The sequence below is a fragment of the Streptomyces sp. NPDC047061 genome (assembly GCF_040643955.1).
Taxonomy (GTDB): Bacteria; Actinomycetota; Actinomycetes; order Streptomycetales; family Streptomycetaceae; genus Streptomyces.
In genome coordinates this window covers 228,214-456,420 of record NZ_JBEYVI010000001.1, presented here as the reverse complement: position 1 = coordinate 456,420, position 228,207 = coordinate 228,214, and the positions used below count along the sequence as shown (strand labels likewise).

The 228,207-nt window shown below is 69.6% G+C and carries 220 protein-coding genes and 12 pseudogenes (2 of these 232 cut by a window edge); 120 read left to right on the top strand and 112 right to left on the bottom strand.

What is annotated here, in order from left to right; genetic code table 11:
• Positions 1–934 carry the 3' portion of a medium chain dehydrogenase/reductase family protein gene (locus ABZ887_RS02140; protein ID WP_361281917.1) on the top strand. 164 nt of this gene lie to the left of the window's left edge, so the window shows 934 of its 1,098 coding nt (coding positions 165–1,098); its start codon lies beyond the left edge, outside the window; the stop codon is at positions 932–934.
• Between the two features lie 11 nt (positions 935–945).
• Here ABZ887_RS02140 and ABZ887_RS02135 read toward each other — a convergent pair whose 3' ends face one another.
• The gene (locus ABZ887_RS02135; RefSeq protein ID WP_361281915.1) at positions 946–2,211 is read right to left on the bottom strand and encodes a GDSL-type esterase/lipase family protein; all 1,266 of its coding nucleotides are present in this window, start codon (positions 2,209–2,211) and stop codon (positions 946–948) included.
• A 26-nt stretch (positions 2,212–2,237) separates the two neighbouring features.
• Complete coding sequence (locus ABZ887_RS02130; protein ID WP_361281913.1) at positions 2,238–2,810, bottom strand: WHG domain-containing protein; 573 nt, start codon at positions 2,808–2,810, stop codon at positions 2,238–2,240.
• Positions 2,811–2,903: 93 nt separating this feature from the next.
• On the opposite strand from ABZ887_RS02130, the gene ABZ887_RS02125 reads away from it, so the two are divergent.
• Positions 2,904–3,398, top strand: coding sequence for an FBP domain-containing protein (locus ABZ887_RS02125; RefSeq protein WP_361281911.1), 495 nt, complete (start codon positions 2,904–2,906; stop codon positions 3,396–3,398).
• A 10-nt stretch (positions 3,399–3,408) separates the two neighbouring features.
• Here ABZ887_RS02125 and ABZ887_RS02120 read toward each other — a convergent pair whose 3' ends face one another.
• Complete coding sequence (locus ABZ887_RS02120; RefSeq protein WP_361281909.1) at positions 3,409–4,107, bottom strand: TetR/AcrR family transcriptional regulator; 699 nt, start codon at positions 4,105–4,107, stop codon at positions 3,409–3,411.
• A 206-nt stretch (positions 4,108–4,313) separates the two neighbouring features.
• Between ABZ887_RS02120 and ABZ887_RS02115 the strand changes: the two genes are divergently transcribed.
• A complete protein-coding gene (locus ABZ887_RS02115; protein WP_361281907.1) occupies positions 4,314–4,778 on the top strand; it encodes a nitroreductase/quinone reductase family protein in 465 nt (154 codons plus the stop codon).
• Here ABZ887_RS02115 and ABZ887_RS02110 read toward each other — a convergent pair.
• Positions 4,768–6,054, bottom strand: coding sequence for a geranylgeranyl reductase family protein (locus tag ABZ887_RS02110; protein WP_361281905.1), 1,287 nt, complete (start codon positions 6,052–6,054; stop codon positions 4,768–4,770). The genes ABZ887_RS02115 and ABZ887_RS02110 overlap by 11 nt on opposite strands.
• A gap of 198 nt (positions 6,055–6,252) precedes the next feature.
• On the opposite strand from ABZ887_RS02110, the gene ABZ887_RS02105 reads away from it, so the two are divergent.
• From ABZ887_RS02105 to ABZ887_RS02095, 3 genes are all read left to right on the top strand, one after another.
• Positions 6,253–7,608, top strand: coding sequence for a dipeptidase (locus ABZ887_RS02105; RefSeq protein WP_361281904.1), 1,356 nt, complete (start codon positions 6,253–6,255; stop codon positions 7,606–7,608).
• An 85-nt stretch (positions 7,609–7,693) separates the two neighbouring features.
• Positions 7,694–7,963 carry a hypothetical protein gene (locus ABZ887_RS02100; protein ID WP_361281902.1) on the top strand — a complete coding sequence of 90 codons (270 nt, stop codon included), beginning with the start codon at positions 7,694–7,696 and terminating at the stop codon, positions 7,961–7,963.
• Positions 7,964–7,973: 10 nt separating this feature from the next.
• Positions 7,974–9,029, top strand: a complete 1,056-nt coding sequence (locus ABZ887_RS02095) for a protein kinase family protein (RefSeq protein ID WP_361281900.1) — start codon at positions 7,974–7,976, stop codon at positions 9,027–9,029.
• Here ABZ887_RS02095 and ABZ887_RS02090 read toward each other — a convergent pair.
• The 7 genes from ABZ887_RS02090 to ABZ887_RS02060 all read right to left on the bottom strand — a co-directional run bounded on the left by ABZ887_RS02090 (position 9,002) and on the right by ABZ887_RS02060 (position 16,601).
• Entirely contained in the window at positions 9,002–10,054 is a 1,053-nt protein-coding gene (locus ABZ887_RS02090) for an oligopeptide/dipeptide ABC transporter ATP-binding protein (RefSeq protein ID WP_361281898.1), read from the bottom strand. The two genes, ABZ887_RS02095 and ABZ887_RS02090, sit on opposite strands and share 28 nt — an antisense overlap.
• Positions 10,051–11,181, bottom strand: coding sequence for an ABC transporter ATP-binding protein (locus tag ABZ887_RS02085; protein WP_361281896.1), 1,131 nt, complete (start codon positions 11,179–11,181; stop codon positions 10,051–10,053). The genes ABZ887_RS02090 and ABZ887_RS02085 overlap by 4 nt, the downstream gene beginning before the upstream one ends.
• Entirely contained in the window at positions 11,178–12,098 is a 921-nt protein-coding gene (locus ABZ887_RS02080; RefSeq protein ID WP_361281894.1) for an ABC transporter permease, read from the bottom strand. Before ABZ887_RS02080 ends, ABZ887_RS02085 begins: the two co-directional genes overlap by 4 nt.
• Entirely contained in the window at positions 12,091–13,077 is a 987-nt protein-coding gene (locus ABZ887_RS02075) for an ABC transporter permease (protein ID WP_361281892.1), read from the bottom strand. The genes ABZ887_RS02080 and ABZ887_RS02075 overlap by 8 nt, the downstream gene beginning before the upstream one ends.
• A 72-nt stretch (positions 13,078–13,149) precedes the next feature.
• Positions 13,150–14,967, bottom strand: a complete 1,818-nt coding sequence (locus tag ABZ887_RS02070; protein ID WP_361281890.1) for an ABC transporter family substrate-binding protein — start codon at positions 14,965–14,967, stop codon at positions 13,150–13,152.
• A 257-nt stretch (positions 14,968–15,224) separates the two neighbouring features.
• Positions 15,225–16,265: an NUDIX domain-containing protein gene (locus ABZ887_RS02065; RefSeq protein ID WP_361281889.1), complete on the bottom strand. Its 1,041-nt coding sequence runs from the start codon at positions 16,263–16,265 to the stop codon at positions 15,225–15,227.
• A 144-nt stretch (positions 16,266–16,409) separates the two neighbouring features.
• Complete coding sequence (locus ABZ887_RS02060) at positions 16,410–16,601, bottom strand: hypothetical protein (protein WP_361281887.1); 192 nt, start codon at positions 16,599–16,601, stop codon at positions 16,410–16,412.
• A 170-nt stretch (positions 16,602–16,771) separates the two neighbouring features.
• Here ABZ887_RS02060 and ABZ887_RS02055 point away from each other — a divergent pair.
• Positions 16,772–16,969: pseudogene (locus tag ABZ887_RS02055) on the top strand (hypothetical protein); the annotation flags it as partial.
• Between the two features lie 162 nt (positions 16,970–17,131).
• Positions 17,132–19,147, top strand: a complete 2,016-nt coding sequence (locus ABZ887_RS02050) for an NPCBM/NEW2 domain-containing protein (protein WP_361281885.1) — start codon at positions 17,132–17,134, stop codon at positions 19,145–19,147.
• Positions 19,148–19,237: 90 nt separating this feature from the next.
• On the opposite strand, the gene ABZ887_RS02045 is transcribed toward ABZ887_RS02050, so the two are convergent.
• Entirely contained in the window at positions 19,238–20,200 is a 963-nt protein-coding gene (locus tag ABZ887_RS02045; RefSeq protein ID WP_361281883.1) for an ROK family protein, read from the bottom strand.
• A gap of 213 nt (positions 20,201–20,413) precedes the next feature.
• Here ABZ887_RS02045 and ABZ887_RS02040 point away from each other — a divergent pair, with 213 nt between their 5' ends.
• Positions 20,414–21,499, top strand: a complete 1,086-nt coding sequence (locus ABZ887_RS02040; RefSeq protein ID WP_361281880.1) for a LacI family DNA-binding transcriptional regulator — start codon at positions 20,414–20,416, stop codon at positions 21,497–21,499.
• 7 nt (positions 21,500–21,506) lie between these two features.
• Positions 21,507–22,340, top strand: a complete 834-nt coding sequence (locus ABZ887_RS02035) for a hypothetical protein (protein ID WP_361281877.1) — start codon at positions 21,507–21,509, stop codon at positions 22,338–22,340.
• Here ABZ887_RS02035 and ABZ887_RS02030 read toward each other — a convergent pair.
• Both ABZ887_RS02030 and ABZ887_RS02025 read right to left on the bottom strand, forming a co-directional pair.
• The gene (locus ABZ887_RS02030) at positions 22,286–24,172 is read right to left on the bottom strand and encodes a protein kinase (RefSeq protein WP_361282428.1); all 1,887 of its coding nucleotides are present in this window, start codon (positions 24,170–24,172) and stop codon (positions 22,286–22,288) included. The two genes, ABZ887_RS02035 and ABZ887_RS02030, sit on opposite strands and share 55 nt — an antisense overlap.
• A 104-nt stretch (positions 24,173–24,276) precedes the next feature.
• Positions 24,277–25,581, bottom strand: a complete 1,305-nt coding sequence (locus ABZ887_RS02025; RefSeq protein WP_361281875.1) for an aldolase/citrate lyase family protein — start codon at positions 25,579–25,581, stop codon at positions 24,277–24,279.
• A 194-nt stretch (positions 25,582–25,775) separates the two neighbouring features.
• On the opposite strand from ABZ887_RS02025, the gene ABZ887_RS02020 reads away from it, so the two are divergent.
• Positions 25,776–26,714, top strand: a complete 939-nt coding sequence (locus ABZ887_RS02020) for an endonuclease/exonuclease/phosphatase family protein (RefSeq protein ID WP_361281873.1) — start codon at positions 25,776–25,778, stop codon at positions 26,712–26,714.
• Positions 26,715–26,810: 96 nt separating this feature from the next.
• Here ABZ887_RS02020 and ABZ887_RS02015 read toward each other — a convergent pair whose 3' ends face one another.
• The 4 genes from ABZ887_RS02015 to ABZ887_RS02000 all read right to left on the bottom strand — a co-directional run bounded on the left by ABZ887_RS02015 (position 26,811) and on the right by ABZ887_RS02000 (position 29,987).
• A complete protein-coding gene (locus tag ABZ887_RS02015) occupies positions 26,811–27,773 on the bottom strand; it encodes an electron transfer flavoprotein subunit alpha/FixB family protein (protein ID WP_361281869.1) in 963 nt (320 codons plus the stop codon).
• Between the two features lie 52 nt (positions 27,774–27,825).
• Positions 27,826–28,614 carry an electron transfer flavoprotein subunit beta/FixA family protein gene (locus ABZ887_RS02010; RefSeq protein ID WP_361281867.1) on the bottom strand — a complete coding sequence of 263 codons (789 nt, stop codon included), beginning with the start codon at positions 28,612–28,614 and terminating at the stop codon, positions 27,826–27,828.
• Between the two features lie 241 nt (positions 28,615–28,855).
• The gene (locus ABZ887_RS02005) at positions 28,856–29,365 is read right to left on the bottom strand and encodes a flavin reductase family protein (protein ID WP_361281865.1); all 510 of its coding nucleotides are present in this window, start codon (positions 29,363–29,365) and stop codon (positions 28,856–28,858) included.
• A gap of 208 nt (positions 29,366–29,573) precedes the next feature.
• Positions 29,574–29,987: a thioredoxin family protein gene (locus tag ABZ887_RS02000; protein ID WP_361282426.1), complete on the bottom strand. Its 414-nt coding sequence runs from the start codon at positions 29,985–29,987 to the stop codon at positions 29,574–29,576.
• A 105-nt stretch (positions 29,988–30,092) separates the two neighbouring features.
• On the opposite strand from ABZ887_RS02000, the gene ABZ887_RS01995 reads away from it, so the two are divergent.
• Complete coding sequence (locus ABZ887_RS01995) at positions 30,093–30,509, top strand: DUF4395 domain-containing protein (protein ID WP_361281863.1); 417 nt, start codon at positions 30,093–30,095, stop codon at positions 30,507–30,509.
• A 189-nt stretch (positions 30,510–30,698) separates the two neighbouring features.
• Positions 30,699–31,427, top strand: coding sequence for a lysophospholipid acyltransferase family protein (locus tag ABZ887_RS01990; protein ID WP_361281861.1), 729 nt, complete (start codon positions 30,699–30,701; stop codon positions 31,425–31,427).
• Positions 31,428–31,456: 29 nt separating this feature from the next.
• Here ABZ887_RS01990 and ABZ887_RS01985 read toward each other — a convergent pair whose 3' ends face one another.
• From ABZ887_RS01985 to ABZ887_RS01965, 5 genes are all read right to left on the bottom strand, one after another.
• On the bottom strand, positions 31,457–32,158 hold the full coding sequence (locus ABZ887_RS01985) for a phenylalanine--tRNA ligase beta subunit-related protein (RefSeq protein WP_361281859.1): 702 nt from the start codon (positions 32,156–32,158) through the stop codon (positions 31,457–31,459).
• Between the two features lie 10 nt (positions 32,159–32,168).
• Positions 32,169–32,762, bottom strand: a complete 594-nt coding sequence (locus tag ABZ887_RS01980; RefSeq protein ID WP_361281857.1) for a transglutaminase family protein — start codon at positions 32,760–32,762, stop codon at positions 32,169–32,171.
• Positions 32,763–32,840: 78 nt separating this feature from the next.
• Entirely contained in the window at positions 32,841–33,911 is a 1,071-nt protein-coding gene (locus ABZ887_RS01975) for a low specificity L-threonine aldolase (protein ID WP_361281855.1), read from the bottom strand.
• Complete coding sequence (locus ABZ887_RS01970) at positions 33,908–34,654, bottom strand: SDR family NAD(P)-dependent oxidoreductase (protein ID WP_361282424.1); 747 nt, start codon at positions 34,652–34,654, stop codon at positions 33,908–33,910. Before ABZ887_RS01970 ends, ABZ887_RS01975 begins: the two co-directional genes overlap by 4 nt.
• 41 nt (positions 34,655–34,695) lie before the next feature.
• A complete protein-coding gene (locus tag ABZ887_RS01965) occupies positions 34,696–36,093 on the bottom strand; it encodes a DUF6421 family protein (RefSeq protein WP_361281853.1) in 1,398 nt (465 codons plus the stop codon).
• 412 nt (positions 36,094–36,505) lie between these two features.
• On the opposite strand from ABZ887_RS01965, the gene ABZ887_RS01960 reads away from it, so the two are divergent.
• Positions 36,506–37,189 carry a glycerophosphodiester phosphodiesterase family protein gene (locus ABZ887_RS01960; protein ID WP_361281851.1) on the top strand — a complete coding sequence of 228 codons (684 nt, stop codon included), beginning with the start codon at positions 36,506–36,508 and terminating at the stop codon, positions 37,187–37,189.
• Between the two features lie 15 nt (positions 37,190–37,204).
• Here the strand turns inward: ABZ887_RS01960 and ABZ887_RS01955 are convergent, their stop codons facing one another.
• Positions 37,205–37,744 carry a GNAT family N-acetyltransferase gene (locus tag ABZ887_RS01955; protein WP_361281849.1) on the bottom strand — a complete coding sequence of 180 codons (540 nt, stop codon included), beginning with the start codon at positions 37,742–37,744 and terminating at the stop codon, positions 37,205–37,207.
• A 123-nt stretch (positions 37,745–37,867) separates the two neighbouring features.
• Here ABZ887_RS01955 and ABZ887_RS01950 point away from each other — a divergent pair, with 123 nt between their 5' ends.
• Positions 37,868–38,266: a VOC family protein gene (locus ABZ887_RS01950; protein ID WP_361281847.1), complete on the top strand. Its 399-nt coding sequence runs from the start codon at positions 37,868–37,870 to the stop codon at positions 38,264–38,266.
• 81 nt (positions 38,267–38,347) lie between these two features.
• Here ABZ887_RS01950 and ABZ887_RS01945 read toward each other — a convergent pair whose 3' ends face one another.
• Positions 38,348–38,944 (bottom strand): MarR family transcriptional regulator, encoded by a 597-nt coding sequence (locus ABZ887_RS01945; protein ID WP_361281845.1) that lies wholly within the window; start codon positions 38,942–38,944, stop codon positions 38,348–38,350.
• On the bottom strand, positions 38,941–40,632 hold the full coding sequence (locus tag ABZ887_RS01940; protein ID WP_361281843.1) for an FUSC family protein: 1,692 nt from the start codon (positions 40,630–40,632) through the stop codon (positions 38,941–38,943). Before ABZ887_RS01940 ends, ABZ887_RS01945 begins: the two co-directional genes overlap by 4 nt.
• Before the next feature lie 164 nt (positions 40,633–40,796).
• Here ABZ887_RS01940 and ABZ887_RS01935 point away from each other — a divergent pair, with 164 nt between their 5' ends.
• The 5 genes from ABZ887_RS01935 (at position 40,797) to ABZ887_RS01915 (ending at position 44,680) form a co-directional block, all read left to right on the top strand.
• Positions 40,797–41,339, top strand: coding sequence for a DUF5134 domain-containing protein (locus ABZ887_RS01935; protein WP_361281841.1), 543 nt, complete (start codon positions 40,797–40,799; stop codon positions 41,337–41,339).
• 95 nt (positions 41,340–41,434) lie between these two features.
• A complete protein-coding gene (locus tag ABZ887_RS01930) occupies positions 41,435–42,370 on the top strand; it encodes a M56 family metallopeptidase (protein WP_361281839.1) in 936 nt (311 codons plus the stop codon).
• Positions 42,371–42,426: 56 nt separating this feature from the next.
• Positions 42,427–43,098 (top strand): phosphatase PAP2 family protein, encoded by a 672-nt coding sequence (locus ABZ887_RS01925; protein ID WP_361281837.1) that lies wholly within the window; start codon positions 42,427–42,429, stop codon positions 43,096–43,098.
• 36 nt (positions 43,099–43,134) lie between these two features.
• A complete protein-coding gene (locus tag ABZ887_RS01920; RefSeq protein ID WP_361281835.1) occupies positions 43,135–43,857 on the top strand; it encodes an HAD-IA family hydrolase in 723 nt (240 codons plus the stop codon).
• Between the two features lie 136 nt (positions 43,858–43,993).
• Positions 43,994–44,680 carry a helix-turn-helix domain-containing protein gene (locus ABZ887_RS01915; protein ID WP_361281833.1) on the top strand — a complete coding sequence of 229 codons (687 nt, stop codon included), beginning with the start codon at positions 43,994–43,996 and terminating at the stop codon, positions 44,678–44,680.
• Between the two features lie 8 nt (positions 44,681–44,688).
• Here ABZ887_RS01915 and ABZ887_RS01910 read toward each other — a convergent pair whose 3' ends face one another.
• Positions 44,689–45,174, bottom strand: a complete 486-nt coding sequence (locus ABZ887_RS01910) for a DUF6214 family protein (RefSeq protein WP_361281831.1) — start codon at positions 45,172–45,174, stop codon at positions 44,689–44,691.
• A 186-nt stretch (positions 45,175–45,360) separates the two neighbouring features.
• Between ABZ887_RS01910 and ABZ887_RS01905 the strand changes: the two genes are divergently transcribed.
• Together ABZ887_RS01905 and ABZ887_RS01900 are read left to right on the top strand one after the other, a co-directional pair.
• Positions 45,361–46,704 carry an FAD-dependent oxidoreductase gene (locus tag ABZ887_RS01905; protein WP_361281829.1) on the top strand — a complete coding sequence of 448 codons (1,344 nt, stop codon included), beginning with the start codon at positions 45,361–45,363 and terminating at the stop codon, positions 46,702–46,704.
• Between the two features lie 120 nt (positions 46,705–46,824).
• Positions 46,825–48,177 carry a nucleobase:cation symporter-2 family protein gene (locus tag ABZ887_RS01900; RefSeq protein ID WP_361281827.1) on the top strand — a complete coding sequence of 451 codons (1,353 nt, stop codon included), beginning with the start codon at positions 46,825–46,827 and terminating at the stop codon, positions 48,175–48,177.
• A 107-nt stretch (positions 48,178–48,284) separates the two neighbouring features.
• On the opposite strand, the gene ABZ887_RS01895 is transcribed toward ABZ887_RS01900, so the two are convergent.
• Genes ABZ887_RS01895 through speB form a run of 4 tightly spaced genes read right to left on the bottom strand, consistent with a single transcriptional unit; the run spans position 48,285 to position 51,872 of the window.
• Positions 48,285–48,683: a nuclear transport factor 2 family protein gene (locus ABZ887_RS01895; RefSeq protein ID WP_361281825.1), complete on the bottom strand. Its 399-nt coding sequence runs from the start codon at positions 48,681–48,683 to the stop codon at positions 48,285–48,287.
• Positions 48,680–49,333 (bottom strand): cyclase family protein, encoded by a 654-nt coding sequence (locus ABZ887_RS01890; RefSeq protein ID WP_361281823.1) that lies wholly within the window; start codon positions 49,331–49,333, stop codon positions 48,680–48,682. Before ABZ887_RS01890 ends, ABZ887_RS01895 begins: the two co-directional genes overlap by 4 nt.
• A 5-nt stretch (positions 49,334–49,338) precedes the next feature.
• Complete coding sequence (locus ABZ887_RS01885) at positions 49,339–50,907, bottom strand: cytosine permease (RefSeq protein WP_361281821.1); 1,569 nt, start codon at positions 50,905–50,907, stop codon at positions 49,339–49,341.
• The gene (speB, locus tag ABZ887_RS01880) at positions 50,904–51,872 is read right to left on the bottom strand and encodes an agmatinase (protein WP_361281819.1); all 969 of its coding nucleotides are present in this window, start codon (positions 51,870–51,872) and stop codon (positions 50,904–50,906) included. Before speB ends, ABZ887_RS01885 begins: the two co-directional genes overlap by 4 nt.
• Positions 51,873–52,025: 153 nt before the next feature.
• Between speB and ABZ887_RS01875 the strand changes: the two genes are divergently transcribed.
• Both ABZ887_RS01875 and ABZ887_RS01870 read left to right on the top strand, forming a co-directional pair.
• Positions 52,026–53,513, top strand: a complete 1,488-nt coding sequence (locus ABZ887_RS01875) for a PucR family transcriptional regulator (RefSeq protein ID WP_361281817.1) — start codon at positions 52,026–52,028, stop codon at positions 53,511–53,513.
• Between the two features lie 126 nt (positions 53,514–53,639).
• A complete protein-coding gene (locus ABZ887_RS01870; RefSeq protein WP_361281815.1) occupies positions 53,640–54,083 on the top strand; it encodes a cupin domain-containing protein in 444 nt (147 codons plus the stop codon).
• Between the two features lie 51 nt (positions 54,084–54,134).
• Here ABZ887_RS01870 and ABZ887_RS01865 read toward each other — a convergent pair whose 3' ends face one another.
• Entirely contained in the window at positions 54,135–55,397 is a 1,263-nt protein-coding gene (locus ABZ887_RS01865; protein WP_361282422.1) for an SGNH/GDSL hydrolase family protein, read from the bottom strand.
• 441 nt (positions 55,398–55,838) lie between these two features.
• Here ABZ887_RS01865 and ABZ887_RS01860 point away from each other — a divergent pair, with 441 nt between their 5' ends.
• Positions 55,839–56,633 (top strand): pectate lyase, encoded by a 795-nt coding sequence (locus ABZ887_RS01860; protein ID WP_361281813.1) that lies wholly within the window; start codon positions 55,839–55,841, stop codon positions 56,631–56,633.
• A 72-nt stretch (positions 56,634–56,705) separates the two neighbouring features.
• Here ABZ887_RS01860 and ABZ887_RS01855 read toward each other — a convergent pair whose 3' ends face one another.
• The 3 genes and pseudogenes from ABZ887_RS01855 to ABZ887_RS01845 form a co-directional block, all read right to left on the bottom strand.
• Positions 56,706–57,185, bottom strand: a complete 480-nt coding sequence (locus ABZ887_RS01855) for a hypothetical protein (RefSeq protein WP_361281811.1) — start codon at positions 57,183–57,185, stop codon at positions 56,706–56,708.
• Between the two features lie 139 nt (positions 57,186–57,324).
• Complete coding sequence (locus tag ABZ887_RS01850) at positions 57,325–58,146, bottom strand: MerR family transcriptional regulator (protein WP_361281809.1); 822 nt, start codon at positions 58,144–58,146, stop codon at positions 57,325–57,327.
• A 164-nt stretch (positions 58,147–58,310) separates the two neighbouring features.
• A pseudogene (locus ABZ887_RS01845) lies at positions 58,311–58,727 on the bottom strand (HXXEE domain-containing protein); the annotation flags it as partial.
• 261 nt (positions 58,728–58,988) lie between these two features.
• On the opposite strand from ABZ887_RS01845, the gene ABZ887_RS01840 reads away from it, so the two are divergent.
• Entirely contained in the window at positions 58,989–59,780 is a 792-nt protein-coding gene (locus ABZ887_RS01840; RefSeq protein ID WP_361281806.1) for a GNAT family N-acetyltransferase, read from the top strand.
• Positions 59,777–60,001: a translation initiation factor IF-1 gene (gene infA, locus ABZ887_RS01835; RefSeq protein ID WP_361281801.1), complete on the top strand. Its 225-nt coding sequence runs from the start codon at positions 59,777–59,779 to the stop codon at positions 59,999–60,001. The genes ABZ887_RS01840 and infA overlap by 4 nt, the downstream gene beginning before the upstream one ends.
• A gap of 274 nt (positions 60,002–60,275) precedes the next feature.
• Here infA and ABZ887_RS01830 read toward each other — a convergent pair whose 3' ends face one another.
• A complete protein-coding gene (locus ABZ887_RS01830; RefSeq protein ID WP_361281798.1) occupies positions 60,276–60,692 on the bottom strand; it encodes an ester cyclase in 417 nt (138 codons plus the stop codon).
• A gap of 240 nt (positions 60,693–60,932) precedes the next feature.
• Entirely contained in the window at positions 60,933–61,694 is a 762-nt protein-coding gene (locus tag ABZ887_RS01825) for a PaaX family transcriptional regulator C-terminal domain-containing protein (protein ID WP_361281795.1), read from the bottom strand.
• A gap of 72 nt (positions 61,695–61,766) precedes the next feature.
• On the opposite strand from ABZ887_RS01825, the gene ABZ887_RS01820 reads away from it, so the two are divergent.
• Together ABZ887_RS01820 and ABZ887_RS01815 are read left to right on the top strand one after the other, a co-directional pair.
• On the top strand, positions 61,767–63,428 hold the full coding sequence (locus ABZ887_RS01820; protein WP_361281792.1) for a DNA alkylation response protein: 1,662 nt from the start codon (positions 61,767–61,769) through the stop codon (positions 63,426–63,428).
• 128 nt (positions 63,429–63,556) lie between these two features.
• Entirely contained in the window at positions 63,557–65,536 is a 1,980-nt protein-coding gene (locus ABZ887_RS01815) for a HEAT repeat domain-containing protein (protein ID WP_361281790.1), read from the top strand.
• Between the two features lie 130 nt (positions 65,537–65,666).
• Here the strand turns inward: ABZ887_RS01815 and ABZ887_RS01810 are convergent, their stop codons facing one another.
• A complete protein-coding gene (locus ABZ887_RS01810; RefSeq protein WP_361281787.1) occupies positions 65,667–66,260 on the bottom strand; it encodes a hypothetical protein in 594 nt (197 codons plus the stop codon).
• A gap of 271 nt (positions 66,261–66,531) precedes the next feature.
• Between ABZ887_RS01810 and ABZ887_RS01805 the strand changes: the two genes are divergently transcribed.
• The 4 genes from ABZ887_RS01805 (at position 66,532) to ABZ887_RS01790 (ending at position 70,509) form a co-directional block, all read left to right on the top strand.
• Complete coding sequence (locus ABZ887_RS01805; RefSeq protein WP_361281784.1) at positions 66,532–67,617, top strand: sialidase family protein; 1,086 nt, start codon at positions 66,532–66,534, stop codon at positions 67,615–67,617.
• Positions 67,618–67,734: 117 nt separating this feature from the next.
• Positions 67,735–68,412, top strand: a complete 678-nt coding sequence (locus ABZ887_RS01800) for a uracil-DNA glycosylase (protein WP_361281782.1) — start codon at positions 67,735–67,737, stop codon at positions 68,410–68,412.
• A 116-nt stretch (positions 68,413–68,528) separates the two neighbouring features.
• Positions 68,529–69,443 (top strand): BadF/BadG/BcrA/BcrD ATPase family protein, encoded by a 915-nt coding sequence (locus ABZ887_RS01795; RefSeq protein ID WP_361282420.1) that lies wholly within the window; start codon positions 68,529–68,531, stop codon positions 69,441–69,443.
• 142 nt (positions 69,444–69,585) lie between these two features.
• Complete coding sequence (locus tag ABZ887_RS01790) at positions 69,586–70,509, top strand: hypothetical protein (RefSeq protein WP_361281779.1); 924 nt, start codon at positions 69,586–69,588, stop codon at positions 70,507–70,509.
• Positions 70,510–70,702: 193 nt separating this feature from the next.
• Here ABZ887_RS01790 and ABZ887_RS01785 read toward each other — a convergent pair whose 3' ends face one another.
• Together ABZ887_RS01785 and ABZ887_RS01780 are read right to left on the bottom strand one after the other, a co-directional pair.
• Entirely contained in the window at positions 70,703–71,734 is a 1,032-nt protein-coding gene (locus ABZ887_RS01785; protein ID WP_361281777.1) for a lactonase family protein, read from the bottom strand.
• 150 nt (positions 71,735–71,884) lie between these two features.
• Positions 71,885–72,523: pseudogene (locus tag ABZ887_RS01780) on the bottom strand (FUSC family protein); the annotation flags it as partial.
• A 453-nt stretch (positions 72,524–72,976) separates the two neighbouring features.
• On the opposite strand from ABZ887_RS01780, the gene ABZ887_RS01775 reads away from it, so the two are divergent.
• The gene (locus ABZ887_RS01775; protein WP_361281775.1) at positions 72,977–74,140 is read left to right on the top strand and encodes a tyrosine-type recombinase/integrase; all 1,164 of its coding nucleotides are present in this window, start codon (positions 72,977–72,979) and stop codon (positions 74,138–74,140) included.
• A gap of 48 nt (positions 74,141–74,188) precedes the next feature.
• Here the strand turns inward: ABZ887_RS01775 and ABZ887_RS01770 are convergent, their stop codons facing one another.
• A complete protein-coding gene (locus ABZ887_RS01770) occupies positions 74,189–75,688 on the bottom strand; it encodes an FUSC family protein (RefSeq protein WP_361281772.1) in 1,500 nt (499 codons plus the stop codon).
• Between the two features lie 379 nt (positions 75,689–76,067).
• Positions 76,068–76,617 (bottom strand): annotated as a pseudogene (locus ABZ887_RS01765) (transposase); the annotation flags it as partial.
• 142 nt (positions 76,618–76,759) lie between these two features.
• Here ABZ887_RS01765 and ABZ887_RS01760 point away from each other — a divergent pair.
• Entirely contained in the window at positions 76,760–80,782 is a 4,023-nt protein-coding gene (locus tag ABZ887_RS01760; protein WP_361281769.1) for a hypothetical protein, read from the top strand.
• 423 nt (positions 80,783–81,205) lie between these two features.
• The gene (locus ABZ887_RS01755) at positions 81,206–81,895 is read left to right on the top strand and encodes a hypothetical protein (protein ID WP_361281767.1); all 690 of its coding nucleotides are present in this window, start codon (positions 81,206–81,208) and stop codon (positions 81,893–81,895) included.
• 203 nt (positions 81,896–82,098) lie between these two features.
• Here the strand turns inward: ABZ887_RS01755 and ABZ887_RS01750 are convergent, their stop codons facing one another.
• From ABZ887_RS01750 to ABZ887_RS01740, 3 genes are all read right to left on the bottom strand, one after another.
• On the bottom strand, positions 82,099–82,914 hold the full coding sequence (locus ABZ887_RS01750; protein ID WP_361281764.1) for a hypothetical protein: 816 nt from the start codon (positions 82,912–82,914) through the stop codon (positions 82,099–82,101).
• A gap of 1 nt (position 82,915) precedes the next feature.
• Positions 82,916–87,436: an AAA domain-containing protein gene (locus ABZ887_RS01745; RefSeq protein ID WP_361281762.1), complete on the bottom strand. Its 4,521-nt coding sequence runs from the start codon at positions 87,434–87,436 to the stop codon at positions 82,916–82,918.
• Positions 87,437–88,024: 588 nt separating this feature from the next.
• Complete coding sequence (locus ABZ887_RS01740) at positions 88,025–89,263, bottom strand: IS256 family transposase (RefSeq protein ID WP_361281759.1); 1,239 nt, start codon at positions 89,261–89,263, stop codon at positions 88,025–88,027.
• A gap of 564 nt (positions 89,264–89,827) precedes the next feature.
• Here ABZ887_RS01740 and ABZ887_RS01735 point away from each other — a divergent pair.
• Positions 89,828–89,998 carry a helix-turn-helix domain-containing protein gene (locus tag ABZ887_RS01735; RefSeq protein WP_361281756.1) on the top strand — a complete coding sequence of 57 codons (171 nt, stop codon included), beginning with the start codon at positions 89,828–89,830 and terminating at the stop codon, positions 89,996–89,998.
• A 243-nt stretch (positions 89,999–90,241) separates the two neighbouring features.
• Here the strand turns inward: ABZ887_RS01735 and ABZ887_RS01730 are convergent.
• The 4 genes and pseudogenes from ABZ887_RS01730 to ABZ887_RS01715 all read right to left on the bottom strand — a co-directional run.
• A pseudogene (locus tag ABZ887_RS01730) lies at positions 90,242–90,472 on the bottom strand (methyltransferase, FxLD system); the annotation flags it as partial.
• Positions 90,460–91,611: a glycosyltransferase family 4 protein gene (locus ABZ887_RS01725; protein WP_361281754.1), complete on the bottom strand. Its 1,152-nt coding sequence runs from the start codon at positions 91,609–91,611 to the stop codon at positions 90,460–90,462. The gene ABZ887_RS01725 and the pseudogene ABZ887_RS01730, both read right to left, overlap by 13 nt.
• A gap of 51 nt (positions 91,612–91,662) precedes the next feature.
• On the bottom strand, positions 91,663–92,922 hold the full coding sequence (locus tag ABZ887_RS01720) for a hypothetical protein (RefSeq protein ID WP_361281751.1): 1,260 nt from the start codon (positions 92,920–92,922) through the stop codon (positions 91,663–91,665).
• 117 nt (positions 92,923–93,039) lie between these two features.
• Positions 93,040–94,290, bottom strand: coding sequence for a nucleotide sugar dehydrogenase (locus ABZ887_RS01715; protein ID WP_361281749.1), 1,251 nt, complete (start codon positions 94,288–94,290; stop codon positions 93,040–93,042).
• 66 nt (positions 94,291–94,356) lie between these two features.
• Between ABZ887_RS01715 and ABZ887_RS01710 the strand changes: the two genes are divergently transcribed.
• Positions 94,357–95,130, top strand: a complete 774-nt coding sequence (locus ABZ887_RS01710) for a glycosyltransferase family 2 protein (RefSeq protein WP_361281747.1) — start codon at positions 94,357–94,359, stop codon at positions 95,128–95,130.
• Positions 95,131–95,269: 139 nt separating this feature from the next.
• On the opposite strand, the gene ABZ887_RS01705 is transcribed toward ABZ887_RS01710, so the two are convergent.
• The 4 genes from ABZ887_RS01705 to ABZ887_RS01690 form a co-directional block, all read right to left on the bottom strand.
• Positions 95,270–96,172 carry a TauD/TfdA family dioxygenase gene (locus ABZ887_RS01705; RefSeq protein ID WP_361281744.1) on the bottom strand — a complete coding sequence of 301 codons (903 nt, stop codon included), beginning with the start codon at positions 96,170–96,172 and terminating at the stop codon, positions 95,270–95,272.
• Between the two features lie 287 nt (positions 96,173–96,459).
• The gene (locus ABZ887_RS01700) at positions 96,460–97,131 is read right to left on the bottom strand and encodes a hypothetical protein (RefSeq protein WP_361281741.1); all 672 of its coding nucleotides are present in this window, start codon (positions 97,129–97,131) and stop codon (positions 96,460–96,462) included.
• A 57-nt stretch (positions 97,132–97,188) separates the two neighbouring features.
• Positions 97,189–97,578: a DUF6415 family natural product biosynthesis protein gene (locus ABZ887_RS01695; protein ID WP_361281739.1), complete on the bottom strand. Its 390-nt coding sequence runs from the start codon at positions 97,576–97,578 to the stop codon at positions 97,189–97,191.
• An 8-nt stretch (positions 97,579–97,586) separates the two neighbouring features.
• Positions 97,587–97,937: an ATP-binding protein gene (locus tag ABZ887_RS01690; protein ID WP_361281737.1), complete on the bottom strand. Its 351-nt coding sequence runs from the start codon at positions 97,935–97,937 to the stop codon at positions 97,587–97,589.
• Positions 97,938–98,333: 396 nt separating this feature from the next.
• Between ABZ887_RS01690 and ABZ887_RS01685 the strand changes: the two genes are divergently transcribed.
• The 3 genes from ABZ887_RS01685 to ABZ887_RS01675 are packed head-to-tail and all read left to right on the top strand — an operon-like array spanning position 98,334 to position 100,757.
• Positions 98,334–99,671, top strand: a complete 1,338-nt coding sequence (locus tag ABZ887_RS01685; RefSeq protein ID WP_361281734.1) for a hypothetical protein — start codon at positions 98,334–98,336, stop codon at positions 99,669–99,671.
• A 10-nt stretch (positions 99,672–99,681) separates the two neighbouring features.
• Positions 99,682–100,227 (top strand): GNAT family N-acetyltransferase, encoded by a 546-nt coding sequence (locus tag ABZ887_RS01680; protein ID WP_361281731.1) that lies wholly within the window; start codon positions 99,682–99,684, stop codon positions 100,225–100,227.
• The gene (locus tag ABZ887_RS01675; protein WP_361281729.1) at positions 100,215–100,757 is read left to right on the top strand and encodes a gamma-glutamylcyclotransferase family protein; all 543 of its coding nucleotides are present in this window, start codon (positions 100,215–100,217) and stop codon (positions 100,755–100,757) included. The genes ABZ887_RS01680 and ABZ887_RS01675 overlap by 13 nt, the downstream gene beginning before the upstream one ends.
• Here ABZ887_RS01675 and ABZ887_RS01670 read toward each other — a convergent pair.
• From ABZ887_RS01670 to ABZ887_RS01655, 4 genes are read right to left on the bottom strand one after another with little or no spacing between them, the layout of a single operon-like run.
• Positions 100,678–102,090, bottom strand: a complete 1,413-nt coding sequence (locus ABZ887_RS01670; RefSeq protein WP_361281727.1) for an amidase family protein — start codon at positions 102,088–102,090, stop codon at positions 100,678–100,680. The genes ABZ887_RS01675 and ABZ887_RS01670 overlap by 80 nt on opposite strands.
• Positions 102,087–103,295, bottom strand: a complete 1,209-nt coding sequence (locus tag ABZ887_RS01665) for an MAB_1171c family putative transporter (protein WP_361281725.1) — start codon at positions 103,293–103,295, stop codon at positions 102,087–102,089. The genes ABZ887_RS01670 and ABZ887_RS01665 overlap by 4 nt, the downstream gene beginning before the upstream one ends.
• Positions 103,292–103,804 (bottom strand): hypothetical protein, encoded by a 513-nt coding sequence (locus tag ABZ887_RS01660; RefSeq protein ID WP_361281723.1) that lies wholly within the window; start codon positions 103,802–103,804, stop codon positions 103,292–103,294. The genes ABZ887_RS01665 and ABZ887_RS01660 overlap by 4 nt, the downstream gene beginning before the upstream one ends.
• A gap of 42 nt (positions 103,805–103,846) precedes the next feature.
• Positions 103,847–104,287 (bottom strand): XRE family transcriptional regulator, encoded by a 441-nt coding sequence (locus tag ABZ887_RS01655; protein ID WP_361281721.1) that lies wholly within the window; start codon positions 104,285–104,287, stop codon positions 103,847–103,849.
• A gap of 1,075 nt (positions 104,288–105,362) precedes the next feature.
• Between ABZ887_RS01655 and ABZ887_RS01650 the strand changes: the two genes are divergently transcribed.
• The 10 genes from ABZ887_RS01650 (at position 105,363) to ABZ887_RS01605 (ending at position 113,575) form a co-directional block, all read left to right on the top strand.
• Positions 105,363–106,268 carry a helix-turn-helix domain-containing protein gene (locus ABZ887_RS01650; RefSeq protein WP_361281720.1) on the top strand — a complete coding sequence of 302 codons (906 nt, stop codon included), beginning with the start codon at positions 105,363–105,365 and terminating at the stop codon, positions 106,266–106,268.
• A 5-nt stretch (positions 106,269–106,273) separates the two neighbouring features.
• The gene (locus ABZ887_RS01645; RefSeq protein WP_361281718.1) at positions 106,274–106,966 is read left to right on the top strand and encodes a hypothetical protein; all 693 of its coding nucleotides are present in this window, start codon (positions 106,274–106,276) and stop codon (positions 106,964–106,966) included.
• Positions 106,967–107,115: 149 nt separating this feature from the next.
• Positions 107,116–107,742, top strand: coding sequence for a WhiB family transcriptional regulator (locus ABZ887_RS01640; RefSeq protein WP_361281715.1), 627 nt, complete (start codon positions 107,116–107,118; stop codon positions 107,740–107,742).
• Positions 107,739–109,445, top strand: a complete 1,707-nt coding sequence (locus ABZ887_RS01635) for a hypothetical protein (RefSeq protein WP_361281713.1) — start codon at positions 107,739–107,741, stop codon at positions 109,443–109,445. Before ABZ887_RS01640 ends, ABZ887_RS01635 begins: the two co-directional genes overlap by 4 nt.
• Positions 109,442–109,633, top strand: a complete 192-nt coding sequence (locus ABZ887_RS01630; RefSeq protein ID WP_361281710.1) for a hypothetical protein — start codon at positions 109,442–109,444, stop codon at positions 109,631–109,633. The genes ABZ887_RS01635 and ABZ887_RS01630 overlap by 4 nt, the downstream gene beginning before the upstream one ends.
• Before the next feature lie 108 nt (positions 109,634–109,741).
• Positions 109,742–109,900 carry a hypothetical protein gene (locus ABZ887_RS01625; RefSeq protein ID WP_361281708.1) on the top strand — a complete coding sequence of 53 codons (159 nt, stop codon included), beginning with the start codon at positions 109,742–109,744 and terminating at the stop codon, positions 109,898–109,900.
• 323 nt (positions 109,901–110,223) lie between these two features.
• Complete coding sequence (mobC, locus tag ABZ887_RS01620) at positions 110,224–110,559, top strand: plasmid mobilization relaxosome protein MobC (RefSeq protein ID WP_361281706.1); 336 nt, start codon at positions 110,224–110,226, stop codon at positions 110,557–110,559.
• Positions 110,556–112,280, top strand: coding sequence for a relaxase/mobilization nuclease domain-containing protein (locus tag ABZ887_RS01615; RefSeq protein ID WP_361281704.1), 1,725 nt, complete (start codon positions 110,556–110,558; stop codon positions 112,278–112,280). The genes mobC and ABZ887_RS01615 overlap by 4 nt, the downstream gene beginning before the upstream one ends.
• Before the next feature lie 82 nt (positions 112,281–112,362).
• A complete protein-coding gene (locus ABZ887_RS01610; protein WP_361281702.1) occupies positions 112,363–112,785 on the top strand; it encodes a hypothetical protein in 423 nt (140 codons plus the stop codon).
• A 352-nt stretch (positions 112,786–113,137) separates the two neighbouring features.
• A complete protein-coding gene (locus tag ABZ887_RS01605; RefSeq protein ID WP_361281699.1) occupies positions 113,138–113,575 on the top strand; it encodes a hypothetical protein in 438 nt (145 codons plus the stop codon).
• Positions 113,576–114,333: 758 nt separating this feature from the next.
• On the opposite strand, the gene ABZ887_RS01600 is transcribed toward ABZ887_RS01605, so the two are convergent.
• The 4 genes from ABZ887_RS01600 to ABZ887_RS01585 form a co-directional block, all read right to left on the bottom strand.
• Positions 114,334–114,951, bottom strand: a complete 618-nt coding sequence (locus tag ABZ887_RS01600) for a hypothetical protein (protein WP_361281697.1) — start codon at positions 114,949–114,951, stop codon at positions 114,334–114,336.
• A 322-nt stretch (positions 114,952–115,273) separates the two neighbouring features.
• Positions 115,274–115,960 (bottom strand): DUF317 domain-containing protein, encoded by a 687-nt coding sequence (locus ABZ887_RS01595; RefSeq protein ID WP_361282418.1) that lies wholly within the window; start codon positions 115,958–115,960, stop codon positions 115,274–115,276.
• Positions 115,961–116,035: 75 nt separating this feature from the next.
• Positions 116,036–116,317, bottom strand: a complete 282-nt coding sequence (locus ABZ887_RS01590; RefSeq protein WP_361281695.1) for a hypothetical protein — start codon at positions 116,315–116,317, stop codon at positions 116,036–116,038.
• 100 nt (positions 116,318–116,417) lie between these two features.
• Positions 116,418–116,792 (bottom strand): DUF317 domain-containing protein, encoded by a 375-nt coding sequence (locus ABZ887_RS01585; protein ID WP_361281692.1) that lies wholly within the window; start codon positions 116,790–116,792, stop codon positions 116,418–116,420.
• A gap of 331 nt (positions 116,793–117,123) precedes the next feature.
• Between ABZ887_RS01585 and ABZ887_RS01580 the strand changes: the two genes are divergently transcribed.
• From ABZ887_RS01580 to ABZ887_RS01560, 5 genes are all read left to right on the top strand, one after another.
• Positions 117,124–117,756: a DUF2461 family protein gene (locus ABZ887_RS01580; protein ID WP_361281690.1), complete on the top strand. Its 633-nt coding sequence runs from the start codon at positions 117,124–117,126 to the stop codon at positions 117,754–117,756.
• 294 nt (positions 117,757–118,050) lie between these two features.
• A complete protein-coding gene (locus ABZ887_RS01575) occupies positions 118,051–118,911 on the top strand; it encodes an abortive infection family protein (RefSeq protein ID WP_361281687.1) in 861 nt (286 codons plus the stop codon).
• A gap of 821 nt (positions 118,912–119,732) precedes the next feature.
• On the top strand, positions 119,733–120,017 hold the full coding sequence (locus tag ABZ887_RS01570; protein ID WP_361281684.1) for a hypothetical protein: 285 nt from the start codon (positions 119,733–119,735) through the stop codon (positions 120,015–120,017).
• Between the two features lie 108 nt (positions 120,018–120,125).
• The gene (locus tag ABZ887_RS01565) at positions 120,126–121,490 is read left to right on the top strand and encodes a hypothetical protein (protein WP_361281682.1); all 1,365 of its coding nucleotides are present in this window, start codon (positions 120,126–120,128) and stop codon (positions 121,488–121,490) included.
• A gap of 597 nt (positions 121,491–122,087) precedes the next feature.
• The gene (locus tag ABZ887_RS01560) at positions 122,088–122,594 is read left to right on the top strand and encodes a DUF6233 domain-containing protein (RefSeq protein WP_361281680.1); all 507 of its coding nucleotides are present in this window, start codon (positions 122,088–122,090) and stop codon (positions 122,592–122,594) included.
• Positions 122,595–122,765: 171 nt separating this feature from the next.
• Here ABZ887_RS01560 and ABZ887_RS01555 read toward each other — a convergent pair whose 3' ends face one another.
• The 22 genes and pseudogenes from ABZ887_RS01555 to ABZ887_RS01450 form a co-directional block, all read right to left on the bottom strand.
• The gene (locus ABZ887_RS01555) at positions 122,766–123,779 is read right to left on the bottom strand and encodes a SpaA isopeptide-forming pilin-related protein (RefSeq protein WP_361281678.1); all 1,014 of its coding nucleotides are present in this window, start codon (positions 123,777–123,779) and stop codon (positions 122,766–122,768) included.
• Positions 123,780–123,814: 35 nt separating this feature from the next.
• Entirely contained in the window at positions 123,815–124,612 is a 798-nt protein-coding gene (locus ABZ887_RS01550; RefSeq protein ID WP_361281675.1) for a DUF317 domain-containing protein, read from the bottom strand.
• 74 nt (positions 124,613–124,686) lie between these two features.
• On the bottom strand, positions 124,687–125,175 hold the full coding sequence (locus ABZ887_RS01545) for a hypothetical protein (protein WP_361281673.1): 489 nt from the start codon (positions 125,173–125,175) through the stop codon (positions 124,687–124,689).
• Between the two features lie 29 nt (positions 125,176–125,204).
• Entirely contained in the window at positions 125,205–126,065 is an 861-nt protein-coding gene (locus ABZ887_RS01540) for a DUF317 domain-containing protein (protein WP_361281671.1), read from the bottom strand.
• A gap of 36 nt (positions 126,066–126,101) precedes the next feature.
• Complete coding sequence (locus ABZ887_RS01535) at positions 126,102–126,737, bottom strand: HAD family phosphatase (protein ID WP_361281669.1); 636 nt, start codon at positions 126,735–126,737, stop codon at positions 126,102–126,104.
• A complete protein-coding gene (locus ABZ887_RS01530) occupies positions 126,734–127,897 on the bottom strand; it encodes an MFS transporter (protein ID WP_361281667.1) in 1,164 nt (387 codons plus the stop codon). The genes ABZ887_RS01535 and ABZ887_RS01530 overlap by 4 nt, the downstream gene beginning before the upstream one ends.
• Positions 127,894–129,114 carry an ATP-grasp domain-containing protein gene (locus ABZ887_RS01525; RefSeq protein WP_361282416.1) on the bottom strand — a complete coding sequence of 407 codons (1,221 nt, stop codon included), beginning with the start codon at positions 129,112–129,114 and terminating at the stop codon, positions 127,894–127,896. The genes ABZ887_RS01530 and ABZ887_RS01525 overlap by 4 nt, the downstream gene beginning before the upstream one ends.
• A 95-nt stretch (positions 129,115–129,209) precedes the next feature.
• Positions 129,210–129,478 (bottom strand): annotated as a pseudogene (locus ABZ887_RS01520) (hypothetical protein).
• A gap of 42 nt (positions 129,479–129,520) precedes the next feature.
• Positions 129,521–130,762, bottom strand: a complete 1,242-nt coding sequence (locus tag ABZ887_RS01515; RefSeq protein ID WP_361281664.1) for an MFS transporter — start codon at positions 130,760–130,762, stop codon at positions 129,521–129,523.
• Positions 130,759–131,274 (bottom strand): hypothetical protein, encoded by a 516-nt coding sequence (locus ABZ887_RS01510; RefSeq protein ID WP_361281662.1) that lies wholly within the window; start codon positions 131,272–131,274, stop codon positions 130,759–130,761. The genes ABZ887_RS01515 and ABZ887_RS01510 overlap by 4 nt, the downstream gene beginning before the upstream one ends.
• Complete coding sequence (locus ABZ887_RS01505) at positions 131,271–132,161, bottom strand: helix-turn-helix domain-containing protein (RefSeq protein ID WP_361281660.1); 891 nt, start codon at positions 132,159–132,161, stop codon at positions 131,271–131,273. The genes ABZ887_RS01510 and ABZ887_RS01505 overlap by 4 nt, the downstream gene beginning before the upstream one ends.
• 31 nt (positions 132,162–132,192) lie before the next feature.
• Positions 132,193–132,612, bottom strand: coding sequence for a hypothetical protein (locus ABZ887_RS01500; protein ID WP_361281658.1), 420 nt, complete (start codon positions 132,610–132,612; stop codon positions 132,193–132,195).
• Positions 132,613–132,623: 11 nt separating this feature from the next.
• The gene (locus ABZ887_RS01495; protein WP_361281656.1) at positions 132,624–133,058 is read right to left on the bottom strand and encodes a hypothetical protein; all 435 of its coding nucleotides are present in this window, start codon (positions 133,056–133,058) and stop codon (positions 132,624–132,626) included.
• Positions 133,055–133,510: a hypothetical protein gene (locus ABZ887_RS01490; protein ID WP_361281654.1), complete on the bottom strand. Its 456-nt coding sequence runs from the start codon at positions 133,508–133,510 to the stop codon at positions 133,055–133,057. The genes ABZ887_RS01495 and ABZ887_RS01490 overlap by 4 nt, the downstream gene beginning before the upstream one ends.
• Before the next feature lie 119 nt (positions 133,511–133,629).
• Positions 133,630–133,974: an SH3 domain-containing protein gene (locus ABZ887_RS01485; protein ID WP_361281651.1), complete on the bottom strand. Its 345-nt coding sequence runs from the start codon at positions 133,972–133,974 to the stop codon at positions 133,630–133,632.
• Positions 133,975–134,174: 200 nt separating this feature from the next.
• The gene (locus ABZ887_RS01480; RefSeq protein WP_361281648.1) at positions 134,175–134,894 is read right to left on the bottom strand and encodes a hypothetical protein; all 720 of its coding nucleotides are present in this window, start codon (positions 134,892–134,894) and stop codon (positions 134,175–134,177) included.
• A 51-nt stretch (positions 134,895–134,945) separates the two neighbouring features.
• Positions 134,946–135,257, bottom strand: coding sequence for a hypothetical protein (locus ABZ887_RS01475; RefSeq protein ID WP_361281646.1), 312 nt, complete (start codon positions 135,255–135,257; stop codon positions 134,946–134,948).
• Positions 135,258–135,618: 361 nt separating this feature from the next.
• Positions 135,619–136,092, bottom strand: a complete 474-nt coding sequence (locus tag ABZ887_RS01470; protein ID WP_361281644.1) for a GNAT family N-acetyltransferase — start codon at positions 136,090–136,092, stop codon at positions 135,619–135,621.
• A 29-nt stretch (positions 136,093–136,121) separates the two neighbouring features.
• Positions 136,122–136,868 carry a DUF3631 domain-containing protein gene (locus ABZ887_RS01465; protein WP_361281641.1) on the bottom strand — a complete coding sequence of 249 codons (747 nt, stop codon included), beginning with the start codon at positions 136,866–136,868 and terminating at the stop codon, positions 136,122–136,124.
• On the bottom strand, positions 136,865–137,350 hold the full coding sequence (locus ABZ887_RS01460; protein WP_361281639.1) for a hypothetical protein: 486 nt from the start codon (positions 137,348–137,350) through the stop codon (positions 136,865–136,867). Before ABZ887_RS01460 ends, ABZ887_RS01465 begins: the two co-directional genes overlap by 4 nt.
• Positions 137,347–138,012: a DUF4913 domain-containing protein gene (locus ABZ887_RS01455; RefSeq protein WP_361281638.1), complete on the bottom strand. Its 666-nt coding sequence runs from the start codon at positions 138,010–138,012 to the stop codon at positions 137,347–137,349. The genes ABZ887_RS01460 and ABZ887_RS01455 overlap by 4 nt, the downstream gene beginning before the upstream one ends.
• A 169-nt stretch (positions 138,013–138,181) precedes the next feature.
• Complete coding sequence (locus ABZ887_RS01450) at positions 138,182–138,937, bottom strand: site-specific DNA-methyltransferase (protein ID WP_361281636.1); 756 nt, start codon at positions 138,935–138,937, stop codon at positions 138,182–138,184.
• Between the two features lie 525 nt (positions 138,938–139,462).
• On the opposite strand from ABZ887_RS01450, the gene ABZ887_RS01445 reads away from it, so the two are divergent.
• The 38 genes from ABZ887_RS01445 to ABZ887_RS01260 all read left to right on the top strand — a co-directional run bounded on the left by ABZ887_RS01445 (position 139,463) and on the right by ABZ887_RS01260 (position 170,371).
• A complete protein-coding gene (locus ABZ887_RS01445) occupies positions 139,463–140,572 on the top strand; it encodes a C40 family peptidase (protein WP_361281634.1) in 1,110 nt (369 codons plus the stop codon).
• A 128-nt stretch (positions 140,573–140,700) separates the two neighbouring features.
• A complete protein-coding gene (locus tag ABZ887_RS01440) occupies positions 140,701–141,066 on the top strand; it encodes a hypothetical protein (RefSeq protein WP_361281632.1) in 366 nt (121 codons plus the stop codon).
• A gap of 247 nt (positions 141,067–141,313) precedes the next feature.
• On the top strand, positions 141,314–141,622 hold the full coding sequence (locus ABZ887_RS01435; protein ID WP_361281629.1) for a DUF6112 family protein: 309 nt from the start codon (positions 141,314–141,316) through the stop codon (positions 141,620–141,622).
• Positions 141,622–142,308 (top strand): hypothetical protein, encoded by a 687-nt coding sequence (locus tag ABZ887_RS01430; protein WP_361281626.1) that lies wholly within the window; start codon positions 141,622–141,624, stop codon positions 142,306–142,308. Before ABZ887_RS01435 ends, ABZ887_RS01430 begins: the two co-directional genes overlap by 1 nt.
• Positions 142,309–142,345: 37 nt before the next feature.
• Positions 142,346–143,695 carry an ATP-binding protein gene (locus ABZ887_RS01425; protein ID WP_361281623.1) on the top strand — a complete coding sequence of 450 codons (1,350 nt, stop codon included), beginning with the start codon at positions 142,346–142,348 and terminating at the stop codon, positions 143,693–143,695.
• Positions 143,696–143,785: 90 nt separating this feature from the next.
• Positions 143,786–145,258 carry an SCO6880 family protein gene (locus tag ABZ887_RS01420; protein ID WP_361281621.1) on the top strand — a complete coding sequence of 491 codons (1,473 nt, stop codon included), beginning with the start codon at positions 143,786–143,788 and terminating at the stop codon, positions 145,256–145,258.
• A gap of 59 nt (positions 145,259–145,317) precedes the next feature.
• Positions 145,318–145,788, top strand: a complete 471-nt coding sequence (locus ABZ887_RS01415) for a DUF6238 family protein (protein WP_361281618.1) — start codon at positions 145,318–145,320, stop codon at positions 145,786–145,788.
• A 26-nt stretch (positions 145,789–145,814) separates the two neighbouring features.
• Positions 145,815–146,354: a hypothetical protein gene (locus ABZ887_RS01410; RefSeq protein WP_361281616.1), complete on the top strand. Its 540-nt coding sequence runs from the start codon at positions 145,815–145,817 to the stop codon at positions 146,352–146,354.
• A 49-nt stretch (positions 146,355–146,403) separates the two neighbouring features.
• Complete coding sequence (locus ABZ887_RS01405; protein WP_361281614.1) at positions 146,404–147,918, top strand: ATP-binding protein; 1,515 nt, start codon at positions 146,404–146,406, stop codon at positions 147,916–147,918.
• A gap of 42 nt (positions 147,919–147,960) precedes the next feature.
• Positions 147,961–148,692 carry an HAD hydrolase-like protein gene (locus ABZ887_RS01400; RefSeq protein WP_361281612.1) on the top strand — a complete coding sequence of 244 codons (732 nt, stop codon included), beginning with the start codon at positions 147,961–147,963 and terminating at the stop codon, positions 148,690–148,692.
• Positions 148,601–149,254 carry a hypothetical protein gene (locus ABZ887_RS01395; protein WP_361281610.1) on the top strand — a complete coding sequence of 218 codons (654 nt, stop codon included), beginning with the start codon at positions 148,601–148,603 and terminating at the stop codon, positions 149,252–149,254. Before ABZ887_RS01400 ends, ABZ887_RS01395 begins: the two co-directional genes overlap by 92 nt.
• A gap of 43 nt (positions 149,255–149,297) precedes the next feature.
• Positions 149,298–150,080, top strand: coding sequence for a hypothetical protein (locus ABZ887_RS01390; protein ID WP_361281607.1), 783 nt, complete (start codon positions 149,298–149,300; stop codon positions 150,078–150,080).
• A 56-nt stretch (positions 150,081–150,136) separates the two neighbouring features.
• The gene (locus ABZ887_RS01385) at positions 150,137–150,640 is read left to right on the top strand and encodes a hypothetical protein (protein WP_361281605.1); all 504 of its coding nucleotides are present in this window, start codon (positions 150,137–150,139) and stop codon (positions 150,638–150,640) included.
• 58 nt (positions 150,641–150,698) lie between these two features.
• A complete protein-coding gene (locus tag ABZ887_RS01380; RefSeq protein WP_361281603.1) occupies positions 150,699–151,367 on the top strand; it encodes a hypothetical protein in 669 nt (222 codons plus the stop codon).
• Positions 151,364–151,711, top strand: a complete 348-nt coding sequence (locus ABZ887_RS01375) for a hypothetical protein (protein WP_361281600.1) — start codon at positions 151,364–151,366, stop codon at positions 151,709–151,711. Before ABZ887_RS01380 ends, ABZ887_RS01375 begins: the two co-directional genes overlap by 4 nt.
• Before the next feature lie 32 nt (positions 151,712–151,743).
• A complete protein-coding gene (locus tag ABZ887_RS01370; RefSeq protein WP_361281597.1) occupies positions 151,744–152,187 on the top strand; it encodes a hypothetical protein in 444 nt (147 codons plus the stop codon).
• A gap of 290 nt (positions 152,188–152,477) precedes the next feature.
• Positions 152,478–152,699 (top strand): hypothetical protein, encoded by a 222-nt coding sequence (locus ABZ887_RS01365; RefSeq protein WP_361282414.1) that lies wholly within the window; start codon positions 152,478–152,480, stop codon positions 152,697–152,699.
• A 194-nt stretch (positions 152,700–152,893) separates the two neighbouring features.
• Positions 152,894–154,036, top strand: a complete 1,143-nt coding sequence (locus ABZ887_RS01360; protein ID WP_361282412.1) for an AAA family ATPase — start codon at positions 152,894–152,896, stop codon at positions 154,034–154,036.
• On the top strand, positions 154,033–155,832 hold the full coding sequence (locus tag ABZ887_RS01355; RefSeq protein WP_361281595.1) for a hypothetical protein: 1,800 nt from the start codon (positions 154,033–154,035) through the stop codon (positions 155,830–155,832). Before ABZ887_RS01360 ends, ABZ887_RS01355 begins: the two co-directional genes overlap by 4 nt.
• A gap of 34 nt (positions 155,833–155,866) precedes the next feature.
• Positions 155,867–156,364 (top strand): hypothetical protein, encoded by a 498-nt coding sequence (locus ABZ887_RS01350; protein ID WP_361281593.1) that lies wholly within the window; start codon positions 155,867–155,869, stop codon positions 156,362–156,364.
• A 172-nt stretch (positions 156,365–156,536) separates the two neighbouring features.
• Positions 156,537–156,896 carry a hypothetical protein gene (locus tag ABZ887_RS01345; RefSeq protein WP_361282410.1) on the top strand — a complete coding sequence of 120 codons (360 nt, stop codon included), beginning with the start codon at positions 156,537–156,539 and terminating at the stop codon, positions 156,894–156,896.
• Positions 156,893–157,675, top strand: a complete 783-nt coding sequence (locus ABZ887_RS01340) for a tetratricopeptide repeat protein (RefSeq protein ID WP_361281591.1) — start codon at positions 156,893–156,895, stop codon at positions 157,673–157,675. Before ABZ887_RS01345 ends, ABZ887_RS01340 begins: the two co-directional genes overlap by 4 nt.
• Positions 157,676–158,281: 606 nt before the next feature.
• Positions 158,282–158,593 carry a hypothetical protein gene (locus ABZ887_RS01335; protein WP_361281588.1) on the top strand — a complete coding sequence of 104 codons (312 nt, stop codon included), beginning with the start codon at positions 158,282–158,284 and terminating at the stop codon, positions 158,591–158,593.
• Between the two features lie 32 nt (positions 158,594–158,625).
• A complete protein-coding gene (locus ABZ887_RS01330; RefSeq protein WP_361281586.1) occupies positions 158,626–159,384 on the top strand; it encodes a hypothetical protein in 759 nt (252 codons plus the stop codon).
• An 11-nt stretch (positions 159,385–159,395) separates the two neighbouring features.
• Positions 159,396–160,157 (top strand): DUF317 domain-containing protein, encoded by a 762-nt coding sequence (locus ABZ887_RS01325; RefSeq protein ID WP_361281583.1) that lies wholly within the window; start codon positions 159,396–159,398, stop codon positions 160,155–160,157.
• Between the two features lie 82 nt (positions 160,158–160,239).
• Entirely contained in the window at positions 160,240–160,428 is a 189-nt protein-coding gene (locus ABZ887_RS01320) for a hypothetical protein (RefSeq protein WP_361281581.1), read from the top strand.
• A 29-nt stretch (positions 160,429–160,457) separates the two neighbouring features.
• Entirely contained in the window at positions 160,458–160,844 is a 387-nt protein-coding gene (locus ABZ887_RS01315) for a hypothetical protein (protein ID WP_361281578.1), read from the top strand.
• Complete coding sequence (locus ABZ887_RS01310; protein WP_361282408.1) at positions 160,841–161,647, top strand: DUF317 domain-containing protein; 807 nt, start codon at positions 160,841–160,843, stop codon at positions 161,645–161,647. The genes ABZ887_RS01315 and ABZ887_RS01310 overlap by 4 nt, the downstream gene beginning before the upstream one ends.
• Positions 161,648–161,806: 159 nt before the next feature.
• Positions 161,807–162,112 carry a DUF317 domain-containing protein gene (locus ABZ887_RS01305; protein WP_361281575.1) on the top strand — a complete coding sequence of 102 codons (306 nt, stop codon included), beginning with the start codon at positions 161,807–161,809 and terminating at the stop codon, positions 162,110–162,112.
• Positions 162,016–162,531: a DUF317 domain-containing protein gene (locus ABZ887_RS01300; RefSeq protein ID WP_361281573.1), complete on the top strand. Its 516-nt coding sequence runs from the start codon at positions 162,016–162,018 to the stop codon at positions 162,529–162,531. The genes ABZ887_RS01305 and ABZ887_RS01300 overlap by 97 nt, the downstream gene beginning before the upstream one ends.
• Positions 162,531–162,728 carry a hypothetical protein gene (locus ABZ887_RS01295; protein ID WP_361281571.1) on the top strand — a complete coding sequence of 66 codons (198 nt, stop codon included), beginning with the start codon at positions 162,531–162,533 and terminating at the stop codon, positions 162,726–162,728. The genes ABZ887_RS01300 and ABZ887_RS01295 overlap by 1 nt, the downstream gene beginning before the upstream one ends.
• Positions 162,725–163,585: a DUF317 domain-containing protein gene (locus ABZ887_RS01290; protein ID WP_361281568.1), complete on the top strand. Its 861-nt coding sequence runs from the start codon at positions 162,725–162,727 to the stop codon at positions 163,583–163,585. The genes ABZ887_RS01295 and ABZ887_RS01290 overlap by 4 nt, the downstream gene beginning before the upstream one ends.
• Positions 163,582–164,196, top strand: coding sequence for a hypothetical protein (locus ABZ887_RS01285; RefSeq protein WP_361281566.1), 615 nt, complete (start codon positions 163,582–163,584; stop codon positions 164,194–164,196). The genes ABZ887_RS01290 and ABZ887_RS01285 overlap by 4 nt, the downstream gene beginning before the upstream one ends.
• 60 nt (positions 164,197–164,256) lie before the next feature.
• Positions 164,257–164,979 (top strand): DUF317 domain-containing protein, encoded by a 723-nt coding sequence (locus ABZ887_RS01280; protein ID WP_361282406.1) that lies wholly within the window; start codon positions 164,257–164,259, stop codon positions 164,977–164,979.
• Positions 164,980–165,017: 38 nt separating this feature from the next.
• Positions 165,018–166,814: a TraM recognition domain-containing protein gene (locus ABZ887_RS01275; RefSeq protein ID WP_361281564.1), complete on the top strand. Its 1,797-nt coding sequence runs from the start codon at positions 165,018–165,020 to the stop codon at positions 166,812–166,814.
• Between the two features lie 517 nt (positions 166,815–167,331).
• On the top strand, positions 167,332–168,966 hold the full coding sequence (istA, locus tag ABZ887_RS01270; RefSeq protein ID WP_361282404.1) for an IS21 family transposase: 1,635 nt from the start codon (positions 167,332–167,334) through the stop codon (positions 168,964–168,966).
• Complete coding sequence (gene istB, locus ABZ887_RS01265) at positions 168,963–169,760, top strand: IS21-like element helper ATPase IstB (RefSeq protein ID WP_361281562.1); 798 nt, start codon at positions 168,963–168,965, stop codon at positions 169,758–169,760. Before istA ends, istB begins: the two co-directional genes overlap by 4 nt.
• A 98-nt stretch (positions 169,761–169,858) precedes the next feature.
• The gene (locus ABZ887_RS01260) at positions 169,859–170,371 is read left to right on the top strand and encodes a DinB family protein (RefSeq protein WP_361281559.1); all 513 of its coding nucleotides are present in this window, start codon (positions 169,859–169,861) and stop codon (positions 170,369–170,371) included.
• A 295-nt stretch (positions 170,372–170,666) separates the two neighbouring features.
• On the opposite strand, the gene ABZ887_RS01255 is transcribed toward ABZ887_RS01260, so the two are convergent.
• Complete coding sequence (locus ABZ887_RS01255) at positions 170,667–171,320, bottom strand: class I SAM-dependent methyltransferase (protein ID WP_361281557.1); 654 nt, start codon at positions 171,318–171,320, stop codon at positions 170,667–170,669.
• Between the two features lie 192 nt (positions 171,321–171,512).
• Here ABZ887_RS01255 and ABZ887_RS01250 point away from each other — a divergent pair, with 192 nt between their 5' ends.
• The 11 genes and pseudogenes from ABZ887_RS01250 to ABZ887_RS01200 all read left to right on the top strand — a co-directional run.
• A complete protein-coding gene (locus ABZ887_RS01250) occupies positions 171,513–171,800 on the top strand; it encodes a hypothetical protein (protein WP_361281555.1) in 288 nt (95 codons plus the stop codon).
• 5 nt (positions 171,801–171,805) lie between these two features.
• On the top strand, positions 171,806–173,077 hold the full coding sequence (locus tag ABZ887_RS01245; protein ID WP_361282402.1) for a DNA cytosine methyltransferase: 1,272 nt from the start codon (positions 171,806–171,808) through the stop codon (positions 173,075–173,077).
• Entirely contained in the window at positions 173,077–174,204 is a 1,128-nt protein-coding gene (locus tag ABZ887_RS01240; RefSeq protein ID WP_361281553.1) for a DnaB-like helicase N-terminal domain-containing protein, read from the top strand. The genes ABZ887_RS01245 and ABZ887_RS01240 overlap by 1 nt, the downstream gene beginning before the upstream one ends.
• A 231-nt stretch (positions 174,205–174,435) precedes the next feature.
• On the top strand, positions 174,436–175,086 hold the full coding sequence (locus ABZ887_RS01235) for a hypothetical protein (RefSeq protein WP_361281551.1): 651 nt from the start codon (positions 174,436–174,438) through the stop codon (positions 175,084–175,086).
• A gap of 24 nt (positions 175,087–175,110) precedes the next feature.
• Positions 175,111–175,233, top strand: a pseudogene (locus tag ABZ887_RS01230) (DUF317 domain-containing protein); the annotation flags it as partial.
• A 118-nt stretch (positions 175,234–175,351) separates the two neighbouring features.
• A complete protein-coding gene (locus ABZ887_RS01225) occupies positions 175,352–175,474 on the top strand; it encodes a hypothetical protein (RefSeq protein ID WP_361281549.1) in 123 nt (40 codons plus the stop codon).
• Between the two features lie 102 nt (positions 175,475–175,576).
• Positions 175,577–175,924 carry a hypothetical protein gene (locus ABZ887_RS01220; RefSeq protein WP_361281547.1) on the top strand — a complete coding sequence of 116 codons (348 nt, stop codon included), beginning with the start codon at positions 175,577–175,579 and terminating at the stop codon, positions 175,922–175,924.
• Between the two features lie 91 nt (positions 175,925–176,015).
• A pseudogene (locus ABZ887_RS01215) lies at positions 176,016–177,025 on the top strand (NAD(P)H-dependent glycerol-3-phosphate dehydrogenase).
• Between the two features lie 59 nt (positions 177,026–177,084).
• Positions 177,085–177,438, top strand: coding sequence for a hypothetical protein (locus ABZ887_RS01210; protein WP_361281545.1), 354 nt, complete (start codon positions 177,085–177,087; stop codon positions 177,436–177,438).
• On the top strand, positions 177,425–178,297 hold the full coding sequence (locus ABZ887_RS01205; RefSeq protein WP_361281543.1) for a hypothetical protein: 873 nt from the start codon (positions 177,425–177,427) through the stop codon (positions 178,295–178,297). Before ABZ887_RS01210 ends, ABZ887_RS01205 begins: the two co-directional genes overlap by 14 nt.
• Positions 178,298–178,315: 18 nt before the next feature.
• Positions 178,316–178,823, top strand: a pseudogene (locus tag ABZ887_RS01200) (transposase); the annotation flags it as partial.
• Positions 178,824–178,839: 16 nt separating this feature from the next.
• Here ABZ887_RS01200 and ABZ887_RS01195 read toward each other — a convergent pair.
• Positions 178,840–179,919, bottom strand: coding sequence for an IS110 family transposase (locus tag ABZ887_RS01195; protein WP_361281541.1), 1,080 nt, complete (start codon positions 179,917–179,919; stop codon positions 178,840–178,842).
• 302 nt (positions 179,920–180,221) lie between these two features.
• The gene (locus ABZ887_RS01190; RefSeq protein WP_361281539.1) at positions 180,222–181,466 is read right to left on the bottom strand and encodes an IS110 family transposase; all 1,245 of its coding nucleotides are present in this window, start codon (positions 181,464–181,466) and stop codon (positions 180,222–180,224) included.
• A gap of 319 nt (positions 181,467–181,785) precedes the next feature.
• Between ABZ887_RS01190 and ABZ887_RS01185 the strand changes: the two are divergent.
• Together ABZ887_RS01185 and ABZ887_RS01180 are read left to right on the top strand one after the other, a co-directional pair.
• Positions 181,786–181,997, top strand: a pseudogene (locus ABZ887_RS01185) (transposase); the annotation flags it as partial.
• Between the two features lie 56 nt (positions 181,998–182,053).
• Positions 182,054–182,497, top strand: a complete 444-nt coding sequence (locus ABZ887_RS01180; protein WP_361281537.1) for a hypothetical protein — start codon at positions 182,054–182,056, stop codon at positions 182,495–182,497.
• Positions 182,498–182,552: 55 nt separating this feature from the next.
• Here the strand turns inward: ABZ887_RS01180 and ABZ887_RS01175 are convergent, their stop codons facing one another.
• The 10 genes and pseudogenes from ABZ887_RS01175 to ABZ887_RS01130 form a co-directional block, all read right to left on the bottom strand.
• Positions 182,553–183,233 carry a response regulator transcription factor gene (locus ABZ887_RS01175; protein ID WP_361281535.1) on the bottom strand — a complete coding sequence of 227 codons (681 nt, stop codon included), beginning with the start codon at positions 183,231–183,233 and terminating at the stop codon, positions 182,553–182,555.
• Positions 183,230–184,450, bottom strand: coding sequence for a sensor histidine kinase (locus ABZ887_RS01170; RefSeq protein WP_361281533.1), 1,221 nt, complete (start codon positions 184,448–184,450; stop codon positions 183,230–183,232). Before ABZ887_RS01170 ends, ABZ887_RS01175 begins: the two co-directional genes overlap by 4 nt.
• A 112-nt stretch (positions 184,451–184,562) precedes the next feature.
• Positions 184,563–186,902 carry an MMPL family transporter gene (locus tag ABZ887_RS01165; protein ID WP_361281531.1) on the bottom strand — a complete coding sequence of 780 codons (2,340 nt, stop codon included), beginning with the start codon at positions 186,900–186,902 and terminating at the stop codon, positions 184,563–184,565.
• Between the two features lie 175 nt (positions 186,903–187,077).
• Entirely contained in the window at positions 187,078–188,022 is a 945-nt protein-coding gene (locus ABZ887_RS01160) for an SGNH/GDSL hydrolase family protein (protein ID WP_361281529.1), read from the bottom strand.
• 475 nt (positions 188,023–188,497) lie between these two features.
• Positions 188,498–189,292 (bottom strand): helix-turn-helix domain-containing protein, encoded by a 795-nt coding sequence (locus ABZ887_RS01155; protein ID WP_361281527.1) that lies wholly within the window; start codon positions 189,290–189,292, stop codon positions 188,498–188,500.
• 112 nt (positions 189,293–189,404) lie between these two features.
• A pseudogene (locus tag ABZ887_RS01150) lies at positions 189,405–189,893 on the bottom strand (LacI family DNA-binding transcriptional regulator); the annotation flags it as partial.
• Positions 189,894–190,157: 264 nt separating this feature from the next.
• Positions 190,158–191,474: an APC family permease gene (locus ABZ887_RS01145; RefSeq protein WP_361281525.1), complete on the bottom strand. Its 1,317-nt coding sequence runs from the start codon at positions 191,472–191,474 to the stop codon at positions 190,158–190,160.
• A 773-nt stretch (positions 191,475–192,247) separates the two neighbouring features.
• A complete protein-coding gene (locus ABZ887_RS01140) occupies positions 192,248–193,291 on the bottom strand; it encodes a ferredoxin--NADP reductase (RefSeq protein WP_361281522.1) in 1,044 nt (347 codons plus the stop codon).
• Between the two features lie 131 nt (positions 193,292–193,422).
• Positions 193,423–194,169, bottom strand: a complete 747-nt coding sequence (locus ABZ887_RS01135; RefSeq protein ID WP_361281519.1) for a hypothetical protein — start codon at positions 194,167–194,169, stop codon at positions 193,423–193,425.
• Positions 194,170–194,251: 82 nt separating this feature from the next.
• Complete coding sequence (locus ABZ887_RS01130) at positions 194,252–195,655, bottom strand: FAD-dependent oxidoreductase (RefSeq protein ID WP_361281516.1); 1,404 nt, start codon at positions 195,653–195,655, stop codon at positions 194,252–194,254.
• Between the two features lie 410 nt (positions 195,656–196,065).
• On the opposite strand from ABZ887_RS01130, the gene ABZ887_RS01125 reads away from it, so the two are divergent.
• The gene (locus ABZ887_RS01125; protein ID WP_361281514.1) at positions 196,066–196,677 is read left to right on the top strand and encodes a TetR/AcrR family transcriptional regulator; all 612 of its coding nucleotides are present in this window, start codon (positions 196,066–196,068) and stop codon (positions 196,675–196,677) included.
• Between the two features lie 82 nt (positions 196,678–196,759).
• On the opposite strand, the gene ABZ887_RS01120 is transcribed toward ABZ887_RS01125, so the two are convergent.
• From ABZ887_RS01120 to ABZ887_RS01100, 5 genes are all read right to left on the bottom strand, one after another.
• On the bottom strand, positions 196,760–196,882 hold the full coding sequence (locus tag ABZ887_RS01120) for a hypothetical protein (protein WP_361281512.1): 123 nt from the start codon (positions 196,880–196,882) through the stop codon (positions 196,760–196,762).
• Between the two features lie 52 nt (positions 196,883–196,934).
• Entirely contained in the window at positions 196,935–198,170 is a 1,236-nt protein-coding gene (locus tag ABZ887_RS01115) for a cytochrome P450 (RefSeq protein WP_361281510.1), read from the bottom strand.
• A 52-nt stretch (positions 198,171–198,222) separates the two neighbouring features.
• Entirely contained in the window at positions 198,223–199,611 is a 1,389-nt protein-coding gene (locus tag ABZ887_RS01110) for an FAD-dependent oxidoreductase (protein ID WP_361281508.1), read from the bottom strand.
• A gap of 146 nt (positions 199,612–199,757) precedes the next feature.
• Positions 199,758–200,993, bottom strand: a complete 1,236-nt coding sequence (locus ABZ887_RS01105) for an FAD-dependent oxidoreductase (RefSeq protein ID WP_361281506.1) — start codon at positions 200,991–200,993, stop codon at positions 199,758–199,760.
• On the bottom strand, positions 200,990–201,310 hold the full coding sequence (locus ABZ887_RS01100; RefSeq protein ID WP_361281504.1) for a 2Fe-2S iron-sulfur cluster-binding protein: 321 nt from the start codon (positions 201,308–201,310) through the stop codon (positions 200,990–200,992). The genes ABZ887_RS01105 and ABZ887_RS01100 overlap by 4 nt, the downstream gene beginning before the upstream one ends.
• Positions 201,311–201,778: 468 nt before the next feature.
• Between ABZ887_RS01100 and ABZ887_RS01095 the strand changes: the two genes are divergently transcribed.
• The 5 genes from ABZ887_RS01095 (at position 201,779) to ABZ887_RS01075 (ending at position 206,360) form a co-directional block, all read left to right on the top strand.
• Positions 201,779–202,138, top strand: a complete 360-nt coding sequence (locus tag ABZ887_RS01095) for a nuclear transport factor 2 family protein (RefSeq protein ID WP_361281502.1) — start codon at positions 201,779–201,781, stop codon at positions 202,136–202,138.
• A 186-nt stretch (positions 202,139–202,324) separates the two neighbouring features.
• Entirely contained in the window at positions 202,325–204,679 is a 2,355-nt protein-coding gene (locus ABZ887_RS01090; protein ID WP_361281500.1) for a SpoIIE family protein phosphatase, read from the top strand.
• Between the two features lie 187 nt (positions 204,680–204,866).
• Positions 204,867–205,862 (top strand): LLM class flavin-dependent oxidoreductase, encoded by a 996-nt coding sequence (locus ABZ887_RS01085; RefSeq protein WP_361281498.1) that lies wholly within the window; start codon positions 204,867–204,869, stop codon positions 205,860–205,862.
• Positions 205,863–205,970: 108 nt separating this feature from the next.
• Complete coding sequence (locus ABZ887_RS01080; RefSeq protein ID WP_361281495.1) at positions 205,971–206,102, top strand: MerR family DNA-binding transcriptional regulator; 132 nt, start codon at positions 205,971–205,973, stop codon at positions 206,100–206,102.
• Between the two features lie 102 nt (positions 206,103–206,204).
• Positions 206,205–206,360, top strand: coding sequence for a hypothetical protein (locus ABZ887_RS01075; RefSeq protein WP_361281493.1), 156 nt, complete (start codon positions 206,205–206,207; stop codon positions 206,358–206,360).
• Between the two features lie 218 nt (positions 206,361–206,578).
• Here the strand turns inward: ABZ887_RS01075 and ABZ887_RS01070 are convergent, their stop codons facing one another.
• A complete protein-coding gene (locus ABZ887_RS01070; RefSeq protein WP_361281491.1) occupies positions 206,579–207,574 on the bottom strand; it encodes an LLM class flavin-dependent oxidoreductase in 996 nt (331 codons plus the stop codon).
• A 688-nt stretch (positions 207,575–208,262) separates the two neighbouring features.
• Between ABZ887_RS01070 and ABZ887_RS01065 the strand changes: the two genes are divergently transcribed.
• The 6 genes from ABZ887_RS01065 to ABZ887_RS01040 all read left to right on the top strand — a co-directional run bounded on the left by ABZ887_RS01065 (position 208,263) and on the right by ABZ887_RS01040 (position 217,279).
• A complete protein-coding gene (locus tag ABZ887_RS01065) occupies positions 208,263–209,396 on the top strand; it encodes a LacI family DNA-binding transcriptional regulator (protein WP_361281489.1) in 1,134 nt (377 codons plus the stop codon).
• Positions 209,397–209,792: 396 nt separating this feature from the next.
• Complete coding sequence (locus ABZ887_RS01060; protein WP_361281487.1) at positions 209,793–211,181, top strand: extracellular solute-binding protein; 1,389 nt, start codon at positions 209,793–209,795, stop codon at positions 211,179–211,181.
• 197 nt (positions 211,182–211,378) lie between these two features.
• The gene (locus tag ABZ887_RS01055) at positions 211,379–212,203 is read left to right on the top strand and encodes a sugar ABC transporter permease (RefSeq protein ID WP_361282400.1); all 825 of its coding nucleotides are present in this window, start codon (positions 211,379–211,381) and stop codon (positions 212,201–212,203) included.
• Complete coding sequence (locus tag ABZ887_RS01050) at positions 212,200–213,138, top strand: carbohydrate ABC transporter permease (RefSeq protein WP_361281484.1); 939 nt, start codon at positions 212,200–212,202, stop codon at positions 213,136–213,138. The genes ABZ887_RS01055 and ABZ887_RS01050 overlap by 4 nt, the downstream gene beginning before the upstream one ends.
• Positions 213,139–213,185: 47 nt before the next feature.
• Positions 213,186–215,339, top strand: coding sequence for a beta-galactosidase (locus ABZ887_RS01045; RefSeq protein ID WP_361281482.1), 2,154 nt, complete (start codon positions 213,186–213,188; stop codon positions 215,337–215,339).
• 134 nt (positions 215,340–215,473) lie between these two features.
• Complete coding sequence (locus ABZ887_RS01040) at positions 215,474–217,279, top strand: RICIN domain-containing protein (protein WP_361281480.1); 1,806 nt, start codon at positions 215,474–215,476, stop codon at positions 217,277–217,279.
• Positions 217,280–217,392: 113 nt separating this feature from the next.
• Here the strand turns inward: ABZ887_RS01040 and ABZ887_RS01035 are convergent, their stop codons facing one another.
• The 8 genes from ABZ887_RS01035 to ABZ887_RS01000 all read right to left on the bottom strand — a co-directional run bounded on the left by ABZ887_RS01035 (position 217,393) and on the right by ABZ887_RS01000 (position 226,256).
• On the bottom strand, positions 217,393–218,367 hold the full coding sequence (locus ABZ887_RS01035; protein ID WP_361281478.1) for an aldo/keto reductase: 975 nt from the start codon (positions 218,365–218,367) through the stop codon (positions 217,393–217,395).
• Complete coding sequence (locus ABZ887_RS01030) at positions 218,364–219,359, bottom strand: DedA family protein (protein ID WP_361281476.1); 996 nt, start codon at positions 219,357–219,359, stop codon at positions 218,364–218,366. Before ABZ887_RS01030 ends, ABZ887_RS01035 begins: the two co-directional genes overlap by 4 nt.
• Before the next feature lie 62 nt (positions 219,360–219,421).
• Positions 219,422–220,909, bottom strand: a complete 1,488-nt coding sequence (locus ABZ887_RS01025; RefSeq protein ID WP_361281474.1) for an MFS transporter — start codon at positions 220,907–220,909, stop codon at positions 219,422–219,424.
• 118 nt (positions 220,910–221,027) lie between these two features.
• Positions 221,028–222,209: an FAD-dependent oxidoreductase gene (locus tag ABZ887_RS01020; RefSeq protein WP_361281472.1), complete on the bottom strand. Its 1,182-nt coding sequence runs from the start codon at positions 222,207–222,209 to the stop codon at positions 221,028–221,030.
• Complete coding sequence (locus ABZ887_RS01015) at positions 222,206–222,403, bottom strand: ferredoxin (protein WP_361281470.1); 198 nt, start codon at positions 222,401–222,403, stop codon at positions 222,206–222,208. Before ABZ887_RS01015 ends, ABZ887_RS01020 begins: the two co-directional genes overlap by 4 nt.
• Positions 222,404–222,449: 46 nt before the next feature.
• Entirely contained in the window at positions 222,450–223,664 is a 1,215-nt protein-coding gene (locus tag ABZ887_RS01010; RefSeq protein WP_361281468.1) for a cytochrome P450, read from the bottom strand.
• 158 nt (positions 223,665–223,822) lie between these two features.
• Positions 223,823–225,046, bottom strand: a complete 1,224-nt coding sequence (locus ABZ887_RS01005) for a cytochrome P450 (protein WP_361281465.1) — start codon at positions 225,044–225,046, stop codon at positions 223,823–223,825.
• A 730-nt stretch (positions 225,047–225,776) separates the two neighbouring features.
• On the bottom strand, positions 225,777–226,256 hold the full coding sequence (locus tag ABZ887_RS01000; protein WP_361281463.1) for a nitroreductase/quinone reductase family protein: 480 nt from the start codon (positions 226,254–226,256) through the stop codon (positions 225,777–225,779).
• Positions 226,257–226,336: 80 nt separating this feature from the next.
• On the opposite strand from ABZ887_RS01000, the gene ABZ887_RS00995 reads away from it, so the two are divergent.
• On the top strand, positions 226,337–227,035 hold the full coding sequence (locus ABZ887_RS00995) for a helix-turn-helix domain-containing protein (RefSeq protein ID WP_361281461.1): 699 nt from the start codon (positions 226,337–226,339) through the stop codon (positions 227,033–227,035).
• Positions 227,036–227,245: 210 nt separating this feature from the next.
• Here the strand turns inward: ABZ887_RS00995 and ABZ887_RS00990 are convergent.
• Together ABZ887_RS00990 and ABZ887_RS00985 are read right to left on the bottom strand one after the other, a co-directional pair.
• A pseudogene (locus ABZ887_RS00990) lies at positions 227,246–227,935 on the bottom strand (response regulator transcription factor); the annotation flags it as partial.
• A 91-nt stretch (positions 227,936–228,026) separates the two neighbouring features.
• Positions 228,027–228,207 carry the 3' end of an MMPL family transporter gene (locus tag ABZ887_RS00985; protein WP_361281459.1) on the bottom strand. It continues 2,180 nt past the right edge of the window, so only the last 181 of its 2,361 coding nucleotides appear in the window; its start codon lies off the right edge, out of view; its stop codon occupies positions 228,027–228,029.

Sequence of the window (228,207 nt, the reverse complement as noted above, 5' to 3'; positions counted from 1 at the left end):
CGCGGAGCAGCAGATGCGCCGCGGCCGCTACTACGACCAGCCGCCCTTCCCCTTCGTCCCCGGCTACGACCTGGTCGGCACGGTGCTCACGGCCGGTGCGGGCGTCGAGCCCGGGCTCGTCGGCAAGCGGGTGGCGTCACTGGTGAAGGTCGGCGGCTGGGCCAGCCACGTCGTGCTCGACGCGGCCGACGCCGTGCAGGTGCCCGCCGGTGTCGGCGCCGCGGAGGCGGAGACGCTGGTCGTCAACGGCATCACGGCCTGGCAGATGCTGCACCGCAAGGCCAGGGTGCGCAGCGGCGGCACGATCCTGGTGCACGGGGCCAACGGCGGCGTCGGCACGGTCCTCGTCCAGCTCGCCCGGACGGCCGGCCTGCAGGTGATCGGCACGGCTTCGGCCCGTCACCACGACGCGCTGCGGGAGCTGGGCGTGACCCCGGTCGACTACCGCACCGAGGACGTCCCGGGACGGGTCCGGGAACTTGCCCCCGGCGGTGTCGACGCCGTCTTCGACCATCTCGGCGGCCGCAGCGTCGTCGACTCCTGGCGGCTCCTCGCCCCGGGCGGCACCCTCGTCGCCTACGGCAGCGCCACCACCCGCGACGACTCCGGCTCCAAGCAGCTCCCCGTGCTGAAGATCCTCGGCCGGGTATGGCTGTGGAACGCGCTGCCCAACGGCCGGCACGCCTACTTCTTCAACGTCTGGGAGGGCCGCGCCCTCGGCAAGGACCGCTTCCGGGCCCGGCTGAACGCCGACCTCACCCAGGTGTTCCAGGCCCTCCAGCGCGGCGAGGTCACCGCGCGCATCGCCGCCCGGCTGCCCCTGACCCAGGCCGCCGAGGCCCTGCGGCTGGCCGAGTCGGGGACGGTCGCGGGGAAGGTCGTACTGGTCCCGGACGGTGGCGACGAGGCGTCGGCGTCCGACTCGGCACGATGAGGACGGCCGACTCAGCGGCCGCCTCCCTCCGCGAAGCCGCCGCCCTCCGCGAACGTCCCACCCTCCCCGGAGGCGTCGCTCACCGCGAACGCGCCGCCGTCCGCGAAGGCCAGCCCGGCGAAGCGTTCGCCGATACGGCGGTGGGTGGCCGCGTCCGGATGCAGCCCGTCGGGCAGCGGGAGGTCGGCGGCGTCGGCCTCGCCGTAGAGGGCACGGCCGTCGAGGTGGTGGAGGTGCGGGTCCTCGGCCGCACGCTGGGCGACGATCCGGGACAGCTCGTCCCGGATGACGTTCAGGGTGAGCTTGCCGCCGGCCCGCTCGGCCGGGTCGCCCGCGGCCGTGAAGGCGAGCCGGCCGGCGCCGAGGGCACCCAGGTCCATGGCGGTGGGGCCGGGCGTGTCCTCGTGCATGGGGCACAGGATCGGCGACACGACCAGCAGCGGGGTGTCGGGGTGCCCCTCGCGGACGGTGTCGAGGAAGCCGTGCACGGCGGGGCCGAAGGCCCGCAGCCGCATCAGGTCGGCGTTGACGACGTTGATGCCGAGCTTGAGGCTGATCAGGTCGGCGGGGGTGTCCCGGACGGCGCGGGCGGTGAACGGGTCGAGCAGGGCGCTGCCGCCCAACCCCAGGTTGACCAGCTCCACCCCGGCGAGCGCGGCCGCGCGTGCCGGCCAGATGGCGGTGGGGCTCGCGGCGTCGGAACCCTGGCTGATGGAACTGCCGTGGTGCAGCCAGACCTTGCGGCCGTGACCGGGTTCGGCGGCGAGCGGGGCGTCGGTGCGCAGCGCGACCAGTTCGGTGGTCTCGTTGTGCGGCAGCCAGATCTCCACGACCTTCTCGCGCTCGGGCAGACCGGTGAAGCGAAGGGTGCCGACCGGCCCGGGGCGCAGCTCGCTGGTCCCCGCGCTCATGTCGACGACCTGCACCCGGCCGCCGGGCACGCTGCCCTGGCCGGTCAGGGTGCCGTCGACGAGCAGGTCGTAGACGCCGTCCGGGCGGGCCGGAGCGCCGACGTAGCTGCGCTTGGTGGGCAGGGTGTCCAGTTCCACGGCGGTGGCGCGGGTGCGGAACACCAGCCGTACGCCGGAGGGCTGGGACTCGACCATGGCGAGCTGCGGGTCGGCGCACTGGGCGCGGGCCCGGGCCGGGAGCCGGTGCGGCAGGATGCCGTGCTCCGTGTGCTCCAGGTCGAGGGCACCGCGCAGGAGGTCGGCGGTGATCGGAGTGGTGACGGGAGTGGTGACGGGAGTGGTGATCCGGCGGGGGTCGGTGTTCATCGCCTCTGTGTTCCGTGCGAAGGGGGTCAGGTCGGGTTCGGCCAGGTGCGGAGCAGGGCGTCGAGGGCGTCGAGGACGCGGGTCCAGGACTGCTGGCTGTCCGGGGCGCTGTGGCTGAAGCCGCCGCTCAGCTCCAGGTCGACGTAGCCGTGGAAGACGCTGCCGAGCATCCGGACGGCGTGGGTCTCCTCCGGTTCGGCGAGGTCGTAGCCGCGCAGGATCGCCCGGGTCATCTGGGCGTGCCGGACGCCGGCACTGCCTGCCGCCGTCTCCGGGTCGAGGCGCAGCCGGGCCGCGGTGTAGCGGCCGGGGTGAGCGCGGGCGTAGTCGCGGTAGACGTCGGCGAACGCGACGAGGGCGTCCTTGCCGGCCCGTCCGGCCAGCGCGTCGGCGGCCCGGTCGGCGAGCTCCTCCAGCGCCAGCAGCGCGATCCTCGTCTTCAGGTCATGGGAGCTCTTGACGTGCGAGTACAGGCTCGCGACCTTCACGTCGAACCGTCTGGCCAGCGCCGAGACGGTCACCTGGTCGAAGCCGACCTCGTCGGCCAGCTCGGCTCCGGCCCGGACCAGTCGTTCCGTGCTCAGTCCCGCTCGTGCCACACCCGCTCCTCGCCCTCGCCTCTGGCCTCTAGTCCCTGACCTGAATCGATTATTGGTTTGCCTAAAGCATTTAGGCAAATTAGCGTGCGCTGCGTGAGACAGCTGACCGAGCAAGAGATCCGCGCCGCGTTCGTGAACTGCACCAAGGGCGCGGCGAAACGCCTGCACATCCCGCACGACCTGGACGAACGCCCGTGGGCCGACCTGGACTACTTCGGCTGGCGCGACCCGCAGGCACCCGACCGCGCCTACCTGGTGGCCGAACCGGACGGCGGCCGCGCGCGGGCGGTGGCGCTGCGCTGCCCGAGCCCCTCCTCCTGGCAGACCCGGCGCAGCATGTGCTCGATCTGCCTGACCACGCACACCGGAGGCGTCTCCCTCATGGTCGCCGCCAAGGCGGGGAAGGCCGGGCAGCAGGGCAACTCGGTGGGCGCCTACCTCTGCAGCGACCTCGCCTGCTCGCTGTACGTGCGGGGCAAGCGGGACGCGGGCATGGGCGGGCGCATGCCGGAGTCGCTCACGCTGGAGGAGAAGATCCGGCGGACGGTCGGGAACCTCGCCGCGTTCCTGGACAAGGTGACCGGGTGACCGGACACCGTCAGGGGAAGACCAGCCCGACGCCGTGGGCGAGTTGGGCGGCCGCATGCCGGAAGAAGCGCTCCCGCTCCCCTTCCTCCACGACCCCCTTGAACTGACCGAACAGTTCGAACCCCACCAGCCCGAACAGCTGGGCCCACGCCGCGGCCATGGCCACCGCCGCCTCCGGAGGCAGGCCCGGCACCAGTTCGTCGGCCATCCGGCGGGCCTCGGGGGCGAGTTCGGCGGGCACGGGGGTACGGGCCAGACCGCGCCCCTCGAACGCTTCGCGCAGGATCCCGATGAGGACGAGGGCGACCCGGGCCGCCGGCGGAATGGTCGTGTCCGGCGCCGAGTAACCGGGCACCGGCGAGCCGTAGATCAGCGCGTACTCGTGCGGGTGGGTCAGCGCCCAGCCGCGCACCGCCTCGCACACCAGGACCCAGCGCTGCGCCGGGGCCGCACCGGCGGCAGCGGCGTGCGCGGTCTCGGCGGCCTCGCCGAGGGAGTCGTAGGCGTCGATGATCAGCGCGGTGAGCAGGTCGTCACGGCTGGGGAAGTAGCGGTAGAGCGCGGAGGAGACCATGCCGAGCTCGCGCGCGACGGCCCGCAGCGACAGCTTGGCCGCGCCCTCGGCCGCGAGCTGTCTGCGCGCCTCGTCCTTGATGGCCGTGGTGACTTCCATCCTGGCTCGCGCGCGGGCGCCCTGCGGAGTGCTCATGGGGCGCAGTTTGCCATGGTTGCGGAGCGGTGCACACATTTTGGAGCAGTGCACTTGATGTGGATCAGCGATCACAGAGGAGAGCGGTGCCCACGCACAAGTGCACCGCTCAAGAAAGAGAGCACTGCTCTTGCAGTGGATCACCGATCTCCCCCACACTGTTCCTGAAGCGAGAGCACTGCTCTCCCCAGCAGGTGGGGGTCTCCATGTCGTCGTCAACGCCGTCCCAGCCCTACTACGCCAAGGCGAACCCGGTGGCCGTCCGCGTGAACAGCCTCGTCGGCTGGCTCGCCCGGCACGGGATCAGCCTCGCGGGCAGCGCGGAGCTGTCCGTGCCGGGCCGGAAGAGCGGCCGGATGCAGCGCGTCCCGGTCAACCCGCACACCTACGACGGCACCCAGTACCTGATCTCGGCGCGCGGCAACTCCCAGTGGGTGCGGAACATGCGCGTGGCCGGCGGCGGGGAGTTGCGGGTGGGGCGGAAGGTACGGGAGTTCACCGTGGTGGAGCTTCCCGATGCCGAGAAGCTCCCGGTGCTGCGTACCTACCTGGAGAAATGGGGCTGGGAGGTCAAGCAGTACTTCCCCGGGGTGACGGCCAGGTCCTCCGACGACGAACTCGTCGCGGCCGGCGCCGACCACCCCGTCTTCCGGGTCACCGTCAGGAAGTGACGGCTTCCTCGTCGGCCGCTCCCTCCTCCGTCGGCGCGCTCTCCTTCGCCGACGGCTCCGGGCCGAAGGCGGTGAGGGCGCGCTGGGCGAGCGGGTGGGAGCGAATGAGCTCGCCGAGGGAGGTGCGGCCCTGGGTGATCTCCTTGAACGCCCGCCAGGCGGGACGGAACCCGGTCAGCGCCGCGTGGAACAGTCCGGGACGGCGCTCGAACGCCGCGAGCATCCGCTTGCCGACGCTCATCTCCACACCGAGGCCCGCCTTGATGGCGAAGGCGTAGTTCAGCGCCTGGCGGCGGGTGTCGACGGCGTCGTGGGCCTCGGCGATCCGGACCGCCCACTCCCCGGCGAGGCGCCCCGAACGCAGCGCGAAGGAGATGCCCTCGCGGGTCCACGGTTCGAGCAGGCCCGCCGCGTCGCCGCAGACCAGCACCCGGCCGCGGGACAGCGGGGAGTCGTCGGCGCGGCAGCGGGTCAGGTGGCCGGAGGAGATGCTCGGTTCGAAGCCGGCGAGGCCGAGCCGGGCGATGAAGTCCTCCAAGTACCGCTTGGTGGCGGCGCCTTCGCCGCGCGCCGAGATCACACCGACCGTCAGCGTGTCGCCCTTGGGGAAGACCCAGCCGTAACTGCCCGGCATCGGGCCCCAGTCGATGAGGACCCGGCCCCTCCAGTCCTCGGCGACCGTCTCCGGCACCGGGATCTCCGCCTCCAGGCCGAGGTCCACCTGGTCGACCTTCACCCCGACGTGGGCGCCTATGCGGCTGGCGCTGCCGTCGGCGCCGACCACCGCGCGGGCCAGCAGGGTCTCGCCGCCCTGGAGCACGACCGCGACCGTCCGCCGGTCCGGGACGGCCGAACCGTGCTGCTCGACGCGCTGCACGGCGGCACCCGTGCGCAGCTCGGCGCCCGCCTTCTGGGCGTGCTCGACCAGCTGCTGGTCGAACTCGGGGCGGTTGATCAGCCCGAACATCATCTGCTTGGAGCGGCGGGTGCGGGTGAACCGTCCGTTGTTGGAGAAGGTGACCGCGTGCACCCGGTCCTTGAGGGGCAGCTCGAAGCCGGGCGGCAGCGCGTCGCGGGAGGGGCCGATGATGCCGCCGCCACAGGTCTTGTAGCGGGGCAGCTCGGCCTTCTCCAGCAACAGCACGCGCCGTCCCGCGACGGCCGCCGCGTAGGCGGCCGAGGCCCCTGCGGGTCCCGCGCCCACCACGACGACGTCCCACACCCGCTGCGCGTCGTCCACCTGCACGTCGTCCGCCGAAGAATTCTCGCCGCTCACGATGGTCCGCTGCTCCGATCAAGCCGTAGAAGCCGTATCAAGCCGTCACGCTGTCAAGCCGTGGGGCAGGTTCTGTCCGTCCGTAGGCCGACACCTGCCACCTGTCCCCCCGCATCCTACGGCGGAGATCGCCGCAGGCCACTGTGGGAGGATCGGTCCACTCACCAGTTCAACGTCGCACCCACGAGGAGCGTGCCCATGTCGTCCAATCCGGTCGCCGAGACCGTCGCCGCCCTGCTGCCCAGGGCCAAGGCGGAGCTCGCCGAGCTGGTGGCCTTCAAGTCGGTGGCGGACTTCGCCCAGTTCCCGAAGAGCGAGAGCGAGGGCGCCGCGAACTGGGTGGCCGACGCACTGCGCGCCGAGGACTTCACGGACGTCGCCGTACTGGACACCCCGGACGGCACGCAGTCGGTGTACGGCTGTCTGCCGGGCCCGGCGGGCGCCAAAACGGTCCTGCTCTACGCGCACTACGATGTGCAGCCGCCGCTGGACGAGGCCGCCTGGACCACCCCGCCCTTCGAGCTGACCGAGCGGGACGGCCGCTGGTACGGGCGCGGTGCCGCCGACTGCAAGGGCGGCGTGATCATGCACCTGCTGGCGCTGCGCGCGCTGAAGGCGAACGGCGGTGTCCCGGTCAACGTCAAAGTGATCGCCGAGGGCTCTGAGGAGATGGGCACCGGCGGTCTGGAGCGGTACGCCGAACAGCACCCCGGGCTGCTGGCGGCGGACGCGATCGTCATCGGCGACACGGGCAACTTCCGGGTGGGGCTGCCGACGGTGACCACGACGCTGCGGGGCATGACCATGGTCCGCATCCAGGTCGACACGCTGCGGGGCAATCTGCACTCGGGCCAGTTCGGCGGTGCCGCCCCCGACGCCCTGGCCGCGCTGATCCGCGTCCTGGACTCGCTGCGCGCCGAGGACGGTTCGACGACGGTCGACGGGCTGGCTCCGGAGACGCGCTGGGAGGGGCTGGAGTACGACGAGGAGCAGTTCCGCAAGGACGCCAAGGTGCTGGACGGTGTCGGGCTGATCGGTGACGGTTCGGTCGCGGACCGCATCTGGGCCCGTCCGGCGGTCACGGTGCTCGGCATCGACTGCCCGCCGGTGGTCGGCGCCACCCCGTCGGTGCAGGCCGGCGCCCGCGCCCTGGTCAGCCTCCGGGTGCCGCCGGGCGTGGACGCGGCCGAGGCGGGCAAGCTGCTCCAGGCCCACCTGGAGGCGCACACGCCGTGGGGCGCCCGGGTGCGGACCGAGGCGGTCGGCCAGGGCCAGCCGTTCCGCGCGGACCCCACCAGCCCGGCGTACCGGGCGATGGCCGACGCGATGGCGGTCGCCTACCCGGACGAGACGATGCAGTACGCCGGTCAGGGCGGCTCCATCCCGCTGTGCAACACCCTCGCCGGCCTCTACCCGCAGGCGGAGATCCTGCTGATCGGCCTGAGCGAGCCGGAGGCGCAGATCCACGCCGTCAACGAGAGCGTGTCGCCGGAGGAACTGGAGCGCCTGTCGGTGGCGGAGGCGCTGTTCCTGCGGAACTACGCGGCGGGCTGACGCACCCGGGCAGGCCTGCATCCGCGGTCCGTCTGCGTACGCGGTGCGCCGACGTCCACGGTGCGTCGATGTCCACGGTCCGCCGGTGTACGAGGTGGGCGGAACCGCTCTGCCCGCAGCGGAGGACCCTCGTCGTGGACGGGGGTGCTCCGGCGACGCGGTGGCGGCCGCGCCGGTCACCGGTGCGGTGATGCCCGGGGTGTTCATCGTCGACCGGGACCGGGCCGTCGCGTCCTTCGGGCGGTTGGCGGCCCTGGGCGCGGAGACGGCGTGCTTCGGCGACGGTGACCCGGCGACCGGGGACGCGTCGCGGGCGCTGCGGGAATCAGCGGACGCCTGTGCACCGACGCGGTGACCATGGGGGGATGACCGACTCCGCGCGCCGTATCGCCGCCCACACCGGCATCACCAACACCCTGGCCCTGCTGAACGACGTCGAGCTGGCCGAACTGGTCGCGGCGGGTGAGCCGCTCGGCGCCGGGATCGGCGGGAGAGCGGTGCGGCTCGTGGTGGACGGCAGGCCGGTGTTCGTGAAGCAGATCCCCTTGACCGACCGGGAACGGGAGCCCCGGCACGCCCGCTCCACCGAGAACCTCTTCGGTCTCCCGGCGTACTGCCACTACGGCATCGGCGCGATCGGCGGCCCGGGGTTCGGGGCCTGGCGGGAGCTGGCCGCGCACGAGGTGGCGACGGACTGGGTACTGGCGGGCCGGTTCCCCGGTTTCCCGCTGCTGCATCACTGGCGGATCCTGCCCACCACGCCCGTCCCGCTGCCCGGCGAACTCGCCGACATCGACAGGGCCGTGGCCTACTGGGGCGGCTCCGCGGGCCTGCGGGAGCGCATCGAGGGCCTGCGGGACGCCTCCGCGAGCCTCACCCTGTTCCTGGAGCACGTCCCGTACACCCTGCACGACTGGCTGGACGCCGAACTGCGCACCGGCCGGGCGGACGAGGCGTGCACTCTCGCGGCGCAAGGGCTGGAGGGACTCACCGCGTTCCTCTCGGACAGCCATCTGCTGCACCTCGACGCCCACTTCGGCAACATCCTCACCGACGGCCGCCGGCTGTACCTCACCGACTTCGGGCTCGCCCTCAGCTCACGCTTCCGACTGGGCCCGGACGAACGGGACTTCTTCGACCGGCATCGGCACTACGACCGCGCGTACACGGTCTACTACCTGGTGATCTGGCTGGTCACCGCCCTGTACGGGTATCGCGGCGAGGAGCGCGCCGAGTTCGTGCGGGCCTGTGCGGGCGGGGTACGGCCCGAGGGCATTCCGCGGGCCGCCGCCGACCTGCTGGTGCGGCACGCCCCGCTTGCCGTCGGCATGGAGGTCTTCTGCCGACGGCTGGAGCGGGAGAGCCGGCTGACGCCGTTCCCGTACCCGGACGGTCACAGCAGCTCAACGCTCTCCGCGTAGTGGCAGGCGACCGGGTTGCCGCCGCCCCGGTCGACCAGGTCCGGCACCTGCTCGACGCAGGCGGTGCGCTCGCTGTCGGTGAGCTGGTTCGCGAACTTGGGGCAGCGGGTACGGAACCGGCAGCCGCTGGGCGGGCGGACCGGGCTCGGGACGTCGCCCTGGACGGTGATCCGTTTCCGGGCGCGTTCCTTGCGCGGGTCGGGCAGCGGGATCGCGGAGACCAGGGCCTGGGTGTAGGGGTGGGCGGGACGGGCGAAGAGCTGTCTGGCGGGGGCGATCTCCACCAGGCGGCCCAGGTACATCACCGCGACCCGGCCGGCGACATGGCGCATCACGGAGAGGTCGTGCGCCACGAACAGGAAGGACAGGCCCAGTTCGCTCTGGAGGTCCATCAGCAGGTTGAGGACGCCCGCCTGGATCGACACGTCCAGCGCGGAGACCGGCTCGTCCAGCACGATCACCTTGGGGCGCAGCGCCAACGCCCTCGCGATGCCGATGCGTTGGCGCTGGCCGCCGGAGAACTCGTGCGCGAAGCGGTTGCCGTGCTCGGGGTTGAGGCCGACCAGGCGCAGCAGTTCGCGTACCTCGTCGGCGGCGCCGGGGCCGTACCGGCCGTGGATGCGCAGGGGTTCGGCGACGATCTCGTGGACGGAGATCCGGGGGTCCAGGGAGGCGTACGGGTCCTGGAAGACGATCTGCAACTCGCGGCGCAACGGCCGCATCTGACGTCTGCTCAGGTCGGTCAGGAGCCGGCCGCGGTAGTGGACGGAGCCCGAGGTGGCCGTCTCCAGGTTCAGCAGGGTGCGGGACACGGTCGTCTTGCCGGAGCCGGACTCGCCGACCAGGCCGAGCGTCTCGTTCTCGTACAGGTCGAAGGAGACCCCGCAGACGGCGTGCACGTCGCCGATCCGGCGGCGGACCACGCCCTTCGACATCACCGGGAAGTGTTTGACGAGGTCGCGGACCTGGAGGACGGGGTCGCCGGTGCCGCCGTGGCCGGGCAGCGGGGGCAGCGGATCGGTCATCGGGCATCGTCCTCCAGGTCCGCGAACCGGGCCAGGGCCTCGGTGTCGGCGCCGACGGCGTCGAAGACCTCGCCGGCCGCCGCGTCCACGAGTTCGTCGGCGAAGTGGCAGGCGCTGCGGTGGACGTCGGATCCGACGGGGCGCAGCGCAGGTTCCGTGCTGTCGCAGAGCTCCCGGCGCAACGGGCAGCGCGGGGCGAAGGGACAGCCCGGGGGCAGGTTGAGCAGCGAGGGCGGGGAGCCGGTGATGGGGGTCAGGCGGTCCTCCTCGCGGTCGAGGCGGGGCAGGGAGCCGAGCAGGCCCAGGGTGTAGGGCATGCGCGGGGTGTAGAAGATGTCCTCGACCGAGCCGGTCTCGACGATCCGCCCGGCGTACATGACGGCGACCCGGTCGGTGTGTCCTGCGACCACGCCCAGGTCGTGGGTGATCAGGACGAGGGCGGCGCCGGTCTCGGCGCGGGCGGCCTCCAGGGCCTCCAGGATCTGGGCCTGGACGGTGACGTCGAGGGCGGTGGTGGGCTCGTCGGCGATGATCACGTCCGGGTCGTTGGCGATCGCGATGGCGATGACGACGCGCTGGCGCATGCCGCCGGAGAGTTCGTGCGGGTAGCTGTCGACGCGCCGCTCGGGGCTCGGGATGCCGACCGTGCCGAGGAGTTCGACGGCGCGTGCCCGGGCCGGGCGCTTGCCGAGCCTGGGGTTGTGTCTGAGGAGGGTCTCGGCGATCTGGTAGCCGACCGTGTAGACGGGGTTGAGGGAGGTCATCGGGTCCTGGAAGACCATGGCGATGCCGCTGCCCCGTACGTCGGAGAGGCGTGCGTCGGACATCCCGAGCAGCTCGCTCCCCTCGAACCGCACCGAGCCGCGCACCCGGGCCGAGCCGGGCAGCAGCCCCATCACGGCAAGGGCGGTGACCGACTTGCCCGACCCCGACTCGCCGACGATGCCCAGTGCCTCGCCCCGCTCCAGCCGGTAGCCGACGCCGCGCACCGCGCGTACGGTCCCGTCCTCGGTGGGGAACTCCACGCTCAGGTCCTCGACTTCGAGGACGGCTCCGGACTCCTCGCCCTTTCCTACGACCCTGTCGATGCCCTTGCCCTTGCCCGTGCCGTTGCCGGTGTCGGTCACTGTCGCACCCTTTGCTGCCGGGGGTCGAAGGCGTCGCGCAACCCGTCGCCGATGAAGTTGATGGTGAGGGCGATGGCGATGATGAAGGCGCCCGGGATGTAGAAGAGCCAGGGCCGGGTGTCGACCGCGGTCTGCGCCTGGGCGACCAGCAACCCGAGGGAGGTGTCGGGCGGTTGGACGCCGAACCCGAGGAAGGACAGGGCGGTCTCGGTGAGGATGCCGGTGGCGACCAGGATCGTGGCGTTGACGATGATCGGGCCGAGCGCGTTGGGCAGCAGGTGCCGGAAGATGATCCGGGTGTCGGAGGCGCCGAGCGCCCGGGCGGCCTCCACGAACTCCTTCTCGCGCAGGGAGAGTACGGACGAGCGCACCACGCGGGACACGTAGGCCCAGGTGAGTCCGGCGATCACCGCGGCGATCCAGTACCAGGAGCCGCCGCTGCGCGAGGAGATGACGAGCGCGATCGCGAACAGCGGGAGGGTGAGGACGAGATCGGCGATGCGCATCATCAGCGCGTCGACGAACCCCCGGTAGAAGCCGGCGACGGCCCCCCACACGGCTCCGACCAGGGTCGAGCCGAGCGCGATCAGGATGGCGATCTTCAGAGAGGTCTGGGTGCCGCGCATTACCTGGGCGTACGCGTCGTACCCGGAGGAGTCGGTGCCGAACGGGTGCTTCCAGGAAGGCGATTGGGAGTTGTCCGGGGTGTACTTGGCGTACGAGTAGTGCCAGAAGTGCGGGCCGACGAAGGCCCACAGCACGATCAGCAGGAAGACGACCAGGCTGATCATCGCGGCCCGGTGGCGCAGGAAACGGCGCAGGACCAGCTGGGTCTGGCTGCGCTGCACGACGGTGAACTCGTGGTCGTCGTTCGGTGTCTGCGTACCGGCCGGCCCGAGTGCCCCGATGTCAGTCATAGCGGATCCTCGGGTCGAGTACGGCGTAGAGGAGGTCGGCGAAGAGGTTGAAGACGATGACGACGACGGCGGACAGCAGCAGCCAGGCCATGGTCCGGTACACGTCGAGGGTGGTGGCGGCCTGGACGAGCATCTCGCCCATGCCGTGCCACTGGAAGATCGTCTCGGTGATGACCGCGCCGCCGAGGATGATCGCGATGTCGAGGGCGGTGACGGTGGCGAGCGGGATCAGGGCGGTGCGCAGGGCGTGCCGGGTGAGCACCCGGCCGCGGCGCAGCCCCTTGGCGCGGGCGAGCCGGACGTAGTCGCTGTCCAGGACTTCGAGCATGGAGGCGCGGGTGTAGCGGGTCCAGGAGGCGAAGGAGACCAGGGCGAGGGTGATGGTGGGCAGGATGAGGTGGCCGACGCGGTCGGTGAACTCGTTCCAGGTGGTGTCGACTTCGAGGTACGGGGACTTCTCGCCGATGGTGCCGAGGAACTGGCTGCCGGTCTCCTGGTTGAACCAGATCCCGGCCTGCTTGAGCAGGACCGCGAACCAGAACACGGGCATGGCGAGGAACAGGAAGCCGAGGAAGGTGATGGTGTAGTCGGCGGCGCTGTACTGGCGGATCGCGCTGAACACGCCGAAGACGATCGACATCACGAGGGCGAGCAGCATGGCGGCGGCGACCAGGGTGACGGTGACCCGGAAGCGGGTGAACAGGTCGTGGCCGATGTCCAGGTTGGTCTGGACGGACGGGCCCCAGTCGCCGTGCAGGACACCGGTGATCCAGTTCCAGTAGCGTTCCACGGCGGGCTGGTCGGCGTGGATGTGCCGGGCGAAGGCGGTCACGGCGGCCTTGCTGGGCGGCGGTTGCCGGGAGGTGGCGAAGTTGGCCACCGGGTCGCCGGAGTTGACGACGACCAGGAAGACGATGAACGTCGAGACGATCAGGACGGGTATGGAGACGAGGATGCGGCGCACGGTGTAGGCGAGCATGCGGTCTTCTCTCGCGGAGGCCCGGCCCCGGGGTCACCGGGGCCGGGATTCGGATCCGACGGAGCGCCGGGGCTACTTCTTGAGGCCCCACTCGCCGACGTTGTACGGCGGCCCGACGTTGGTGGAGTTGTTGCGCATGTTGACGAACCGGGTCTGCACCGCGAGGAAGGTGGGCTTCTGGTAGAGCGGCAGCACGTAGGCGTCGTTCACCATCAGCTGGTCGGCCTGGTTGAGCAGGGCGGCGGCCTTGGTCTGATCGGTCTCCCCGATGGCCGTGCTGATCAGGGAGTCGACCTGCTTGTTGCTGTAGCCGCCGTAGTTGCCGCCGGCTCCGGTGGTCCACAGCTGCTGGGCGCCGCTGATCGCGAACGGCGAGGCGACCCAGGCGAAGACGATGATGTCGTACTGGTGACCGGCCAGGACCGTGCCGAGGTCGGCGGCGCCGATGGGCTTGATCGTGACCTTGATCCCGAGGTTGGCGAGGTCGCTCTGCAGGATCTGGCACTCGCTCTGCCGGATCTGGTTGCCGGTGGTGTAGCGGCAGTTGAACGGTCCGACCGCCGTGCCGTCCGGGGTCTTCAGAGCGGTGCCGACTCCGGTGAACTTGGCGTCGGTGAGGTACTTCTTGGCCTTGGCGAGGTCACCCGAGCCCTGGCCGCTGGCGCTGACCACGTCCTTGTAACCGGCCGTCCCCGGGACGAAGTTGTGGTTGTAGAGCTGCTTCACGCCGGGGTCGAACTGGGCGACCGTCTTGGCCATGATGTCCTTGACGCTGATCGCCGTGAACATCGCCTGCCTGAGGGCCAGGTACTTGCCGATCACCGGGTTGTGCAGGTTGAGGTCGAAGTGCTCCCAGGTCAGCCCGCTGCCGATGGTGTAGGTGACGTTGGGGATGGCCTTCACCTGGTTGACGAGGTCCACCTCGGGCTGCGGGTAGATGCCCTGGACCTCGTTGTTGCGCAGCGCGATCGGCTCCTGGGTGGCGTCCGAGATCACCTTGAAGATCAGCCGCTGCAGGGTGGCCTTCTTGCCCGTCCACTTCGGGTCGGGCTCGTAGGTGGCGTGGTCGTTGTCCGCCCACTCGGTCATCTTGTACGGGCCCGCGGTCGCGTACTTGGTGGGCGGGTTCTTCTGGAAGTACTGCCAGCCCTGGGTCATCTGGGCGGCCGTCATGTGGGCGGCGTCGCCCGCCTTGGCACCGGAGACCTTCTCGGCGACGTGCGCCGGGTAGAACGGGTAGCCGGCGCCGAACAGGGACTTCCAGTCGGCGTAGGGCTTGGCCATCACCACGGTGACGTTCTTGCCGTTGTCGGAGCCGGTGACCGACTTGATGCGGTCGTAGCCGGCGGTGCTCTCCGGCAGACAGCCCTTGGTCTGGGTGGAGTCGCTGGCGGGCGGCGGCGGGCAGTCCTTGCCGTCGTTGGTGCGCCAGTAGTAGATGAAGTCGTCGGCGGTGATGGCGGTCCCGTCGTTCCAGGACGCCTTGGGGTTGATCTTGTAGACGATGGTCTGCGGGCTGGCGCCGGTCTGGGTCGCCGAGGTCACCAGGTCGGTGTTGAGCTTGACGCTGAAGTCCGGCTGCGGGATGTAGACCTGGGGCAGCACGGGGCTCAGCGCCTCGGCGTTCTCGAAGGTGTTGCCGTTGGTGTCCTGCACGTTCCACTGCTGGATGTTCTTCTCGATGACGTAGGTGAACGTGCCGCCGGCCTTGGTGGTGCCGGAGTTGCAGGTGTCCGCCTTGCCCTGGGTGGAGCAGGACGTGAGGCCGGCCGAGGTGCCCTTGCCGCCACTGCCCCCGCCGCCTCCCCCGCTGCTGCAGGCGGCGAGCGCCAGAACGAGCCCGGCGGTCAGTGCGATGCCCCTCGTGAGGGCCGAAGAGTGCGCGCGCATGTCCCTCCTTCAGCCGGCGGTTGTCCGGCCTGTGCACGGCGGCCGATGGCCGCGAGGAAGTTGAGCTGCGCACCGACGGTAGAACGTCTGTGTACCTCCTTCACCTTCCAGTTCATACCGGGACGGCGACAATTCACCCTCGTTTTCCCCCAGGAACCTTCCACCCCGCGCAAAATCCCCTACACACACCCCGGAAATGCCAAAGTCCCCGCCAACATCAAGCGCACGGCGGAGACTTGACGATCCATCAGGGAATGTCAACCGACCGGGACACCGGCCTCCAGATAGAGCGCGGCACCGCGCTCGCGGGCACGCAGGGCCCAGCGGAGCCGTTCGTAGCGCACCGGCGGAAGCAGTTCGGCCGCCTCCTGCTCGGTGACGAAGCGCCAGTCGCGCAGCTCGGGTCCCGGCAGCACCAGCCGCCCGGCTTCGGCGGAGTCGAGCCGGCCGCCGTCGAAGAGCAGCCGCAGGCCGCCGTAGCGGGGCGGGGCGGGCTGCTCCCAGTCGACGACGAGCAGCCCAGGCAGCTCCTCCAGCCGTATCCCGGTCTCCTCCTCGACCTCCCGTACGCCCGCCCGGGCGGGGGCCTCACCGGGCTCGACGACACCGCCCGGGAACTCCCAGCCGGCCTTGTAGGTGGGGTCGACGAGGAGGACGCGGTCCTGTTCGTCGAAGAGGAGGACGCCGGCGGCGACGGTTTCGGCGGTGGGTTCAGGGGTTTGTACTATGTCACATACCGCTGCTTCGCCACTGCTGACCGCCCCCGCGATCCGCACCGCCGCCTCGTAAGGACTGAGCGTGCTGGTGTCGACGAGATGGGCGTCGGCGCTGATCCAGGAGGCGAGGGCGGCGCGGTAGGGCTCGATGCGGTCGTAGGACCACTGCCGTATCCGTATCTCGCCGTCGGGTAGATCGGGCGGGATCTCGCGGTCGGCTATGCGCTCGCGCAGGATCGTTTCGGCCGGGGTGAGACACAGGTGCCGGACGGCGATCCGGCGGGCGGCGAGGCCTCCGAAGATCTCGTCCCGGTACTCCTGGCGCAGCAGCGTCATCGGAACCACCAGGGTTCCGCCCAGCTCGGCGAGCATCGCGGCAGCGGTGTCGATGACCAGTCGTCGCCAGATCGGCAGATCCTGGAAGTCCCCGACGTCGGCGAGGTGCTTGGCCGGCAGCAGGTGCGTCAGTGCCCCGCCGATGACCTCGGGGTCGAAGAGCGTGCTGTTCGGGATCAGTTCGATGAGTTCACGTGCGGTGGTGGTCTTACCCGCACCGAACGCCCCGTTGACCCAGACGATCACGGACTCCCCCTCTTCTGTTGGCCCCCTGTGGCTTGCCCGCTCCACACTGCCACGGAAACCAGCTCCCGTTGAGGGCGCGCAAACCGAGTGCCGGTGCCCTCTGACTGGAACACCGGCACCGTCGCCCGCTCCCGCTCCGCCGGGCTACTCCTGGCCCAGGAGGTTCTGGTCGGCCTGGAAGCTGTCCTGGCCGACGATGTGGTCGACGTGCTCCAGGGTGCCCGAGACGTTCAGGTCGTGGAGCGGGCCTTCGTCGGCCGCATGGGACGGGGTGATGGCGGCCACGACGAATCCGGTGGCCAGGCTGGCGATGGCGAGCATGCTGCGCTTCTTCATGCCCGTTTCAACTACGGGGACGTCCGGGGGTCACGGGCGTACCCGCGAGGAGAGCAACGGAAAGCGTCGAGCACAAACCGGGTGGCCGGATGATCACCACGCCGATACCGTCGGGCACCCCGGCCGCACCCACGCGGCTCACACACACATTGCACCCGCACAGGAGACCCCACGACGGCGCGGGCTTCGTGACCCGCTTCGAGGTCGACGCGGAGTTCCTCCGCCGCCATCCGGTCCGGCAGGCCGACGGCAGCACGATCCTGGAGCTGTGGGTGCCGGCCGAGGAGCTGGGCGAGTTCGACGCACACATCGTCGGGGCGATCGAGGTGGTCCACGAGTTCCGCCCGGCCGACCCGAACATCGGATGACCCGATTCGTTCCGGTCTGGACCAAACAGATCCCGAGCGAATCGTCGAACCACCATCACCGCTCTCTATTCAACACACTCCGACGGGTTCTAACGTAACCGCACAGAGCGATGACGGGTACATGCCGCCATCGCACCTTTCGCGAGTCGGAGGAACGTAACGATGCGTCGCCCTCACACCCGCACGACCCGCCGAAGAGTGGTCGGAGCACTGACAGCCGCCCTGTTGTGCACGGCGGGCCTCGCCGCACCCGCCGTCGCCGACGCGAAGGCCGCCTCCCCCGCCCTGGCCGACGGTCTCGCGCAGACCCCGCCGATGGGCTTCAACAACTGGAACTCCACGCACTGCTCCGCGGACTTCAGCGAGGCGATGGTCAAGGGCATCGCCGACCTGTTCGTGGCGAAGGGCCTCAAGGCCGCCGGCTACCAGTACGTCAACCTCGACGACTGCTGGGCCCTGCCCGAACGGGACGCGGACGGCAAGCTGGTCCCGGACCCGGCCCGGTTCCCGGGCGGGATCAAGGCCGTCGCCGACTACGTGCACGCCAAGGGCCTGAAGCTCGGCATCTACACCAGCGCCGGCACCAAGACCTGCAACGACGCGGGCTTTCCGGGCGCCCTCGGCCACGAGTACAGCGACGCCCGCCAGTTCGCCGACTGGGGTGTCGACTACCTCAAGTACGACAACTGCAACAACCAGGGCGTGGACGCCAGGCAGCGGTACACCACCATGCGCGACGCGCTGCAGGCGACCGGCCGGCCCATCGTCCTCAGCATCTGCGAATGGGGCGAGAACAAGCCCTGGGAGTGGGCCGCCGGCGTCGGCCAACTGTGGCGCACCACCGGGGACATCAGCGACAGCTGGGGCTCGTTGGTGTCGATCCTCAAGCAGAACCTGCCGCTCGCGCCGTACGCGGGCCCCGGGCACTGGAACGACCCGGACATGCTGGAGGTGGGCAACGGCGGCATGACCGACACCGAGTACCGCTCGCACTTCTCGATGTGGTCGGTCATGGCCGCACCGCTGCTCATCGGCACCGACCTGCGCAAGGCCTCCCAGGCGACCTTCGACATCCTGGACAACAAGGAGGTCATCGCCGTCGACCAGGACCCGCTGGGCAAGCAGGGCACGGTGGTCTCCGCCGAGGACGGGCGCTGGGTCGTCGCCAAGGAGATGAAGGACGGCAGCCGCGCGGTCGCCCTGTTCAACGAGTCGAACTCGCCGCAGCGCATCGCGACTTCGGCAACGGCCGTCGGCCTCCCGAAGGCTCCCGCCTACACCCTGCGCGACCTGTGGCAGCACCGGAGCTACAACACCGCGGGCACCGTCTCCGCGATCGTCCCGGCACACGGCACCGTCCTGGTGCGGGTCGCCGCCGACCGGCGCTGGGCGGCCCACCCGCCGGCCGTCGAACTCGGCCTGGACGGCAGCCGGTTCAGCGAGCCCGGCAAGACGTCCGCGCTCACCACGTCGGTCACCGACCTGGGCCGCACCACGGCCGAGAAGGTCTCCGTGTCGCTCACCGGCCCGGCAGGCTGGACCGTCAGGGCGGCCTCGCGGACCAAGGCCTCCGCCCTGCCGACCGGCCGTGCGCTGCGGACGAGTTGGAAGGTGACCGCTCCCGCGGGGACGCCGAAGGGTTCGTACGACCTGGAACTCAGGGCGAGTTACCGGTCGCCCACCGGAGTGCGCGCCGAGAACGCGACGACGGTCACGATGACTGTCGCGGACCCGCCGCCCGCCGGCAGCTCCTACCTCAGTGACCTGCCCTGGCTGTCGACCACCAACGGCTGGGGACCAGTGGAGCGCGACACCAGCAACGGGGAGACCGGGGCGGGCGACGGGCACCCGATCACCATCGGCGGGGTCGTCTACGCCAAGGGGCTCGGCACCCACGCCCAGAGCGAGGTCGACTACTACGCCGGGAAGGCGTGCGAGAAGGTCACCGCGGACGTCGGGGTGGACGACGAGGAGGCCGCCAACGGCACCGTCTCGTTCGAGGTCTGGGCGGACGGCACCAAGGTCGCCTCGACCGGCGTGCTGACCACCGACATGCCCGCCCAGCCGCTCACCGCCGACGTGACCGGCGCCGAGGTGGTCAGGCTCGTCGTCACCGACGGCGGCGACGGCATCACCTCGGACCACGGGGACTGGGCGGACGCGCGGATCACCTGCTGAGGTCCCACGCGTCCGTCCATGGCCCGGTCGGCCGGTCCTGAACACCGGCCGACCGGGCCTGAACGTTCCTGCGCAGCCCTGCGAGCGCCGTCAGGCCCCTGGGACCCCCGCGGCCTCCGCGTCCGGCCTGGCGGCCAGCGCGGCCGCCGCGGCGCCCACCAGGCCCGCGTCCGTGCCCATCTGGGCCGGCACGACCGTCAGGCGCTGGACGAAGGAGAGGGTGGCGTAGTCGGTGAGGGCCTTGCGCAGCGGCGTGAAGAGGATGTCCCCCGCCTTGCCGACGCCCCCGCCGATCACCGCGATGTCGATCTCGACCAGGGTTGCGGTGGCCGCGATCCCGGCCGCGAGCGCCTGCGCGGCCCGCTCGAAGGAGGCCACCGCGACCGGGTCGCCGGCCCGGGCCGCGGCCGCCACCGCCGCCGCCGACGTGTCGCCGTCGGGACCCGGCTGCCAGCCGCCCTCCAGCGCGCGCCGGGCGATGTTGGGGCCGCTCGCGATGCGCTCGACACAGCCGCGGGACCCGCACGGGCAGGGATCCCCGTCGAGGTCGACGCTGATGTGGCCGATGTGGCCCGCGTTTCCGGTGGGGCCGGGGTGCAGCCTGCCGCCGAGCACCAGGCCGCCGCCGACGCCCGTCGACACCACCATGCACAGCGCGTTGTCGTGGCCGCGGGCCGCGCCCTGCCAGTGTTCTGCGGCCGTGATGGCGACACCGTCGCCGATCAGCTCGACCGGCAGCCCGCCGGCGGCCGCCCGCACCCGCTCGACGAGCGGATAGTCCCGCCAGCCCGGCACGTTGACCGGGCTCACGGTGCCGGCGGAGGCGTCCACCGGGCCCGCGCTGCCGATCCCGAGCGAGCCGGCCCGGCCCCACAGGGGTGAACCGGCGAGTTCGCCGATCACCTCCTCGACGGCCCCCATGACCGTCTCGCCGTCCTGCTGGGCGGGTGTGGCGCGCTGGGCACGCGCCTGGATCCGTCCGTGACCGTCCACCAGCGCGCCGGCGATCTTGGTGCCGCCGATGTCGAGGGCCGCCACGAGGTCGGTGTGCATCAGATTCAGTTCTCCCCGTCAACCATGAGTAGCCGAGTGACACAACAGGCCGGTCAAGCGGTGGGGGCGCAGGCCGGAGATTGCGGTGGACAGTCTCCCTCGCATCTGACAACGTTGTCCAGGCTCTATGCTCGACGCCACATCCTCATACAAACCCACGAGCCTGTGTATCCCTGATACAAACCCATGAGCCCAGACACATTCCATGAGCCCATGCACCCCGTGGACGACAGGACAGGACGCCGCATCGTGCCCGACACCTCCCGCCGTGCAGACCGTCTCCCCGGCTCCCGTTACGGGACCCGGCCGACGATGAAGGACGTGGCGGCGCGGGCCGGTGTGGGCCTCAAGACGGTGTCCCGGGTGGTCAACGGCGAGCCCGGGGTGACCCCGGACACCGAGCGCCGGGTCCAGGAGGCGATCGACGCGCTGGGCTTCCGCCGCAACGACAGCGCGCGGGTGCTGCGCAAGGGCCGTACCGCGAGCATCGGCCTCGTCCTGGAGGACCTCGCCGACCCGTTCTACGGCCCGTTGAGCCGCGCCGTGGAGGAAGTGGCGCGGGCGCACGGGGCGTTGCTCATCAACGGCTCCAGCGCCGAGGACCCGGACCGGGAGCAGGAGCTGGCGCTGGCGCTGTGCGCGCGGCGGGTGGACGGCCTGGTGGTGATCCCGGCCGGGGACGACCACCGCTACCTGGAGCCGGAGATCAGGGCGGGCGTGGCGACGGTGTTCGTGGACCGTCCGGCCGGGAAGATCGACGCCGACGTCGTGCTCTCCGACAGCTACGGCGGTGCCCGGGACGGGGTCGCCCACCTGATCGCGCACGGCCACCGCCGGATCGGGTTCATCGGCGACATGCCCAGGATCCACACGGCGGCCGAACGACTGCGCGGCTACCGGGCGGCGATGGAGGACGCCGGGATAACCGTCGAGGAGGCGTGGACCTCCCTCGGGGTGACGGACCCGGAGCGGGTGCGCCGCGCCGCCGAGGAGATGCTGTCCGGGCCCGACCCGATCACCGCGATCTTCGCGGGCAACAACCGTGTCACCGTCACCGTGATCCGTGTCCTCGCCGAACAGGCCCGCCCCGTCGCTCTCGTCGGCTTCGACGACATCGAACTCGCCGATCTGCTGCACCCGGGCCTCACGGTCGTCGCCCAGGACTCGGCCCTGCTCGGCCGCACGGCCGCCGAACGGCTCTTCCGCCAGCTGGACGGCACCCTCCTGGCGCCGGAGCGGATCGAGCTGCCGACCAGGCTGATCACCCGCGGCTCGGGCGAGCTGCCGCCGGCGGACTGAGCCGCGCATGACGGACCGGACGCGCGGGGAACCGTACCGCTCGACGACCGGCCGTACGCTCGCAGAGCTGGGTCTCGACGAGGCGCCGCGCGACCGGCCGCTGGCCTACCCCGGCGTCTGGCCGGCCGAATCCGGGCTCCTCCACGGGGACCGGCTGCTGCCGCTGGAGCGGCTGGTGCACGACGGCGACCGGGTGCCGGTGCTCGCGGTCGGCTCCAACGCCTCACCCGCCCAACTCCGGCACAAGATGGCCGAGTCCGGCGTGACCGGGCCGATCCCCATGGTGCGCGCCCGGGTGACCGGTCTCGACGTGGGCGTCTCCGCGCATGTCAGCCGGCTCGGCTATGTGTCGGCGTCCCCGGTCGCATCCCCGTCGGCGGTACGGGAGTTGTTCGTCCTCTGGCTGGACGGGCGGCAGCTGGAGGTGATCGACTCGAGCGAGGGCGTACCGCTGCCGCACGGCAACTTCGGGCGGGCCTGGCTGCCCGCCCCGGCCGTCCGCGCCACGCTCGCGGACGGCACGACGCTCCCCGGCGTCCACGCCTACGTCAACCGGCACGGCGTGCTGCACGACGGCACCGGCACACCCCGCCGCCATCCCGGCGAGCGCGCCCTCCTCACCGAACTCCTCACGGAGTCGGCCGAGTTGAGAGAGCTGTTCGGTACCACGCCGGAGCAGTTCTGCGCGCGGGCGCGGACCGACTCCGCGTTGTGCGGGCAGGGCACCCGGCTGTTCGCGGAGCGGAAGTGGGCGGTGGCGTCGGGCCTGGAGCGGTACGTCCGTGCTCAGCAGACGGGAAGTCCGGGGAGCGGCTCGTCGTTGGTGCCGCCCTTGATGTAGACGTCGCTGATGTACACGCCGGTGTTGCCCTTGTCGTCGTCGGTCTGGGCCCACCAGACGTTGGTCCGTTGGCCGTGGGTCTCCCGGCGGCCCAGGTCGACCTGGCAGTAGAAGGAGTGGGCGCCCTTGCGGACCTTGCCGACCTTGACGCCGTCGGCGGTGTAGGACTTGGCGCCGCCGTTGCGGACCAGGCAGGTGTACGTCCCGTCGCCCGTGGCCTGGCAGACCGGAGCGGGGGTGGTGGGGGCGTCGGCCGTGGCGGTCGCGGGAGCGGTGGCACCCGCGGTGCCGGAACCCCCGGAGGGGCCGGGGCCGGCGGTCTGCGCCGCGGACGGTGTGGCGGAGGCCCGTTCGGCCGGGTCCGCCGAATCTCCCCCGGCGGCGCGCGTGGCGCCGGAGGCCGGTACGGCGCCCGTCTCGGCGCCCTGTCCCACGGGATCCGCGTCGGCCTTGCGTCCGGCCCCGGTGCCGCGGACGCTCTCCGAGACGCCGGTCACGGCCGGGGCGGGCGGTCCCGCGTCCGTGTTCGCCGTCTGCCCGCTGTCGTTGAGCAGGGCGACGGTCAGCCCCGTCGCCGTGAGAACGACGGCGACGGCCACCACGACAAGCGTCCGGACCCGGCGGCGGGTGCGGATCGGCCCGGTGGGGCTCGTCGAGCCGTCCGGTGCGCCCGGTCGGGGCGCGGGATCTAATCTTCGGGCGGCGACGAGACCGGGCCCCGGGGTTCCGGTCCCCTGGGGGAGCCCGGCGGCGGGCTCCGGAGCAGCCCCCGCGGCAGACCCTGGAGCAGGTTCCTGGGCAGGTCCCTCCACGGCCCCTTCAGCCGTCCCGTCCGCAGGTCCGGCCGCAGCCCCTTCGGCGGGCCCCTCATCCCCGCCTCTGGCGTCTCCGGGCTCCGCAGACGCCGCCGGCGCACCGGTTCCGGTCTCCGGCCGCGCGGGCTCCCGCAGGGCCGTCGTCGGGGTGTCCGCGACCGGTTCCCGTGCCACGGTCCGCAGCAGCGCGCAGGCCTCCTCGGCGTCCGGGCGGGCGTCGGGGCGCTTGTCCATCAGGCGCCGGAGGACGGGGGCGAGCGGGCCGGCCCTGCGGGGCTCGGGGAGGGGCTCGTCGATGATCGCGGTGAGCGTGGAGAAGGTGGACGTACGGCGGAAGGGCGAGTCGCCCTCCACGGCCGCGTAGAGGGCGGCGCCGAGGGCCCAGATGTCGGAGGCCGGCCCGGGGGCGGCACCCTTGGCCCGCTCGGGAGCCAGGTAGTCGAGGGAACCCACGAGTTCGCCGCTGCCGGTCAGCTGGGTGGCGGAGCCGTCGCCGGGATCGGCCATGGTGGCGATGCCGAAGTCGGTGAGGACGACCCGGCCCGAGCGGTCCAGGAGGATGTTCCCGGGCTTGACGTCGCGGTGCAGGACGCCGACCCGGTGGGCCGCGGCCAGGGCGTCCATGACTTCGGCGCCGACGCGGGCGGCCTCCTGCGCCCCGAGCGTGCCGCGCTCGCGCAGCAGGTCGTCCAGGGAGGGTCCGTCGACCAGTTCCATGACGATCAGCGGGCGGCCGTCGACCTCGGCGATGTCGTGCACCACGACCACCCCGCGGTGGCGCACCCGGGCGGCGGCCCGCGCCTCGCGCTGCATCCGCAGCCGCAGGTCGGCCAGTTCGGCTCCGGCGCTGTCGGTGTAGGCGCGCAGCTCCTTGACGGCGACCTCGCGGCCGAGGACCTCGTCGACGGCGCGCCACACCACACCCATACCACCGCGCCCGAGCCGGGCCACCACCCGGTACCGCCCTGCCAGCAGGCGACCGGTCCCGTCAGCCTGTCCGTACGAACCCGACACCACAGCCCCGTTCCTCAAGACACGTCCGTAAATGGCGCACCAGAGTACGGGTCAGTGACAGGGTCGGTTCAAGTCGACTGGAAAAGCTGTGACTTGACCGGTACGCGCTACTTCCCGGAGGCCGTCAGGCCGCCGCGCCGGGGCATCGCGAAGCCCTCCAGACCGGCCCGGGTCAGACCGGTCAGCCGGGCCACCTCGGCGTCGTCGAGGGCGCCGCAGTCCAGGCCGCGCAGCAGGTAGCCGCTGAGGGCCTTGGCGGTGGCGGGCTCGTCCATGACGTCGCCGCCGACGTGGTCGGCGTACCGGGCGAGCCGGGCGGCAGCCTGCTCCAGGCCCTCGCGGTAGAAGGCGAACACGGCCGCGTAGCGGGTCGGGAGGTGGCCGGGGTGCATGTCCCAGCCCTGGTAGTAGGCGCGGGCCAGGGCGCGCCGGGTGAGTCCGTAGTGCAGCCGCCAGGCGTCGTGCACCCGGTCCGTCGGGCCGACCGGCAGGACGTTGGTGGAGCCGTCCGACACGCGTACGCCCGTGCCGGCGGCGGCGACCTGCATGACGGCCTTGGCGTGGTCCGCGGCCGGGTGGTCGCTGGCCTGGTAGGCGGCGGAGACCCCGAGGCAGGCGCTGTAGTCGAAGGTGCCGTAGTGCAGTCCGGTGGCGCGGCCCTCGGCGGCCTGGATCATCCGGGCGACGGTCGCGGTGCCGTCGGTGGCGAGGACGGCCTGGCTGGTCTCGATCTGGATCTCGAACCCGATCCGGCCGGGCTCCAGTCCGTGCGCCTTCTCGAAGGCCTCCAGGAGCCGGACCATCGCGGTGACCTGTTCGGGGTAGGTCACCTTGGGCAGGGTGAGCACCAGCCCGTCGGGCAGTCCGCCGGCCTCGATCAGCCCGGTGAGGAAGATGTCGAGGGTGCGGATGCCCCGGTCGCGGACCGCGGCCTCCATGCACTTCATCCGGATGCCCATGTACGGGGCCGCCGTGCCCTCGGCGTACGCCTCGGCGATCAGCCGGGCGGCGCGGGCGGCCGTCTCGTCCTCCTCGGCGTCGGGGCGGGGGCCGTAGCCGTCCTCGAAGTCGACGCGCAGGTCCTCGATCGGCTCCTGCTCCAGCTTGGCGCGGACCCGGGAGTGGACGGGCTCGGCGAGGTCGTCCGGCAGGCCGAGGACGGCGGCGAAGGCGGCGGCACCGGGGGCGTGTTCGTCGAGGGCGGCGAGGGCCTGGTCGCCCCAGGAGCGGACGGTGCCGGCCGTGAAGGCGTCGCCGGGGACGTACACGGTGTGGACGGGCTGCCGGGTCCCGGGATCACCCGGATAGCGGCGCTCCAGTTCGGCGTCGACGGGTGCGAGGGAGGCGCTGATCTCCTCGCTGACGGCGCCCGCGAGGCTCGTAGCCACCTTCTCCTGCCGACTCTGGCCCATCCCGTACCCTCCTGTTTTCCACTGTACGGAATCAACAATCCGTTGAACGAAGGTATCCGGGCGCCTTCAGGTGGTCAACACCCTGTCCACGGGGCGACACGCCCCCATCTGGGCATGTTCACGCTCGTCACGCACCTGGGTATCACACTGCTCAACGCCCGCCCGTCCGGCTTGTGCCCCCTTAAGGAGCCGTCGTGCCGAACCAGCGCCGAGTCACCCGCCGGCTGGGACTGCAGGCCCTGTTGGCCGCAGCGGTCACCGTGCCGCTCTCCAGTGCCGCGATCACCACCTCCGCCGCCTCCTCCTCGCGGGTCCGCAGGGTCAGCGCCCTCGCGGCACCGTCCCGGCCGGCGCCCCGCCTCGACGTCATGACCTTCAACCTGCGGTACGCCAGTACCGCCGAGCCCAACAGCTGGGCCGACCGCCGGCCGGTGATGGCCGAACTGCTGCGCCGGGCACAGCCCCAGGTCATGGGCACCCAGGAGGGTCTCTACCAGCAGTTGCGCGACATCGACAGCGACCTCGGACCGCACTACGACTGGGTCGGCACCGGCCGTGAGGGCGGCAGCCGCGACGAGTCCACCGCCGTCTACTACGACATCCGTCGCCTGGAGCCGCTGGAGCACTACACCTTCTGGCTCTCCGACACCCCGGAGGTGATCCGCTCCAACACCTGGGGGGCAGCCTTCCCCCGGATCGTCACCTGGGTCCGCTTCCGCGATCTCGCCGACGACGGACGGGAGTTCTACGTCGCCAACACCCACTTCGACCAGAAGAGCCAGTACGCCCGCGAGCGCAGCGCCACGCTCCTGGTGCGGCGGATCGCGGAGTTCGACCGCAAGCTGCCGGTCGTGGTGACCGGCGACTTCAACGCCTACGCCCACAAGAACCGGGCCTACGACACCCTGGTGGACTCGGGGCTGGTCGACACCTGGGACGCGGCCGAGCACCGCGGCCCCCAGTACGCGACCTTCCACGGCTACCACCGGCTCAAGCCGGACGGCGACCGTATCGACTGGATCCTGACCTCGCCCGGTGTGACCACGCACCGGGCGACGATGGACACCTATTCGTGGCAGGGCCAGTTCCCGAGCGACCACCTGCCCGTGCAGGTCTCGCTGAGCCTGCGCTGAACCGGGCCCGCACCGAACCGGGCCTGCACGACGGCACGACGAGGCCCCCGTGACCGGTGCCGGTCACGGGGGCCTCGGACAGCCCGGCAGCGGGGATCAGCCCTTGCGGGCCTTGACCTCCTCGGTCAACTGCGGGACGACGTCGAAGAGGTCGCCGACCACGCCGAAGTCGACCAGCTCGAAGATCGGGGCCTCGGCGTCCTTGTTGACGGCCACGATGGTCTTCGAGGTCTGCATGCCCGCGCGGTGCTGGATCGCACCCGAGATGCCGTTGGCGATGTACAGCTGCGGGGAGACCGACTTGCCGGTCTGGCCGACCTGGTTGGTGTGCGGGTACCAGCCGGCGTCGACGGCGGCACGCGAGGCACCGACGGCCGCGCCGAGGGAGTCGGCGAGGGCCTCGATGATCGCGAAGTTCTCGGCGCCGTTGACGCCGCGGCCGCCGGAGACCACGATCGCGGCCTCGGTCAGCTCCGGGCGCCCGGTCGACTCACGCGCGGTACGGCCGGTCACCTTGGTGCCGGTCGCCGCCGCCGAGAAGGTCACCGCGAGGGCCTCGACCGCACCAGCGGCCGGGGCGGCCTCGACGGCCGCGCTGTTGGGCTTGACCGTGATGACCGGGGTGCCCTTGGAGACGCGGGTCTTGGTGGTGAAGGACGCGGCGAACACCGACTGGGTGGCCACCGGGCCCCCGTCGCCGGCCTCCAGGTCGACGGCGTCGGTGATGATGCCCGAACCGATGCGCAGCGCCAGGCGGGCGGCGATCTCCTTGCCCTCCGCGGAGGAGGGGACGAGGACGGCGGCCGGGGAGACGGCCTCGACGGCGGCCTGCAGGGCGTCGACCTTCGGGACGACCAGGTAGTCGGCGTACTCGGACGCGTCGTGGGTGAGGACCTTCACCGCACCGTGCTCGGCCAGCGCGGCGGCGGTGTCGGCGGCGCCGTTGCCCAGCGCGACGGCGACGGGCTCGCCGATGCGGCGGGCCAGGGTCAGCAGCTCCAGGGTGGGCTTGCGGACGGCACCGTCCACGTGGTCGACGTAGACGAGGACTTCAGCCATGGGAATGCTCTCCTGCTTGGATGAGTTGAGGGGCGGTCGGCGAGCGCGGGGCTCAGATGAACTTCTGGCCCGCGAGGAACTCGGCGAGCTGCTTGCCGCCCTCGCCCTCGTCCTTGACGATCGTGCCCGCGGTGCGGGCCGGACGCGCGGTGGCGTCCTCGACCGCGGTCCAGGCACCCTCCAGGCCGACCTCCTCCGCCTCGATGTCGAGGTCGGACAGGTCCCAGGACTGAACCGGCTTCTTCTTGGCGGCCATGATGCCCTTGAAGGACGGGTATCGCGCCTCGCCCGACTGGTCGGTCACCGAGACCACGGCCGGCAGGGAGGCCTCCAGCTGCTCGCTGGCGGCGTCGCCGTCGCGGCGGCCCTTGACCGTGCCGTCCTCGACCGACACCTCGGAGAGCAGGGTGACCTGCGGGACGCCCAGCCGCTCGGCCAGCAGGGCCGGCACGATGCCGGCGGTGCCGTCGGTGGAGGCCATGCCGGAGACCACCAGGTCGAAGCCGGCCTTCTCGATCGCCTTCGCCAGCACCAGGGAGGTGCCGATGGCGTCGGTGCCGTGCAGGTCGTCGTCCTCGACGTGGATCGCCTTGTCCGCGCCCATCGACAGCGCCTTGCGCAGCGCGTCCTTGGCGTCCTCCGGACCCACCGTCAGAACGGTGACCTCGACGTCGTCGTCCGAGTTCTCGGAGATCTGCAGCGCCTGCTCGACCGCGTACTCGTCGAGTTCGGAGAGCAGACCGTCCACGTCGTCACGGTCGACGGTCAGGTCATCGGCGAAGTGCCGGTCGCCAGTGGCGTCGGGCACGTACTTCACAGTGACAACGATCCTCAGGCTCACGCCGGCTCTCCTACTGCATCGTCTTTTCTGGGCTGCCTCTTGGAGGCAGCATAGGCGCCTCAAGCGGCTCATCCCGGTCGGGGCGGCCGCGCGCTCCGAACGAAATATTACTCACCAGTACAGCCAGTTCATGCCCGCTAAGCAAGCGCTTTGAACTGTGACCTTCGCAACGCAGCGTAACCGGAACTCGACACGTTCGCAGAACGAGGGGCGTGTGATCCCCGGAACCAGGTGTGTGTGATCAGTCCCGCAGGCCGTTGAAGCCGCCCTGGTGGTACAGGAGCGGCCGGCCGGCGCGGGAGGGGTCGCCGACGAGCACCTCGGCCAGCACGATGCGGTGGTCACCGGCCGGCACCCGCGCGACGACCCGGCACACCAGCCACACCAGCACGTCGTCGAGGACCGGGACACCCTCATGGCCGTCGCGCCAGTCGGTGGGCGCGCCGAACCGGTCGGCGCCGCTGCGCGCGAAGGTGGCCGCGAGCTCCGCCTGGTGCTCGCCGAGGATGTGGACGCCGATGTGCTCGGCGGTGGATATCGCGGGCCAGCTGGAGGCGCCCGTCCCGACGCCGAAGGAGAGCATCGGGGGCTCGGCGGAGACGGAGACGAGAGAGGTGGCGGTGAAGCCGACCGGGCCGTCGGCGCCGCGCGCGGTGATCACCGCCACACCGGCCGCGTGCCGCCGGAAGGCGGAGCGGAGCAGGTCGGGCGAGGCGAGCTGAGGAGTGCCGAGATCGGGCGTGGCCGTCATGGAGTTGTCCTTCTGCGAGGGGCGGCGTTCGGGTCCGTGGCTGCTCAACAGCCCGGACAGCGCGCGCTCGCGGTGCGGGCCAGGTCCACGTGGACCCGCCCGTAGAGAAGGAGTTCCTCAGGCATACGGTCAGGCTGACGATAGGTGGTGCGCCCAGTCAAGTACGTTCCGGTATATGGGAGGTGCCCCACCGTCATCGGCATGTCCGTCAGACCGCCTCTCCCAGCGCCGCGATGACGTCCGCCTTGCGGGGCTGTCCGGTGGCGCGGCGCACCACCCGGCCGGCCGCGTCGAGCACCAGCACGGTGGGGGTCTTGAGGATCTCCAGCTCGCGCACGAGGTCCAGGCGGGCCTCGGCGTCGATCTCGACGTGGGTGACGCCGGGGACCATCCCGGCGACCTCGCCCAGCACCCGCCGGGTGGCCCGGCAGGGCGCGCAGAAGGCGCTGGAGAACTGCACCAGCGTGGCCCGTTCGCCCAGTTCGCCGCCGAGTTCGGCCGCCCCGAGCCGCTTGCCGTCGTCCCGTCCGCGCACCCGTACCCTCCCGCTCCGCCGCCTGTGCAGCACTCCGTAGACGCTCGCCGCAGCGAGCACCGTCACGCACACCACCAGTCCGGTCATCACCGGACAAGGATCCACGAGACCGCTCACCACGCCGAAAAGCGTTCACAAGACTGCAAAGATTCCCGGCTCCCCTACCGGCCCGCGGGGCGGAATCCTTGGTTCATGGACATCGACGCACGTGGGCCGCGGTTCGGCGCGGCCGTGACGACGGTCGTGCTGGCCGCCGCACTGATCACCAGGAGCCCCTGGATCCTCGCCTGGCAGACGCTGGCGTTCGCACTCGGCGCGGCCGGGGGCGTGACCCGGTCGCCGTACGGCTGGGCGTTCCGGGCCGCCGTACGACCGCGGCTCGCTCCCCCGAGGGAGTTCGAGGCGCCGGAGCCCCCGCGGTTCGCACAGGCCGTGGGGCTCGTCTTCGCGGGGCTCGGTCTGGTCGGATTCACGCTGGGCCCCGCGTGGTTGGGCCTCGCGGCGACCGGACTCGCGCTCGCCGCGGCCTTCCTCAATGCGGCATTCGGGTACTGCCTGGGCTGCGAGATGTTCCTGCTCACGCGGCGGTTGACGGCACGCCCGGAGTAAAGGCGGGTTAAAAGCGCGAGGTGGATCAAGGGACGAACGTGACGAGAATCTCGCCGCGCCCGGGCACCAGGGCTGGCTCCCCGTCCGTTCTTCGGGCACGATCTGCGAGACGCCGTAAACCTACGGCTGCGTAACTTTCCCGCCGGGAGACCCCTTTCCCAGGCAGAGCAGAAAGGGTCCGTCCCACCCATGGCAGAGCTGGTCTACCGTCCCGTCGTCGGATTCGCCAAGACGCTGTTCAAGGTCTGGGACCTCAAGATCGACTGCCAGGGTTCGGAGAACATCCCGCACTCGGGCGGCGCCGTACTGGTGAGCAATCACATCAGCTACCTGGACTTCGTCTTCGACGGTCTGGCGGCCCTTCCGCAGAAGCGCCTGGTGCGGTTCATGGCGAAGGAGTCGGTGTTCCGGCACCGGATCTCCGGACCGCTGATGCGCGGGATGAAGCACATCCCGGTGGACCGCAAGCAGGGCGAGGCCGCCTACCAGCACGCGCTGGACTCGCTGAAGTCCGGTGAGATCGTGGGCGTCTTCCCGGAGGCCACCATCTCCCAGTCCTTCACGCTGAAGAGCTTCAAGTCGGGCGCCGCGCGCCTCGCCCAGGAGGCCGGCGTCCCGCTCGTGCCGATGGCCCTGTGGGGCACCCAGCGCATCTGGACCAAGGGACAGCCGCGCAACTTCAAGCGGAACCACCTGCCCATCACCATCCGGGTCGGCGAGCCGGTCGACGCGCCCCGCGACCAGTACGCGGGCGCCATCACCCGCCGGCTGCGCGAGCGCGTCCAGGAGCTCCTCGACGCCGCCCAGCGCGCCTACCCGGCCCGCCCCAAGGACGCGACCGACACCTGGTGGCTCCCGGCCCATCTGGGCGGCACGGCCCCCACGCTGGACCAGCTGAAGGCCGCCGAGGCGATCTGAGCCGCAACTCCGAGCCGCGGCACCGGGCCTCAGTCCGCCGACTCCGGCGCACGCATCTCGATACGGGCGCCCGGGCTGAACTTCTCCAGCAGTTCGGCGAGTTCGGCGCCCGCCGACGCCACCTCGGGCACCGGCATCGGGGCGAGGCTCTCCAGCAGGAAGACGGCCGAGGCCGTGCGTTCGGTGAGGCGGGTGCGGGGGCCTTGGCGCCAGTTCCAGCGGCGGCAGGTGACTCCGGCGTCGTCGCACCACACGACCTCGCCGGCGTCGGGGTGCTCGACGACCTCCTCGCCCCCGGCCACGGTCACGAAGTCCTCCTCGCCCGTGGCGCGCACGAGGCGCATCCCGCCCCGGATCAGGCCGAGATCCTCGCCCCCGACCGGGATCAGGTGGGCCACGCTGATCGCGTTGTAGAGGTCCACGAGCAGGTTGATGCGGGGCAGGCCGCCGTCCGCGAGAGCCCGCTTCGCCAGCGCCTCGGCCGAGTTGCGGGTGCGGGACGGCTTGGAGCCGAAGGCCGTGTAGGCCGCCCGCCAGGCAGCCATGTGCGGGTCCTCGTGCGGGGCGCGCCCGTCGAGGCGTACGGCCAGGCGGCGGGCCGCGTCGTCGAGGAGCGCCGAACTCGCCTCGGTGCTGGGCCCGTTGACCAGGCCGTGGGCCTCGATCACGAGGTGCGTGAAGCCGGGCACGAGGGCGCGTACCTCGCCGGACACGGTGAGCGTGAGAGTCATCTGCCTTGCCTCAGAGTGCGGTGGGGAGCGTCTTCCAGAGGTACGGGCGGTCGGGCGCCGCTTTGAGCACGCCGAGCACAACCGGGTGAGGTTCAGCGTACAGGACCGGGTAGTCCATCTCACTGGACCGAGAGTCGGGGACCCAGGCCAGCCGTTCGCCGTCGAGGGAGAACTGCGCGTCCACGCCCGCCTTGTTGCCACGCGGGTCCTGCCGGTGCCAGGCGCCGTGGAACCGGACGGCGATCAGGCCGTGCACGACACGACCGGGACCGTCGTCGTCCGCCAGCCGCTGGTAGCACAGGGCCGCGGGGATGTCCTCGGCCCGCAGCAGGGCGGCCAGGGCGTGGGCCTTGGCGTGGCAGATGCCGGTGCGCTGCTCCAGCACGTCCGAGGCGCGCCAGGTCACGCGCAGGTCGCCGGAGTCCTGGGAGTGCGGGATGGCGTCCCGCACGAATTCATAGGCCGACCGCGCATAGGCATACGAGTCCTCGACCTCCGCCGCCAGCCGGGCAGCGGTCTCCCGGACCACGGGGTGGTGATGGTCGATGGCCTCGTCAGCGGCCAAATAAGCGGACAGGTCAGCGGTGTTCTGGATCAGCTCCATGCCCGCAGAGCATAGGAATGCGGCCACCTGAGCGTCAATGACTTTTCAGGAGACCGCATATTTATGCAACAAAATCGGCTAGCGCGCCATCTCCTCCTTGAGCGCCGCCACGAACGCGTCCACGTCCTCCTCGGTCGTGTCGAAGGCGCACATCCAGCGCACGTCCCCGGCCGCCTCGTCCCAGAAGTAGAACCGGAAGCGCTTCTGCAGGCGCAGGCTCACGTCGTGCGGGAGCCTGGCGAAGACGCCGTTGGCCTGCACCGGGTGGAGGATCTCCACGCCGTGCACGGCCCGGACGCCCTCGGCGAGCCGCTGGGCCATCTCGTTGGCGTGCCGGGCGTTGCGCAGCCACAGGTCCTTGGCGAGCAGGGCCTCCAGCTGCACCGACACGAAGCGCATCTTGGAGGCGAGCTGCATGGACAGCTTGCGCAGGTGCTTCATGTGGCTGACGGCGTCCTGGTTGATCACCACGACCGCCTCGCCGAACACGGCGCCGTTCTTGGTGCCGCCCAGGGAGAGGATGTCGACGCCGACGGCGTTGGTGAACGTGCGCATCGGGACGTCCAGGGAGGCCGCCGCGTTGGCTATCCGGGAGCCGTCCAGGTGCACCTTCATGCCGTGCGCGTGGGCGTGCTCGCAGATCGCGCGGATCTCGTCCGGCGTGTAGAGGGTGCCCAGCTCGGTGCTCTGGGTGATGGACACCACCTGCGGCATCGCGCGGTGCTCGTCGTCCCAGCCGTACGCCTGCCGGTCGATGAGGTCCGGGGTGAGCATGCCGTCGGGGGTGGGCACGGTGAGCAGCTTGAGGCCGCCCATGCGCTCGGGGGCGCCACCCTCGTCGACGTTGATGTGCGCGCTCTCGGCGCAGATCACCGCGCCCCAGCGGTCGGTGACCGCCTGGAGCGCGACGACGTTCGCGCCGGTGCCGTTGAAGACCGGAAAGGCCTCCGCCGTGGCCCCGAAGTGGCTGCGGACGATCCGCTGGAGGTTCTCGGTGTACTCGTCCTCGCCGTAGGCGACCTGGTGGCCGCCGTTGGCGAGGGCCAGCGCGGCCAGCACCTCGGGGTGGGCTCCGGCGTAGTTGTCACTGGCGAAACCGCGGACCTCGGGGTCGTGGTGGCGACGCGCGTCGGTCCTGGGAGGGTTCACGGCTTCTCGGTCAGCCACAGACGGTTTCCGTTCACTTCGGCGGCGGACTTGCTCCAGACGCCCTCGATGGCCTCGGCCAGGTCCTTGACGTCCGTGAAGCCCGCGAACTTCGCGTTGGGCCGCTCGGCGCGCATCGCGTCGTGCACCAACGCCTTCACCACCAGGATGGCAGCGGCGGAGGTCGGGCCCTCGGGCCCCCCGGCCTTGCGGAAGTAGTCGGCCAGGGCGAGCGTCCACGCCTCGGCGGCGGCCTTGCCCGCGGCGTACGCGGCGTTGCCCGCGGTGGGCCTGCTCGCGGCGGCGGCGCTGATCAGGACGTACCGGCCGCGCTCGCTGCGCTGCAGCGCCTCGTGGAAGGCGAGGGAGGTGTGCTGCACGGTCTTGACGAGGAGCAGTTCCAGGAAGTCCCAGTCGTCCAGGCTGGTCTTGGTGAAGGTCTCGCTGCCGCGCCAGCCGCCCACCAGGTGCACGAGACCGTCGACGCGCCCGAAGTCCTTCTCGATGTGGGTGGCCCAGTCCCGGGTGGACTGGAGGTCGAGCAGATCCACCGTGTCACCCGTGACGGTCGCGCCACCGGAGGCATAGCGGGCCGCGTCCACCGCCTCCGACAGGCGCTGCGGGTCGTTGTCCGCCCCGACGACGGTCGCGCCGGCCTCGGCCAGCCGCATCAGCGTCGCACGCCCCGCGGGTCCGCCCGCGCCGGCCACCGCGATCACCGTACCTCTGAGAGCCCCGTTGCCCACCATGTCGTTCCCCTCTTGAGCCGTGTTCCGCAGCCCGTCGCTCACGCGGCGACCGGCTCGGCGCTGTCCGCCGTGATGCCCTTGGTCTCGGCGATCACATTCTTCAGCTTCTTGGACAGGGCCTCGTAGAACATGCTCAGCGGAAACTCGTCGGGAAGCACGTCGTCCACGAGCTTGCGCGGCGGCAGGGTCAGGTCCAGGGCGTCGGGACCCTTGGCCCACTTGGAGCCGGGGTGCGGGGCGAGGTAGGTGGCGACCAGCTCGTACCCGGCGAACCAGTGGACGAGCTTCGGGCGGTCGATGCCGTCCTTGTACAGCTTCTCGATCTCGGCGCACAGCTGGTTGGTGACCTGCGGGGCGCGCTCCCAGTCGATGGCGAGCTTGTTGTCGGTCCAGCGGACCACGTCGTGCTTGTGCAGGTAGGCGAAGAGCAGCTGACCGCCGAGCCCGTCGTAGTTGCGGACGCGGTCGCCGGTGACCGGGAAGCGGAACATGCGGTCGAAGAGGACCGCGTACTGCACGTCACGGGCCTGCGGGACACCGTCGTCGGCCAGCTTCACGGCCTCCTTGAAGGCGGTGAGGTCGCAGCGCAGCTCCTCCAGGCCGTACATCCAGAACGGCTGGCGCTGCTTGATCATGAACGGGTCGAAGGGCAGGTCGCCGTGGCTGTGGGTGCGGTCGTGGACCATGTCCCACAGCACGAAGGCCTCCTCGCAGCGCTTCTGGTCGTGGACCATGGCGGCGATGTCCTCGGGCAGGTTCAGGCCCAGGATGCCGACGGCCGCGTCGGTGACCCGGCGGAAGCGCGCGGCCTCGCGGTCGCAGAAGATGCCACCCCAGGAGAATCGTTCCGGCGCCTCGCGCACGGCGATGGTCTCGGGGAAGAGGACGGCGGAGTTGGTGTCGTAGCCGGCCGTGAAGTCCTCGAACGTGATGCCGCAGAAGAGCGGGTTGTCGTACCGGGTGCGCTCCAGCTCGGCCAGCCAGTCCGGCCAGACCATGCGCAGCACGACCGCCTCCAGGTTGCGGTCCGGGTTGCCGTTCTGCGTGTACATCGGGAAGACGACGAGATGCTGGAGGCCGTCCGCGCGGCCCGCGGCGGGCTGGAAGGCCAGCAGCGAGTCGAGGAAGTCGGGCACCTGGAAGCCGCCGACGGACCAGCGCCGCAGGTCCGTCACGAGCGCCCGGTGGTAGTCGACGTCGTGCGGGAGCAGCGGGGACAGCTCTTCCACGGCCTCGACGACACGCCGAACGGCCGCCTCGGCGTCGGCCCGCGCGGGCGCGCCGTCGGCCTCGAAGTCGATCGACCCGTCCTTGGACTGCCATGGCCGGATCCGCTCCACGGACTCCTTGAGCACGGGCCACGCCGGGTGCTCGACCACCCTGGTCACGGGAGGAACCTGCTCCTCCGAACCCACCTGCACAAGAATTTCCGTCATGACCCATCCTCCACGGGAGAAGCTTCCGTAAGGACACCGTATGCATACGAGGTTTCTCCCAGCAAGGGGGTCCTCAGGAAATTATCCTGCGGCATCGCTTCTTCACCGCGCTTTTTCCTGTGCGAAACCGTGAAGGCGCTCACATTCACTACGGCCGGTGACGAGGTGTCAGCTCCGCAGGACCGCATGGATCCGGCCGGTCAATCCGCGGCGGGACGCGCCCACCACCGGGTGACCGCCGACCGGGGCACAAGCCAGGTGTCGCGCACCCGGCGCGCCAATCCCCCCGTGTACGTACGGGTTCATCGCGACGGGCGGCCATTAGGCTGCGCCCAGCCGCGTGGACAGCGACGTCCGTCGTACGGTTCGCGCGCCTGCCCCACCGCCGCCGTCGACGGAAGCGAGTTGAATCTTGAACTTCCTTACCATCGGTCACCGCGGAGTCATGGGCGTCGAGCCCGAGAACACCCTCCGTTCCTTCGTCGCCGCCCAGCAGGCCGGCCTCGACCTGATCGAACTCGATCTCCACCTCAGCAAGGACGGCGCCCTGGTCGTCATGCACGACGCGGAGGTGGACCGCACGACCGACGGCACCGGCCCGATCGCCGAGAAGACCCTGGAGGAGCTGCGTGCGCTGGATGCCGGCCGGGGCGAGCGGGTGCCGGTGTTCGACGAGGTCCTCGACTCGGTGCGGACCCCGCTGCAGGCCGAGATCAAGGACATCGCGGCGGCCCGGGCGCTGGCCGAGGTCATGCAGCGGCGGGACCTGGTCTCCCGGGTGGAGGTCTCCTCGTTCCACGACGAGGCGGTCGCCGAGATCGCCCGCCTGGTGCCGGGGGTGCGCACCGCGCTGATCGCCAGCCGCTTCGGCACCGACGTGGTGGAGCGGGCCCAGGAGGCGGGGGCGGCCACCCTCTGCCTGAACATCCGGCGGCTGACGCTGGAGGTCGTCGAGCACGCCCGCAAGGCGGACCTGCGGGTGCTCGGCTGGGTGGTGAACACCCAGGACGACCTGCGGCTGGTGCGCGCCCTCCAGCTGGACGGCGCGACGACCGACTACCCGGAGATCAAGCGCACCGCCCGCTTCACCGCGTGAGCGCCGGCCCGTACCTCACACCAGCGGCTTGACCAGCAGCTCGAACTGCAGGTCGGCCCGCTGCGGAACGCCGAAGCGCTCCTCGCCGTACGGGAACGGCGTCATCCTTCCCGTACGGCGGTAGCCGCGCCGCTCGTACCAGGCGATCAGGTCGTCGCGCACCGAGATCACCGTCATGTGCATCTCCGTGGCGCCCCAGTCCTCGCGCGCCTGGCGTTCAGCCTCGGCGATGACGACCTTGCCGAGGCCGCCGCCCTGGAGGACCGGGCTCACCGCGAACATGCCGAAGTAGGCGTGGCCGTCGCGGTGTTCGAGCTGGCAGCAGGCGACGACCGCGCCGTCCCGCTCGACGACGAGCAGCTTGCCGTCCGCCCCCTTGATCACCTCCAGGACGCCCTCCGGGTCGGTCCGCTGCCCCTCCAGGATGTCCGCCTCGGTGGTCCAGCCGACCCGGCTGGCGTCGCCCCGGTAGGCCGACTCGATCAACGCGACCAGGACGTCCACGTCGTCGCCGGTGGCGTCGCGGAAGGCAAGACCGGTGGCGGCGTTCTCCATGGGCGGGTTCTCCGATCTCGGGCGCGGCTCGGCCACCCACGAGCCTATCCCCGCCCCTCGGTACCGCCGACCGGCACCCGACCCGCCCGGCTCCCCCGGCCCCCGCCAGTACGCTCCGGTCGCATGGTGCATGTACTGAGCAGCCGTACGCTGATCCACCCCACCGATCCCGAGCGGTCCCGCGCCTTCTACGGCGAGCAGCTCGGCCTGGCCGTCTACCGCGAGTTCGGTGAGGGCCCGGAGCGCGGCACGGTCTACTTCTTCGGCGGCGGGTTCCTGGAGGTCTCCGGGCGGTCGGACACCCCGCCCTCGCCGGCCGTGCGGCTGTGGCTGCAGGTCGCCGACGTCGCGGCGGCGTACGAGGAGCTGGTGGCGAAGGGCGTCGCGATCGTGCGCCCGCCCGTGAAGGAGCCCTGGGGCCTGGTCGAGATGTGGACCGCCGATCCGGACGGGGTCAGGATCGTGCTGGTGGAGGTACCGGCCGACCACCCGCTGCGCTACCGGCCGACTGTGGCGCCCTGAAGGGGCGCGGGGAACTGCGCGACCAGCCACGACGAAGCCGCGGTCGACAAACGGCATGTAGCGACACTTCCAGCGGTCGGGTCAGGCCCGCAGCGCGCCCATTCTGCCCTCCAGTCGGCCCAGCAACTCCGCGAGGAGTCCCGCCAGTTCGCCCTGCCCCTCGGGGGCGAGGACGGACAGGACGGCGGTCTCGTAGGCGAGTTGCTCGGGCAGCAGGCCGTCGACGAGGTCGCGGCCCGCGTCGGTGAGGCGGAGGTGGGCGACCCTGCGGTCACGGGCGTCGCCGCGCCGCTCGACCAGACCTCGCTCGGTGAGCTGCTTGAGGCGTTTGGTGACGGCGGCGCCGGAGGAGAAGGTCTCCTTGGCCAGCTCGCTCGGGGTCAGCTCGTGACCGGTGCGACGGAGCGCGCCGAGCAGGTCGAACTCGGGGCGGCTGAGGCCGGCCCGGCGCAGCGGGGCGTCCTCGGCCTGCTGGAGGAGGGCGGCGCAGCGGTTGATCCGGCCGATGACCTCCATGGGCCCGGTGTCCAGCCCGGGATGGACGCTCCGCCACTGCCGGACGACGGCGGCGACCGTGTCGTCCGGGCCCGCGCCGTGGCCCGCACCGTTGCCCGGGCCCCCTCCCGCACCCCTGTCCGCGTCGCTCCCGGCCGCCGGTCGTCCGTTGGTCGCCGTCATGGCCGTACGTCCTCCGTTGTCCTCGCGCCGTCCCAGGAGTGCGTTCCCTGGCGTCGTACCGTCGCGGCGAGCGTACGGTGTCCGGACTGCTCGGCGAGCACGACCCGCTCCTGGGGCAGTGCGCGTTGCCACCACTCGCCGGACGCGGCGTCGGCCGTGGCACGCAGGTCGGCCAGGGCGGCGGCCAGGGTGCGCCGGGCGGCCTCCAGGGCGCGCGGGGCCGGCTGCTCCCCGGCGAGCAGGCGGGCGGCCTGTTCGCGGGCCCGCTCGACGGCGGTCAGGGCGTGCTCGATGCGGTCGCCGGCGCGGCGGTTGGTGACGACCACCGCGGTGCCGAAGCCGACGAGCGCACCGACCAGGGTGTCCACGACCCGCTCGGTGATCAGCTGCCCGGCGTCCTGGGTGCGGGCGAACTCGGTGACGAGCAGGGCCATCGGGGTGACACAGACGCTGCCGAGCCAGTAGTTGCGGCCGATCAGCGCCTCGGCGCCGAAGTTGAAGGCGAGGCAGCACAGCACCAGGACGGCCGGGTGGAGATGCGCGAGGGGTACGACGGCGGCGAAGACGAGGACGCCGAGGAGGTTGCCGACGACGCGCTGGACGCCCCGGCTCCAGGTGAGGGTGACGTTGGCCTGGTAGAGGGAGGCGGCGGTGACCAGCGCCCAGTAGGGGCGGCCGACACCGAGGGCGAGGGAGGTGTAGCCGGCCAGGGCGCAGCCGAGCGCGGTACGGGCGGCGAGAGGGGTGAGCGGGCCCAGCCGGTGCCACAACGGGCGTTGCGGGACCGAGAGTTCGGCGTCGATGCCGAGGAGGTCGTCGTCGGCGCCGGCGACGCGCGGGACGCGTCCGGTGCCGCGCAGCGCGCAGGCCCAGCCGCGCAGCAGCGTCGGGTCGGCGTCGGCGTCGGCGGGGGCGGCGAGTGCGACCTCGGCGCGGACGACGAGGTGTTCGAGGGCGCGGCGGGTGCGGTCGGTGCGGGCGCCGGTGGCGAGCAGGGACTGCCAGGCGGCCTGTACGGCGGCGGCCGCGGTGGCGCGGGTCCGGTCGTGGCCGTCTCCGGTGCCGCGGGTGTCGGCGTGGGCGGTGTCGGCGTATGCGGCGGCGTACGCGGCAGCGGCGTTCAGGGCGTGGGCGGTGGCCCGGCGTTCGGGGCCGTGCGGGCGCAGCAGCCCGGGAGCCATGCCGACCAGCCAGGCCCAGGCGCCCGCTGCCAGGGCGAGGCCGACGTGGCCGGGTACCTGGCCGGGGGTCTGCGGGGCGAACAGGGAGGCGGAGCTGATGAAGGTGAGGACCACGTTTCCGGGCGGGCCGACGCGGGTGGCATCGCAGAGGACCTTCTGGACGGCGGCCATGAGCGCGCCGACGGTGACCAGGACGACCGCGTCGGTGGTGAGCGAGGCGGCGACCAGGGCGACGGCGAGGCCGCCGACCATGCCGAGGATCACCCGGGCCAGGGTGCGGGCGCGGGCGGGGTAGGGGCGGTTGTGGCCGTAGAGGGCGCACAGCGATCCGGCCATCGTGTACATCGCCAGGTCGAGGCGGCCTAGGACCAGCAGGGTCAGGTTGGGCGGGGCGACCGCCGCGACCACGCTGCAGGCGGGCTTGAACCAGATGTCGGAGGGCCGGCCGAGGCGCAGCGCACCGGCGAGGGACAGACGGCGGGCGGTCGAGGGGGTCGCGGTGCTCATACCATCAATTTAGCATGTGTTTTACTCGTAAATCATTCTCGAACGATCCTGGTCACGTGCTGTGCTCCGGCGAATGCTCCCCGTGTACATCCGCGCGCTCGCGTGCGCGCCGTGCGGCCGGGGCATCGCATCCATCGACGCGACGTCGAGCGGGGAGGTGCGCCGTGCACGGACCGGCTTCGCCCGGCTGGCTGCTGGTCGCGCTGTGCGCGGCGACCGGGGCCTACTGCCTGCTGCGGATGCGCAGCAGTGTCGAGGAGCAGCGGCGCGCCGCGGGCGGCGACGCGCTGATGGGGTTCGGCATGGCCCTCATGGCCGTGCCCGCGACGGTGTTCACCCCGCCGGGGTGGGCATGGCCGCTGTACGCGGCGGTGTTCGGCACGGCCGCGCTGCGCGCCCTGTGGAGCGGCCCCAGCAACCCGCACCACCTGCACCATCTGGTGGGGACGGCGGCGATGGTCTACATGGCGGTGGCGATGGCGGCCTCCCCCGGCGCCCACCATCACGGCGGCGCCGGAGTCCCGCTGGTGACAGGCCCGCTGCTGCTCTACTTCACCGGCTACGTGCTGCTCTCCGGCGCGCGGCTCGTCCCGGTCGCGGTGACCGCCGGGACGGGCGCGGTCAGGTGGGGCGACCGGCCCGAACTGGCCCGGGCGTGCAGGCTGTCGATGGGGATCGGCATGGTGGCGATGCTGCTGGCGCTGTGAGGCGGCGACGGCACGCGTGGCGCAAACGTTGCCTGCGTCACTTTGGCGTAATGGCCTGTACCCGTGAACGGTCCACCGCTCATAGGGTGCTGGCCATGATGGTCCCCGTGGCACTGTTGCTGCTAGGCGCCCTGACCGCCGTGGTCGGCCCCCGGCGGCTCGCCCGGGCCGACTGGACGGACCGGGAGCCGGTGGTCGCCCTGTGGGTGTGGCAGTGCGTGGTGGCGGCCGTCCTGCTGTGCTGCGCGCTGTCGATGACGCTGAGCGCCGCGGCGGCCTGGCAGGCGGTGCGCGGGCAGGTGTTCGCGACCGCCCCGAGCGGGGTGGTGGACGCCTACGCCCTCGGTACGACCGGCCCGTGGGCGGCCGCGACCGCGGTGGCCCTCGCCTGCGCCGGGCTGTGGAGCGGGGCGATGCTGGTGCGGGAGATCCTGCGGGCCAGGGCCGGACGCAGCCGGCGCCGGGCCGAACTCCTGCACCGCGCGCCCCTGTTGCCCGGCGAGGAACCGGCCGACGGCCGGCTCGTCGTGCTCGAGGGCGACCGTCCGGAGGCCTGGTGGCTGCCGGGCGCGGCGCCCCGACTCGTCGTCACCACGGCCGCGTTGCGCCGTCTCAAGGGACGCCGGCTGGACGCGGTCCTCGCCCATGAGCAGGGCCACGCGCAGGCCCGGCACGACTGGCTGCTGCACTGCTCGGCCGCGCTCGCGGGCGGGTTCCCGCAGATCCCGGTGTTCGCCGCGTTCCGCGACGAGATGCACCGGCTGGTCGAACTGGCCGCCGACGACATGGCCTCCCGGCGCCACGGCCGCCTCACCACCGCCCTCGCCCTGGTCGAACTCAACGAGGACCGGGGCGTGTTCGGCCCGGGACCGACCCCGCACGCCCATGTCCCGCAGCGGGTGGACCGGTTGCTCACGGCCCCGGACCGCCTCCCGGCCCGGCACCGGCTGCGGCTGACCGCGACGGCCGCCCTGGTCCCGGTGATCCCGGTGCTGGTGGCACTCGTACCGAGTCTGCGCGCCCTCGGGTAAAGCCGTACTCGTCGGGGGAATTGCCCTGCGGGCAATGATTCGGCAAAGATCACGCCATGCGCCCCCCGCCCAGCGACCGCCCTGCCCCGCTTCTCACGACCGCCGTTCTCGCCCTCTCCTCGGCGCTGCTGCTCGCCCTCGTCGCCGGCGAGTGGCCTCCCCTGGTCGCGATGGACGAGGACATCGCCGGCGCCACCCACCGCTGGGCCGTGGCGGACCACGACACCACGCGGGTGCTGCGCATACTCACGGACTGGGTCTGGGACCCGCTGACCATGCGCCTGCTGTGCGCGGCGGTCGCGGTGTGGCTGGTGTGGCGGCACTCGGCGTGGCGGACCGCCCTGTGGCTGACCCTGACCTGCGCGCTCGGGACGCTTGCCCAGCAGTCCCTCAAGGCCGCCGTCGGCCGCCCGCGGCCGGTGTGGCCCGACCCGGTCGACTCCGCCCACTACGCCGCGTTCCCCTCCGGGCACACCATGACGGCCACGGTGGTCTGCGGCCTGCTGCTGTGGCTCCTGCACCGCTGCGGCACCGGTCGCGCGATATGGCGTACCGCCCTGGCCGCGGCCGGGCTCTCGGTCGTGGGCGTGGGCCTGACCCGGGTGTGGCTCGGCGTCCACTGGCCCTCGGACGTACTCGGCGGCTGGCTGCTCGGGGCCCTGGTGGTGGCGCTGGCGGTGCTGGCGTACGAGGGGGAGCGCGGCGCCCGCAGGCACCCTCGCCCCTGATCCGCGCCGTACCCGGCCGTCGGTAGAGTCCGGCACATGACTGCCGTGCTCTTCGACTTCTCCGGGACCCTCTTCCGTATCGAGTCCACCGAATCCTGGCTGCGGGCGGTGCTCGCCGAGGTCCGAGTACCGCTCGGCGAAGCCGAGTTGGCGGAGGCCGCGCAGGCGCTGGAGGTGGCCGGGGCGCAGCCCGGCGGGGCCTTCCCGGTCGCCCTGCCCGAGGAGCTGTCAAAGGTGTGGGCGGTGCGGGACGAGAGCGCGGAGCTGCACCGGGCCGCGTACACGGGCCTGTCCCGGCAGGTGGCGCTGCCGGACCCGGCCCTGCACGACGCGCTGTACGAGCGGCACATGGCGCCGGCCGCCTGGAAGCCGTACCCGGACGCCGTCCAGGTGCTGCGCACGCTGCGCGAGCACGGGGTCGGGGTCGGCGTGGTCAGCAACATCGGCTGGGACCTGCGCCCGGTCTTCCGCGAGCACGGGCTGGACGCCTACGTGGACGCCTACGTCCTCTCGTACGAACACGGTGTCCAGAAGCCGGATCCGAGGCTGTTCACGGTGGCGTTGGAGGCTCTCGGGGCCGAGCCGGGCGAGACGGTGATGGTCGGGGACAGCAGGCCCGCCGACGGCGGAGCGGCGGCACTCGGCTGCCGGGTGCACTTCGTGGACCATCTGCCGGTGACCGAACGGCCGGACGCACTGCTGCCGGTCCTGGACCTGGTGGGCGCGGCCCGCCGACCGGCCACGCCCACCCAGGCCTGACCCGTCGCGCCGTCCGCCCGAGACGCTCCCCCGTGTCGCCCCGGACGGACGGCAGCACAGAACAGGCCCCGCGCAGGGCGGTGCCCACTGCGTCGATTATAGTTGGCTGGCAGCCAGTCAACGCAGGAGTTCCAGCATGTCCCCGCGCAGCGCCTCGGTCAATGAAGAATTGCGCAGACGTTCCCGTGAGCGGCTGCTGCAGGCCGCGGTGGAGCTGGTCGACGAGCACGGCTTCGAAGCGACCACGCTGGGCGCCATCGCGGACCGGGCGGGCTCGGCGCGCGGCCTGGTGTCGTACTACTTCCCCGGCAAGCGCCAGCTGGTGCAGTCCGCCGTGCACCGGCTGATGCACCGCACGCTGGAGGAAGCGCTGGAGCACGAGCCGCACACCGAGGACGGACGGGAGCGCCTCGCCCGGGCCATAGACGCGATCCTGGGGCTCGCGCACGACCGGCCGGTGCTGATGCGCCAGCACATGGCGGGCCTGCTCCAGGGCGAGGGCTTCGTGCAGTGCCCCGAGCAGCGCCGGCTGTCGGAGCTGCTGGGCGACACCGTCGCCCGGTACGGCTCGACCCACGTCGAGGCCGACTACCCCATGCTGCGGGCGGTGCTGATGGGGGCGGTGTACGCGGCGCTGGTGCCCGGCGTGCCGATGCCGATCCCGGAGCTGCGGGCGGAACTGTTCGAGCGGTACGGGCTCGACTCGGAACTGGGCCTGCCCCCGGAGTCCGCGCCGACGGCCGAACGGCGGGACCTGTCCCGGTTCTTCGCGACCGAGGACCGGACCGGGACCGAGCCGGGACCCGGTTCCCGAGCCGAATAGCCGGCCGGTCAGCGGCGGGCGTGACGTGGCGTCAGGAAGCCCGCGTCACGCGCCTGGGCGATGAGCCGGAGCGACCGCCGCCGGCTGTGCCCGGTCGCGCACATCACCGCGAGGACCGGGTCGAGGCCCTCCTCCTGTGCGGCCCGGTACTCCTGGGCGACCAGCCACCTCCCCTCGATGCCCCGCGGCCAGGCAGGCCGGGCGCGCCGCGAACCGCCGGAGTCATCGCCCTCGTCCGCCGCCTCGGGGTCCTCGTCCGCGTACGACTCCATCCCGCACGCCCGGCACAGCGGCTCCTCGATCCAGTCGGCGAGCACCGTCAGATCGGCCAGGGAGAGCGCGGGCCACGCCTTGACGTCCTCGATGGAGACCCGTCCCTCGGCCACCACGGCGAGCGCGTCGACCCGCGCGCCGTCCTCGAAGGCCAGCCGGACCTGGAACCACGAGGTGGCTCCCGCGTGCTCCTGCACCTCCCAGGCGGGCGACACGGACACCGTGCCGTCCTCCGCGCGCCGATCGGAAAGATTAAGAAACGATGCTTCTAGCACATACGCAACGTAACCTCATGATCACACTCCGAGTCCACGGACACGCGTCCGCGTCACCCCAGCGGCCCCTGTCGAGGCGGCCGGGCCGGTGGGATGCTGAAGACACCAGCCCCTCGGGCAAGGAGTCCCCCCGTGTTGCGTGTCGCCGTCGTCGGCTCCGGGCCGAGCGGGTGCTACACCGCCCAGAACCTCGTCCAGCTCGATCCCACCGTGCTCGTCGACGTACTGGACCGGTTGCCGTGCCCGTACGGACTGGTGCGGTACGGCGTCGCCCCCGACCACGAGAAGATCAAGTCGCTGCAGGGGAACCTGCGCACCGTCCTGGAGCACGAGCGGGTGCGGTTCCTCGGCGGGGTCCGGGTCGGGGGCCCGGGCGGGCTGCCGGTGGAGCGGCTGCGGGAGCTGTACCACGCGGTGGTGTACTGCGTGGGCGCCGCCACCGACCGGCGGCTCGGGATTCCCGGCGAGGAGCTGCCGGGCAGCTGGTCCGCGACCGAGTTCGTGTCCTGGTACAGCGCGCATCCGGACGCGATCGACGCCGGGTTCGTGCGGGACGCCCGGTCGGCGGTGGTCATCGGGGTCGGCAACGTCGCGGTGGACGTGGCACGGATGCTGGCCCGGGGGGTGGCGGAGCTGAGCCCCACCGACATGCCGCAGGCCGCCCTGACCGAGCTCGCGGCGAGCCGGATAAGAGACGTCCACGTGGTGGGCCGGCGCGGCCCGTCCCAGGCCCGCTTCACCACCAAGGAGCTGCGCGAGCTGGGCGCTCTGCCGGGCACCGAAGTCCTGTTGGACCCTGACGAGTTGGCGCTCGACTCGGCCTACGCCGACCCCTCCGCGCTGCCCGCCGCCCAGCGCCGCAACGTGGAGGTGCTGCGCGGCTGGGGCGGCGCCGGCGGCCGGGGTGCGGAGCGCAGCATCTGGCTGCGCTTCTTCCTGCGCCCGGTCGAACTCCTCGCCGACGGCGGGCGGGTGGGCGCGGTGCTCTTCGAGCGCACGGAGATCGACACGCGCGGCAGGGTGCGGGGCACCGGTCAGTACGAGACCGTCGAGGCGCAGTTGGTGCTGCGGTCGGTCGGTTATCGCGGAGTGCCGATGGACGGGCTCCCGTTCGACGAGGAGAGCGGCACCGTGCCGCACGAGGCGGGCCGGGTCCTGCAGGGCTGCTTCGGCCCGCCGGGAGACTACGTGGCCGGCTGGATCAAGCGCGGCCCGACCGGTGTCATCGGCACCAACCGGCCCGACGCCAAGGAGACCGTGACCTCCCTCCTGGAGGACGCGCCCGCGCTGCTGCGCAGGCAGGTACCGGAGGACACGGTGGCCGCGCTGCGCTCGGCGGGCATCGAGCCGGTCCCGTGGACGGGGTGGCAGGCGATCGAGCAGGCCGAGGCGGCGCTCGGCGCGCGGCTCGGCCGGAGCGTGGTCAAGCTGGCCGACTGGAACTCCCTGCTCACGGCGGCGCGATCGGGGGCGTAGCGGAATCACCCGCGATCAGGTGGGCATGACACGTATCGGCAACGAGTCGGAAATCAACAAACTGTTCAAGCCGCTTACCGTCTCGTGCTGCCCGGATGTCGTCCCCGCTCTGGAGTCCTCATGGCCACCACCAGCGCCTCCGTCCATCCCGTCGACGAGGTCCCACCCGTACGGCAGTTGGCCGCGTTCGGCCTCCAGCACGTGCTCGCGATGTACGCGGGCGCGGTCGCCGTTCCGCTGATCGTGGGCGGTGCGATGAAGCTGTCGCCCGCGGACCTGGCGTATCTGATCACCGCCGACCTGCTGGTGTGCGGCGTCGCGACACTCATCCAGTGTGTCGGCTTCTGGCGCTTCGGCGTGCGGCTGCCGATCATGCAGGGCTGCACGTTCGCGGCGGTCTCGCCGATGGTCCTCATCGGTACGACGGGCGGCGGACTCCCCGCGATCTACGGCTCGGTGATCGTGGCGGGTCTGGCGATCATGCTGCTCGCGCCCGTCTTCGGGAGACTGCTGCGCTTCTTCCCGCCGCTGGTCACCGGCACGGTGATCCTGATCATCGGGGTCTCGCTGCTGCCGGTCGCGGGCAACTGGGCGGCGGGCGGCGCCGGTGCGAAGGACTTCGGGGAGCCGAAGAACCTGGCGCTGGCGGCCTTCGTGCTCGCGGTGGTGCTCGGCGTGCAGCGGTTCGCGCCCGCCTACCTCGCCCGGATCGCGGTCCTGGTCGGCATCGCGGTGGGCCTGGCGGTGGCGGTGCCCTTCGGGTTCACGGACTTCAGCGGGGTCGGGGACGCGGACTGGCTGGGCATCAGCACGCCGTTCCACTTCGGGGCGCCGACGTTCAAGGCCTCGGCGATCGTCTCCATGCTGGTGGTGGCCCTGGTCACGATGACCGAGACGACAGGTGACCTGATCGCGGTCGGCGAGCTGACCGGCCGGAAGGTCGAGCCGGGCTCCCTCGCCGACGGCCTGCGCGCCGACGGCCTGTCGACCGTCCTCGGCGGTGTCTTCAACACCTTCCCCTACACGGCGTTCGCGCAGAACGTGGGCCTGGTCGGGATGACCCGGGTGCGCAGCCGCTGGGTGGTCGCGGCGGCCGGCGGCATCCTGGTGCTGCTCGGTCTGCTGCCGAAGCTGGGCGCGGTGGTCGCCGCGATTCCGGCCCCGGTGCTGGGCGGCGCGGGCCTGGTGATGTTCGGCACGGTCGCCGCGAGCGGCCTGCGGACCCTCGCGTCCGTCGACTTCCACGGCAACAACAACCTGACGGTGGTGGCCGTCTCGGTGGCGGTCGGCATGCTGCCGGTGGGTGTGCCGACGGTCTACGAGAAGTTCCCGGACTGGTTCCAGACGGTGATGAACAGCGGCATCAGCGCGGGGTGCCTGACGGCGATCGTGCTGAACCTGCTCTTCAACCACCTGCCGGCGCGGGCGGATTCGGCGCCGGGGGCGGTGCCGAGCGGGGCGGAATCCGCCTAGGCGCTCCGCTGGGGGTGCCGCGATGGGTTGTCATTCGGGTGCGGCGCCGCCGTGGCTGGTCGCGCAGTTCCCCGCGCCCCTTACGGGGCGCTGACGGACCGTCGCTGTCAGACACTCGCGGCGGACAGGTGCTCGTGGACCGCCAGCCAGGCCCCGTTGCCGTCGGCGCGGTGGAGGACGATGGTCTCGCGTTCGCGGAGCACCTCCTCGCCGGCCGTGGTGGAGACACGGGTGGTCACCGAGTGGGTGAACACGGCCGTGTCGCCGAGGAGTTGGAGGCGGCGGTCGGTGGAGTCGCAGGACAGGACGCGGAAGGCGTCCTCCTCGCTCCACTTCTGCCACAGGGCGCGGTACTCCTGGGTGGAGTCCAGCCGCCGTTCGGTGGTGTGGAAGACGAACGTGGCGTCGGGCGCGAAGGCGTCGAAGTAGTCGTCGGTGCGGCCCTCGGCGAAGGCGGCGATCAGGGCGTCCGCCGCCGCGAGGGCGGTGTCGTGGTCGTTGCTCAAGGCTTCGGCTCCGAGATCCGGGCCACGGCGCGGACGGGTGCGCCGTCCGCGCCGGGCAGGTGCAGGGGGAAGAGGCTGACGTGGACGTCGTGGCCGGAGTGCTGGGCGTCCAGGACCTCGGCGAGGTTGGTGAGGTTCTCGGCGATGACGGCGTCGGCGCCGCACAGGATGCGGTGGGCGGGCAGGGTCTCGCCAGGGGTGGGGTCGACGCTCAGCGCGTCGATGCCGACGGTGTACACGCCGCGGGCGACCAGGAGGGCGGCCGCCGCCTCCGTCAGGTAGGGGTGGGCGTGGTAGGCGTCGGTGCCCCAGTGCGCGGACCAGCCGGTGGCGATCAGCACGATCCGGCCGGCCGGGACGCGGGCGAGCAGGTCCGGCCCGATGGCCGCCCGGGGAGCGAGGCCCCGGGCGTCGACGACGTGGGCGGGTCCGTCGAACCGGTCCAGCGGCAGCTGGTCCAGCGCGGGCAGGCCGTCCTCGATGTGGGACGGCGCGTCCACGTGCGTGCCGGACTGCGAACCCATGTGCACCTGAAGGACGTTGACACCGTCCCGGGCCGCGGTGAGCGCGGGGCGGATGTCCACCTCCGGGTCGCCGGGGTAGACCGGCATGCCGGTGCGCAGCGGCACGGACAGGTCGATCAGGCGCATCCCGCTCACACCTCCGCGGGCTCGGGCGCGGCGACGGGGGCGCCGTCGGCGGCGGTGATCGGCGGCACCGGGGTGTCGACGGAGCGCACCAGCCGCGGGCCCTCGGGGCCGAAGACGGCGCGGGGCTCGGGGAAGAGCCACAGCAGGGCCAGGTAGAGGATCGCGGCGAGGCCCAGGCCGACGGGCAGGGAGATGTCCACGCCGCCCGCGAGGTCGCCCAGGGCGCCGACGAACTGGCCCGGGAGGTTGACGAACTGGACCGCGAGCAGGGCGGAGGCCAGCCAGGCGCTCATGCCGCGCCAGTTCCAGCCGTGCGTGAACCAGTAACGCCCGCCCCGCTGGCGGCGGTTGAAGACCTGGAGCGAGTCGGGGTCGTACCAGCCGCGGCGGGTGAGGAAGCCCAGGGTCATGATGATCATCCAGGGCGCGGTGCAGACGATGATCAGCGTCGCGAAGGTGGAGATCGACTGGGTCAGGTTGGCGGCGAACCGGCCGACGAAGATGAAGCAGATCGACAGGACGCCGATGAACACGGTGGCCTGCACCCGGCTGAACCGGGGGAAGACGCTGGCGAAGTCGAGGCCGGTGCCGTAGAGCGAGGTGGTGCCGGTGGACATGCCGCCGATCAGCGCGAGCAGGCAGACCGGCAGGAAGAACCAGGCCGGCGAGATCGCCAGCAGACCGCCGACGTAGTCCGGGGCGCTCGGGTCGAGGAAGTTCCCGGCCTTCGCGGCGATGATCGAGGCGGTCGCCAGGCCGAAGAAGAACGGCAGGATCGTCGCGATCTGGGAGAGGAAGGCGGCGCCCATGACCCGGCGGCGCGGGGTGTCGGCGGGGATGTAGCGGGCCCAGTCGCCGAGGAAGGCACCGAACGAGACGGGGTTGGAGAGCACGATCAGCGCGGAGCCGATGAACGCCGGCCAGAAGCCGGGGGTGCTCAGCGAGTGGAAGCTGCCCTGGTAGCCGGCGTCGAAGTCGCCGCCGAACGCGAACAGACCGAGGACGAAGAGCAGGGAGGCGGCGGCCACCGCGATCTTGTTCACGAAGAGCATGAAGCGGAAGCCGTAGATGCACACCGTCAGCACCAGCGCGGCGAACAGCCCGTACGCGAGCGCGTAGACGCCGTCGTTGGTCGGCAGGTGGAACATCCGGTGCGCGCCGCCGACGAGGGCGTCGCCGGAGGACCACACGGAGATGGAGAAGAAGGCGACCGCGGTCAGCAGGGAGAGGAAGGAGCCGACGACCCGGCCGTGCACGCCCAGGTGGGCGGAGGAGGACACCGAGTTGTTGGTGCCGTTCAGCGGCCCGAACACGGCCAGCGGCGCGAGGATCAGCGCGCCGACGGCGAGTCCGAGGCCGGTGGCCGCGAGGCCCTGCCAGAAGGAGAGCCCGAACAGGATCGGGAAGGCGCCGAGGACACAGGTGGCGAAGGTGTTCGCGCCGCCGAAGGCGACCCGGAACAGGTCGAGCGGCCGGGCGGTGCGGTCGGCGTCCGGGATGCGCTCGACACCGTAGGTCTCGATCTCGGTCAGCGACGGGGCGTCGTGCTGCTCCGCTTGGGGGCTGGTGGTCATGTCTGCTCCTCGCGAGGGCCGGCGGAGTCCAGGGTGAACAGGCTGATCAGGTCGTAGGCGACGTGCGACGCGGCGACGGAGGTGATGTCGGCGTGGTCGTAGGCGGGGGCGACCTCGACGACGTCGCCGCCGACGAGGTTGAGCCCGGCGAGGCCGCGCAGGATCTCCAGCAGCTCACGCGAGGTCATGCCGCCGGCTTCCGGGGTACCGGTGCCGGGGGCGTGGGCGGGGTCGAGGACGTCGATGTCGACGGAGACGTACAGCGGCCGGTCGCCGATGCGCTGCCGCAGCGCGTCCACGGTCTCGTCGACGCCGCGGCGCAACACGTCGGAGGAGGTGACGATGCCGAAGCCGAGGCGCCGGTCCTCCTCCAGGTCCCGCTTGCCGTACAGGGGGCCGCGGGTGCCGACGTGGCTGAGCGCCTCGGTGTCGACGATGCCCTCCTCGACGGCGCGGCGGAACGGGGTGCCGTGGGTGTACTCGGCGCCGAAGTAGGTGTCCCAGGTGTCGAGATGGGCGTCGAAGTGGAGGACGGCGACCGGTCCGTGCCGCTTGGCGACCGCGCGCAGCAGCGGCAGCGCGATGGTGTGGTCGCCGCCGATGGTGACGAGCTTCGTGCCGTCGGCCTGGAGGCGGGAGGCCTCGTGCTCGACGGTCTCGATCGCCTCGTTGATGTCGAAGGGGTTCACCGGGATGTCCCCGGCGTCGGCGACCTGCACCGCCGCGAACGGCGACACGTCGAGCGCCGGGTGGTACGGGCGCAGCAGCCGGGACGCCTCGCGCACCGCGGCCGGGGCGAACCGGGCGCCGGGGCGGTAGGAGACGCCGGTGTCGAAGGGCACGCCGACGACGGCGATGTCCGCGCGGGGCACCTCGTCCAGCCTCGGCAGCCGGGCGAAGGTCGCGGGTCCCGCGTAGCGGGGGATCCGGGAGGAGTCCACGGGTCCACGGGGCTCGGTCGTCATGGGGCGCCTTTCCTGTCGAGCCTGGGAGTGCACCGCCGGGTGGGCGGACCCTGGACCGGAGCTGGTGGTTCCGGTAGCGGGGGGATGCCTCAGTGTGCGGACGACCGACCGACAGGGTCAATTGTTGACGGCACGAAGAACTACAGTGGTCTTGTGTCCGACCACAAAGTGACTCCGCGTTCCGTCCTCACCGTCGGTGACCTGCTGTCCTTCCCGGCGTTGCAGATGCGACTGCTCGCGGGCGGCGGCGGCCTGGGCCGCACGGTCTCCTGGGCGCACGTCAGCGAGCTGGAGGACCCGACCCCCTGGCTCCAGGGCTCGGAGGTGATCATGACCGTGGGCCTGGCCGTGCCCCGTGGCGGCGAGGCGCAGCGGCGCTATCTGGAGCGGCTCGACGACGCGGGCGTCGCGGCGCTGGTGCTCAGTACCCAGCTGCGGACCCCGGCGCTGCGGCAGGCGTTCCTCGCCGCGGCCGAGGAGCGCGGTTTCCCGGTCCTCGAAGTGCCGCTCACGGTTCCCTTCGTCACCATCGCCCAGGAGGTCGCCGCCGCGGTCAGCGAGAAGTCCGCCGAACGGCTCGGCGCCCAGCTCCAGGTCTTCGGCGCGCTGCGGTGGATGGCCGAGGAGAACCTGGACATCCCCGCGCTCTTCGACCGCCTGGAGCAGCTCAGCGGCTACCGCATCTTCCTGTGCACCCCCCAGGGACGCCCCCTGCTGCCCGGCGTCGCGGCGCCGGAGGACCTCTCGGCGCTCCCGGCGGACCCGGACGCCCCGCCGACCGTGCCCGGCGGCTTCGTGCTGCCCGTCCTCGGCCCGGGCGGCGCGGCCGGCTACCTGGTCGCGCTGGAACAGGCCGGGGCCCGCCCGGCCGGGCTGGCCGTCGTCCAGCACCTGGCCACCGTCGCCGCCCTGCGGCTCGCGATGGTGCGCCAGGAACGCGAGGTCCTGCGGCGGGAGGGCGCGGAGACCCTCGCGGAGATGCTCCAGGACACCCTCGACCCGGCCGGCGCCCAGCGCCGGCTGGCCCACCACGGCCTGGACACCCAGCGGCCGGTCGTCCTCGCGGTGCTCCGGCGCGCCCAGGACGAGCAGCTGGACGGCGCGCTCTCCGACCACCCGCACCTGACCCTGCGCCGCGGCGAGGACCGGCTGGTCCTGGCCGAACCCGGCTTCACCGAGGCCCTGGCCGACCTGCCGGGCGCGGTGTGCGGGGTGAGCCGTCCCTTCGCCGTCGGCGAGCCCCTGCGGGTCGCCCGGCAGGAGGCGGAGTGGGCGGCCGGACGCGCCGAGGAGGCGGGCAAGCCGCTCCTGCACTACGGCGAGGACGCCACCGGGCGCTGGCTGCCCGAGGACCGGCGGCTGCTGTCGGCGCTGGTCGAGCAGGTGCTCGGCGAGGCCCTGCGCTACGACGCGGCGCACGGGTCGCAGCTGCTGGTCTCCGTCCGCACCTGGATGGAACGCGACCGTCGCACCGAGGACGCCGCCGCGGCACTCCACATCCACCCCAACACCCTCGCCTACCGGCTGCGCCGCTTCGGCGAGGTGACCGGCCGGGACCTGTCCACGACCGCCGCCTTCACCGAGGTCTGGTTGGCCGTGCGCGCGGCCACCGAGCTCGGCGTGGCGGTCGCGGGGCCGTAGCGGGCGCCCGCGTCACGGAGGTCCGCCGCGACACGTCGCCGCCAGCCGGTTGCGAAGGCAACGGTCGCGAGCCCGCCCGACGTAGAGTCGATCACGCTCGGCACCGGACGAGGAAGGGACGGCTCAGTGTCGGAGAACCCGCAGCACACGCACCCCGGCGACGACCCGGACGCCCCGAGCTGGACCCGGGCGGTGAAGATGCTCCAGGAAGCCGCTCCGATCACCGTCCCCGAGGGCGCCTCGGCGATGACCATCCATGTCGGGTGGGAGCCCGGCGATCCCGGAACCCCGCCGCACCGTCACTCCGGCCCGGCCTTCGGCTACGTCCTCAAGGGCGCGGTCCGCTTCGAGCTGGAAGGCGAGCCCGAGCGGATCGTCGAGGCGGGCGGCACGTTCTGGGAGCCGGGCGGCGACGTCATCCACTACCAGGACGGCAACGCCCTCCCCGACGCCAGGACCGAGTTCGTCGTCACCATGATGTGCGCGCCGGGCAGGCCCATGCTCGAACTGGTCGAGGAGGACGAGCTCAGGTCCCGCGCCCACCTGCGCGCCCCGCGGCCTGCCGGCTGACCCGTCTCGGGCGCCCGCACCGTCCGCAGTTCTCCACCCGGCCCGGGCCCGCTACGAGGTGCGGAACAGCCGCGTGGGCACCGCCGCCGCCAGCGCCCCGTACCCGGTCGGGTTGAGGTGCAACCAGTCCCCCACCTGGAGGTCTGCACGCAGGCGGCTCGGATCGGCCGGGTCCCGTACCACCCGGTCGAAGTCGATCACCGCGTCGAAGTGCCCCGGCCCCCGGATCCAGGCGTTGACGCGCTGCCGGGCCGCCTCCCGCACCCCGGCGCCGTCGTCGTAGGCGTTGCCGCCGAAGGGCAGCAGGGTGGCGCCGTAGACGCGGATGCCCTGGGCATGGGCGCGGACGACGATCTGCCGGTAGGCGGCGATCAGGTCGTCGGCGACGGCCTGCTGGGCCTGCGGGGTTGCGGCGGCGGTGCCGATGTCGTTGACGCCCTCGAAGACGATCAGCCAGGAGACCCCGCTGCGGGCGAGGACGTCGCGGTCGAGCCGGGCCAGGACGTTGGGGCCGAGGCCGTCGTCGAGGACCCGGTTGCCGCCGGCCGCCTGGTTGAGGACGGCGATGTCCGAGGTGGCGGCCCGGGACTGCAGGCGGTCGAAGAACTGGTCGGGCCAGCGGTCGTTGCCGTTGGTCGTGGACCCCCGGCCGTCGGTGAGGGAGTCACCGAGGACGGCCACGGCCCGGGTCGCGGCGGGTGCGAGGACCTCGACGTCGCTGAGGAGGTACCAGTGGTCGACCGCGGTCGCACCGGTCAGATCCGGGTCCTGCGTGTGGTCGCCGCCGACGAGGTACGACGTGGTGCGCGATCCCGGGTGCGAGGTGAGCGCCAGATCGGGCTGGCCCTGCGCGGTGTACGCCGTGACCGTGAGATCGGACCCCGCCGCCAGGTCGAAGTCGACGGGATCGGAGACGACCTGGGCCCCGACGGGTACGACGGTCGCGGCCCGCCCGGAGAACGTCACCCGGTGCAGGCTGCCGGGAACGATCGCGGCGGCCCCCGCCCTGCCGCCCGCCGGAAGCGCCACGGTCACCGAGGTGAGCGGGAGCGCGGTGTCGCCGTAGGCGTTGGAGAAGCGCAACCGGAGCCGGTGGGCGCCGACAGTCACCCGCACGGTCTGGCGCAGGGTGGTGTCGGCCAGGACCGACCTCTCCCCCGTGTAGGGCGCGGGCGGCAGATTGCCGGGCTCGGTGAGCTGGGGCATCCCGGTCCAGGTGTTCACCCAGTGGCCGCCCTGGCGGGCGGCCGAGGCGACCCGGCCGGGACCACGGACCAGCGCGGTGACGGCCGTGGCGGTCACCACCAGGGCCATGACGAGGACACAGGCGCTGAGGACCGTGGCGAGCGGCGCTCTGCCGGACTGCGGGACGGGCCCAGAGGCGGAGCCGGGTGCGGGTACGGACCTGGAGCCGGGCGTGGGAGGCACGTCGTTGTCCCTTTCTGATCGCGGCTCGGTGCGGCGTCGTGCGGGGAACTCCCGGCATGGTGACATGCACACAACCATCCATGGAAGCGCTCCCACGCCACTTCGCGGAATCGCCGGGGCAACCGGAACGAATGCTGCGCGAAGCGTTGACCAGAAAGCGCTTTCCCCCTACGTTCCGTTCAACACCCTGACCGGCACCTACCAATGGCCCCTCATTCGTCCAGGTGCCACCACATGGCGTTCCGCACCGTGAACACACGTCACCCATCTGCACGACCGACGGAACGCCGCCACAGGACCCCCCACTCGAGAGAAGGCATACGGGACATGACTTCACGAGCACGGAGCAGTGTGCGCGCACTGCTGGGCGGGACGGCCGCCCTGGGACTCTCACTTGGCATGCTCATGCTCACCGAAACCTCGGCGGAGGCCGCCACCTGGCCGACCGCCAGCGGCAGCCAGGCCGTCAGCGCGACGATCAAGCTGTCGGGTACGAAGGACTACGGGATGCTGCGCCTGTACGGCAGCGGCGACCTGGGCAGCGGCGGACAGAGCGAGGACCAGGATCCGATCCTCGATCTGGCGGCCGGCACCGTCCTGAAGAACGTCATCATCGGTGCGCCCGCCGCGGACGGCATCCACTGCGAGGGCAGTTGCACCCTGCAGAACGTGTGGTGGGAGGACGTCGGCGAGGACGCGGCGACCTTCCGCGGCTCCTCGTCGTCCAACGTGTACACCGTCTCCGGCGGCGGCGCGAAGGAAGCCAGCGACAAGGTGTTCCAGTTCAACGGCGCCGGGACACTGAACGTGTCCAACTTCGCGGTACAGAACTTCGGCAAGCTGGTCCGCTCGTGCGGCAACTGCTCCACGCAGTACAAGCGCACCATCAACCTCAACACCATCGAGGCGACGTACAAGGGCAGCGCGCTGGTCGGAATCAACACCAACTACGGCGACAGCGCGACGCTGAAGAACATCACGATCGTCGGGGACAGCAGCAAGAAGATCGTGCCCTGCCAGAAGTACATCGGCAACAACACCGGCGCGGAACCACCGACCAACGGGGGCGGACCGGACGGGACGTACTGCAAGTACGCGAGCTCGGACATCACTTACAAGTGAGCCGGGGCGGTGGGGCCGCCGCCTCCCACCGGGCGACGGCGGCCCCACCGGCACCCTCGGGGACGGCGGCGGTCACTCGATCCCGAGGGGCCCGATGCCCAGGTCCTCGCGCATGAGGCGACGCATCCGCGCCATGGCCGCACGCCGTACCCCCACGAGGCTCGCCTCCTCGGCGGAGCCCACCGCCACGCCCCGGGCGTAGGCGTCGCGTATCGCGCGTACGCCGTGGAACGCCTCGTTCCCCGCCGCGACGACCTGTGGCATGCCCACGAGCCAGAGGCGTTCGCTCGCCGTGTAGAGGCCGGAGCCACGGACCGCCTCCCGCACGGCCGCGTCACGCACCGAATCCGACATGTGATCCCCCAGGGCGACGGCCCGCATCTCTTCGCCTGCCGCCTTGAGGGCGGAGGCGAACTCCGTGTACACCTCGCGCCGTACTTCCAACGCATGCCTGAGCTCCTCGCGCCGCCACCGGTTGCGATCGGCGATCAGAGTGGCCGCGATGCCGATCACAGCACCGGTCAGCGTGGAGAGAAGCGACATCCAGTCCATGTGCGGCAGCTTGTCCCAACCGGCGCACCGCCACCAGTGGCTCTCGCGGCGGAGGCGATCCCGTCGACCGCTTCTTCCTGCGGATCTCCGGCGACCGGGCCAGGTCGAGATACCGAGCGGGCGGCTCGGGCGCGCCCGATCAGGCCCGGGTCACCGGTGCCTGCAGCTCCGTCACCCAGTCGTCACGGTTCTCCGGGCACTCCAGATTGACCTCGCGGGGGTATCCGTTCGACCGGTAGCCGTTGGCATCGGTCCAGCGGGCCAGGGTCTGGGCGGTGGGCAGCACGGTGTCCATCGAACCGCGGTGCACGATGGTCGCCGCCTGCTCCAGGGACGGCAGGTCCAGGACGCGGAAGGCGCCGTCCTGGAGAGGCGCGGAGACCTGCACGGCGGCGTGGACGCTGATCCTGCCGCCGCCCTCCGGAGCGTCCTCGTAGTACGCGACACCGGGACCCGTGGCGGCGATCCCCGCCGTTTCCAGGTGCCGGAACAGTTCGTCGTAGAGCGGCCCGATGACCGGGCCGATGTCCTCGGGCCCGTAGCTCGCGGCGGTCGCGGTCAGTTCCGCCACCCGGACCGTGGGGACGCTCTTGACGACAACGTCGTTCGTGGGCATGTGGCCCTCGCTCTCGATCGCTCGGAGCCTCGCCTCGACCTGGACCAGCCGTGCTCCCGCGGCGGCCACGGCGGTCTCCAGTTCTGCCCGCCGCAGCCGCAGCATGCCGCGCAGTTCCTCGGCGCCGACCTTCTCGTCCACGATGTCCAGGACCTGCTGAAGGGTGAATCCGAGGTCCTTGAGCGCGATGATCCGGTTGAGGCGGGCGAGTTGGGCAGCGGTGTAGTAGCGGTAGCCGCTGGCGGGGTCGACGTGGGCCGGGCGCAGCAGGCCGGTCGCGTCGTAGTGACGCAGCATCCGGACCGAGACGCGGCCGTGCCGGGCGAAGTCTCCGATGGTGAACATGATGTCTCCGAGCTGACCGCCTGACACGGTGTGAGGGTCAAGAAGCTACTCGGCGGCGGAGGAACACCGAGAGCGTGGGCCGTCACCGGCGCAGTGGGCACAGCTACCGGCCGTCCCCGTCAGGCGAGTCCCCAAGTGAGTGGTCAGGTCCCGTGAGTGGGTGATCAGGTCCCGTCGTCGTGCGCCCCTCGGCGCAGAAGCCGTCGCGCCACCGTGTGCGTTCCGGCCGTGGCCGCCGCCGCCAGCGCGAGCCCCTGCAGCAGTTCGCGTGGACGTGCGGGTCGTAGGACACCGGCTCGCCGCAGTCGGCCGCGAGCCCACAGGGCGAAGGGGATGACCACCAACGGTGAAGTGACCGCACCGGGCGTGTATCCACGGACGGTGGCGGCCTGGGCCAGATGCACCAGCGCGTGCAGCCCGAACCCGTTGAGAGCCCCTTGGTAGAAGCCTGAGCGTCCACCCGTGCGGTGCCCGTCGGCCGCAGCGCCGGCCACCACCACGGCCATCCCGGCGACGGCCGTGGCGAACTCCCGCCCGTCCACGGACTCCAGCCGCAGCCACACTCGTTCCGGCACCCAAGGTCACCCCGACCCCGACCCCTGCACCGCCATCGCCCACCCCGTGTCCACTCATGAACAAGAAGTCTGGCAGCACGCAAAAGGATTTGAGCGAGGCCGCGACCCGCTGTTAGCTTCGTGGTGGACCGTGAAGTCGTCGTATGGAGGTGAGCCCCGTGAACGCTGTTACCCGTGGGTGCTCCCTCAACCCGTCACGGTCCGGCGGCTGACGTTCGGTGTCGCCAGGAGCGCCTGAGATCGAGGCACTCCTGGAGGGAGACTCCGATGGACACGAAGCCTTTCACATCCGGCCTGAGCGAGAACGCGGTACTGGTCACGCGCGTCGCGGACAGGCAATGGCATGCGCTGGACGACGACCTGGTGGTCGGCCGCGGGCATGCGCAACACCGGCCGGACGGACGCCTGTTCGTCAGTATCGACGCCTGGCACGACGCCGCCTTCGACCGGCTCGCCGAGGCGATGCTGGCGGAGCTGCCGGCGCCGCTGTACACGCTGGTCGACGAGGCCGACGCCGAGCTGACGGCCGGCTGGCGGCGGGCCGGTTTCACGGTCCGGCGCCGCGAGTGGGAGTACGTCGTGCCGACCGACCCGCGGGTCACCGGGCTCGAAGAAGTCCTGCCGCCCGCGGGCGTGACGATCGTGCCCGCCGGCCAGGCGGACGAGAGTCTGCTGCGGGCTGTGGACCGCGCGATCCGTGACGAGGTCGAGGCGACCGTCGGGTGGCATTCGATGCCCGCGGAGGTGATTCCCTGCCGCGAGGGCGACACCGTCGTCGACCCGTCGAAGTACGCGGTGGCGGCGGCACCCGACCACTACCTGGGGCTGATCCGGGTGGTGACGGTGAAACGGCCGCGCATCGGGCTGCTCGCGGTCCGGGCCGGCGAACAGCGCCGCGGCATCGCACGGGCGCTGCTGGCCCACGCGCTGGGGACGCTGCACCGCTCCGGGTGCACCACGGCCTGGACCGAGGTCCAGGAGTCCAACCAGGCGGCCTCGGCGCTGTTCGAGGGCATCGGCGCCCGGCCGACGAGCAGCAACCTGGAGCTGGTTCGATGACGAGGAACAAGAACGTCATCGAAGTCGAGGGCAAGGTCGTCGAGTGCCTGCGCAGCGCCATGTTCACCGTGGAGCTCGAGAACGGCCACCAGGTGCTCGCGCACATCAGCGGGAAGATCCGCAAGAACTACATCAGGATCATGCTGGAGGACCGGGTGCTGGTGGAGCTCCCGCCGTACGACCTGACACGCGGCAGGATCGTGTTCCGGTACCGGAACTAGCGGCGGCCGGCACCTCGCGCGGTAGCTGAACCCGGGGCCGGACAGGGCCGGGTGGCCGGGTTTCCGGCCACCCGGCTCGGGTCAGCAGTCCGACACCGGTAGCCGACGTCGACGGTGTCGAGTGCGATCACGTCGGCGTGCCGGTGGTGCCGGCGCCCGGTCGCGAGGTCGGCGATGCCGGCTACGAGGTCGCTCCAGTGATGGACGGGCCATGCCCTTCAGTAAGCGAAGAGGCCGGCAGGCCGGTGCCCGTTCCGCGCAGAGCCTCGCCGGGTCACACCTCCACGAGGCCGAGCTGGCGCAGCATGCCGAGTTCGTCGCTGCTTCCCCAGCGTTCGACGAGTTTGCCGTCGCTGTCGAAGCGGCTGATCTGCATGCCTCGGTAGCTCACCTTCCTGCCGGTCGCCGGTCGCCCCCTCAGCGGTCCCAGGTGCGTCCCGGAGATGACATAGGCGAACGCCAACTCGTCGTCGGTGGCGACCAGGTGCTCCACCTGGAGGTCCAGGTCGGGAAAGGCTGTTCGCAACTCGCCGAACATGGTCTTGTACCCGCCGGGCCCGGACGTCTGCCCCGGCGCGGGATCATGGTCCGTCGAGTTGGTCGCGACGATCTCGTCCAGGGCATCGAGGTCGCCGGCGACGACGGCCTCTCCGAAAGCGGTCTGTGCGGCGATGTTCGTCTGCTGAGCCATGCGCAACTCCCGGAGCTTCCGGGCCCCTGGCCTGTCCGTAGGCCGCGAAGCCCACTCACACGGTATTTCGACCGTACACCGGTCACACATCACCGGCATGTCTGCGCGGCGGCCCTTCGGCGCAGGTCTTCGGTGCAGGTCTTCGGTGCAAATCTTCGGCGCAGGTCTTCGTGGCGCGGCGCCGGACGTCGTCGGCCGACTGCGCGGGCGCCGTAGGGCGTATCCCGTGTCCCGGCCGGGTCAGTCGGGATACGGGATACCCGCGGGGTCGCCCATCTCCGCCCGGTAGCCGGCGTACGCGGCGCGCAGTTCGTCGCCCGGCCAGTCGGTGGGCAGGAGTTCCGGGGGCAGGACCGGGTCGGTCAGCAGGTGGCGTACCGCTGCCGCGAAGACCGTGAAGAGGTCGGCGGGGAGGCGGGATGCGGCCGCCCGGGTCAGCAGGGCACGGGCGGTGGCTGACCAGGTGGCCAGCGGCCAGAGGGCGGCGGCCAGTTCGGGCGCGGGACGGTCGGGGCGGGCCGTGTAGGACTGGGCGGTGTCCGCCAGGTCCGCGGGGAGCGGCCGCGCGAGGTTCGCCGGGCGGAGCCAGACGCCCTCGCGGAGTTCGGCCAGGCGGAGGGAGGTCAGGCGGGTACGCAGGTCGGCTCGTGCGGCGGGGCCGCGGCCCGTGGCCGTGACGACCACCATCTCCCAGTCGCCCCGCCACGCGCGCGTGCGGGGCCGTACCGCCTCGTCCTGGCGGTGCTGGCGGGCCAGCAGCCGGTCGCTGAGGCCGTAGACGGCATCGTCGGTGCGGCGCAGGTCACCGGCCGCCGTCATGCGGCTGAGCGCGGCCCGGAGCGTGGAGCCGCCGACGCCGAAGGGCTCGACGAACCGGATCAGGTCCTTCACCGGCAGCTCCGGCGGATGCGTGCCCAGCAGCAGGCTCAGCACGACCGACCGGGCGGACAGGGGTCGCAGGTCGACGTCGGCGGGCTCGGCGGACACGTCGTTCATGCGCATGGTCACGTACTGTACGTGCGGCGCGATATTGCAGTATTGCTACGGTCGCGGAAATACTGCAACACTGGAGCCATGGACTCGACCGTCGCGCCTCCGCAGCCGCAGTACGCCACTCATGACGTCACCAACCAGCCGCCGCCGCTCGCCCCGTACGACGCCTCCGACGACCCGGCCCTGATCGAGGCGCTGCGCCGGGAGGGGGCGGAGTGGGCCGAGGAGGGGATCCGGCGGCTCGGCGTGCGGGCCGGGAGCGCTGAGGCGCAGGAGTGGGGTGAGCTGGCCAACCGGCACGAGCCGGAGCTGCGCACCCACGACCGGTACGGCAACCGGGTCGACGAGGTCGACTTCCACCCCAGCTGGCACCACCTGATGCGGGTGGCGGTGGAGGAGGGGCTGGCCGGGACCGCCTGGGCGGACGACCGGGCGGGGGCACACGTCGCGCGGACGGCGGGCGGACTGGTGTGGGGGCACACCGAGTCCGGACACGGCTGTCCCACGTCGATGACGTACGCGGCCGTCCCGGCGCTGCGCGCCCAGCCCGAGCTGGCCAAGGTGTACGAACCGCTGCTGACCAGCCGCGCGTACGAGCCGGGGCTGCGCGTGCCGACCGAGAAGCCGGGGCTGCTCGCGGGGATGGGCATGACCGAGAAGCAGGGCGGTTCGGACGTACGGACGAACACGACGGCGGCCACGCCCACCGCCGAGCCGGGCGTCTACACCCTGCGCGGGCACAAGTGGTTCACCTCGGCTCCGATGTGCGACGTCTTCCTGGTGCTGGCCCAGGCGCCGGGCGGCCTGTCCTGCTTCCTGGTGCCGCGCGTGCTGCCCGACGGCAGCCGCAACGCGTTCCGCATCCAGCGCCTGAAGGACAAGCTCGGCAACCGCTCCAACGCGTCCTCCGAACCGGAGTTCGACGGAACGGTGGCCTGGCTGGTCGGGCCCGAGGGGCGCGGCGTGAAGACCATCATCGAGATGGTCAACTGCACCCGGCTGGACTGCGTGATGAACTCGGCGACCCTGATGCGCAAGACGCTCGTGGAGGCGGGCCACCATGTGCGGCACCGCAGCGCGTTCGGTGCCCGGCTCGTCGACCAGCCGCTGATGCGCAACGTGCTGGCCGACCTGGCCCTGGAGTCGGAGGCCGCGACCACGCTCACCCTGCGGCTTGCGGGGGCGGCGGACCGCGCGGTGCGCGGGGACGAGCAGGAGCGGGCCTTCCGGCGGATCGCCACCGCCGTCGGCAAGTACTGGGTCACCAAGCGCGGTCCGGCCTTCACCGCGGAGGCCCTGGAGTGCCTGGGCGGCAACGGATACGTCGAGGACTCGGGCATGCCCCGGCACTACCGCGAGGCCCCGCTGCTGTCGATCTGGGAGGGCTCGGGGAACGTCAACGCGCTCGACGTGCTGCGGGCGCTGTCCCGCGAACCCGGCGCCGCCGACGCCCTGTTCGGCGAACTCGCGCACGCGCGCGGGGCGGACACCCGGCTGGACGCCGCCGTGACCCGGCTGAAGACCGAATTGGCCGAGACCGACCAGGTGGGGGCGCGCCGGCTGGTCGAGCGGATGGCGCTGGCGCTGCAGGCCTCGCTGCTGGTGCGGTACGCCCCGGCCGCCGTGGCGGACGCCTTCTGCGCGACCCGGCTCGGCGGCGACTGGGGGCACGCGTTCGGCACCCTGCCCGCCGGCGCCGGGTTCGACGCGATCCTGGAGCGGGCCCTGCCTGGCCGGAACTGACCCCTGCACGGCGGGTCTTCGGCCGGTGACCGCCGCCGGATCGCACACAGTCGTCGTCCGATTCCGCATCGTTGTCAGTGCTGTGGTGCAGACTCCGGATCAGGTGGTACTCGCCTGGGGAGGACAACGTGTTCACGGGGATCGACGAGGTCGACTGGGCGTCGCTGCGGCACGCGTACGGCAGCGCTGCGGACGTGCCCGGTCTGCTGCGCGGGCTGGCCTCGGCGGACGCGGCCGAACGGGAGGCCGCGCTCGAGGGGATGTACGGCTCGGTGCACCACCAGGGGAACGTGTACGACTCGACGCTCGCCTGCGTCTCGTTCCTCTTCGCCATCGCCTCCCGTACGGAGGTGCAGGACCGGGGCGCCATAGTGGAGCTGCTGGTCAGCATCGGCTCGGAGAGCGCCGGTGCACGGGCCCGGGCCGCCGTCCGCGCCGGCGCCGGGGCGTTCGTGCCACTGGCCGACGACCCGTGCCCCGCGGTACGCCGGGCGGCGGCCGGGGCGCTGGTCCGGTTCCTCGACGAACCGGACCTGGTGCTGCCGCTGTTACGGCGCCGGATGGCGGTCGAGCGTGACGAGCAGGTGCTGCTCGCCCTCACCGAGGCCCTCGGGCTGTTCGTACGGCGCTGTCCTGCCCACGCGGCCGCGGCCGTGGACCTGCTGGCCGCGCAGAGCGGGCCGCCGTACGCCCCGGGGGCGCGGCTGGCCGCTCTCGGGCAGCTGGGCCTCGGCGCGCCGGAGCGGCTGCCCGCCGACCTGGTGCCGACCGCGGTCCGGCTGCTCAGGGAGCGGTCCGAGCGGCGGACGGCCGGACCGGACCGGGTGGACGCGGACTCCCTGGTCGGCCGGATACGGCGACTGCGGCCGTCCGACGAGGAGGGTTCCTACCTGCTGCGCACCCTGCACCGGGCGCTGGACGACCGGGTGGCGGACCGGATCGCCCTGCTCGTCGGCCAGTTGAGCAGCCCGGACCCGATGGACCGGTGCAACGCGGTGTGGATGTCGGCCGGACTGTTCCGGGAGTGGCGGGCGGACTTCTCGGCGCCCGTCGCGCTGATCGGCAGGCAACTGGGCCGCGAGCAGGACCAGTTGCGGGACGCGGCCGTCTCGGTGCTCACGGAGTTGTTCGGGCTCGCCGCGCCCGCCGCGGACGAGCTGCACGCGCTGGTGACCGTGCGGCCCGACCTGTGGGTGCACACCTGGGAGCGCGGCAGACCCTCGTTGGGCGGTCCGCTCAAGGCGCTGGCCAGAAGCGGCGATCCGCGTGCGGTGCCGGCCCTGGCCCAGTTGCTGGCGAGACCGGTGGTGCCCGGCGGGCTGGGCTTCGAGATCGTGCACCTGGGCCCGGCGGCCGCCCCGCTCGCGCCCGCGCTGCGGCACCGGCTCGGCCAGGTCGACCTGGGCTCGCCCGAGGCCGCCGAGTCGGCCGCTCCGCTGCTGGCGGCCGTCACCGCCCTCAGGGACCCGGCGGCGGTGCCGGAGGTACTGCGGCTGCTGCGCGGGGCACCGGACGGGCTGGGGGCCCGGGAGGCCCTCGTGGGGCAGGCGGTACGGGCGCTCGACGCCCTGGGCGCGGCGGCCCGGGCGGCGGCGCCGGTCCTGCGGGGGCTCCTGGACACCCGGCACGCGGCCGTGGCGGCGGGGGCCCTGTGGTCGGCGGAGGGGGACGTGGACGCCGTACTGCCCGTGCTGCTGCGGGAGCTGACGCACGGTCGTGGCCGCAGCGCGCGGACGGCGGCCGGGCAGCTGGGGCGGCTGGGGGCGGGCGCACGCGACGCGCTGCCCGCGCTGCGCCGGCTGGCCGGGTCCGACAGGGTGTGGGAACGCACGGCGGCCGCCGAGGCGTGGTGGCGGATCGACGGGGATCCGGAACCCGTACTGCCGGTGTTCCGGACCGCCTGGTCGGAGAATCCGTACACGCGGGACGCGATCGCCGAGTGCCTGGCCGGCATGGGCCCGGCGGGCGCGCCGCTGCATGACCTGGTGACGGCCGAACTCACCGGCGTCCGGCGGCACATGGCACGGCCGGGCGGGTACGGCAGCCACGACATCGCCCAGGACGAGCGGCTGCTCGCCAACTGCCGCAGGGTGCTGGCGGGTCGGTGACCAGCAGCCGGGCCGCAGGATGCCGGCGAGCCGGTGACCAGTGACCGGGCCGCGGGCGCGGCCGGGTCGGCGACCGGATGCCGGGCGCGGCCGGGTCAGGGGCGGTCCGCCGGGCCGCCGGGTGCGGGTGTCAGCCGGTCATCCGGCCCCACTGCGGTCCGAGCCGTGCCCATTCCGCGTCCCAGCGGTCCATCCGGCGCCGCTCCAGCCGGCCGCGCACGGCGAGGCCGAGGACGAACGGGACGGCGGCCGCGCTCAGCCCGACCAGGCCGCCGATCAGCGCGGAGCGGAAGTGGGCCTCCGCGGCGCCGGCCGGCCGGGTGACGAGGTTCCCCCGGGGGTCCGTCCACACGGTGACCGGGGTGCCGGCCTTGCTGCCGGCCGGGACCCGCGCCTGGCCGGTGTGCGCGGAGCCGTCGGCGACGGTCCACCCCACTCTCGCCCAGACCCGTTCCCCGGCGGAGGTGTCGGACTCCGGTGCCGCCGTTCCGGGGGCCCTCTCCATGACATGGGCGACGACCGGGTGCCATTCGACGCGTTCGCGGGCCAGGCCGTCCTCGAGCGACCGGGCCGACGCGAGCCCGGCGAGCACCCCGGCGAGCAGGGTGAGCAGCCAGGCGCCGAGCAGCACCCAGGCCTCCATCGTGTCGGCGCGGCGCTTCAGCGGGTTGCGCCGCCAGCGCCACAGCCAGACCTTCGGACCACGGAACGCCTTCAAAGGCATCCTCCTCACGCGCGCACGGACAGCCCGGACCGCCCTCCCATACGGGAGCGGCCGCCCCGTTGCTCACGGCGAACTCCGAGTCGACGGTCGCACGACCGGCCCCGCTCGCGCAGGCGTCCTCCGGGACACGTTCCGCCGACTTGTTCGACCGGCCGACACGACGTCTCCGACCTGCGACGCCGTGATCCCGGGGGTGACTGTCAGTGGCGGGGTGCAGACTGGCCGGTGTTTGAAAACAGGCGGTGACAAAGGCGTCATGGAGGTGGTCGGCATGACCGAGGTACTGCTCGCCGTGGGGACCCGCAAGGGTCTGTTCCTCGGGAGGCGGCGAGGCGGCGGCTGGGAGTTCGACGAGAGTCCCTGCTTCAACGCGCAGGCGATCTACTCGGTGGCCATCGACACCCGGGGCGAGCGGCCGCGGCTCCTGGCGGGCGGCGACAGCGCGCACTGGGGTCCTTCGGTGTTCCACTCCGACGACCTGGGTCGCACCTGGACCGAACCGGCCCGGCCCGCCGTGCGGTTCCCCAAGGACACCGGCGCCTCGCTGGAGCGGGTGTGGCAGCTGCACCCGGCCGCCGCCGAGCCGGACGTCGTCTACGCGGGCACCGAGCCGGCCGCGCTGTACCGGTCGGAGGACCGCGGGGAGAGCTTCGATCTGGTCCGGCCGCTGTGGGAGCACCCGACGCGCGACAGGTGGGTGCCGGGCGGCGGCGGCGAGGGCCTGCACACCGTCGTCACCGACCGGCGCGACCCCAAGGCGGTGACGGTCGCCGTCTCGACCGCCGGTGTCTTCCGCACCGGCGACGGCGGCGCCAGCTGGACACCGTCCAACTCCGGTGTCTCCGCGGTGTTCCTGCCGGACCCCGACCCGGAGTTCGGCCAGTGCGTGCACAAGATCGCCCAGGACGCGGTCAGTCCGGACCGGCTGTATCTGCAGAACCACTGGGGGGTGTACCGGAGCGACGACGCGGGGGCGCACTGGACCGACATCGGCGAGGGGCTGCCGTCCACGTTCGGTTTCGCGGCGGCCGCCCATCCGCACCGCGCCAGGACGGCCTACGTCTTCCCGATCAACGCGGACGCGGACCGGGTGCCCGCCCAGCACCGCTGCCGGGTCTTCCGCACGGCCGACGGGGGCCGGACCTGGGATCCGCTGTCGGCGGGGCTGCCGCCGGAGGACCACTACGGCACGGTGCTGCGCGACGCGCTCTGCACCGACGACGGGGATCCGGCCGGGGTGTACTTCGGCAACCGCAACGGCGAGGTGTTCGCCTCGGCCGACGACGGCGACAGCTGGCGCCAGTTGGCCGCCCATCTGCCGGACGTGCTGTGCGTGCGGGCGGCGGTCGTCGCCTGAGTCCGGGGCACTGGAAGGAGGGGGGTTTCTGTCATCCGTGTCGATGGTCAGGTCATCCCCGGTCGTCCCGTGACCTCGGCTTGATCACCGACCCGTGTACGGCAGTAGGGTGACGCCGTGGCACCACGACCCTTGCATGAAATCGTCGAACCGGGCTGGGCTGAGGCCCTGGAACCAGTCGCCGGGAGGATCGCCGCGATGGGCGACTTCCTGCGCGCGGAGATCGCCGCGGGGCGCACCTACCTCCCGGCGGGCCCGAACGTCCTGCGGGCCTTCCAACAGCCCTTCGACGACGTCCGCGTCCTGATCGTCGGCCAGGATCCGTACCCCACCCCGGGGCACGCGGTGGGGCTGTCGTTCTCGGTCGCGCCCGAGGTACGCCCGCTGCCGGGCAGCCTGATCAACATCTACCGGGAGCTCAACACCGACCTGGGCCTGCCCCAGCCGTCCAACGGCGACCTCACCCCCTGGACCCGGCAGGGCGTCCTGCTGCTCAACAGGGCGCTCACCACGGCCCCGCGCAGCCCGGCCGCGCACCGGGGCAAGGGCTGGGAGGAGGTCACCGAGCAGGCGATACGGACGCTGGCCGGCCGCGGCAAGCCGCTGGTGTCCATCCTGTGGGGCCGCGACGCCCGCAATCTGCGCCCCCTGCTCGGCCAGTTGCCTGCGGTGGAGTCCGCGCATCCCTCGCCCATGTCGGCGGACCGCGGCTTCTTCGGCTCCCGCCCGTTCAGCCGCGCCAACGACCTGCTGGTCCAGCAGGGGGGACAGCCGGTGGACTGGCGCCTGCCGTGACCGACGGGGGCGGCGCATCCCGGGACACGGAATTCGCCGCCGGGTGCGGCGCGGAGCCCGGCACGGGATACCTCGCCGTCGACTCCGGGGGCTCCGGGTTACGGGCGGTCGTCGGCGTGCCAGGACGTGAGCCGTCGGCGCCCCTGGTCTCCCGGGAACCGGTGCGGACGGGGGCCCGGGGCATCGACCCCGGGCATCTGCTGGAGCAACTCCTGCCCATGGCACGGGCGTCGGCCGACTCCTACGGGCTGGAGCGGGTGACGACGGCCGTCGTCGGCGCCGCCGGGCTGGCCAGTCTCGGCGACGCGCTGCGGGCCGAGCTGCCGGGTGCGCTGACCCGCGAGCTCGGTGTGCGCACGGTCGTACTGGCCGCCGACGCCGTGACCGCGTACGTCGGCGCCCTGGGGCCGCGCACGGGAGCGGTGGTCGCCGCCGGGACCGGGCTGATCGCGATCGGCACCGATCTCACCGGATGGCGGCGGGCGGACGGCTGGGGGCACCTGCTGGGCGACTGCGGCAGTGGCGCCTGGATCGGCCGGGCCGGCCTGGAGGCGGCGCTGCGCGCCCTCGACGGGCGGGACGGCGGCTCGGCGGCGCTGCGGGCCCGCGCCGAGGAGCGGTTCGGGGCGCTGCCCGGGCTGCCCGGGCAGCTCTATCCGCGCGCCGACCGGCCCGCCGTACTGGCCTCCTTCGCCCCGCACGTCGCGGAGTGCGCCATTGCGGGCGACCCGGTCGCGGCGGCGGTCCTGCGTGCCGCAGCCCGGCACATGGCCGAGTCGGCCGCCGCCGTCTGCCCCACGGCCGGTGAGCCCCGGGTCGCCCTCACCGGCGGCCTGGTCGAGCTGGGGGACCCGCTTCTCGTACCGCTGGCCGAGGAGTTGGCGCGGTCGCTTCCGCGGGCGCGGCAGGTGCCGGCGGCGGGCGATCCGCTGCACGGAGCGGTACGCGTGGCGAGTGACCTGGTCAGCGGGCGGCTCACTCTGCCGGGTGATGAGATGTTGTTCTCCGTGGTGCGCACAAAAAGGGATTGATCCCACCGGGACACGAAGTGTCCGACAGGTGAAGGGATCACCTCCGAATCATGCGTAACTCATCAGACAAAACCGGACGGATACCGCTCACCTGCACCCTCCCCGAACAAGGGAGCCCAGATAGCCAGTAACATGCGGCGCCATGAGCTCCCCCACTGGGCCCGCCGGCCTGCCAGTACGAATGCCGCGCCCCCGCCAGCCCGGACGGCACCGCCGCCCCGAGCCGCTGGTGGCTCCCGAGGACGCGCCCGCGCTCGTCCTCGCGGTGCCGGGTACGCCCAGCGCGGCCACGCGCGGCCTCGCCGAAGAGGTCGTGAGCATCGCCCGTTCCGAGCTGCCCGGCCTGGACGCCCGCATCGGGTACCTGGACGGGGACGACGCGGAGTTCCCCACCCTCCAGTCCGTGCTCGCCCGTGCCGCCGAGGAGCGCACCGCCCGTTACGAGCAGGCCGTCGCCGCCGGTGTCGAGGGCGTCAAGGCCCCCGACGGCCCGGTCGCGGTCGTCGTACCGCTGCTGGCCGGTCCGGACAGCGCGCTGCTGCGCCAGGTCCGCCAGGCGGTCATGGAGAGCCGGGTCGCCGCCGACCTGACCGACGTCCTCGGCCCGCACCCGCTGCTCGCCGAGGCGCTGCACGTGCGGCTCTCCGAGGCGGGTCTGGCCCGCGCCGACCGGGCCAGGCTGTTCACCGTGGCGACGGCCGCGGACGGCATCATCCTCGCGTCCGTGGGCGGCGACGAGGCCGTGCAGGCCGCCGGGATCACCGGCATGCTGCTCGCCGCGCGCCTGGCCGTGCCGGTGATGGCCGCCGCGCTGGACGAGGAGGGTTCGATCGCCTCCGTCGCGGAGCAGCTGCGGGGTTCGGGCTCGCAGCAGCTGGCGCTGGCGCCGTACCTGATAGGGCCGGAGATCGACGCGGCGCTGGTGGCCGCGGCGGCGGCGGAGGCCGGTTGCGCCACCGCCGACCCGCTGGGGCCGTACCCGGCGATCGGGAAGCTGGCGCTGGCCAAGTACACGACGGCGCTGGGGATCGCTCCGCAGCAGCCGCAGGGTGCGCCCGTGCGGTGACGCGCTTCGCGCATCGGCCGACGTGAGTCAAGGGCCCGTTCCTCGCGGGGAGCGGGTCCCATTGTGTCGGGGAGGCTGTGGTCCGTGCCCGGCCGCCGGCCGGTGGGGGCTGATCGCGCAGTTCCCCGCGCCCCTTACGGGGCGCTTCACCCGCCGCGGATCACCACAGCCCCGCGCCCCTGGCGGGGGCACTTCAGTCGAAGACGATGCAGGAAGGGGCCGGGATCTCCACCGTGCCGTCGTAGCGGGGCAGGCCCGTCCGCCGGTCGATCGTGAACCAGGTGATGTTGCCCGAGCGTTCGTTGGCGGCGTAGAGGAAGCCTTCCGACTCGGTGATCGCCCGGGGCCAGTGGCCGCCGCACGGGACCGTCGCCGTCAGGTGCAGCTGGTCCCCGTCGACCGCGAACGTGGTCAGGACGTCCTCGCCCCGGGTCGCCGTCCAGACGAAGCGGCCGTCGGGTGAGACGGCGATGCCCGACGGGTAGGCGTCGCCGGCCGGGGCGTCGGGCAGGACCGGGATCTCGGTCAGCGGCTTGAGGGTGCCGGTGCCGGCGTCCCAGCGGCAGACGGTCACGGTCGGGGTGAGTTCGTTGACGACGTAGGCGTACCGGCCACCGGGGTGGAAGGCCAGGTGCCGGGGGCCGGAGCCGGGGCGCAGGGCGAACTCCCGGTGGAGGGCGGGGACGCCGCCGTCCAGGGTGCAGACGCGGACCGAGTCGGTGCCCAGGTCGACGCTGACCGCCCAGCGGCCGCTGGGGTCGGGTTGCACCTGGTGGGCGTGCGGGCCGCGCTGGCGCCGCTCGTGCGGGCCCGAACCGGTGTGCCGGAGCTGTCCGGAGGGGGTGGGGGCGAGGGTGCCGTCGGGGCGGACGGGCACGGCGGTGACGCTGCCGGAGCCGTAGTTGGCGGTCAGGACATGACCGTCGAAGACGCTCAGGTGGGTGGGGCCGCTGGCGTCGACCGGGACCGGTGGCCCGGCGAGCCGCGGCTTGTCGTCGTGGACGTGGTACGCGGCCACCGCGCCGTCGGCGGTCTCGCTGACCGCGTACAGGGTGCGCCCGCCGGGTGCGAGGGCGAGATACGAGGGGTCGGGAACGCCGTCGACGCCCTCCAGGAGGGCCAGGGCTCCGCTGTCCGGACGGACCGCCGCCGTGACGACCCCGGGGCCGCCCGCGGCCGTGAACGACCCGATGAACGCCCTCCGCCGCCTGCCGCCGTCTGCCACCGCTGTCCCCTCTCGCCACGAACCCTACGAGCCCTACGAGCCGCCACGACCCGCTACGAGTCCGTACGAGGGAGTACGAGCCGTACGAGCCGGTCCGGGGCCGACGGTAGCAGCTTGCGGTCTAGACCAAGACGTGCGGGGCGGCGCGTCTCAGGCACCGACCAGGGGCGAGCCCGAGGGGGTGCGCAGCGGCTCGGCGAGTTCGGACAGGGCGCGCTCCAGGCCGTGCAGGTGGGCGAGGGCGGGTTCGGCGGGCGGCTCGGCGGGGGCGGTGATGTGCTCCGAGCCCCTGGTGAGCGCCTCGACGGCCGCCTCGACACGCCAGCAGGCGGCGGCCAGCCGGGCGTCGTGCGAGGCCTCCGGGTCGGCGGCGACCGTGACCAGGCCGCGGATCTCCCGGGCGCAGTCCTCCAGCAGGGCGAGGACGCGGCGGGCGCGGCGCTTGCGGCCGTGCATCGGGGTGAGCGGGTGCACGAGCGGGGCGACCGAGAGCCGTACCCGGCCGAGAAGCTGTTCCAGTTCGGCCACCCGGGGTGCCGGGTCGGCGGTGGCGGAGCCGGCGAGCCGGGCGGCGGCCTCGGCCGTGCAGGCGTGCACGCAGCCCAGGGCGCGCCGGATCCACGCGTCGGTGGTGAGGTGGGTGGTGACCGGCAGCACGAACAGCACGGCGAGTACGGCACCGAGGGCGCCCACCGCGGTCTCGGCCAGCCGCAGCCCCAGCAGGCCGGGGGTGAGGACGCCGAGGAGGCCGTAGAGCAGCCCGGCCAGGAAGGTCACCCAGAGCATCATTAATGCTTTGGTGCGGCGGTTCTCGCAGGTCAGGAGGCTGCCAACCGAGAGGGGGTCAGCAAAGAGTCAGCATCAGCATGTTGTGCGCCGATGGCAGGAGTCGTCGCCCCTGCGATCGCCGTTGAACGCCGGCGCGGCATCCGTGACGTAGCGAAGCCGTGGCGCATCTCGACGACCCCGTCCCCCCTGCTGACGGCTCGCCTCGCTGCGGTGACACACCGTCCGACAACCAGACCTGGGCTTTAAGCATCCTCGCCCGAGCCGACAGCTCGCATGGGCAGCATTCTGACCCGCACAAGCCTGTGTGCAGGCGACGGGTCCCGCATAGCACGCGATCCCCGGTTACGGAAATCGGGGATTCTCCGGACCATGACCACTGCCCGTGCACCAGCCCGATCGAGCTCAGCTCCTCCCCTTAAACCAAATTGACCACAATCCTGGAGAAACCAAGAATTGGCCACCAAGACCCTCACCCGCGGCATGGGCACCTTCTTCAAGGAATGCGAGCATCCCCCGAGCCGCTGGTCCAAGTGCCCTCACCCATACAAGATCAGGTACCGGGATGCCATAGGTCGGCAGCGCGAAGAGGCCGGCTACGCCACTCAGGACAAGGCCAAGGATCGACTCAACGAGATCTACCAGGCAAAGAAGGGGGCACTCAAGACTGGGAACACAGAAGCCCAGGAAATAGCCGAGATGCGGTTCGAGGACTACGCAGCTCGCTACATCTCGAATCGAAAGCGCGGCCTGGAGTCCAACACCATCGAGCACTACGAGCTTGGACTCAAGGCCCACATCAACCCGCATGTCGGGAGTCGCCGGGTCGGCACATTCACACCCGGAGTGATCGAGGACTGGCTCAACGGAATGGAGCTGAACAAAGTTGGCTTGGCCAGCCAGAAGAACGCATTCCTTGTCCTGAAACTCGTTATCGACGCGGCACGTCATCGCGGGGCAATCGCGCTGGACCCTTTCCTTGACATCGCCCGTCCGAACTACGTGCCAAATGAGGTGATCATTCCGACCTTCGAAGAGCTCAATGCCATTCGCGACGCAGCCGACGGCGACGATCTCCGTCTTGTCATTGAGCTCATGTCCGGATGCGGCCATCGCAACGGGGAGGCTTATGCCGCAAACATCAAGTCGATTGTGGCTGATGATGTCTATAGGATCAACGAGCAGATCCACAGCAATAAGGTACAGCCCGCACCACTGAAGCACCGCAAACGCGGAGAATTCCGCGAAGTACCGCTTCCAAGAAAGACGTGCGACTTTTTCTCGTATTTCACCGATACGTACGGTACCGACGAGAACGGATATCTTCTGGTCAAGGGAAATGGCTCGGGCAACCAGCACATGCAGCATTACTTCTACGGAAAACAGACCCTGCGGTGGCGATGGGACAGATGTCTCGAACGGGCGGATGTAGAGGGCAAGTACACGATGTACTCCCTCCGCCACTACTTCGCGTCGAACTGCCTTACCCATGGCATTCCCATCACTGATGTCGCCGAGTGGATGGGACACAAATCGATCGAGGTCACCTACCGGATCTACCGGCACCTGGTGCCGGGCTCCATCACGAGAGCTGCCAAGATCCTCAACGAGCGGCTATGAGCCGTCGGGCAGAGAGCGCCGGCCATAGGTCGACACTCTCCCTCCCATTCAGGAACGGACAAGTGGAGGGCGCTGAGACGACCCAAGCGGCATGGCCAGCTCCAATAGAGCCTTCTCCAAGCCGCGCAGATGTACGAGGGCCGACTCCGTCGCATCCTGCTTAGGCATCTCGCCGGCAACGGACGCCATTCGCCTGCGCCCCTGGTCCCCGGCAGTGAGCGCTTCCACCGCCACCTCGACGCGCCAGCAGGCAGCGGCCAGACGAGCGTCGTGCGACGCGACAGGATCGGCGGCAACGGACACCAGACCCCGCACTTCGCGTGCGCACTCATCGAGCAGCTCAATGGCCTGGCGGGCACGGGCTCTCCGTGCACGGAAGGGAGCCAAGGGGTGCATCAACGGGGCGAGGGCCATCCGTACGCGGCCGAGCAGCAGTTCCAGTTCGGCGGCGTACGGGGCAGGATCACCCTTCGGGTCTCCAGCAAGGCGAGCGGTCGCTTCAGCGGTGGCCGCGTGAACGCAGTGCAGTGCCCGCTGGATCCAGGCATCGTTCGTGGCGTGCGTGGTGACCGGCAGAACGAGGGCCACGGCCAGGGCGGCACACAACGCGCCCACACCGGTCTCTGCAAGACGGAGCCCGAGCAGGCTGGGGTTCAGCACACCCAGCAGCCCGTAGAGCAGGCTGGCCATAACCGTCACTGCCAGCATCATCCAGGAATACGAGACGGCGGCGGTATAGAAGATGCCGAAGACGCAGACGGCAACCAGGGCGGCCGTCAGCGCGGGCGCGCCATGCAGCGGGATGGCGACCAGCAGGCCTACGGCGATGCCGATCACAGTTCCGAGGACCCGACGGAAACCGCGGACCAGGGTTTCGCCGCGAGAAGCCGTGTTGACGAAGATCCACCAAGCAGTGCCGACGGCCCAGTACCAGCGCTCTTCGGAGAGCAGCTGCCCGACCAGAAGCGCGAGGGCCGAGGCCGCAGTGGCCTGGAAGGCCTGACGGGTGGTGGGCCGTGCCAACCCACTGCCCGGCAGGGCCGGCGGGGCTGCCGCGGGTGGGGTGTGACGCTCGATGGGCCAGAGCGCGAAGCGCGTGGCCCCGGCCGCGAAGAGGGCAAGGCCCACAGCGGTGTACAGCTCGGATAGCTGAGCGGGAACCGCGTGCAGGAACTGCGCGATGAAGAAGTTCATGAACGCGAAGATCCCGAGCGCGTGGCCGCGCGGGCCCCAGCGGCGGGCATAGACCCCACAGAAGACAACGGCCAACAATGCGGCGTCACGGGCCGGGGTGATGCCATGCAGTGTGGCGGCGATCCCAAGCACGGGGAATCCGGCGATGGGAAGCAGGGCGGTGGTGATCCGCTGGTCGCGGACGGTCGCATCGGTGACCGTGAAGAGAGCGAGCAGCGCCGCGAGCCCTCCGGTGATCGATGCGGTGAGCGATAGCCCGCACAGTTCGGAAACGGCGACGGCGGCGGCAACACCGATGACAGCGCGAGTCGCGTTACGCAGCCTCAAGCGCCCCGGGTCCGGAGCCACGAACATCCTCTTCACGGCGGTGCGCCGCCCCCCTTGCAGTGGTGCGCGTCCTGCCCACAGTCGTCCCAGGTGACGGACAACAAACAGGCACGGCGACGGCGCCGCGGTCCGGACCCGGCCTCGTCGCCGTCCGGCGCTACGCGGCGCCGCAAGTACATGGATTGGGACAAAGATAACCACCACCAACCCCACCGGCTCAACTGTTCCACTATTGACTGTGCCAATGGCACAGTCGATCAGCCTCATTGCCGACCGATGTGAAGCCAATGGATCAGCCTTCGCCGCAGGTCCTGGGCAGCACCTGGCCTACTCCACCGGACTCCGGAAGCCTCGGGTCACGCCAATGTCGAGCGCCCGCGGGATCAGGTCCCGCTGGGTGGTGTAGTCACGACAGCTGTTTCGATTTCGGTTGGGGCCTGATCTGGGGCTCGGGTGGGGTTGGCTGGGTGGTGAAGAGTTCGGTCATGGAGGCTTCGGAGAGGTAGGGGCGGTCGAAGGCCTGCCGTTCGTCGTGGAGTTCGGCCAGGACGGCCGCGGCAGGCCGGTCCAGGGCTGCGGGGTGGGTGAAGACCTGGACGGCGTCGGCCCGCCGGTTGATCTCCCGGTTCAGCCGTTCCAGCGGGTCCGTGGACCAGAGCTTCTTCCAGTCCGCCGACGGGAGGTCCGCGAAGGCTGCGATGTAGGTAGATGGCGCCGAAGTTGGCCGCGACCATCTCTCCAGAACCTTTTTCGATCACGGCGAAGACGTCCCGGACGACGTGAACACGGCAGCGCTGCCAGGCCGCGCCGAGGAAGACCGTGCGAATCGCTGCCACGAGTCCGCTGTGGCTGTCGGAGATGACCAGCTGGGCCTTCTCCAAGCCGCGGGCCCGTAACGAGCGCAGGAACTTCGTCCAGAAAGGCTTCGACTCGCTGTCACCGACCATCACACCGAGCGCGACCCCAGCCGCCGCAGGTGGCGCAACCAGCAGACTGCCTCGCATGCGGCGGGAGCCTGGCGGCTGCTCTCGCGCCTTGGCCATGAGCCTGTCTGGACAGATCGACTCCACTGTCCCACCAGGCTGCCATGCTTGCAGGATGGCCAGTAAGAATCGGGGGCGCCGAGAGCGACCCGTCGCGCCAGTGCGACAAGGCGATCCGAACAGAGAACCCGCAGAAGCCCTGTGGACGAAGACACGCTCTGGGGCGCGGGCCGGTCGCGGATTTCACTACCAGGATGCCGTCGGAGCATGGCTGTGCGGCCAGGTCCTATCCGGCCGGCTCGTCATCGATGCCATCATCCCCGAAGGGTTTGAGGACCTCTCATGCGCGGGGCCGACATCCTGGCATTGCCAAGTAAAATCCCGTCAGGAACGGGTCGGCGATTTCACTGCTGCTGACGTGGCCGGGCATCTCGTCTCCATGGCCAAGGCGCATGCGAAGTGGGAAGCCGCGGGAGTGACCGACCGCGCGATCCTCATTCTCGAACGGACAGTGGCAGGAGAGCTGTTCACCGACTGGGATCGTCCGTTGAGTGCTCTCCCTACAGATCATCCTGTTCTGCGGGAATTCGACACGAAGGCTGCAAAGGCCGGTCTGAACAGGGTTGAGATCGACGCCTGGTGCAGGGTTGTCAGCCTCTACGTGCTGCCATGGGGTGCCGCCGCAGAGGAAACCCGGACCGCGGTGGCACAGCGCTTCGGGCTGCTTCCTGCGGCTGCTGAACCTATTGTGCTGGCCCTACGCGATGAGGTGGCGGGCCAAGCCGATGCCAACGCAGAGGCACGTCTGGGTGAGAAGGCCGAGCTCAGCCGTACAAGCATCGAGCGCATCGCCCAGGAGGTTGTGGAAACGATCGATCGCGAGTCTCTGGAAGAAGCACTGTCCTCAGGTGCCTGCGAGCCCGTGGACTTCGACCGACCGCTTCTGCCAACCAACTTCTATGAAGGTATCGACGTGCAGCCCGGCCACATCGCGGCTGGCCTGCCCGCACCCAGGCAGGCTCTGACCAGCCAGGTGGCAACGGCGATCGGCCGCGAGGAGAGCATCCTCATCGTCGGTCCGTCAGGAGTGGGCAAGTCGACGGTCATGTGGACGGCCGCCTACGTGACCAGGCATGTGCTCTGGTATCGGATCAGGCGCCTCCGTGACGGGGACATCGCCTCGTTGGTACGGCTGGCAAGGGCGTTGAAGCCCTCGACGCGCTCGCCGGTCGGCTTCGTGGTGGACGGCATCGGGATCGGCTCGGCTGAGGCTTGGGACGCGCTTCAACTTGAACTGGCCCCGATTCCCGGCGTCCTGCTGTTGGGTTCGGTGCGCAGTGAGGACTTGTTGCCGCTGCGGAGCCGGACCAGGTGTACGCAGATCACAGTGACACTCGACGAGGACGTCGCGAAGGAGATCCACACCGGGCTGACCGCGTCCGGTGCCACGACAACACCGCACTGGCGGGAGGCATACCAGGCAGCCGACGGTCTGACTCTGGAGTTCACCCACCTTCTCACCAAAGGACGGCGGCTCTCGGATGTTCTCTCGGAGCAGGTCGACCGGCGAGTGGTCGAAGGGCGCCAGATAGAGCTCGACATTCTGGCCAGGATCTCGGTGGCCCATCGATGGGGCGCTGATCTGCCGGTCCGGGTGCTCCAGCAACAACTCGGAGTCCAGGACTCGGAACTCCGCGCTGCGCTCTCGCGTCTGATCCACGAGCACCTTGTCCAGGAGCGGTTGGGTCATCTGTCGGGTCTCCATCAGCTGCGCTCAGGCAGATTGGCGGATGCCGTGCACGCAGTGCCGCCGCCTGTACTGGACGAGACCGTGATCGCGGTCATGCGGATGCTGGCAGACGAACAGCTCCAGCCGTTCGTAGCCGGCGTCCTCACGGAGTGCCCCGACCTCGACTCCGTCGTACTGGACCAGATAGTCGTGGAACTCGGGCAAAGGCACGGAACAACCGCGGTCACCGGCGTCCTCCAAGCCCTCCGGCTGGTCGATTTCACCCGTTGCGCCACCGAATGGAAGCGGATCCTCGACCGGCATCAAGTATCCCTCGCACACCGTCGAACCCTTCTGCAGCTCGCGCTGCTCGACGGGGATCCACTGCCCGACCTGCAACCCGAGATCGCCGCGGCCGCGGCCGAGATCCGGGCGTACCGTCCGCTGCACTCACCGCTGCGCGACACCCTGGCGGAACGGCTCGGGACCGCCCAGTTGGCCCATCACCTCGCACAGTGCGCGGAACCAGCCGAGGCACAGAGGGTCCTAGCCGTGCTGGCCGGATCAGAACTGGATCTCACGAACTGGACTCCGATCCTCGCGGACTCAGCCTTCGGCCGACTGCTAACCGGTTCATCGATTGAGTCGCTGGGGGACCTTCTCACAGCGGCGCGAGCCGTGTCGTTGGATCTGGCGAACAGCCTGCTGGAAGTCGTGGGCGGAGAGGATGCTGTTCTGACGAGACTGAGAGCCCACTTTCCGTGGTTGTACGAGGTATCCGTCGTAGAGCGGGAAGGCCGACAGGTTGCGTACGCCCGTCTTCTGCACGTGTCCGATCGGGCTCAGCCGGAGGCGGAACAAGCGATCCGGACCTTCGGGCGGATCCTGCTGCGCTGCCTCCCCCACTGCGAGAGCGTGGACGTTCAGAGTGTTCTGCCCGGTGGCATTCCCCAAACATTCGGTGACTTCACAGCTGGGATCAGCCGTCTGAAACGTCAGTACGATCGCTCACCCACCCAGGTGGCATGGACTCGCGCGCAGAGCCTGATCGCCACCACCCTGGCCGGCACCACCGACCGGACCAGCAGGACCGCTGCGGCAAGCGCCCTGCTCCCCGAGCTGTACAAGTACTTGATTGATCTGACGCGAGTCTGGCTCACCGGACGCAGCCAGCCCCGGGACGTCGCCATGCTCAAGACGGTGCAGGCCGACCTGTATAAGCAGGCCACCGCGCTGACACTGCCCATGGACAGTACCCACCTGTCCTCGCTGCCTGCCGATGATGCAGTCGCGGGTGGCGGAGCGGACCACTTGCAATCGCTCGCACACGGGATCGCGGACAATCTGACACGACGGATCGTCGATCCCGAGGAGTACAGATCACTCGCCGGGTACGTCCGAGACTCGCTGAGGAATAGCGCGTTGGGCGTGCGGGACCAGGAACAATGGCACCTCGTCGACCTAGAACCGCCAGCTGTCCTGGACCAGTTGACGAAGGCTCTCAGCGACCTTCACGCCGTTCTCGCTGAGCTTACGTGGGGCACCCTCGGCCTACAGGCCATCAGGACTGCGGCACGATCAGGGCCGTCCGGCCTCGCTCTCGCCCGAGCTGCGGACGTTGCCCGCACCGCCGCCGACGCCAGAGCGCCCGCCACACAGCAACAGCTCCAAGCCGACGCCGAGGCCGAGGGACTCTCCGTTCAGATCTTCACCCGCCCTCCCGCCGATCCGAACGCGATGGAATGGCCAGCTGTTGAGTCGGCCGTGGGCGTGTACCTCGATGACGTCATCGGATGGTCAGCGGCAGTGGACGAACTAAGCGCCTTGATGCACCACGATTATGTGTCGCAGGGCTACCGGGGACCCGTCCTCCTCATGCCCCTCATCGACGGCAGACCGGTCCGCCTCCTGACCCAGCAGCTCCAGACCACATTGTGGCCGGGAGTCGACCTCTTCGACACCTGGAGTGCGGCCCTCCCTGAGGCCCACCCGACTCCGCTCACCAACGCAGTCATCGACGCCCATCAGGCTCTCCAATGCCTCTCTGGTCTGGCGCACCTGGCGACCTTGCGGGATATCGCTCCACTGCACCAGAGCGTCGCCGACGAAGCCGCGACGCGATTCCAGGAGATACATTGCATCATCACGGAACTCCGTCCCGGAGACCTGGTCATCAGTAAGGTCGTGGACTTCCTCGGCACCCTGGCCCTCCGGGTGCAGAGCGAAATCGACACGGGCACAGCGGCCCGAGACCCCGGTGTACCGAATCTCGCCGTCGCCATTGCCGAAGGCGCCACCGGCCAACCAACCGACGACTACCAGGAGATGGAATCCCTGATCATGGTCGCCCTACAGTGGGACCTCTCCCCCGAACGCGCGGCACAGCTCCTGACCGCAGCCGATGACTGAGGCACCGGTCTCGGCAGACGAGAACACACACCCTTCTCTGCCGCGGAGTCCGATCTTCATCGAGGCGAGGCAGTGAACAGCCCGGTATGGACGAACCAGTACGCGGGCCGCTGTGCCCGGTGCGGCTCAGACGTTCCGGCGGAGGCCGGGGTTCTGCTCCGAAGCGTGTGGGGTGGCTGGGTCACCTACCACCCGTCTCACGCCCCGCCTCCCGACCCGGACGGCACCACGTCGGACCCGTCCGCGCTGCGCCCCAATCAGAGAGACGGGGAGTGCGAGACCTGTGGCACGGTCGTTCCGGCTGGACTGGGGGTGCTCGTGAACACCGGCTTCGGCGGATGGGACGTCTACCACCGCGAACACGTCCGTGAGCCTGCTCCACCACCACGCCGACACCATGCGGGCTGGCACCGACGCCGCCTCATGGCCCTGGACATCGCAACCACCGGCAACCGTTACGGTGTCGACCGCATTCTCGGCGCAGCGGTGCACACCACTGACGGAACAAATCGGTTCTGGCTCATCGATCCTGGCCCCGGCCCGATGTCCGTCATGTACCGCAAGAAGCACGGCATTTCAGTGGAGCACGCCCGTACCCACGGAACGCCTGCCATCCAGGCTCTGGAGGAATTGACCACCGTGCTAGTGGAGCAGTTGGCAACCAAGGAACCCCTGGTGGTCTGGTACGCCCAGTTCGTGCTGACCACGTTGGAGAGTGAGCTACTCCGGCACGGACTCACGCCGCTGTCCGATCGGTTGGCCAACGGCATATCACCGATCTGCGACCCGCTCGTCCTAGACCGGCATGCCGAGCCCTTCCGGTCCGGCGGACGCGCCCTGGAAACGGTCGCAGAGTGGTACGGCATCCCCCATGAACGCCCCGGTGATCCCTCCTGCGACGCCGAGACCACTCTCGTCCTCGCGCAGGTCATCGCGGCTTGCCACCCCTCCGTAGGCCGCTTGTCCCGTCCTGCGCTCCACCGGGAACAGGTCCGCTGGTACGAGCAGTATGCGCAAGAGGCCGAGGCTCGACGTCCTAACAGGGACAGGGATCGGGGCTGGCCTTTGGAGACGGTCCAGGTGCTGGACTGGAAGGAGCACGATCCCCGCTAACGCAGGACATCCGTTGCTGACGTCTACTCCGGCTTCCTGCGCCATGCGAAAGCCACGGCAACACAATACGAGTGACGCCCTCCAAATTTTGCGATCAGTCTGCGCCCGCTATCGATGAGGTGAGCCTCAGCAGCGCGACGTTGACGGGTGTAGGGAAGGAGCTGTCGCACGCCAGTCAGACCCGTCAACGCCGCTACCGACGCTTACTGAGGGTTGCTTGCCGCCAGGTCATTGAGCACGGCGTTGACCGTGGACCAGCAGAGGTCAGCTGTGTCGAAGTCTGCGCTGTGTTTGGCTCGTTTCTCCGCGAGCGGGTGGACCAGATTGCGGTAGGTCCGTAGCAGGTCCGAGGCCATTTTTGCGTCTTGGTCGATCCACTGGTTGGTGTGGGCGTGCTGAATGAGGTCCTGCAGCCGGGTGTCGCGGGCGGGCCGGGTCAGCGGCACGGTCGCGCTTCTGACGTCGGCGGCGTGGACGAGGACGCCTTCAAGGAGGCTCCCGAGCATGATGACGGCGGAGGTGTAGGCGCCGTGTTCTTGGCAGATGCGGGCTTCGTCGAGGCGTAGCTGAACGGCGCGGGCCAGCTCGGGGTCGGAGACGATGTCGGTGATGGCCACCTTCAGCTCTACGCGCTGCGGGCGAGGGGGTTCGTCGGGGTCGTACTCGATGAGGAACGGCTGCCCTTTGCGGTACTCGATGCGGCGGTTTTCGAGAGCGAGGACTTCCTGGAGGCGCTGGATGACGGCGTCGTAGTCGGCTGGTTGTTGTTGGTATTCCCGTCGGTTGGCCAGACGCAGGATGACGCGCTCGGTGTCTCCTGCCTGGTCTTCCTGCCGTTCACACAGGATGGTGTGGACCCAGCGGTGGCGAGGGCTTCCGTCGTGTTCAGGGACGTCCTCCCAGCCGGCCCGGCGAAGGAAGGGAGCAAGTTCCCAGCCCGCTCGGCGTTTCATACCCGGCTCGTCACCGCAGACCATGGCGGCGAGTTCTTCGAGGGTGCTGTCGTCGTAGTTGTCCATGTCAGTGTCCCTCGCTGTCTTCGTCCGGCTCGCCGTCGTAGGGATCCGCGTCTTCGTCGGGTTCGGCCTCGGCCAGGCCGACCGGAGTCCAGGGCATGTCCGTCAGCGCGTCATCGATGGACGGCTCGCGGACCGTGCGGGGATGGATACCCAGCTCGGTAAGGCGTTCCCACAGAGGTTCCAAGGCCTCGTCGGGTGAGAGGGCGAAGGCACTGCTGCGTATGCGCCAGAACGTCCAGCCAGCGCGGCGAAGCTCCCGCTCGCGCTCGGCGTCGTCTTGGATCTGCTTCGGGGTGGAGTGGTAGGGGCTTCCGTCGCACTCCACTGCGAGGCGACCGTGGTCTCCCGTGACGACGAGGTCGATGCGTTTTCCGTTGACTTCCCACTGGGGCACGACGTCGTAGCCGCGTTCCTTGATGCGCAGGAAGACCCGCTGCTCGAAGAGTGAGTCGAAGGGCGCGCAGTGTCGGTCTGGGCTGACGTTGACGGGCTGGTGGGGGTGTGTGTAGGGCGGGGGCGGGCTGACCATGTAGGTGAGCAGGGAGCGGCGCAGGTCCTTGCTGCTGAGCTGGTCGGCGGTCATGGAATGGAAGAGCCACATCTGGTCGCGGGCGCGGCTGGCCGCCACGTTGAAGCGTCGTTCGTGGTTCCGGCCGGTCGCGGCGATGGCGTTAGCTCCGTCGACGACCATCGACAGGAGGATGACGTCGCGCTGGTCTCCCTGGAACTGTTCGGGTGTGCCGACCCGGATGCTGTGGCGTTCGCGGGCCGATACGTCGATGCGCTGGTCGACGAGGTTCTGCACCAGGCGGGTCTGGTCGCCGTGGCGCAGGATGATCACGCCGATGCTGCGGTCGGCGTAGGCAGGGTCCTGGGTGAGGCGGTGCAGTTCGTTGACAACGGCCTCAGCCTCGGGCCGGTTGATGAGTTTGTCCCGGCGTCCTTCACAGTGCCCTTCGGGCACGTGGACGACCTTCAGCGGAGGGAGGCGGTCGGAGCCGTGCTGGCGCAGCAGGACCAGCTGGTTGTCGGGATAGAACTGCATGGAGGACCATTTGATGATCTCCGGCATACACCGGAAGTGCTCGGTGAGACGGATGACTTCGGTGAAGCGGGACTGCAGCAAGTCGTACAGGTTGGACTTCGGGTCGAAGCCTTCGCGCTGCCAAGGTTCAAGGCCGGCCATGCGCTCGTCGAAGATCTGGGTGATCCGGTCATGCTTGCTGCCACTGTAGAACGGGGCGCACTGCCGGTCGTCGCCGACGACGATGATGCGGGGTGCGAGCCAGAGCAACAGCAGGCCTTCCAGGCCCACTTGGCTTGCTTCATCGACGATGACGACGTCGAAGGAGTCCGGCTCTGGACTGATCGTTTCCGCTACCTGGTTCAGCGGCATGATCCACGCCGGTACCGAGCCTTGCGCAGTCTGCATGGCTGAGCGCGCGTGACGCTGGTGGCGTTTGCCGTATTCGGTGGTCCCCTGGCCCGCGTTGGCCACGGCGCTGGCGTACGCAGCCAGGGCCTGCTTGTGCTTGGTGGTCATGCGGCTGACGCAATGAAGTGCTGCGCGGTCACAGACCAGCTGTTCCACGAGATCGTGCAGCCGGGTCTGGATCTGGGTCAGTTCGCCTTCGAGCTGCTCTTCGCGTCCTGGTAGCAGGTGGGTGTCGAGGAAGTCCTGCGCCTGCCGCCATGCCCAGGCCTGGGGCAGCGCGGCGAACCGGGAGCGCCAGTGCGGGGCGAGGGGGTCGCCGGCCAGGTCCTTGGCGAGTTCGGGGTGGGCCTCGGCAAGGCACTCGAAGAGTTTCCCGGTCTCGCGCCGGTCTGCCTCACGCTGGTATGCCGCAGCCAGTGCGTCGACCGCCTGCGCGTAGGCCTGCGCATCGCGGGCCGCTGCGGCCTCCGCCGCGCGCTGCAGTTCATCGACGCCATGCGGGTGGGGCGGCGGAAGTCTCTTGAGGAGTTCTTCGAAGCGTTGTGTTGCGGTCCTGATGTGCAGGAGTTGGCGGGCCTGGGCCGTGGCCTGGCGGATGTCGCGCCACTGTTCGGCGGTGGTGACCGGTGTCTGGATTCCGTCGGCCAGCAGGGTTGCGTGGACCTGGCGGATGACCTCCACGCAGGTGTCGATGGCTTGCAGGATGACGGCCCTGTCCAGGAGCTCGGACGTCATCAATTCGGGGGTGTCCTGTCCCACGGCCGATCCGACGCCGGTCCATCGGCCGCGCAGGGTGCGGGCGTGGGCGCGCATCTCCAGTTGCCGTACAACCGCGGTGATGTGCTCTCGGCCGGCTGGCGCCATGCCGTCCACCCGGCACTGTTCGAGGAGGAATCGGGCTTGCTTAACGACGGCCGGCCGGGGCCATCGCGTGTTCAGTCTGCCGCTGCGCAGGACGTGTTGCTCCAGATTGCGGCCCGAGATCAGGAGTTCCTTCTCCTCGCTCTCGGACAGGCGGGGGATCTCTACTTCCGGGAAGGAGGCGGCGGCTATCTCGTCGTGGGTCTGCTGGGCACGCTGTGAGGCGTTTCGTATGCTGTCCCACAGTTGCTGCCATCGCTGGGCGATACCGTCCTGCAGCGCACGCGTGGACCAGACATCCGCCTGCCAGGATGTGGGGTCCGCGGACAGCCCTACCCTCTGCAGGGCCTGCTGAGCTCGGTCTAGGAGCGCTTCCAGCACCATGAGCCGCGCGTCACCGTGGTCCGCCAGTTCCTGCGCCAGCGGTGTGACCGGCTCGCGGCCGACGGCCTCCTCGGCTCCTTGAAGTTCCGTGATTCGGCGGGAAACCTCCATCGGGTCCGGCAGCGTGGCCGGGTCCGGGCAGTACTGGATGCGGGCATCGAGGATTCCGGGACCATGCTGGGTGACGAGCAGCCACAGTCGCTCAGCTTCTTCCGTGGTCAGGGGCGGGACCTGTGGGGCCTGGGCATCCAGGGGCGGTAGCCACTGATATTCGGCTGCGCCGTCTTCCACGGCCTGCACGATGTCGTCGAGCCGCCCTCGGTAGCCCGGCGCGATCTCGGGGTGCTCGTACCACTCGACTTCACGGACCTGACGCAGGCGGTCTTGGAGTTTGGCCTGTTCCGCCATGAGCTGGTGCCGCTGCGTCTGCTGGTCGTCAATGCGCTGTTGGAGTCGATCGAGGTTCGTTGTCGCGTTCAGGTGCGCCAATGCTCCCAGCGACTGGCTCAGATCGGAGTTGCCGCCCTGCCACTGATCGCCTTGGATCACGCACATGCTGCGCAGCTTGGACGGCAGTTGGTCGCGCAGCACGTTCAGAGCCTGACTCTTCGCGCTGGTGACCAGGACTCGCTTGCCGTCCGCGAGGAGCGCGGCGATCAGATTGCTGATGGTGTGCGTCTTGCCGGTGCCCGGCGGGCCCTGGACCACGACACTGGTGTCGCGCTGCAGCCGCTCCAGGACATCGCGTTGGGCAGCGTTGGTGATCATCGGGAACAGCGGATCAGGTCCCAGCGCCGGCGGCACGGATCCACTTCTGCTCCCCCAGGCCGTCCGATGCTCCGGTTCAAGGTCATACAGCAACTGCGCCAGCCCCAGAGGAGCCTGTGCTCCGGGACGCTTCAGTGCCCGGGCGATGCTCTCGTAGAAGCCAAGGACGGAGCGCTGGCTGTGTTCGCGCAGGATGAGTGCGGGCGCGAGATGCAGTGACCGCAACTGAGGTTCAGCGGTGAGGTCGGGGGGCTGGCCGACGGCTGGGGCGAACGGAAGCACACGGTCGACTCCGAAAGCCCGCTGCGCCCACGAGCGCACGGCCTGAGCCGCCCGGTCCGAGAGCGGGTGGAAGGGGACGTCTTCGACAGCGGACCGTACGACCCCCAGCAGCTCCGACGTGTAGCCGTCGGACTCGCTGAGGAAGTCGGTGTCTTCCAGACGGCCGGGGTGCTCGGGCACCAGAGAAACGGTCACGTTGATCGATGCCGGTTCAACTGTGAGGGTCACCGGTGTTGTCACAATGTGCCTGCGGACCCGGGCCGAGGGACGAGCGGCTCCGAGTTGCAAGAGACCTACGGCCAGGACTACTTCGAAGGTGTCGCTGTCCTGCTCGATCTTCTTGGCCATCCGGTACAGCTGCCGGTGCAGCCGCCGCTGCGGCTCGGCCGCCAGCTCTTCCTGCGACCATCGCATCCACTTGCCGGCCCACGTCTCGTACGCCTTGCGCTCTTCGGAGCTGCCGCTCTCCAGTGCCGGCTGGTTCTCCTCCACAACCGCCTGCTCGCCGGCTATTTGAGGGTCATTCGGTGTTTTCTCGATCAGGCCGGGAGGTTGCGGTCCAGGGGTGGCGGCGGCTTCGGCGGACACCCTGCCGTGGAGAATGGCCGGCAGCCGCGGTGCCTCTTGGGGCGGACGGTGCTTGACCACCATGATGCGAGGATCAGCGTCCGCAGCATGGCGCACGATCCCATCGGGAGCGTCCGCGAGCCACACCGTTTCGGGGTACTTGGCACAGTCGCGGATGGTCTTGGAGATGGCGCCCCGCACCAGCTCCTGCAGACAGTCGATCAAGACGCGAGTGTCACGGACGGCTTTGGGATCGCTGCCATCTCGTACTGCCGGGCGGGCCATCACATCCCCCAAACGCCTGCCACTGTGGCAAGCCTTTTAGGATCCCTGGCGGCTGCGCACTGGGCAATGTGACGGGACTTATGGACAACCATTTCCGGACAGGATGGCCTCCGGTGTACTGCAGCCTTGCCACCTACGGCTAGCTCGTGGCGCGGCGTCTCATCCGCCATCGATAAACAGCAACTCATTTTGGAGGCAGGACTGCTCTCAATGCGGATGGCGTCCCGTGAAGCGGTGTAGTCGGGCGGAGCCCAGAACGCGCGGGCGTCTGCTCGGGGCGTGCATCCGCTGACCGTGCGTGCTCAATGAACAAGGGCAGGCCATCGCGCAAGTCTCCCTGGTGAAGGGCCAGTTCAACCGGAGGAGCACGCGATGGCCTTGTCTCAGTCTGAGCTGATGCGACTGCTGCAGGCGGTGCGTCGCCCCCTTGCGGTGGTACGCGTCCTGCCTCCGGACGTCCCGGGTGGCGGACGGTCACGTCCACGGGAGTGGTGTATCGACGGCCACTCGGTGATCTCGTATTTGAGGCTATGCGGTGAGTTCGGTCGGGAGGACGGTGTCGTCGGTTTCTGACTCGATCGGGTGGAGGCGGGCCTTGGCGAGGAGTTCGATGCCCATGTAGCGGCGGGCCTCGGTCCATTCGTCGTTCTGCTCAGCCAGGACCGCGCCGACAAGCCGGATGACGGCGTTGCGGTCGGGGAAGATGCCGACCACGTCGGTTCGGCGGCGGATTTCCTTGTTCAGTCGCTCCTGCGGGTTGTTCGACCAGATCTGCTGCCAGATCTCGCGCGGGAATGCGGTGAACGCCAGCAGGTCATGCTGAGCGGCGTCCAAGTGGGTTGCTGCTTTGGAGAATTTGGCCTCCAGAGCGTCCAGGACGTGCCGCATCTGGCTCTGAACGGCGTCGGTGTCGGGCTGTTCGAAGATAGTCCGCAGCAGTGTGGCCACCCACGGCTGAGCTGACTTCGGAACCTGACTGAGCAGATTTCGGGCGTAATGCGTGCGGCATCGCTGCCAGGAGGCACCCGGCAGGACAGCGCCGATCGCGTTCACCAGGCCGGTGTGCGCGTCGGAGATGACCAGTTGGACGCCGGACAGACCACGGGCGGTCAACGAGCGCAGGAAGGCGAGCCAGCCGGCGCCGTCCTCGGCGGTCGCGACGTCGATGCCGAGGATCTCCCGGTGTCCGTCGGCGTTCACGCCGACCGCGATCAGGGCGTGGATGTTGATGATGCGGCCGCCCTCGCGGACCTTTTGCGTGAGCGCGTCGACCCAGACGAACGCGTAGGGCCCGGTGTCGAGCGGCCGGTTGCGGAACGCGGCGACCTGCTCGTCCAAGTGCTTGGCCATGGCACTGACCTGGGACTTCGACAGCTGGGTGACCCCAAGAGACTCGGCAAGCTTCTCGACCCTGCGCGTGCTGACGCCCAGCAGGTAGGCGGTGGCCACTACCGAGATGAGGGCCTGCTCGGCCCGGCGGCGCCGTTCGAGGAGCCAGTGCGGGAAGTAACTGCCCTGGCGGAGCTTGGGGATGGCCAGTTCGACGGTACCGGCGCGGGTGTCCCACTCGCGTGGACGGTATCCGTTGCGGTGGTTGACGCGTTCGTCACTGACCTGGCCGTATTCGGCGTTGCAGAGGGCGTCGGCCTCCGCGGACATGAGTGCGTCGGCGAACGTCTTGACCATCGCGCGCAGCAGATCGGGACTCGCCGCGGCGAGATTGTCTTCCGCGAGTGCGTGCAGGGGCACACTGTCAGGTGCGGTCATCGTGCTGATCTCCTTCGAGGCTTCGACACTTCGAAGATCAGCCGGTGGCCGTTCATCTATGCGGGCACCATCCCGATGCCGGAGCAAACCCCCACATCAGGTCGAACCCGTACACCATTTCCCTGGACGCAACCTGGCGGACAACAGGCAGGCGCGACGAAGGCGCCGCGGCCCACCGGCTCAACTGTCCCGCCGTTGACTGCGCCAATGGCACAGCTGATCTGCCTAAATGCCGACCGATGGCAAGCCGATGGATCAGGCTTCACTCCAGGCCCTGGGCAGCACCTGCCCTACCACAACGGACACTGGAAGCCACGGGCCATGCCAATGTCGAGCGCCCGCGAACCGGCCGCATATAGCAGCGAATCCCCGGTTACGGAAACCGGGGATGCTCCGGAGCATAGGTGCCGTACGTGTGCGATACGTGGCACTAGCGCACTGCGGAACGTATGTGGACCCATACCCGCCTAAAGGACTCCGATGCTCAACGCCGTCAACACCCCTCTCGATGGCACCCAGCCTTCACCAAATTCCAGGAAGGCTCGCCTAGTGGAACCTGTCCTCATGGACACCAATGAGCTCGCAGCAATGCTGAACATGTCGACGAGTTGGGTCTACCGGGAAGCCGCCAAACTGGGACTAAAGGGCTACAAGCTGGGCAAAGGTCGAAACGCCAAAGTCATGTACAAGAGGACGGAGGTCCATAAGTGGCTTGAGCAGCAGAAGATCCACTGAGGCAGAGGACTCCCGCCGACGCCCACAGCCGAGATCGGCTACGACGGCCAGACGGCATAGGGTCGTCGGCACCGGATGGGGAACTAGCCGGTTTGCAATCTTCCTGGGGATTGCGTCCGTCACGCTCACACCGCTCGGATCGTGCTCCCGGCATCAGCAGGGCTTTCCAGACTTTCCCGAATCACTGTGTCGCTCGCGTACAAAGCCGCCGTCAGTTCGCCTTGCAACTTACCCGCGAGGAACCGAGATCGATGTGCCGTCGGTGTCGTACTTGATGTGCACCGGTGCGTTGGCGTATGCGTCTTCGAGCGATGCGTTGGGCACGAACACGTGGCGGGGCACGGTCCGCAACGCGGTCTCGACGGCGGGCGTGCGAGCGTGTCTGTCTGCATGGAGCTGGTCGGCCAGGGCATTGCGGAGTCGCTCGGCGCCCGCCGTGGGGGTGGTGATCGTGTCGGTGTTCACCGCGCTGACGCATCCGTCGCGGTCCGATAACTGACTCGTGGGGAAGTAACGCGGAGCGTCAGTTCGCGAAGCTGGCGGCCGGTGGCAGTGATGTCGTAGCGGCGCGCGTTATCGAGAGCCGCCTTGTTCAGGGCCCGGCGCTGGTGGAAGTCCCGGCCCATCTCGTCTAGGGCCGCAGCCAGCGAGAGCGGGTCGCCCGGAGTGTAGGCGATGCCAGCGCCTCCGAGGATTTCCCTCACTCCGGGAAGATCGGAGTAGACAACCGGGAGTCCGTGAGCTTGAGCCTCAATGAGGACGAGCCCGAAAGCCTCCAGACCCGTGGTTGTGAAGACCCAGGCGTCGAAGTTCGGCAGACGGCGCCACAGTTCGGCGCGGGGCAGGAACGGATGAAAATGGACCCGATCCCGCAGGCCGAGGTCGATAGCCTGCTGTTCCAGGTGCTCCCGTAGGGGGCCGTTGCCGATCACGGTCAAGTGGTGCGGCTGATGGGTGAATGCGAGGCATTCGATGGCGGTGATCGTGGATTTGTTGTCGTCCAGGCGACCGGCTTGTACCAGAGACAGGGGTCCGGTCCCTGTGGACGGCTGATCGCGTACATGGGCATCGGCCAGACGGATGCCCCACGGGATGATGGCGATGCGGTCGGTGAACCGGCGCCCGGTGAGGCGGTCGATGCGGTCGGCGAGGACGGAGGTCGGGGTGACGATCGCGGCGCTGGCGCTGGCGACTTCGAGCAGGGCCTCGTGTTCCGCCGTGTTGCGCTCGGCCGCCATCACTTCGGGGCCGTGAGCGATGGAGATGATCGGGATGGTTCCGGCGGTGCGGCTGAGCGCGAGGCTGAGGGCGAACCCGACGTTCTGGGCGTGGATGGCGTCGGGTCGGATCTGCTCGATGAGCGTCCCTACCTCTTGCGTCAGCTCGTCCACGTAGGTGTCGAAGCCGGGGCCCTGGGGTCGTTTCTTCGTGGATAGGGGGATCAGGTGATCGAACGCGGTCTTCCATACCTGATGGACCGGTATCCGGCCGAGGAAGGTCGTATGGGTGTCGGGCATGGCGCGGTAGAGGTCGCTGACGAGGATCATGCTGCCGGACGAAGACTCGGACGTGCGGTTGATGCCGGTGAGGATCGTCAAGGGTTTCGTGGTCACGCGGAGATCCCCTCGATGGATGATCGGTGGGCGGGTACCGAGGGCGGGGCATTATGCCACTGTGACCTGGGGATCGGTGGTGATCGTCCGTCCGTGGTTGCGAGGGGGCGCCCACCACGACGCCAGGTGGGGCGTGAGGACCGCGGTGATCTCCTGGGCTGGGTGCAGGAAGCCTCTGCTGTCCTGCTTTGCCGTCCACGCCCTGATGGCCGACCGGGGGTAGACGGGGTGTATCCCGATCTCGCCCTTGGGGAGGATGCCGTTGAAGGGTGTGGGGATGCCCTCGTGGTTCCAGTAGTCCCAAGCCTCCAGTGCCTTGGCCTTCTCGAAGCAGTGGTAGAGCTGCCGATAGCGCGGCATGTACCGGATCTCGCGAAAGATCATCTGCCCGATCAGTCCCGGTGCGACGTACCGGAGCGCGCTGGGATCAATGCCCCGGAAAGTCACCGCGGCCGCGTCCTGGGACGGATGCAACACGATGCGGGCGAACAGGTGGGACAGCCGCCGCCGCACGTACTCGGCGACCCCCGGAGCGAGCGCCGGTTCCACGCCGGCGATGAGCTGGACGAGCTGCTGGTGGCGCGGATGAAAGCGGGCCAGGTCGAACAACCGGTGCATGCCGTCCACAGCGGCGAACGCGAGTCGCTTGTACAGCCAGTTGTTCAGCTCTCCGACCTGGGCATAGCCCTTGGTCTCCGGAGTCGTGGAGTTGAGCATCAGGTACTCGGACACCACCTCGAAGTACAGGTAGCCGAGAAACGGTACGGCGGGCACGGCAGTGGCCAACTGGTCGATGAACACGGGGGCCGCCGTGGCGCGGCCGACTGCGTTGCGCAGGGCCAAGTCGAGGAATCCGGCCGCGGAGCCCAGTCCGGCCAGCACCGCATGGTCGAGCTGGTCGTTCTCGGCCCGGGTGAGAAAGCTCCGGTAGCGCAGGTAGGTACGCAGGTGGATGGCACCGAGATGCAGATAATCCACACCCTTGGTTGGGATCGGAGCGTCCGGAATGACCTCGAAGATCATGGGCGAGGTATCGGGCTTCGTCTGCATCAGGTAGGCGCCGAGATTGTGCGGACGCATTCCTTCACGCTGAGATACCAGAGGGGAGCAGTACAGGGCCCCGACCAGGCACCCGGTGGAGACGTGCAGCTCACCGCTGGTGCGGATCGCGGCGATGTCTTTCGTGGTGTGCAGCAGGTACATGGGTCGGCCGCTGGCGAGTGCTTCCGCCATCGCGCTGTGCTGAATCAGCCAACCATTCGGGGTGTCATCTTCCAGGTAGCGGCGCCAGTCGCCCTCGCTCTCGGCCAACGAGGCAGGAGCGGGGCGCTGCGCGGGCCGGGCGTAGTCCGTGTGGACGTGCTCCCATTCCTCACGCAAGGGAACTCCGGGAGTTGAAGTCAGCAGCAGGCCAGGGGAGTTCGGGAGCTACAGGGTCTCGACGTTCGCTCCGGACAGGCGGTTTCGGCAGTCGAGCACGTACGGCGCGTGCTCCTCGATCATCGCGAGGTCGAATCGCGGATGATCCATGAGAAGAACCACCGCATCAGCGGCGGCCACCTCTTCCGGGGTGGCATCGACCCGGGGCACGTTGAGCCCGGTGTCGTCGTTGTCCGGGATGTTGGGTTCGGCGCCGCGGACATCGGCGCCGAGGCCGATGAGAAGTTCGGCGACACGCGCCGACGGGGAATTGCGAAGGTCGGTGGCGTTGAACTTGTAGGTCAGGCCGAGCAGCAGAATCCGAGATCCGTTGACCGGCATGCCTCGCTTGTTGAGTGCTTCCACGAGGCGCCGGACGACGTAGTCGGGCATGTGCAAGTTCACGTCGGCGGCGAGTTCCGCGAACCGGAACGGGATGCCAAGCTCCTGCTGGGCCTTCCAGGAGAGGAACATCGGGTCGACCGGCAGGCAGTGCCCGCCGACCCCCGGCCCCGGGGTGAACTTCGTGAATCCGAACGGCTTGGTCGCGGCGGCGTCGATCGCCTCCCAGATGTTCACGCCGAGGGCATCGCCCAGCATCGCCATCTCGTTGATCATGGAGATGTTGACGAACCGGAAGGTGTTCTCCAGCAGCTTGGCCAGCTCGGCGACCTTCGGCCCGGACACCGGCACCGTGGTCTCGAAGATGCCGTCGTAGAAGCCCTTGATCACGTCGAGCGATTTGGCGTCGATTCCGGACACCAGCTTCGGCGTCCCGTCGAACGACCACCGCTTGTTTCCGATCCGCTCGGGGCTGAAGCCGGCCAGGAAGTCCGCCCCGCCCTTGAGGCCCGAGGTCTCTTCCAGGATCGGCAGCAGCAGCTCCTCGGTGGTGCCGGGATAGCTCGTGGACTCCAGGGCCACCGTGGCGCCGGGGCACAGGTGTTCCCCCAGTGTCCGGGTGCAGGACTCGATGTATGTCAGGTCGGGCACGCCGAGTCGCAGCGGGGTCGGCACGGTGATCACCGCGATGTCGAAGCCGGCCAGCGCGGCACCGTCGGCGGTCGCGGAGTAGGCCCCGGAGTCCAGCACTGCGCGCAGCCGCGAGGAGTCCACGTCCCGCACGTAGGACTGGCCGGCGGCGAGCTGCTGGACACGGTCCGTGTCCACGTCGTAGCCGACGACACAGTGACCCACTTCGGCCGCGCGTACGGCCAGAGGAAGCCCTACATAGCCCTGACCAGCGACAACAACCTGCATGGCAGCTCCTACTCGATTCCGGTGCTTGAATGGACCGTCGTTCCTGGTCTGGCAAGGAGAAGTGCTGTGCCCCTGGTGTCGGTCGTGATGCCCGTGTACAACTCGGCAGCCACCCTCGGGGCGGCCGTCCGATCGGTGCTGACGCAGACCCACAGCGACCTGGAGCTGCTGGTCACCGACGACCAGTCCTCCGACGCCTCCATGGACCTGCTCCGCGAGTTCGCCAATCAGGACGAGCGCGTTCTGCCGGAGTCGGCACCCGAGCGGGGCGGTGCGGGCCGGGCCCGCAACCTGGCGATCAAGCGGGCCCGCGGGGACTACATCGCCTTTCTCGACAGCGACGACCTGTGGCTTCCGGAGAAGACCGAGAAGCAGCTCGCCTTCGCCGCGAAAGGTGATGCGCCGCTGACGTTCACCTCGTACTTCAAGATGGACGCCGACTACGACGGCGAGAGCACCGACTGGGTCCCGAACGGGCGGGTGGTCCGTGCGCGGGAGCACGTGGACTACCGCGCGATGCTGGTCCGAGACCACATCGGTGCCCTCACCGCCATGTACGACCGCAATGTCCTGGGCACGAGGCTGATGCCGGAGATGCGCAAACGCCAGGACTACGCCCTGTGGCTGTCGATCATGCGGGACGGCGCTGACGCCCGGGGCCTGGCTGAGCCACTTGCGATTTACAGGGCCCACCAGGCGGGATCGCTGTCCTCCAACAAGCTGTCGCTCGTGCAATACAACTGGGCCCTGTACCGCCGGCATGAGCGCTTGTCGGTCCCGCGGGCGACGCGGGCACTCGCCGGCGCTGTGTGGCAGTCGCTGAGCAACTCGCGCATCTAGATCCGTGCACTGGCCCGGGGAACCGGGTGCGCGACGGTTTCCGGGGGCGCCCGACCGGCTCCAGCCCCGTGGCCGTGCCGCGTGCTCCGGGGCTGGACCCGGGGGCGGGACTCGGTGGGTCACCGGTGCCGTCGGCCGGTTACGCGGCCGTGCCATCGCCGGGCCTCGCGCGCAGGAACAACTGGAGGAGTAGCCGCCGATCGGAGACGGGGACGGTTTCCTGACCGCTGTGGAGCGCCTCCCGACCGTGCAGGAAACGGCGCTGGTTAACGATGAGGTAGTCCCCAGGCTGAAGCATGAAGGAGACCTGACCCCTGACGAGCTCTTCGGCGAGTTCCTTGGCGGCGTCGGCGTGCGCCTGGCCGAGCTCTGACCTCTCCAGCATCTTGGCGGTGAACCGGACGAACCCCTCGCCCGGGTCGGAGCCGTCCAGGATCGGAAACGGCTTGTACTCCTCGCCCACGCCGAACAGGTCGAAGAAGGTCCCGTAGTGGTAGGCCGACTCGGCCAGCAGAGCGCGACTGTCCTCCGACAGCCGCGCCACCGCCGCGTGGGCGTCGGAAAGGATGCTGGGGCCGCCGCCGAGCGGGTCGCGGCGAACGCAGAGGAGCGTGGTGTAGTCCGGGGGCAGGGTCCCGTTCACCAGGTCCATGTGAAACGCGTTGTACCCAATGCCGCTGGACTTGCCGGGGTCCTTGTCGACCTTGACCCCGATGTCCTTCCAAAGGGGCCACCGCGGAAAGGGCGAGAAGGGGACAGCCACCTCGGCCGCGAAGCCCGTCACCAGCCGCAGGAACCGGTCCTCGTCGGTCTCCAGCGCCTTGGCGAGGTTTCCCAGGCGCAGGACGGCGTATCCGCCACCCTCTCCGGTCAGCGCGTGGCGCAGGGTCGCGGTGACCTCCTCGAATCGCGGGGCGGCCGTCAGCTCGGTCCGGTACTCCGCAATAGTGGACTGCGCCAGGAACGAACCGTCCAGTTCCCAGGGCGGGAGAGAACGTTCGAGCAGAGAGGCTTCGAGTTCGCTCGGGATGTCGATGAACACGCGGAGCTTCCTTCTCTCTTGGGGTCTCGGGGTGTCGCTCTGGTGCTGGTGCTGCCGCCCGAGCGCCGAAGGCGGTCCGACAGCGGGTGGGTCTCGTGGGGCCGCGGGGCCTCGGGGGCAGCGACAAACTGTCGGATTGCGGTGAATTGGTCCGGCGCTGGAGCCAGGGGGTATAGCCCCAGCGCCGCGTCTCCGCCCGTACCGAATGCCGCTTGTCGCACGGGCGGAGCTTGTTACCTGCCCGATGGCCAGGGACGGGGTGTCATCCGGGCCACCGGGCAGGGCGTCTATGCAGCGAGCGCGGTCAACTCCTGCGTCAGCTCGTCGAGGCCGACGACTTGGAACGAGCTCAGGCGCCGGATCAGTTGGGAGGCGAGCAGGGTGGGCACGTTCGGATGCCCGAAGGGCAGTGCGTGGTCCGGCTGAGCGACAACGTGCACCTTGTTGTCCGCGTTGAGGCCGTACAGGGTGCCGTGGACCCCGTACAGAGGGGCACTCCGCGCGAGGAACACCATCGGGTTCTTCTCGAGGTGCGGGCAGAGCGCGGCCGCCGCGCGGGCGTGCTTCGGGCACACCGGCGGCTGGTTCGTTGTGATGGTGGCCTGCGTGAGGTCATGGTCTTTGGGACCAGCAATGAAGATGAAGCCCAGGGGCGTGCGGGCAGGCTCCGTGCAGACCTGGCACCGCATGGCCTGCATCATCATCATCTGCCGGTACGGGTGCATGAGTTTCCACTGCGGCTCGCCCGTCGGCATCTTATGTTCGTCCACGGAGTTGAAGCCGCAGCGCGCCCACAGAACGCCTCGCAGGGGCCGATCCCTGCCCTTGGCGTCCTCATCCGCGTAGTACAGCCGAGGGCCCGAGGCGTGACGGACGATGATGAGGTTGTCCGGTGCGGCTTCCTCCCCCTCGCGCTGGGTGATGAAGGGGATCAGCCGCGGTTTAGTGGCAGCGCGCACGGAACGTTCTTCTCTCTCGGCGGGATGAGCGGGCTATGGGTAACGGACGACAGCGCGTCACGAGGCGGCATCTCCCATCAGGTCGAGCAGGGCGAGGATGGCCAGGGCAAACCGGCGCAGGTGGCCGTATGCAGCATCGAAGCGAGGTTGTTCGGCGCTCAGGTCGATCAGGCGCGTCAACTCGTCGAGGGGGTACGGACGCACGAGATGCGGCACGATCTCCACGAACGTCGTGGTGGCCTTCCGGAACCGCCTCACGATGACCGCGGTTTCGAACTGCGTGAGGCGGGCGTGCTCGCCGAGTACGGCTTCCAGGTCGTCCCACAGTTCGCCGGTGACGGCCTCGTAGGCGAGGGAACGGCGAAGGCCGCCGAGGAGGACCCTGACGGTCTCGTCGTCGGTGGAGGCGCGCCGGCTCAGGAGCTGTATGGCAACGTCTTCCGTCACGGCGACCATCAGGCCACCTCTTCGGGGATCGAGAGGTCGCACCAAGTGGTGGCGCCGTCGTCGCTGGTGCCCCAGGCTCCGCCGCGTTCCGCAACGAAAGCCTCGACCAGGATGAGCCCGCGCCCAGACTCGGCGTTCTCGTCGACGTCTTTGCGCGTGGCGCCGCCCGGCATGCCGTCGGAGACGGTGACGCGCAGATGGCCGTTCCGGATGCTGAGGCTCAGGGCGATCTCAGTGGTGCCGCTGTGCAGCACCGCGTTGGTGAGCAATTCGGAGACAATGATCGCCACTTCGTCGATCAGCGGTTCCAGGCCGCAGTGCCTGAGCCTCGCGGCAGTGATCCGCCGCATCACTCGCACCCGGTGTGTGTCCTCAACGCGTGGTGGTGCGTCACCGCAGCGGGGGGCAACCCTGAATCTCTCGCGCATCAGATCCCCGTCGCGGTGCAAGGCAACGCGAGGCGTCCGTTCGGTCGTCGCTCCGGCAACTCTGGGGGGCATGGGGGGAACTCCCTGGTCCATGAATGTGCACGTCCGGGCACTCTCAGCGAGGGCTGTAAAGAGCGTGGCAACGGCGTGCAGACGGCTCTACCCCCAGACTGTCCTCGGGGTTTGGCGCAAAGTTGACTGTTCTCCTCGCGTCTTCCTCGGACTCACCTCGGAACTGCTAAGTAGCGTCTGTAGGGGGCAACTTGCTGGGGAGAGTGTTCTAACGTCGGGGCAGTGACGTGCTAGGCGGATGGGATGGGAGGCACCGTGCTGTTCTTCCGATTCGAACTCGAAAGGCGCGGTATTCGCAGCGCTGACGAGTTCCTTCCGCCGTACAGGAAGGCAGCCGAACGGCTCGGTCTGACGAACGTGGACCCTGCCCCGAAGACCTTCGAGGGCTGGATCTACGAGGGGCGCAAGCCCCAGAAGACCTTCCGCCGGGTCATCGTCGAAATGCTCGGCTACAGCATCGATGACCTGTGGACCGAAGTGCCCGAGGGGGCCGCCCCGGACTTCGTTCCCCTGGTCGGCACGTCGCCCATTGCACACCATGCCGAACCCGGTATGGACCTGAGCGAGATGAAAAGGAGCGGCGCAATGGCCGTTCGACGTGCGCGGAACTACGTCCTCGAAGCGGACCGCGAAAGGGTGGGGGACAACACGCTCCCGCTGCTGCATGACCAGGTCGCCCGGCTCGTTCGCGACTACCCGCGTGTACCACTGGCGTCGATCTGGGATGACCTGCTGGATGCCCAGGATCAGGTCATCTTCAATCTGGAGACCGGCAAACACCGTCCGTCCCAGCTCAGCGACCTCAACTTCATGGCTGGCGTGCTGGCGTTCCTGGTGGCCAAGGGCTTCAACGACATGGAGGACCGCGAGCAGGCCAGGACGATGAGCCTGCTCGCCGGCGCGTTCGCCAAGGACGCCGAACACCCGGGCCTGATGGCTCTGGTCAACGGTCTGCAATCGCTCATCGAATACTGGGCAGACCGGCCCGGGGACGCCCTGTTCTACGCCCAGAAGGGAACGGCCCTCTCCTCCAACCTCAACGGCACCGTCGGCCTGTGGCTTCTGGGCCTGCAGGCACGCGCCGCGGCCGTCCTCGGCGACGAGGAGACCGTCCGGTCGGCGAACCTGCAGGCGGTCGATCGTCGTGGGAGCGTCGTCCTGGACGACCTCGATCAGCTCGGCGGCCTCCTCACCTACTCACCGGAGAAGCAGACGTACTACTCCGTGGAGTCCGAGGCGCTCCTTGGCCACGGCGATACGGAACTCACGGTGCAGGCGGAACGGGCCGTGCAGGGGTTCAGCGACCGTGAAGACCCAAACTGGGCGTTCGGGGACCTGGCCGGAGCCCAGTGCAACCAGGCTCTCATCCTCCTCTACAGCGGAGATGTGGACGGTGCCGCACACGCCATCCGTCCGGTCCTGGACCTCCCGCCCACGTACCGAAACAACGGCATCATCGTCTCCGCCCAACGTGTCCGGCAGGCACTCATGACCACCAATGTCCGTACCGCTGTTGTGGCCAACGACCTGCGGGAGGAGATCGCGGTCTTCCCGCCTCGTCGGCCAGCGCTCCCCTCGGGAACGCAGCGCTAAGGTTCCTGGCATGTACCCGGTCCAGCGTTCCAGCCAGCGCCTCAGCATCCGCGAGCTCACCGTCGACGACGTCGATGCGGTGTTCGCTATCTACGGCGACCCAGAGGCGACGGAACACCTGTCGTTCGAGCCGCGTACCCGCGAGCAGGTCGGCCAGATCGTCGCCCGGTCCATCGCCTCGGCGACGACAGAGCCGCGCACCGAGTACGCACTCGCCATCGTCGAGCGGGACACGAACGCGCTGATCGGGTACGGACGTCTCGCTATGGACCCCCACCAGCAGCGCGCAGCCACGTTCGGCTTCGCGCTGCGCCCAGACACTTGGGGAGTCGGCTACGGCCTGGAGACCGTCCGCCTGCTGTTGGGCCTCGGGTTCGAAGGCCTGGGCCTGCATCGCATCTGGGGCGCACGCTCCCCGCTGAACGAAGCGTCAGCGAAGACCATGACAGCGGCGGGCATGGTCCAGGAAGGCACCATTCGCGCCCACATTCAGAAGGCGGACCGATGGCGTGACTCGGTCGTGCACTCGATGCTCGACGACGAGTGGAAGCCTTAGTGTCTGAAACTCCGCACCGCAGGGACCGGCTGTCGCAAGGTCCCGACCTTCTGTTCTGCTGCGGCACCCTTCGGTTCGATGCCGTCCTCAAGGGGCTGTTGGAGCGGATACCTCATCGAACTCCGGCGTCCGCTCCCGGATATCGGACGGCCGCGCTCGAGGGCCGCGCCTACCCGGGCCTCGTCGTCCGAGCCGTCGGTGGCGCGGCTCCCGGCGTGGTGCTCACCGATCTGAGCAACGCAGAGTGGCGCATCCTCGACCGCTTCGAGGACGAGCAGGGCGACCTGCGGAAAGGGGCGCTCTCGCGGCGCGGCTTCACGCGGAGATCACCGAACTCGGTTACCTCGGCAGCAAGCGGATCCACCCCCGGAAAGGGCCATCAGCCAGGACCCTTCCCGAAGGCCGCCGGTGGGCGAGTCTGCATCCGGCGCAGGAACGACGGTTGCGTTCTCATCCAGAGACAGAAAGCAGGGATGCCAGCTCGTCCGCCACTCCAAGCAGAACGCGCTCCCCGTACGGCCGACCGATGATCTGGATGCCAATGGGCAGCCCCTGGGTGGTCGTGGTCACTGGTACGACCAGGCTGGGAAGGCCGATGTGGCTGGTGAGGTTGGCCCATCCGGTCTGCTCGAAGAAGCTCCGCTCCTGGCCATCCACCGTAAGGGTGCTGCTGCCTGCCGGGATCGCGGGTGTGGGTGCCGCTGGTGTGACGAGGATGTCGTGTTCCGTGAAGAACCGCTGCCAGTCCGATCGGAGTCGGGCGCGTTCTTCGTTCGCGCCCAGCCAGCCACGGTGGGTTTGGGTCCGGTGCCGGAGGAAGATCGCGCGGGGGCTGGTGTCATCGTCCTGCAGTAGTCGAACGGCAGCGAGTTCAGCACCAGCGGTTTCGTCGTCGGTGGTGGCCGTGGCGGTGGCGTGCAGGAGTTTTTCGAACAGGCGAGTGGAGTAGGTGAAGTCGACAGGTCCGGGTGCGTGTCGGACCAGGGCTCCGGCTGCGGTCAGTATCTCCTCAAGGGTGACCAGAGCCTGCGCGCACTCACGATCGACAGGACAGCTCGGATCATCGGCCCAGATCGCAATGCGCAAGTGCTTGATGCCCTTGGCAAACGTCGGCAGGTCTACACGCCAGGGCGTGCCCTCTGCCGGTGCCGGTGTGGTGAGCGCGGCGAGTAGCAAGTCGAGGTCTCTGGGGTGGCGAGCCAGCGGGCCCGGAGTGACCATGTCGCTGCTGGTGAGCCAGCCCGGTGGCCGAGGAATGTGGCCGCGGGCCGGAACGAGTCCGCTTGTCGGCCGTAGTCCGTACACCCCGCAGTAGTGGGCGGGCAGGCGCAGCGAGCCGGCGAGGTCGCTGCCGAGGTCGACGGGGGTGAGATGGGCGGCGACGGCCGCAGCAGGTCCTCCCGAGGAGCCACCCGCTGTCCGCGCTGCGTCGTGCGGGTTGAGCGTGCGGCCAAAGAGGGCGTTGTCGGTGTGAAGGTCCTGGCAGTAGGCGGGGGTGTTTGTCTTGCCCATGATCACCGCGCCCTGGTGGCGGAGCCGCGCGACAGCATCTGCGTCTTGATTGGGAACGTGGTCTGCCAGTTCCTCGGCTCCGCTGGTGGTGCGAAGGCCGGCCGTTTCGAAGCTGTCCTTGATGGTGATTGGGAGACCGTCGAGGACCCCGCCGGCCTCGCCCCGGGCTCGGCGCTGGTCGGCGGTGTGAGCGGCTTGCCGGGCCGCGTCGTCGTCGCGGGTGATGACGGCATTGATGGTGCTGGCGTCGATTCGGTCGAGGTGGAGGTCGAGCAGCTCGCGGCTGGAGATCTCGCGGCGATCCAGGGCGCGCAGCTGGACGTGGGCGGGCTGGCAGGTCAGGTCGGTCATGCGGAGGCTCGCTCGGGGTGGGGGGTGCGGGCACGCTGGCGGGGAAGGTGGCGGGCGACGGCGAGGAGGGCGTCGATGTCGTCCATCGGCTGGCTGGTCTCGGGGTCGGTATCGGCGAAGTCGGTGAGTTGTTCGGGATGGGGATGCTCGCCCGTCTTGCGGGCGGCGATGCCGGCGAGTATCTGGTCGGCAGTGACAGCGGCGTTCAGTTCTTCGCCCGAGAGCCCTTGCGCCCTGTGGTGGGCTTCGCTGCTTTCACGGACGCCCACTTCGAGGTACTGCCGGATCACGAAGCGGCCGTCACGGATCTCGACCGCGCGTCGGTACAGCTTGAACCCGATGCTGCGCAAGCGGCGGCGCTGGGCGGGGTCGCCATGGTCGACCGGCAGGCGGATCTCGGGGGCTTCGCTGGAGAAGGCCAGCCACAGGGGGCGCAGGCGGTAGTGGCTGAGGTGCTGCTTGATCCAGTACCGGACGTTCTTGGCCTGGTCGGTGATCGTGGGCACCAGCCAGCCGATCAGGGTGAGCATGGCGCCGACGTCGCCGCACGTCCAGGCGAAGCTCTCCCAGCCGGCGAGGGAGATCCCGAAGGCGGGGGCGATGACGTTGCCTGTCCGCACGCCGCTGTATCCGAAGGTAACGGCGGCGCCCAGGGCGACGACCCGCAGACCGACGCGGACGGAGACTCGCTTGTTGCGCCGGGCCAGGCGCCAGCAGCCGCGGGCGAGGAGCACCTCGCCGATCGTGTATGCGGTGACGTACAGGGTGAGGTATGCGGCGTACACGTGGTCGTGCGCGTAGTACAGCGTGAAGTCGATCGGCCTCGTTGCGCTCGGCGTCAGCAGGGCGAAGAGCACCAGGAGCCCCGCGATCACTGCGAGGCCGGCACCGAGCCAGGCCCGCGCTCTTCTGCGGGCGATGTCCGGGGGCGATCCCCAGTAGGTGAGGACCACCTGCTGGCAGGCGATCAGCGCGATCACGCAGCTCTGGGCAAGAGGGACGGAGAGGTTCACCGTGCCCAGGACGCGGTCAAGGTAGTCCCACATCGGGGTGATGGAGAACAGAAACGACAGACCCGACAGCAGGAAGACGGAGGCCAGGGCCGTGGTGGCGGTGTCGCGGCGACGAGCGGGGATGTCCCGCAGGAGGCAGAGGAGCCCCAGGACAGCGACCACGAGGCTGATCGGGTGGAGCAGGTCCTTCACGGCCGGGCCTCCCGCCTGCGCAGCAGGGTGTGCGCAACGCGGTCCTGGACCTCGTCACCGGAGGACTCGTCGCTGCGCAGCCACCGGTCGATGATTCGGCGCTGGAGGAGCGAGGCGAGGAGCTCGGTCTCGTGCTCCTCTGCGTCGTCGTACTTGGTCCGCCCGAGCATCATCTGCACGATGGCCGGGTCCATGGTGGTGATGAGCGCCGGTGCCAGGGCGGACAGCGGGCGGGCCTCATGGTGTCCGAGGAACAGATGCATGAACTCGTGAGCGATGATCTGATCTTGATGCAGGCTGCTGGTCCGCGGGTCGTAGAACACGTAGATGACGGCCTCCAGGACCGCACACGCTCCGCAAACCGACGGTGCCTGCTCCTGCGGCTGCAGGATCACCTCGCGTCCCGTACGACGGGAGACCTCGTCGCGTAGGTCGCGGACGTTCGTGACGTCGGGGAGTTCCAGGGCGGCCAGGGGGTCATCCTGGCGCCACCTACCCGTGGACCACATTACCAATCCTTGATCATTTTCTGAACTGTAGCCGAAATTCGGCTAGTTGGAGGGCGGCAGCCCCTCCATCTTTCGCACGCCGTCCACGAGACCGAGAACAGCTTCCTTTCCGTCCGCCGAGACGTCGGACAGGCGGAGGAGCACGTTTTTGATCTTGGAATCGCGGAGCAATTCCAGCAACTTCAGTTCCTCTGCGGTCTTTTCAGCAACCTCATCGTCGAACCAATAGGCGGCAGGTACGCCGAAAAAGCTTGCCAGCGCTTCAAGGTGACGCTTCGTCGGATTGTCTCGGCGTCCGGTCCGAAGCATCCAGAGATAGGTGGACGTCACGGTTTCGAGCCCTCGCTCGGCCATCAGCTCGGCCACTTCGGAGTTGCTGTATGGACCGCGGTCAGGCGGGTGCACCACTTCAAACAGGCGGTTGAGCCGATCACTGAGCTTCTTCGCGTGAAGGCTCACCGGCTCCACTGCTGGATCTTTCATGATCCTTCCCAAAGGGTGTGGCTTAACAAGGGTTCAGCCACTGTACCTCGCGATTAACGCCAGTTGACGCACCGATCTTGCGTATGGAAAGTTCTACCTCGCAAACACTATCGGCGTTTGCACGTCCACCCTTCGGGATGGTCTGTCCGTTTCTACCGATAGATGCGTATGACATGCGTGACACGCGCCACTTCCCCCTGGCGGCGTTAGCCGCTCCTGTAATTGCAAGACAAATTTGATCTTCGAGGAAGGCGCAGAGGCACAGTGAGAAGGCTCGGTCACCTTCGCGATGCGCGCACAGGTAATTCCGTGAGGTCATTCGAGCATCGTTGTGTCCGGCCATTGCTCGCCATGCCCGTGGACGAGCGGCTGACACTTTGCCACCGCACCCGCACCGGAACGGCGCGGGCGTCTGCACCGGCGGTCTGGGGTGCGTCCATCACTGCGACCGGCTGCGTCGCCGACGCCAGCCGACGGTTCTCCGCTGACCACCCCGGCAGCTGGTTCCGAGGGGACGCTGTGAAGGTCATCTCCGAGCACGTCGAGGCGCTCGGCCCGCTGCCTGCGTCACGGCCCGCCGCCTCCACCCTCAGGCGCAGGTGCCGGCGCCCTCCTGCGCGACTTGTAGAGAGTCCTTTAGCAAGGTCTGGATCTTGCCGCTGGTCCTGCATATGTTCGTCGTCCCTCGCCGGGCCCCCCGCCCGGCGGCAGACGACGACAGGAGCCACATTCGGAACGCACGATCCAGTCGGGTGAGATAGCTCGGAACACAGCGACGGCGCCCAGGGAGCGGTAACTCCCGGACGCCGAACGCCAACTGGTACTCCTGCCCCGGCAAGGGCGGAGATTTACCCACCTTCACCGCACCGGTCCTTTCCTACGAGGCACACCGGCGCGGGTTTCACCACGGAGGAGAATCCCACATGCCGCCTGCCCTGCGCAAAGGGCCGGTATCCCCGGCTTGCGCGGCAGCCGTCCTCGCATCACCGCCCGGTTCCCTGGCCGCGCACTGGTTGCCCGATGCCCTCGCTCTGCCGCCGGCCCCCGGCACCCGTCCCGTCGGGACGGTGGCCCAGTGAGCCGGGACACCCGCGAATGGGCGTGGGAGCACAGCGCCAGCCGTGGAAACGCGCGCCTGGTCCTGCTGTCGATCGCCGACCGGATCCCCGACGAACAGTGCGTCGCCTGGGCGTCCCTCACCTCGCTCATGAGGCGTACGAACGCCAGCCGCAACGCCGTGCGCGCCGCCATCATGGCGCTGGCCGTCGCCGGCGAGCTGGAGGTGCTCGACGACCTCGACGGCCCGCAGCACAGCACGGTCTACCGGCTGCCCCAAGCCGCCGCGTGGCTGGCCAAGGTCGCGGCGGCCCGCAAGGACGATCCCGAGGCTTATGTCGAGCCCCCGGCTGCGTCCGATCCGGTGCCCGAGGTGGACATCGAGCGGCTGCGCAGGCACGGCATCTGGCCCAAGACCCGGTCGGAATCCGACCCCCCTCGTCAGGATCTGACCGGGTCAGAATCTGCACCCCCTCGTCAGAACCTGACCCCTCCCCGGGTCAGATCCCGACCCCTGCCCGGGTCAGATTCTGACCCCCAGAACCGTAGTGAACCGAAGGTGAACCGTAAGGACAGCAGCAATGGTGCTGCCGGTCTCACCTCCGCTGCGGACTGGCAGGTCGATGACGCATGCCTGTCCTGGGCCCAGCAGCAGGGACATCTCGCACGTCTCGGCGAGCACGGTCTCCAGGCCTCTGACGCGAAGTGGCGCCACCACCGTGCCGATCGGAGCCCTCGCTCCGCCGCAGCCTGGGCTGCCGACTGGCGGTCCTGGATCGCCCGCGAGCACAGCCCCACCCCCCAACGCCCGAACCTCTACGCCCTGCCGGGCGGTACTCCCCCGCCGCAGACCGGCATGACTCGCACCGAGGCACACATGGCCGCCCTGCTCGCCGCCGTCGACGAACCGACCGGAACGGAGTAACTACCTTGGACCGCCGTGAAGTTGCTGCCGTGCTCACCTACGTCGGCCGCCTGGACCCGCGCACCATCCGCACCGACGCGGGCGAGGCCCGCGACCAACTCGCCATGTGGCACGAGCTGCTCAACGATGTCCCGATGGCCACCGGCCAGGGCTGGGACGTCCGCGAGATCGTCCGCAAACGCATCGTGAGTTCGCCGTATCCGATTCTGCCGGCCGATGTGGCTCGCGAATGGCAGGTGCACCGCCGCGAGCGTCTGGCCCGCCACACCGACCCGACCCCGATGGCCGACCCGGACAACCCAGAAGCCTGGCGGGCGGAGCTGCTCGCGGCGCGCGATGCAGTGGCCGCCGGGCAGGCCGCGCCCTCGGCGCATCGCGGGATCACCGCCGGGCAACACCGTCCGGGGCTCAAGGATCAGTTGGCCGCCGTGGGCTCCTACATCCCGGCCGCAGTACGTGCCGAGTTGGCCCCGTACCGCCCGGCCCGCGCCGCCCGCGAAGCCGCCATCGCCGCCGGAGGCCCCGACGTCCTCGGCGTGCCGTGCGACTGGTGTCACGCCGAGAAGGGTGAGCCCTGCCGTCGTCGTCGCATCAGCCTCGACGGCACCGCGCGGGGTAACTCACCGCGCGCCACGGCTCACCCCGGCCGCATCGACCGAGCCCTGGCCGCCCAGAACCAGCAGGCATCCGCCGCCTGACCGCAGCCTGCTTCTCCACCACAACGTTCCGCCTGCGGTACGGCCCCCCACCCCCGTACCCCGAGCCCGCCTCGAAGCGCCCTCGGCACCCTGAACCCCCACCGGGGCCGAGCGACCCTTGCAATCCGAGGCGCCTTCCGGAGACTGCCTTGCGCCACATCACCACCAACGACACGCCCACCCCCACAATCCGCGGTATCGCCGACCACAGCTGGCAGGAGAGGGGCCAGTGCCACGGCCTGCCGGCCAAGGAGACCGACGAGTTGTTCTTCCCTGCGGCCCGCGACCGCGCGGCCATCGATACGGCCAAGGCGATCTGCGGCAGCTGCCCGGTGAAGAAGGCGTGCTTCGACTACGCCCTCGACAACGAGATCCGCCAGGGCATGTGGGGCGGGCTCACCGAGGACGAACGCCGCCCCTGGCACGCCCGAGTCAACAAGCGTCTGGATTACGCCCGAGTCAAGGCCGCGTTCGAGGGCCGCGACGTCCACCTCAGCGACGCCGAGCGCGATGCCGTCACCCGTCACGCCTACGTCCGCGGCTGGAGCCCCGAGCGGCTCGCCTACGCACTTCGGCTCGATCTCGACTGGGCGCGCGACCTGATGCGCAACGCGGCCCATGCCGTTGCCGACCGAGACCGCTACTGGGGGCAAGCCGACCCGGCCGACGGCGAGTACACCGAGGACGAGGACGCCGGAGCGGCTGTCTCGCCGGTGCAGGTGCCCCGCCAGGCGCAGACCCACGCCCTGATCGCCGCTCTCCGAAAGGCAGCATGACTCACCCCCTCGCCATGCCCTCCCTCCCCTTCGGCATCGAGCCCGTCAACCTCGTCGCAGCCGCCGGTGTGCTCGCCCTCGTGCTGGCCGGATGGTCGATCCGGCGTCACCGGACCCGGGCGGGCGGCCCGCGCGCCGGCACCCCCGCAGTCTGGGTCTCGGCCCTCGCCGCCCTCAACTGCACCGCCTACAGCGCCGACACCAGCTGGCGCTTTGCCGCCGACTACCTCGACATCGCCGGCACGGTGGAGCGGGCGATGATGTTCAGTGCGGCCGAACTAGCACTGTTCGCTACGGCGCTGATGGCCCGGCAGAACCTGAAGACGCAGGGAGCACCCGGCCTGCCGGGCGGCGTAGTCTGGGTGATCACCGGGGTGCAGGTCATCCCGGCATACGCCGAGTCAGGCACAGTGGGCGGCACCGTGCGGGCCTTCGTCGGCCCAGTCATGGCGGCCGTGCTGTGGCACCTGGCCATGGGCATCGAGCTGAGACTGCACAAGCCAGACGCCACCTCCCAAGGACTCCTGGCAACTCTCGGACGTGAAGTGCGGGAGCGGCTCCTCTCCCGCCTCGGCGTCGCGACCCGCAACCGCGATGCCGCGCAGATCACCAAGGACCGCGCGACCCGGCGGGCAGTGGCCCTCGCCTCCCAGTTGGCCGGGATGCCCGAGGAAGAGCGTGAGAAGGGCCGTGGCAACCGGATCACGCGTCGGCTTCAGTCGGCTCTCGCACGATCCGGTGCCGGCACCGATCCAGCCCAGCGGCGTGCGCTTCTGGAGCAGCTGGCCGCCCGCCGGCACGCGACGGAGCTCGCCACCGTGGTTCTGCCGTCGCCCTGGATTCAGCCCTCGCGCGACGAGGACGCCGGTCGCGGGGAACGGTCCCCTCTCCCTCCGTCGATCACGACTCCGTCGGCGAACGGGACGCATGTGAGTGCATGGATGAGCGCGGTCCCCGGCGACGGTCCCCGAAGCACCACATCGATTGGGGACCGGGCAGACGGGAACCGTACGGAACCGGGGACGGGACACGGGCCCGACGGTCCCCGTCCCCATCCGGTCTCGGTCGGCGACGAGGACCCAGCCGCCGAGTCCGGCTCGGTCGCGCTGCGCGACGGCCAGGAGGCGGCGGTCGGGGACCGGGAGACCGTGCCCGCCGGAGCCGAAGAGCCCAATGACGAGGCGAGCGGCCTTGCCGATGGAGTGGACGAAGCCGCTGTTCAGGGGGGCGCAGGAGGATCCTCGGTGTCCTGTTCCACCGGGGACGGGGACCGCGAACACCCCGGCACCGAAACGGGGACCGAGGCCAATAGGGACCGTCCCCACAGAGTCCCCGACCACGACGGGGACCGCGAACGCCCCGACTCCGAAACGGGGACGGAACCCGACGGGGACCGTCCCCGCACCGTCCCCGTACAGCGGGCGCCGAAGGCGAGGGCACCCCGGAACCGGCCGGGCGGCGGTCAGTCCACCCGGTCCCGGAGGCAGCCGAAGCTGAGCGTCGAGGAGATGGTTGAGCGGGTCCGTCCCCACGTGCCCGCGCTGCTCAAGCGTGACGGGAACGAGTCCCTGACCCGGGTTCAGCTCCGGGAAATCCTGCGCGCCCAGAAGATCCGGGGCGGGCGGAACGAGGATCTGACGCCGGTTCTGCAGCAGCTCCGCACCGACGCGGGCACCACGACGGCACGGAGTACGGCTCGATGAAGAACTGCCGGCGCTTCGCGTACATCAAGTCCGGCTTCGAGCAGGAAATCCGCCGCCTGAGCAGTCATGTCAAGCGCTCCCGGGGCTCCGCGTCGGTGAGGACCAGCGCGAGGAACGCCGTCGTGGTGAAGCGGAACATGGCGGGGGCCTTGAACCAGCACCTCGATCGCTGCCACGAGTGCGGCTGACTTTCGTAAACCAGCAGGTCAAACGCCTGCTTCCACCGATCTTTCCGGTGGCCTGGCCTCGGCCGGACCAGGCCACGACCTCGCTGGACGAACCCGCCATTCCTGCCCGTGTTCCTGCACGCCGCCGTGCTCCCGCCGCACGGCCAGTGGCTCGTCCAGCACCGTCCCGCATCCCCCGTCCAGCTCCTCGACGGCCCGGCCGCCATGGTCGATTTCGCCGCCGACATCCAGCACCGCATCCGCACCAGGAGGAACCGCATCCGATGACAGATCCTACGACGCCTCCCACCCCCACAGCAGGTGAGGCGGAAGCCAACTCCAGTTCAGCGGGAGCAAGTTGGTGCATGAGCATTGCTCCCGCTGGGAGCAATGCTCTTGCGTCTCCCGCCCCAGGGGTGGCGGGAGCGGATCGGCACCGGGGGGCGCCGATCCGTCAGGATGCGGCCGAGGGCGGACCGCATCCTGACGAAGGGGACAGCCACTCCTGCCACAGCAGCGACTGCGCCCACGCCAGACCGCCGAAGCCTCGCGTCCAGCAGCGTGAGCGCCTGCGCAACGAGAAGAAGCGCATACACCAGCCGAGCTGCCGCATGAACGACGCCGAATACCACCTCCTAGTCCGCGCCGCAGCCGCCTGCAACATGAGCGTCGCCAACTACCTCGCCCGCGCCGCGCTCAAAGCCGCCCGCAACCTCGACCTCACCGCCGCGGAAATCGCGGGCGAACGCGAGATGCTGAACGAGCTGTTCGCCCTGAGAACCGCACTCAACCGGATCGGAAACAACCTCAACCAGGTTGCTGCAGCACTGAATTCGGACGAGCCCGCACCGCAGGCCAAGGCGGTCCTCGCTGGTGTCGACCGGGTCTCCCTGCGTGTGGACGCCTACGTCCAGCGCTACCTGGATGGCGAGCGTCCTGCCGCATGATCCCCAGAGTCCACGACATGGGCAATGACACCTACGGCCTGCTGGAATACCTGTACGGTCCCGGCAGGGCAGAGGAGCACGTCGACCCCCACCTCGTCGCCGCGTGGGACCGTCTGGCCCCCGACCCCGGCCGCGGCCCCAAGGCGACCCAGCGCGACCTGCAGCGACTGCTGGACCAGCCCGTCATGGCCCTGTCCGAAAGCACCAGGCCCGCCGAGCACGTATGGCACCTGTCCGTGCGCGCTGCGCCCGAAGACCCGATCCTCACCGACGAGCAGTGGGCGGACATCGCCCGCCGCATGGTCGCTGCCACCGGAATCGCCCCCGAAGGCGACGAGGCTGCCTGCCGCTGGGTGGCCGTCCGCCACGCCGACGACCACATCCACATCATCGCCACCGTCGTCCGCCAGGACGGCCGCCGAGCCCGCATCCGCCACGATGGCGCCCGCTCCCAAGCGGAAGCCCGGAAGATCGAAGTCGACTACGGGCTACGCCGGTTGAACACCGGCGACAAAACCGCCGCCAAGCGCCCCACCAGCGCCGAACGCCACAAGGCGAACCGCCAGCGCAGAGAACGAACCCCACGCGAGGAACTGCGTGAGAGAGTACGCCGCGCCGCCGCCGGCGTCGTCGGCGAGCAGGAGTTCTTCGACCGCCTGGCCGCCGCCGGCCTCCTGATCCACCAGCGCGTCGCGCCCTCCGGCGATCTGCTCGGCTACAAGGTCGCGCTGCCCGACGACCGCAACGAGAACCAGGAGCCGATCTACTACTCGGGCTCCACCCTCGCCCCCGACCTCTCCCTCCCCAAGATCCGCGAACGGTGGGCCGCCAAGGCTTCCGAACCTGACCGTGACGCCGCCACCGAACCTTCCTCCGGCTCCGCCCGTATCAGCCCGTCGACCGCGCGCCGCCAGGCGACACGGGCGGTGTGGCAGGCCGTGCTCGTCCTCGACCAGGGCGACGACGGGCAGATCGCCGCGCAGCTCGCCGCGGCCGGCGAGGTCCTCGACGCGTTGGCCAAGACCTCGGCTGCGCACACCCGGCGCGAACTGCGCGACGCCGCCTTCGTGTTCGAGCGGGCCACGCGCTCCCACATCCGGGCCCAGCGAGGCCACGCCCACGGTCTGCGGCGGGCCGCCCGTGACCTCCTCCACGGCGGGCCGGCGCTCGGCCGTGGGGAGGACGGCGCCACCACCGCCATGCTGATCGACATGTTGTTCTTCCTGGTCACCGCCGCCGCCCACTGGCACGGGATGAAGGAGCACGCCCAGCAGGCCGCTGCTGCCCGCGAGGCTGCCGAACAGCTGCGCGCCGCCTACCAGGCCGCCGCCCCCGTATTCCTGGGCGTCATGCACCAGCGCGGCCATCGCCTGTCCCAGCCCCTGCTGCGCAAACAGGCCGCCTCCCTGCGCCGGGCGGTGCCGGAGCTGGCCGAGCAGGTCCTGGCCGAGCCGGGCTGGTACGCGCTGGCCGCCACCCTCGCCGACGTCGAGAGCGCCGGTCACGACCCGGCCGCGCTCCTGGCCCAAGCCGCCGCCCGCCGGGAGCTGGACACCGCCGACTCGATCAGCGACGTCCTCGTGTGGCGGCTGCGGCGGATGGCCGATCTGCCCGCGGACGCCTCCTCCATGCCACCGCACACCACCCCCGCGCGCACCGCCACCCGCGAAACCGCGCAGCGCAACGCGAAGGGAAAGGACCAATCCGGCAACACCCGCTGAATTCAACAATTCTAGAGTTGCAGCAGGTCAGGGACTTGCGGCACTCTCCTCGTGCAGGTGAGACGACAGAGATGGAGACCGCATGTTCCGACGTACCCGTGCGGAGAGAGACTTCCGTGAAGCACAGCGTGCCGGCCAGGCACTGCTGGCGATGCACACGGAGTGGCCGCTGACCGACGCACCAGGCCCGGCTGGCCCGGAGACCATGGTGCCGGACTTCCTGCCGCCGGAGTTCCGGGCGCCGGTCCGCCAGGACGTCTCGGGGTTCATGATGCGCTGGGACCGGCCGCTCGTCATCGACGGGGACATCCACCAGTGCCACTGCGGTGCGTACCGGAACTGGATCGTCTTCAACATGCGCGACGACTCGGTGTGGCTGCGCTGCCCAGCTGGCCACGAGACGAAAGAGCCGCGCCTGGACACCGCCTGGTACAACCACAACTCCGGTCCGGTCGACCGCTTCCACCCCACCCTCGAAGAGGGCCTGCGCCACCTCGGCCACTGAAACCCGCGAAACCCCTTCCCCTGCCCCTGCGTTCGTCGGCGCCCGAAGAGCCGGCCCGGTCAGACCATCCGTCCCGCACCACAAGGGGTTTCCGCATGCGCCTGTCCACCACGACCGCCCTCGGCCTGAGCGCGCTCACCGTCCTTGCCCTGGCCGACTGCTCCACCCGCACCGAGCCCGCCACCACCGTCACTCCACCTCGTCTTCCACGTCCGCGCACCAGGACGGCACGGCGGAGGCATCCGCGCCGCTGTCCTCGGCCGAGCTGAAGACGCGGCTGCTGAGCGAGAGCGACCTGGGCGAGGGCTACACCCGCACTCCGCAGCCCGCCGTCCGGCACGACGACGTCACCGTGATCGGCTGCCCGGCACTGGCCGAGCTCGGCGGCAACACAGCCACCAGCACCAACCTCGAATTGCCCCGCAGGGCCAAGGTGTCCTTCACCTACGCCGGCAGCAGCAGCTCCGAGCTGTCCGAGGAGCTCTACAGCGACAGCGCGGCGAAGCTGTCCAAGGGCATCGGCACGGTCTTCGACGCGATGCTCTCCTGCCCCACCTACCAGGTGGTGTCGGGCAGCACCGTCATCGACATGGTCACCACGAAGACGAGTGCCCCTCAGCTGGGTGACGAGCGGTGGAGCCAGCTGCTCACCTACTCCGCCGGCGGGCAGAGCAGCGTCGTCAAGCAGACGGCGATCCGCAGCGGCAACGTCCTGGTGATCGTCTCCGGGTCTCTCGCTCTCGTCGACGCCCACCTCGCCGACGCCGTCCAAGCAGCGCAGGCCCGCTGACGCACGGCACTTGATCATGCCCCGCCCTCCCCTGCTGTTCGGGGCAGGACGGGGCGTTCGCCCTCCGACACTACCGTGTCGGCGGACGCCGAACGCCCCGTCGGCGCCATGATGCGGCTCCGGCCCTCCGTCGTGGGCCATCAGCACATCACCGTACGAAGGAGGTCACCCCGGTGGTGAAGCGTCCCACGACCCGCGGGTGCTTTGCGTTCGTCACCACACCGCGCCGTGAGGTCGTACTGCAACTGCGGGACGAGAAGGCCGGCATCGCCTGGCCGGGACACTGGTCGCTTCCCGGCAGCAGGACCGAGGCGGACGCAACTCCGCTCGAGACGGTCCTGCGGGACTGCTGGAGGAGACCGGCATCGTCCGGAGGCGATCGAGGAAGTAGTACCGGTCACCGCCTACGAGAAGGGCAAGACGCCGCCCCGTCTGTTCGCCGTGTCCTGGGACCGCACCGAGAGCGAACTCCTCCTCGGCGAAGGCCAGGCCCTGCGCCTGTTCCCCTCGACGCACTGCCCGAGCCGATGCCGCCCCACATCCGGCACTACATCGAACAGCTCGCACCGCGCCTGCCGCCCTCGTGCCGCTGACACGCCCGCGCCATCCGGGCACCTGGCGTACGGGAAAGGCACCACACCCCGACGCAACGTAAGCGGGCCCGCTCTCTCACCATGACAACGGTGAGAGAGCGGGCCCTGAAGCAGTGGGAAACTCAGCGGACGGCCCGGCACGGTCGAGCAGGCCCGTGCACGAGGTCATGACAGCGCGGGCATACCCGCCTCCGGCGTATGAGGCCGTTCGATGGCGAGCAGCCGGTCGGGGTGGAGGCCCAGCTCCACGATCTCGTCGTCGGCGGGCACGTAGGCGAGGATCGTGAACTGTCGCCTCCGGGCGGGGTGGGTCACGGTCAGGACGTGATGCCGGTCCAGGCAACCGGACACGGTATAGGCGTCACCGGAGTTGAGATCCGCAGCACGTCCGTGAACGGTCTTCAGTTCCCGGCGCTGCTTCCACCAGCGGGCCCGCGCCCGCATCCGGGCCAGCGCCGTCGCCCGTCGCTCGCGCTCGGTCTTCCAAGCGCGGCAACAGGGGGTGCACTCCACGGTGGCGTCGAGGTTCGGAGCGGAAAGCGGCAGGCCGCACAGGGCACTGCCGGTGGCGGCGTTGCGGCGGTGACCGCTGACGAGGTTGCCCCGGCCTCCGGGCGCCCACAGCACGTCGTCTTCGCGCGGGCACACCTCGTCGGCAGGCACGCGCACCTCGCCCGCCAGGCGATCGAAGCAGGTCAGAGCGGCAACCAGCGCAGTGCAGTTCGCACACTTCCGCCGCGCGGACATCGGGCGCGGATCGAGCGGCTTGCCGCAGTAGCCCATCAGGTGGCCCGGGATCGGCCTGTGCGCAGTGGCCCCTTACCCGTCCCGACGGCGGGCCGGAGATCCGGTTCACCACCGGGGTGCGGCGCCGTGGTCAGGATCAGGAAGGCGCGCGTGCAGCTCTGGCATAGGGAGTGCGCCGTGTCCTCTCCGATCGGCGCAAGGTCCGTCGACTGAGTGGCGCACACCGTCAACGGCTCGGTGCCAAGCATCACGCCGTGGTGCGCAGTCCCGGTGGTAGGCGAGATGGACAGCCGGATCAAGGGCAGGGGCAAGCAGACCTCCAAGGTCAAGGTCGGGATGGTGAGGGGGTGCCGTGCCGTCAGTCGCGGCGTACGACGGTGAGCCGTTCCTGAGCGCCGTCGGGCAGAATGCGCCGGGCAACGGGGACCGGAGAGGCGAGGGAGGCGGCGAATGCCGCGACCAGGTCGTGGGGGACGCTGGCGCTGAAGCTCGCGCACCACAGGTACGGCGCTCCCAACACGGGTTCCGCCCATGCCTGCCATCCCAGGAGGTCGTCCCTGGGGTCGGCGTCCTGGATAAGCGGCGGCAGCGTCTCCAGCGAGATGCTGGCGGAGAAGCCGGGATCGGTCGCGGTCGTACGCGGACGGTCCAGGTCGCGCAGCCAGCCACACGCGCTGAGCACAGTGAGCACCGTCTCCGCGTCCTCGAACCCGGCATCGGGCGCTTCGCGGGCGTCGAGCGCGAGGACGAGGTCGGCTATCGCCTCGTGCGGGACGCCAGCAGTGAAATACGCGTTCCACTCGGTCATGGCCGAGGCAGTGTGCGGGCGGGCCGAAAGCTGCCAGGCCACGGGGAGCCCGCCCAGCTCGAACGGGTAGGCGGCGAGGATCCATTCGGCGCCGCGCAAACCGTCGGGACTCATATAGAGCAGGGTGTTGCGGGAGGTCGGCCACATGCGCCAGCCGAGCCCGCTGAGGGTGTCGCCGATCCGCTCGGCGAGGGCGTCGTCATCGCCGGCCAGGTGGCGCGGGGTGACCCAGTACACCGGGTCCGGCAAACGGGGGTGGGAGGGATCGATGGGGTGGTGCGGATGCAGGGGCGCCTCCGTGGATTCGATGGATCACTGGCCGGTGTGCGGCCCGCTTGCGCCGCGCCGGCGACGCGCGGGTCCCTCTGCCGGGGGCTGCCAGGTCAGAGCGACCGCCACCGCTGGCGGCAGGGGGCCGAACTGCTCGGCCTCTGGGGACTCGGCGATGTAGACCACCGGTCGGCCCTGCTCGTCCGCCACCGAATCCACACCGCCCAGGCGGTGGGCCATGGGGAAGAAGGGATTGACGGCGAGGCGGACGGGCGTGTCACGGTCGTACGCGGACAGCAAGTCGAGCAGGTCACCGACGGTCATTTCGCGCTGGTGCGGGTCCAAGGTGTTCTCCAAGCAGTAGCGGGCGAGGCCGCGAGAGGGGAAGCAGGGTACGCGGGGCGTACGAAGGGGAAGGGACGCGTCAGTCACAGGGGCGGGAGGCGGCCAGGATCTGGGCCACGACAGCAGCAATGATCTCCGCTGGGGTCTCCGTCCCGAAGGACATCCGGTAGCCGGGGACGTTTGCAGTGCCGGTGACGGCGATCACCCAGCCCCTATCCGTCGCCCGGTCATCATCGGGACCGCCGGGCCGGCCGTTGGGGAAGTAGCCGAGGTAGAACCGGCCGTCGCGCGAGCCGATGTGGACATCGGCCCGGTCGTCCACGATGTGGGTGAAGTCGGCCTCCGTGAACTGGTCGATCACCTGCATCGGCTGGCCGGCGCCGAGCTTCCAGGAATGAAGCCGCAGGGCCGCAACCGTCGTGGAGAATCCCGGTTGATCCGCATCCAATGGCACCGCATCACCTCTCTGACCTGGCGTTTTAGGGAAGGTCGTTTAGGTTGACATGGCGTCACGGCGATCACCAGTCCTTGCCGGATCTTTCCTGTCTGCCACAGGCGAACTGCCGTCCGCTGACACTGTGGGATCTCAAGTTCGGCTGCACAATCTCACCACCCGCTTCATTTCGACTGCACGCTCCGTGCTCCTCGACGAACTCGCCCACTGCGCACGGCGCATCCAACTGGTCGGCGAGGCCCACCTCAGCACCTCCCACCTTGTCTGGGGTTATTCCCCGCCTGTTTCACTCTCCGAGCACGCGGATCGTGGGGTGAGCTATCCTCCGCGCATGCGTGGACAGTTCACCGGCTGGCCGGAGCAGGCCATGGATGTCTTGTGGCGGCTCCAGGGTGAACCGACCCACGCGACCCGCGAGCTCTGCCGCGCGGACCGCGAACGCCTGGTCCGGCAACCGATGATCGCCCTGCTCAACGAGGTCGCGGACGCCGACCCCCGGTACGAGGACTTCTCCGTCTGGCACTACCGCACCGACTCCTGGTGGTGGCAGCACCAGGGTGCAGTGATCCGACTCGGCCGCAAGATCGAGATCGGTCTCCGGTTCGACCTGGACGGCCTGCGGATCCAGGGCGCCTGGTGGTACCCCGATCCCGGCCAGGTGGACATGTTCCGCAAAGCTGTGACCTCCGAGGGGAGCGGCCGCGAGCTGTCCGCCATCGTCGAGGCCGTGCGGAAGAAGGGCTACGACATCTCCGGGGACGTGATGAAACGCCCCCCGCGCGGCTATCCGACGGACCACTCCCGTATGGACCTGCTGCGCCACCGTTCGCTGATCGCCGCCCGCCCCCTCGGCTGCGAGGAGTGGCTGCACACTCCCGAGGCGGTCGAACGGGTCCTCTCGGCTGCCGCCGACCTGGATGCCCTCCTGACGTGGCTGGTCCGCCACGTGAAGCGCGCCGCCTGACATCACCTCGGCCAGGGGGGATGGCGCGGTCGAAGTCAGGCCCCGGAGAGCACATCTGGCTGGAGTTAGGGAATGCCGGGGCGATGCCCCCGCTCAGCGCGATGTTGCGGTCGAGCATCGGGGCAGTCCCCCTCCATACGGCACCCCACACAGCCGACCGCTCACGACCAACGGCCACCCAGTGGCCGATCAGCCGCAACCAGAGACTAGTTGGTCAGACGGGCGCGGCATGGATCAGACGTCACCTTGGGAAAAGACAGTGACGGTGTCAGGGTCTGCTCCTATCTTCAGACCATGACCGTCACCGCACGGCGGGAGCTGGTGAGCCCGGCGACCCGCAACGCCTTCCGCTCTCTGGCCACGGACCTGACGATCCGGATTGTCGCCGAACTGTGGGAGGACCACGGGTTCGCGCCAATCCCGCCAGATGAACTGAAGTACCAGGACTCAGGCCAGCGGCGGACTGAATTCATGCTCTACGCGGAGGGCGTGGACTGGTCGGATCCGAACCAGGTTCGGCGTGTACTCCTGGTCTTCGAGGACTTCATCCGCGCGTACCGGAACCCGGACGATCAGGGAACGCCGAAGTGGCTTGACGACATCAGGGTCCGCTTGGAGCGGGACGGCTTCACTCTCGATAAGGAGGGGAGGATCTCCTGGTCCAACCCGCCAGTGCTGGTCCGCGACCTCAGCACCCTGAGCGACGCCTCCGGCATCACGATCGAGTTGGAGCGCATTCGGAGGGACCTGACCACAGATCCCCATGGGGCCATCGGCGCGGCCAAGCAGCTCATCGAGGCAACGGCGAAGACCGCTCTTGGAGAGCTGAACATCGAGGTCGACCGAAACGCGGCGCTCCCAGCCCTGATCAGCACGGTCCAGAAGGCGCTGAAGCTCGACGCTGGCTCGGCTCCTGATGGGCCCGACGGCAGTAAGGCCGTGAAGAGAATCCTTTCGGGCTCGGTGAACATCGCAGTCGGCGTCGCCGAACTGCGCAACCAGGGCTTCGGCAGCGGTCACGGTCAAGCGAGCGCACCGTCTGGGCTTGGAGTGCGTCATGCCCGCCTGACGGTCAATGCTGCCGTGACCTGGTGCGAGCTGATCCTTGACACGCTCTCGGACCCCGCCGCGCCGTGGCGCAAGACCAAGGTCTGATCACTTCGCGAAGAGGGCCAGGTTTCGGGGTGGAGCAGATCGCGCCACCCCGCAGGCGTGACTTCAGCCCGCCAACTTGGACCTCCCGCCCACCGGTCCCGGCGGGCCGACTACACCCTGAGGAAATGCCCTTGCCGTGAGACGGACCGGCTGTGCCATCAACTTGAGACAGCGTAAGAGCTGCTGGTCAGCAAGGACGGCCAGTACCACGAGCCGCGAGATCCTACAGACACCGAACCGAGTCCACCGGAGTCAGCGGGCCTTCCGCGGGATCTCCGCTTTCCGCTGCTGTACAGCAGTGGCGTCCCACCGAGTGGTGTAGCCATACCGGCGTGTGCCTCCGCTCAGAGCCGAGGTGGCGCTTGCCAGCTGGGTCACCCGGCCACAGTGCGTGTTGCTCGCGGGGCTTCAGCTCCCCGATCCGGCGCCGAAGCGACTGCGTCGGCCAACTGATCTGCGGAGTCACGAACCCCAGGCCCCTACACCACCCAGCGGGACGCAACCTGTTCAGCCTCAGCGTTACTTTCACTCACCAACGCATCGGCGAGACACCCAGGTCAGGGCAGCATGAGCGCGAACACCTCGACGTCGCATGGCAGCAGGGGCACGCTGGAGCGCCAGGAACTCAGCTCCCGGGGGTGTCGATGGAATGGGTCTCATTGGCAAGCACTATCGTCGGGGGAGGAATTGCGACGGCATCGGCCGGAATCCTGGATCATCGCCGGTGGAGACGAGAACGAGGCGATCAGCACACCGCAAGCCGACGTTCGCTCTACGTCTCCTACCTCTCTGCTCTCGCCTCGGCTCGACACGCTTGCCGCATGGCCGTTCGCGAGCCCGAGCGCGAACCGGAGGAGCGCAGGCGTGCGGTGTGGGAACCATTCGAAGCCTGCACAAACCTGCGATACGAGCTGTCCATCTGCGCGCCGCTCTACGTGGTCGTGGAGTCTGACGATTCGTTCCGACGGCTACGTGACCTGCGCGACGTGGTTGCCGACGGTTTTAGCAGGGACAGCGACGAGTACGTTGCTGGGCGGCATCGATATGACCAGGCGTACCAGGCCCTTCGGGATGCCATGCGTAAAGACCTCGGCGCCGATGCCTAGCTTCGCCTCAAAGGAATCAGTGGGGCCGCGCCCTCTCACAGCAACTCACTATAGCGAGCACGGGAAAAGCTGTCTCGTTCCGGGGTTTGCTCGGACGACACTGTGCCGGTGAAGTTGTTCGATCTGGGCTTTGAGCCCGAAGAGGTGATCTCGCACCCCCGGCACCAGGCCGCACAGGTGGACCTGGTGCCGTTGGTCGAGCGCGTACGGTCCTGCCGCAGCCCTCAGGACGGCTACGAACTACAACAGGACCTCCTTCGGCACCTCCTCGAAGTGGAGGAACACCGCAACGCCTTCAGCAAGGCGGTCAAGCGCATGCGCGCCGGAAAGGCCCCCCAAGCCGGTGCACCCGAGCCCCAGTCAGGGCTGCACCTGTCCGACATGGAGACGTGGATCTTCGAGCGCGAGCTGTGCGAGCGCATAGCGCGGCAGTTCCGCTCGATCGGCGACGCACTGGCCTGGCGGGCCTTCAACCACGACCGCAGATACATCCTGGCCCTGTGCCGAAACGCAGCGCCCGGAATCATGGCCGGCAAGGCCGGCCTGGAGACGGAGCTGGCGACCGTGGAGGAGCGTTGGCGCGTCGACGGCCAGTTCGCACTCATGCACGACCTGACCAACTGCCTTCGGATCGGCGACATCACGGTCTGGCAGGACGACGGACCGCACACCTATGAGATCAAGACGAACGACAGGTATCGCAATCGCTCCCAAGAGCAGCGGATCGAGACCGCGTACGAGGCCGTCAGGACAGGAGCCGCGTTGCCTGGGGACAACCCTGGAGAACGGCTCCACGACATCGACACCCCGCTGCGGACGCACATGGAGCTGTTGCAGACCGCTACCCAACGCGCCACCAGGGACGGGATCTTCGCTGCCAAGGTGCCCGGCAGCCGTGCTTTGATCGCCGTAGACCTGCACGGCGTGATCAGCCAGGACTGGACGCCGCAGGGGTTCCGGCAACGGGTGGCCCGCCAATGGGACGCCGCACGGCGGCGCGCACGCATTGGTTACCGGCTCGACTTGAACATGCACGCCACGACTCTGGACAGCGTCTCGCGCGACCCGCTGCGCGTCCCGTGGGCCGTCTACCCCCTGAACCCTGTTGCCGCAGCGCGCCTCATCGGCGACGTCATGACCTTCGTGGTGGAGACCTCCGGCCCGTCCCTGGCCGCAGACCTGACCTCCCGGGGGATCCCGACACAGTGGGTACGTCCACCGGGAACCGAGGACGTGAAGGCTGGCGAAGTCGTTATGGAGATGTACAGCGGGACCGAGTGGCGCGCTCCCAACGGCCTTACCGCCAAGCTGTCCCGGACTCTGCAGCTGAGGCGGTCGGAAATGGATCGCTACCTGATCGAACTGCTGGACCAGAACTGCTGGGCAGCGGGGATCCGGCACTTGTTGCTGTCCCCGGAAACCTCCGACCGGCCGTGGCCGGTCTTTCGCGATGAGGGTCACACCTGGCTGTGACAACGCACCCGCGTGGCCTGCGAGCTGTAGGGAAGTTCCTGGTTCCGCTCACCAAGCCCAGGAGGGAGCGCGGCAGCGCGCTGGGCACGGCTGCGGCCGGCCGAGAGAATTGGTTCATGGATCAGGACAGCGAGTCGAACGCGCTCAAGAAGCTGGCGCAGGTGCCGGATCAGTCGCAGCGGCGTCTACGCCAGCCGAACGAGGTGTCCGCTGCAGGAACCGGCTGAGGAACACGGCTCGGCGGCATCGCCGAACTCTAGCTGTGCGTCTGCTGACAAGTAGCACGAGAGTGGCCCGCTATCACCGCGAGTCACAGCTGACCTGGTCAGATGCGGGATAATTCGAACACGTGATGCAATACCTGGTATGCGATGCCCTGCATTCCCCGAGGAACTGATCGCCGCGCAGCTCGCGTGGAACCACACCTATCGGACGCATTCCGATCCGGCACATAGCGGCAGGACCACGACGCTGCGGCGGAGGCTGCTGCAGCTGTCGGTACAGGTGTGGTGTCATCCCTACTGGCGCACGGCAGGTTCGGACCAGCGAGTGGCCCTACAGATGCGGGCACGGGAGCTGGAGTCCGGGGTGCTGTAGATGAACAGCGCGTCCGGAGAACGGCCGCTCACCGACGGCGTCCCCGCGAGGGTCACGCTGACCTTGCCGGACGCACAGACCGTAGAGGTGCGGCTCTATGAACGTCTTCGTACGACACACGGACACCCCTGGCGTTACCGCGTAGGGGTTCCTGCATGGACAGCAACGGAGAGCGGCGTCGAGGCCGTCGAATACTCCGTGTGGGTTACAGACAGGGAGTTGCAGCCGATCGGGGGTGTGGACTTGTCGGCCGTGCCGACGCATCGGCCTGCGGAGCCCCTGCCGCCCCCGCAGCCGTCGGGGTGGGTGGTACGGCCTGATCCACGACGTCGCGGAGGGACGGTCGTGCACGACGCTGTCTGCCCCGAAGCAACCGGTGGGGGCAAGGAAATGGGCACGCTGGAGGCGCTGGACGCATTGATGCGGCCTGGCGCTTCAGCATGCCATGAGTGCTGCGCGGCTGAAATCCTCATTCCTGCAGTGGAGTTGGGCAAGGGATACGGGTAGCCACCACCGCGTTTCCGCTCGCCACATGCTGTGAGTCAGCCCCTGGTTTTCTTCGGGGAGGACTGGACGAGCGAGCAGAGCACCTTGTCCATCTGCCCAGCCAGCCGGGCAGACAAAACCCCCGAAATCCGCATGGGGAATTCGGGGGCTGGTGAGAAGATCCGATCTTGATCAGGCCTGGGCGCTTCCACTCTCGTCCTTGGTACGGCAGCGCCGTACGGCGAAGACAGTTTCACTGCCAGCGGCAAGGAGGACACCGGCGCCGCCGAGCAGCCATGGAGTGGCATCGGCACCGGTGTGAGCGAGAGAGCCGACAGCGCTCTTCGAGGTGGCGCCGGACACATCGGCCGTCGGAGAAGAGTCGGCGCCCGTCGTCGGGGAGCCCGCCGCGCTGGCCACCGTGCTACCACTCGCCGTCTCGCCGGGCGCGGTCGCCGTGTTGATCAGCTTCTCGGATGACGTGGGGGCGGGGGTCGTGCCACTGGTCTTCTTGGCGTTGGTGATGGTCACGGTCACCGGGTCGCCCGGCTTGGCTTTGAACTTCTTCGTGGACGTGTAAATCGCGTAGCCGGCGGGCGCCTTGACCTGATTGACCCAGAAGGTGCTGCCGGTGCGGGAGTTGATGGGCAGTGTGCCGCTGGCCGTTCCCTCGGAGCCGGTAGTCAGCGTCAGGATGGTCGTGTCGCCGCTGCCGATGTTGACCGTGGACCCGGCCAGCAGCTTGCTGGTCTTGTCGTCCTTGGCCTTCAGCAACAGGGAGGCGGACTTGAACGGGGCGATGATCGTCAGCGAGGTGTCAGCACCGGGAGTGACGATGACGTCCTGGTCGTCCACGACGTCGTGCAGCGGGCTACCGGAAGCCGTCTGCTTGAGCCGGTAGATGCCCGGCGCGAGGTCGGAGAAGGCCAGCTTCGCCTGTGTGTCGGTCTTGCCTCGTCCGGCTTCCTGGCCGGCGGAGTCGAGCAGCAGGAACGCGGCGTCGCGGAGCATATCCCCGGCCGTGTCCTTCACGGTGATCTCGACGCCGCCCGCGTCAGGGGCCGGTGTTTCTGCGGGCGCGGCGGAGGCCGAGGAGGTCAGCTCGGACGGCTGCGCCGTCGCGGCCGACGCCCAGCTGAGGGTGCCGGTTACCGCAGCGGCGACGGCAGCGGTTCGCACGGCGCCGCGGACGAAACGGGGATGCACGAGAAGAGGGGCTCCTTGATCAGGGGCTGGGAGGGTCATCGGGTCCGGCCGGAGGCCGGGGCGGGAGGCGGCGGGGCCGCAAGCGTGTTACTGGGCGCCTGCCTGGCTGTCGTGGTGGTGACGTAGAGGGCGCGGCGGGTGAGGACAGGGATGTCCTGGACGGTGCGGTGCAGTGGCTCGGTGGAGATCAGCGAGGCGGCGAGGGCTGCGACGAGCGTGGTGGGTGTCCCGAAGGAGAAGCGGGCCGTCCAGTGGGGCTCGCTGGGGAATCCGCCCCAGGCCCGCCAAGCTGGTCTGTCGGCGCCGTTGGCGTACTGGTGGCGTACGCCACCGAGTTCGTCCGGGGCGAGGAAAGTCTGTGTGCCGTCGGTCTTGACGTCGTGGCTCCAACCACAGGCGAGCAGCGGTGCGTATGCCTCGTACGGCGCCATCTCTTCCTGGAACAAGCGGTCTTGGTCGCTGTGCCGGTCTTCGAGGTAGAGGTCGAGCAGTTCGGTGTGGACGTCGTGGAGCAGTTCGACGGGGGTGGTGGCGTCAAAGGTGATCCACCAGGCTGGCGGGGTGAAGTCCGGTGGGGTGAACGGGGCTTGGTGTGCGGTGGTGGTCCACGTGCCCTTGCCGGGCTTGTCGGGCTGGGGGTCGTAGGTGGTCTGCAGTCGCAGGCAGGGGCTGAACGCGGCGGCCGTGCCGTTGTCAGTCTGAGCGAACAGCCAGCCCTCGTCGAAGGGAAAGGCCCATGCCGTGCGGGGGTCAAGGGCGCCGGGTCCGGCGAGGTGGCGGGGAAGCACCTGCACGGTCTGGGCCGAATCGAGGTTCTCCAAGGGGTGGGTCATCACAGGCAGTGCTCCTGCGGGAAATTACGGAACGCCGAATGCCGAACGTCGGGGCCGGTGAGTGGGGGCGCGGCTCAGCGGGCGCGGGCGCCGGCACGGGTGACCGGCGCGGCGGCAGAGGGGCGCGGGGACCGGCTCGCGGTGTGGCTGGGCGCGGATACGCTCCAGGCACCGGGGAACCAGATGGCGCTGTACTGCTCGATGGCATCGCGCAGCCCGGTGGTGACGGCGCCGTCCCACGGTGGCCGACCGGGACGGTGGTACTTGTTGAATGTGCCGTACCCGCTGGTGTTGCGGCTGGTGTTGTTGGCTTCGTCGCGCCGGTGGAAGGTGCCGTGGTCCACGAAGCCGAGGGCCACAGCGTCGATCTCGCCGCGGTCCGGGTGGACGACCGCCAGACGCAGCCCGCCGTAGGTGTCGGCGTGGATGGTGCGGCTGAAGTCGATCCGAAGCCGCAGGGGCGTGCCCGGAACCGGGGCCGCGTAGTAGGTGTTGCCGACGACGGTGTGGTCGTGGAAGGGGAGGCACAGTTCGGCAAAGAACGCGGGTGCCTGCAGGGACAAGGAGTCTCCGGTCGGGATCGGGGCCGGTGTTAACGGCGCGGGCTGGGCAGGGCCAGGCGGCTGGTGGTGCTCCAGCGCGGGACGCTGGTTGTGGGCAGCGCGGCCGGGCGACGGGAGGCGAGGCGCTGCACGTCGAGCGGGGTCGGACCGGGCGGGCGCGGCGGGAGGATGGGGGTGAGCTGGGCCAGGTCCTCGACGTAGCTGTAGGTGGATTCGCGCCAGCGGGGCAGGGGGACGGGATCGCAGACGGACTCGGTGACGGCCTTGAGCAGGGCGACGGGGGTGTCGGTGCTGAAGGTGGCGTACCAGAAGGGGCGGCTGAGGGAGGTGCCGGCCCACAGCTGCCAGCGGGCGTCGCGGGTGGTCAGCTCGGTTTCCGCAACGAGATCGCCGGTGGTGTACTCCAGGGCGGCGAGCCCGTCGGGTGACTGGACGGCGAAGACGCCCCCTCGGGGGCGGTCGAACAGCCAGCCGCGGTTGACGAGCGGATCGATGGCGAGGAACGGGTCCCGGTCCTTGCTCCCGGAGACCGGCCGGGCGAGGTAGCGGTCCGGGCCCCGTTCGTACGCGGCAGCGAGCGCGGTGGTAAAGGCGGTCACGAACTCCGTCGGCGCGGAGTCGTTGAAGCAGACGCCCCACACGGGCGGGCCGAAGGGATCCTTGTAGGCGTTGATGCGCCACAGGCCGTCGTCATCGCCTTCGGGGAGATAGCCCGGGCGCACCCTGCAGTCCGGGGCGTTCAGGTAGGCGTTGCCGAGGTCGTCATGGTGCAGTTCCCAACCGAGTTTGCGCAGCGGGTCAAGGCCCGGATCGCCGACAGCAGTGGTACGGGCGAGATGGCGGGGAGAGACGTAGACGTCTCCGTCGATGGTGTCGTCGTGAAGCGGCACAGAATCCTGGGAAAGGGGGAGGTCAGGGGCAGGGGATCAGGCGGTGAAGGCGAAGGCCGTTCGCAGGTCGGAGGGGCTGCCGGTGTAGTGCAGCGTGCGCAGTCCCAGGCGGCGGGCGGCGCGGCAGTTGTCGGCCCGGTCGTCCACGAACAGGACGCGTCCCGGGTCCGCGATGCCCGTGGCGGCCAGGGCGTGTTCGTACGCGGCCGGATCGGGCTTGCACACCTCCAAACGGGCCGAGTACAAGGCGTCGTCCATCAGGTGGCGCCGCCAGTCGGTGGCGTCCAGGACGTTGCTGAGATGGGCCGGGGCGTTGGAGAGCAGCACCATGGGCAGCCCCGCGGTCCGGGCGCGGTACAGGATGTCGAGGACGTGGGGGTCGATGTGGGTCCACATGGCGATGTCGGCCGTGCGTAGTTCGCGCAGCAGGCGCGGGCCGGGGTGGTAGCCAAGCACTTTGGCCCAGTACGCGAGGTCGCTGAGCTGTCCGGCGTCGTAGGGTTCGCGGGCCTTCCAGAAGGCGTACTGGAGAGAGGCGAGGTCCGTGTCGGGCCAGCCGGCCAGCCCGGCGAGGTGCTGCCACTGGGCGAGGGTGGGCTGGACGCCCAGGACACCGTTGTAGTCGAGGATCACGGCGTCCACGCTGGTTGGGGAGGAGAAGCTGTAGGTCAAGGGGCGGGGTTCTCCAGGGCTTTGGGGGCGAGGACAGCGACGGCCGCGGCGAGGAGGGCGGGCAGCAGCAGCGCGTGCGGCAGGGCGGTGAGGGTGCCGAGGGCGCCGATGAGGGCAGGGCCGACGAGCAGGCCGACGTAGCCGGTGACCGCAACGGTGGCGACCGCTCGCGGGCCTCCGGTGCCGGCGGCGGTGATCAGGCTGGGAATGGTGACGGACAGGCCCAGGCCGAAGGCCGCCCAGCCGAGCAGGGCGAAGGTGATGGTGGAACCGGCAAGGCCGGTGGCGAGGCCGAGCGATGCCAGGGTGGCGCCGGCGCGCACGAGTGCGGGGGCGCCGAGGCGGGCGGTGAGCCGGTCACCGGCGAGACGGCCTGTGGCCATGGCGCCGCTATAGACGGCGTACGCTGCCGCGCTGGTCGCAGTGGTCGCACCGAGGTCATGGAGGTGGACGGAGGCCCAGTCAGCGGCGGCTCCCTCGCCCAGCAGGGTTGCTGCCGCGAGCGCGCCCAGCAGCCACAACCGGGGCCGCGGCAGGCCATGGTGTCCGTCCTGGCCCAGGGCGACACGGCGGTGGACGGGTTCGAGTGCGGGAGCGGCGACGCAGCGCGTGAGCCTGCTCGCCGCACATGCCGCCGCCGCGACGGCGGTGGCGGCTGCGGTGAACACGACGGTGTGGGAGGCGTGCGCGGTGGTCGCGGCCAGTGCAGCGCCGGCGAGGGCGCCGAGGCTGTACGCCGCGTGCAGCCCGGCCATGACCGGGCGGCCGTAAGCGTCCTGGACCTGGACCGCGGCAGCGTTGGCGGCGACGTCGAGGACACCGTGCGCGGCGCCGAAGACCAACGCCGCTACCAGAAGACTTTCCAGGCTGTGGCAGGCCCCGAGGACGGCGAGACAGGCGGCAAGACCGAGGGCGCCGCCGGTCAGCAGCACGGGGAGGCGGGCCGGGTGGGCGAGGCATCCGCCCATCTTCAGTCCGGCGACCATGCCGAGGGCGGCGGACAGCAGGACCAAGGCGAGGGCGGCGGTGGTCATCTCGGCGGCGTGCTGGACGGCGGGCATGCGTGCGCCCCAGACGGCCATCACCACGCCCAGGCCGGCGAAGTACCCGATCAGTAGTCGGCGGCTCCGCGCCAGTTCGGGCACCACGGTCTGCTTCACGCCGGGTGCTCCCCTGTGCCCGAGGCCCTCTGCGTGGCTGGTGTCACCTGGACGTCGAGGGTGCGGTACGCCTCCTGGGCGCGGGCCTGGGCGAGGGTGGCGGTCGGCCCGGTGGTGATCAGGTAGCCGATGCGGGCGGTGAACAGGTCGCCGCCATCCTGCGGGAGCACGAGCCGGTCGCCGGCCTGTCGTTGGAAGCGCACGCGCTGCACGCCCGCGACGGGTTCCCTCATGCGGCAGGTGGTGAGGGTGCCGGAGTAGGCCGGGTAGAGGAAGCGGATCGCGGCGGCCTGGTGGCGGGTGGGGGTGAGGTCGGGGGTGCGTCCGCAGGCGATGTCGGCGGCGGCGCGGGCGAGGTCGACGCCGGTGGCCAGGTGGACGAGGTGGCTGATCATGTCGCCAGCGATCCTCGCGTTGACCTCGATGAGGCGGGGGCGGCCGTCGACCAGACGGAGTTCGACGTGGCTGACGCCGTCGGTGACGCCGAGGGCGTCGAGCGCGGCGACGGCGGCCGGGGCCACGACGGCACGGAGCGGGTCGCCGGCGTCGACCACGTGCGCCAGTTCCTCGAAGTACGGCGCGCAGCCGACGGTCTTGCGGGTGACGGCGACGACGGTGCTCTGCCCCCGATGGGTGACGCACTCGACGCTCATCTCCGGACCGTCGAGATACTCCTCGACCAGCACCTGGGTGCTCTCCACGCCCTGGTCGGCGGTCCTGGCAGCGACGGCGTACGCGCCTGGCAGCTCGTCGGCGGTGTCCACGCGGACGACGCCCATGCTCGCGGCGTGCGCGGCGGGCTTGAGAACGACCGGGAAGCCGATACGCAGGGCCGCAGCCTGTGCCTCGTGCTCGGTGCGCACGCTCACCGAGGCGGCGGAGGGCACCCCGTGGCGGGCGAACAGGCTGCGGCTGGTGTGCTTGTTGCGGCAGCCTTGAAGTGCCTCGGGGGTCGTGGTGGGCAGGCCCAGCCAGCGGGCGAGCCGGGCGACGGGGACGAGGTGCCACTCGGTCCACGTCATCACCCCGGCCAGCGCGTGCCGCTCGGCGAGCGCGCGCCCGGCCTCATTCAGCGCCGTCTGGTCGGCAAGATCGGCGACCTCGTGGTCAAGGACGAACTCCTTCTCCCAGGTCGGCTCGGCGCCGGAGACGAGGACGACGTCGTAGTGGGCGGCGACGCTCTCAAGGCAGGTGCCGCGATACGCCTGGGCCTCCATGTCGGCGGCGGCCACGACCAGGACGACGGGGCGAGAGGACAACAAGGGCTCCAAACGGTGCGGTGGGGACGGCGAGTTGAGGCACGGTGTGTGGGTCAGGGGGTGCGGCGTCGGCGCAGCTCGAAGGCGGACGCCCACTGGGGGTGGTCCTCGATCAACTTGCGGGCGTACGGGGCGGTGAAGGAGTTGTTGAGTCCGCGCCCGCCGGGAGCTGCCAGCGCAGGTCCTTGAACAGCGCCTTCAGCCCGACCCGGGTGGCGCCGAGGGCGATCCGGTCGGTCAGCGTCGGGCGCGCACCCGCTCGCAACGACGGCCGGTCCACCGGCAAGGCTTGGGGGGTGGCAAGGGTGCGGGCTGTGAGCATGGAGGCGGTCTCCGAGAGGGGATCTGGGCGTGACCGGGCGGATCAGAGGCATCGGGCGCGCAGGGCGGGGGCGGTTCGCAGCCGGGCGAAGGCGGCGGTAAGGCTCAGGGCCTGCAGTGCGGCGCACAGTGTGATCAGGTGGCCGAGCTGGGTGGGCGGCACGGTGGCGACCAGGACGCCGGCGATGGGGAAGGGCAGCAGGAGCAGCAGGATGGTCAGCGACAGGGTGGCGCCGAACACGTCGGCGGGGATGAGACGGGAGCGCACGGTGCGCAGCACGACCGTCATGCCGCCTTCGCCGGCCATGAGGACGGCGATCAGGGCGAGATAGGTGTGGTAGGTGTCGGCGAAGGAGACGGCCAGGCACGCGACGGCGGCGATCGTGGCGGACACGGCGCCGACCAGCCACAGGCCGAAGCGGTCAATGGAGCGGCGGCAGACGGCGACCGCGATGAGGGTGGCGACGGCGGCGGCAGACCAGATCAGCCCGACATCGGCCGTGGAGTGTCCGAGCTGTTGGAGGACGATCACCGGAGTGGCGGCCTGCAACAGCCCGACGGCCAGGTTGGAGACGGTCAGCCCGGCCACCAGCCAGCTAAGAGTCGGCAGCGCCCGCAGGACCGACCATCCGGTGCGCAGCCCCTGGAGGACCGGCAGCGGCGCGGCGGGCTTGGCCCGGTGGCTCTCGCGAGGTGCCAGCATGCTGGTGAGCAGCGAGAAGACGGCGATCACGCCCAGCATCGCGGCGGCGCCCGCCCAGTCCAGCAGCAGCCCGGCCAGTGCCGGGCCCAACAGGGTGGCGACCTGGTCGATGCCCAGCAGCGCCGACTGCACGCGGTGCGCGCGGGCGCCGGCCTGACGGCCGGCTGCCCCGCCCGCGGTCTCGGCCGCGATGTAGGAGCATTCGCTGAGGATTCCGGTCAGCGCGGCGAGCAGCATGACGGTGAGCGTCGCGCCGTGACCCCCGGCTTGCGTTGGCAGGATGACCGAGGCGGCCAGGACGACCAGGGCCCGGCCGGCGGAGGCGGTACGGAGCACAGCGGTCGTGCCGTGGCGGTCGACCAGCATGCCGGCGAAGGCAAACGCGACCAGGCGCGGCACCCATTCCAGCGCGAACGCGAGGCCGGTCAGGGCGGCGGAGTGGGTGGTGGCCAGCACCAGCAGCGGGATGCCGTAGGTGGCCATGGCGAACGCGGCGGCGTCCGTGCTGCGCGGCAGGTAGATGCTGCGCAGGAGCGTGGGAACCGGCCGACGGGCATGACGGGGTCCGGCACAGGATCTCACGCAGCGCGCCCCGATTCCTGCGCCGAGTTCAGGGAGCGGGCGGTGTCCTGGCGCAGGACGCGCGGGTGCGCCGTGAGCCAGGCGGACAGTGCCGCCCAAGGGGCCTCCGCGTCAGATGCTGCGCCGGTGTGCTCCGGGCTGTCGTCCTGCGGTTGGAGGGCGTACTGGACACGTGCGACGAAGTCACTGGCCGGGTCGGGCAGTTGGCGGGCCCGGGCCCAGCGGGCGGCGGTGTCGTACACCTCGGCGAGGTCCTGGCCGCTCGCGGTGAGCTGGTAGCGGGCCGTGGCGCGTCCACGGGCGTGGATGAGGCCGAGGGAGTGTGCGGTGTCGATAGCGTGGCGCAGTTGTCCGGTGGCGAGGTCACCGAGGGCGCCCTGGAGGCTGCCGCGCCGGCGGCTGATGGGGCCGTTGTCGTCGATCTCAGTGACCAGGCGGATCAGCGTCGGCAGGGTCAGGGTCTGGATCGCGCGGCGTTCGCGCAGGATGCGGGCGGGCGGGGAGGCGGTCATCGGCGGGGGCCTCCTGTCGGGGTGATGGGGCGGGCGGGTATCTGGTGGGAGAAGAGGTCGCCGGGTTTCCACGCCGGGCCGTGGGGCGGCGCGGTGGTGGCCAGGGCCGGGGCGGGAGGCGGCGCGGCCGGAACTGCGGGTGCCGGAAGGCGGGCGGGGGTGGTTGCCCACGGGCCGGAGCGGGTCCGGGAGGGGGCGCTCCCCCGTCGGCGAAGCGGGTCGGTCTCGGCGGGTGGGCGGGTTGCCCAGTTGGTGATGGCCTTGAAGACGGGGGCGAGTGCCTGGCCGCTGGCGGACAGCTGGAAGTCGCCCTTGCCGACGGCCGTGACGAGGCCGTCGGCGACCAGGCGGTCCAGCGGTTTGTAGACGGTGTTCAGTCCGTAGCCGGGCATGGCCTCGGCGGCCAGGGTCTTGGCGCTGGCGCGGCCCCGGGACATGAGGGTCATCAGGATCGGGGTGGCGTGCCGCGGAGAGATCAGGACGATGGTGTCGTCGATGTTCTGGGCCGGGGGGATCCGCTCGGGCTCCAGCGCGCCGGTGGCCTTGCTGGTGACGAGCTGCTTCTCCAGGTGGGTGTCGCCCCAGGAGGCGATCTGGGCCAGGACGGGCAGCAATTCCGTGCCGCGGCGGGTCAGGCCGTAGGTGACGTGGCGCGGGGCGTACTCGGTGCGTTCGACGACGCCGGCGCTGGTGAGGTGGCGCAGCCGGGGGTGGAGCTGGCCGTCGGCGAGCCACGGCAGTTTGGGCTTGATCTCGGCGTAGCGCAGCGGCTGGGAGGAGAGGGTCATCAGCACCCACACGCTCCAGCGGGGGGTGAGCAGATCCAACGTCTTGGTGACACTGGCGAGGTCGTTCGGGGGGACGAGGGGCTGAGCAGTGGTGGCCAAGGATGGTGCTCCTCAAGCGGTGCGGGGCAGATCAGCGGGTGCGGGACGGGGCGGGCGCCGGGGCGGCAGGTGGGGGTGGCATCGCAGGTTCGGGGTCCGGGGCCGGTGCGCGGCGCAGTCCTGCCAGGACCGCGCCGGTGTTCTTGGCGCAGGTGTCGCGGGTGGCGACGGCCTCGGCGATGCGGCGGCCGCAGTCGAGGATGTGCCCGGCGGCGAAGCGGCCGATCTCCCGGTCAGGGGCGGTGAGTTCGCGCAGCCTCGCCAGTTGGAAGGCGATGGTGCGTTCGGCGAGGACCAGGTCGCTGTGGCCGCCGGTGAGTGCGGCGAGCAAGGTGGCGTCGGGAGTGCTGTCGGCGAGGGCTTCGAGTTCGGTGATCGGCTGCCCGAACAGCGTTTCGATGCGCTGGGCGATGATCTCGGAGACCGGGTGAGCCGTGTCAGGCTGGGGCAATCGGCGGACCTTCAGAGGCGGCTGGTCCGCACCGCCCCGGCACCGGGGGCGGGCGGGGCAGTGACGGTGATCTTCGGCTGGGCGAACTGCACGGGCCGGCGCGGGCGCTGGCCGGGAGCGGGCATGGTCCGCAGGAGGTCGTCGAGGGCGGCGACGTAGCCGTTGCGGCCGGCCAGCGCCGCGTCCAGCCACTGGGCGTCCCAGCGCAGGTCTTCGGCGGACAGCTCGCCCAGGTCGCGATCGGCGGACATCGCGGCGCGGACGCGGTCCCGTACGCGGACGACCTGTTCCTCGGCGACGGCGAGGAAGCTGCGCAGTTCCAGCGCACGCTGCAGTGCGGCATCCGTCTCGCAGCGGGCCGCCTGCGCATACAGGTCGGCGACGGATGCGCCGAATGCCTTCTCCAGCGCGGTGTCGCGGCTGGTGGCCTTGTCGATGACGCTCATCGCGTCACCCCTCGCGCCGGAACACCCCGCGTGCCGGGCGGTGTGGGCGCCAAGGTGGGCAAAGCGGGAGCGCGGCGCGCGGCAGGGGTGGCGCCCCGCCAGGCGCCGGGTCCGCGCTTGCCGGGGACGAGGGGGTCGAGGAGGTAGTCCACGACCATGGCGCGCCCGTCCCGTGCGGCGACCGCGGTGTTGACCCGGTGGGCCAACTCCATGGCGGCGTCGTCGAGTTCGCCCGGCTCGGATCCGAGCGCCGCGACGAGCGCGTCCTCCGCGGTGTCGAGTGCGTCCTGGGATTCGGCGAGCAGGCCGTACCAGCGCACGACGCTGGTGGCATCCGGGTTGGCCTGGGGTGCCGCCGCGACTGCTCGGCGCAGATCGGCGAGCGGCATCTCAAAGCGGTCTTCGATCCGCTCGGCGACGACGCCCAGCACGTCCTGGCTGATCTCAGGCACGAAAAGGGCTCCTATCATTCGCGTTCTCGGGGGCGGGAAATTCTGGGCCGCGAATCCGGTCAGCACGAAGGCGAATCATCGAACTCACATGCCGCACAGGGGAATTGGATGTCGGCCTGTTAGTCCAGGCACATGCCGGCTGGACGATAGACGTACTTGGCGGAAACCCAGCCCGTGACGCCGGTCGTCTTGTCGGTGATGTAGCGCCACTTGCCGCTGGTCTTGTGCACGGTGAACTTGTGGCCCCGGTACAGAATCCCGAGCGCCTTGGAGTTGACGGATGCCTTGGCGCGGATGGTGACGGCCTTAGCGGTGAGCGTCCACGGCCCCGGCTTGCTGCAGGTCGGGTCGGTCACGGAGGCGGGAGCCAGGGAGGGCGCGGCGCTCGCGGTGGCGGCGGAGGCCAGCGGCAGCGCGAGAGCACCGAGCAGGGCTGCGGAGACAGCTATGTGGGTTGAGCGCATGGGGAATTGAGCTCCATATCAGCAAGAGGACATACGGGCGGAATGGCCGTGGGCGGACTCCGCGCGGCCGAGAACAAGAGTCCGGAGAATCCCCGGTTTCGGTAACCGGGGATTACGTGCTACCTTCCGCGCCACCTCGCCGAAGGCCGCCGGATTTGCGCCGTGCGGGTACGGCGGGAGCTAGGCCGGTGAGCCCTGAATCAGTGGCCCTGACGACGCGGAGCGGGGCGCGCCGACGGAGCGGGGACACCTGGGGCGGTGGTGTGGCGTGCTGCCGGCGAAGTGGGCGGCAGCGGGATCCCCTCGCCGCTCCAGTGCGCCTCCCACCACTGGGCGGCGGCCTCGAAGGTGGCGAAGCCGCCCTCCCGCAGGGTGTGCGTCCGCGACTGGGTGTCGACCTCTTCGAGCAGGATCCGGAACGGAAGCGGCGCCTGCTCCTCGAGGGCGCGCAGGAGCACGGTGATCTCCATCGGCCCGGTGTCGTGCGTGTAGCTGGTCAGCAGGGCGAAATGGTCGCCATCGCGGCGCAGTCGCTGCTCCAGGGCGCGGGTGACCTGGTCGGCAGGCGTGCTGCCCATGCCATCAGCGAGGAGGATCTGCTCCTCGGGGCAGCCGTGGGCGATCAGCCAGGACTGGGCCATCGCGGGCAGGGCGAAGGCGGCGTGGTCGAACTGGAAGATCCGCGCGATGGTGTCGCGCTTCAGGTGGAGAGCGACGAGCTGGGGATCACCCGGGATGCCCCAGGTGACGGCGCCGTTGTGCAGGATGTAGAAGCTGTTCCGGTCATCGCTGGTGTGGTGCTCGGCCAGGACGGTGAGCTGGTCCTCCTCGATGCCGATGTGCTGCCAATACTGGTCGTCGACATCGTCGTTGAGGGCCCTGTAGCCGTCGAGGCGGAAATCCGGTGAGTGGGCGGGCATCGGTGCTTTCGGTTCGGCGGCGCCAACAGAGCTGCGGTCGGGTTGACTGGTTCAGCGGCGCGAGTGCACGGGAGACGGAGGGGCTGTCGGCCGGGGTGGCGGCGTGGTATCGGGCGGGCCCGTGGGACGCGGGACGGTGAGAGCGGCCCTGCCGGCGTCGGTGAGGGTGACGGGCTGGCCGGCGTGCACCGGGTGGGAGGTGTCACGCTCCACGAGGCCGCTCGCCTCCAGGTGCTGCAGCTGGGCGTAGGAGATGCGGGTGCGTGAACCGGTCGCCACGGCGAGCCGGTGCGTGATCAGGTTCTCGTGCAGCGTGGCGCCCTGGGCGATGGCGAGCAGGGCCGCGATTTCCTTTGCCGCCACGTGCTGTGGCGTACGCGGCGGGGCGGCGGTTTCGATCGGCTCAAGCGCGGCGACAGTCTTGGCCTGCCGGGCGTCGCGCACGTCGATGGCGTGCGCGAGCTGGTCGACGGTGCGCTCGATCCGCGTGAGCAGGGCCTGATCAACCGGGAATTCGCCGGAGGCCAGGCGGGCGAGCCGGGCGCGGGCCGCTCGGCCCTGACGAGTTCGCGGTGGGCGTCCGCCAAAGCCGCGTGCGGGGTGTCGAGGAGGCCGGCGGTGCGGTGCCTCCACAGCGCCTCGGCGCTGCCCCCTGCGGCTGTCTCGATCCGGTGGTCGAACACGGGGCGCGGGCGGCGGTCGGGCGAGGACGCGGAAGGCGAGGTCATTTCGGAGCGGTCCGTGTGGGTGGGCCGGGGGCCGGGGCGTAGGCGTCCAGGGCGACGCGGACCTCGAGATGAGGGCCGTCGTGGGTGTGCCGGGTGGGCCCAAGGCGCTCCAGCAGCCGGAGCATCGGCGTGTTGGAGGCGTGCGTGAACGCGGTGAGGGTGTGCGCCCCGCGGATGCGGGCCATCCGGGCCGCGTGGCGGGCCATGGCCGTTCCGATGCCGCGGCGCTGATGGTCGTCGGCGACCTGCAGTCCGAGGTCGAAGACGCCCCGCTGACGGCTGATGGGGCCGACGCAGACGAGGGCCAGGGGCCGCTCGTTCGCGTCGAGTCCGATCCAGCACCGCGCCTGGGCGAGCAGCCGGGCCAGGTCACGGGGCGCAAGGCACATACGGCCCCAGCGGCGCAGCAGATTCTGCTCGGAGCACTGTGCGTGGAAGGCTGCGACCAGGTCCCCGTCCGCCGCCGTCACCTCTCGGGTGTATGCGAGGGCGGGGTGGGTCAGCAGGAGCAGTCCGAGCGGGCGGCCTGCAGGTCGTCGCGCCGGTAGGCCCGGTAGCGGCTGCCTTCGGCGTTGCGCGGTTTGCGGGCCTGGACGCCGTAGGGGCGCAGGAGCAGGGCGAGACGGATCGGGGTGAGGTCGGCGTAGCGCCAGCGTCCCTCGGCCTCGCCGGGCAGGTCGCGCATGCGCGCGAGGAGCTCTGTGGTGCTGATGTACTGGGCCGCGCCCAGGGCGTCGAAGATGTCGAGGCACGCGTGGACGATCGTCCACGGCTGACTCGGGCAGGTCAGGAACTCCTCACACGTGTCTTCGTGGCGGTCATCAACACCGTCGTAGACGTCCAGGCCGTCCAGATCGTCGGGGTCGTCGGGAACCTCCGGCTCCTCGAAGCCCAAGTTGTCGAAGCTCTCGACGTCGGGATCGAGGTCCGGTGCACCGTCGAACTCCTCGTCGTCCACCGGCTCGTCCTCGCCCTGGGGTCCGGGTTCGTACGCCGCCGCGCAGCAGCAGGTGGCGGACAGCAGCGCGCTCAACTCGGCTCCGGCCGCCATGCGTTCGACCAGCCGCTCGGTCGCGGTGACGCCGACGGCAGGTTCGGTGCCGGCCAGGTCGGCGAGCTGCCCATCGAGGTCCTGGATCTCGGCGAACACATCGACGATGGCACGGTGGTGCGGGTTCTCGGTGACCTGGGCCGGCGCCAGTACGGCGGCGGCGACCTGGTCGATCAGGCTGGGGAACTGCGTCAACGAGTGGGGCCCTTCATGGGCGAGGACAGTGCGGGGCGGGGAAGGCCGGGCAGCGCGTAGGGCGGCGGTCCAGGCTTGGGCACGGGCGGGCGGACGCCCAACTGCGGGGAACGGGAGCGGGCGGCGTGGGTGCGCTCGCCCAGGGGCCGCCTCGTGATGCCGAGGCGGGCGCGGGCGGTGTCGTACACGTCGTGCGCCTGGCGCGGACGGACGGCGACGACATGGATCTCGGTGATGTACGTGGAGGTGGCGGGCGCAGGCCGCTGGGCGTAGACGATGCGCCACGCGTTGCGGTGATCGACGTAGACCTTGCGGCATCCGACGAGCTCACGGGTGAGCTTGGCGCCGAACAGGCGGGCGTTGACGATGTCCTGGAGCTGGGCGAGCGCAAGGTCGCGGATGTCGCCGGGGGCCTGGAGAAGGTCGGTCAGAGCACGCGGGTCGAAGGAAAGCCCGAAGGCCGGCCGGTCCTGACCGCTCATCCGGCCACCCGGCCGGACTCGCCATTCCCCACCGATTCCTCCTGCTCCTCGGACTTCTCAGAGGAGGTGGTCCGGCTGGAGGGCCGCGGGCCGGGCAGCAGGCGGTGGGCGGGCCGGTCCGGATCGGTCATGCATGCCGACAGCGGGCCGCCGGCCGCCCGGACGGCGGCCATGGCGTGGGTGAGGAAGTCCCGGTGCCACACGAACAGGCCGCTCAGCCCGGCCTCGGGATCCTTGTGCTGCTGGTAGGCCAGCCACAGGGCGTGCAGCCAGGCGACGACGTCCGGGTGTTCCTGCCACTGCTGGCACCACGGGGCGGCGGTGGTGACCTCCGCCCCGTAGACCCGGACCAGGAAGTCGTCCACCCAGTCGGACAGCGCGTCGAGTTCGTCCTCGTACTCCTCGCCCTCCAGCTCCAGGATCGGGCGGGGCTCCGGCAGCGCAGGCTGGGGCGCCAGGCCCGCGAAACCCGGCATGCCGAAGGCGCCGAACGCCGTTTCCGGGGGCAGCGGCGCGGAGGCGAGGCTGTCGAGCTGTCGGGCCTGTTCCGCGGACTGCTCCAGCAGTTTGCGGACGCTCGCCGAAACACTCTCCAGGTCGGAGTCCGGCAGCCGGACCGGTTCCGTCTCCCCGTCCTGTAGGGAGTTTATGGATTCAGGCACGAAAAGGGGCCTCCTTGAGCCGCAGCCGTCGGGCATCAATTGCGACTCAAACCATCCGGAGAATCCCCGGTTTCGGTAACCGGGACTTGCCTGCTATAACGCCAAGCGCGGCACGGCCAGGGCGTGGCGGGCCACACCCCAGCGGCCGTTCCGCACGGCACAACAGGGATCAGGACGTGAGGGTCAAGTCGTCCTGGGAGAGGGTCTGTTGCATCGTCTGCAAAAGCCGACCTTCTGCGATCTTCGCGTAGTGCTGGGTCTTCTCGACGCCGATGAACGAGCGGCCCTCCAGCAGGGCCGCGACCCCTGTCGAGCCCGATCCGCAGGTGAAGTCGAGCACCGTGCCGCCCGGCGGGGAGATCTGCACCAGCTCTCGCATGACGGGGACGGGCTTCTGCGTGATGTGCTGCCGGTTCTTGCCCGACGGCTGCGAGGCGCTGTACAGGCCGGGCAGGTAGACCGGATTGCGGGCGGCGTCGATCGGCCCGTTGGACGCCCACACGATGAACTCGCAGTTCTGGGTGAAGCGCCCCTTCTGGGGGCGGGCCTGCGGCTTGTGCCAGGCGAGCACGCCCCGCCAGAGCCAGCCGGCGGCCTGGATGGCGTCCGTGGTGATCGGCAGCTGCCGCCAGTCGGTGAACAGGAGCGCGGTGCCGCCGGTCTTGGTGAGCCGGTGCGCCTCGGTCATGAGCTGGGTCAGCCAGAAGCCGTAGCTGCGCTGGTCCATGTTCTCGCCGGTGAAGTCCGGCAGTTCGTGCCCGGCGTCGGCGGAGGTGTACTTCTGCTTCGCGCTGCGGGAGGTGCGCTCCTTGGCCGTGCGCCCGCCCGAGTTGTACGGCGGGTCGGTGATGACGGAGTCGACGCAATCGTCCGGCAGTTCGGCGAGGACGCCGAGCGCGTCGCCCTGATGCAGGGAAAAAGGCAAAGAGATACCCCAATTCGGTTCGGCTGAAGGAGGGAGAGGTACTCCGGCTCGCCCGGACAACCCGCGGGACCGAATACGGGAAGGAAGGCACCACGGGTCCGCGCAGCGGGAGGGGCGAGAGGAGGAGCCAAAACTGTAGGGCACGATCCCCGGTTGAGCGCTATCGCTGCCGAAAACCCCGAAATCAAGCCTCGATCACCAACGATTTCGGCAACCGGGGATCCGCCCTTACTGTTTTGGAACTGCCCGGCCGACACAGCCGATGGCCCATCCCCACCCCTGCCCTCATGGAGGTACCCCCATGTCCTGGCATACCTGACCCGACACCCCCATGCCGGTGCGAGCGGCAACTCGCACCCGTGCACCCGGGCCCTGATTCACCCACCACTCGGCCGTCGCGCCCTTTCCTCAACACCGCACGCGCCGCCGGGACTTCACCAAGGACCTCGTCATGTCACCGCTCCGCTCACACCTGCCCGCGCACCGGCCTGCGGCCCGTGACCGCCTGCCCGGAGGCATCCCCGGTTGAAGGGCGTAGCCGCCGGCATCGGCGTCTTCGTCCTCTCCCCTCTCCTCCTCGCTGGCACGGCCATGCTGATGGCCACCAGCAGCGAGGCCGCCCAGAGCACCTACTCCTCCCTCACGTGCGTGGGCGACGTCGACACCGACACGGTCGTCGAGCAGGTCACCAAGATCCTCAACGGCGCGGACGCCAAGACCGTCCGTGTCGAGGGCCTGTCCCTGCCCGAGGAGCAGATCCCCCACGCCCGCACCATCGTGGCCACCGGGATCAGCCTGCACGTGCCGAAGAAGGGGCAGATCATCGCGCTCGCCACCGCGATGCAGGAATCTCGGCTGCGCAACCTCTCCTCCGGCGACCGCGACAGCCTCGGGCTCTTCCAGCAACGGCCGAGCCAGGGCTGGGGCACCGCCACGGAAATCCGCGACCCCGTCCACGCCTCCACCCAGTTCTACAAGCACCTGCTCGCCGTGGACGGCTGGCAGCAACTGACCGTCACCCAGGCCGCCCAGGCGGTCCAGCGCTCGGCATACCCCGACGCCTACGCGCAGTGGGAAGAGCTGGCGAGCGCCCTCCAGAAGGCCATCGCCGCGACGTTCCCCGACACCGACCAGGACACCAGCACGGCCGACACCACCACCGGGTCCTGCACGGTGACCGAAGACGGTTCCGGGTACGGCACCATCCCCGAGGGCTCGGTACCCAAGGGCTACTCGATCCCCAAGGACACCGACCCGACGGCGCGCAAGGCCATCGCCTGGGCCATGGTGCAGCTCGGCACGATGTACCAGTGGGGCGGCACCTGCACCGCGCCGCACGGCCCCGACCCGATGAGCCGCTGCGACTGCAGCTCACTGACCCAACAGGCCTACAAGCACGTCGGCGTCACGCTCACCCGCACCACGTACACGCAGATCAACGAGGGCAAGGCCGTCTCGCCCAAGCATCTTCAGCCGGGTGACCTGATCTTCTCCCGCGGCAGCGCCGCCCGCCCCGAACACGTCGGCATGTACATCGGCTCGGGACTCGCGATCGAGGCGCCAAGGACTGGAAAACCAGTTCGAATCACACCTCTCGCGGACTGGGACATCCTCGCCGCGCGCCGCGTCACCTGATCCCCGTTCCGGGCCCCGGCAGCCCGGGCTCACCACCCCTGACCAGAGGCCCGTCCGCCTGCGGACGGGGCCCACAGGACACGCCGCCCTGCCGATCCTCCTTCCCCCTGACACCACGGAGCACCTCCTTGATATCCCGTCACCACGCCCAGCGCGCCCTCGCGGCAGCCTCTCTGGGCCTGGCCACCACGGTCGGCGGCCTGGCCACCGCCTCCACCGCGCAGGCGTACGACACCGACACCACCAAGATCTCGTGCAGCGCGGTCAAGGTCCGCAAGTCGCCTTCGACAACGGCCACCACGGTCGGCGTCGCCTACCGCAACGACAAGATCACCTACGACCAGTGGGTCTACCGGAAGGCCACCAAGACCTGGTGGACCCGGGGCACCGTGACCCGCAAGTCCGACGGCAAGAAGCTGCGCGGCTACGTGATCTACAAGTGCGCCAACCCGTACGGCACCAAGGGCGCCCCCACCCCGTCGATCCCGAAGTAGCGCACCCCGGCCGCCACTTCGGATTCCGAGCCGGAGCGCTATCGCCAACGGCCCGCCCGAGGCGCGGCCTCGCCCGAGCCTCACCGCGGTACCAGCCGTGTTCTCGTGCACGCCTCCCTGCGCGGGCGTCGATCTGGCCGGCCGCCCCCCGTCGAGCCATCGGCCCTCCCTCTTTCAGGCGCTCGCCTCCCTCCCCCTTCTTCTGTGATTCCCGCGTGCCGGCCTTCGGCGCGCGCAAGGAGCCTCTTTGCCCCTGCTCGAAACCGTGCAGTACCTGGCCTACGACCCCGGCATCACGCCCTCCGGCGGCGGTCTGCCCGGCCTGGCCGTACTGAAGAACGTGGTCAACTCGATCAACCTGTTCGCCATCGTCGCGGTGGTCGGCGCGCTCGCCGTCTCCCTGGGCGTGTGGGCCTGGGGCCACCACACCGGCGGCCACCAGGCCGAGGCCAACGGCAAGAAGGGCGCCGTCGTCGCGGCGGGCGCCGCCCTCGGGCTCGGCGCCGCCAACGGGGTCGTGGCGTTCTTCTCCGCCCTGGGGTCGCAAGTCCACTGATGCCGAAACGACTCCCCTCCCTGTCCCGCTACGGCCTCGGCTGGTCCACCCGGCAGCGCGTCACGGTCATCACGACCGGCCTCGCCGTCTTGCTGGCCCTGGCCGCCGCCGTTGCCCTGTTCACCGGCCGCACCACCACCGGCGACAGCCGGGCCACCGTCCCGTCGTCCGAGCCGAGCAGCAGCACCTCCTCATCCGCCGGCCCGACAGCATCGGCCGGTGCCGGTTCGGTGGCGACGCCGCCACCGGTCGCCGACCCGGTGGCGTTCGCCAAGGCCGCCGCCGCAATGCTGTGGTCGTACGACACCCGCACCACCAGCCGCGATGAGGAGTTCGCCGGGATGCGGGCGTGGCTGACGGCGGAGACCAAGTACGGGGACTGGCCCTCGATCGTCGCGCAGGTGCCGGATCCAGTGCTGTGGTCGCGGATGGCTGACCAGGACCAGTACGCCACCTCCACCGTAACCGAGGCCCACTACCCGGCCGCGTTCAAGGAAGCACTGGCAGACGATCCGTCGGCGATCACCAAGGCGTACATCTACGCCGTCACCGTCACCGGCAAGCAGCAGATCGCCTGGAAGAAGGGCGGAGCCGGAGCCGAGGACCGCTCCATCACCCTCGCCGTGCAGTGCCGCCCCAACGCGAACTGCTCCCTGGTCGCCATCGCCCCGAGCGTCGTGCCCTGACACACCCAGCCCACCTGAGAAAGGAGCATGACGCCTCTTGGGCTTCTGCGACCTCCCCCTCGCGGACAAACTCTGCGCCGTCGGCGACGCCGTCGACTTCGCCTCCGACCCGGGCGCCGCCATCGGCAACTGGATGGCCAAGAGCGCGGGTGAACTCGCCGCCGCCGCAGCCGACCTGGCCGCCGAGGCAGTCAACACCACCACCAACGTCGACCTCAACGCGACGTGGTTCCGCGACAACTACGAGATGATCCTCCCGATCGGCCTGATCATGCTGGTCGGCACGTTCTGCGCCCAGCTGGTACGCGCCGCGATCCGCCGCGACGGCCAGGCACTCACCCAGGCATTCACCGGCACCGCCACCGGCGTGATGTTCGCCTTCACCGCGATCGCCTTCACCACCGTCGTCATCGAACTCGTCGACGCCCTCTCCGACGGACTCTTCAAAGCCGCCAACCTCGACATCGCCACGGCGGTGCGGCGCATCGTCAAGGTGGGACAGATCGCCGAACTGTCCGGACTGGGCTGGCTCGTCACCGTCTTCGTCGGCGTCGGCGCCGCGATCGGGGCTTTCCTCTACTGGTGCGTGATGGTGGCCCGCAAGGTCGGCATCCTCGTCATGGTCACCCTCGCCGTCTTCGCCGGAGCCGGCGGCGGCTGGGAGGTCGCCCGGCGCTGGCGCAAGGGGTGGATCGAAGCCACCGCCACCCTTGTGGTCAGCAAGCTGTTGATGACCGTGATCTTCGTGCTCGGGATCGCGGCGATGGGCAAGACGGAGGCCAAGGATGGCATCGCCGCCCTCGCCGACGTGATGGCCGGCATCGTCATCATGGCCTTGGTGTTGTTGTGCCCGTACGCGACGTTCAAGTTCGTGCACTGGGCCGCCTCCGAAGGCTCCGACGCGGAAACGCTGCACCGCTCCGGCGGCGCGGGCGCGCAATTCGCCCGCCAGCATGCCGAGCGCGCCGGGCGCAAGGCCGCCGCCGCGGTCGCCACCGGAGGAGCCGCAGCCGGAGCGGGCGCCGCTCCTCAGGGACCGGAATCGGTTCCGGGCGGATTCCCCGGCGACATCGCCGCCCACCCCACGCCGGGCACCGGCAAGGAAGGCGGCAGCCCGAGCGCGCCGTCGTCCGCAACCGAGGGGATCAAGAGCGGTCCGGACAAGGCTGTTCAGCCCCCGCCGACCAGTCCCCGTGACGACACCAGTGGCCAGATCGGCGGTGCCCCCGGACAGGGCGGCGCTCCGGGATCGCCCTCCGGAGGCAGCGGCTTCATGTCGCAGCCCGGCGCCGGCACCTCGGCTCCGCCGCCGCAGGGTGCCCCGCCTCCGCCGAACCCGACCGGCACCGCCGGCGCAACCGGAACGCCGCCGCCCACCGGTCTGTGACCTTGCCCGACTCCGGGGCGGCACACGCCGCGTACGTCCTCGCCGCGTGCCGCCCCGGCCACCGTTCACGCGCACCACCGAAAGCGGCCCTTGTCTGATCTCACCGCCACCCCGCTCACCGTCAAATTCCCCCGCCGGTCCCGGCGCGGCATCCTGCTCGGCCTCTCCCTGCCCCAACTCGTCCTCACCTCGGGCACGTTGGCGCTGCTCCTAGTCACAGTGGTGTCCACCGGGCTGCTCGGCGCCCTCGCGCTCACCCCGCTGTGGGCCACGGTCATCGCCCTGGTCGCCGTCCGCCGGCAGGGCCGCTCACTGATCGACTGGGCACCGATCGTCTGGCGCTTCGCCCAGCGGCGGCGCACCGGCCAGAGTCTGTGGCTGGCCCGGCCGGTCACCCGACCCCGGCAGGACGGCATCCTGCACCTGCCCGGCACCGCCGCCTCCCTGCGTGTCGTCACCCCCGGCGACTCCGCCAACGGCGCCGCCGCCGTACACGACCCGCATCAGCAGACTTTGACCGCCGTCGCCCGCGTCGCCTCACGCGCCTTCGCGCTCCTCGACCCTGCCGCTCAGAACCACAACGTGAGCAGTTGGGGGCGGGCCCTGGCCGGTGTTGCCCGGACCGGGCACGTCGCCACCGTGCAGGTCTTGGAACGCACCGTCCCCGACTCCGGCGACACCCTCGCCCGCCACTGGACCCGACAGGGCCGCCCCGACGCCCCGGTCGCCGGACAGATCTACTCCGACCTGGTCGCCTCCGCAGGCCCTACCGCAGCTCCGCACGAGACGTACCTGGCGATCTCCCTCGACCTGAAGGCCGCCAAGCGATTGATCTCCCAGGCCGGCGGCGGGCTGCCCGGGGCGTTCACCGTGATGGAGCAGACCACGGCGTCGGTCGCACAGGCCGCGCGCAGTGCCGGACTGATGGTGACCAGCTGGCTTACGGCCCGCGAGATCGCCGCCGTCATCCGCACCGCCTACGACCCCAGCGCGCTGTCCGCGCTGCAGCAGTGGTCCACCTCCGGGCGGGCCGAGGCCACCCCGGCCGCGGCCGGGCCCGTGGTCCAGGTCGAGGAGTACGACCGGCTCGCCACCGACACCGCACGGCATGCCACCTACTGGGTCGAGGACTGGCCCCGCACCGAAACCAGCGCCGGGTTCCTCCACCCCGTGATGTTCACCGCCGGGGTCCGCCGCACCCTCTCCCTCATCTACGTGCCGCAGGGGATCGAGTCCGCGCTGCGTGACGTGCAGCGCACCAAGGCGGCGATCATCGCGGATGCCAAAGAGCGTTCCCGCCGCGGGCAGGTCGACTCCGAAGCCGACTCCGTCGAGTACGCCGACGTGAAGGTCCGCGAACGCCAGCTGATCGCCGGGCACGCCGATGTGGCCCTGACCGGTCTGCTCACCGTGTCCGCCGAGACCGACACTCTGCTCGATGCCGCGTGTGCGCAGATCGAGACCGCCGCCGTCACCGCCCAGGTCGACCTGCGCCGGCTCCTCTACCAGCAGCCCGCCGCCTTCACGCTCGGCGCTCTCCCGCTCGCCCGCACCACCCTGTAATCCCGCCCCGGCACCGGACGACGCCCTGCCGCCACGGCAGGAAGGAACTTTTCCCCCTTTTGACCTCTGCTCTCCCGGTCGGCGACGCGTACCCGTATCTGCGGGCCGCCAGCGCCGGCATCCGCCACCACGCCCGCACCCTCACCCCCCGCAGGGAGCCGGTCTCCTCGTCGGCGGACCGCGTGCACCTCGACGTCCTGCACGCCCATCTGACCGCGCTGCACCAGCTGCTCGACCAGCTCGCCGAGACCTCCCGGCCGCCGCATCCCGCCGCCGGTCGCCATCTGGCCACCGCGCATAGCCGGCTGTTCCAGGCCGCCGCCGCGGTGCACGACGCCTACCACCTCCTGCCCGCCGCGGATGAGACGCCGACGGACACGGAATGTCCCCCCGAACAGCTACCCGCGGGACCGCCCGTCCTGACCATCTGTCGGCGCCACCTCGCCGCCGGTCACGTCGTCCGCCGCAAGACCACCCCGAGCGATCTCAACACCCCGCTGCACGGCCACACCACGACGTGCAGCCGGTAATCCCGCATCACCGAAAGGCCCTGAAATTGCACGCCCTGAAGCGCTCCACCTCCGCCGTCCTCATTCTCGCCGCGCTCGCCGGTACCGCGGCCTTGGCGACCGCCACTCCGGCGTCCGCCGCCAGCTACCACTGCAAGACCAGCAGCCACTCCGTCGACGACCCGAGCTACAACGGCCCCGACTCCGACAACTGGGACTTCGACGTCACGCTGTGCGCCATGCGCTCCGGCGCCACCATCTACACCACCGCCACCGTGTACTGGGACGGCCCGTACACGGCCAAGAACCGCAGCACGTACACCTTCAACAAGGCCAAGTTCCAGCTCCAGACCAAGCGCAGCGTCAGCGGCACGGACCCGGTCGTGAAGTCCGGTGCCTACACCGGGCTGGAGTACGCGCTCGAACACAGCAGCGGCTACGGGAACGGCTCCTACTCGACCGGCACCCTCAAGTACCCGGCAGGATCGGGCCGTTACCTCGCCGACGGCTACATCCAGCTGGACTGGTCGGGCGACGGCAAGGGGTATCGCAGCCCGGTGCTGTTCACCGCCTCGCCGGTCGTCTGACCTCCGCGCCGCGTCCAGACCCGCCGCCTTCGTGAAAAGCCGCCCCGTCATGAGTCACCGGCCCGCACGCCGTGCCCGCCGCGCCAGTACCAGCCCCCTGTTCACCCCGCACGGCAGCGACCGCGCCTCCCGCCAGGCCGCCCGCCGTCAGCTCGCCGAGGCCGCCGCGAAGGCCCGCGCCGAAGCAGCCGCCCGCACCGGTGGCGCCGCCGCGGAGGAACAGGAGATGCCCTCTCCCCTCTTTCCGCCCGCCGGGCGGCCCGGACCCGCGTCCGCCCGCCACAGCAGGCTCAAGCTGCCCGCCCACCGGATGACCACCGCCACGGCGTCCGGGGCGTATCCGTTCCTCGCCGAGGGCGGGCTGGGGGCCGAGGGCATCTACATCGGCCGCGACGTGCACGCGGAGGCGTCGTTCTGTTTCGATCCGTTCGCCCTGTACGGCAAGTTCGAGGGCTTCACCAATCCGAATGTGCTGCTGGCCGGAGTGATCGGACAGGGCAAGTCGGCGCTCGCGAAGTCCTTCGCGCTACGGTCGATCGCCTTCGGATACCGGGTCTATGTCCCGTGTGATCCCAAGGGGGAGTGGACGCCGGTGGCGCAGGCGCTGGGCGGCACCTCGATCGCGCTCGGGCCGGGACTGCCCGGCAAGCTGAACCCGCTGGACGCGGCGCCGCGGCCGAACAGTGTCTCGGAGACCGACTGGGCGGGCGAGACCCGCAAGCGCCGTCTGCTGCTGCTCGGCTCGCTGGCCCGTACCGTGCTCGGGCGGGAGCTGCTGCCGATGGAGCACACCGGCCTCGACGTCGCGCTGGATGCGGTCGTCACCCGGGCCGCCGCGGCGGGAAGGACCCCGCTGCTCGGTGACATCGCCGCCACCCTCAACGACCCCGCCGAACTCGACGCGGCCGGCGGCATCATGTCCGGCCGGCTCGGCGACGCCTCCCGCGACCTCGCCCACGCCATGCGCCGCCTCGTCCACGGAGACCTCGCCGGGATGTTCGACGCTCCCAGCACGGTGGCGTTCGATCCCAACTCGCCGATGCTGACCATCGACCTGTCCCGGCTCGGCGGAACCGGCGACGACACCGCACTCGTCCTCGCCATGACCTGCGCGTCCGCCTGGATGGAAACCGCCCTGTCCGACCCTGACGGCGGCCGGAGATGGATCGTCTACGACGAGGCGTGGCGCCTGATGCGCCACCCCGGCCTGCTGCAGCGCATGCAGTCCCAGTGGAAGCTGAGCCGCGGCCTGGGCATCGCCAACCTCATGGTCATCCACCGGCTGTCCGACCTGCTCACCGCCGGCGACGCCGGATCCCGCGGACGCGCCCTCGCCGAAGGGCTCCTCGCAGACTGCTCCACCCGCATCATCTACCGGCAAGAGACCGACCAACTCCATGCCGCAACAGCCCTGTTGGGCCTCACCTCGGTGGAAAGCGACGCACTCGCCCATCTCAACCGAGGGCGCGGCCTGTGGAAGGTCGCCGGACGATCTTTCATCGTCCAGCACCTCCTCCATCCGCACGAGCTGTCGCTCTTCGACACCGACGCCCGGTTGCGGTAACGCCCGCACACCCCCGTGATCTATCGGAGCCACCACCGCACCATGTCCATCCATATTGTCTGGGACTGGAACGGCACCCTCAAAGACGACCGAGCAGACCTGCTCGGCGCCGTGAACCACACGCTCAAAGGGCTGCGGGCCGCTCCCATCGACCTCGCGACCTACCAGGCACGACACGTCCTGCCCGTGCGCCGCTTGTACACCCAGCTGGTCAACCGGACGCTCACCGACAACGAATGGGCCACGGCCCAAAGGGATTTCACCGACTTCCTGCGCGACCGGCCGCCGCGACTGCGTGACGAAGCCGAACCTCTCCTGGCCCGCGTGCACAGCCTCGGACACAGCCAGTCCCTGCTCTCCTTGTATCCCGAAGAGCTCCTGCGCGGTGAAGTCCAACGGCTGGGTATCACCGGCTTCTTCGCCCGGATCGACGGACGCCGCGGCCCGGACGGGACGAAGGAAGCCGTGCTCGCCGACCATCTCATTGCCCTGCCTCCCGACAACCGCTCCCGCCCCTTCCTCGTCATCGGCGACTCCCTCGACGACGCGCGGGCCGCCCGGGCCGTCGGCGCGCAGCCGGTCCTGTTCTCCGGCGGCCTCGAACCGGCCGAGCGACTCCGTGCGGCCGGCTGGCCCGTCACGGACACCCTCAACGCGGCGGTGCACGTCGGGCTGCGCCGTCTTGCCGCCCGCGCAGCACCGGCCCATCCCGCCCGGACATCCGTCACCCCCTTCAACCCGCATCCGCCGCGCCAGGGCCGTCGGCAACTCTGACCCATCGACTGGAGTCCCCCTGCAGCACCCAGACTTCGAGCTGTACGACAACGTCGGCCGCACTGCCGAGCAGATCCGTGCCTACCACACCCGCTCCGCCACGAGGGAGGACCTGCGCCGCTGGGCCGATCGCGACGCCGAAGCCTTCCGTACCCGGCACCCCCTGCCGCCCGAGCCCTTCCCCGCCCCGGACCTGAGCCCCTACCGCACGGCTCTGGACGCGGCCGACACACCGGCCGAGTTCAGCACCGTGCTCAACACCCTGCTGGACGCGGTCGAACTGTTCCTGAACGAGGTCATTGACCACCTGGCGGCCACTGCGAAGTGGAAGGGCCGAAACCGTGGAGCCGAACCCGGCTCGCCGCCCTGGCTGCTTCGCGGCGCCGCCAGCAGCATCGCCACCGCGCTGGCCATGGCCACCGAAGCGGATCTCAACATCCTCCACGCGCACTACGACCCGCCCCCGGACCTCGACGCGCTCCTCAAACAGACCCGCATAGCGCCTGCCACACCTCCGGCCCCGCCGGACCCCCAGCCCGGACCCGGCAAACCACGGCGCTGACCCGCCCATGAACCAACCACCCGCCGCCCCAGCCCAGGAACCGATGCCCGCACCCCGCCAGGCCTCGTTGGCCCTCGTAGCCGCCGCCCTCGCCGAGCGTCTGCCCGGCATGTGGACGAGCGAGTATCACCGCCACCGCACTTATGCGGACCAGTTCCCCACCGTCGAACGGCTCTGGGACCTCGGCCACGTCGACCACATCGTCAGCCAGTACGTCCTGGGCCATGACGCCGTCCTGACCGGCCCCGACGGCGAGCAGCTCTACCACCGACCGGCCCAACTACCGCCACCAGTTCGTGGTGGCAGCGCTGGAACCCTCGGGCGTCACACGCCACCAGACCTCCGCGGTGCACGAGCCGAACGGCATCGCCGTCCCCAACCACCCGGCGCGCGCCGCCGCAGCCATCACCCGGCGTCTACTGCCCCGCTACGAGACCGCCGTGGCCGCAGACCGCGCCAAGGCCTCGACCAGCCCGAACCGCCACACCGCCAGCCCGCGTCCGAGGTCGCGCGGACCCTCACGCTGGTCTGGTATCCGGACGGCGTGGTGGGAGCACCGTACGACTCGGTGCCCGAAGAGGCATACATGACGCTCTTCGACCGCCACTTCCAGTACCGCCCGAACGAGTCCGCCGTCGTGCTGCCGGCCTCCTACAGCGCCGGGGAGCAGGCCGTGCTGGTCCAACTCGCCGCCCAGCGGCTCATGCTGAAGAGCATCGGGGTCAACTTCCGCCGTGCCGTGCCCCTTCCACCTTCCGCTGCGGCATCGGCCGCCACGAACAGGTCGCCTGTGGCCGCGGCGCCGAAGTCCGCCTCCCGACGGTAGAACACCGCCCCGGTATCAAGGAGTTACCGCTGTCCGCGTCCGATCCCGACCAGTGGATGCTGCTGCACGATGTGGCCGACAAGTTCAACGCCGTCTCCGACCAGCTTCCGCTTCCCGACCAGATCCGCCCGCACCTGGCGCTGAGCGAGATCCTGGACGACGAAGTCCGCCATCTGGCCCGCCTGCTGGCCTTCCTGGCCGGCGAGAGCGCCTTCCGTCACCGGGCTGCCTCCCGTTACCCGGCCACGGCCACGGTGCGCCGTACGACCCTCGCGCTCGCCAGCGCCGCCGAACCCGCCGGGCTCGCCCTCGCCGCCCTCGGCGCCGCCGTCCACCACCTCGGCCAGCTCGCCGACCTCGCCCACCAGGCCCCCGGCCCCGCCCGCGACCGGGCGATCACCACCGAGCAACAACGGCTCGTGGACCGCCTCGGCGACAGCCGCACCCACCTCGCCCACACCGCGAAGCAACTGCGCACAGCCGCCGACACCCGCACCCCACCGGCCGCGACCGCCGTGCCCGCGCAGGCGCGTGCCACAGCCCCGTCCCGTTCCCGCTGACCCCCCTCCCCGGAGCACCATCATTCCCTCGCACACGACCGCCCGCCAGGCCGCCCTCGTGCTCACCGCCGCGTCCATCGCCCTGACCGCGACCGCGTGCAGCACCTCTTCCCCCACCACGAGCACCCCGGCCAAGGTCACCCGCAGCGCCTCTCCCACGCCGCCCCCTGAGCCGACGCTGACGAAGAAGGAGGCCCTCGCCCAGATCGCCCACTCCTCCAAGATCAACAAGGAGGCCAACGAACACACCAGCCGCACCCTCCTCGACACCATCGATTCGTCTCTGTCCGACCACTTCCGCTTCACGACCCATCCCGAGCACGGCTACGTGGCCGAAGCCAACCCCCAGATCCCCGGCCACCTGGCCGGCTGGCTGCTCACCCACGAGCAGTTCGAGCCCGTACCGGGTTCCTCGGGCCAGTACCGGCTCGTCCAGCCCGCGCACGACGGCCTGCGCCGCGCCCGCCAAGCCGCGCGGGACTTGCGCCGCCTCGGCTACCAGGTGCACACCGCTCCCACCCTCGTCCCTGACCGCAGGCCGGGATCTCCCCAACTGGGTACAGATCATGGGCTGTTGGAGCGTCGCGCTCGCATCGCGCACGCTGCGGCCACCCGCTCCCCGCAGAGCCTCACCGTCCCGGCCACGTCCCCTACTGAGGGTGTGCCGCAGGTCGCCGAACCCGTGAGCGGCCAAGCCCGGGCAGCCGGAGGAGGGCGGGGCCGATGAGCGACGCCGCAATCCGCATCACCCGCGGCCTGGGCGGCGAAGTCGAGGTCGACGGCCCGGTCGACGCCTTCGCCGCGAGCATCCTGGCCCGCGCGGGATTCGACACCTACCCCATTCTGCGTGGCGTCTGGATCCGCCTGCCGTTCGACCGGGGTCGCCGTTGGGAGAACGGCCACGCCACCTGGGCGGCCGAGATGCTCACCGCCGCCCGGTACACCGTCGACCTCGACCCTGATCTGCGGCCCGCCCCGGCCGCCGCATCAACACCGCCGCCGCGCCGCGCGAAGACCGCCATGACCGCGCAGTCCTCACCCGCCGACACCACGCGGCGACCACGACGCTGACCCGGCAACCCACACCGACCAACTACCCACCCATGAAAGGCACTTCTTACATACCCCGCTCGACCAGGCCCGCCTGGAACTGCGACGACCACGCCTGCCGGATCTGCACCGCGCCGGAGCGCGACGACATGACGCTGATGCGCTGCGCCATCCTCACACTGCTGGAACACGGTCGCTGGATGGCCTCCGACGACATCCCCCTGCGCGACATCCTGTCTGCTGGCGGCAAATACCTGAACGGCTTCGGCGGCGGTAGCGTCCCAACGCCCGCCGCCAAGCAGTGGGCCTGGTTGGAGGCCGAGCTGCGACTGACCGTCGCCCGCGCCGCTGGACTGGACGCTGTCAGCACCCTCGACCCGCGCATCGACCGCGTCCTGGCCACCGCCGCCCGCCGCACCTCACGGCGCCAGATCGACCTGCTCGACCGTGCCGCCGAGCAGTTCACCGAACTCCACACACGCTCCCGCGCCGCCTGAATCCACCGGCGCCCCGCCCTCACCCCGTCACGAGGAGATTCCCCTGCACATGGCCGTTGTTGGTACACCCGGCTATCGGAACGTGCGGAAAGGCGAGTCAGGTAGCTGCAGGGCGGTGAGGGCCCGCCCTGGAGCATGTCGGCAGTCATTGCCCATCGTACGTGGTCCAGTCACGCACCGTTGATGTGCTGGAGGCTCCGGGCCGGCCTCGCCTTCGCCCAACACCCCACCGCATTCCCGCCACCACCGATAGGAGATTCGCCTTGCCTGAAGCACCAGCAGAGCCGTTCATGACGATCCGGCACGCCATCACAGGCGAGATCACCACCACCGGCTACAACGCCGCCGCCCGGCGGATCCTGCTCCAGGCTGGCTTCGAAGAGACACCAAACTGCGCCTGCCGGGCGACGGAACCCAGTACGGAGCGGACGCACGGGCCTGCCCGGCAGCCAGCGAGCTGCTCGTCGCCGGCCATCCCGTGCACCTGCACCGAGCCCTCGGTCGGCCGGTGAGCGCCGACGGTACGCCCCGGTCGGCCCCGTCGCCGATGTCCGCACAGTCCGTGATCCGCTCCGAGAACGGCCAGCCTCTCCAGCGCATCGCCAACCCCGCACGCACCCGCACCTGTTGAAAGATCCTCGTATTGACCACACCCGGAACGCCTACCAGTCCAGCGCGCACCAAGGGCGGCGAACTACGGGCCAAGGTGGCCCGACTGCTGGCCGACCGGTCGGCGGACACGCTCACCATCGGGGACATGGCCAGGCAGCTGGGCCACTCCCACGGTGCCGTCCGCAACGCCGCCCTCACCCTGGTGCGACGCGGTGAGGCCGACCAAGGCGGAACCGGACAGCCGGAGTTCCGCGCGAACGGGAAAACCGCCGCAGCCGCGCAGACCGCTGTGATCAGCCCGCCGGGCACCCACTCTCCCCGCGCCCAGGCGGCCACGGCCCGCACGACCATTCCCGCAGCAGCCACGCCTAGGCAGACCGGCCCGATCCGCCGCGCGGGGGGCCAGCTCTACCACCCCCGGGAGCTGGCCGATCTGCCCGACGTCGAGGCGTTGAATCGCTTGCGCGACGCCGACGTGCCGGTGCTGCTCTACGGCCCTCCGGGCACCGGCAAGACGAGTCTGGTCGAGGCGGCGTTCCCGGACCTGCTCACCGTCGCCGGTGACGGCGACACCACGGTCGGCGACTTGATCGGCGAGTACACACAGGACGACGCGGGAGCCTACGTCTTCCAGTACGGTCCGCTGGTCACCGCGATGACCGAGGGCCGCGCCCTGCTGATCGACGATGCCACCTTGATCTCACCGAAGGTTCTGGCGGCGCTGTATCCCGCGATGGATGGGCGCAGGCAGATCCAGGTCAAGGCCCACAAGGGCGAGACCATCAAGGCCGAGCCGGGCTTCTACGTGGTGGCGGGCCACAATCCCGGCGTCCACGGGGCGGTTTTGACGGAGGCGCTCGCGAGCCGGTTCAGCGTGCAGATCCAGATCGGCACGGACTATGACCTCGCCCTGGCGCTGAGGATCGATGCCCGGGTGGTCCGGGTCGCCCGACACCTCTCCCGCCAAGTCGAACTCGGCGAGCTGGGCTGGTCCCCCCAACTGCGGGAACTGCTCAGCTACCAGAAGACCGAGGCCGTCCTCGGCACCAAAGCCGCGCTCGCGAACCTGGTCGGCATCGCTCCTGCGGAGGATCGCGACGCCGTCGCCGCTGCCGTCATCAAGGCTGTCGGCGTAAAGGAGGTCGCTCCCCTCACCCTCGGCAAGCAGCTCTCCGCCTCGGCCGTCCGGCAGCCCCCGGGCAGCACCGGCTCCGCGCACCGGGGCCGCTCGCGATGAGCGCCCACCACCACGTCCAGTCCCCCGCCACCACGCCGGACGACGACGCCGACCTCGCGCGATGGGACGACGACGGCGCCCCGCCCGCGCAACCCCGTTCCTCCCCGCACTTGTGGCTGCGCGTGGGAGCCGAACTCGGCGACCGGCTGGTCACCCTCTCCGGCCGCCAGGACCTCCTCGTCACCTGCCGCCCCGGCACGCGCAGCGGCGCACCGGCCGCGTTCTTCCCCACGCTGGGCGAGGTCGAGTTCGACGCCGGCCTGTTCGCCCCGCTCCAGCCCCACGAAATCCATCCGCGGATCGTGGGCGACGAGGAGCGGTATCCCGCCGCCTGGGGAGTGTTCGTCCACGAGGCCGCGCACGCGGCCCACTCCGTCTGGACGCAGCCTGCCGGAGCGAACCCCCGTGTCGTCGAGGCCGCGCTCCTGCTGGAGGAGAGCCGTGTCGAAGGCGCCCACCTGATCACACGGCCCACAGACCGCACGTACCTGCGCACCAGTGCCCGAACCCTGGTCATGCCCGACATCGCCCACCCCACCCTTAAGGGCATCGAGCACGCCGCCGCCGTGGCGGCCCTGGTCCTCGGCCGCCGTGACGTCGGCATCCTGGACGCCGGCGAGACCCGGGCCGTCGCCGATCTGTGCGAAAAGGTGCTGGGCGCAAACCTGCTGGCCACACTCACCCGCATCTGGACCGCAGCCCACCAGTGCGCCGACCACGACACCACGACCATGCTCGCGCACGGTCAAGAATGGTGCGACGCTCTGGACACCGCGGCCCCCGCCCTGCCCGTGCCTAAGAACCTCACCGATCTCCTGTCCGGCGCCGTGGGAATCGTCATGGACAGCACGGCAGCCACCGACGCCGCCGACCTCGTGGCACAGGCCGCAGCGACCAATGCCATGGCCGCGCAGTCCAAGGCGCAGGCTCAGGACCGCGCCCAGCGGGCCGACCAGCGACGCAAAGCCGCCGCCACCGCCAAGGCGGTCTTCAACACCCGTGGCACCACCGTCACCCCCGACGGCACACCGGCGCCCTACGGCAACCCGGTCACCGGCACCCGCAGGCCCACCGCCGCCGAGCAGAGTGCCGCCTCGCGCCTGAGCCGCGCCCTGCGTGCCGCCGCCTACCGCGAGCGGACCGAGGAGCGGACCACCAGCCCCACCCCGCCCGGCCGCCTCAACATGCGCGCGGCCCTCGCCCGCGACGCTCAGCGCGCGGCCGGGTCGGTCCCCACCGCGGAACCGTTCACCCACACCCGCCGCCGCAACTCCCCCACCCCACCGCTGCGTGTGGGTATCGCCGTCGACGTCTCCGGCTCCATGCGTGCCGCCTGCGCGCCCGTCGCGTCCGCTGCCTGGATCGTGGCACGCGCAGCAGCCCTGACCGACCCCGACTCCCTTACCGCCACCATCGCCTATGACAGGCACCTGACCGCATTGACCCGACCCACCCACCGAGCACCAGAGCGTGTGACGACGTTCGATGCCAAGGGCGGCCACCACAACCTCGGCGACGCCATCGACGCACTCGACCACGGCCTCGAACTCAGCCGCCCCGGCGCGGGCCGCCTCCTCGTGATCGTCACCGACGCCCACTACGGCAGCGACGAAACCGCTCAAGCCGTCACCCGCGTCAAGCAGCTCACGACCGCCGGCTGCGCCGTACTCCAGCTCACCCTCACCGCGAAGTCCCACCACTTGCCGGGGACCACCTTGCTGCACCTGCCCCAGCCCTCCAGCGCTCCCGCCGCCATCGCCACGGCGGCCACAGACGCCATCCGCAGGACACGCTGAGACGACGCAGAAGACAGAAAGCAGGAACAACCGCGTGGCAGTCCGTATGACCTGGCCCGTCGTCCACCGATGTGGACACGAACGAGAACATGACCTGTCCAACCGTCCCGCCGACCGGCGCGCCTCATTCGCCCGCTGGCTGCGGGAACGTGACTGCACCGACTGCTGGAAGACTGCCCGCGACGAGGACAGCGCCGGCAAGAAGGAGTGGCTGGCCGCCAAGCGCGCCGAGGAACAGCAGGCCGCTGCCGAGTGGGCCGCGCAGTTCGACATGCCGCCGCTCGAAGGCCCTGCGAAGGCCCTCGCCTGGGCCGAACGCTCCCGCCACCAACTCGTCACCGCCGCCTTCAGCGCGCTGGTGACCGAGGGCAGCTGGGACGAAGCCGACTGGACCGTCCTGGAGGACAAGATCCGCCCCATCACCCGCGCCGGATGGTGGATCGACCAGAGGGATACCGAAGGCACTGAACTGCCCGAACTCCTGGACGCCGCCACATCCAACGACATCGGAACGGAGAACCCGTTCCGGTAGACGCGGGTGCTTATACCCGACGATCCCCGGTTACCGAAACCGGGGATTCTCCGGAGTCTTGTTCCTCCCACCGCCTGTCTGTGCCTGCTCGTGGAAGGAACTCTCTGCTGTGCCCGACGCCGTCTCCCGTCCCCTCCATGCTCCCGGTGACATCGTCACCCCCGAACGGGACATGACCCACCAGCATTTCCGGCCCGGCGACGAGGTCGTGATCCTCAAGGGAGTCTCCGGCGGCGACCTGTGGGGGGACGCGTACAGGGTCGTCACGCCCTCGTGGCACACGCCGACCGACGAGGACGGGTGGCGGCTGTACGACCCGGCCGGCGGGGCGCGCACCTATGTAACCGCGCACCCGCGTTACCTCGTCCATCTCTCCCGCCGCTGCCCCGACTGCCTCATCTACCAGCAGGCGCTGCGGACTTACCTCGTGCCGCGCTTGGCCGGCGCCGACGGGGCCATCGACTGCGGCTGGTACGCGCTCACCCCCCTCAACCAGGTGGTGCACGCCGCCGACGCCCGGGGCGGACGATGAACCCTAGCCACGACACGGAGCGCACCGCGGCTTTGGCGGGCGCGGCGTCGATCGCTGTCGAGACGGTCACCGGGACCCGGTGGCCGGTGCGGCTGGCCGAGGCCCTGCGTGATCTGGACGCGACCTGGCAGGAGTCGGCCGAGGTGTGCGCCGACGTCGCCTGGCAGGCCCGCGCCACCGGGAACAGCGCGGTCATCCTGCTCACCCCCGAGCACGTCACCGCCCCCGGACCCGGTCCGGGGGCGGTCGTCTCGCGGACGTACCGGCACCTCTACCTGAGCGCCCTGCGCTACGACTTCCGGTGCCGCTCCATAGAAATCCTCCTGAACCAGGTGCCGTTGAGCGTGCTCGACGCAGACCCGTACAGCTGGGCGCTGTATGCCTTCGCGCGCCTGGGCCAGTCCCGCTCGGACGGTCTGGCCGTGATGGAGCAGGTCCTCTCCGGTACGTCGGATCACCCCAAGACGCTGCACGTCCTGCTGCACGGGGTGTGGCTGGGCGGCCTGCTGCCCGGCCGGGCGGACACGCTGGTCGCCCTCGTGGACCGGCTGCCCGACGGCGGCGACGGTGATCCGATCGCGCAGTTCCGCAAGGCGTCGGCACTGCGCGCGCTGGGCCACTACCGCCAGGCGCACGCGGCCATCGAGCGAGCCCTGGAACTCCTGCCGCCGGGCCAGCAGGCCGTCCACGCGGACCTGGTGCGCGAACACACCCTGATCACCGCCGCGTTCGACCTGACCCGACTCGCCCCTCAGGGCAGGAAGCCCGACTCCCGATGATCATCCGTATTCGTCCGCGTGACTCCGTGCCCTCCGGGCCGCTCGCCGAGGCCCTCGGCCGGCCGGTCAGCGACGACGAGGGACTGACCGAGTACACGGTGGTCGCCCACTGGGGGGCTGGACTATTGCACGCCCGACGACGAGCAGAAGACGTGGACGTCCGCCGAGTGGGCCGATCATCTGGACGACCCCAGCAGGTGGCAGGCGTTCGCGGTCAGTCCGCAGGACGACCGTCGCACCATCTGGCACGCGGACATCCGTCTGCATCCCGCCGACCCCGCACTCACCGGTCCGGAGTGGTCCGAGATCGCCCACCGGCTGGCCCGGACGGCGGGTATCCAGCGGCCGGGGGACGACCAGGGCTGCCGCTGGATCGCCGTCCAGGCACAGCCCGGCCGCCTCGACCTGCTCGCCAACCTCATCCGCGCGGACGGCACCTGGACCACGCAGCACCACCGGCTGCCCGCGCTCCTGGCCGTCGAGTGCCGGCGCATCGAGGCCGAACTCGGGCTTCGCTCCGTCCAGGACGGCGGCCCGGATCCCGGTCAGAGTGCCCGGTTCGCGCAGCGCGCCACCGCAGCGGTCAACCGTTCTTCGCCCGGCGCCGTGGACGGCACCGCGCAACTCGGCGGACTGCTGCGGCAGCTCGCCGACGAGTACACCGGGCCGCTCGCGACCGTGCGTGGTCTCGTCGAGCACACGGCCCACCGGCTCGGCCGCCTCCCGCACGCCTACGGCCCGGCCGCCGGACACCAACTGGAGCTGCTCGCTCACCGCCTGCACGGCATCCAGCAGGACCTCGACTCCACCGCCGCCGCCCTGCCCACCACGGCACGGCCGACGCCGTTTGCGGCCCGGACGGCCACCAGCCCCGTCATCGCGCCCGCCTCACAGGCCCCGGCCAACGGCCGCCGCTGAGCCCCCACCCCCGAGTTTCTTCCGAGGAGACCATGCACGACCCCACCCCCGACACCGGCCTCGGCTCGTTCGCCGCCGTCCTCGCCGGCGAACTTCCCGGCGCCTGGACCAGCGCGTATCACCCGGACCGCGGCGGCACAGGCGACCACGGCGCCCTCACTGACCAGGTGTGGGACCTGAACGAGGTCGCCGACACCCTGGCCCGGCGTGCCGTGGACCACTGCGCCGTACTGACCCGCGAGGACGGTACCCGCCTGTTCGTCGCGGACCGTCCGGGGCCCGGCGAGGGCTACCTGATTGCCGCCATGGCCCCCGCCGACGCACCGGCCGAGGCGTTCCGTGGCGTCCGCGAGCCCGACGGCATCGCGGTGGCCGCCGATCCGTTCAGCGCCGCGGAGGACATCCACTACGACCTGCTGCCCCGCTACGACAAGGCCCTCGCCCAGGTCCACGCCAACGCCGCCCGCCTCGCGGGGCCACCGTCCGCCGAGCCGGAGGCGTTGGTGATGACCTGGTCGGACGACACGCTCGTCGTCGAGCGGCCGGACCGCGACGACATCGCCGGGGCCCTGACCCAGGCCGGCTTCGCCCTCGACACCGCCCGCGGCGTGTTCGTCCTGTCCGGCGACGACTCCGCCCACCAGGCCGCGTCCGTACGAGCGGCCGGCGACCGCCTGTCCCAGCTCGGCGTGAGCGTCGTCCTGCGCCATCCGCCTGCCCGGCCCGCCCTCGGCACCGCCGCGACCCTGCCGCCGAACCCGCCGGTGGCAACCCCGCACCGCAGCCGCTGACCCGATCCTCTGTGCCCCTCCCGACCCCCTACGTCCAGGCGGCCCCCGGCTGCCTCGCCGGCGGCAACTCCTGGGAACACCCGACCGAATGGCTGCTGCGCGGCCACGGCTGGCGCGACGCATCCACGATCGACTACCACACCCTCCTGGCCAGCCCCGACGGCTCCCTGCACGTCGGCCTCGACCGCCAGGGCGCCTGGACCTGGAGCCTGCATGCCACTGACCCGGCCGGGCGGCACTGGACCGCAACCCTCGGCGCTCACCTGCCCGTCGAGTACGTCACCGCGCTCGTGGAGACCATGCTGCGGCCCGGCACCCGCCACCGCCCCGACATCCTCAGCCCCCTGTCCGCAGCCGGCTGGACCACGGACGCCGATCCGGACGCGACCGCGGCGGTGTCACCGGACTGGCTGGTCCGCTTCGCCCAGGAGAACGTGGCCGGCCCGTCGCCGCACGCGTGGCACGCGGCCTGCACGGTCGACGGATACACCTGGTGGACCGCCGCTTTCACCGCCCACACCCCGCCCCGGCTCGTCGCCGCGTCCACCCGCAGCCTCGCCGGCCCCGATCCGCTGCCGCGGATGGCCATCGGGATACCGATGTACCGCTGCGGGCCCCACACCCGCCGTACGCAGACCGCCTTCGGCTGGGACGACGAACAAGCGCTGCACGAAGCACGGATCGCCGAGGCCCGCCGCCACCGCCTCTCCAGCGCACCGGCCTCCAGGTTGCCGCCCTCGACCGTCCGCCCCACCCCCGCCCGCGTGCGCTGACCGCCCCCTCACCGCACTCCGCTCGCCACTCTCACTCCGGGAGCCTCCCGTCCCTCGCACACCACGTCGCACACCTGCGCCCATGACCGCTGAGCGCCCGCCCCGCCTGGCAGTGGTCCTCTTCCGCCTCTACCTGCGTGCCGTCGCCCCCAGCCCCCGCGCCCGGAACCATCTGCTGGCCGGCGGACACCCCGAGGCCGCCCTCGACGAAGCCCGACGCCGGGACATGGACCTTCTCATCGACAGCCACCGCATCCGCCACCACATCTAGCACTCCGACCCGGCCCGTTCAGGAGGCCCATGACCGCCCCTTCGTCCCACCCCGTACGCCTCGCCGAGGACATCACCAGCCTGCTCAAGACCCTCAACGACCAGCTCGCCCAGGCCGCTCCACGCCAAGCGGCCGAGATCCTCGGCAAGGTCCTCATCTACGACGACGGCGTCGTGGCCCTGGTGACCGACCTGATCGCCACCGGATCCCGCTTCGCCCAGGGGCACGCACACCGGGGCGCGCTCCCTCCCGAGGTGTGGCTCTCGATGGGCCGCTGCGCCAACGACCTGGAGCGCATCAGCGCGGAACTCGACGGGCACACCGACGCCCTCAAGCAACTCGAGGCACCCTCCGCCGCCGGCACCATACAGGCGAAGCCCGTCCCCTCCGCCATGATCGTCAGGAGGAGCCACTGAGCAAGAAGCAGCAGTGGACCGGCTGGGGCGCCGCCGACCAGCAGGCCCAGCAGCACTACCTCGTCGAACCCCGCCATCTGGCCGGCGGCGGCGACGTGCGCCACGTGACTGAGTACCTGCGTGCCTCCGGCTGGAAGGACAAGTCCACAACCGGCGGACCTCTCGTCTTCGACAGCCCGGACAAGTCCGTGCGCATCGGATACGACCCGTTCACGCAGCCCGGCGGCTGGACTATCCGCGGGAAACAGACCGCGCACCAGGAGGCATGGCACGCCACCTTCGGACGGCAGACGCCTGTCGAGATCGTCGCCGGTCTCACCGACGCCCTGTCCACCGCACGCACGGCGCATGCCCCCAACGTGTGGGAATCCCTGCTGGAGCAGGGCTGGGAGACCGAGCGCGGGCGGCACTTCACCGCCCGCAGCCCGGTCGGCGACGCCTTCGTCCGCTTCCACCAGTCCGGCCCCGGGCAGGCGCACTGGTGGGCCGGTGCCCGTAACGAACACGGCCGGGTGTGGGAGGCGATGTTCACGCCGACCACGCCGATGCACCTGGTCCAGGCGTTCAGCACGGCGCTCGCGGACCCGGAGCCGGTGATGCGGCCCCTCGGCCACATTCCGCCCTCCCAGCGGATCCTCACCACCTCGGTGTCCGTCCTGCCGTCCCAGCTCGGCGCGTGGCAGCAGGCGAGGATCACCGCCGCCCGAGCCGCCACCTGGGCCCGTCACTCCTTCGCCACCAACCGGTCCCGCACCCCGCCCGGAGCACGCCCGCATGCCGGGCAGTCAGGCCGGGCCCGGTGAGCCACGAACGCATCTACTCCCGCGTCAACGGCCCAACCATCCACCAGCACAACGGCGTCCGGTGGCTGGACGAGGTCGGGCCACCGCACCTGGCCGGTGGCGGCGATCCCCGGCATGTGAACCGAGCACCTGCTCGCCGCCAGCTGGAGCAACCACTCGGTGCCCGGCTATCCGCACGTCCTGCTGGAGAGCCCCGACCAACGGCTTCATCTGGCCCTGGAGCCCACCGCGCCCGAGCCGCGCGAGTCCTGGCGGCGCATCCATCCCGCCGAACGGCGCGAATGGTCCGCCCAGTTCGGCGGCCACACCCCCGTCGAGATCATCGCCGAGTTCACCGACGCCGTCACCGGCCGCGCGCCCATCCCCCCTTGGGCAACTGTGGCAGCTGGCGGCCGACCGGGGCTGGGTCCCTCTATCGCCGAGGCTCCGAGACCTATGCGCTGTCGCCCGACAAGACCGCCGTAATGGCCCTGGTACCGAGCGCCGCCGTCTCCGACACTCCCGTCTGGCGCTGGAAAGCAGAGGTCAACGTTGCGGTCGCGGCAGAACGACGCCTGTGGCTGTGGGGCGCGTCGATCGACGAGACGGCACCCTCCGAGGCCATCGCGGGCTTCGTCACCGCGTTGACGGACCCGGCACCGCTGCTGCGCGACGAGGGCCAAGAGCCCAGCGGCGCCTTCCACCGCACCGCCACCAGGAGCGCCGTCTCGCCGGAGCAGCTCGTGCAAATGCGCCGACAGCGACTCGAAGTTGCCCGGCGCGCCATGCCACCCCCTGCCCGGCCAGCCCTCGACCCAAGGGCCAGCACGGCGACAGAAGCTCCGCTAGCCGGGCAGCCGACCCGTCCAAACCGCCTCACCACCCGTTTCACGCAAGGACGTTGATGCTCACTCCCTCGACCAGCAGCCCGCCGACGCTCCATGGAGTGACGGCCCTGACCGGACGCGTGCGGTCCTGCCTTGACACCGCCACGGTCGGCGCCCGGTTCGGCCACGCGTTCAGCAACACGCTGCCCGGACTCGCACAAGGCCCGCACCGCATCCCCCTCAACCCGCAGGCGGGCTGCGGCACTTGTCGGTGACCGAGCGGCAACTCGCCGCCTTCCGCCGCGACCACGAGTCGCACATCCTCCACGTCACCAGCCCCCGGTATCTCGCCGGTCCCGGCGATGCCCGCCACATCACCCATGCCCTGCTCGCCGCCGGCTGGAGCGTCACCTCCGACCCGGCCTGCCCGGAGACCCGGCTCACCAGCCCGGACCACTCGGCCCGCCTGGAAGTGGCGAGCCAGTTCACACGGAGCCGCTGGTGGCACGTGACCGCCAAGCCACCCCAATCCACCACATGGTCTGCCTCGTTCAGTCGGCAGGTCCCGGCCGAGATCCTCGCCGGACTCACCGACACGCTCATGACACCCGCCCCCGTGCCCTTCGAGGCGCCCGACCCGTGGGACTTCTTCCACGAGGTTGGCTGGAGCGTCGCCCAAAGCGAGAACGGCACCCGGCACGAAGCCCTCGCACCCAATCGGCGGGTGCTCGTCGAATACAGCCGCCCCGAAGACATCGAGTTCGCCTCCTTCACCTGGCGCATCCGCGCGAAGACGTACCCCGCGGCCGACGGCGAGAGCGCTCTTGACGGGCCCTCCATGTGGGACGGCTGGCTCGACCAGCACACGCCCGCGCACGCCGTCACCGGTTTCATCACCGCCCTGACCAGCACCGAACCGCTCCTGCGCGGTTGGGGCCAGCACGGCTGGCCGTTCGGCGTCCACCACGAGCGCACCCACCTAACCGGCGGCGTCATCGCCGACGCCCACCAACAGCGCATCACGGACATCCAGGCCCGCGTCCGCGCTGCCCGACGCCGGCGTCCGGATGCCGCCCCCTCCCCGGCCGCCCCCGTCCCGGCTTCGGTGCCGACGGCGGCGCGCCCCCGATGAGCAAGGAGAACCTCTCCCTGACCTCCCCGCCTTCCTGCCCGAGCGTCCTCCATCAACAGCGCCTCGACCAGCTCGCCACGTTCGTACGCACCAGCGAGCACATCCTCGACGCCTGGGACGCCTACTCCGACCAGCACACCGACCCCGACGGCTGGCCCTACGACGACGAGGCCTACGGGCACCGCGCCGCCCGGAGAGAGTCCGACACCTGGGAGGCTGCCGCCCGCATCCGTCACTTCGCCCGCGAGCTTGTCTCCACCGCCGCCGTCCAGCTCCAGCACCTGCCCGCCCCTACCGTCCAGCCGGCCTGGCCGTGGCATCTGGCCGCGTCCGACGACGCCCTCGACCAGCTCGACGCCATCGAGGCCGAGGTGAGCGCCCGCCTCGATGGCCTGCGGCCGTCCGCCGGACCAGGGACGGAGGCGTACGGCGACCTGGTCGACGCCCGCAACGCCGAGGCGTGGCACGCGCTGAACGAACTCGCCCTGCACACCCCGGCGATCCTCGCCATCCATGCCGCCGTCCAAGCCGCCCCGCCTCGCCTGGAGGCCGTCGCACCCCGGCCCACGCCGACGGTTTCCGCGAGCCCGGCACCGGCGGCCCGGAGGTGAAAACGGATGCGTTTCCGGCCGCACGACGCGGCCGACTAGGTCCTCGTCTCCCCGCCCTGCCTGGCCGGCGGCGGGGACCCGCGCTGGATCACCGCAGCCCTCCACCAGGCCGACGGATGGTGCTACGACCACCTGCCGCTGTCCCCGTACGTCCACCTGGTCCGCCGCGACCAGCGGGCCGAACTGAGCCTGTCTCCGGCCCCGGACGAACCGTGGTGGACGATCCTCCACGCCGCCACCGGTGAACACCCCGCCTGGTACGCGCGGTTCACAGCCCGGATCCCGGTGGAGATCCTCGCCGCGTCCACCGACGCTTTCACCGGCCCCGCGACCACATCGGTGGAAGGGGACGATCCCTTCGAGATCCTTTACTCAGCCGGCTGGCTGGAGCACTCCGACCTCGCCGCGTCCTCCCCCGACGGCCTCCAGCGTGCCGAACGCGCAGACCACGGGCCGTGGCCGGGCAGCTGGTTCATCACCACGACCCTGCCTGGCGACCCCGACACGGTGATCTGGCGCGCCCACCTCAGCGGCGACACCCCGCTGCCCCTGATCGCCGCCCTCGCACGCGCCCTCACCGACACCACGACGCTGCGCCGCGACCCGGCCACACTGCCCCTCTTCGTACGCCCCCACCTGCAGACCGTCCCCGCCCCGCCGTACCCGGACACCGGGCTGGATCCGCTGGAACAGCGCGTCCAGGACCTCGCCGCCCGACGCCCCCGTCCGATCCCGACCGTGTCGCCGCACCGGCGCGAGCCCCCACAGCGCCGTACGCGCTGACCCGGCCCCGTGCCTTATCTCCTTCTGGACTCCTGCCCTTGCCCAACACCCCGTCCTCCTCCAGCAGCGACGGCTACGACGTCGCCTTCAAGGTCCTCCTCGGCGCCCTCGCCGTCGCCGTCCCCCTGTCCAACCTCGCCTGGCTGTGCGGCAACCTCATCGCCCGCGCCACCAACGCCGGCCCCTGGGCGCCGTACCAGCCGATCCAGGCCCTGCTGCATCCGGCCCGGCTGTGGCCCCAAGCCGGTGAAACGTCCCTGCTCTGGGCCACCCGCATCATCCCCTTCGCCGTACTGGCCGTTCTAGCGCTGACCGCCGCTGTCGTCTGGTCGCGGCACAAGGACGCCAGCGGCGGACGGAGGAAGAAGGTCCCCGCTATGGCGAAGCCGAAGGATATCGAGCCGCTGATGGCCAAGGCGATCACCGCCAAAGCGCGCTCATTGCGGCCGAGCCTGAAGAGCGCCAAGCACATCGACCCGGCCGACACCGGCATTCTCCTCGGCAACCTGCAAGGCACCCGGCACGAGGTCCGGATGGGGTACGAGGACGTCGCCGTCGCGATCATGGCCCCCAGGTCCGGGAAGACCACCAGCCTCGCGATCCCCTCCATCCTGGCGGCCCCCGGCGCGGTCCTGCTGACCTCGAACAAGGCCGCCGGTGACGCCTACACCGCCACTCTCGACGCACGCGCCGCAGTAGGACGGGTGTGGTCGATGGACCCGCAGCAGATCGCGCACGCCGAACGCTCGATGTGGTGGAACCCGCTCGCCGACGCGAAGACCCTGGACGGCGCGGGCCGCCTGGCCGGGCACTTCCTCGCCGCCAGCGTCGACGCGAGCCAGCAGGGCGACTTCTGGTCCAAGGCCGGCAGCAACATCCTGAGCCAGCTATTCCTCGCCGCCGCGCTCGACGAACGCCCCATCACGGACGTCATGCAGTGGCTCGCGTTCCCAGCCGACCGCACCCCGCTCGACATCCTGCGCGATCACGGCTTCAGCGCGGTCGCCGCCCAGCTCAAGGGCACGGTCGAGGGCCCACCGGAAACGAGGGACGGCATCTACGAGACCGCCCGCCAGTACGCCGCTGCCCTCCTCAACTCCGAGATCGCCCGCTGGGTCACCCCGCAGAGGGACGTCCCCGAGTTCCGGCCGTCCGCGTTCGTCGTCTCCGCCGACACCCTCTACCTGCTGTCCAAGGACGGCGGCGGCGGAGCCAGCGCACTGATCGCGGCGTGCGCGGACTCCGTGATGCGCGCCGCGACCGCCCAGGCCGAACGCGCCGGCGGACGCCTCGACCCGCCGATGCTCGCGATCCTCGACGAAGCCGCCAACGTCTGCAAGGTCAGCGATCTCCCGGACCTGTACTCGCACTTGGGCTCGCGCGGGATCATCCCGATCACCATTCTGCAGTCCTACCGCCAAGGCCAGAAGGTCTGGTCGGACGCAGGCATGGACGCCATGTGGTCCGCGAGCACCGTCAAGATCATCGGGAGCGGCATCGACGATCCGGACTTCGCCGACAAGCTCTCCCGCCTCATCGGTGACCACGACGTGGAGACCACCTCCACCTCGGTCTCGGAGTCTGGTAAGTCGACCTCGGTGTCAATGCGTCAGGAACGCATCCTGCCAGCCGACGCGATCCGAGCCCTCCCCAAGGGCACCGCCCTCTGCTTCGCCACCGGCATGCGCGCCGCCATGCTCGACCTGCGCCCCTGGTACCTAGAACCCGGCGCCGACACCCTTACCGCCGCCTCCGCCCGCGCGTCCAAGGCCATCACCACGCGCGCCATCGCCAAGGCCGCCCCGCAGCAGTCCGACTTCGGCAAGACGGCATGAGTCCCGCAGCACGATGCCCCCGGCCTTCTCTTCGCCTCTGGCGCCGGGGCTCCGACGGCGCAGCGGTCACTGCCCCGCCCTTCTGAACTCCATGCCGGTCAGCAGGACTTGACAGTTCCTCGCCCTCCATACGGCCGACGAGACAATCCACCACACCCAGAAGCCCCTATGTCACAGATCCACGACGTTCCCGTCGACTGGAACCCCGCACGCCGCTGCTGCGTGGAATGCGGCAACAGCACCCCCGACGTCAGACCGCGGGCCATCACCCACCCCACAACGAACCAGCAGGCTCTCGCCTGCACCAGGCACACCAGTGAGGTCGCCGCCGTCCTCGATTCCTTCGACAAGCTGGCCTCCTCGTCGGGCCGAAGGCGGCATCCACACAGCAGACGGCCGGCCATCACGGCCCCGCACTCACGCCCACCCAGTACGACGCCCTCAAAGCCCTCCAGGGCGGCGGACATCTGTACGAAAACCCATAACGTGCGGGCGTCACTCGCGTCGCCACCCGCGTCTGCCACCGAAATCCAAGGTCGACTTGTACGCGGCAATCCGCCGTGATGCCCGGGCAGGGGCGTCGTATCGGGCGTTGATGCGCGAGTACGGAGTCGGGTTTCGCACGGTGAAAGCCGCGTTGGAGTCGGTCTGGCCGGAGCCGCGCAAGAAGCCGAGACCTCGCGGGACCCGACTGGACCCCTACAAGCCGTTGATCGACCAGATGCTCCGGGTGGATCTGGACGCTCCGCGCAAGCAGCGTCACACCGTCAAGCGGATCTTCGACCGGCTCCTGGACGAGCACGGGGCGGAAGCGGTGACTTATCCGATGGTGCGGGCCTATGTCGCCGGCCGAAGGCCGCAGGTCGCCGTCGAGGCTGGCCGCGGGGTCGTGCACGCGTTTATCCCGCAGTCGCACCGGCCGGGAGCCGAAGCGGAGGTGGACTTCGGCGACGTGAAGGTACGCCTGGCTGGCGAGCAGGTCACCTGCTTCGTGTTTGCGATGCGGCTGTCGTATTCGGGCAAGGCCGTGCACCGCGTCTTCGCCTCCTGCGGGCAGGAGGCGTTTCTTGAAGGCCACGTCCACGCTCTCAGCGTGCTGGGCGGGGTGCCCACCGGCAAGGTCCGATACGACAACCTCCGCTCCGCGGTCTCCCGGGTGCTGAGCTCGCGGTCCCGGGCGGAGAACGAGCGGTGGACGGCGTTCCGCTCGCACTATGGCATTGATGCCGCGTATTGCCTGCCCGGCATCGAGGGCGCCCACGAGAAGGGCGGCGTCGAGGGACAGATCGGCTGGTTCCGCCGTAATCACATGGTCCCCGTCCCGGAGGTCGCCTCCCTCGCAGAGCTGAACGCAATGATCGAGCAGTGGGATGAGGAAGACGAGCGGCGCCGGATCGGCTCCCGGCCACGGCCGGTGAACGAGTACTTTGCCGTCGAACGGCGCCTGCTGCAGCCACTGCCGGACGAACCCTTCGAAACTGGCCGTTTGTTCAGTTTGCGGGTCGACCGCTTCAGCCAGATCAGTGTCCGCACCAACCGCTACTCGGTGCCGGTGCGGTTCATCGGGCGGACTGTTCGGGCGATGCTGCATGCATCAGAACTCCTGGTCTACGACGGACAGACCCAGATCGCCCGCCACGAACGACTCATCGCCAAAGGCCAGGCCCGCCTGGATCTGGACCACTACCTCGAAGCCCTCGTCCGCAAGCCTGGAGCGTTTCCCGGGGCCACTGCCCTCGAACAGGCCCGTTCCGCAGGAAAGTTCACGCCCATCCACGACGCCTGGTGGGAGGCGGCGAAGGCTGCCCACGGCGAGAGGGACGGCACCCGGGCTCTGATCGAGGTACTGCTGATGGGCCGCCACATCCCCCACGAACACCTGGTCGCCGGGCTTGCCTCCGCGGTCAGAGCCGGTGCGCTGACCGCGGACGCCGTCGCCCTGGAGGCACGGAAGGCGGCCGAAGCCGACGAGGTTGTGGCTGCTTTCATCCCGCCGGTGCTGGAACGGACGAACGTGACCTCGCTGACTGAACGGCGGCTTGCCCAGCTGCCGCCCGACACCCGGCCGCTGCCCTCGGTCGCGGCCTACGACCAGCTGCTGCGAGCCCGGCAGCCGGCCGACCGCCCCGCCATCCAGGGAGAGATGCCGTGACGCTCAAACGCCACCGTGGGCTGACCGAACAGGCCGCGACCGCCGCCGTCGACCAGGCATGCCGCATGCTCAGGCTGCCGACCATCCGGACCCAGTTCCCCGAACTGGCCGAAGCAGCCGCCCGCGACCAGATGTCCTATCGCGGTTTCCTCGCCGAACTGCTGATGGCCGAGTGCGACGACCGGGCCCGCCGCCGCTCCGAACGAAGGATCAAGGCGGCACAGTTCCCAAGGGAGAAGTCCCTGCGGGCCTTCGACTTCGAGGCCAACGGGAACATCGACGCCGCGGTCATCCACACCTTGGCGACCTGCGAATGGGTCAAGAAAGGTATGCCCCTCTGCCTGATCGGCGACTCAGGCACCGGCAAATCCCACCTGCTGATCGCGCTCGGCACCGAAGCCGCCATGGCTGGCTTCCGGGTCCGCTACACACTCGCCACCAAACTGGTCAACGAGCTGGTCGAAGCTGCGGACGAGAAGATCCTGACCAAGACCATCGCCCGCTACGGGCGAGTCGATCTTCTTTGCATAGACGAACTGGGCTACATGGAGCTGGACCGCAGGGGCGCTGAGCTGCTGTTCCAGGTGCTGACGGAGCGGGAAGAGAAGAACAGCGTCGCCATCGCCTCCAACGAGTCGTTCGGCGGGTGGACGAGGACGTTCACGGACCCGCGGCTCTGCGCGGCCATCGTCGACCGCCTCACCTTCGGCGGGAACATCATCGAGACAGGCACGGAGTCCTACCGACTCGCCAGCACCAGGGCGGCCCGGGCACATGACGCTCCCGCAGGCTGACCAGCATCAACCTCATTGTCGTCACGACGATGGCAGAAACTCTCCCCTGCGGAGACAGAGTCGGGATCACAGAACCTCCCAACCACTAGGGTCTGGGCATGGTCAAGCACGTGCCGTTCACCGGCGGCGAGAAGGAAAGCCTGCACACCGCCCTAGACCGACACCGCGATGCGGTCCTATGGAAACTCGAGGGCCTCGACGACGACCAACTACGCCGCCCGGTGACTCCATCGGGCACAAGCCTGATCGGGCTGCTCAAGCACCTGGCCGGCGCCGAACTCGGCTGGTTCTGCCTGACGTTCGGCCGCGAGTGCCCTCCTCTTCCCTTCCAAGTCGAAGGCGACGAGGCGTCCGACTGGCACGTGGCTGCTGACGAGCCGACCAAAGACATCATGGACTTCTATGCCCGCGCCCGGGCTGCCGCCGACGAGGCGATCGGGAGCCTCGACATCGACGCCACAGGCACCGCCTTCGCGTTCTTCGACGGCGCCACCGTTTCACTGCGCTGGGCACTGATCCACATGCTCGAAGAAGTTGCCCGGCACGCCGGTCATGCCGACATCCTGCGCGAGTCCATCGATGGCTTCACCGGAGATCACAACTGGGGCTGACGCAAAACGCCAACCGGGGCTTCCCCCCGATCAGCTTCTGACTCAAGACGTCCGGAGGGCCCGATCCCTCAATGACACATCCGCTGCCACGGTCGCTCAGCCATTCCAGCGTTGTCAGTTCTCATCGACATTTCTGAGCCACTTGATCGCTAAGTGCTGCCAAGAACCGTCGACAAACGTTGCCCGCTCCCGCTTACGAAACCACCCCCTGACCCGCCTCACGAACAGCATCACCACGACACCAGGGGGTCCCCCCTCCACAACCTGACCGGGGACGGGAGGTCGCCGACCCAGGCTATTCCGGCTTGTGGACCATGAAGCTGGCGATCGTTCCCTTCACTCCTTGGCCGGGAGTCTGCGCCAGTTGCGCGGTGACAACAAGCCCGGCTTGCTGCAGTAGTTCTGAGATGCGATCCGCTGGCAGCCGATAGGACTCGAAGGGCGCCGGATGATCGCCATAAGCAACGGTTCGACGCAGATACTCATCTTTCCCAACACGGCAGACGAGCATGAGGTGACCCCCAGGGGCCAGGGTGCGGTGGAACTCGGCGAACACGACCGGCAGCAACTCCGGCGGCGTGTGGTGGGTCGAGTAGTAGGCCAGAATGCCGCCGAGATCGTCGTCGCCGATCTCCAACGCAGTCATGGAGCCCACGGAAAACCGCAGGTGGGGATAAGCCTCACGGGCCAGTTCGATCATCTTCGGCGACACGTCGATACCGAAGGCCGACAGCCCTAGGTCGGTCAGGTGCGCTGTCACCTTGCCAGGACCACACCCCACGTCTGCGACCGGTCCGCGACCGGTTGCCTGCACGAGTTCGGCGAACGCGGCCAGCATCGCCCGCGACAGCGGATCCAGTTCGGCAGGTGCCTTGATGCTTGCTGCGTAGTCGGCGGCCACGGTGTCGTACGACTCCCGGACCCCGGCGAGGTAGGCGGTGTCAGTCACCCCGCAAACCTAGTCGCACGTTCACCAAGGACACACGGGAATCCGCCACCACCTTGATCGCGAGGCTCTGCCTTGCCTTCCATCACCAGTTGAAAGGTCACACCCCTGTCTCAATTCTCAATAACTTGCCCATTTCACGGAAATCAGCAGTGGAGAATTATCCGGGACACAAGCCCGGACGAATGGGCGGACGTGGTGGCATTCGACGCGGCCATCCGCCAGGGCAACGCCCGCGCCAACGCCTCCGGGAACCGGCTGCTCGGCGAGGCGTTCCTGCACCGCTCCCGCGTGCCGCTCGATGAGACCCCGATCGATCATGTCACGGCCGCCGAGTGGGCAGCGCGCCAGCAGGAGCTCGACGGCCAGGCCGCCGTGGCCGAGGAGCTGGAGAACGGTGTGGTGGACGGCTGTTCTCCCTGGGCCTGCCGGGGCGAGGCTGGACAGGAGCCGGTGCAGGACGACTTCGGGCTGGCTTCTTGAGGCGGATCATCCTCGACCTGTTCGCCGGGCCCGGCGGCTGGAGCCACGCCCTCACCGTCCTCGGCGCGCGGGACCTCGGCCTGGAGTGGGACGAGTGGGCCTGTAAAACCCGCGCACGGGCAGGGCAGTTGACGATACGCACCGATGTCGCCGCCTACCCGGCGTGGACCTTCTCCGGCCGGATCCTCGGGCTGATCGCCTCCCCTCCCTGCCAGGCATGGAGCATGGCGGGCAAACGCCTCGGTCTGCTCGACCAGCCGCTCGTCCACCAGGCCGTCGCCGACCTCGCCACCGGTCACGACACCCGCGCGCAGCTGCTCGGCGCGTGCACGGACGAACGCTCGCTCCTCGCCGCCGAACCCATGCGCTACCTGCACGCCCTCAACTCGGTGGGCGCGCCCGAGTGGGTACTCATGGAGGAAGTCCCCGACGTCCTGCCCCTGTGGCGGCAGTACGCGGCCATCCTGCGGACCTGGGGATTCTCCGTGTGGACCGGCATCCTCAACGCCGCCGACTACGGCGTCCCCCAGACCAGGCGCCGGGCGATCCTGCTCGCCTCCCGCGTCCGCACCGCCGCACCTCCGCCACCCACCCACGCCCAGTCCGCCGAACCGGAATCGCTGTTCGGGCCCGGCCGCGCCCGCTGGGTCTCCATGGCCGAAGCCCTCGGCTGGGGCGCCACCGACCGTCCCGTGCCCACAGTGTGCGCGGGCGGCGGGCCGGGAGGCGGCCCCGAGCCCTTCCCGTCCGGCTCCCGCAGGACCCTCAACGACGCCCGCGAGCGCGGCGCCTGGAGGCCCTGCCCCGAGTCCGGGAGCGTCCTGGCCTCCCGCCGGGAGGGCTCCGGCTCGGCCGCTCGGCTCGGTGCCCCCGAGAGCCGTCCCGCAGATGCCCTGGCCCCCACCTGCACCGCCGAGGCACACCGCTGGTCATGGTCACTGCGCAGCAACAACCAGACCAACGCCACCGTGCGCCGGGCCGACGAGCCCGCCGGCACCCTGTTCTTCGGCCACCGGGCCAACGAATGCGTGTGGATTCCCGATGCCGCGACCAGCCACCCGGACGGTGCGCAAGCAGCAACACCGGCCCCGATCAAGATCACCGCCCGGGAGGCGGGCGTGCTGCAGAGCTTCCCCGCCGACTACCCGTGGCAGGGCAACAAGGGCCAGACCTTCTCGCAGATCGGCAACGCCGTCCCCCCGCGCCTGGCCGCCCACCTCCTCGCCCCGCACCTCGGAAAGCCCTTCAATCCCGACGACTTCACCCTCGCCGCCTGATGCCCCACATTCCCGACCCTGACGAGGACGACGACCTCGACCGCGCACCGACGCCGAAGCCGGTTCACTACGCCGAGCAGGCCCTGCTCGGCGCCCTCCTCCTCGAACCGGCACGTCTGGCCGACACCGAGCCGCTGATCGCCCAGCACTTCAACAGCCACACCCACGCGATGCTGTTCACCGCGATCCGCACGCTCCCACCACCCGACCCCGCCGACCACGCCAAGGACACCGCCTGGCTCAACACAGTCCTGAACCACGCGCGTCCGCACGCGCCCGGCCTGAACGCCTCCTACCTGCACGCCCTCATCCAGTTCTGCCCGCATCCCAAGCACGCCGCGGCGTACGCCCGGATGATCCGCGCCGACAAGGCCCGCAGGGTTCTGTGCGCCCACGCCGAGCGCCTCGCGTCCACCGCGTCCGACCCGGGCCTGCCCAACCCGGTCGCATCGGTGCTCGGCATGACCGACGACATCGGCCGCGTCCTAGACTCCCTCGCCGAACAGTTCGCCCCGCACCCCGGCTCCTTCCCCCGTACCGCACTCCCGCCGGAGGTCCCACGCCAGGCCAGCGAGGAGGACCTCGACGAAGAACGTCTCCTCCTTGCGACCGCCACCGCCTACCCGGCGGAGGTCCCGCACATGCGGTGGCTGACCGAGGCGGACTTCCTGCTGCCACTGCACGCCGCGCTCTGGCAGGCCATCACGGCACTGGTCCACCGCGGCGGCATGGTCGACCCGGTCACCGTCCTCGGCGAGGCCCAGCACCGCGGTCTGCTCACCGGCACCCTCACCCCCAAAGACCTGATGGCCCTGGTCTCCACGCCCGCCGGCTCCCCCGAGTACTGGGGCGAGAAGATCCTCCAGCGCGCTCTCCTCGCCCGCGCTCAGACGGTCGCCGCACGGATCACCACCTACACCGACGACCTGGCCAACACCCCTCACCAGCTCATCACCGGAAGCCGCCGGGCCCTGGCCGACCTGGGCTCCCTGCGTACCCGCTGGACGCGCGCCACCGCACCCCAGCACGCTCCCGCCGAAGTCACGCCGGCACGCCGCGGGCAACCACCCCGTGCTACCAGCCCGCCGCCCCAGCCAGCCCTGCTCAGCCCTCGCACCCACCGATGACCCCACTGCCGGGCCCGGCCACCCGTACAGCCGGGCCCGGCCCCGAAACGAGTCCACGTCTCCAAGCCTGGTATTCCTCCCGACGCCCCTTTCCGCCTCGACGCCCAAGTCCTCCTCGACGCCCATCCCGCCCACCCCACCGCCGCCGTCGCCCGCCTCACCGGCAGCCACCGCCGCACCGCCCAGGCGCTCCTGGCCGCGCGCGGCTTCGACTCCCTCGACGAGCGCGTCATGGTCCTGGTCCGGATCGACCGCGAGGAGCCGTACTGGGCCGAGAAGGCCACCCACGCCCTGCACGCCGAAGGCATCACCACCGACATCGCCCCCGGACTGCGGGAAGCCATCGATGAGGAGTGGACCTGGATCAACTACCCCGCGCCCGGCCTCAGCCGTGACGAGATCCGCGAATGCTCGGACCAGGCCCAGAAGATCCACGAGGCCATCCACGACGGACGGCTCGTTATCCACGCCCACGCCCACACCGAGACCAGCTGGAACACCGTGGCCGTCGGCACCTACCGCGACACCGGCAAGAGCGTCCACCTGTACGGCGAGGGCCACCTGCGTCGCATCACCCACGCCCTCGCCTCACCGGCCCAGGCCGTGAACGCCTTCGAACAGGCTCACGGCAAGGACGTACGCCCCGGACCCGCACCCCTCACCGACACCGAACGCCACATCGCCCACGCCGCACCAGCCTCGCCCCGCTCGACACGGACCCGACCGACACCGTCGCGCCGGTGGTCAAGCGGGTACCCGCCTATGCCGCCGACCCCGGCGACCACGAAGCCGTCTTCAACACCTTCCTCAACGCCAACGACCACTGGGAGAAGTACCGCACCTGGTACGACAACACCACCATCGCCCACCACGAGTCACTGACCCGGCGCATCCTTCGACCACGACGCCGGCCCCCGCGACGCAACCTGGAAGCTGGCTGCCTACGAGAGCCCAGTCAGCGAACGCATGTGGCACATGACCCTCACCCCCACCGTCCCCGCCCCGGTCCTCGGCGCCCTGCTGTCCGCCCTCGCCGCCGGAGACGCCCAGGACAGCGCCCTCGGCAGCCCCATCGAGACGACCGTCACCAAGTGCCGTCCGGCCGCTCGCGGACGTCGGCTGGCCGCCCACCGTAGACAGACGCTGGATGCGTTGGAACACCGAACAAGGCGAGGTCGGCGTCCAGTTCGACGCTTTCGCCGCCCACGACTCCCAACTCCTCGACATCTGGCCCCTCTGGGCCGGTTCCAGCATGAACCATCCCGCCTAGGCCATCCGCGCCTCCGCCTACACCCCAGCGGACCAGCTCTCCACCCTTGCCGGAAAACTCGCCCACGGCATCGACACCGGCAGCGCGCACGGGGTGGTGTGCGTGGATGCCCTCTCGTTCGCCGCCAACCGCGGCCACGCCCTGCGCGAACTCGCCCGAATCCTGGCGCCTGGAGACCGGCTCGTGGTCACCCGCGCAGCACGGCGGGGCGCCGAGCCGCTCTGGGAACAGCAGGCTCGCGATGCCGCGCTCGTCGTGAAACACGTCGACGAGCGACTGGCAGAACCCGCTATGTGGACGCGGTTGTACCGGCTGTGGATCGACCACGCCGACGACCTGGAGCATGAGCTCGGCGCAGAGCAAGCCGCGAACATGCTGCACGAGGCCCGCACCAGACTCCCCGTGCTCCCCGACCGCCGCGCGGTCCTGCTGACCCTGCGCCGCCCATGACAAGGCGATCAGCCTCCGAGGCCCGATACGATGCCCCAGCCCGGACGGTGCCCGTCGGACGCCCCCCCCTGACCAGCGAAAGGACCTCGCAGTGAGCCAGCCCCCCGCCCGCGCGGCCGTGTTCTCGGCCGGATCCTGGGGTACCGCCGCCGCGAAGATCCTTGCCGACCCCGGCACCATCGTCACCGTGCACGCCCGCCGCAGCGAGATCGCCGACGCGATCAACACGACGCGCCGCAACCCCGGATACTTCCCGGACGTCGACCTGCCCGCCACGCTCACGGCCACCACCGACCCGGCAGCCGCGCTGGACGGCGCCGACTACCTCGTGCTGTCCATCCCCGCCCAGTCCCTGCGCACGAGCCTCGCCGACTGGACACCGCATATTGGCCCCGGCACTGTGATCGTCTCGCTCATGAAAGGCATAGAACGGGACACCAGGAAGCGGGCCAGCGAGGTCATCGCCGAGGTGACCGGTCTGGGCGCGGAGCGGATCGCCGTACTGTCCGGGCCAACCTCGCCCGCGAGATCATGGCCGGGCAGCCCGCCGCCGCGACCGTGGCCTGCCCCGACGAAGCCACCGCGCGCCGCTTCCAGATGGCCTGCCACACCTCGTACTTCCGCCCCTACACCAGCACCGATGTGATCGGCTGCGAACTCGGCGGCGCGGTCAAGAACGTCATCGCCCTGGCCACCGGCATCGCCCACGGCATGCGCCTCGGCCACAACGCCGAAGCCATCCTCATCGCCCGCGGTCTCGCAGAGACGACCCGGCTCGCCACCGCCCTCGGCGCACACCCCGAAACCCTCGCTGGCCTGTCCGGCAGCGGCGACCTGATCGCGACCTGCACCTCTCCCCTGTCCCGCAACCGCACCTTCGGCACCCACCTCGGCCAGGGCATGAGCGTCGACGAAGCAACCGCCGCGACCCAACAGACCACCGAAGGCGTCAAATCGGCTGAAGCGATCCTCGAACTGGCCCGCACCCATGGTGTCGAGATGCCGATCGCCGAGGCCATCGCTGCACTCCTGCACGGCAAGATCAGCATCGAGGAAGCCACGGCCGCGCTCATGCAGCGGCCGGCCAACCCCGAACGCTGACCCCCACGCCCACCCGCTGAGGCGTCCCTCATCACCCTCCCGTTCCTGGAGGCTCAGTCATGTCCGCATCGGTAGTGTCCGCTCTCCAACTCGCCGTCACCGGTGTCCTGGTGGTGTGGATGCTCACCGGATTCACGCGCCTGCCCGGCCGCTGGCTGCGCTGGAAAATGTTCTGTCGGGCCACCTTCACCGTCGTCACCCTAACCGGCACCAAAGACGGCCGCACCGAGCCAGTCAACGTCTACCGACACCTGTCACCAGGTAGTTTCCTCCTCGGCCCGCCCCAGCTCCAGGCGGTCATCAACTCCCTGACCAGCAGCGGCCAGTACGACCGGATCGACGGCTCCGGCCGCCTCCTGTCGGCAGCAGGCGAAAGGCGGCTGGAGGTGACGAACAGCCGTGTGGTTCTTTGACGCCGTCACCTCCGGCTTTCAGTACCCGACGGACCCGGGGCGCCTTCAACTGTTCCGGATCATCTTCGGCACCGTCTGCAGCCTGCGCTTCGCGCTGTCCATCGGACAAGGCGGCTGGGAGCGGCTCATCCCCGGATCGCTCAGCCTCCACCTCGCGGAGCAGCGGTTCGGTCCTGGCCGAGCCCGCCTCCTCGCGGCTTCGTACCGGCCGGCGCTCGTCATCCGGACGGCTGCCGCTATCGCCCTCACTGCCGGGCTGCTACCGCGGCTGTCTCTGTTCGTAGTCCTGGCCGGAGCCGCCATGGAGCTGCTCTACCTCCGGAGCCCCAATGCGGTGCGCTACACCCTGTTGACCGGCGGCTGTCTCCTGGTTGCAGGCGATCTCGGTCACGGACTGGCCATCGAGCACACTCCGAGCACCGCCAACACCTGGGCCCAATGCCTCCTCGTGCTGATCACCACAGACATCTACTGGAACAGTGCCTGGCAGAAGCTTCGTTCACCGCAATTCCGTAGCGGGCTGTACCTCGCCCAGTGGGTCCACGTCCTCACACACGTCAGAGAACAACTCCCGTACCGCCGACAATTCGCCGTGCCCGGGTTCATCCGCCGCCACTTGGGCAACCTTGCCGAGCGCGACGTACGACTGTGGCAGCTGATCGCAACCGCCGTCATCGCGGCAGAGATTGCCTTGCCTCCAGCACTGCTCGCCCCCGCCACGACCCCGTTGGCGATCGCTCTTGGCATCGGGATACACACAGCGTTCGCTTGCCTCAAGCCTCGCCCTCATCACCTTCTCCGGCCTCACAGTCGGCACCTATACCGCTTTCACCCTCTAAGACCGTGCCCTGCGTGGTGAGGCGTCGCTGTTCCGAGCATGGGGCGGGGTACGTGGAGTTGGATTGTTCCGGATGGGCTGCGGGAGATCGCGGAGCCGCTGATCCCGCCATTTCGAGTGCGGCCGGGGGCCGGCGGAACGCAGGACACGCCTGATGAGACGCTGTTCGAGGCGATCATCTACGTTCTCGTCAGTGGCTGCGCCTGGAGTCAGCTGCCGCCCTATTTCGGCATATCAAAGTCGACGGCTCACCGCCGTTTCCTGATCTGGTCGAGAGCCGGTCTCTGGGGGCGCCTCCACGAGGCCGTGCTGCACCAGCTCGACGACGCCGACCTCATCGACGTCTCCCCCATCGACCTCGACGCCGCCCACGTCCGCGCCAAAAGCGGGGCGAACACACAATTCCGAGAGCGTGGACCACAGTAAGCCGGGTTCCAAGATGCACGTCCTCTCGGACGCGAACGGACTGCCCCTCTTCGCTGGCGTCTCGGCCTGCAACACCCACGACAGCGGAGGGCTGAAGCCCATGGTCGAGGGTCACCAAACGATTCCCAATGAAGCTTCTATGTCCCGTCAACCCCCAATTCAGCCGCGGCGGCGTTGTTGAGATGACGGTAGAGGCGTCGGGCGAGGTAGCGCTTGAGGCATCGGCGGATCTCGCGGTCGGTCTTGCCTTCGGTTCGCCGTCGGTCGACGTAGGCGCGGGTTTGCGGGTGGTGCACCATGCGGACCATCGCGATGACGTTCAGAGCTCGGTTGAGACGCCTGTCGCCGCCGCGATTGAGGCGGTGGCGGGTGGTGTTGCCCGAGGAGGCGGGGATGGGGCTCACTCCGGCGAGGGCGGCGAACGCGGCCTCGTCACGGACCCGTCCCGGGTGGGACCAGGCGACCAGGACGGTGGCAGCGGTGACGGGGCCGATCCCTGTTTCCTCGGGGAGGCCGGCCGCAGGGCTGGCGTCGACGAGCTCGCCTATCCGGTTCATGTTGTCCGCGATTTCCGTGTCAAGGGCGAGAATCCTCTTGGCCAGACGGACGGCCTCGGTGCGGGCCGTTGTGGCGGCGAGGTCCTCCTCACGGGGGCGCCAGCGGGCGATTTCGCCGATCTGCCTGGCACCGAGGGGACGACGGGCGTCTATGCCGAGGTCGGCGATGCGCACCAGGGCAGTCAAGGCGTTCACCGCCCTGGTCCGCTCGCTGGTGAGCCCGTCCCGGGAAGTGAGGAGGATCTGTGCCGCTGCCCGCACCCCCTCGTCCATTCGTGGAGTGCGCAGCTGTTCTTCGGGGAGCGGAAGCACGGCAGCTGCTATCCGCCGGGCGTCGATCGGGTCGGACTTGCCGATGCCACGGCGGCCGGCGCGGCCCATTCTGGCGGCTTCAACCACCTGGTAGCCGGCGCGTACTGTCTGGCGGGCGATCTGGGCTCCGTAACTGCCCGCACCCTCGATCACCCACAGAGCACCGAGGTCTCCACCGGTGCGTCGTCCGGCCCAGCTGATGGCTCGTGCCCTGCCGGCGTGGGTGTTGGGGAATGCCTCCGTGCCCAGGTGCTGACCATTGGAGGCGAGCACGGCGTAGGTGTGCGTTTTGGCGTGGGTGTCGACGCCGATGACGAATGAATGCGTGAGGGCGACAATGGTGTTCACGCGATCAGGCTTCCTCTCCGTGAGGCGGTGGTCCCGGTCGCTGCGGACCGGCGCCGTGCCCGGGAGAGGTCACTTCGAGGCAGAACTGTGACGGGCCACGGCCCCTTTGGGGCCGGGCAGGCTTCTTATCAGGCCACCGAGGTGGGCCGGGTCGGCGCCGGCCGCCCGCCGCAGTCGGACAGTTCATAGGCAAGGCACCCTTCGGGGGCCACTTTTGTCACGAGTCACGACTACGACGAGGCGACCGACGTCAACCCTGCCAGCCGGTCCCGAACCAGCCACATGAAGACTCACAGCGGTTGTCAAGCCTGGCTGGTGACACGCTGTGAGCGTTTCAGTCCTTCGTGACAAGGGGGCGGGGGTGCGACGATTTCGAAGGTACGGCCATCGCGTATGAGTGCCCATATGACGTTCAGGCGTCGTCGCGCGAGGGCGATGATGGCCTGCTTGTGGCTCTTGCCGTCGGCCCTCTTTCGCTCGTAGAACGCTTTTGAGACAGGACAACACCGGGCGGCAACCATGGCCGACATGTAGAACACCCGCAGCAGCCTTCGGCAGTAGCGTCGCGGGCGGCGCATGTTCCCGCTGATCCGTCCCGAGTCCTTCGGGACCGGGGCCAGGCCGGCGACACCGGCAAGGCGGTCGGGACTCCCGAAGACGCTCATGTCTCCGGCGGTATAGGCGATGAATTCAGCGCCCAAAACAGGGCCGATGCCGGGCATGCTCAAGATGGCTTCGGCATGCGGGTGATCGCGGAACCGTTTCTCGATCAGGCCGTCGGTCTCGGCGATCTCCGCATCGAGGGCAGTCACTTCCCGCGCGAGCTTGGCCACCACTGAGGCTGCCACCTTCTCTCCGGCCACGGCGGTGTGCTGGGCCTCGGCGGCCTTGATCGCGGTGGCAGCAACCAGCTGGGAGTTGCGGACGTTGCGGTTCTTCAACCAGGTCGCGAGCCGGTTCTTCCCCATCCGACGCAGTGCAGCCGGGGTCTGGTATGCCGTCAACAGCAGCAAGGACGCCTTCGACTCCTTGTAGTCGAAGGCCCGTTCCAGAGCCGGGAAGTACTCCAGCATCTGGGCTCGCAGCCGGTTGATGGTTCTCGTGCGGTCCGCGGCCAGGTCCAAGCGACGCGAGGTGAGAAACCGCAGGTCGACCGCGATGTCGTCGCCACGGTGCACCGGCTGGAGATCACGGCGCATGCGGGCCTGATCTGCAATGACGAAGGCATCTTTCGCGTCCGTCTTCCCATCGCCCCGGTAGGAACCGGAGGCGTGATGGACAGTGCGGCCGGGGATATAGAGGACCTTCTGCCCGTTGTCGGTCAACAGCGCGATCATCAGGGCAGCCCCGCCGGCGTTGAGGTCGATCGCCCATGTCACCGGCTCGCCATCGCTCAACTCCAGTACATCGCTGATCAGTTTGAGCAATGCATTCTCATCGTTGGCCATCCTCCGCGACAGCTCCCGCTTGCCGCCGACGTCGATCACTACGCAGTGATGCTCGGCCTTCCCCGCGTCCACACCGGCCCAGAGCTCAGGCACCGCCACCTCCGAGGTCGTTCCCGTGTACCAACAGACGACCTCGCCAGCGTGTCCTTACCAAGCGATCTTTTGCCGCGCATCCCAATGAGTGGCCGAGTCGTCGTGGGATGCCAGGCGGCCAATCGTTTGAAGCCACCAATGGGCTGGAGACACGCAGCCACACCCAGCATCCCTGGGCCTTCCGATCCTACGAGTGACCGGAACCAAACCCAGGAACAACGTAAGGAGACACGACCCCGATCGCGGCCGGTAGTACTTCAAGCCCCAGCACCCACACGCGGACAAGGCTTACGACCGTGCCGATCTACGGAAATGGTTTCACGGCAAGCGCATCGGAGTGCGGATCGCGCGCAGGGGTATCGAGTCCAGTAAGCTATTAGGGCGCCGCCGCTGGGTCATCGAGCAAATCATGTCGTGGCTGTCCGGCTACCGCAGACTCAGTCCCCGCTACGAACGCAATCCCCGCAGCTACCTAGCACTTCTCGGTTTGGCGTCGCTCTCTGCTGCTGCAGGTGCCTCGTCCGCCTCACCACGTAGGACAGGGTGCAAGTGCTCGTAACAGTTCGTGGGGTGTGGGTACTCGACCGTGGATCGTGGACGATGAGTTGTGGGCGCTGATCGACCTCTCCGACACGCCCCACCAGCTCATCACCGGCAGCCTACGCGCCCTGGCCGACCTCAACTCCCTGCACACCCGCTACCAATCACGCCACAGCCCCCGCCACGACGCCTGCAGTCCGTCCGCCCGCGCGCGCCGCTGCCCCGGGAAGCCGGACCTCCGCCGCACACCGCCCCGGTCGCTCCACGAGCCCACCGCTGGCTTCAGCCACCGCTCCCACAACGCCGCTGGGCCCGGACCGAACCATGTTCTCACGCGCCCAGAGGCGGTGGCCGAAGCCGCCGTCACGCGCTACGGGCAGCGCTACGGACGAACGCCGGGTCCGGATCCGGACTGCGTGGTCATTGAGATCACGATCGACCGGGCCGTGGGGCAGGTGGAGGTGCCAAAGTCGAGGGCAAAGAACGTCGCGGCCTGATCCATCCTGCCTGTCCACGACGAAAGCCCCGGTGACTGCTCTCCGGAGGCCGAGATCAGAAGCTGGACGGCTCAGCACGCACTAGGCCGGTCTGGTAGGCGATGACCACGAGCTGGGCACGGTCGCGGGCGCCCAGCTTGGTCAAGGCACGCTGAATGTGGGTGCGCACGGTCAGGACGCTCAGGACGAGCTGGTCAGCAATGTCGTTGTTGGAATGTCCTCGGGCGACCAGCGTGGTGACTTCACGTTCGCGCGGAGTGAGGTCGCCTAGGCGTTCCGCGGGCGCGATGAGGGTCGCAGGCGAGGTGCTGGTGAGGAAACGGTTGATCAAGGTCCGGGTGGCTCCTGGTGACAGCAGGGCGTCGCCGGCCGCGACGGTACGGATCCCTGTCAGCAGCGCTTCCGTGGTGACGTACTTGCCCAGGAAGCCGCTCGCCCCGACACGCAGTGCCTGGGCAACGTACTCCTCGGTCTCGAACATGGTCAGAACGAGGACGCGGGTCGTGGCCAGCTCGGGGTCGTCGCAGATCGCGGCCGTGGCGGCCAGACCGTCCGTGCCCGGCATGCGGATGTCCATGAGGACGACATCTGGGCGATGTGTCCGGGCAAGCTCAATGGCCTCTTGGCCGTCGCCGGCCTCGCCGACGACTTCCATGTCGGCGCAGGAGTCGATCAGGAGCCGGAACGTGCCCCGCAGCAGGGCCTGGTCGTCGGCGAGCAGGACACGGATGGTCAAGGGGTTGCCTCTTGTCGGTCGGCCAGGGTGTTCACCTGGGGGTGGGGCTGGATCGGCAGAGCAGTGGCCACTTCGAAGCCGCCCTCGGGGCGCGGCCCGGCGCGCAGGTTGCCACCTACGGAGTTGGCACGCTCGCGCATACCCATCAGTCCGTACCCGCCACCAGGGACCGCCGGGGCGACAGCGGTGCCGTCGTTTGTGACAGTGATGCTCAAGAAGCTGTCCGAGTAGCTGAGCCGGATATGGGCCGCGCGGTCGGAAGCGTGCTTCGTGGCGTTGGTCAGTGCCTCCTGGATGATCCGATACGCCGTGAGGTCAACCCCGGGTGACAGGCTCCGGACCTCTCCCTCGGCCGTGACCGTCACAGTGAGACCGGCAGACTCACACGCCGTCACCAGTTCTGGCAGTCGGTCCAGGCCAGGAGCGGGTTGCAGCGAGTCGGCCTCCGGGTCATCGGCGTGGCGTAGCACCCCTACCGTGGCCTGCAGCTCCAACAGGGCGGAGGACGTCGTCCCGGCCAGGTCTGCGAGGATCTTCTGTGCTTGTTCCGGATGAGTGGGGGCAAGGTGGGCGGCGGTTCCGGCCTGCGCGTGGGCTACCGCCATATGGTGGGCGACCACATCGTGCAGTTCACGCGCAATCCGCATGCGCTCCTCGGTCACACGCAGCCGTGCCTCCTCCTCACGAGTGCGCTCGGCATGCGCGGCGCGCACGTGTGCGGACTCCAGATGGTCATGGCGCAGGCGGGCGTTTTTGCCACCGACCAGCGGCAGCAGCAGCCACATCACCGGACCGACGGTCCGAAGCAGCAGCATGTCACTGTTGGGCTTGTCCAAGATTGCTGTGATCACCACCATGGCCATGATCACCAGCCCATACCGGTAAGCGATCTTGGAATCGGTGCCGACCGCAAGCCAGTACAGCGCCATCATGAGGGGCGCCAGCAGCAGAGGTGTGGGCAGGTAGCCCATGGCCCCCGTGGCCACTGTGCAGAACGTGGCCACCGCGACGGCGATGCGCGGGTGGCTGCGCGCCTTCAGCAGACCGAGGCACGAGATCGCGGCCAGGAGCGTGGCGAGCCGGTCGTCGTGCGGAAGATCGGCCCCGGGGACACTGAGCGAGGTACCCAGCGCCGTGCAGGCGAACAGCGCCAGGATCGCCATCGTGTCCACGACGCGGGGATGACGCTCCGTAAAACGCTCGATGTTGCTCGTCATCGTGATTCTCCGGCTGGAAGTACTGGGTCCATGGTGGCCCATGAAGGGGGCGGCGGCCGTGTGGGCCGCCCGAGGCAGAGCCTCGGGCGGCCCGGGGACAGACGAGTCGAGGTCAGACGCGCACCTCGACCGGCTCCTCCGGGGTCGGGTCCGGGTCGGGGGCCCGGCTTTCGGCCGACTGGCGGCTGAGAGCTTCGCCCTCGACGTCGACCCGCGGCAGGATGCGGTCCAGCCACTTCGGCATCCACCAGGCCTTCTCCCCGAGCAGGGCCAGAACGGCGGGCACGATCGCCATCCGCACGACAAAGGCGTCGAAGAGCACCGCGGAGGCCAGGCCGAACCCGATCATCTTGATCATGGAGTCGTGCTCACCGATGAAGCCGGCGAAGACCGCGATCATGATCAGCGCGGCGGCCACGACCACCCGGGCACTGTGACGGAACCCGGAGACCACCGCCTGCCTGGCCGACTCTCCGTGGACGTAGGACTCCCGCATCCGGGCGACGAGGAAGACCTCGTAGTCCATGGCCAGGCCGAAGACGATACCGACCAGGAAGATCGGCATGAGGCTCATGATCGGCCCAGTCTGCTCCACTCCGAACAGGCTCGCACCATGGCCCTGCTGGAAGACCAGGACGACCACGCCGAGCGCTGCCAGCACCGACAACAGGAAGCCCAGCGCCGCCTTGATCGGCACCAGTACCGACCGGAAGACCACCAGCAGCAGGACGATCGCCAGGCCGACCACCACGATCAGATACGGCACCAGCGCCGACTGGACCTTGGTGGCGATGTCGATGTTCAGCGCGGTCGTGCCGGTGACCTCGAAGGACGCGTCGGCCTCCGACTCGATGGCGGCGCGTTCACCGCGGATGGTCTTGACGAGGGTCTTGGTCTTCTCGTCGGTGGGGCTGGTGGACGGCGTGGCCATGAACACCGCGGTGTCGCCGGCCTCGTTGAAGCGCGCCTGCGAGACCGAGACAATTCCCTCGGTGTCGCCGATCTTCTCGCTGATCGTCGCCACAGCAGCCTTCGCGTCGGCAGAGCCCTGAGCGTCCACGACGATGGTCAGAGGCCCGTTGAAGCCGGGGCCGAAACCCTCGGCGAGTGCATCGTAGGCGCGGCGTTCCGTGGTGGAGGTGGGCTTGGCCTCGTCGCCGGGCATGCCCAGCTGGAGGGAGGTCATCGGTATCGCGAGTGCGCCGAGACCCACGACGCCGAGGATGAGTACGGGGAGCGGGCGACGCAGTACGAAGCGGGCCCAGCGAGTGCCCATGTTGTCCCGGTCGCGCTTCTCCACCGAGGCGCTGTGCGGAGGCACGACCTCGGCATCTGCGCTCTTCCGGGCCAGAGCCTTCCGCCAGGGCAGCAGCCGCCTGCCTCGCCCAGCTCGCCGACGGACCTCGGCGGCCTCCCCCTCCTTCGCTCCCTTGCGGGCCCGGCGTGTCAGCACGGCGTTCGGCCAGAACCCGAGGAGTGCCGGGACGACGGTCAGCGCGACCAGCACGGCGACGACGACCGCGCCGGCGGCGGCCAGGCCCATCTTGGTCAGCATCGGGATACCCACCACCGACAGCCCGACCAGAGCGATGACCACGGTGAGCCCGGCGAAGACGACCGCCGACCCGGCGGTGCCGACAGCCAGCCCGGTCGCTTCCTCCGGCGTCCGGCCCTTCGCGCGTTCCTCGCGGTAGCGGGAGACTACGAAGAGGGCATAGTCGATGCCGACGGCCAGCCCCAGCATCATCGCCAGCGTGCCCGTGCTCGTGGACAGCCCGAGCGCGTCGGACAGGGACAGGATCGAGAACAGGCTGACGCCGACGCCGAGGATCGCGGTCAGCAGCGGTAGCCCGGCGGCGGCCAGCGAGCCGAAGGTGAACAGCAGCACGATCGCCGCCACCGAGATGCCGATAATTTCGGCGACCCCGCCCGGACCGCCGCCACTGTCCATCGCCGAGCCGCCGGTCTCGACGGTCAGGCCCGCCTCACGCACCTGGTCGGCGGCCTTGTCCACCGCCGTACGGCTGGCGTCGGTGACCTGGTCGGACGTCACCTTGTACGACACCGTCGCGTACGCCGTCGAGCCGTCCTTACTGACCGCCTGCGACTCGAACGGGTCCGCGACGCCCGCCACCTGCGAACCCTCAGCCAGGGAGTCGACCGCTTCTTCGATCGCCTGCCGGTTGTCGGTCGCGGTGACCTTCTGGCCATCGGGCGCGACGAACACCACCCGAGCGGTGGCACCGTCGGCGGCCGCGCCAGGGAAACGTTGCTCCATGAGGTCGAATGCCTTCTGGGATTCGATCCCAGGCATCGAGAATTCCTCGTCGGAGGCTGCCGGCGCCTGCAGAGCAGTCAGACCCACGGCGGCCAGGAGGGCCACCCACATCAGGGCGACATAGCCTCGCCGCCGGAAGGCCATACGGCCCAGTCGATACAGAAAAGTTGCCACGTCAGCGAACTCCAAGTCCGTTCTCGATTGCCCATCCAGCCTTGCTGGTCAGGGCCTGTTGCGTCGTCATGCAGCTACTGGCAATGCCGCCTACCGAATCCGCTGGAGCAGGTACTGAATCCGCAGTACATGCGGGCGGCTCCCGTGCTGCTCTGCCGTTCCCACGGCACCTGGGTCAGCTCGTCGTGCCCACCGCGCGCAGAACGGCCCTGGCCATCCCGAGCTCACCGCGTTCGTTGGGGTGCACCGGCGCCGCCGCGGACTCCGGGATGAGTGGTTCGACCCAGCGCACGTCCCGGTCCGCGCAGGCGTCCCGTCCGATGGAGGACGCATAGGTGTCGACGTACACCGCTCCGGCAGCCTGAGCGCTGTTGCGCAGCATCGCGTTGAGCTGCTGTTCCTTCTCGCGTAGGAATCTCACGTCACCTGGCGCGAGTCCCATCGCGCGTGCGCACCTGCTGCTGTCGGCGGGCAGGATCGCCGGATAGCCCACGACGTAGACTCGCGCCTTGGGCGCCTGGCGTTCGATGTCGTCAAGTACGCTGGACAGCCGCCCGCCTGCTGCCTCGATCTTCGCCTGGACCTCGTCACTGTCACCGGAGACGTACTTGTCCCGGCACGGAGCGCCGTTCGTCTCCGAGTCGCCGATCCTCGTCTCTATCTGATAGCGGACGCCCACCTTGACGCACGTGGTGATCATCGAGCTGAATCCGATGTCGTTGCCGCCGATCCCCAGGGTGATCAGTTGGGTCGCGTCGGACACGGCGGACAACTGGGCTGGGTTGACTCCGTTGCCCGTGGACTGCGGGGCGAACAAGTCGTCGGTGATGGCACCGCTGCAGCTCATGTCTCGGAACTCATGTGGCTTCAAGCCGAGTTCGCCTGCGACGAGCGCGGGATAGTTCCGGCTGGACCGGTCGCAGCCCGCAGGCCTGCCATTCTGCGCGGGTATTTTCGGCCCGGCCGTGTAGGAGTCTCCGAGCGCGACGTATGGTCCGTTCGAGGGCTTTGAGTCGGACCGCGCGGACTTACCGTCGCCGTCCCTGCCGATCCCCACCGCGGTGACCAACGCAGCGCACGAGGCGACTGCCGCAAGCCCGAGACTAGTGCGAGTCTTCATCGAGTTCCTGCCTCCAGTACGCGGCCCGCGTGAGCTTCGTCGGGCCGAACACGCTGGCGCGTGAACCGACCTGACTCACCGTCAGGCGCCGCAAGGTGTGCGACGGCAGCCCGCACCGCTGACGCGGCAAGGTTGCCGGTTTCCGAAGTCACCTCAGCGTCGCTGGGCGCTGCGCGTACGTCGTCGTGCCGCTGCTGGCACTGTTCGTGCTGCAGACGCAGTAGGGCCGAGTGGGGCAAGTGCTTCGAATTCAGGTGGAGGCTCGTCGCGGAGTAGGAGTCCAAGCGGCGGCCTCGGCGCCGGTTTGGGCGCCACCTCTTGACTACCTGCGCCACTCCTCTTCATAGGGAGGAAGCAGGAGCAGGGTTCAAATTGTGGTCGATATGCGCACAGGGCGGATACTTAACGTACGCAGATCGTCATGCGAAACCGGCTCGGACCAACGCCATCCCCCGTGGCAGCGAACCCTGCGCTCTCATTTCCGAGAAATGGGCTGGGTCAACCTCTCGCCGTTCTCGTTCGGCAGCGCGGCCATGATCCGCGCCGCACACGCCTGGAGCGCCTCGATCGCCCGGCTCTCGTCGGGGTTGACTCCCAGCCACACCACGCTGACGCTCGCCGTGGCCCTGCCTTCCGGCCCCAGGACCGGGACCGCTACGCCGCTCGCCCCCGTGAAGAGTTCGTCCCGAGTCACGGCGTAGCCGACTTCGCGCGCCTTCGTGATCTCCGGTCGCTCGCCGGGACGAGGGATGTCACCAGCCAGAATGGCCAGGCCAGAGGCCGCTTGTGTGAGTGGATGGCGAAGCCCAGGGCGGTAGGCGATGTGCATTCGGGAGACGACGGGCTCCTGGACGATGGCCACCACCCCGTCCTCGCCGAGACGGATGGTGAGGGCACACGTGCACGAGAGCTTGTTGGCCAGCTCCTGCAATTCGTGGGCGGCAACTTCCTGCAACCGGGAACGCACGTTGGCCGCGAGGTTGAGCAGCCCCAGACCCAGCGTGTATCGCCCGTCCGGCCGGCGCTCCACGAGATTCGCCGCCTCCAAGGGCTTGAGGAGCCTGTAGATGCCGGCTCGATGGGTGCCCATCTCTTCAGAGATCGCGGACACCGTCAGCCCCAGAGGTCGCTCACCCAGCAGCGTGAGCACGCGCAAACCGCGCTCGAGGGTCAGAGAACCCCCGGCCGACTCGCTGACGGCACCTTTCGACGCTGACCGCGGGGACTCGGCTGCGCCTTCCCGGTCCGGACCCTGGGGCTGTTTTGTCACATGAGCGAGTGTACCGTCACACTATCTGTACGCCGCAGGGATGCGAGGAAGATCCGGTCCCGGCTCCGGCCGGAATTCGGAAGGCCTTCGGCACACGAAGCCAGGAGCGGCTTCACTGCCTCATCGAAGAGCCCCGGACAATGAGCTCGGTGGGCAGCTCAATCCCTCGGCTATCGGCTGCTCCTCCGTCGATCGCGGCCATCAGGAGCTCGATCGCGGTCCTGCCCATCTGCTCCAGGGGCTGTGCAACGGTGGTCAACATGGGGTCGAGCAGCCATGAGGTTCGGTCACCGTCGAAGCCCACCACGATGACATCGTCCGGGATGGCCAACCCGGCTGCCCGCAACGTCCGGTACACAGAGGGCGCGAAAAAGTCCGTGGTGCAGAACACTCCATCGATCTGAGTGTCCTTCAGCAGCTCCTGCAATCCGGCACAGTGCACCACCGACTTGTCGTACGAAGCCCGCACCACGTTCACCTGAACCTCGGCGCCCGCATCCGCGATGACGTCGCGGCAGCTCGCAAGCCGTTCCGTGGTCGCCGAGTACTCCTCCTCGGGCAGGATGACCGCCAGCCGCCGACCCCCCTGCTCCAGCAAGTGACGGGTCGCGACCGCCGCACCGGCTCACGCCGCCTCTCGCGAGGATGTGCCCTTCGACTCGGCCGACCCGCTCTACACCCACAGCGACGGTCTCTCCTCCTGGCCATCTGACCGAACGAGTGTCACTCGCGGCTGAAGATCCACAGTGCGCAGCGCGACTCGGACCAGCCGATACGTCGGTGCGCCCGATGCCAAGGGTTAGCATCGGGCGCACGGGCGGGGGCTCGTAGGACGACTAAAGCGAGTACGTAAGCCCAACTCCTATTACGCCTCCTCGCGTCCGATCCGGGCGTAGATCTCGGGGCGGCGTGCCCGCAGCACGACAGCGAGGACGACTCCCACGATGAAGACCCCGGAGAAGCCGATCAGCGTGCCGTTGCGGAACCCCGCCGAACCACCCATGAGGGAAGGCAGGTTCATCAGCGCGATGGTCACGCAGAGCAGCAGGAAGGCCGTGGCGAGGGCCGCGGAGATCCGGTACCGCCAGATCGCGGCAGAGCTCTGGACCCGCGCGAAGAAGGCGAGCGCGGCGAGCGAGGTGAGCGACAGAGCGAACGCGATCGGAGCCGAGGACGCGCCGGCGAACCAGGAGTAGACATCCTCACCCTTCATTCCGAGGGCCGCCATGACGCCAGCGCCCAGGAGCATGGCGCCGCTCGTCGTGAGAGAGGCGATGTGGGGCGAGTCGTGACGTCCGTGCACCGACGCGAGGGGCTTGGGGAGGATGCCGTCCTTCGCGAGGTTGAACACGTACCGACTCATCATGTTCTGCAGCCCCAGGTGGGAGGCGGCGATGCTGGTGAGCAACAGCACGGACGTGACGTCGTTGAAGCCGGCGCCGATGTAGCGCTCGGACACCGTGAAGAAGGAACCGGCCAGGTCATCGTTGACGGCCTTGACGGCCTGCGAGGTACCGAGTCCGGTGATGACCGCCCACGAAGTGATCGTGTAGAAGACGCCGATCAGGACCACGGAGACGATGGACGCCCGGGAGATGGTCCTTCCGGGCTGCGAGGTCTCGTCGCGGTAGATGGCGGTCGACTCGAAGCCGACGAAGAACAAGATCGCGAGGACAAGGGCAAGGCCGACCTGACCGGAGAAGAACTGGTCCGGGGTGAAGACGGTGGCGGAGACTCCTTCGGGGCCTCCCTTGGCGAAGACGACCGCATCGAAGATCAGCACGGCCAGCACCTCGACGAACAGGGCAACGCCGAGCACCTTCGCCGAGATGTCGATGCGGAGGTATCCAAGAGTTCCCACCACAGCCCAGAAGAACAGCGACCACACCCACCACTGCACATCCGGACCGCCCTCCCGGATGACGAACGCCGCGGTTGCGACGCCCGCGTAGCCGTAGAAGCCCAGAGACAGGACGGCGTACGCGAGGAGGGTGAGGAAGGAGGCGCCCAGACCGACGGGCTTGCCCAGCCCCGCACAGATGTAGGCGTAGAAGGAGCCGGGCCGCTCCACGTACTGAGCCATCCCGCCGAAGGCGACCGCAAAGAGGGCGAGGGCGACGGTGATCACCAGGAAGGTAGTCGGCGTGCCCAGTCCGTTGCCGTAAGCGATATTGATGGACACGTACCCCGTGGTGGCACTCAAAGGTGCGGCCAGGGCTATCGCCGAAAAGACCAGGTCACGGGTTCCGAGCTTGCCCCGCAGCTGCTTTCCGGTGGCCGCTGATGAAGACGATCCAGGGTCCACGGCAATTGGTTCACCAGTGGTAGCCATCGACGTTCCTTTCGAGGGGGAATCCTGCGGCCTGAGGGCTGCGCCTGCGGCCTGAAGGCTGCGTGGGATGAGCGGAGAGCTGACCAGCCATCGCCGGCGAGTGCGTCTTCGGCCCAATGCTCTGGGCGACGCGTCAATCTGTTTCTCGTACACTCGGGGAGTGAGCGATAAGTGTCAAGACGCGTACAGATAACGTTCGAGCGATTTAACGAAGCATTGCCAGCCCCGACGCGTCAGACACTTGATCCATCACACGCACACCAAGCCCTGGACCCAGAAATCACAGGCGCGTGCGGCATCACGCCACGCAAAACGTGCAAAGTAAAATGCAAGCAAAATAGCGCCCTCAACCGTAATGAAGGGGCGCCGCGTTCACCAAAGGAAAGATCGCCGATCAGGTAGCCAGGTCGGCATTTAGTCGCTTCGGTCAACGAGGAGCGAAGCGTGACACTTACATCGAGAGGCACGAGCAGCCAACGGCACTCCCCGAGAAATGCGCTGCCTGGTGTTCAAATAACGTCCGTCGATCATCACCTTTCTAAACCCGAGAGTAGAAATCTCGGCATGCCTGCCATGTCCTGCCGAGTGCGCTGACATTCGGCAGGACTACAGGCGAACCGAGCTCAGCTGAAGCTGATCTTGAGATGCTCGGTAACGGGCAACGACTGGCAGACGAGGCGGATGCCCTCCTCGATGTCCTCGGGCTCCAGCACTTCGTTCGTGACCATCTCTACGTCACCCTCGATCACCCGACACGCACAAGCGCTGCAGTCGCCAAGCCGGCACGAGAAGGGAGCGGGGATGCCCTTCTCCAGCAGGAAGTCGAGCAGGAGCACTCCCGGTCGCCAGTCGTCGAACTCGAACGCGGCGCCATCGATCTCACCCGAGACCCGCGTACACCCGGCGCCCTCCGGGACAGTCGCCCCCAGGTCGGCGGCATCGACGACCTCTGCGCTGATCTCGAAGGGGTTGCCGCTCAGGGAGACGAACTTCTCCTGGCGGCGCCGTTCCCGCGGGAAATCCAGGGACTTCAGGACGTCCATGACAGCCTGCATGAAGGGCGCCGGGCCGCACATCATCGCGTGGCGGTCCGTGAACTGCTCCGCGAATGCGCGAATGTCTGCCGCCGTCGGAAGCCCTTGGCTGTCCTCGAACCAGTTGGTGATCGCGAACCGATCCGGATACTCGGCGACCAGCTTCGCCAGCGTCGATCCGAAGATGACGGAGTCGGCACTGCGGTTCGCGTAGAACAACGCCACCGAGCCGGAGCCACGCGCCAGCGTCTCCTTCGCCAGCGAGATGACCGGCGTGATACCGCTTCCGCCGGCGAACAACAGAAGGTCGTCGTCCACCGATTCCGCGGTGAACACGCCGCCGGGCGGCAGCGACTTGAGGGCCTGACCGACGGTGACGTTGTCACACAGCCAATTCGACGCGTAACCGCCGGGTGTGCGCTTGACCGTGACCGTCAGAAGGCCGCCCTCGTGCGGGGCGCTCGCGAGGGAGTAGCAACGGGCGACAAGGCCCTGCTCCTCGGACGGGACAGCTATCGTCAAAAACTGGCCGGGGCTGTAGCTCGTAGGCTCCGGCGGTTCGAGGACGAAAGACTTGGCATCGACGGTCTCCGCGACAACATCGACGACACGCAGCTCAATTGGGGAACTCATCGCTCGCCTTCTTTCAACATATCGGACCTGGTGATCGACCTTCTGGGGTCCGATCGATGTCGCCGTGCTCGGCGAATTCTTTCCTTGTCATGTGCGTTTGCGTGCCGCGCGATGTCACCGCGGCCCCTACTTCACGCCACCAGCCGGTCCAGGGCGTACTTGACGTCGGCCTTCAGGAACGTCTCGATCGGGAGACCGTCCTTGAGATTGGCGCGGTGCGCTTCCAAGGCCCGCTGCGTCTCCTCGGGCGTGACCGCTGTGAGGCGAGCGTTGACGTAACCGATCCAGCGACGCTGGTCGGGGAGCTCCGAGTCCTTGTACTCCTGGATGGGGGTGAGAATGTCCAGGCTCTGCACCGTGTTCGGCTCGACCTTGTCCGACGTGGCATGGATCTCGATGTCGGCTTCCGGCGTCCTGCCGCTGGCGTCGTAGGCGATGACGGTCCGCACGCGGTCCTTGACCGCGATCACCTCGGGCCAGATCAGGTCGTAACGCTTACGTTCGCCGGCCGGAACGGCCAGTCGCGTGATCGCCCGGTCGTTGATCGCCTGCAGCACCTTGGCCGGGTTGTTCTCGACAACCGTCTCCTTGTTGTGCGGCCAGAAGTCGTACATGCTGAGGTCGCCGAAATCCCGACCCACGTGAATCGCGTAGATCTCGGGGTAGATGTCCTTGATTCCCGCCGCACGGCGTGCCCGGAAGAACTCGGACACGGCGCCCTGAATCAAGAGGCTGGCTCCGATGGCTCCCCACGCCTCATGGATCACGATGCCGAAGCGGTCGTGCCGGTCCCAATCGGGGAAGATGGAGTCCATACCTCCCACCGCGCCGTCATGCCTGACCTCGAACATGTCCGGTGTGAGCTGGTTAGTGTGCATGGGACTTTCCTCCGATGGGGAACAGGCTCCACATGGGCGCCGGTGGTTCGATTACTTGTTCAGGCCTTTGGGATTTCACGGCTCACGCCGACCCATCCGATTCAGAAGTGCTGGCGTGACAACCGCTTCGGCGTCCCAGGACGAGAGCCTTGAGGGACGAGGTGTAGTTCACGTACTCGCCGAAGTAACCGCCAGCGACGTCTCCGGCGGCGTAGAGCCCGGGGATCGGCCTGCCGTCAAGCGAGAGCACGCGCCCGTGCGCGTCGACCCTCAAGCCGCCCAGGCTGAAGCAGATACCCGCCTGGACCGGCCAGGCCTCGAAGGGCGCTTCGGTGAGCGAGACAGCGCCGTCAGTCTTCGGGATGTCGAGGCTCGCGCCCGCACCACCGCCAGCGGCGTCGCAAGCGGCGTTGTACTCCGCGACCGTACGGGCGAGTTCTTCGGGGGAAACGTCGATCAGTTCCGCCAGTTCCTCGATCGTGTTCGCGCGAAGGGGCGCCCCTCCGCTGCTGAACCTCCGCCCGTAGAAGGGATGGCGGCTTCCCTCCGCATCAAGCAGGTAGAACGCCGTTCCGCCCGGCTGGTCGCGAACCGCCTTCTCCGCGGGCTCCCACAGCGCCTCGTCGACGAACCGCCGACCCTCCGTGTTCACCATGATCCCGAGCGGACCACCCCCGACGACCCACCGTTCGCCCTTGGCCCGGGCGTCGATGGTCAGCCCGTGCCACTCACCGAGATCCCCAGTGGTCGCCGCGCCGAGACCGAGGGCGACGCGAAGGCCTTCGCCCTTGTTGTAGTAGGCGTATCGAGTCAGCGGCACGGCGTACCTGGCGCGCGGGCCGAGGTACTGGGTCATGAGCTCATAGTTGCCGTGGAACCCGCCCGTTGCCAGGATCACCGCCTGCGCCGAAGCGCTGCGGCGTGCGCCGGCGCTTTCGAGAACGACCTGGGTGACCGTGCCGTCCTCATCGGTCCGGATGCCGACGAGCGCGGTCTCGTAGGCGAACTGCACGCCCAGCTGCTTCGCCTTGTCCTCCAGGACGTCGAGCATCACGTTGCCGCCACCGTGGGGAATCAGGCCGGGCGCGAAGCCGTCGTCAATGATGTCGCTCTCGCTGTAGGAGAACTCGAATCCCAGTTGCTGAAGCCACTTGAGGGTCGGTGCCGCGTCCTCGATCCAGACGGAGAGGAACTCGCGGTCGACACCCCACTCAGCGGCGGTCGTTTCCGTCGGCGCCGTGGACGCACGCAGGGCCGCCATCAGGTCAGGGTCGACCTCGTCCACGCTCTTCATGCTCATGTAGAACAAATTCTCGCGAGTGTTCCCACCGCGATCGACCGCGGGCGCACGGTCGCAGACGAGAACCCGAGCGCCGGATTCGGCTGCGGCTACCGCGGCCGCGGCCCCTGCGGCCCCGAAGCCGGCCACCACCACGAGCGGGGCCTGCTGGCCGGTTCCCTTGACACGTTCAGTAACAGTGCTCATCGGATCCTTCTCGACATTGTCATGCGCTGCGCCATCGGGGTTGCGGTCCGCTCTCCCGCGGCATCCAGATCGGCCCTGCGGTCGCTCGTACGGCCTCGACGGGCGGTCCGTGACGCCGTGAGATCTGGTACGACCAGGAGCAGGAGGCCAAACGCCGTGATATAGCTATGGGCAGATGACTTAGTTGGGCGCCCGAACAAGTAATACTATCCTTCTACCGTGCCCAACGGTGCGCGTCAAGCGCTCGGGGTCGACCGCCGCACACTCGATACGTGCCGCACGAGGTGTGTGACCCGCCGCAGACCAGGAGTCACCTCAGGCCACCCCGCCGCTAACGGCCGGGGCCCGACCTTTGCCGTGACCAAGTCGTGCGATAAACTAAAATTCGCGAATTTCCCCGAGGGAGAAAAATGGCTCACGTTCCAGCAGACGAGCGACGCATCCAGCTCATCCAGGCCGCCTCACGCGTGATCAGTCGCCAAGGGGTCAACGGCGCCACAACGCGAGCCATCACCACCGAAGCCGGAGCCCCACAAGCGATTCTTCACTACGCTTTCGGTACCAAAGACGCGCTTTTCGCCGAATTGCTCCGCTGGTCGACGACCATTACTGATGAGATCTTCGACGAGGAGCGCATTCCCACCGGTTCCGGTCTGCTGAAGGCCGTGAACGAGCTCCTCGATGGATACCGAAACGTCGATCGTTCGCTTACCTTCGCCCAGTTCGACATTCTGCTCTGGAGCATGCGGAACCAGGACACCGAGAACGAGGCCGCGGACCTCTACGAGCGCTTGATTTCCCAAATCTCCTCGTCCCTGGAAAGGGCTGCACGCGAGAATGAGCGTGACGCTGATTTCCGGTATCTCGCCAAGCTGATTCTGATCATTTGCGACGGAGTTCAGTTCGGCATGCTGTGCGCCGGTGAAAGCTACGTCGACGCCGAGGACATCACAGGAATCGCGAAGATGATCATGACTCTCTCTCAGACGCGTGCCCCCCTGCCCAGCGGCCATGGGGGCTGACGGCCCGGCGTCACCCACGAGTCGAGGCCGGTTCACGGAGCGATACGCGCCGTGAACCGGCCTTTGCAGTGCTGACTGCCTCCTAGTAGGCGAAGACGAGAATCTCGTCCCTGCCATACGTGTCGGCGAGGTCCGGATGGACCGCCCGCAGATGCTCCTGAGCCACCTCGACCAGGCCGTCTTCGCCCTCACCCGTGAGAAGCACGCCGCAGGGGCATCGCAGATTCAGAGTCGCGTCAGGCATGGCCTCTCCGATCTCAACCAGCAGACTGCTGAGGCTCGAAGACGATCGGCACGCTGGTGAAGCCGGCCGCCTGACCGCCCTCCCACGTGACTTCCTTGCCCTCGCGCTTGTCCAGCTGGAACTCGGGGACCCGCTTGAGGAACTCCTCGACGGCGACCTTCGCCTCGACCCGGACCAGATGGGCGCCGAGACACCGGTGGACGCCCTGTCCCAGGGACAGGTGGGGGTTCGGCGACCGGTCGGGGATGAGGTAGTCGGGGTTGGGGAAGAACTCGGGGTCCCGGTTCGCGACCCCCGAGAGGGTCATCACCGTGTCGCCCTTCTTCATCGAGATCCCGTGGAACTCGATGTCCTCGGTGACGAGCCGGCATGGGGCGGGGCCGGTGTAGAGCCGCATGATCTCCTCGACCGCACCAGCGACGAGGGAGGGCTTGGCCAGCAGGCGCCGTCGCAGGTCGAGGTCCCAGCTCAGCCTCCAGATGGACCCCGAGATGATGCGTGAGGTGTTCTCGAGACCGCCGATGAGCAGGATCGTGAAGAAGCTGAGCAGCTCCCAGTCCGTGAGGCGCTCGCCCTCGAACTCGGTGTCGATGATCGTCGAGAACACGTCGGTTCCCCCGGGCTTCCGGCGCCGCTCGTCGATCACGTTCTGCACGTAGGCCGTCATGTCGGCCACCTTGCGCTTGGCGCCTTCGGGATCGGTGAGGTGTCCGCGCGCCATCGCCTCGACCCAGTCCCGGTACATGTCGCCGTCCTCGGCGGGCAGTCCGAGGAACGCCGCGGTGAACTGACCCGGCAGTTCGTTGGCCAATCCCTGGGAGACGTTGATCTCCCCCTGCCCGATGAACCGGTCGATGAGACGGTTGGCGTGCTCGCGCACCTGGTCAGTCAGCGCCCGGGCCCGCATGGGGTTGAACGGCCCGGCCACCATCTGACGGTACTTGCGGTGATCCGGGTCGTCCTGCTCCGCCATCATGAGGATGGCGTCGCCGGTCTCGTACTTCGGGAAGATGTTCCCCTTGTTGGAGAACGTCTTGGTGTCCTTGAGGATGTCCTGGCATTCGGCGTAGCCGCCGGCTACCCAGAAGCCCCCGTACACCTCGCTCCGGCCGATCCGCTGACCGGCCACGACCTGGTTGCGGATGGCCTCGATGTAGTCGCTCGGGGAGCCGTCCGGGCCGATGTGCGGGTTGTAGTGATCGAAGTCTTTGAAGATGTCGCCTGTTGCGTTCTCAGCGCCTGTCGTCATCGTCGTTCCGTTTCCGTGAGTGCGGTACGCCTGAGCTGGTTCGACCTGGCCTTCACGCCGTGGCGTCGATGGGCGTCACGGAGGTGGGGTACTGCTCCCGGTCGAACGGCGGGATCTCGTTGCCTTCGGCGATCCACTTGTCGCACAGGGCGATGAACTCCTCGGTTTCGAGGTCCTCGGGCCGCAGGTCGTACAGGGCGTCGTTGACCGTGGAGGAGACGTTCGGGTTCTGGGTGGCGAGCACTTCCATGGCGAGGCCTCGGGCCGCGTCCTGCTCGGACATCGGGGTGAAGTCGTCACTCCACTCGGCGCCCTCGAAGCACGCGTCGGTGGAGCCGGCGAGACCGAAGGCTCCGTCGAGGATCGGCGCCAGGTCGTTCTGGATCGCTCGGGCGACGCCGTCGAGGTTGTCGGCGGCGGCCAGGTGCTCCAGCACGAGGACAGCAGCGGCTGCGGACAGGCTCATGCCCTGTCCGTAAATGGGGTTCATCGACGCTGCCGAGTCACCGACGGCCAGGAACCTGTCGGGCATGTTCGGGACGAGGTTCCAGCGGCGAAGCAGGGAACCGTCGATGTGGTACGTGTTGACGTCGCTCACCGGCTCCGCCTTGCGGGCGATCTCGGCCGACAGCGGGGTCGTGCTCTCGGAGAGGAACTCGATGACGCCCTCGCGGTCACGCGGCGGGTAATCGCGCATCATGCCGACGGCCGTGAGCGCGTGGGTGCCGTTGTCGGCGGGGAACAGCGCGATGCCCCGGTGCTCGCCCGGCCACGGCAGCGCACCGAGTCCGATGACCCCGTGCTTCAGCGCGTCGTCGGGCAGCCGGACGAACTGCGTCGCGTATCCCGTGTAGGCGTTGACGAAGGACTCGGCCGGAGCCTCGACCCCGTGGGCCGCCAGCCAGTCCGGGGCCTTGGTGCGCCGACCGGTGGCGTTGATGACGAGATCGGCGTCGAGGGACGAGCCGTCCCGGAGAGTGACCCCCGTGACCTTGCTGCGGTCTTCCGTCACCTCGAGACCGGCGACGGAAGCCTGCACGATCTCGACGTTGGGAAGAGCCTGCACCCGTCGGCGGATGACCAGTTCGAGCAGCGGCCGACGAGTGGCCACCCACTCCTGGCCCGGCACCCGGAGGCGCCAGCCGGCACCCGTCAGGGCGACCACGTTGGCCGCCTCGTCGAAGGGGGCACCACCCTCCGCGAGGAGGTCCTCGCGGAGACCGGGGAGCACGGCCTGCATACGCTTCAGCCCGGCGGGGAGAAGAGCGTGGATCTGGGCGCCCTGGGGAACGCCTTTGCGCGGTTCGGCCTTGTCCTCAAGCGTGTCCCGCTCGATGACGGTCACCTTCTCAAAGGACTTGCTGGCTGCGCCGGCGGCGAGCAAGCCCGCGATGCTGGCCCCGATGACGACCGCGTGGTCGAACTTCGAAGACGTGGACATGGTGCTACCTCCAGATGAAAGTGGGCCTACTGCGCCCTGGTATCGCCCGACTGGATATGTGGGGTCGCCCTGACTGCGTCAAAGCCGACGCTCTGTTTCTGCTGTCGATCACGCAGAGGTGCACTGCCTCCGCGCGCGGACCGGGGTCAGACCGGCGTCAGCGCCGTCGACATGTCCGTGACCCGCTCCGGATCGATCGTTCGTCCGGCGGCGAGAGCCCGACGGACGGCCATGTAGTCGCGCGGAGAGTTGACGGCGTCCACCGCGAGGAGCTGACCGTCGCGGTAGTAGAGCACCGAGAACTTCTCTTCTTCGGGTCGCCCGCGCACGAGGGCGGTGTCGAATCCGGAGGAAAGGCCGGCGATCTGCAGCTTGAGGGTGTCCTGGTCGGACCAGAACCAGGGAACCGAGGTGTACGGCTCGGCTCGTCCGGCGATCGTCGCAGCGGCGCACTTCGCCTGGTCGACCGCGTTCTGCACGGATTCGAGCCGCACGCGCGCGCCTCCGGCGAACAGATGCGACGTCGTGGTGCAGTCACCGGCCGCGACGACCCGGGGGTGGCTCGTCCGCGCGTACTCGTCGACGACGATCCCGTTGTCGCATTCCAGCCCGAGCTGTTCGGCAAGCGCCAGACGCGGCACCACACCGATGCCCACCACGACGAGGTCCGCGGGCACCGTCGTGCCGTCGGCCAGCTCGACCGCCGTCACGCGCCCCTCACGTCCCTGGAATCCGACCACCGAGGCGCCCAGCCGAACCTTGGTTCCACGCCGTTCGTGGGCTTCCCGGTAGAACTCCGAGACGACCGGAGCGACAACGCGGCCGATGAGCCGGTCCGCGGCCTCCAGCACGGTCACGTCGAGGCCTCGGGCCCGTGCCACCGCGGCGGCTTCGAGGCCGATGAACCCACCGCCGATGACGACGACGCTCTTGGCCACGGCGAGGTCCCGCTTGAGGGTCTCGGCATCCGAGAGGTCCCTGAGGTAACTGATCCCCAGGAGGTCGGAGCCGGGCAGCCTCAGCCGGCGCGGGCTGGCGCCCACTGTGAGAGCGAGATGAGCAAACTCGAACGCACGCCCCTCGCTCGTGACCGCCGCGCCCGGGGCCGTTCCGTCTGGGCACGGGGCGGTCACCTGAGTGACATGTTCACCACGGACGACCTCAATGCCCTCTCGGGCGAAATAGTCGTCGGAGCGCAGCGCCAGGCTTTCGGCGTCCGCCTTGCCGGCGAGGAACGCCTTGGACAGCGGAGGCCGCTGATACGGAAGTGCCACCTCTTCACCCACGATGGTGATCGGGTACTGCCATCCCGACTCACGCAGGGAACACGCCACCTGCACCGCAGCCTGGCCGCCTCCGACGACCAGCAGGCCCGAGCTCACTGGACCGCCGCAATCTCGATCTCCATGCCATCGAGAGCGTCACCGATCTCGATCTGACACGCGAGGCGACTCGTCGGCCGCCGCTCGGCCATCGCGTCGTCCAGCATCTCCGCCTCGATGTCGTCGGCTTCGCCGACGGCCGCGGCGAACTTCTCATCGACGTAGACATGGCAGGTCGCGCAGGCCGCGGCGCCGCCGCACTCGGCGATCAGTCCGGGGACGCCCTGCTTGACGGCCGCCTCCATGACCGACAGGCCAGCAGCTGCTTCGACGTCGCGGCGTGAGCCGTCCGGACATATGTAGTGGATGGTGGGCATTTGTGTCTCCTCAAAGATCAAAGCGTGAGCATTCGCGATGGGGGGAGAGGTGGCTTGGACCGTGAAGGGGAGCCAGAACGCGCACGCCGAGAGCCGCATGCGCCCGACAAGAACGGCTGAAATCCACGTTGACCGTTCGACTTAGTTGGGCGCTCGAACAACTCAACTACGGCATTAGTACCCCTACAGGTGACGAGCGTCAATACTTCAGGGAACGGTTAGGGTGCCCTTCTTCAGGAGCAGCTCCCTTGACCTGGGCAAACGCGTCCGCCTCGGACGGCTGGCTGGCGCTTGCCGTTTCCGGCAGCGGGCTCCGGGCCGGCAGCACCACACCCCAAGATCCAAGCCACAGCAACCCGGCCCCTCCTTGTCATGAACGCCTTGACGCCTGACGGCCCGCCCAGTAGACCTTCACCTTGTCGTTCGCCCGACTAAGTCGGTTGGCTAAATTCGATGACAGGAGCCCACATGCTGACGAACAAAATCATCAGCCGCTTCAGTGACGCCTTCGCCAAGCACGACGCGACCGTGCTACCTCAACTGGTGGACGCGGACTGCGTCATGGAGACGGCCGATCCCGCACCGGACGGCGCTCGGATCGTGGGCCGGGAGGCCTGCCTAGCGTTCTGGCAGACGATCGTGCATGATCACACCACGCAGTTCGAGCCAGAGGAGATCGTCGCGGTCGCGAATGATCGCGGTGCCCTGCGCTGGCGGTATCAGTACGGCCCCGGCGAACGCGACTACAACCGTGGCGTCACCCTCATCCGGGTGCGCGACGGCATGCTCGTGGAAGCACTCATCTACAGCAAGACACCCGGCAGCTGATCCTGCCCCTGTCGCGCCCCGACGCGTCAACAGCGCGAGACGAGCGACTCCTCACTCTCTATGTACAGCGTCCGCTACGGGCGGGCCGGGCCGTGGCGGACTTCGTAGGCCCTTCGAACCCAGATGGCAAGGCGACAGGCGGCGAGTAATCTGCTGACAGGAGCACGGATCCACGACAGGACTCCCATGGCGACAGCCGGTATTCCGGAGCCCAACGCGCCAGGCGACCCGTTCGACGCGCGGACGGCGGCCACAGTGGTGCTGGATCGCCATGGCGCAGTCCTCGCGTGGAATGACGCCGCGCGCACGGCGTACGGCTTCACCGCCGAAGAGGTCAGGGATGGCGCTGTCCAGGAGATCCTGTTCGACTCCGAAAGCGACTGGCCGAGCCTGCTCATCGCCGCCGAGCCCCCCGGACCTTTCACCCAGGCGTATTCACTGCGCCACCGCGACGGCGGCACCGTGCGTACGTTGCTGCATGCGTCCCCTTTGGAATCCCCGGGTGCCGGGCTCGTCTGGCTGGTGACGCTGGTACCCGAGGCCCGATTGAAGCACTGGGTCACCGACCAAGCGATGCTCCACGGCTTGTTCACCCAGTCCCCCATCGTTCTGACGGTTTACGGGCCGGACGGCCGTGTGAGCTGGGTGAACGCCGCTTTGGACGCGCAGATGGGCACGCCAGAAGAATGGGTCGGCAAGCACGTCAGAGACATGCTCCCCGGTGGCGAGGTGCTCTCCCCCACCCATCCCGACTCGTTGGAGAACGCGGTCGAAGAGGTGCTGCTCACGGGAAAGCCACTCTTCGACGTGCACTTTCGCAGCCCCCTACGAGGCGACCCGACTCATCAACGCGTCTGGTCCTGCTCCTACTTCCGACTTGAGGACGGTCAGGGGCACACGCTCGGCGTGTGTGAAAGCGCGTTCGACATCACCGAGCGGTACGAAGCCCATAGACGGCTCGCTCTACTCAGCCGAGCCAGCACGATCGGGCTCAGCCTGAACGTGGAACAGACGGCAGAAGACCTGGCCGCGCTGGTAGTCCCGGAGTTCTCCGACAGCGCCCGGGTCGAGGTAGCCGAATGGGTGCTGGCGGGAGACCAGCCCTCGGCCGCCGTCGCCGAACTCCCCCGGACGATGCGCACGATCGCCGAGCGTGCCGCCGACAGCGCCGCAGCCCTCCCTTCCTACACACCCGCAAACGCCGGAAGCTGGATGCGTCTGACGCTTCCATTGCGGGCCGGGGCAGCGCTGTTGGGCAGGGTGACGTTCCTGCGGACCGCGTTCAGGGACCCGTTCGACGAAGCGGACCGTGCTCTGGCCGCAGAGCTGGTGTCACACACGGCCGTCAGCATCGACAACGCACACCGCTACGCACGCGAGCGCAAGACCGCGCTCACACTCCAACGCACCCTCCTTCCACCCGCGCTGCCGGCGCCCACTGGTGTGGAGGTCGCCCACTATTACGCTCCGGCGGCAGGCCCCATGGGCGTCGGCGGCGACTGGTACGACGTGATCCCCCTTTCGGGCGCCCGGGTGGGACTCGTGGTGGGAGACGTTGTGGGCCATGGCGTGAACGCCGCAGCCACCATGGGCCGGCTGCGTACGACCGTGAGTGCTCTGGCTGCTCTCGATCTCGACCCCGGTGAGCTGCTGATGCGATTGGACGACCTGGTCGCTCAGGCCCGTATCGGCATCCACCCGGTCCAGCCGGTTGCCGAAGAGGATCCCGCTACGGGGGCTCGCTGTCTGTACGCCGTGTACGACCCGGCTTCCGGCCGGTGCTCGCTGGCGAGCGCGGGCCACCTGCCTCCGGTGGTGGCCCGGCCCGACGGGACACCCGAACCTCTCGCCATGGCCGTGGGACCTCCCCTGGGCCTCGGAGGGCTGCCCTTCGAGGTCACCGAACTCGACCTGCCTGAGGGAAGCGTCCTGGCCCTGTTCACTGACGGGCTTGTTCAGCAGGGGGACGGCGACCCCATGGCCGGCGTGACGGACGTATGCCAGGTCCTACGACAGGAGAAGCTGCCTCTGTCACACGCCTGTGAGCAGATCGCTTCGCGTACAGCGTCGACCGGCCCCGCTCGGGACGACGCGGCGTTGCTGCTGGTCCGCGTACACACACTCGCCGATCAAGCCATGGTGAGCTGGGCCATCCCGCCCGACCCCGCCGAGGTGGCCGGCGCACGTCGACAGGTCTCGCACCAGCTGACTCGCTGGGGGCTGGACGAGGTGGCCTTCGTCGTCGAGCTGGTCGTCAGCGAACTGGTCACCAACGCCATCCGCTACGGAGGTGCCCCTGTCCGGCTGCGACTGCTGTGGGACCAATACCACACCCTGATCTGCGAGGTCTCGGACGGTGGGCACACCTCCCCGCATCTCCGGCGGGCCGGCCTCTTCGACGAGGGCGGTCGTGGACTCTTCCTGGTGGCCCAGTTCACGGACCGCTGGGGCACTCGCTACACCGCTGACGGCAAGACCATCTGGGCCGAAGTGCCGCTTGCGACACCTGTGTTGGATGTTGTCGCATCCATGTTCGAGTGAGCTGAACGGACCGCGGCAAGTCGCTGCCGCGGACTGTCAGGACCAGTGACGCGCCCGTGCGGCCCGGAGGGGAAGAGCGTCCGCGTGGCCCACCTCAGTGATCCTTCGCTTGACCTTGACATCGATGTGAATGCCTACGGTGGCCATCATTCGCCTCTGAACACGCACCACGAAGGGCATGTCCGTCATGACGAAGACCCCTCACGTCAAGCTGTCCGTCCTTGACGTCGCCCCCATCCGAAAGAACGGGACCGCAGCCGAGACCCTGCGCGAGACCATAGCGCTGGGGCGCGAAACAGACGCGATGGGATACCACCGCTACTGGATCGCCGAGCACCACAACATGCCCGCGGTCGCCTCCTCCGCCACCTCCGTGCTCATCGGTCAGGTCGCCGCCGCCACGTCCCGCATCCGGGTCGGCTCGGGCGGCATCATGCTCCCGAACCACGCGCCCTACGTGGTCGCCGGGCAGTTCGGCACCCTTGAGAGCCTCCACCCGGGCCGCATCGACCTGGGCCTGGGACGTGCTCCTGGAACCGACCCATGGACCGCACGAGCGCTGCGTCGCGGCGAGACGAACGGCAAGGACTTTCCTGGCCAAGTCGCAGAGGTGCGTCGTTACTTGGGCACAGCAACACCGACTCAGAAGGTACGGGCGATTCCCGGCGAGGGCACTCACGTCCCCGTCTACATCCTCGGCTCGTCCACGTTCGGCGCCGCGCTCGCAGCGCAGGAGGGCCTCCCGTTCGCCTTCGCCTCGCACTTCGCACCCGACCAGCTGCAGATGGCGCTCGAGATCTACCGCGACCACTTCCGCCCCTCCGAGCAATTGGAGAAGCCGCACGCGATCGTCGGCGTGAACGCCCTCGTCGCCGACACCGACCAAGAAGCGCGGCGACTGTTCACTACGCTGCAGCAGAAGTTCCTCACCCACGGCCGCGGCGGCGTGGAGTTCCTGCCCCCAGTGGACGACATCTCCCCGCTGTGGAACCCCCAGGAGGAGGCGACTGTCAACGCGATGCTGCGTGTATCCGCGGTGGGCTCGCCACAGACGGTACGGGCCCAGTTGATGGACATCGTCAAGAGCACCAGGGCGGACGAACTGATCGTCCAGACGGAGACGTGGGATTTCGAGGCCCGCCTGCGCAGTTACGCACTCCTCGCCGAGCTCTGGGCCAATTGACGAGACGGTCTGCCGTGTACCGACGCAGCAGGTTCTCGGCTCGCACCCTCTGTGTCAGTAAACTTGCACATCAATGTCAATGTTGAGCCCAGCCGTAAGTAGGTCAAGGTGAAGATCGGAGAGCTGTCTCATCGGACAGGCGTCAGCACACGCCTGCTCCGCTACTACGAACAGCAGGGGCTGCTCCATCCCAGCCGACTACCCAACGGCTACCGCGACTTCCACGAGCACGCGGTGTAACGGGTCGAGCAGGTTCGTGATCTGCTCAAGGCAGGCCTGAGCACCGAGGTCATCCGCGAACTCCTGCCGTGCTTCACCGGATCTGGGCCAACGATGCGCCCGGTGGTCGACGACTGGGTGGCGGGCAGCCTGACCCGGGAGCTCAGAGAGATCGAGCAGCGCATCGAGACTCTGACCCGCAACCGCGACGCCATTCGCACGTATTTGTCCCAGTCGGTCCAGAGCGAAGACTTGCCGGGGCAGGCGGCGGCCGCCTGATACAGGAGCAGAACTCGTAAGAGACCCCAGCACTCCGACCTCTTGACCAGATCCGACGTACCACTGTGGCTCTCGCCACCTTGCTGAGTCGTTGCGGGCCGACTGCACGACATCTCAGAGATCAGGAAGCTGCTGGGCGCTGCGCGGCTACTGACGGTTAATGCATCGGCGGCGTAGGCAAGACACGGTGGCCATGGAAGCGGCCCACAGACGGATGTTCAGTCGGCCCACAGGCTAGCGATCAGTTCGTACGAGCGTGCCCGCGCCTGCGGGTCGTACGGCTCGGACATGAGGATCAGCTCGCGAGCGCCGGTGCGGGCGACCAGGTCCTCCAGCTGCGGCCGTACGGTGTCGGGCGTGCCGACGTACGACTCGGCCAGCAGTTCGCCTACCGCCGTGGCCTCCTCCGGGCTCCACAGCGGATCCATGTCATCGACGGGCGGGTCGACCGGGCGCATGGGGCCTCGCACAGCGTGCAGGAACCTCTGCTGGACCGAGGTGAAGAGGTGCGCGGCTTCCGCGTCTGTGTCTGCGAGGACGGCGTGGGCCGAGACCATCGCGTAGGGCTCGTCCTGCGCCTGCGACGGTTGGAAGGTGGAGTGGTACAGGTCCATCGCCTCCTGCAGTCGCGCCGGTGCGAAATGGCCGGCGAAGCCGAAGGGCATGCCCTGGTGCGCGGCGAGGCGAGCGCTGTAGAGGCCGGATCCGAGGAAGTGGATCGGAACCCGGCTCCCCTCCCCCGGTACTGCGTGCACCCGGGGGTCGGTGCCGTGCAGATAGGTAAGGAGTTCGTCGAGCAGTTCGGCGAAGTCCGCGCCGTCGGTGCGGCCCCGCCGGATGGCCGCCGCCGTCCATGCGTCCGCGCCAGGAGCACGGCCCAGTCCGAGGGCGAAGCGACCGGGGTGCAGCGCGTCGAGGGTTCCGATCTGCTCGGCCACGACGAGCGGGGAGTAATTGGACAGGTTGAGGCTGGCGGTGCCGATGCCTATCCTCTCGGTCGCGGCGGCGACGGCTCCGGCCAGAACGATGTTCGCCGAGCTCGCCATGGTCTGGAAGTTGTGGTGCTCAGCCAGCCAGTAACGATGGAAGCCGAGACGGTCGGCGTGAGCAGCGAGCGTGACAGTGTTCGCCAGCCCATCCTGCGCGGTGTACCCACGTCGGATGGGGGCGTTGTCGAGCAGGGAAAGCGCCGGGGCATCGCGCGTTGGGGACACGGGCTGTACCTCTGGTGCGAGAGCGGTCAGGCCAGGCGGCGCGCCCCGGATGTCGTCCGGGTGCCCGGCCCGGGGGCCACGGAGCCGCGTGATCCGAACCTAGAGCTTCACATCAATGGGAAGGTCAAGCGCGGGCCACGCCACGACGACTCCCCGCGGTACGACAGACGCCCCGACCGTATCGAACGGGCGTGGCGTGTACGACTGTTGCTGCGGTCTAGTTGAGCAAATTCCCATCAGGCAGTCATCGTCTACTCCGGCCGGTAGCAGCGGCGCCCACGGGCTGGCGAGAGGGTGATCGGGCACCTCCAGGTGGTCCGCCCACCCGTCCGCCGCGAAGGTGATCACCTCGCCAGCCTCCTGCTGACCTGGCAACGGGAACGTCTGTACGAAGTGACTCCGCGTCGGCCGGTGCAGAGTCACGGTCTGCGTCGAAAACCCGGGTGGGACATCCCGCCGAGATGCCTACGCAGTCAGAGGTGGACCGGTCAAGACCTCGGGCTCATTCGTTGCCATTCCGTCAGCACGTTATCGACAGGCCGAACGGCAGGTTCGTATGACGTTACGAATGTGTTCTGAACACTTGACGACCTTCGCCTGACTGCGTAGACATGGCAACGCAGTCAGACGGCGCAGTCAGACGAAATTCGGCTGATGCCGCCTGGGATCACGATCGTCGGGAGACACCATGGCACGAGGGGCAGGACGGGGCGGAAGTTCCGGCGCACCGCGCAGCGTGGACGTGGCCCAGCTGGCTGGTGTTTCGCAGAAGACGGTGTCCCGGGTCTTCAACGACGAGCCGTATGTCTCCGCCGATGTACGCCGACGAGTTCTCGAAGCCGCCGCAGAGCTCGGCTACCGGTTGAACAACGCCGCCCGAGCACTCGCCTCCGGGCGCACTCGCCACATCGGTGTCGTGACGCTGGGAACCGCTCTGTACGGGCCCGCCTCACTGATCATGGGGGTCGAACGCGCCGTACGGGACACCGGCTACGCCCTGCGTGTGGTCAACACCGTGGAGGGAGACGCAGCGGGAATCGGCGGGGCCGTCGACTCCCTCCTCGACCAGGGTGTGGACGGCATCGTCATCTCCGAGCCGATCGACGACGGACAGGACGGAGTCCTCGCAGACCGTCTCGACGTACCCGTCCTCGTTCTGGGGGCGCCGCCCTTCCCCGTACCCAGGGCGCTGGCCGCCGGTGTCGGTGCCGACCTGATGGCGCAGACGGCGACCGAGCATCTGCTGGACCTCGGGCATCAGACGGTCCATCATCTCGCCGGTCCGCAACGGTGGTACTCCGCACGGGACCGTATGGAGGGCTGGCGGTCCGTGCTCATCGAAAAGGGCAGGGCGGTGCCGCCGGTGATCGAAGGCGACTGGTCGGCGGCCTCCGGTTACGCGGCGGGCCGCGAAATGGCCACTGCCGACGACATGACCGCGGTGTTCGCCGCCAACGACGACATGGCGATCGGCCTTGTCCGGGCTCTGACGGAGGCCGGCCTACGCGTGCCGGAGGACGTCAGCGTCGTGGGCTTCGACGACATCCCCGTCGCGGCCTATGTGTCTCCTCCTCTCACCACGGTGCGTCAGCCTTTCGATGTCGTGGCACAGGAGGGCATCAAACGCCTCGTGCACACCATCGAGAACCCGCAGGCGGACCCCTTGCCGGCGAGTGAACCACCGGTGGACCTCGTGGTCCGCGCCTCCACCGCGGCCCCGCCGCCCCGGCCCCCCCGAGGGCGCGGCCGACGTACCGCTTCTCGCCTGAGCGGGGAACGGCACGGTCAGTCCCTGGACGGAGGTCCGTCCGCCCATGACTGACCAGAGCAGATCAGCCCGAGCCGGACCCTTCGGCGCCGGGCCCGGGATCACCTGGCGAGCCGCCGTACCGGTCCCTGCACCCATCGCCCATACCCAGGCCGCGTCCGCCCAGTTCACGGAGACCCCGTTACACGGGCGACGCGTCCCCCCACGCGGCTGCCGCTGACCAGGTTCGCCGCAACAGTTCTCCGCTCCATCCCGTGCCTTCCCCGGCTACCGGCTTCCCGCTCGACAGCAGCCGAACGCCTGCGGACGAAGGCCCCGAGGACGTAAGCCCACGCCCTGTCGACCTCAGTGTCCTGGCCGTCGCGTCCGAGCCCTCTCCTCCCTCGTCACCCCTTTTTCCGCACGCCGTCGTCCGGCGTGCCTTTCACTCAGTCTTCGGCGGGAGTTCCCATGCGCAGATCCAACTCCACACCCAGTCCTTCCCAGATGAGCCGTCGGCTCTTCCTCACCGCCGCAGGAGCGGTCTCGTTGGGCGCCGCCCTGACCGCGTGCGGCGGCGGCGACTCCGGCGGCTCGTCCGGGTCCGCCAAGCCGGTCAGCCAGGCCGACATCGACAAGGCGATGAAGACGCCGACCCAGCTGACGTTCTGGACCTGGGTCCCCAACATCGCCAAGGAGGTCGCCCTCTTCGAGAAGAAGTACCCGGCGATCAAGGTCAAGGTCGTCAACGCCGGTCAGGGCACCCCGCAGTACACCAAGCTGCGCACCGCGCTGAAGGCCGGCAGCGGCGCTCCGGACATGGTGCAGATCGAGTACCAGGCCATCCCGACCTTCACCATCACCGACAGCCTGCTGGATCTACGGCCGTACGGCGCGTCCGCCCTCAAGAGCCGCTTCGTGGACTGGACTTGGGGCCAGGTCAGCGGCAGCGACGGTGAGGTGTGGGCGATCCCGCAGGACACCGGTCCGATGGGCATGCTGTACCGCAAGGACATCTTCGACAAGCACGGCATCGAAGTCCCGGAGACCTGGGAGGAGTTCGCCGAGGCGGCCCGCAAGCTCCACAAGGCCGACCCCGACATCTACCTCACCAACCTCGCGGCCAACCAGCCCGCCGCCTGGCACGGCCTGCTGTGGCAGGCGGGCGCCAAGCCGTATGTCACCGCCGGCAAGGGCGACATCACCATCAGCGTCGACGACGCGGTCTCGAAGAAGCTCGGCGAGTACTGGGGCGCTCTCGCGAAGGAGGGGGTCATCGGGGTCGAGCCGGACTTCAGCGACTCCTGGTACGCGGCCCTCAACAAGGGCAAGTACGCCACCTGGCTCACCGCGGCCTGGGGTCCGGTCTTCCTCTCCGGATCCGCCAAGTCCACCGCCGGCAAGTGGCGGGCGGCGCCGCTGCCGCAGTGGGACGTGGCCAAGCCCAGCTCGGGCAACTGGGGCGGTTCCACCACCGCGGTCATCCGCTCCACCAAGAACCCCATCGCGGCGGCGATGTTCGCCCAGTTCCTCAACAGCGACCCGGCGAGCGCCAAGATGTTCGCGACCGAGCAGTTCTTCTTCCCCGCCACCAAGGCCCTGCTCACCGACGCGTCGTTCACCGGTGACGCACCCACCTTCTACGGCGGCCAGAAGGTCAACCAGGTCTTCGCCGATATCGGCGACACCGTCTCGCCCTCCTTCCAGTGGCCGCCCTTCCTCGACCAGGCGGCGACCGACTGGACCGAGACGGTCGGCACATCACTGGCCGACAAGTCCGACACGGTCGCGGCGCTCGGCACCTGGCAGGAGCGGCTCATCACGTACGCCAAGAAGCAGGGCTTCACCGTCCACTCCTGACGGTTCGCTGGGTCCCGCGCGGCGGCGCGGAGCCCGCCCGCCTCACTTCAGCCCAACCCCTCCCCCAGAAAGGGCCGATGATGACTGCCACAGCCGCGGCCTCTGCCAAGGGCCGGCGCCGAGACGGGCCGACACGCCCCCGGCGCGGTGGCAAGAGCCGCCGCATCTCGGCAGGGCCCCTGTTCGTCGCACCGTTCATGGTGCTGTTCCTGTTGCTGTTCCTCGCACCGCTCGGCTACGCCGCCTACCTGAGCCTCTTCCAGGAGCGCCTCATCGGCGGCACGGTGTTCGTGGGCCTCGACAACTACGCCCAGGCCCTCGGCGATTCGCAGTTCCTGCACGGCGTCGGACGGGTGGCGCTGTTCTTCCTCATGCAGGTGCCCCTCATGCTGCTGCTGGCGCTGCTGTTCGCGCTCGCCCTGGACAGCGGTCTGCTGCGGCTCGCCCGGGTGATCCGGCTCGGCATCTTCGTGCCGTACGCCGTGCCCAGCGTGGTCGCCACCCTCATGTGGGGCTACCTCTACGGCCCGGACTTCGGCCCGTTCGCCCAGCTGAGCCGGAACCTGGACCTGCCGGTCCCGGACTTCCTGAGCGACGGCTGGATGCTCGGCAGCCTCGCGAACATCGTGACCTGGGAGTTCGTCGGCTACAACATGATCATCCTGTACGCCGCCCTGCGCACCGTTCCCACCGAGCTGTACGAGGCGGCGGCGGTAGACGGCGCGGGTGCCTGGCGTATCGCGTGGTCCATCAAACTCCCGGCCCTGCGACCGGCGTTGCTGCTCACCCTGTTGTTCTCCGTGATCGGCAGCTTCCAGCTCTTCAACGAACCCAAGCTCCTGATGAACGTCGCCCCGGACGTCATCAGCAGCTCCTACACCGCCAACCTCTACGCCTACTCCCTCTCCTTCACCGGCCAGCAGGTCAACTACGCGGCCACGGTGTCCTTCCTCCTCGGCCTCGCCATCGTGATCGCCTCCTACGGCGTCCTGCTCACCGCCAACCGCAGGAGGACCTCGTGACGACCCTCACTCCCCCGGCCGCCGTCGAACCGACCACGGGGCGAACCGCCAGCAAGGACCGCACAAAGCGCCACGGTCCGTCGTCACGTCGTCACAGCACCCCGCTGACGATCGCGATGCTCGCCGCCCTCGGCTACTTCCTCCTCCCCCTGTTCTGGCTGCTGATCGCGTCGACCAAGAGCACCCAGGACCTGTTCAACAGCTTCGGCCTGTGGTTCTCCCACGCCCCGCAGCTCCTGACGAACGTCAAGGAGACCTTCACCCAGGACGACGGCGTCTTCCTGCGCTGGCTGCTAAACACTGTCATGTATGCCGGCGTCAGCGCGGTCGGCGCCGCCCTGCTCGCCGCGGCCGGCGGCTACGGGTTCTCCAAGTTCCGCTTCCGCGGCAACCGAGCCGCCTTCAATCTCGTCCTCGGCGCAGTCATGGTGCCGACCACGGCCCTGGCGATCCCCACGTACTTGCTCTTCGCGAAGGCGGGCCTGGTCAACACCCCGTGGGCGATCATCCTGCCCTCGCTCGTCAACCCGTTCGGCCTGTACCTGATGCGCGTCTACGCCGAGGACGCCGTACCGGACAGCATCCTGGAGGCCGCCCGCATCGACGGTGCCGGCGAGGCCCGTATCTTCTTCCGGATCGTTCTGCGGCTGCTGGGCCCCGGACTGGTGACGGTCCTGCTGTTCACGCTCGTGGCGACCTGGAACAACTACTTCCTGCCGCTGATCATGCTCAACGACCCGGACCTGTACCCCATCACGGTCGGTCTCTCGTCCTGGGCCGCGCAGGCCCAGAACGGCGGAGCGGGCGCCAGCAGCGACATGCTCGCGCTCGTCGTGACCGGATCCCTGATCTCGATCCTGCCCCTCGTCGTGGCCTTCCTGATGCTCCAGCGCTACTGGCAGAGCGGTCTGGCCTCTGGCGGCGTCAAGCAGTAGCGGGCGTCCCTCCTTACCTTTCCCCGTCTCCTCGGAGGTTTCTCTTCATGGCGGCTCTGCCTGCCCGTGTCCTGTTCGGCGCCGCGTACTACCACGAGTACACGCCCGCCTACGACCCCGAACTGCGCCCCGACGAACGGCTGAAGACCGACCTGGACCTGATGGCCGAGGCGAACTTCACCGTGATCCGGGTGGGCGAGTCGGTCTGGTCGACCTGGGAGCCTTCGAACGGCCGCTTCGACCTCGACTGGCTGCAACCCGTCCTCGACGGCGCCCACGAGCGCGGCATCTCCGTCATTCTCGGCACACCGACCTACGCGGTGCCGCCGTGGCTGGCCCGCCAGTACCCGGAGATCACCGGTGAGCGGCGCACCGGCGAGCGCATCGGCTGGGGCGCCCGCCAGGAGGTCGACTTCACCCACCCCGCGTTCCGTTTCCACGCAGAACGGGTGATCCGCAAGATCGTCGCCCGGTACGCCGACCACCCGGCGATCATCGGCTGGCAGGTCGACAACGAACCGGGCCTGCACCTCTTCCACAACCACGGCGTCTTCCAGCGCTTCGTGGACCATCTGCGGGAGAAGTACGGCGACGTCGAGACCCTCAACCGCGAGTGGGGCCTGGTCTACTGGTCGCACCGTCTGTCGACCTGGGCCGACCTGTGGACCCCGGACGGCAACGAGCAGCCCCAGTACGACGTCGCCTGGCGGGAGTTCCAGGCTCGCCAGGTCACGGAGTTCATCGGCTGGCAGGCCGACATCGTCCGCGAGTATGCGCAGGACGGGCAGTTCGTCACGACGTGTATCTCCTACACCCGCCAGGGGGTGCAGGACGATGAGATGTCCGACCGCCTCGACATCGCCTCCGGCAACCCGTACTACGACATGCAGGACGGTCTGCTGCTGCCCGACCCGACACCGGACGAGCATGAGCAGGTCTGGAAGACCACCGGGGTGTGGTCGATGTACCAGACCGCAGACTGGATGTTCTCCTCCCGGCAGCAGCCGTTCCTCGTCACCGAGACCAACGCCAACTCCATCGGCTTCGCCTGGGACAACCGTCCGGGCTACGACGGGCAATGGCGGCAGGCCGCCTGGGCGCACGTGGCGCGCGGCGCCCGGATGATCGAGTACTGGCAGTGGCAGACCCTGCGCTTCGGCGCGGAGACGTACTGGGGCGGGGTGCTGCTGCACAGCGGACAGCCCGGCCGCACGTACGCCGAACTGGCCCGCCTGGGCGCCGAGTTCGACAAGGCTGGCCCGCTGGTCGCCGGGCTGGAGCCGGACGCCGACATCACCATGGTCTACTCGATGCCGAGCAAATGGCTGATGCAGAAGTACCCGCCGCTCGCCAAGCCCAACGGTGAACCCGACCCGGCGGCCTACCACCGCATCTTCGACCCCTTCTACCGCGGCGCCTTCGACGCCGGCCGCCAGGTCCGCATCGTCCACGCCCGCCAGTTGCACGACCCCAGCGGGCAGCGGGAGGGGATGACACCCGAGGAGGCCGTGCGACGCCATCCTGTCCTCGTCGCCCCCGCCCTGTACATCGTCGACGACGCCACACTCGACTGGCTCGCGGCCTACGCCCACGCGGGCGGCCACCTCGTGCTCGGCCCGCGCACCGCTTACGCCGACCACGAAGCCCGCGCCCGCACCGAACCGGCCCCCGGCCGTCTCACCGAGGCCGCGGGCGTCCGGTACGACGAGTTCAGCAACCTCACCCACGAAGTGCCGGTCCGTGTCGAGCCTGGCGGCTCGCTCAAGGCGGCCGGGGGCGCGAACGCGACGCACTGGATCGAGTGCCTCACGGCCGTTGACGCCGACGTGCTGGCCTCCTACGACCACCCGCACTTCGGCCGCTGGCCGGCCGTCACCACCCGTCAGCACGGCGCCGGTCGCATCACCTGCGTGGGCACCGTACCCGGTCGCGACCTCGCCCGGACACTCGCCGACTGGCTCACTCCTGCCGCACGCAGCGGGTGGCAGGGGCTCCCCGCCTCCGTGACCGCGACGACCGGTGTCTCCCCCGACGGACGCCGCGTCCACATCGTCCACAACTGGAGCTGGGAGTCCGCATACGCCCAGGCCCCGGTGGATCTGGCCGACATCCTGACCGACGATGCCGTGCCCGCCGGCGCCGTCCTGGATCTGGGTCCGTGGGACGTTCGCGTACTTGTCTCCACCGACAGCACTGACTGACCCCTTCGTTCAGAGTCCGCCCTCTTCCCGTCCGGCCATATGAGCAGTTGCCGCGCGGACCCACAGAGCAGGTCGCCGTTCCGGTGGCCGAAGTACCCCGGGCATCACCATGGTCATCCCCAGAAGGAGGAACTGTGCAGAGAAGAACCCTAGGGAAGGCGCTGGGCACCTTCGCCGCAGCGTCTGCGCTGCTTGCGATACCCGCGTCCGGTGCGCAGGCGTACAACCCGACGGGCGGCACCCTGTACCAGCTCGGCAGCGAGCCGTGCCTGAAGGGACGCGGCAACTGCGCCGTCTACCCCAAGTCGGCGCAGCTGCCGAGCGGTCGTCTGGTGGCCGCGTTCGAGAAGTCCACGGTGGTGGTGGAGACGGGAAGCGCCGACAAGCAGACGCTCCCGGTCTACAAGAGCGACGACGACGGCACATCGTGGCAGCCACTGTCCGAGGTCAAGGCGCCCGCGTACATGTCCAGTGACTCCAAGTACGCGAAGTACACGAGCAACTGGACCAACCCTTACCTCTACACGCTTCCGCAGGACGTCGGGGACCTGAAGCAGGGCACCCTGCTCCTCGCTACCGTCGTCTCGGGGGACGACTACTACTACAAGGAACACAAGGCAGCCGACCCGAACTGGACCCCGTCGAACGACGGAGACCGCAAGGACCTGGCGATCGCCCTGTACTCCAGCACCGACGACGGCGCGACCTGGAAGATCCTCAACATCGTCGCCACCGGCGGCTGGCAGGGCGGCAGCGCGGGTGCCACCGGCCAGAACATCGCGAACGCCAACACGAACAGGCAGGTGGATCCCCTCTGGGAGCCCTACCTCATGGTCTACAAGGGCCAGCTCGTCTGCTACTACTCCGACGAGAACGACTACACCGGATTCAACGCGACCACCGGCGTCCCCACCCTGGACCCGGCGAACGACACCGCCACGGACTCCCTCGGCCAGATCCTCGTTCACAAGACGTGGGACGGGCGCGGCACGAACTGGAGTGCTCCCGTCGTCGACATCGCCGGTCTGACCAAGGACATGGGCGGCGGCAAGACGGAGATCGGAGACGGCCGCCCTGGCATGACGAACGTCGTCCGAACGACGGACGGCAAGTGGATGATCACTTACGAGTACTGGGGCGGCGGTGCCAACACCCGGTACAAGATCGCCGATGACCCACTGAAGTTCTACACCGGGTCAACCACTGGCACGGGGGTCAACTCCCTTCCGGTGGACACCGGTTCACGCACTCTGGCAATGAGTGGCAGCCCGGTGCTCATCAGGCTTCCCGGTGGCCGCCTGGTCTACAACGCCGCGGGCAGCGGGAGCGTCTGGGTCAACGAGAGCGGACGCAGCGACGGGACGTGGAAGGAGTACCAGACGCCCTCGCAAGCCGGCTACAGCCGCAGCCTTCAGTACGTCGACGGCACCGGCCGCATCTCCATTCTCAACAACCAGGGCACATCCACCCTCAAGTTCGCCGAAGTCGACCTCGGCCACACCGCCGGCGCCTACTACCAGCTCGTGAACCGCAAAACGGACCAGGTGATCGGCACGGGAAACAAGACCAACGACGCGAACCTCGGCAACGGCGACGTACCCGACGTCCGTCTGGAGGCCCCCGGCTCGGCGGCGAACGCAGACACCCAGTTCTGGCACCTGACGACGGAACCCAGTGGCGGTGTGACGCTGCTGAACAAGTCAGGCGGGCGTGCGGCGGCCATCTGGACGGGCAACGCGACGGCCGGGCAGAAGATCGGCCAGTGGGTGGACAACAGCAGCGCGGGCAGCTGGAACCTCATCAAGACCAGCGACGGGTTCTACAAACTGCAGTCCGTCAAGAACACTGGCCTCTACCTGACCGGCGCCTCCGCCGGAGCGCAACTGACCTTGCAGTCCGCGACCACGGACGGTTCCCAGGACTGGGAGCTTGTCCAGTAGCCCCCTGCCCCGCGTCGCCTTGCACATGTCGCGCAGCCTGACCCGCGTCTGTCCCTCCTCGGACAGCGCGGGTCAGCACCGTCACACCATTCGGCCCCAGCGCCGCTCCCGTTTCACCTGACGCGGTCGCCAGCGACCGCCAACCGCTCGAGTTCCTTCCCGGTCAGCTTCAACTCCATCGCGGCGGCTGCCTCTTCCGCCTGTCGGGGCCGGGAGGCGCCCGGGATCGCGACGACCGTGTCGCCGTAGAAGGTGATCAGCCAGTTCAACGCGATCTGGGTCACGCTCACGTCGTAGGCGTGCGCGATCGCGCGCAACTCTTCGATCAGAGGCCAGGTCCGGGTCAGGCCCTCACCGCGCAGATGCGGATTGCGTCGGCGCCGGCTTCGGGACTGTGCCTCCAGATGCGTCGGGTCCTCGTGCAGCCGGCCGGTGAGCACCCCGCGGCAGAGCGGTGAGTAGGCGATCAGGGTGATGCCGAGGTCGCGGGCGGTCTGCAGGACGCCGTTGTTCTCGATGTCCCGGTCCAGCAGGCTGATCCGGGCCTGGTTGGAGGCGAGGGTGACGCCCTCCTGGCGAAGGATCTCAGCGGCTTCGCGAAGTTGCCGTGCCGAGAAGTCGCTGACCCCGACTGCGCCGATGCGGTTCTCCCGGGCAAGCCGGGCCATCGCCCGCAGCTGCGCCCGCATCGACGACAGACTTCCGTGGGGGCCGTGGATCTGGTGGAGACCGATGGGGTACCCCTGCAGTGCCCGGAAGCGATCGGGAATCGTTCGCTCGATGCTCGCGCTCCGTCGCAGCCAGGGAGCCCACTTCGTGGCGATCAGGACCTCGTCAGTTGACACCCGGTTGTCCCGGAGGGCTGTCGTCAGGGCCTGTTCAGAGGCGCCGCGTCCGTATACCTCGGCGGTGTCGAACCAGTTCACCCCGCCGGCGAGGGCCGCGCCGACGATCTCGGCCGTCATGGTCGCGTCCAGCGGTGAGAAGATCCGCCCCGCCATGCCCCGACCCTGGGCGAACTGCAGACAGCCCAGACCGATGGGGCTGATCTCATGGTCCGTCGACCCCAGTCTGCGTTCGTACGTCACGGCTGCGTCACCTCTACGTTCTCGTCAATGGTCTCCATGTCCGCGGCGACCTCTCCTTGCCGACGGCTGCGACGCCGCAAAACAGCGGGGACAGACAGGAGCGCGGCGAACCTCCGCCTCCGAGGACCACGACGCTTCAGAACAGCAGGGACAGATGGTACTGCGGCGATCTTCCGCCTCCGGTGGCTACGAGCAGACGAAACAGCCGACGCAGACGACACGGCAGCGGCTTCCCCCTGCCGACCACTGCAACGCCTCAGGACGGACGGGACAGAGAAGACCGCGGCGAACTTCCGCCTCCGGCCACTACGACCGGGCGAAACAGGCGACGCAGACGACACCTCAGCGACGCTCCCCTGCCGACGCCTGCGGCGTTTGATGAGAACAATCGGGGCGGCTACGACAGTGACACCGATGAGGATGTACGGGAGCATGCCGACGGCATCGGTGATCCGGTGCCAGTTCTCACCGAGCAGGTAACCGGAGAGAAGCAGGGTGGAGTTCCATATCAGGCTGCCCAATGCACTGAACAGCACGTACTTCGGCAGTGGCATCCGGTGCACCCCGGCCGGGATCGAGATGAAGCAGCGGACGCCTGGCAGTATCCGGCCGAACAGCACGGCTTTCGTGCCGTGCCGGGTGAACCACGCCTCGGCGCGGTCGACGCCCTCCGCCTTGATGCCCGGGATTTTCGTCAGCGCCGCGCGCGCACGGTCGTTGCCAAGTCGCGCCCCGATGGCGTACATGACAAGGAAGCCCGTGACCGATCCCGCGGTGGCGCAGGCTATGGCGGTGGCGATGAGAATGCCGCCCTGAGTCGCGGAGTACCCGACCAGAGGGAGCAGCAGGTCGACAGGCAGAACCGAGGTCATGCTGTCCAGAGCGGAGAGCAGCGCGAGGCCCACTGCACCGAGTGAGTCGATCAGGTCGAGGGCCCAGCCGGCGACACCGCCTGTCGGTTCGTTCGTGGCTTGGGCAAGCAACAACTGCATGCTTCTCCTCAGGGAGGTGTTCTGTCAGGTGTGGGGGGACCGTGCGGGCTGCTTCACGGCACCTACTCGGCGTCGGCGACGGGCCTTCTGGCTACCTTCTCCGTCGGTGCGGACACTTCCTCAAGCAGGTCGGCCGGCTTCTGGCGGGGGATGAAGCACGCGACGGCGAGGGCGAGGGCAGCAGAGCCGACGCCGATGGCCAAGACCGCACGCAGACCGTTTTCAGAAGGCAGGACCGCGTCGCCGAAGGCGACGGTCATGTGGGCGAGGATGACGCCCGCAGCGGCACTGGAGACGGTGTTGCCGATGGAACGCATCAGCGCGTTGAGGCTGTTGCCGGCGGCGGTTTCGGACACAGGTACGGCGCCCATGATGAGCCCGGGCAGCGCGCCGAGTGCGAAGCTGACGCCCACGGCGACGACGCAGGAAGCCACGATCAGCTGCCAGACCTCGGACATCATCGCCATGGCCAGCAGGTAGCCGGCCCCCGTGATCACGGAACCGACCATGAGCGTGGTTTTCGGGCCCTTCTCCCGGGTGAGCCGGGAGGACAGCGGCGTGGTGGCCAACATGACCAGTCCCGAAGGGGCCATGACCAGGCCGACGACCACCAGGGACTTGCCCAGCCCGTAACCGGTGGACTCCGGTGTCTGAAGCAGCTGCGGCAGGACCAGGCTCATCACGAACAGCGAGAACCCGATCGCCAACGCTACGAGGTTGGTGAACAGGACCTGTGGACGGGCCGCGGTTCGCAGGTTCACGAGGGGCTGTGAGGAACGCAGTTGGAACCAGCCCCACCACGTGAGGACAACCGCGGCTCCTCCGAACAGGCCGAGGGTGTTGCCGCTGCCCCATCCCCAGTCCTCGCCTTTGGAGACCGCGAGCAGCATGCAGACCAGGCCGACCGCCAGACCGAGGGCGCCGGTCAGATCGAAGCGTCCTCCCGCCCGCACCGTCGACTCGGGCACCAGCAGCACCACGAACACGCCAGCGACGACACCGAATGCTGCGGCGGCCCAGAACAGGACGTGCCAGTCGAAGTTGTCGACGATCAAGGCGGAAATGGGCAGGCCCACGGCGCCACCGACTCCCAGAGAGCCGGACATGAGGGACGTGGCACCAGGCACCCTCTCGGCGGGGAGCAGATCTCGCATGATGCTGATGCCGAGCGGGACTACGGGCGCCGCAAGGCCTTGCAGCGTACGCCCCACGAGGAACGGGGCTAGGGATTCACTCAGCGCGCAGAGCACCGATCCCGCCGCCAGCACAACTATGCCGAGCAGAACCATGCGCCGCTTGCCGTACATGTCGGCGAGCCGGCCCATGACCGGCGTGGCCACGGCGCCGGACAGCAGTGTGGCGGTGACAGCCCACGCCGTGTCCGCCGATCCAGCGCTCAACAGACCGGGCAGCAGAGGAACGATCGGGAAGACCATGCTCTGCGTGAACGCGACCGCGATACCGGCGAACGTCAGAACGACGACCAGGACGTTCAGCCTAGGTTGCGCCGCGTCCTTGGTGTCGAGGGCGGAGGGATGTGTCGGATGCATGGACTGGCCTCTGTGAGGGGTGGCCTGTGACAACGGCCGGGGAGAAGGCCGGGGGCCGTGTAGTGGTGGCGGCTGCGAGGCTCGTGGGCGCCTCGCAGCCGTGTGTGAGTGAAGCGACTCAGATGGCAGCCGCCGACCGATCCGGGACCGCATCGCGCCAGGCGGCGCGAACGGCGATGGCCTGCCGCCACTGCCGGATGGCCTTGGGCGGCATACCGACCGCCAGGGCGCCGGAGAGCCGGTCACCCGTGCGATAGACGGCCAGGAACCGACGATCCGTCAAATCGCCCTCAACCACCGTGACTTCGTCGTGGCCGCGCAGATAGCCGTACGCCTGGATCTTCATGTCGTACTGGTCGGACCAGAAGTACGGCACCGGCGCGAACGGTTTGCGGCTCTCCGGGTTGAGCAGGTTGCGCGCGGCGGCCATGCCCTGCTCCGCGGCGTTGGTGCGGTGCTCGATGCGCATCACGGTGTCGAAGAGGGGGTTCCACCAGCGGGCGACGTCGCCGGCCGCGTACACGTTCCGCGCGGCCTCGCAGTACTCGTCGCACATCACGCCATCGCCGGTGGACAGACCGCTGCCTTCGAGCCACTCCGTGTTGGGCAGCGAGCCGACGGCGACCAACACCGCGTCCCCCTCGACCAGTTCCCCGTCCGCGAGCCGTACGCCGTGCTCCGCGACCTCAGTGACGCTGACTCCGCAGCGCAGGCTCACGCCGTGCTCCAGGTGAGCCCGCGTCAGCACTCGGCCGACCTCGTCGCCCACGGCATGCGCCAACGGCACCGGGGACGGTTCCAGAAGAGTCACCTCGCAGCCGCGCTGTCGGGCGACCGCGGCGACCTCGGCTCCCAGAAACCCCGCGCCGACCACCACCAGGCGACGGCCCGGCTTCAACACACCCCGCAGCGCGAGCGCGTCGTCCAAGGTGCGTAGAACGTGCGCGCCCTCACCGGGCAGGGGGCGTGGTCGTACGCCGGTCGCGATGACCAGCGCGTCGTACGGTACCGGTGTGCCGTCGGTCAGCTGTACCGTACGGTCCGCCAGGTCCAGGCCGGTTGCGGTGACGCCCAGGAGCATGTCCAGGTCCAGGCCGGTCACGTCGGCGGGAGTGCGGAGCGCGACCCGCTCCGCGTCCCATTCCCCGGTCAGAACTTGCTTCGACAGGGGCGGTCGGTCGTAGGGCGAGTACGGTTCGTCGCCGATCAGTGTGAGGCTGCCGTCGAAGCCTTCCCGTCGGAGTGTCTCGGCTGCCGCGAGTCCGGCGGCCGAGGCGCCGACGATGACGACGCGTTTCACTTCTCGGCCAGGAGGATCGCGGCGGCGGGGCAGATGGCGGCCGCCTCGCGCACCCCTGCGTGCAGTTCCTCGCCGGGGTTCGCGTCCAGCAGGATCGCGATGCCGTCCTCGTCACGCTGGTCGAAGACGTCGGGGGCGGCCATGACGCACTGCCCGGAGGCGACGCACTTGGGCTCGTCCAGTACAACATGCATGGTGTTTTTCCTCAGGTCCTGGGTGTGAGTGGGGGGATGGGGGGGATCACCAGGTGACGGGCAGCGAGTACAGGCCGTAGACGATCATGTCGTTGCGGAAGTCCAGCTTTTCGGCCGGCACCGCCAGTCGCAGCTCCGGCAGTCGGCGCAGCAGGGTAGGCAGGGCGATCTGCAGTTCCGCGCGCGCCAGTTGCTGTCCGACGCACTGGTGCGTGCCGTAGCCGAAGGCGAGGTGGCCGCGGGTGTCACGGTCGAGGTCGAAGGTCCCGGGATCCGTGGTGTAGGCGGGGTCCCAGTTCCCGGCGGGCAGATTCATCGACACGGCCTCGCCGGCCTTGATCCGCGTCCCGCTGAGGGTGAGGTCCTCGGTGGCGACGCGGAAGACGTTGCTGTGCACGATCGTCAGGTAGCGCAGCAGTTCCTCGACCGCGTTCGCGACCACCTTGGGATCGTCGGTGTCGCGGATCCGGGCAAGGAGATCCGGGTGCTGGAGCAGGGCCAGGGTGCTCAACGCGATCATGTTGGCGGTGGTCTCATGCCCCGCGACGAGGAGAGCGCTCGCGCTCACCACGGCTTCCTCGCGCCGGAGTTGGCCAGTGAGAATCTGCTCCTGCGCCAGTCGGCTCAGCAGGTCGTCGGCCGGCTCGCGCTCCTTGCGGGCGACCAAGTCGAGCAGGTACGCGAACATCGCCCTCCGCGACCCCATCATCTCCTCCTTCGACACGCCTGAGCGCAGGACGAGCATGGTGTGGTTCTGGAAGAACTCGTGGTCGTCGTAGGGCACTCCGAGCACGAGGGAGATCACCAGGGACGGCAGCGGCAGCGCGTACTCCTGAACCAGGTCCGCCGGGCCTTCCTTGGCGGTCATGGTGTCGAGGAGGTCGTCCGCCATCTTCTGGATACCGGGCCGCATCGCCTCGATCCGCTTGACGGTGAAGTCCTTCGTGAACATGCGGCGGATCCGGTTGTGTTCCGGGTCGTCCATCCTCGGGAAGGACGGTGTGCCGTCGGGGCCGGTACCCGGTCCGGGCATGCTGGGGTTACGGCCGTCCGCGCTGAGCCGCTCGTCGGCGAGCGCCTCCTTGATGTCCGCGTACCGGTTCACCGCCCATACGGGGGTTCCATCGGCCAGTGCGGCCCGCTCCAAGCCCTCCTGCGCGACCCATTCGCCGTACTCGGGGGCCATCTGCAGCGGGCAGCTTGCGGGACGGGGAACGGGGAACGGGGGAAGGCCGGTCTCTCCCGTGGCAGACACAGTCATGATTGCTCCTGGGGTTGTGGGGGTTCGTCGGTACGGCACACAACGGACCGGCCGTACGGGGACGCTCGGGTGATCCCATGACCCCGGGCGCGCGGTCGCCGCGCCCGGGCGGATCAAGGACTCTCCGGTCTAGACAGAGGCCGACTCGATGAGCACGCTCACCAGAGAACGGGGACGCTGCCCACGCCGCCTGTGACGTGCTGGTCATAGCGGAGTTCGATCTCGTCGACGTCGACGGCCAGACGCAGGTCGGGGAAGCGGCGCAGCAGGGCGGGGAAGACCATGCGCAGCTCGGTGCGGGCGAGGCTTGAGCCGATGCACACGCGTGGGCCGTAGCCGAAGGAGACGTGCTGGTTGGGGCTGCGGCTCGGGTCGAACTCGTCGGGGTTCTCGAACTTGGCGGCGTCCCGGTTGGCCGCGTCGTTGCCCAGCAGCACCGCCTCGCCACGGGCGACGGGGACGCCGCCCACCTCCACGTCCTCGTCCGCGTAGCGCAGCATCCCGACACCGCCGGGAGCGGCGATCCGCAGAATCTCCTCGACCGTTCCGTTCACCCGGGCAGCCGGATCGGCCGCCAGCCAGTCCCGCCGACTCGTGTCGGACAGCAGCCACACCGATCCCATGCCGATCCGGTCGGTGGTCGTGTCCACACCCGCGGACAACAGGACCGCCGCGATCATCGCCACATCCCGGTCGGTGAACGAGGGGTCCTCGGCCTGCATGGCCAGGATGTCCGAGATGGCGTCGGTTCCCGGGTTCTCGCGCTTGAAGGCGGCCAACTGGCTCGTATAGGCCATGAACTCACCCATGGCGGCCTTGCCGTCGTCGCCACCGTAGACGGCGCCGAGCCGCTGCGACCAGTCATGGAACTTGACGTGGTCTTCGACCGGTGCCCCGAGCATCGCGCAGACCACCATGGCGGGCAGGCGGCTCGCCAGAAGTTCGAACAGGTCCACCGGCTGATCCGGCCGGTCCTGACGTGCCGCTTCCATGCCGTCCAGGCACTGCTCGATGAACGTGTGGATCTGCTCGGTGAGCCGCCGGATACGGGGAACCGAGAACGCGGGCACCAGCATCCGGCGCATCCGGTCGTGGTCCTGCTGTTCCCTGCCGTAGTTCAGCGTGGGGCCACCCAGGAAGAAGGCCTGGGTGATGCGGGGCGCCGTCTCCGGGTCGTGGTGCGAACGCAGGAAGCGCTTGTCGTCGGCGTAGATCTGGCGCACCTCCTCGTATCCGGTCACCAGCCAGGCGGGATCGCCGGCCGGGGTCGTCACGCGGGTCACCGGGCACTTGATCTGCGGCGCTCCCTCCGCGGACTCGGGGTGGAGAACGCTGGTGCGCCGGAAGGGGAAGTCGGGAGCGTCGGGCGCCGTACTGGTCATGAAAGTTCCTCACGGGCTGTGGGGGCCGCCGTGCTCGGCGGACGTGGGGATATCGCGACGCGAGCCGGAGACGATCGGGGGAGGTCGCCTCCGTCCCGCGTGCATGCCCAGCCTTTCGCGAGAGCCCCTCCCTAGTCGTCCTGCCTGTGCTGTCAGTCGGCCCTACTGAACGTGCTGGAGCTTCTACTGAAATCGCAGTACGGCATCGCATGTTCGCGCCTGCACAGTTACTTCACGACCTCGTGCGCCCATGCAGGTCACAGGCTTTTGCGACTACAACTTGCGCTCTATATAAGCCACTTGCCTGATCACTTCCCAGCCAGCAGGGCCTTACGTGGAAGCCGTCTTGATTCCCACAGCGAACAAATCGACAGCGGCTCCGTCCTGTACACCCACACGGTCGTGTGCCGCCGGCGCCTGGGAGGCGACCGACGGCACTCGACTGTCCTGCATCACTACGCCGAAGCTATTTGTCCCAGACCTTGCTCAGCCCGGTCCTGCATGGCGTCTAGCATCTGGTCCCGGCCCGAGTGGTCGCCGTCGAGATCGGGCAAAGCGTGGACTACTGACGCTTGATACCGGCACAGCCGCCTGAAAACCCAACTCCTCATCCAACGCTATGACTTGAACCGAGGTACTGGCTTGCGGACCCCCTGTACTCCTGTCGCTGTTTGACCAACTCCGCATTGATCGCGCCCAGTTCACTCCGGCCAGGCGCGATGCACACCACTCATCGAGCCAGACGGAAAACGACCAAGCGTGTCTTCTGGCTGGCCGCACGCAGTTCCTCCGGCGCCGGCTGGCGATCGCCAGGAAGGCCGAGCATCAGGGCCTTGGCTGCCCGCGGCCCGTTGCGGCGGGCGAACTCCGCAAGTAGATCGGCGATCGCAATGTGGTCCTCGAAGACCGTGGGAACCGCGTCGTGTTCGCGGCCCCGGATACGGAGCCGGACGGTGGGTCCTGTGCGCAGATTCGGGATCCAGCTCAGCTGGCTGGACATGGCCAGGACCGTGCCGGGATCCCAGGCGAAGTAGGAGATGGGGACGGTGATGTCACGCCCAGTCTTCCTGCCGGTGTAACTCAGCAACATCACACGCCCGCTGAGCAGGCGGTGCAGGCGTGATGCGAGCAGCGGGCGTATCACCCGATTCAGCAACCGGAATACCTTGACGGGAGGAAGTTTGGGCGCAGCGTTCTCGGTCTGACTCACGGCATCTCCAAATGTGAGGGTGCCCTCAGGTTGAGGCGAACCGTAACATGAGGGCACCCTCCGATTGATAGGGTCGAGCCATGCCTGCCGAGATGGAGAGCGCCAGTGACACGGCGCGGCCGCCCCTGCGGCGCGACGCACAGCGCAACCGTGACGCTCTGTTGGCCGCGGCCCGGGACATCTTCTCCACACGCGGCCTGGACGCCCCGCTAGAGCAGGTGGCGCGCCGTGCGGGCCTGGCCATCGGCACCCTTTACCGGCATTTCCCGACCCGGGTGGAGCTGCTCCAGGAGATCTTCGTGCACAAGCTGCGTCTCTGGCACGAGGCGGCCGAGCGTGCGGCGGCGGAAGAGGACGCGTGGGAAGGCTTCCGGCTCTACCTGGAGACGACGTGTGAGCTACTGGCCGACGACCGGGGCCTGGGCGACCTGGCGTCGGTACGCCTGCCCGAGTCGGCTGGCCTCGATGAGGTCCAACGCCGTATCGCACGGCTCGCGACCCACATCGTCGAACGGGCGCAGCAGCAGGGCACCCTACGCGCCGACATCACCCCCGAGGACCTGGCGTACGTCGTCTGGTCTCATACCCGGATCGCCCACGCAACCCATGGCATCGCAACGGACAACTGGCGCCGCCACCTGTACCTGATGCTCGACGCCTTCCGCGCAGACCGCGCCCATCTCCTCCCCGAACCGCCACTGACCGGGGACCAACTCCACCGCTCCATGCTCCGGCTCGGAGGCGCCGACCCATGTCCCGGCGAGGCGCAGGAGCAGTAGGGGTTGAACACTCATGCACAGTGCGCCGAGCGGTCAAACGTGACCGGCCGGTGCTTGGGCGGACGCTATCGCCTTGGACGTGAACCACCTTCACCGGCAGAGCTGGCGAGTGCTCGTGTGTTCAGTCGTCCTCACAGAGCCGCTCGGCTGTTGAGGCAGGCCGGCTCGGCGTACCACGGAGTGCGGTGGATCCGGCGCAGTAGCGACATTGGGTCGGACCAGACCCGCCTCGTAGGCGAAGACCACGGCCTGGACGCGGTCACGGGCGCCGATCTTGGCGAGCATGTGACTCACATGAGACTTGACCGTGCTCTCGGCGACGTGGAGACGCTCGCCGATCTCGGCATTGCTCCAGCCGGCGGCCACAGCGACGAGGATCTCCCGTTCACGGGCGGTGAGCTCCGAGTGCTTCCGCTCCGGCTGCGGGACGAGGTGGGGAAGAAAGCGTGCGACAGCATCGATGAACTTACGGGTGAGGCTGGGTGCGATGACGGCGTCTCCGGCCGCCAGCATCCGGATCGTCGTGATCAGTTCGTCCGGTGACGCATTCTTGGACAGGAATCCGCTGGTGCCGGCACGCAAGGCCTCGTAGGCGTACTCGTCGATGTCCAGCGTTGTCAGGACCAGGACACTAGGTGCGCGTCTCCCCGCCCGGACGGAGCCGAGGTTCTGCGGGAGTCCGGCTCTCTGAGTAATGCACCGAATGGCCTCGATACTGTCCATTCCGGGGTCATGGACATCCATCAGGACAACGTCGGGGCTCAGTTCGGCGCTCTTGCGGACCGCTTCGGCGGCGTCTGTGGCCTCGCCGACGACAGACATGTCGGGCTGGGCTTCCAGCAACGCGCGGAAGCTGAGACGAAGCAGGGTCTGGTTGTCCACGAGGAGAAGGGTGATCATGACGGTCGCTCTCTGGGGTGTGAGGTGGGCAGCCCGCGAAGTCCGCCCGCGGTATGCGCCGCGGGCGGACCGAAGGAAGTTGGTCTCCTGATCAGACGCCTGCGCGTACCGGGTCCTGGGGCGGCAGAGCCTCAGCTTCGTGCTCCGCCGGACGGCGGTTGAGGGTCTCGCCCTCGATGTCGACGTGCGGCAGGAGACGGTCCAGCCACTTGGGTAGCCACCAAGCCTTGTCGCCGAGCAGGCTGAGGATCGCGGGCACGAGGGCCATGCGG

What these genes read in the sequence shown, in the direction of transcription:
- ABZ887_RS01945 (WP_361281845.1), bottom strand. Translation starts at nt 38,944, where the DNA reads ATGACGGCGACCAACGGACGACCGGCGGCCGGGAGCGACGCGGACAGG.
- ABZ887_RS01750 (WP_361281764.1), bottom strand. Translation starts at nt 82,914, where the DNA reads ATGGACAACTACGACGACAGCACCCTCGAAGAACTCGCCGCCATGGTC.
- ABZ887_RS01240 (WP_361281553.1), top strand. Translation starts at nt 173,077, where the DNA reads ATGCCCCACATTCCCGACCCTGACGAGGACGACGACCTCGACCGCGCA.
- ABZ887_RS01030 (WP_361281476.1), bottom strand. Translation starts at nt 219,359, where the DNA reads ATGCAGTTGTTGCTTGCCCAAGCCACGAACGAACCGACAGGCGGTGTC.
- ABZ887_RS01915 (WP_361281833.1), top strand. Translation starts at nt 43,994, where the DNA reads ATGTCCCCGCGCAGCGCCTCGGTCAATGAAGAATTGCGCAGACGTTCC.
- ABZ887_RS01560 (WP_361281680.1), top strand. Translation starts at nt 122,088, where the DNA reads ATGAACAGCGCGTCCGGAGAACGGCCGCTCACCGACGGCGTCCCCGCG.
- ABZ887_RS01680 (WP_361281731.1), top strand. Translation starts at nt 99,682, where the DNA reads ATGTACCCGGTCCAGCGTTCCAGCCAGCGCCTCAGCATCCGCGAGCTC.
- ABZ887_RS01100 (WP_361281504.1), bottom strand. Translation starts at nt 201,310, where the DNA reads ATGCCCACCATCCACTACATATGTCCGGACGGCTCACGCCGCGACGTC.
- ABZ887_RS01890 (WP_361281823.1), bottom strand. Translation starts at nt 49,333, where the DNA reads ATGCGCCTGATCGACCTGTCCGTGCCGCTGCGCACCGGCATGCCGGTC.
- ABZ887_RS01320 (WP_361281581.1), top strand. Translation starts at nt 160,240, where the DNA reads ATGACCGCTGAGCGCCCGCCCCGCCTGGCAGTGGTCCTCTTCCGCCTC.
- ABZ887_RS01285 (WP_361281566.1), top strand. Translation starts at nt 163,582, where the DNA reads ATGAGCAAGGAGAACCTCTCCCTGACCTCCCCGCCTTCCTGCCCGAGC.
- ABZ887_RS02015 (WP_361281869.1), bottom strand. Translation starts at nt 27,773, where the DNA reads ATGGCTGAAGTCCTCGTCTACGTCGACCACGTGGACGGTGCCGTCCGC.
- ABZ887_RS01140 (WP_361281522.1), bottom strand. Translation starts at nt 193,291, where the DNA reads ATGAGTTCCCCAATTGAGCTGCGTGTCGTCGATGTTGTCGCGGAGACC.
- ABZ887_RS01295 (WP_361281571.1), top strand. Translation starts at nt 162,531, where the DNA reads ATGCTCACTCCCTCGACCAGCAGCCCGCCGACGCTCCATGGAGTGACG.
- ABZ887_RS01370 (WP_361281597.1), top strand. Translation starts at nt 151,744, where the DNA reads ATGAAAGGCACTTCTTACATACCCCGCTCGACCAGGCCCGCCTGGAAC.
- ABZ887_RS02050 (WP_361281885.1), top strand. Translation starts at nt 17,132, where the DNA reads ATGCGTCGCCCTCACACCCGCACGACCCGCCGAAGAGTGGTCGGAGCA.
- ABZ887_RS01045 (WP_361281482.1), top strand. Translation starts at nt 213,186, where the DNA reads ATGGCGGCTCTGCCTGCCCGTGTCCTGTTCGGCGCCGCGTACTACCAC.
- ABZ887_RS01600 (WP_361281697.1), bottom strand. Translation starts at nt 114,951, where the DNA reads ATGGGCTACTGCGGCAAGCCGCTCGATCCGCGCCCGATGTCCGCGCGG.
- ABZ887_RS01015 (WP_361281470.1), bottom strand. Translation starts at nt 222,403, where the DNA reads ATGCATGTTGTACTGGACGAGCCCAAGTGCGTCGCCTCCGGGCAGTGC.
- ABZ887_RS01900 (WP_361281827.1), top strand. Translation starts at nt 46,825, where the DNA reads ATGGCCACCACCAGCGCCTCCGTCCATCCCGTCGACGAGGTCCCACCC.
- ABZ887_RS01550 (WP_361281675.1), bottom strand. Translation starts at nt 124,612, where the DNA reads ATGACCCACCCCTTGGAGAACCTCGATTCGGCCCAGACCGTGCAGGTG.
- ABZ887_RS01955 (WP_361281849.1), bottom strand. Translation starts at nt 37,744, where the DNA reads ATGGAGAACGCCGCCACCGGTCTTGCCTTCCGCGACGCCACCGGCGAC.
- ABZ887_RS01510 (WP_361281662.1), bottom strand. Translation starts at nt 131,274, where the DNA reads ATGACCGCCTCCCCGCCCGCCCGCATCCTGCGCGAACGCCGCGCGATC.
- ABZ887_RS01340 (WP_361281591.1), top strand. Translation starts at nt 156,893, where the DNA reads ATGAACCCTAGCCACGACACGGAGCGCACCGCGGCTTTGGCGGGCGCG.
- ABZ887_RS01950 (WP_361281847.1), top strand. Translation starts at nt 37,868, where the DNA reads ATGGTGCATGTACTGAGCAGCCGTACGCTGATCCACCCCACCGATCCC.
- ABZ887_RS01160 (WP_361281529.1), bottom strand. Translation starts at nt 188,022, where the DNA reads ATGAAGACTCGCACTAGTCTCGGGCTTGCGGCAGTCGCCTCGTGCGCT.
- ABZ887_RS01865 (WP_361282422.1), bottom strand. Translation starts at nt 55,397, where the DNA reads ATGGCCCTGGTGGTGACCGCCACGGCCGTCACCGCGCTGGTCCGTGGT.
- ABZ887_RS01850 (WP_361281809.1), bottom strand. Translation starts at nt 58,146, where the DNA reads ATGTTCACCATCGGAGACTTCGCCCGGCACGGCCGCGTCTCGGTCCGG.
- ABZ887_RS02135 (WP_361281915.1), bottom strand. Translation starts at nt 2,211, where the DNA reads ATGAACACCGACCCCCGCCGGATCACCACTCCCGTCACCACTCCCGTC.
- ABZ887_RS01930 (WP_361281839.1), top strand. Translation starts at nt 41,435, where the DNA reads ATGATGGTCCCCGTGGCACTGTTGCTGCTAGGCGCCCTGACCGCCGTG.
- ABZ887_RS01740 (WP_361281759.1), bottom strand. Translation starts at nt 89,263, where the DNA reads ATGACCGCACCTGACAGTGTGCCCCTGCACGCACTCGCGGAAGACAAT.
- ABZ887_RS01405 (WP_361281614.1), top strand. Translation starts at nt 146,404, where the DNA reads ATGAGTCACCGGCCCGCACGCCGTGCCCGCCGCGCCAGTACCAGCCCC.
- ABZ887_RS01085 (WP_361281498.1), top strand. Translation starts at nt 204,867, where the DNA reads ATGACGAAGACCCCTCACGTCAAGCTGTCCGTCCTTGACGTCGCCCCC.
- ABZ887_RS01065 (WP_361281489.1), top strand. Translation starts at nt 208,263, where the DNA reads ATGGCACGAGGGGCAGGACGGGGCGGAAGTTCCGGCGCACCGCGCAGC.
- ABZ887_RS01965 (WP_361281853.1), bottom strand. Translation starts at nt 36,093, where the DNA reads ATGACGGAAATTCTTGTGCAGGTGGGTTCGGAGGAGCAGGTTCCTCCC.
- ABZ887_RS01925 (WP_361281837.1), top strand. Translation starts at nt 42,427, where the DNA reads ATGCGCCCCCCGCCCAGCGACCGCCCTGCCCCGCTTCTCACGACCGCC.
- ABZ887_RS01090 (WP_361281500.1), top strand. Translation starts at nt 202,325, where the DNA reads ATGGCGACAGCCGGTATTCCGGAGCCCAACGCGCCAGGCGACCCGTTC.
- ABZ887_RS01855 (WP_361281811.1), bottom strand. Translation starts at nt 57,185, where the DNA reads ATGGACTGGATGTCGCTTCTCTCCACGCTGACCGGTGCTGTGATCGGC.
- ABZ887_RS01365 (WP_361282414.1), top strand. Translation starts at nt 152,478, where the DNA reads ATGACGATCCGGCACGCCATCACAGGCGAGATCACCACCACCGGCTAC.
- ABZ887_RS01055 (WP_361282400.1), top strand. Translation starts at nt 211,379, where the DNA reads ATGGTGCTGTTCCTGTTGCTGTTCCTCGCACCGCTCGGCTACGCCGCC.
- ABZ887_RS01315 (WP_361281578.1), top strand. Translation starts at nt 160,458, where the DNA reads ATGACCGCCCCTTCGTCCCACCCCGTACGCCTCGCCGAGGACATCACC.
- ABZ887_RS01210 (WP_361281545.1), top strand. Translation starts at nt 177,085, where the DNA reads ATGTCCGCATCGGTAGTGTCCGCTCTCCAACTCGCCGTCACCGGTGTC.
- ABZ887_RS02070 (WP_361281890.1), bottom strand. Translation starts at nt 14,967, where the DNA reads ATGCGCGCGCACTCTTCGGCCCTCACGAGGGGCATCGCACTGACCGCC.
- ABZ887_RS01985 (WP_361281859.1), bottom strand. Translation starts at nt 32,158, where the DNA reads ATGACTCTCACGCTCACCGTGTCCGGCGAGGTACGCGCCCTCGTGCCC.
- ABZ887_RS01630 (WP_361281710.1), top strand. Translation starts at nt 109,442, where the DNA reads ATGAAGAACTGCCGGCGCTTCGCGTACATCAAGTCCGGCTTCGAGCAG.
- ABZ887_RS01225 (WP_361281549.1), top strand. Translation starts at nt 175,352, where the DNA reads ATGCGTTGGAACACCGAACAAGGCGAGGTCGGCGTCCAGTTCGACGCT.
- ABZ887_RS02090 (WP_361281898.1), bottom strand. Translation starts at nt 10,054, where the DNA reads ATGACCGATCCGCTGCCCCCGCTGCCCGGCCACGGCGGCACCGGCGAC.
- ABZ887_RS02115 (WP_361281907.1), top strand. Translation starts at nt 4,314, where the DNA reads ATGTCGTCGTCAACGCCGTCCCAGCCCTACTACGCCAAGGCGAACCCG.
- ABZ887_RS01430 (WP_361281626.1), top strand. Translation starts at nt 141,622, where the DNA reads ATGCCGAAACGACTCCCCTCCCTGTCCCGCTACGGCCTCGGCTGGTCC.
- ABZ887_RS01980 (WP_361281857.1), bottom strand. Translation starts at nt 32,762, where the DNA reads ATGGAGCTGATCCAGAACACCGCTGACCTGTCCGCTTATTTGGCCGCT.
- ABZ887_RS01495 (WP_361281656.1), bottom strand. Translation starts at nt 133,058, where the DNA reads ATGAGCGTCATCGACAAGGCCACCAGCCGCGACACCGCGCTGGAGAAG.
- ABZ887_RS01995 (WP_361281863.1), top strand. Translation starts at nt 30,093, where the DNA reads ATGGACATCGACGCACGTGGGCCGCGGTTCGGCGCGGCCGTGACGACG.
- ABZ887_RS01670 (WP_361281727.1), bottom strand. Translation starts at nt 102,090, where the DNA reads ATGACCGACCTGACCTGCCAGCCCGCCCACGTCCAGCTGCGCGCCCTG.
- ABZ887_RS01095 (WP_361281502.1), top strand. Translation starts at nt 201,779, where the DNA reads ATGCTGACGAACAAAATCATCAGCCGCTTCAGTGACGCCTTCGCCAAG.
- ABZ887_RS01920 (WP_361281835.1), top strand. Translation starts at nt 43,135, where the DNA reads ATGACTGCCGTGCTCTTCGACTTCTCCGGGACCCTCTTCCGTATCGAG.
- infA (WP_361281801.1), top strand. Translation starts at nt 59,777, where the DNA reads ATGACGAGGAACAAGAACGTCATCGAAGTCGAGGGCAAGGTCGTCGAG.
- ABZ887_RS01715 (WP_361281749.1), bottom strand. Translation starts at nt 94,290, where the DNA reads ATGCAGGTTGTTGTCGCTGGTCAGGGCTATGTAGGGCTTCCTCTGGCC.
- ABZ887_RS01885 (WP_361281821.1), bottom strand. Translation starts at nt 50,907, where the DNA reads ATGACCACCAGCCCCCAAGCGGAGCAGCACGACGCCCCGTCGCTGACC.
- ABZ887_RS01790 (WP_361281779.1), top strand. Translation starts at nt 69,586, where the DNA reads ATGAGCTCCCCCACTGGGCCCGCCGGCCTGCCAGTACGAATGCCGCGC.
- ABZ887_RS01330 (WP_361281586.1), top strand. Translation starts at nt 158,626, where the DNA reads ATGCACGACCCCACCCCCGACACCGGCCTCGGCTCGTTCGCCGCCGTC.
- ABZ887_RS01990 (WP_361281861.1), top strand. Translation starts at nt 30,699, where the DNA reads ATGGCAGAGCTGGTCTACCGTCCCGTCGTCGGATTCGCCAAGACGCTG.
- ABZ887_RS02095 (WP_361281900.1), top strand. Translation starts at nt 7,974, where the DNA reads ATGACCGACTCCGCGCGCCGTATCGCCGCCCACACCGGCATCACCAAC.
- ABZ887_RS01580 (WP_361281690.1), top strand. Translation starts at nt 117,124, where the DNA reads ATGCGTGGACAGTTCACCGGCTGGCCGGAGCAGGCCATGGATGTCTTG.
- ABZ887_RS01110 (WP_361281508.1), bottom strand. Translation starts at nt 199,611, where the DNA reads ATGTCCACGTCTTCGAAGTTCGACCACGCGGTCGTCATCGGGGCCAGC.
- mobC (WP_361281706.1), top strand. Translation starts at nt 110,224, where the DNA reads ATGAACGACGCCGAATACCACCTCCTAGTCCGCGCCGCAGCCGCCTGC.
- ABZ887_RS02035 (WP_361281877.1), top strand. Translation starts at nt 21,507, where the DNA reads ATGACGGACCGGACGCGCGGGGAACCGTACCGCTCGACGACCGGCCGT.
- ABZ887_RS02120 (WP_361281909.1), bottom strand. Translation starts at nt 4,107, where the DNA reads ATGAGCACTCCGCAGGGCGCCCGCGCGCGAGCCAGGATGGAAGTCACC.
- ABZ887_RS01610 (WP_361281702.1), top strand. Translation starts at nt 112,363, where the DNA reads ATGTTCCGACGTACCCGTGCGGAGAGAGACTTCCGTGAAGCACAGCGT.
- ABZ887_RS02075 (WP_361281892.1), bottom strand. Translation starts at nt 13,077, where the DNA reads ATGCTCGCCTACACCGTGCGCCGCATCCTCGTCTCCATACCCGTCCTG.
- ABZ887_RS01485 (WP_361281651.1), bottom strand. Translation starts at nt 133,974, where the DNA reads ATGCGCTCAACCCACATAGCTGTCTCCGCAGCCCTGCTCGGTGCTCTC.
- ABZ887_RS02005 (WP_361281865.1), bottom strand. Translation starts at nt 29,365, where the DNA reads ATGACGGCCACGCCCGATCTCGGCACTCCTCAGCTCGCCTCGCCCGAC.
- ABZ887_RS01375 (WP_361281600.1), top strand. Translation starts at nt 151,364, where the DNA reads ATGAGCGACGCCGCAATCCGCATCACCCGCGGCCTGGGCGGCGAAGTC.
- ABZ887_RS01390 (WP_361281607.1), top strand. Translation starts at nt 149,298, where the DNA reads ATGCCCGCACCCCGCCAGGCCTCGTTGGCCCTCGTAGCCGCCGCCCTC.
- ABZ887_RS01840 (WP_361281806.1), top strand. Translation starts at nt 58,989, where the DNA reads ATGGACACGAAGCCTTTCACATCCGGCCTGAGCGAGAACGCGGTACTG.
- ABZ887_RS01460 (WP_361281639.1), bottom strand. Translation starts at nt 137,350, where the DNA reads ATGAGCGGTCAGGACCGGCCGGCCTTCGGGCTTTCCTTCGACCCGCGT.
- ABZ887_RS01130 (WP_361281516.1), bottom strand. Translation starts at nt 195,655, where the DNA reads ATGAGCACTGTTACTGAACGTGTCAAGGGAACCGGCCAGCAGGCCCCG.
- ABZ887_RS01345 (WP_361282410.1), top strand. Translation starts at nt 156,537, where the DNA reads ATGACCCACCAGCATTTCCGGCCCGGCGACGAGGTCGTGATCCTCAAG.
- ABZ887_RS01060 (WP_361281487.1), top strand. Translation starts at nt 209,793, where the DNA reads ATGCGCAGATCCAACTCCACACCCAGTCCTTCCCAGATGAGCCGTCGG.
- ABZ887_RS01830 (WP_361281798.1), bottom strand. Translation starts at nt 60,692, where the DNA reads ATGGCTCAGCAGACGAACATCGCCGCACAGACCGCTTTCGGAGAGGCC.
- ABZ887_RS01235 (WP_361281551.1), top strand. Translation starts at nt 174,436, where the DNA reads ATGGTCCTGGTCCGGATCGACCGCGAGGAGCCGTACTGGGCCGAGAAG.
- ABZ887_RS01385 (WP_361281605.1), top strand. Translation starts at nt 150,137, where the DNA reads ATGCTGCTGCACGATGTGGCCGACAAGTTCAACGCCGTCTCCGACCAG.
- ABZ887_RS01010 (WP_361281468.1), bottom strand. Translation starts at nt 223,664, where the DNA reads ATGACTGTGTCTGCCACGGGAGAGACCGGCCTTCCCCCGTTCCCCGTT.
- ABZ887_RS01260 (WP_361281559.1), top strand. Translation starts at nt 169,859, where the DNA reads ATGGTCAAGCACGTGCCGTTCACCGGCGGCGAGAAGGAAAGCCTGCAC.
- ABZ887_RS01810 (WP_361281787.1), bottom strand. Translation starts at nt 66,260, where the DNA reads ATGCCTTTGAAGGCGTTCCGTGGTCCGAAGGTCTGGCTGTGGCGCTGG.
- ABZ887_RS02105 (WP_361281904.1), top strand. Translation starts at nt 6,253, where the DNA reads ATGTCGTCCAATCCGGTCGCCGAGACCGTCGCCGCCCTGCTGCCCAGG.
- ABZ887_RS01655 (WP_361281721.1), bottom strand. Translation starts at nt 104,287, where the DNA reads ATGAAAGATCCAGCAGTGGAGCCGGTGAGCCTTCACGCGAAGAAGCTC.
- ABZ887_RS01570 (WP_361281684.1), top strand. Translation starts at nt 119,733, where the DNA reads ATGGCCGTTCGCGAGCCCGAGCGCGAACCGGAGGAGCGCAGGCGTGCG.
- ABZ887_RS01825 (WP_361281795.1), bottom strand. Translation starts at nt 61,694, where the DNA reads ATGCGCATGAACGACGTGTCCGCCGAGCCCGCCGACGTCGACCTGCGA.
- ABZ887_RS01355 (WP_361281595.1), top strand. Translation starts at nt 154,033, where the DNA reads ATGAGCGCCCACCACCACGTCCAGTCCCCCGCCACCACGCCGGACGAC.
- ABZ887_RS01115 (WP_361281510.1), bottom strand. Translation starts at nt 198,170, where the DNA reads ATGACGACAGGCGCTGAGAACGCAACAGGCGACATCTTCAAAGACTTC.
- ABZ887_RS01860 (WP_361281813.1), top strand. Translation starts at nt 55,839, where the DNA reads ATGACTTCACGAGCACGGAGCAGTGTGCGCGCACTGCTGGGCGGGACG.
- ABZ887_RS01805 (WP_361281784.1), top strand. Translation starts at nt 66,532, where the DNA reads ATGACCGAGGTACTGCTCGCCGTGGGGACCCGCAAGGGTCTGTTCCTC.
- ABZ887_RS01575 (WP_361281687.1), top strand. Translation starts at nt 118,051, where the DNA reads ATGACCGTCACCGCACGGCGGGAGCTGGTGAGCCCGGCGACCCGCAAC.
- ABZ887_RS02000 (WP_361282426.1), bottom strand. Translation starts at nt 29,987, where the DNA reads ATGACCGGACTGGTGGTGTGCGTGACGGTGCTCGCTGCGGCGAGCGTC.
- ABZ887_RS01525 (WP_361282416.1), bottom strand. Translation starts at nt 129,114, where the DNA reads ATGGAGGCCCAGGCGTATCGCGGCACCTGCCTTGAGAGCGTCGCCGCC.
- ABZ887_RS01760 (WP_361281769.1), top strand. Translation starts at nt 76,760, where the DNA reads ATGGCCAGTAAGAATCGGGGGCGCCGAGAGCGACCCGTCGCGCCAGTG.
- ABZ887_RS01820 (WP_361281792.1), top strand. Translation starts at nt 61,767, where the DNA reads ATGGACTCGACCGTCGCGCCTCCGCAGCCGCAGTACGCCACTCATGAC.
- ABZ887_RS02060 (WP_361281887.1), bottom strand. Translation starts at nt 16,601, where the DNA reads ATGAAGAAGCGCAGCATGCTCGCCATCGCCAGCCTGGCCACCGGATTC.
- ABZ887_RS01125 (WP_361281514.1), top strand. Translation starts at nt 196,066, where the DNA reads ATGGCTCACGTTCCAGCAGACGAGCGACGCATCCAGCTCATCCAGGCC.
- ABZ887_RS01170 (WP_361281533.1), bottom strand. Translation starts at nt 184,450, where the DNA reads ATGACGAGCAACATCGAGCGTTTTACGGAGCGTCATCCCCGCGTCGTG.
- ABZ887_RS02080 (WP_361281894.1), bottom strand. Translation starts at nt 12,098, where the DNA reads ATGACTGACATCGGGGCACTCGGGCCGGCCGGTACGCAGACACCGAAC.
- ABZ887_RS01135 (WP_361281519.1), bottom strand. Translation starts at nt 194,169, where the DNA reads ATGCACACTAACCAGCTCACACCGGACATGTTCGAGGTCAGGCATGAC.
- ABZ887_RS01590 (WP_361281695.1), bottom strand. Translation starts at nt 116,317, where the DNA reads ATGACCGTCGGTGACCTGCTCGACTTGCTGTCCGCGTACGACCGTGAC.
- ABZ887_RS01940 (WP_361281843.1), bottom strand. Translation starts at nt 40,632, where the DNA reads ATGAGCACCGCGACCCCCTCGACCGCCCGCCGTCTGTCCCTCGCCGGT.
- ABZ887_RS02040 (WP_361281880.1), top strand. Translation starts at nt 20,414, where the DNA reads ATGCACCCCGTGGACGACAGGACAGGACGCCGCATCGTGCCCGACACC.
- ABZ887_RS01005 (WP_361281465.1), bottom strand. Translation starts at nt 225,046, where the DNA reads ATGACCAGTACGGCGCCCGACGCTCCCGACTTCCCCTTCCGGCGCACC.
- ABZ887_RS02045 (WP_361281883.1), bottom strand. Translation starts at nt 20,200, where the DNA reads ATGCACACCGACCTCGTGGCGGCCCTCGACATCGGCGGCACCAAGATC.
- ABZ887_RS01735 (WP_361281756.1), top strand. Translation starts at nt 89,828, where the DNA reads ATGGACACCAATGAGCTCGCAGCAATGCTGAACATGTCGACGAGTTGG.
- ABZ887_RS01770 (WP_361281772.1), bottom strand. Translation starts at nt 75,688, where the DNA reads ATGTTCGTGGCTCCGGACCCGGGGCGCTTGAGGCTGCGTAACGCGACT.
- ABZ887_RS02025 (WP_361281875.1), bottom strand. Translation starts at nt 25,581, where the DNA reads ATGGGCCAGAGTCGGCAGGAGAAGGTGGCTACGAGCCTCGCGGGCGCC.
- ABZ887_RS01660 (WP_361281723.1), bottom strand. Translation starts at nt 103,804, where the DNA reads ATGTGGTCCACGGGTAGGTGGCGCCAGGATGACCCCCTGGCCGCCCTG.
- ABZ887_RS00995 (WP_361281461.1), top strand. Translation starts at nt 226,337, where the DNA reads ATGCCTGCCGAGATGGAGAGCGCCAGTGACACGGCGCGGCCGCCCCTG.
- ABZ887_RS01635 (WP_361281713.1), top strand. Translation starts at nt 107,739, where the DNA reads ATGACTCACCCCCTCGCCATGCCCTCCCTCCCCTTCGGCATCGAGCCC.
- ABZ887_RS01025 (WP_361281474.1), bottom strand. Translation starts at nt 220,909, where the DNA reads ATGCATCCGACACATCCCTCCGCCCTCGACACCAAGGACGCGGCGCAA.
- ABZ887_RS01755 (WP_361281767.1), top strand. Translation starts at nt 81,206, where the DNA reads ATGGCCCTGGACATCGCAACCACCGGCAACCGTTACGGTGTCGACCGC.
- speB (WP_361281819.1), bottom strand. Translation starts at nt 51,872, where the DNA reads ATGACGACCGAGCCCCGTGGACCCGTGGACTCCTCCCGGATCCCCCGC.
- ABZ887_RS01615 (WP_361281704.1), top strand. Translation starts at nt 110,556, where the DNA reads ATGATCCCCAGAGTCCACGACATGGGCAATGACACCTACGGCCTGCTG.
- ABZ887_RS01480 (WP_361281648.1), bottom strand. Translation starts at nt 134,894, where the DNA reads ATGCCCGCCCACTCACCGGATTTCCGCCTCGACGGCTACAGGGCCCTC.
- ABZ887_RS01400 (WP_361281612.1), top strand. Translation starts at nt 147,961, where the DNA reads ATGTCCATCCATATTGTCTGGGACTGGAACGGCACCCTCAAAGACGAC.